Below are 222,440 nucleotides of genomic sequence, written 5' to 3'. Positions count from 1 at the left end.
TGTTCAGAGCCTCCTCGTACGACTGGACGATCCCGCCCGCACCCGGCTGCGGCCGGCCGATCGCCACCCGGGTGCCCTCCGCCGCCGCGTACGACTGTTTGGCGAAGTGGGTGAGGACGTCGTCCTGGTCGCCGGGCGCGACGCACAGCATCCGGCCGGCCTTCGTGGTGAGCAGGATGTTGCGGTCACCGAAACGGCTGATCATCGCGCGCTCCACCTGACGCGGCACCGGCGCGCTCTCGTCGTAGGGCATCGGCCCCTGGACCACGGCGACGGCGTGCGTGTGGGACAGCCGCAGTCCGAAACGCTCGGAGCGTTCGGCGAGTCGGCCCAGGTCGCTGCGGCCGTAGAGCAGATCGTCGATGAACTCCCGCCGGGCCGCCTCCTCCTGGCGTACGGCGAGCCGCTGGGCGCGTTCGTAGCCCTCGGCGAAGGCGTCGACGACCTGCTGCACCGCGGCGAGTGTGCAGTCGGCGGCCCCGGGAGTCTCCGGCCAGGCGGTACGGGTGGCGGCGAGATGGGCGTTGACCAGGGCGCGCAGTCCGTGTCCGGCCTCCGCCGCGTGCTCGCCCAGGGTGCGGCGGGCCTCCAACTCGGCCCGGGTCAGGCGCCGTCCGGTGACCGCGACCTCCGCCAGGAGTTGCGCGTACCCCGCCAGATACTGCTCAGGTATTCCGCGCTCCGGCAACGCCGCCCCCTGTTTTCTTGACGCCCTGGTGACGCTTTCTTAGCGCGTCACCGGCATCAAGACCCTAATGAACACTGCCGGGTTCCGGCAATGCGCGGGCGTGCACCCCGCGTGCACCATGGCGCCAGGGGAGCACCACGGATGGTTCGGGTGCCGGACACCGGCAGGTTTCCGGCACCAGAACCGCGATCCGGGCGTCCCCGTCGACAGTCGGGCGAGTAAGAGAACGGGGGGCCGGGATCATGGGGGCGTTCATCGCTGCCGCGACCGGTTTTCCCACCGTCGTCCTCACCGCGGCGCTCGTCGTGGTCGTCCTCTACTGGCTGCTGGTCGCGCTCGGCGCGGCCGACGCGCACGCCCACGGTCACGGTCACTTCCACCTCCGTGCGCACTCCGGCGGCCGGTGGCTCGGCGGGGTCCCGGTGACCCTCGCCTTCTCGCTGTTCGTCGCCGTCGGCTGGCTGATCAGCTTCTGCGCGAGCGTGCTGCTCGTCCCTTCGGGCCCGGCCGGCGTCCTGGTCGGGGCGGTCGTGCTGATCGGCGCGGGGTACGCCTCCTGGCAGGCGACCAAGCTGCTCGTACGGCCGCTGCACCGCCTGTTTCCCGACGAACACGGGCCGTCCCGCCTGGACTTCGTCGGGCTGACCTGCACCATTCGCACCGGGCGGGTGGACGCGGGGTTCGGGCAGGCCGAGGTCAGGGCGGCGGACGGCTCGGCCGCGACGGTCCAGGTCCGGCAGACGGGCAACGACGCCCTCGCCGGCGGCAGCACCGGACTGCTCTACGCCTATGACGAACCCGGCGAGTTCTTCTGGGTCGCGCCCTACGACAGCGCGCTGGACCCGAGGACCGGCCCCGGCACGACGGGATAGGCCGCCAACTCCGGCCGTTCGCACGCCCATTGGTCTCCACCCGCCGATTCCGGCCTGCTCGTCGATCACCCTTCTCTCCTCAGAGGACCCATGTCATGAACGCCATCACCGTGGGCATCGGTGTGTTCGTTGCCGTTGTCCTGCTCATCGCGCTCGCCCTGCTTCTGCTGGTCGGGCGGCTGTTCCGGAAGGTGGAGCAGGGGCGGGCGCTGATCGTCTCCAAGACGAAGAAGGTCGACGTCACCTTCACCGGCGCGGTCGTCCTGCCGGTGCTGCACAAGGCCGAGTTCATGGACATCTCCGTGAAGACGATCGAGATCCGCCGTACCGGGCGCGAGGGTCTGATCTGCCAGGACAACATCCGGGCCGACATCCACATCAGCTTCTTCGTACGGGTCAACAAGACCGTCGAGGACGTCATCAAGGTCGCGCAGGCCATCGGCACCCAGACCGCGAGCGACCCCGTCGCGATCCAGGACTTCTTCGCCGCGAAGTTCTCCGAGGCGCTCAAGACCGTCGGCAAGCAGCTGGACTTCGTCGATCTCTACACCAAGCGCGAGGAGTTCCGGGACCGGATCATCCAGGTCATCGGCACCGACCTCAACGGCTACCACCTCGACGACGCGGCCATCGACTTCCTCGAACAGACGCCGATGACCCAGCTCGACAGCCAGAACATCCTGGACGCGCAGGGCATCCGCAAGATCACCGAGCTGACGACGATCGAGCACGTCCGCACCAACGAGTTCCAGCGCACCGAGCAGAAGGAGATCACCCGGCAGAACGTCGACGCCCGGGAGACCATCCTGGAGCTGGAGCGCCGGCAGGCCGAGGCGGAGATCAAGCAGCGCCGTGAGGTGGAGGTCCTGCGGGCACGCGAGGAGGCCGCCACCGCGAAGGTGCAGGAGGAGGAACGGCTCGGCGCGCAGACCGCGTTCCTGCGCACCGAGGAGCAACTCGGCGTCCAGCGCGAGAACCAGGCCCGCGAGATCGCCGTGGCGCAGAAGAACCGCGAACGGGTCATCGCCGTCGAGAACGAGCGCATCGAGAAGGACCGGCTCCTCGAAGTCATCGCCCGGGAACGGGAGACGAGCCTGTCCGGGATCGCCCGCGACAAGGAGGTCGAGGTCGAGCGGCGCGAGGTCGCGGACGTGGTCCGGGAACGGATCGCCGTGGACCGTACGGTCGCCGAGCAGGAGGAGGCCATCAAGAAACTGCGGGTGGTCGAGGAGGCCGAGCGCACCCGGCAGGCCGTGATCATCGCCGCGGAGGCCGAGGCGCAGGAGAAGCTGGTCAAGGACATCAAGGCGGCCGAGGCAGCCGAAGCCGCCGCCAAGCACCGTGCCGGTGAGCAACTCACCCTCGCCGACGCCCGGTTGAAGTCCGCCGACCTCGACGCCCGCGCCAAGCTCCGGCTCGCCGAGGGCATCCAGGCGGAGGCCGCCGCGGCCGGACTCGCCGAGGTCCAGGTCCGCGACAAGGAGGCCGAGGTCACCGTGAAGGCGGGCCGCGCGGAGGCCGAGGCCACGGGGGCGCGGCTGCGCGCGGAGGCGGACGGCACCGAGGCCCGGCTCCGGGCGGAGGCCGAGGGCACCCGGGCCATGGCGCTCGCGGAGGCCGAGGGCGCGCAGGCGAAGGTGCTCGCGCAGGCCGAGGGCGTACGGGCGAACGCGCTCGCCGAAGCCACCGGTATCGGCGAGAAGTTGAAGGCCGAGGCGGAGGGCCTCACCGAGAAGGCCGCCGCGATGGCCGCCCTCGACGACGCCTCGCGCGGCCACGAGGAGTACCGGCTGCGGCTCCAGGCCGAGAAGGAGATCCGGCTCGCGGGTCTCGACGTGCAGCGGCAGGTCGCCGAGGCGCAGGCCACCGTCCTCGCGACCGGTCTTGAGCACGCCGACATCGACATCGTCGGCGGCGACACGGTCTTCTTCGACCGGCTGATGTCGTCGATCTCGCTCGGCCGCAGTGTCGACGGCTTCGTCCAGAACTCCCAGACGGCACAGGCGTTGGCACGCCCGTGGCTGGACGGTACGTCGAACATCGCCGACGACCTCGGGCGCGTACTCGGCTCGGTCTCCACGGCCGACGTGCAGAACCTCACCGTGTCCGCCCTGCTGATGAAACTGATGCGGACGGACACGGCCAACGCCGGTCAGCTACGGCAACTGCTCGACAGGGCAGGCGAGTTGGGCCTCGCGGACACCCCGCTGACCGCGCTCAACGGCCACCCGTCGAAGGCCTGACACCCGGCGAAGGCCTCACGCCCAGCGAAGGCCTCACGCCCGGCCGAGACCCGGCCCCACAGACGGTCCGGAACTGCCGCACAGGGGACGGCAGTTCCGGACCCACCACTCCCGGCCACGCACCCCGCCCGAGATCCTGAGAGGGACCCATGACCACCGGCCTGGACACCGGCACCTACGAGGTACTGCGCGACCGCCTCGCCGCACAGGCCGCCGAACTCGCCCGCCGCGCGGAGACGCTCAACACCCGCCGCGCCGAGGAGTTCGGCTCGACCCGGCTGGAACTCACCGGCACCGGACGCCTCACCACCGAACACCCGGCCGCACCGAGGGACATCGTCGCCGTAGGAGACGCACTCCTCTTCGGCCACCAGACCTCCCTCGGCGTCACCCGGGAGACGGCGGTGGCCGACGTCCTCGCCCTCTACGACCGCCAGGACCTGCGCGGGCTGCCCGAGAACGCCGTACCCGGACTCCTCGACGACCCGGAGTTCGTACGGGAGTTCACCGCACTGCACCGCTACTACCGGCAGGCGCGACTCCTCCAACTCCGGCGCGTCGACGGCAAGTTGCTGGCCGTCTTCCGCACCGGCGAGAAGGCCGACGACATCCGGGTACTGCGCTGGGCGCTCACGGACGACGGCCGGGCGGCGACCTTCCTGGACGCGCACGGCGAACGCGACCACGTCTTCCCGCCGCCGTACGACTTCGACTGGACGGGGACGGGGCGCGAGGATCTCGTCCCCGGTCGGCACCCGCATGTGCGGATCCAGGACGGGCTGTACGTCGACACGCTGGGCGGGACCCTCACCGTGAAGGTGGAGGACAACACCGAGACGGGGGAGGGGATTTACGCCGAACCGGTCGACGAGCCGTTGCAGTCGCCGGCCGACGCGGAGATCGCGTACGCGCGGGTGGGTGCGCTGGTGCTCATGGACATTCGCCCGTACAAGGAGGATGTCCACCGCTACCTGGTCTTCAACACGCTGACCAAGAAGGTCGTACGGCTCGACGGGATCGGGCTGTCGTGCCGGCGGCTGCCGGAGGAGCAGGGGATCGTGTTCCCGGGCGGGTACTGCCTGGCCACGGGGGAGTGCAGGACCTTCGAAACGCCCACCGACGGGCTGGAGTTGGAGCGGATCGTGCGCTCGCCCAACGGGGAGGACGTGCTGTTCGCGTACCGGGCGCGGGGGTCCGGGCGGAGCCTGCTGCTGCCGTACAACATGATCCGGAAGGAGGTCGCGGCGCCGCTGCCCGGGCAGGGGTGGGCGCTGTTCGACGACGGCATGGTGGTGGTGCTGGGGGAGGGCGAGGGGGAGGCGGCTCGGGTTCACGCGGTGCGGATCTGGCGTACCCCGTACGTCTCCGACACGCATGCCGCAGCCCGACTCGGCGGCTCCGGGCCGCTGTTCCGGGTCGGGAACGCCGATCTCGTGCGCGGGATCTCCGACTGTCTGTCGGTGACGGGTGCGGTCGTCGGGATGGAACCGGCGGCGGAGGTGTACGAGGCACTGGTTGCCGCGTGTGTCCGGGCGGCCGACACGCATCACTGGCTGGGGGACGCCGAACTCGGCGATCTGCGGGGGCCGTTGGAGGAGGCGCGGGGTACGGCGGAGCAGGTCCTGGCCGAGTTCGAGACGGTCCGGACTCTGACCGCGCGGGCCGCCGACGCCCTCGCCGACGCCAGGGCCCATATCGCCTCCCTCGTACGGCGCTTGCGGGGTGAGGCGCCCTGGGACGCGGCGGGCTGGGTCGGCGGGCTCACCGAACTCCGGCGGGCGCAGGGGCACTTGCTGACGTTGAAGGAGATGCGGTACGCCGACACCGCGCGGATCGAGGAGGCGGCGGCCGAAGTCGAGGCGGATCTGGGGGTGTTCGGGCAGCGGGCGGTGTCGTTCCTGGCGCGGGAGGACGCGTTCGCCGGACACCACGAGCTGATCGACGTCCTGGTCGCGGAGGCCGGGGCGCTGGCCAAGGTCGCCGAGGCGGCCCCGGTTGCGGCCCGCCTGGACGAACTGACCGAAGGATTGCGGACGGTGACCGAGGTGGTCGCCGGACTCGACATCGGTGACGCCACGGTCCGTACGTCGATCCTGGAGCGGGTCGCCGAGGTGCTGGGCGGCGTCAACCGCGCCCGCGCCACCCTGGACGCCCGGCGCGCGGAACTCCGGGACCGGGAGGGGCGGGCGGAGTTCGCGGCCGAGTTCGCGCTGCTCGGCCAGTCGGTGACCGGAGCGCTCGCGGACGCGGCGACCCCGGAGGCCTGCGACACCCAACTCGCCCTGCTGCTGGTGCGGTTGGAGAACCTGGAGGCCCGCTTCGCGGACTTCGACGACTTCCTCGCCGAACTGGACGGCAAACGCACCGAGATCCACGAGACCCTCTCTGCCCGCAAGCAGACCCTGGTCGACGAACGCGCCCGCAGGGCCGAGCAGTTGGCGACGTCTGCGGTGCGGGTGCTGGAGACCGTGGGGCGGCGGGCGGTCGCGCTCGCCGACGCCGACGCGGTGAACACGTACTTCGCCTCCGACCCGATGGTGGCGCGGATCCGCCGCAGCGCCGAACAACTCCGTGAACTGGGCGACCCGACAAGGGCGGAGGAGCTGACCGGCAGGCTCACCGCCGCCCACGCGGAGGCGGTCCGCGCCCTGCGTGACCGCGCCGACCTCTCCACGGACGGCGGCCGGACCCTCCGCCTCGGCCGCCACCGTTTCGCCGTCCACACCGAGCCCCTCGACCTCACCCTGGTCCCCTCGGGCGACGGCCTGGCCTTCGCCCTCACCGGCACGGACTACCGATCCCCGGTCAGGGACCCGGAGTTCGAGGCGACCCGCCCGTACTGGGACCGCCCGCTGCCCTCCGAGTCACCCCGGGTCTACCGCGCCGAACACCTCGCCGCCCGCCTCCTCGACGAACGCGGCGCGCAGGCCTTCGCCCAGGAGACCGACCTCGCCGCCCTGGTCCGCCGGGCCGCGCAGGAGTCGTACGACGAAGGCTACGAACGCGGTGTGCACGACCACGACGCGACGGCGATCCTCACGGCACTGCTCCGCCGGTACGAGGACGCGGGCCTGTTGCGCCACGAACCGGCCTCCCGCGCAAGCGCGTTGCTCTTCTGGACGCACGGCACGAACCCACGGGCCCGCGAGAACTGGACCCGCCGCGCGAGGTCCCTGGCCAGGGCCCGGGACCTGTTCGGGCCCACCCCGGCCGACGCCGAACTCCGCGCGGAACTCGCGAAGGTGCTGGGTGGTGGGCCCGCTGCCGCTTACCTCCTTGATGAACTCACCACTGCCCCCGAGGGCTTCGTGATCAGCGTCGGCGCCCGCACCCTGCTCGACAAGTTCCGGCGGGCGGTGGGCAGTTCGGCGTACGACGACGATCTGATCGCCCTCGACGACGACCTGCCCGCGCGCCGTCAGCTGGTGGAGGCGTGGCTGACGGCGTACACGACGGCGTCCGGGACGCGGGTTGACCCGGGGGACCTGGCGGAGGCGGTGGCGGCCGAACTCTGCCCAGGCGCACCGCGTTACGAGTCGGACGCGCGGCTGGCGGAGACGGTGGGTGGACTGTTGGGCAGCCATCCCCGGGTGGTGGGGGGTGAGTTGCGTATCAGGGTCGATGAACTCCTCGCCCGTACACGGGAGTTCCGTGCCGCGGACGTTCCCGGTCACCGCGCGTACCAGCGTCGCCGTACCGCTCTCGTGGCGGCGGAGCGCGCCCGGTTGCGGCTCGACGAGTACCGTCCGCGTGTCCTGTCGTCCTTCGTCCGGGGGAGGCTCGTCGACGAGGTGTACCTCCCGCTGATCGGCGACAACCTGGCCCGGCAGCTCGGCACGGCGGGGGAGGGCGGGGCGGTCGGCACCGGCGGGCTGCTCCTGCTGATCTCGCCGCCGGGGTACGGCAAGACGACCCTCATGGAGTACGTCGCCGACCGGCTCGGGCTGGTCCTGGTCAAGGTCGGCGGCCCGGCCCTCGGGCACGGTGTCACCTCCCTCGACCCGGCCGAGGCGCCGAACGCGACCGCCCGACAGGAGGTGGAGAAGGTCAACTTCGCGCTCGCGGCGGGCAACAACGTGCTGCTCCACCTGGACGACATCCAGCACACGTCACCCGAACTCCTACAGAAATTCATCACGTTGTGCGATGCGACCCGGCGGATGGAGGGCGTGTGGGAGGGCGCGGCGCGCACCTACGACCTGCGGGGCAAGCGGTTCGCCGTCTGTATGACCGGCAACCCGTACACCGAGTCCGGCAGCCGGTTCCGGGTGCCCGACATGCTGGCCAACCGTGCCGACGTCTGGAACCTCGGTGACGTACTGACCGGCAAGGAGGCGCTGTTCGCCCTGAGTTTCGTCGAGAACGCGCTGACCTCGAACCCGGTACTGGCTCCGCTCGCCGGCCGCGACCGCGACGACCTGGACCTGCTGATCCGGCTGGCGCGGGGCGATGCGTCGGCCCGCGCGGACCGTCTCTCCTACGCCTGCGACCCCGCCGAACTGGCCCGTGTCGTCGCCGTGTTGACGCATCTGTTCGCCGCCCGGGACACCGTCCTCGCGGTCAACTCCGCGTACATGGCGTCGGCGGCGACCACGGAAGCGGCCCGCACCGAACCGCCGTTCCGGCTCCAGGGGTCGTACCGCACGATGAACCGGATCGCCCGGCGCATCGAGCCGGTGATGAACTCCCTTGAGTTGTCAGCGGTGTTGGACGACCACTACACCGCCGAGGCACAGACCTTGGGGACGGAGGCGGAGGCGAACCTGTTGAAGCTGGCGGAACTGCGGGGCACGCTGACGGATGAACAGGCCGTGCGCTGGGCCGAGTTGAAGGTGGCGTACCGGCGGGAGCGGGACAGGCTCTAGAGCTGGAGCAGGCGTTGGGTGATCTCGCGGTACTGGCGGAGCGCGTGCCGGAGTTCGTCGGACTGGGACGTGAGGTCCGCGGGTTCGGCGGGTTCCGCGGGATCCGCGGGAGCAGCAGTGGCGGTGGTGGTGGTGTCCTGCTCCGCCCAGGCGGCGCGGAGGAGTTCCCGGCGGGCCGCGAGGGCGCTCACCAGCTGGGCGGTGGCCTCGTCGTAGGCGCTCTCCGCCTCCGCCAGGGCGTCGCGCGGGGTGTCGGCGAAGGTGTTGAGGGCGTGGCGCAGCCGCTGGAGGACCTGCTCCCGTTCGGCGGACGGGAGCAGTGGCTCCGGGCCGGGTGTGCGTCGTTCGGTGGGGGTCCGGTTCTGGCCGGCGGGCTGCTGGGCGCGTGTCTGGTCGTACATCAGGATGCCGCTTCCGTTCCGCCTGAAGGCGTTCGTGCCTCGTCGGCCTCTCGACGGCCTGTTCCAGGCCCCCGGAGACCCGGTCGGTCGTACCCTTCAACGACTGCGCAGTGCTGCCAGTCAACGTCCGGCGCGGGTCGGTGTCAACGCGGGGTCGGGAGGGGTGCCCATAGGGGTGTCCGGTTGCCCGTGCCTCAGTCGGCCTGGTGGGGTACCCACTCGCTGTCGTCGAGCGAGTAGCCGTACTGCGGACGTCCGCTCATGCCACTCGTGCGGAACGGCTTCCCCTGGTCGTCGATGCGCAGCACACCCTTGCGGTCGCCGCTGGACCACGCCAGTTCCAGATACCAGCGCACATCGTGCGAGGCCGCGGCGGCCGTGATGTACAGGACCTCGGGCTCGCTCTCGCTCACCTTGTACGGCAGACCCGTCTGCCCGGACTCCGGCGTGACCGCCGGGCGGACCGAGTCGAGCCCGATGCCGAAGGAGTGCGTGGGCACCCCGCCGCCGCAGCCGACGCCGATGTACCCCATCTCGTACACGTTCCAGGCCGGTGGCGCACCGCTGTCGACGACCCGGACGTTCAGGGACTGCAACACCACGGTCTCCTGGCCGGTGCCCTGCACGGTCAGTTCGAGGTACTGGCTGCCGGCGGAGACGGCACCCAGCGCGCTCACCCAGCTCGGCGCGTCCTGCTCGGTCGGCGGTGGCGGCACCTTCGCCGCGTCCCGGTCGACCAGATAGGTCTGGCCGCACGGGCTCTCCCAGGCATACGGCCGGGTCGTCACGGTCAGCGGAACGGCCGCCGCGACATCCGCTGCCCCGCCGGACTTCGCGCCCGGGGCGGCCGACGCCCCGCTCTTCGCCGTAGCGGACCCGGAAGGACTCGTAGAGCTGGAGGGCGAGGCCGAGGCGGACGGCGAGGAGCTCGATTTCGCCGATCCGGAGGCGGACGGGGAGGGGGTGCCGCGCCCGGCGGAGGTCACGGAGCCGGCGTCCTGCTTCCGATCGCCACCGCCACCGCCACCGTCGCCGTCGCCGGACACCAGGCGGGGGACGAGGGCGGTGGCCGCGAGTACTACGGCCACCGCGGCGGCGGCGAAGAGGGCGGTACGGCGGCGGTTGCGCGGGGCGGGCGCGGTCAGCGGTACGGGGGGTTCGTGGGCGGAGGAGGGAGGGGTAGTACCGGGAGTGGGCTGCGGTGTGGTGGGGAGGGCTGCTTCAGGGGTGGGGGCGGTGGCCGGTGCCGGGTTCGTAGCCGTCGCGGCGGATTTCCGTTCGCGCTGGCGGGCGCCGTCGGCCAGGATCCAGCGGCGGTGGGCCTCGACGAGTTCGTCGGGGGTCGCCTTGCAGAGGCGGGCGAACCGCTCCACGGGGGCGTACTCGGTGGGTACGGCGTCGCCGTTGCAGTAGCGGTGCAGCGTCGACGTGCTCATGTGCAGCCGCTTCGCGAGCACGCCGTAGCTCAGCCCCGAACGGTCCTTGAGCTCCCGTATCAGCGCCGCGAAATCGGCCGTCTCGTCCGCCACTGCCACCCAGCCCCCGTTCCAGTCCAGCGTTCCAGGGATGCCATGTTCCCCCAGGTAAGAGCCGGTGCGAACGTTCCAGGTTCCCGTAAGTCCCGGCTGCCGTGGCGGGTGGGACGGAAAGCGGCACAGGCTCCGGTCATCAAAGCACGCCGCCCGCCGACCGGTTGGACGGCGGGCGACCTCCTGCCTCTCCGAAAGGGAGCCCAACCATGTCCGCGTTCACCGCCCGTACCCGTCCCCGCACCCGTACCCGTACTCGCCTCTTCGCCGCCTCGACCGTCGCGCTTGCCGCGCTCTCGCTCACCGCCTGCAACGACACACTGGGAGTACGGGACTCCGGCGCGGTCTCCCCGAACTCCTCCCCGGTGACGACCTCGGCACCGTCCGGGACGGGGACCGGCCAGAGCGGCGGCAGCACATCGGGCGGCTCCTCGACGGGGAACTTCTCCACGGGCGGTTCCTCGACCAGCGGCGGCACGGGGTCGGGCGGCAGCAAGACGAGCGGCGGCTCGGGTTCGACGTCCGGCTCCGGCTCCGGCTCTGGCTCTGGCTCTGGCTCCGGTTCGGGTTCGGGTTCGGGTTCGGGCGGCTCCACGACGCGCGTCAGTTGCAGCGGCGCCAACACCAAGGTGACCGCACAGCCGGTCAGCCGCCCCATCAACCACATGCTGCTCACCGTCACCAACACCGGCTCCAAGACCTGCGACCTCCACTACTACCCGGCCGTCAACTTCGACGACGCCCAGTCCGTGCCGCCGGTCATGAAGGACTCCCAGCCGCAGGCCGTCACCACGCTCGCCCCGGGCGAGTCGGGCTACGCCGGCGTAGCCCTCTCCGGCGGCGACAACGGCAGCGGCACCAACGGCCGCACCGCCAAGTCCCTCTCCGTCTACTTCTTCGACAGCAACAACAACAGCATCAGCCCGGCGGCCACCCCCGCCCTCCCCAGCAAGGGCGTCTACATCGACGACTCGCTGCGGGTGACGTACTGGCTGACCAGCGCGCAGGATGCGTTGACTTACTGAGACGGGGGCGTGGGGTAGGTCCCGCCCGGAGTGGAGAATGCCATCAAGAGGCAGACGATCTACGAGCCGCGGATGGGGCACATGAAGTACGTCACGGCCGTCTGGAACGACGGAGGGTTCTTCGTGGATGCCGGGGCCTATCTCGCCGAACTGCCGCGCCTCCGCGCCGACTTGCCCCCGGGCGCCCGGTCCTTCGCCACCGACCCCGGCCACTACGACATCGCGGGCGCGACCCGCTGCGTCAAGGACCTCGAACTGGCCGGGGTCCACCTCGCCACCGACAAGAGCGGCGGCCTGGTCCTGGACTTCGCGCCCAACAAGTTCAAGCACGACGCCGGCCTGCGCATCAGCTACTCGGGCGTGACCCACTTCTCCGTCGACTACGAACACTCCATCGACTGGATGCCGGCCGACGCCGTCCTCCTCGACGAAATCCTCCCGGACGAGGACAACGGCTGCACCCACGAGATCGCCCTGACCGACGCGACCGTCCTGGTCCACTGCCGGGACCTGGAGGCGGCGTGGGGCGGCACGGGCTGACGGATATGGCTTGGGTGGTCCCACCACCACACCACCACCACCTGGACGGACTCTCCACGCACACGGGCATCGACGGGGCCGCATCGAACGCGCTGGGGTACAGGGCCCGTTCAGCGTCGTTGGCACCCGGGATCCGGCACTCGGCACCCGGCACGGGGTGATGACGGTGGTGACGGGGCCGGTTAGGCCCGCAAAGCAGGTCAGGCCCGGTGCTGATCTCTCAGCACCGGGCCTGACCTGGTGTTACGGCTGTCGGGGTGGCGGGATTTGAACCCACGACCTCTTCGTCCCGAATTAGGTCAGCGCAAGATCTACAACTGCTCAGCAGAGCATTGGCACAGGTCGGCGCTTTGGCGTGAGTTGGTGCAACGTGGCGGACTGGAGGCCTGGGGAGAAGATCTTCTCCCCAGATTCTCCCAGCACCTGTTGCAGATCAGCCTCTTTGGCGCGTCGCCTGGCGGGGAGACCGCTGGCCTGTGCTAGCCGTGGCTCTTGGCGCCATCGGCAATGTGACCTCGGCTCACCCCTGGCACCTTCGTACAGCTGCTCTAGCAGCCGCACGGATGTCGGCCATACCAAGAGGTAACACTCCATCACCTTGCTACTCTGAGCCCAACTTGCGGGCACATGGGACACCGCGAGCCGCAGCGAGGGAGCCTGCGCGCGATGCAGACTCGACAGAAGTACACGTGCCGCGGGGTGTAGCGGTTGATGAAGCGGAGGGTCCGGAGTGACGTACCACTATGAGCAGCTGGACCCTGAACGTTTTCAACACTTCGCGCAGGCTCTAATTTCGCGCGAGTTCCCAGGAACGCAATGTTTTCCAGTTGGCCAGAGGGACGGTGGCCGGGACGCGGTTCAGTACCTCAACGCAGGATCGAGTAGCTACCGCCTGTTCCAGGTGAAGTTTGTCAGAAATCCCTTCGTCATCGAAGATGCCCACAAATGGCTTGTCGATACGATGAAAAAGGAAATCGAAAAGATCGATCCTATTTTGGAGGAAAATCCACACGCTCTAGAATATATTCTCGTTACCAATGTAGCCGGTACTGCATACCCCAAATCGGGGTCAATTGACACACTGAATGCCATCCTAGAGACAGAGCTCTCGATTCCTATCCGTGCATGGTGGCGAGACGATCTGGATCGTCGCTGCGACACTGCTGCGGATGTCAAATGGTCCTATCCAGACATTCTTAGAGGTGCGGATGTCCTTCAAGCACTAGCAGATTCTATTGGTCCCGACCTGCAGGGACACAGGCTGGATGTCTTGCGCAGCTTCGTTGCCGACCAGTACGAGATGGACAACGAAGTACGTTTTAAGCAGGTAGAGCTCAGTAATGACATTCTCAGTCTTTTCGTAGACGTTCCCGTGGATGTCAGACAAGAACAGGAAGTTGGACGGCGTCGAGAGGATAAGAAAGCACTCGAAGTCCAATATATAGCACAGCGACTTGCAGGTCGAGATCCGTGGGAGACCCAACAGGATAGTGGTGTTGGTGCCGCGACACTATTGCTTAATGAACGCGTCGCCGATCTGGCAGAAATGATCGTCTTGGAAGGTGGGCCCGGGCAGGGGAAGTCCACCTTGGCTCAGTATATTTGCCAGGTGCACAGAATGAAGATTCTGAGTGCCGAGGGATTTGACACTCTTCCTACGAATCATAAGCCCGCGGCCGCGCGCTTTCCTATTAAAGTGGATCTCCGTGAGTATGCTACTTGGCTTGCAGGGAAGGATCCCTTTTCTCAAGAGGGCAATGAGCTGCGGCCACGGCATCTGAGTAAATCTCTAGAATCCTTTATCAGTGCGCTAATCAGTGAGCGCTCGGGCGGCCGCTCCTTCACGCCAGATGACTTGAGTGCCGTTGCCCATTCTAGTGCACTACTCATTGTGCTCGATGGGCTGGACGAAGTGGCGGAGGTGAAACTCCGCAATGATGTAGTGCGCGAGATTGCGGCTTCTGCAAGACGCTTGAGGGAGACGGCGGCATCTCTCCAGATGCTCGTAACTACGCGTCCCTCTGCTCTAGCTGAAGTCACTGATTTTCCGTCGCGGACTTTTAACCGCTGGGCATTGACTAGCCTGAATCCACCGCTAATCGAAGAATATACCGAGCGTTGGGCGAAATCTCGCAGATTGCCGGCCAAAGAGGTAGCCGATCTACGCAGAGTTGTTACCGACAGGCTGAGTCAACCCCATATGCGGGATCTAGCCCGCAACCCTATGCAGCTTGCAATCCTGCTGAGTGTTATTCACACGCGCGGGAGTAGCCTGCCCGATAAGCGTACGGCGCTTTATGACATCTACGTTGAGCTCTTCCTGGCGAGGGAGGCAGAAAAGAGTGAGATTGTAAAGAAGCGGCAGGAAATCCTTATTGACATTCACAGGTATCTTGCATGGGTGCTTCATAGCGAAGCAGAAACCGGCAGGGCTCTTGGGAAGATAGACGCGAATCGACTGCGTGAATTGATCGCGGAGTATCTTATTTCCGAAGGCAGAGATCCAGGCTTGGTTGATGAACTATTCACCGGTTTGGCGCAACGTGTTGTGTTCCTAGTGGGTGCGGTAGAAGGGTTGTTTGAGTTCGAGGTTCAACCCCTGCGGGAATACTTTGCCGGACGTTTCCTCTACGAGACGGCCCCATACAGTCCAGTGGGTTCACCTCGTTCAGGCACCAAAGATGAGCGCTTCGACGCCATCGCTAGGAACACGTACTGGCAAAACGTAACGAGATTTTATGCCGGTTGCTTCAGCAAGGGTGAGTTGCCTTCTCTGGTAGATCGCCTGGAGGTGCTCTGCACGGACGCCGACCTCGGCTTGACGTCGCACCCTAGAGCGCTGGCAGCTACGTTGGTCGCGGATTGGGTGTTCAGCCAGAACGCCCGGAGCCTCAAGAAAGTCATCGACCTGATCCTTGACCGTGATGGCTATCGGTCTCTGCTTGGTGACGATCGCTACGGCCTTGCGGGAGGCGAGCCGTTCACACTGCCCGAAGGCTGCGGACGAGTAGAACTACTACAAAGGTGTTTTGAAGTTCTTAGTGCAGCCCCACCGCGCGACATTCAAACATCTTTGACCGTGTTGGCTCAGCAGAATGCTTCAAGAGATGAGCTGCAGGACTATTGGCTCGATGGATTTGAGACTCTGACTGAAGAGGCGCAGAAGACTTCATGGATCTGGACTGGTTATTTTACTGGCGTGCTCAGTACCGTGTCTAACAGAGTTATCGAAGATCTGCTGAACAGACACTCTGTAACAGTGGATGATGAAGTGCAGGGCGCGTTGATGGCTGCCGCGCATGCTGACTACTTTGGGCGAAGTAAGCGATTGCAAGATGAATTCGTAGAGCGGATTCTAGATGGTTTTGTGACAGGTTTTCGGATTCCTCGCACAGTAGCCAATCGAATGGACCTGTTTTGTTCAGCGTTTAATCCTGTCGTGACGAGTCGAGCGATCCATTTTGATCAGCGAGCGCTTGTTTCCGAGAGCGTCTCTCGGCATCTCGGTGTGCGCTGGCCAGAGCAGCCCCCATCACCTATTCGAAATAAAGCTATCGATACCGCGGTCGAGGAATATTTCCACCTGCTTGGCAGTACCGGGAAAGAAGCCTTGGATGGCGGGTATGAAAAGTACATCGAAAGCGTCTCGTTGACGGTGGGAAATCGATGGGCTATTTGGGTGATGGCTCTAGGTTACGCGGCGTTCGTTCCACGCGCGAGCCGAGATTCTGTTGGACGACCGAACCTTTTCGACGAATCGGTTAGCATCGTCAAGCGGCTGAAGTATGCTCGCTTGCAGGCGGGGGCAGTTGCGTGGTGGAGGCAGCAACTGAGTCTTTGTGATAGCGACACGAATCGGCAGGTGTGGGCGTTGGCGGCGCTTTTGCTGTGCGGCCCTGTCACCATGGCGAAATTGTGTCCCGAGATCGAGGATGTTGTCGAGGTCCTTGATGATCGTCAGAGTAGACGGCTTTATGATTCTGTCGAATCTGTACGCAGTTATTCAGGTGGTGCCCGAGGGATTCGCGTCAACGCACTGCCTAGCGCATTGAGTCCGCGCGTGGCTGCCATTTTGGCGAATGTCGCCGTACGGGATGATCATATCGCTATTGTCGATAAGTATCTGTCGAATTACTTGGGTAGTGATCCGGTAGTTCACGATGTCATCCTGTTTGCGATTTCTTTCCACATTCAGGTTGCTGATGAGCATCTGGATTGGGCAAGTGCTGTGGAGGCGACGAGAAGGGCTTATAGGAATTCCCATGTGACCTTCGCGTTCGGTCGCCGAACGCAGAATAAGATGCCGGTCGATATCGCTGGGAAAGTTGCGGCGAATTCGAGTGCTTACCCTCGCTTTATTGTCGGACTGGCGGAGACGAGCATGAAGAGGGCGATCGCTCGGAAAGCAGTTCCGTTGTCTCAGGTGGCTAATGAAAAAGGTTGGTTCGAAGAGGAGTAGAAAATTGGCGGTGCCGTTTAAAAATTCTCCTCTTGCGTCGTATCCGTGATGGGGCTACGTGTATTTGGGTTGAAATCCTCAAACGAGATCTTACTGAGGTAGGAACCCAGGTTTCTCTTGACCTAGCTCTTGCAGACGTACAAGGTAATCTTGAGCCGATGGTTCTGAGGCGTATCGCCGCTTCATCTCCGCAGCAAGTTCCCGGCTGATCATGATGAGCGACGGCACCGACTGCCGATCCCCTTCGAGGGCGCGGCCTCCCATGGCGAGTGCTTGCTCCAAGTCGCCCTCACGCGCTGCTGTGACTCCCAGCGTGACGCGGGCTTCAGAGTTGTGCATCGGTGCGCGCTCGCTGCCATCGAAGTCCGTTCCCGCCCTCAGTACCTCTTCGGCGAGCGTGCGGGCTAGCTGGTCCTCGCCGACAAGCCGGTAACAGTCCATCGCGTAGTAATCGAACTTGGCCGGGTCCACCACGAAGTGGTTGTCCAGGTTCTCCGGATACGGCATCGCTTCGAGCAACCGCCGCCCCTTGTCCAGCGCAACCTCAACTTGCCGGCGGTCCCCGATCCGTGCCCATGCCTTAGCTTCCTGGGCAGCAAGCTGCACAGCCACGCCGTGATGCGGCGCCGCGTCCGCCCCGGCCTGGGATGCCGCGATGACGCCCCGATAATCGCCGGTCGTGAGAGCGAACCATGCCCGCATCTCGTGAGCCCACCCGGCGACCTCTGCATGGTCAGCCTCAGTCGCGAGTGAGAGCGCGGCTTGCCGCGTGGACTCCGCCGCGTGGCGGTCGCCCGTGTCGTACTCGACATAGCCGACCAGTAGCGCGAGCCAACCGGACAGTGCGAGGACCTCGCGGTGCTGCGCGAGGGTGAGGCTTTTCTTGTGGAGGTCGACGACGCGACGGAGCCACTGCCGCCCCTCAATGAGGAGCTGTTCGCTCGGCATGAACGGGTACTCCGAGCTGAGCCGGTCCGCTGTGATCCGCAGCGCGCCGAGCGTGGCGTTGTCGACGTCCGACCAGTTGAGGCGGCTCACGATCTCCAGTGTTTCCATACCGGACGCTGCCAGGATCTCGCGGTCCCCGTTCCGCCGCGAGGGCGCCGGGAAGAGCGCGTGCGTCACGGTGCCGAAGAGGGCCGCGATGACCGGTTGATAGAAGTCGTTCGGCATCTGGCCTGACTCCCAGCGCTTCCACTGGCGAATCATGCTGTCCTCTGCGGGCAGCTCCGTGGGAGCGTGCACCCGCAGCGCCCTGACTGCGTCGCGCTGAGACCAGCCGCGTGCCGCTCGCTCGGCAGCGATGCGCCGCGCCCATGCGGGCCTGTCGTCGGTCATGTGCCCTCCTCCGAGTGCCTGCTCCGAGTCTCACCCGCGCGCCAGGGGGGCAGGGAAGGGGACACCGGGGTGTCACTGGACATGTCCCCACCTCCGCCTCTCCGTCCCCTGGCTGTCACTTACGTCTCAACTCCCGTTCCTCGCATGCTGGTTGCAGATCACGCACCATTCGGGGCGGAACGTTCTTCGAGCGCTGCGACCCGTTCAGTCAACGCCTGAATCTGGGAGCGGATTTCCGTGATGTCGTCGTGCACGTCGTTGCTGGGGGAAGCTCCGTCACTGACGAAGTTACCGAGGTTCCCGGCCGAGACAATGAGCCCTTCGGCCCTGAGTGTGGCCAAGCCGTTCTGGATGGTCTGGCTCGCGAACCCGAACCGGTCGATCAACTCGCGCTGTGACGGGAGCTTGTCGCCCGGCTTCATCTTCTTGATGTCCACGCGAAGTGCGTCCGCGACCTGCGCCGCTTTCGGCTTCGGCCCTCCTGTGACAGTCATGCCCTGAAGCGTACCCACCACAGCGAACTAGAGCGCATCACTCACGAGGGTTGTGAACCACAGCAGACTAGTGCAAGCTAGTCAATGAACGGCCCCGGGAAATCTCGGGGTTGCAACTGCTTGACCTGCACGAATGCACAGGGCGGGGACGCTGCAATCCCGCTAAAGGCCAGGGGACAGGGCTTCGGCCCGACTGGCGAGGTGGCCCGGTGACCGCGAGCAACGGCCGGAGTGTGGGGACAAGGTCCCCCTTGCAGTGCGTAACCCCAGTTCAGCGAGGCGAAGGAGCGTCAGTGCGTCGACGAAAGCGATGGGCGCGGCCGTGATCGACCAGCACGGCGGCGCCGCTCCATCCCCGGTCCGCTGGCACCGCAGAGTGCTGCGGCCAACTGGTCACCCTTCACCGCATCGCGGCGGCTAGCGCCGCGCCGGTTGCTCGCCCCGGCCGTCCGGGCGCTCTGCGGAGCGCTCCCGTACGGCCGGGGTTGAGAGGAGCCGAACTCCGGTGTTCCACAACGGCTTTCGCCCTCCCGAAGTAGTCGCCGTCTCACCAAACGCCTGCGACTGCTCCGGCTTCCCGTCCCTCCAAATCAGGAGCTTCGCCATGCGCTCATACATCGGCGGTCATCAGGCCGTCACCACGAACGACTTCATCGAACTGGCCCTGGGCACCCCGCCTGAGCTCTGGCTCGGGGATGAGGGCGAGAGCGAGGACGAACGCGCGGCCCGGCTGGACGCGGCGCGCGACATCCTCGCCGACAACCCTGGTCTCCCGGACACCGTGGCCCGTATCGCCGTCGAGGTGATCGAGGCGCACGCCCCGGAACTGTTCAACGTCGTCCCGCTGACCCGGCCGGCCGCCAGGCGTCGGGTCTCCCGGAAGGGAGCGGCGGCATGAGCGACGGCCCTGACTTCAACGACCGCATGTTCCTGGAGAGTGAGGCGGTCTACCAGCGGATTCTTGACGGTCAGGTCACGGACGTAGAAGCCGAGCTGATGGATGCCAAGTTGCGGGCTTCGGCGGACGGTGAGACGTCATGAGCGCCTGTGAGCAGAATCTGACGGCTGCGCATGCCGAGGTGAAAGCGGAGATCGCGCGGACGGACACGAAGACCGGTCTGTTGCTGGCATTTGTCGGCGCGGTACTGGCCGGGGCCTGGACGGTCGCCAAGGATGTCCCGCTGAACGCCGTTTCCCTCACGGTGGGCGGCACGGGCATGGCGCTGTTGGTCGTGGCGGCCGGTCTGTTACTGCGGTCGGTGCGCCCCAACACCAAGGGTCGGCAGGGTTTCCCGCTGTGGGCGACGCTCACCGCCGAAGAGATCGCGACCGTGCTGTCCGAGGACACCCTCAGCGCGGACATCGCGGGCTTGTCCCGCCTCGCTGTCGTCAAGTTCACCGGCCTGCGCCGCGCGGTCGACCTCACCTGCGCAGGCGGTGCGCTGCTCATTGCTGCGGCCCTGATCGCTGCGGGGGGTGCGGCATGAGGCGGGCCACGAACATGCAGACGCCGGAGCAGCAGGAACAGGCCCCTGCGGTCAGGGTGCCGCCGTTGTCGAAGCCGGAGTTGTGGCTGTTGGGCGTGGTCGCGGTGCTCGCGGCCGGGGTCGGTGGGCTGGGTCTGGCGTCCTCGTTCGAGGCGGTGTCGGCGGCGGGTGCCCGCTGGGGGTTCGCGTCCCCGTGGATGCTGCCGGTCGGTATCGACGTGGCCATCCCGGTGTTCACCGCGGCGTTCCTGCTGCTGATCCGTACGGACATGCCGTTGGGCTGGGTGCGGTTCGTGCCGTGGGTGCTGACCGGGGTGACGTGCTGGCTGAACATCGCGGCCGGACAGTCGCTGTCCGCGAAGGTGGCGCACGGCACGATGCCGCTGCTGTGGGTGGTGCTGTCCGAGGTGGCCGCGCACGTCTACGCCTCCCGGATCGGCGCCGTGACCGGTCGGCGGATGGAGAAGATTCGCCGTTCGCGCTGGCTGCTCGCCCCGCTGTCCACGTTCGCCCTGTGGCGGCGCATGACCTTGTGGGAGGTCACCTCCTACACGGACGCGCTCGCCCGGGAGCGGGAGCGGCAGTTGGTCCGCGCGCAGCTGCGGCAGCGGCACGGCCGACGCTGGCGGTCGCAGACGCCGCGCCCCGAGCGGGTGCTGTTGAAGCTGGGTGAACTGGCCCCGTCCGGTGGGGACTTGCCGCCCGTGTCGCCGCAGAATCCTGAGCCCCCGAACCGGGAGGCACCGAAGGCGCCCCGCAAGCGCGGCGCCAGGGCCAAGGGCGCGAAGGCTCCGCGGACGCCTGCGGAACTGTTCGTTGAAGCCCGTGAGGCCACGGCCGGGTGGGCGGATGGCGCGATCAACGCGGAGGCGATCCGTACGACGCTGCACTGCTCGGCAGCTAACTCCCGTGTGCTGCGGGACCTGTTGCTCAGCGAGCGCGCGGACGGCCGGCGCCTGCACCCGGTCGACGGCGCCGATGCCGGAGAGGGGGCGGCGGCATGAGCACCGTTGCCACGATCCTGCTGTCCGCACTGCCGCTCGCGGCAGGTTGGGCGGTCCACGTGTGGTGGCTGCGCGCCTGCCTGACCACTGCCCGCCGCGACCCGCTGACTGGGCTGTGGACCCGTGACGGGTTCACCCGCCGTGCCACCGTCCTGCTGAGGGATCCGCGCGCGGTGGTGGTGCTGGCCGACGTCGACAAGTTCAAGCGGATCAACGACACGTACGGGCACGCGGCCGGGGACGCGCTGTTGAAGACGACCGCCGACCGCCTCGCCCACCACGTCGGCCGTGCCGGGGTCGCCGGACGGCTCGGGGGCGACGAGTTCGCCGCCGTCGTGATCGACGACCACGGCACCGCAGCGGACCTGCTCGCAGTCCTGCACGGCGTGCTCGCCCGGCCGGTCGACGGACAGGACCCCGCGGTGTGCACCACGGTCTCGCTCGGCTGGGTCCGCGCGGTCGACTTCCCCGCCGATGACCTGTCCGGTCTGCTGCGGCGGGCGGATGAGGCGATGTACGCGGCCAAGCAAGGCCGCGCCGGACTGCGTCGGGCGGGTCTCGGCCGGCTGTTCGCCACGGTCGCCGGACGACGCTCCGGACGGCCCGGTGCGCGGTCGCGTGTGCCGGTCGTGGCGGTGGCGGCATGACGACCTTGACGTTCGCCAAGTGCTACGACCCCACCGGTGCCCGCTACGGCGTGCCTACGTTCCCGTGGCGTCTGGCCCCGGACGGCTACGCCACCCGCCGTCAGCTCCGTGACCGCGGACTACGCCCCGGCGGACAGCCCGTCGCCGCGCAGGTGATGCGCCGTCACCAGGGCCGCAAGTCCGGCGCCCAGGTCGCCTACCTCTACCGCGTCGACCGAGCGAAGCCGGTCCGGCCGATGACCTCGCGCAAGTGGGGCGCCCTCGCCCTGGCGATGCTCGCCCGTCGCACCTGCCCCAAGTGCCGTGTGACCTACAGCTACTGCCTCCCGACCTCGCTTGGGATGTGCATCCTCTGCGCCTATCCCGAGGAACAGCGCGCCGCGTGATCTACCAGATGTCCAGGAACTCCCAGAGAGCTTCCGCGATTCGGTTCCTGCGTCGGTGTGCCTTGCTGCAATAGCGCCGCTTTCGCCAGCGGCTTTCCGGCTGTTGCACCGACTCGCCGCACCACTCGCACGGCCGCGTTCTGGACTCAGCTTTCCCCATGCCACCCCCCGTAGCACCCTGCGCGGGGTCCGTCCGCCTACCTCCTACAGCGACGGCCGGACCCCGCCTTTCCTCCACTTGGAAGGAACCTTCAGTGAAGCACCCCGACGACGAGAACGAACTCTTCAACCGACTCGAAGCAGAACTCAACACCGACCTCTCCCCCGACTCCGGGGGAGAGGTAGTCGACCTCGGCAAGGCCCGATCGGCGCGCGGAGAGTCGCCCGACCCGACCACCCGACCCGACGCCGACCAGTCGGCCGACTCCGGTGCGGACCGGTCGGGCGCCGAGTCGGGCGACCCGACCGCGCGCGTGATGGTCGACGTTCCGACCGTCAAGGCGGCCGGTCCGGGCTACCTGGGTCGGCTTCTCGCCGCGCAGCGCCGTCCGGTCGTTCCGCCGTGGCTTCAGTCCGTGGCAGAGCTGAAGACCGCGTCCGCGTGGGTGGCCCGCCACTACGCGCACTCGGTCGGCTATCACGCCCTGCGCTCCCCGGTCTACGCCGCACGGCTCACGCTCCAAGCGCCGTCCGGCGCGGCGAAGTTCGTGGGCGGCACGCTGCGGTGGATGGCCGACCGCGAGGGCGAACCGGTCCGCCTCGCCGCCGTGCGCCGCGAGGACGCTGCCGAGTACCTGAAGCTCTCAAGGCAGCGCGACGGACGCGTCCGACTGCGCACCCTGGTGACCGTGCTCGGCATGTTCATCGGGCTGGGCTCCGCGCTCGCCATCTACGTGCTCGCCCCCGATTGGCTTCAGGCCCTGTCGGTCGGCGCGGTCACCCTCGCGCTCGGGTACGCCGGCCGTCGCGCCGATGCCCCGGTCATTCACCGGGCGGTGGAACTGCCCACCGCCGTCAAGCTCACGTCGGACATCGTGCTGCGTGCGCTCGGCTCGCTCGGCATCCCCGCCATCAACCAGGCACAGGGCAAGGGCCGTGACGGATTCGAGTTCACCGCCCCCATCACCCGCGACGGACCCGGCTGGCGTGCGGAGGGCAACCTCCCGTACGGCGTCACCGTGACCGACATCATCGAGCGCCGCGAACGCCTCGCGTCCGGTCTGCGCCGCCCGCTGGGCTGCGTGTGGCCCGAGGCGGTGGCCGACGAGCACACCGGGCACCTGGTGCTGTGGGTCGGCGATCAGGACATGTCCAAGGCGAAGAAGCCCGCGTGGCCGCTGGCGAAGTCGGGAGCCACGGACCTGTTCAAGCCGGTCGCGTTCGGCACCGACCAGCGCGGACGCTGGGTCGAGATCACGCTCATGTACATCGCGGCCGTCATCGGAGCCATCCCGCGCATGGGCAAAACCTTCCTGCTGCGACTCCTGTTGCTGATCGCGGCGTTGGACCCGCGTGCCGAGCTGCACACCTACGACCTCAAGGGCACCGGCGACCTGGACCCGGTCGGCAACGCCGTCTCCTACTGCCACCGCGCCGGCGATGAGGAAGAGGACATCGAGTACGCGGTACGGGACCTGCGCGCGCTGCGTCAGGAACTGCGCCGCCGCGCCAAGATGATCCGCTCCCTGCCGCGGGACATCTGTCCCGAGTCGAAGGTGACGTCCCAGCTCGCGGACATGAAGCACCTCGGGTTGCACCCGATCGTGGTCGGGGTGGATGAGTGCCAGGTCTGGTTCGAGCACGAGAAGTACGGCAAGGAACTCGAAGAGATCTGCACCGACCTGGTCAAACGCGGTCCGGCCACCGGGATCGTGTTGTTGCTGGCGACGCAGCGGCCGGACGCGAAGGCGCTGCCCACCGGTATCTCTGCGAACGCGTCGGCGCGGTTCTGCCTGAAGGTCATGGGCCAGCTGGAGAATGACATGGTGCTCGGCACCTCCGCGTACAAGCGCGGGGTGCGGGCGACCATGTGTTCTCGTGGGGTGACAAGGGCATCCACTACTTCGTCGGCGAGGGCGCGGACGCCCGGATCGTCGGCTCGGTCTACGTGGACGCCCCGGCCGCCGAAGCCATCGGTGCCCGCGCCCGCAAGGCCCGCGAACTGGCTGGCACGCTCTCCGGCTACGCGCTCGGCGAGGGCCGGTGCCGGATGCGGGCAGCGCCTACGACCTGCTGCGCGACATCCTCGCCGTCGTGCCCGCCGACGAACCGAAGCTGTGGTCTGAGACGGTCGTCGCCCGTCTCGCCGACCTGCGCGAGGGCGTCTACGACGGCTGGGACCCCGAAGGGCTCGCCGCGGCGCTGAAGCCGCACGGCGTCGTCACGATCCAGGTGGGGCGCCGGGTCAACGGCAAGGTGGTCAACCGGCGCGGTATCGACTGCTCCCACATCACCGCTGCGATTGCGGAGCGTGACGGAAACCGGGATGCGGGCTGACGCTCCGGGGCCGCTAGCGCTAGCGGCACACCCCGCTAACGTTAGCGGCCCCGCTAGCGCCCCAAACCTGATCTGATCAGGCCGCTAGCGGATAGCGGCCCACCTGCGGAAACCCCTGAAAACCGCCTGGGAGGGCTCTGATGACCCCCATCCTGCTCGCTATCGCCATGCCTCTTATCGTTACGCTGTGTTATGTCGCGGTGTGCGCGGTCTCGCCGTTCGGGAACTGCCGCAAGTGCAACGGCTGGGGCTTCGCGATGAAGACCGACCGCAAGGGCCGCCAGAAGCGCGGCAAGGACTGCCGCCGCTGCCACGCGACCGGCAAGCGCATACGCGCCGGCCGCTGGCTCTACAACCGGTGGGCCCGCATCTACCGCGCCGGCACCGACACCCCGCGCCCGGAAGGCTCGCGATGATCCTGAACATTTCCGCGGTGCTGCTGTTCGGCGCCGCCTCCGCCCTCGCCGTCAAGACCAGGTCCGCCGGCGGAGGCGCGGCCATCGTGCTGTTCCTGTTCGGGTTCTTCGTCGCCGGGACCGGCGCGTACGAGCCCATCCACAACCTCGTGCAGGCGTCCGCCGACGCCCTGTCCGCCCTCGGCAACTGAAGCAGGAGAGCCGCCATGAGCGAACCCCTCACGCCCTACGACTACCACCGCCCCTCGGGTCACAACGCGGCGGTCGTTGAGGTCCACCACCCCACGCCGCTCGCCCCGGTACCGCACGCCGCGCCGCTCATGCACGTGCAGCCCGGCAGCATCCCCGCGGTGGCGAGCATCGTTCTGCCGGACAGCCGCGTCGTCACCGGCTACGCCATGGAGCCCACCAAGCCCGAACCCGTCGCGACCAAGCCGGCCGTCTCGCGTACGGCGGTGAACATCGCGCTCGGAGGCATCGGGTTTGGCGCCGTGTGCGGCGGCCTGGTCTTGCTGACCACGTTCATCGCCGCACTGGCCGCGCTGATCCATCAGCTCATCGTCCTCGCCGCCGTCATCTTCGGTGGCTGGGTCGCTGTGCAGGTGTTCAGCGCGAGCGGCCGTGGCAGCGGGACAACGGTCAACATCCGCAAGGCCGTCTTCAAGCGCAACCACTTCCACAGCTAGCTGCCCGGGGCGGGCGCCGTCTCACCACAAGCCTGCGCCCGCCCCGGTTCTCCAGTCCCTCCAAGAGAGCAGGAGACCTACAGCATGACCCAACGTCGTGCATTCGGCGAGGGCCGTCCGGCCCATGCCACCCCATCGAGCACGTCGGGGGTGAGCGGATGAATCGCCACCTCCTTTACGCCGCACTGGACGCTGCGGAACGAGGGTGGGCTGTCCTCCCTCTGCGCCCCGGCGACAAGCGTCCGGCCCTGCACGGTGAAGACGTTTGCCCCGGCATCGGAGACTGCGCGGGCGGTCACCGCAAGTGGGAAGAGCGCGCCACCATCGACCCGGACCGCATCCGCCGCGCGTGGGGCGACCTGCCGTTCAACGTCGGCATTGCGACCGGTCCCTCCGGGCTGGTTGTCGTCGACCTCGACATGCCGAAACGCAAGTGCAAGGGCAGTGCGGACACACCTTCCGGCGTGACGACCTTTGCGGCGCTCTGCGAGCGCGCCGGACAGGCCATACCCACCACCCGTACGACCCGGACCGCGAGCGGCGGGGTCCACCTGTACTTCACCGCCCCACCTGGCGCGCGGCTCGGCAACACGGCCGGACGGCTCGGCAAACGCATCGACACCCGTGCTTGGGGTGGCTACGTCGTCGCCCCCGGCAGTCTCACCCCCACCGGTGCCTACGCGATCGTCGACGACACCCCACCCGCCCCGCTGCCGGATTGGCTGTACGCCCGTCTGACGGTTCGTCAGGCCTCGCGGGCTTGACGGCCGCACCGTCATCGGTTCGAGCGTCCAGCTACGCCGTATCGGGCTTGAACGCCGAAACGGCGAGCGTGCGCACGGCCCCGGAGGGCGAGCGCAACGCCACGTTGCTCCGGGCAGCGCGAGCCATGGGGCGCTTCATCGCGTGGGGCGACCTCCCCAGGGAGCAGGTTGAGGAGGCTCTTCAGTGGGCGGGGGAGCAGGCCGGTCTTGCTCCGCGGTCCTGTGAGGCGACCATTCGCAGCGGTCTGAACTGGTCGATTGCCCGCAACAGTCAGCGGAGGGCGGCATGAGCACACCTCGCCGACCCTCCCTGAAGAGCCTTCCCGCCACCCCCACCGGTCCGCGCGCCGCTGCACAACCGGTGCCCGGTCCGGCCGTGGGCGAGCCGAAAGGCGTCGCCGTAGGCGTCCGCACTGCTCTTCGCTCTAGCCCGAGCAGGGGTGACGGCCGGTACCCGGTCGCGTGGCTGTGCATCAGCGCCCCGCGCGGCGCCGTGCCTACCGCCACCTCGAAGTGCCTGTGCGGCAGGGACCGAAGCGCCGTTGGCCACACGAAGGTGCTGGCCCTGATCGCAGACCACACCGCTCACCGCGACGAATGCCCGCTCCGCACCACCCAGGAAGGGAGGGCCGCGGCATGACCACCAATCCGCCGGCGCACCCGACGGACGGCTCCGCCCTGCTTGATGAGGTCGAAGCCTTCCATCGTCGCTTCAACGTCTTCCCTCTCGAAGCCGCCTACGTCGCAGTCACGCTGTGGAACGCGCACGCGCACCTACTCGACTGCTTCGACGCGACGCCCCGCATCGCGTTCCTGTCGCCGGAGCCGGGCTCCGGGAAGTCGCGGGCGCTGGAGATCATCGAAACCCTGGTGCCCAAGCCGCTCGTTGCGGCCAACGCGTCCGCCTCGGTGCTCTTCCGTGCCGTGTCCACCCTGGAGACCCGTCCCACGATCCTCTTCGACGAGGTCGACACGGTGTTCGGGCCCAAGGCCGGGGACAACGAACCGCTGCGCGGGTTCCTCAACGCCGGCCACCGCCGCGGGGTCGGCATGTGGCGCTGCGTCGGGGACGGAGCCAACCAGCAAGTACAGGAGTTCCCGTCGTACTGCGCGGTCGCGATGGCCGGGCTCGGCTCGCTGCCGGACACGATCCTGACCCGCTCGGTCATCATCCGGATGCGCCGCCGCGCGAGGAACGAGTACGTGGAGCCCTACCGCCAGCGCATCCATGAGAAGGAAGGCAACGCGCTGTGTGACCGGCTCACCAACTGGGCACAGTCCGTGGCGCACTTGGTCGACGGAGTGTTCCCCGAACTGCCCCCGGAGGTCACGGACCGGCCCGCGGACGTCTGGGAACCGCTTCTCGCGGTTGCCGACGCTGCCGGGGGCGAATGGCCGGAGCGAGCCCGCACGGCATGTGTGGAACTGGTCAACGCGGCCAAGGTCGGAGACAAGGGCAGCACCGGTATCCGGCTGCTTACCGACCTGCGCGACCACGTGTTCAACGGCATCGACCGCCTGCCCACCGTCGCCGTTCTCGACCGTCTGCACAGCCTTGACGAGGCGCCGTGGGCGGACATGAGCGGCAAGCCCCTGGACGCACGTGGGCTCGCTCGGATGCTGCGCGAGTACATGACCGCGGACAACACCCCGATCGCGGCACGGAACATCAAAGCGGGCGGCAGCGTGATGAAGGGCTACTACGCCGCAGACCTCTATGACGCGTGGGAACGCTACTGCCCCCCACCCCCTGAGAGTCCGCTACTTCCGCTACCGCCGCTACCGGGCAGGTCAGAGGCCCGAAAAAGGTAGTGGCCAAGGCGAATTTGTCCGCTACCCGCACCGCTTTATCCGCTACCGGTCCCGCACCACCCCGAGGGCCGGTAGCGGATTCATCCGCTACCGCTCCTCCTATCCGCTACCTCGATCATGCCCCTGACCAGGGAGGTAGCGGAGGTAGCGGAAGTAGCGGACCTGACAGGTAGGGGCCGAGCTTCTCCTGTCCGCTCAACTTCCCGGAAGAGGTGTCATGAACTCGGGCCAGAGGAACCAGGGCCTTCCACCGACGTACTCACCTGCCGAAGTCGCTGAGGCGCTCGACTGCTCGGAGTGGTGGGTGAAGGAACAAGCGCGGCGCCGCCGCATCCCGTTCATCCGCGGCGGCAGCGGCTACCGCTTTACACGGGCTCACGTGGAGGAGATCTTCCACATCTTTGAGGAGCGTCCGGACCAGGTGAACGCCCCTGAGGACAAGGCCATTTCGGCGCGCGGACGCACGGTCGTCTTCTTCGATGTGCCCACAGTGAAACTCAAGGCACGTCGCCCACGGCGCGCCCGGAACGCAGCCTGACCAACCGAATGACCGCGATGGGTGGGAGCCGAACCTGGCTCCCACCCATCGCTTTGCAATGAGGGGGAACATGGGGTTCGCGGAAGACCGCGGCACGTACTGGCGTGGCCGCTTCAAAATCTCAACAGGCAAGTACGGCACCGTTGCTGACGAGAACGGCGACGTCATCCGCTTCCGTACGAAGCGCGCTGCCAAGCAAGCCGCCGACGCCGAAGAGGCGAAAGTGCGTGCAGGCGGTTGGAAAGATCCGGCGGCAGGACAGGTCACATTCGGCGAGTACGCCTCACGGTGGTACGCAGGGCAAGACCTGGCCGCGTCCACAATGCAGAACTACCGTCGCCACATTGAAGAGCACCTATTGCCTGAGTTCGAGGAGCGTGCGCTCGCGTCGATACAGCGTGTGGACGTTGACGCCTGGGAGAAGAGGGAGAAGGCGCTCTACGCCGCATCGAGTGTGAAGACGTGGCGCGGCACCCTCCACCTGCTCCTTGAAGACGCGGTTGACGACGAACTCATCAGTTCTAACCCTGCCACGAAACGCCGAGGCAGAGGGAAACGCGCTGGACGCTCTCGTGACCGCGGTCCCGAAAAAGTCGTCACAGATCCGCTCGGCATCCTGCTCTGTGCCGAGCGCGCCTCACTCCCCTCCGGGCGCGACGACGAGTTCGTGGCCGTCGTGACCAAGGGCTATACGGGCATGAGGTGTAGCGAAATCGTGGGCTTGGAGACCGAGTTCATCCGTCCCCAAGCTGTGCGTGTGGAATGGCAGCTCTACGAACTCGACTCGGGAGAGTTCGAGCGCTGCCCGCCCAAAGCCGATAGCTATCGCACAGTCGATGCCCCTGTATGGCTCGCTCGTCTGTGGACTGGGCACATAGCCCGTACGAAGCCGAAGCCCTGCACCTGTCACGGTAAGACGTACGTCTTCTGTGGACAGGGCGTTTCCCGAACTGGGGAGACCGGTGCGAAGATCGTGGACGTGGCGAGACGCGCCGGCGTATCCACGGGGACCGTGTCCAATGTCCTCAACCGGCCGGATGTCGTCGGGGAAGTCACCAGGGCACGCGTACGGGAGGCCATTGAGGCTCTCGGGTTCACCCGCGGCGGTGGCGCGGTCGACCAGGCCGCGCATTGGCGACGGAACGGGTTTGCTACGTGGCTCTTCACGCCTGCCGCCTCCGGCTGGTACCCGAAGAAGGCACCGCAGGAAGCGCGGCCCGTGCCCCTGCTTGCTGAGCCGTTGCCTGGCGTGCCGGCACGGGGGAGAGGCGCCCAGGCGCGGGCAGACGCATGCTGGGTGCCGATCGCCAAGGGGCTTACGCCCCATGGGCTTCGATATACGCACAAGACGCGAATGGAGGGTTTCCGTACACCGCCGAAGCTCATGGATGAGCGCTTGGGACACATCGACGGGTCCGTGCAGGCGCGCTATACACACATCACGCGGGAGATGCGTAGGGAGCTGATGGAGGCGCTCACCGCAGAGTGGGAGGCGGCACTCGATGCTCGGCTGACGATGTCTCACACGTCACCGGTGGCCGCGTTGAACGACCTTCTGCAGAAACACCGAAGAACACGTCTGTAGCTGCCGTCTGGGAGGAGAATGTCAAGATCTTCTCCCAGATGCCTCACCGATCTCTCGTGCGTGGGCATGAATGGGCACTCGTTACTTGCAGAGCGATTCCCATCGGATGGCGAAGCATCGCTGTGCGCTTTTGCGCGATAGGTGACCACGTCGTCGTTGTGGCGAATTGCGGTGAAGGTGTGATACTGGACCTACCTCTCACACAGTCGAGGCCGCTAAGAACTGAGTCGTTGTCAGTGGAGCGATCTCTAGCGGAGGCGGGTATGAAAATTGACTCTGTCAGACTCCTGAAGAAGGAGTTCGTCCATCAACTGCGAACAGGGGAGACGCTTTCACCTCGGGTGGTTGGGAGGGCGAAAGCAGCCACTGAGCGGCATCTCACCTCAGACGCTCCTCCTGAATCGCCCCGAGCCGGAGGAGTAGCGGTCGGGATCACGCCCACAGAGAAGCCGGGTGAATTCGGTATCGGAGTGCAGGTTCAGGAAGACAATGCCGAGACACGACGGGTCGTTCACCATCTGACCAGTTATTTTTCCCATGATTTGGTCGTGCAGTACGTGGGGAGCGTTCGGCCCCTACATGCAGACAAGGTCAGGCCTCTTGTACCAGGGCTGTCGGTGGGGCATCAGCTTGTCACCGCAGGTACGCTGGGCGCTTTCGTGCGGATCGCTGGGCATTCGGGTGTCCATGCCTTGTCTAATAATCACGTTCTCGCAGCGTGTAACCGAGGACGACTCGGCGATCCGATACTGCAGCCTGGTCCTCTCGATCTTGGAACATTCAACGACCGGATCGGTGCGCTTAGCGCTGTCGTCGATCTTCGGGAAGGGGACGCCAGCGCTAACGTCACAGACGTTGCGGCGTGTGAAATAGATGAGGCGCTCGCTGCTGCTCTGGATGTCAGCTTCCCCTACGGGGTGACCGGCTATATCGATCCCGAGCAGGGGTTGCCTGTGAAGAAGATCGGTAGGACTACTGGCGAGACTGACGGTTCGATCTTGATGTTCGAGATAGAGAACCTGTGGGTCGACTACGGTGACCCCCTCGGTGTTCTGACGTTCGACAATCAGATCGCGATACAGGGACGCGACGGCGAGCTCTTCAGTGATGGCGGCGACAGTGGTTCCCTTGTGTTCTCGGTGGATCCTCCCGCCGGAGTCGGGTTGCTCTTCGCCGGTAGTGATACGGGGCCACAGGGACCTGTGACGTACGCCAATCCTCTGGATCTAGCGTTGGGGCAGATTCATGCCACACTTGCGTTCTGAAACGACGTGTGGAGGATGTATGGCCACCCTCGGAGCTGCCCGAGCTGCAAAGCGTGCGCTCGCGCAGAGGTTCGCCCACGACCCCCGAGTCAACGGTGTTGGCCTGGGGGGAACAGGGGGTGCCTACGTCGTCATGGTTCAACTCGTTAGCGCTGACGAAGGGCCGGAGTTGCCGCAAGAAGTCGATGGTGTGCCTGTCGAGAGCATCATCGTCGGCCAGATCGGATCGGTTCGAGCAGGTGGGTGACGGGCATAGCGGCAGGGCAGCGGAGGGCATGAATCCGGCCTCTTTACTCCCGAGCGTGTGACACTCACAACACTCTGCTGTCGGTTCGAAGCTGCTCCTGGCGCCTTCCAGCACCTCATCTCGGGAGGCCGACCACCGTTGGTTATGAGCGTCGGCTACTGCCGTCGCTCCCATCGCTGAGCGTGCTCACTGCGTCTTCGGTCGTGAGAGTCCCGCGTTCCGGCGATCGGCCCTGCCACCCGGGGAAGCGGATTTTCAAGATCTTCTCCCAGATTTCTCCCAGGAGGCCTTAGGAACCGCTCAGGGGCCCGACCCGCTAAGCGGATCAGGCCCCTGACCTGGTACTTCACTGTCGGGGTGGCGGGATTTGAACCCACGACCTCTTCGTCCCGAAGCAACTTGGGCGGGGGCGGTGCCTTGGGCTGGTATGCCTCTCAACTGCGCTGATGATCCATAGGTGTTCGTGCTCGTCTGCCGTTGTTCGTCGGCGTTGTCACGCAGTTAGACACTCACCTGGTGCCGTTCCTAGTGCGACACTCACCACAGCTGAGTCCAGCGGGCAGTCTGCCTCCCTAGGTCACCTGCTGCCGTCGCCCATTTGATAGCAGAGCCGTAGGGCACACGGATCCGGAGGGCGCTTCCGCTTGTCGTCTTTTCCCTGGTCAGACGGTTGCGAGTTACCAATTGCCGCCGGCCTGTCCGCGAATCGTCCATGGGCAGCCTACCGATGCCCCAGGCCCTACTTACGCAGCAGGATCTTATCAATGTCCCGGAATCCGTCCCTCACTTTACGCACAGTGGCTAGTTCGATCTTTGGGTCTAGTTGGACTTGCATCTTGGCGGACGTGTGAGCAACCGTTCCTCTGTCCGTCGCCCAACTTTCTGTGCCATCGAGCCAAGCCGTATCAATTTCATTCTTTGTCACGCCCAATGGTAGCAAGATGAGAAGTAGATTCTTTTCTTTAATGCCATTGTTGCGCGTCTTTATGTAAGTACTGTAGTGCCCTTTTGCGGTCTTGATTCGCGCGGCAAGAGTTGGATATTTTGAGGAGTTATCACCCAAATCCCCCAAGTTTTCGGGAATCGACGGGCTGGATTCCCAATGCGACATCAAGCTAAGAAGGCTTGGGCGGATTACACCCGTGCGCTTCCATTCCGAATGGGCTTTGGTGACTACCTCAAGCGCTCGATCTTCAATAAAGGCCTCGAACTCGGCGTGAGTGAGTACTCGAAAGGCGCGAGTGCGCTCATAAACTCGATCTGAGTAGAGCCCTAGTAGACTGAACTTTGCCGGCAGGAGATTTTGGCGCAGCTCAGTAATTCTGCGCGACATGGCCCTGTAGCGTGGCGACGACATCAAGGCCTCTCAGGGGATAATTCGATTGTTCGTGAACCCAGGGATCGGAACATCCGTATCGACAAGAATTCGTTGTAGCGTCTCACCCCAAATCGAAAGACGCCTACTTGTGGCCAGCGGAGTTTTAGTGGTCGTTTGAATTGATTCCACGAACTCGGAGTTCGTGTCGCATAGATTCCTGAAGGATTTCTCTACGGCAATCCTGTCGTCGATGGCGGCATTAGCGATGGCTTCGTGCCTAAAATAGTAGGTCATGACGTCGAACACTGCGCGATTAAATCGTCCTTCATAATCTCCGTGCGACCACCTGTAGAACGCACTATCGCCGAATACGTCAAAAGTCGCCTGGATAGCCCGATTGCATTCTGAAGCGACTTCCTTGATCCAGCCTTCCCGGGTCGGCCATGCTTCGTTGAGTTCGTTGACGGTATCGTCTAGGAATTTCTTGAGGTTTCCGGTGTATTCGCCCAAGCGAAGGGTCATAGCGTAATAGCGAAGCATGATCTCGATGTCACGCATTCGAAAATCTGGTTTTTTAATGCGGAGGGCGGTTTGTAGCTCGGTGCTGTTATATGTTGCTAGGTCCAAGAAATCGGTGAAGTCTCCGGGGTGTAGAGCCTGGCGCAGCTCTTGAGGTGACAATCGTACGCTGCCGGTGTTTAGGCGAAGGAATACTAGATTTAGAAATTCCTCGTTCGGCCATCGACGAACCACGACGGTGCGAATAGTTTCATTGAGGAGTGCGTTGAGGTCGTCAATATAGGCACCGTCGTCCTCAAGTTTCTTGAGTGTTTTTAGACGTAGGTCCTTGCGGACATCCAGCGACGTCAGCCCGAACCCCTTGATCGTTTCGTCAGCCCTAGAGACGTCCATAGAAGACCCGATTGCGAATTGCCGGAGCGTAAGGAGGCGTTGTTTCCCGTCGAGGACGATGAATTTACCCCTCTGCTTCCGGTCTTCCGCCAAGACGATCTGTGGTACAGGGAGACCTAGTATCAGAGACTCGATGAATTTGCTTTTACGTCCTGGGTCCCAGGCGTCTCGACGTTGGAATTTCGGGTTTAGCTGGATGTTGCCGCGCCGAAGCTGGCTAAGGATTGTTTCCGTGGTCCAGTCGGTGTCAGTGACAACTGCGCGATGAACGTCGGTTGAGGAGATTTCTCCAGGATCGTTTTCTTCCCCGTCCTGATCGTCGAACAATTCATTTTCGTTCTGAGGGATGCGTGCCACGGGTTCCCCTTACTGTCCGCTGAGATAGAGACGTTCACTGATCTTAGCGATGAGTTAGCTGCCGGGTGGCATGTTCGTGGGAAAATGCTGACTACCGCTGCGCAATCGTTCGAAGTGCTGTTTTCCGTGATTCTGCGCACCGGCGTCCGATGAGCCTAAGCGTCGACCCCAGTCGGCGACAGTCAGCCACGACGGCGAGAGTGCCAACCGATCACGCGCGTGTATGCCTCGCTGCACCCTCGCCTGGCTCAGCGATGCTGCTGAGCGTCGACCAGAGAGAGCCGCGACAGTCGGCGCGTGACCACAACGCCGGAGCCCTCGGCTTGGGAAGCTAAGGGTATGCAGGGCTTGTTCTGCCGCTGACCTGCGCCGCAATAGCGCAGGGGTCTGGTGGGCGGGCGACCAGTTCCCCGGTGTTCCCCGTGGTTTCCCGGCCCACCTGGCACGGGTCTGGCACGCGCCTACGCTGGCGGCACCTCTTGGCTGTTGGTGTTCTCTTGGCCGTTGGGTGGTAGATCGACAGGGGGAGGAGACCGCCGCAGCAGGGCGGGCAGGTTCAGGAAGGTCATCTTGATGAGATCCACAAAACGCCGCTCGCTCAGCCTGTCGTCGTGGCGAAGCTGTAGTGCACCAACCGTTCCAACCCCGAGCAGAGAGCCGACGATTACGACAGGCACTGTCCACGGGGGTGCTAGGCGACTAGCGCTGATCGTGGCGGCTGTAGTTGCCAAGATGGCGACAAGGTAGAACGATCCGCTGAGCCAGGGTCCGCTTCGTCGCCCCTCTGCCTGCTGCGACACCTCGCGGTGGGCCCGCAGGACCTCCTCAACGTGCGAACCGCTTATCTGGCGGACTCTGCCTCGTCTGTCGATCTTGAAGTTGCATCCTTCGGCGCCGCAGACACCGCGACGGTTCCGCTCAAGAGCTCGGTTTCTTGGCCAATGCGTGGTCCCCGCATCATGCGAGCGGCAGAAACGGGGGGACTCGTCGTCATTCAAGCGTCGGCGTGGCATACCGCTATCCTGCCCAGTCGTCCGTCGCGGCGGGCCGATGTCGCTGGCGTTGCGTCGTGGGCTTCATCCCTATCAGGTCGATCATGAGGGTCTGATCACTTGCTTCAACGTCCGGTACGTCCTAGGTAACTGGTCACCGGGGTTCGGATTCGACCGGGGCAGTTCACGGCTGTTGGTGTCAGGCGTTGGTGTCAGACATCGAAGGGGACCCTGACAGCGAGGCCCCGTTGGGCGGTGACTCTAACCATTGGCCGACGTCAGTTCCCGGGGTCCGGAGGTTCGGGAAGGGGGCGAGGCATGGGCTCAGTCCCCTCAGCCCACACACGCGTACAGGAAGGCATCCCCTTGATGGCGCCCACAGTTGCGCCGAACTTCCGCCCATCCTCATGGCTGAACTCAAGGTCGTAGCGCTGAGCCTCTACGTCAACGTCTGTCCGGATAACCATGAGTTTGTCAACGGCAACGTTGTAGTGCACGTGAAGACGCGACTTAGCCATGTCGACTGCCTGCTCGGTTGAAGGCATCGATCGCCAGGTGTCGCCGTACGCTCGGCTCATCAGCTTCTTGTAAACACTCTTGATCGCAGCCGTGACAGCCACGGCGGTGATGCCTCCACCAGCGTTCGAGGAGACCTGCATAATGATTTCAGAGAAGGAACCCGAAGCCCCCCAGCTGTGTTTGCCGGTCCGCGCCGAGATGGTGCTGTGATTTGGGTAGTCGTTCCCCTCAGCCCATGCGATCGTATCCAGTTCTTCGATCACCTCCTCGGTGAACATGTCAAGCTGGTCGAGTCCTAGATCCCAAACTTCGTGTGGGTAGTGTCCAAGATCCTCAACTAGCGCCACCGAAACGCGGGACTCCTGAGCTCTCATGCTTCCTCCGTGCTTCCCAGATGCTGTCGATCGTGTCAGTTGTCGCGATCGCCTCGCAGGGAAACGGACTGATAGCTCATGGTTTGCCCGGCCTAGTAGCCCTCGCTGTCGCTCACGGCTCAACCCACCACTCGCCCCAGCTTCCATCCCGTCCGCCGTCGACCCACACACCGTGGAGCGGGCGTGGTTCATGGCGTCCAGGTGGAGCGCGCCACTGTACGAACGACCTGGACGCCATGGGCCGCGTCTGCTCGGCTCTGCCTGGGGCGACGGTGGACGGGATGGAAGCATCCCACGCACGCCACGACGGATCCGCAGGCGCGAACGGCGCCCCCTCCATCCCGGTGCTGGCCGATCCCCCGCCGGAGGCTCGTTCTGACCATGGTCCACTCCAATGCGGTGCACCTCTCATGGTCTCGGCCAATCCATATGCGCGGCACGGGCGCCGGCCGGGCTGGAGCGGGGCGGAGACAGGAGCGCAGGCCGGGCCGGCGCCCGTGCCGCGCGCGGGGAGCGGAGCGAGCCGCCTTGAACCAGTAGAGAAGGTTGTTACTCAGTCGGCGCTTGGGGCCGCTGTGATGCTGCGGGACTGTGCAGCGGCTCGTCGGAGAGCGTCGGCTACCTGGTCGGCGGCGTCGGCGGACAAGAGGATCTCTTGGGTCCACAGGATCGAGAGCCTGATGTCACCGTTGAGCAGGTTGATGGCGACGTCGACTTCCGTGCCGTTGCCGGTGACGTCGTGCACGTTGAGGTCCGGATCGCTGCTGTAGGCGCTCATGGTGTCCGCCGGCTCGGCTCCTGGGGGTCATTGGTCGTAATGCTCCACAGCGGGGCTGCGTATTGCTCGGGGTGGCTGTGGAGGAGTAGTTGGCGCAGGTCATCGCGCTGTGAGCCGTCGAGGTTTAGGACCTCGGTGAGGTGGCGGAACGTCGTGTGGGTGATTCCGCGGCTTCGTGCTTCGGCCTCGAACTGGGCGAGTTGTGGCAGTACTGAGCCGGCGTCGAGCTTTGTCGGCTGTTGCTCCTTGAGCCAAAGTGCCTTGTTGCGCTCGTAGTCGATTTCCGAGAAGCCGCAGACCTCGCGGCTCAAGGCTTCTGCCTCGTCCAGGGTTGTTGTCGCCATGATGGCGCGGGCCAACTCGTTGCGGCTCAGGGCCTCGTCCAGGTCGACTTCGTGGACGGTCGGGCTCTCGTCGGTGAGGGGGATGGGAAGTCCCGCGTCTCTGACCTCGCACGTGCCCCGTACACCTCGGGCTGTTGCAGCGAGCATCCCGGTCGCCTCGGAGGGGTGCCACTCCAGGACCGAGCCGATCGGTTCCACGTCCTTCGCCGTGAACGTGTGGACCACTGGGCCGAGCAAGCCGCGCAGATCCTCGTGTGACAGCTCGCCGTCCAGGCCGGGGCCTGCGACCAACAGCCTTACCGACGCGTTCACTTGGGCGCATGCTGCCAGCGTCAAGGAGTCGGCGAGAGGGCTCTTCAGAGTCGGTTCGCCTCCTCGGGCCAGCACGTCGCCGCCTACGTCCAGGAGGTCGATTGTGGTCGGCTGCAAGTGGGTGAGCAGTTCTTCGACCTGGCGCGTGACGCCCTCGGCGCCGTGCGTCGGATCGATCAACGCGATTGTGTGCGGGAGCTCCGCGGCGAGTCGGGGGAGCGTCGAACCTGCCGGAGCGATGGGGCGGGCCTCCGCGGGCACCTTGCGAACGGCCGGGGTGATCACTTCGAGGCCGGTGAAGTCGTCGGCGCTTCTTGGGCCCGGTATCGGGTCGATCAGCAAGCGGTCCCACGCGTAAGTGAGGATCACCGCCTGGTCCCCGTCGCCGTAGAGGGCGGCGTCAAGCATTGCGGCGGCGACTGCGTCGCCCCCTCCTCCTGCTGCGACGATCAACCGCGTCATGGGCCCAAGCGTACGGGGTCGGCCCTTGACCACTCGCTCTATAGTGGCTAGAGGCTATAGCCACTTGGACGAGGAGGGGACATGCCTCAGATTGAGGAGGCTCAGCCGAAGTATCTCCAGATCGCGCACTTCATCCGTGATCAGATCCTTCGGGGTGACCTGCGGCCGGGGGACGAGGTTCCTTCGGAGCGGCAGTTGGCGGTGAGTTGGAAGGTGTCCCGGCCGACGGCGGCGCGGTCGTTGGAGGCGCTGAGTCATCAGGGACTCGTAGAGAAGCGGCAGGGGTCCGGCACGTATGTGCGGAGCCTTGAAGTGAACCGTCGTGCGCGGGAGTTGTACGGGCGAGCCCGGCAGACCGGAAAGATCTACACGTCCGGTGAGTACGCGGTGATCACGTCGGCCGGGTGGCTGGACGCGCCGGACCACGTCGCTGAGGCGTTGGGCCTGGTGAAGGATCGGCGGGCCGTGCATCGCCGGCGGGTCACCAACAACCAGGACGGGCCCCTCTCGCTGTCCACTTCGTGGTTCGCGCCGGATGTCGGGCAGCGGGCGCCCAAGCTGCTGGAGCCGGAGCGGATCCAGGAAGGCACCCTGATGTACGTCGAGAACTCGACGGGACGGCAGGGGAGTTACGCGGAGGACCGCATGTGTGCCAGGCCCGGGACCGAGGAAGAGGTGGGTGACCTTCAACTTGAGCCCGACTCTGCGGTGTTGGTCGTGCATCACGTCGTCTTCGACCTCCAGGACCGGCCGTTGGAGTTCGCCGAAGCCACCTATCCGCCGCACCGCTGGGCGTTCGAGCAGGGGTATCCGCTCACCTGATGACCTGTCACTTCGCCGAATCGCTTGCGCGCTGCAAGTGGCTAATGCCACTATCCAGTAAGTGGCTAAGGCCACTTGATCGGAAGGGGGCACGGAGTGACGAGTCAGCGGCCGGACCAGGGAGCGCGCTTACCTTGCCGGAGTTGTCGGGGACGTGGCTGGAAGCGCGTTGGTTCGCGCACGTCCCTGACGCTCGCCGCTGCCGCTGACCGCACCCGTGCCACATCGAAGCGGCGCTGCCTCGACTGCGACGGCAGCGGCAAGGAGTAGACGCGGATGACTTACGCGATCGACCACCACCCCTCTGAGGGCTCACCGCGACTCGGCGCGATGAGCCTGCATCCGGCTCCGGAGTCCGTCCCCAGGGCCCGGCGCTGGTTCCGGAAGTTCATCGCCCCGTACAACCCGGCCTGCTCGATCGACGACTGCGCGCTGATGATCTCGGAACTGGTGACCAACGCCATCCGCTACGGGCGGGCCGACGACCCGTGGCTTGTGCGGGTGGAATGGTTCCGGGATGGCGCCTCGCTCCGGGTCGAGGTCCACAACCCCGGATTTCCGGCGAACGTACGGTTGCGGCACCCGGATGCCAACGATGCGCATGGGCGCGGGCTGCTGCTGGTCGACTCCATCGCCGAGTCGTGGCACTCCGGACCCAGTCGCTTCGGCGGCACGGTCGTCTCCTTCGTAGTGGCCGATGCCTGGCCGGCCTGAAGGGGCGCCTGGGTTCTTTTCTATATGCACTGCCGCTAGTCTGGTTGACCAGTTGACTTGGCCAATATCGACAGGCGGCGGCGTTGATGGCGTATGACGTGGAGGCACCGAAGTACGTTCGCCTCGCGCAGACCCTTCAGGGGCGCATCGAGGACGGCACATACGCCCCCGGAACCCGCGTGCCCAGTGAAAACCAACTGGTGCAGGCTTTCGGGATGTCCCGCCCGACCGTCGTCCGGGCCCTGGAGCTGCTGAAGCGTGATGGCTGGCTGGAGTCGCGGCAGGGGTACGGCACGATCGTGCGCGGGCGTCCTGCTGCGGTCGAGACGAGGGATCGCCGGGGGACTGAAGCGCTCACGCGCGATGAGTCTCGGGCTTCGGGGCGCCTGGTCGAGGTCGGCCGTGTCCTCGTTCCGGCGCGCGTCGCCAGTGTGCTCGGGCTGCCGAAGCGTGCCAAGGTTCTCGTGCGCCGGTTCCTGGTCGAGGGGGATGGCGAACCCGTCGAGCTGGTCTCGTCGTACTTCCCCGCCGGCCTGATCGAGGGCACCGACCTGGAGAGTGCCACCCCCTTGAGCGGTGGTACCCGTGCGCACCTGGAAGCACGGAAGAAGCTCCGCTTCGACCATGTGACGGAACGGGTCTCGGCTCGGTTGCCCGAGCGTGACGAGGCCGAGCTTCTGGAAGTCCCGGACGGCGTGCCCGTCCTCAGTGTCCTGGTGGTCGCGTGTGATGCCTCCGGGCAAGCGCTACAGGTCTCTGACGTCCTGCTTCCTGCCGATCGGCAGGAGTTGGAAGACACCTATCGTCTGAACTGAGCCCTGTCTGGGGCCAGTTGCCTAACACTTCCGCGCTTCATTGACTTGACAAGTCAACTTGCCATGTCTAACTTCGAACTTGCTAAGTCAACTTGTCAGGTGGCGAGTTGATCGAACCTGAAGGAGAACTCTCTGTGCGTGTAATCCGAGTTGACGCCGCGTCCGCCACGATCCTTCTCACCGAAGCGCCGGCACCGAAGGTGCGCGACCGACAGACCGGTGAGATCGCGAAGGACACCGTGAGCGGCGAGGCGCTCATGACCGTCGGCGTCGTCTTCATCGACGAGGGGGACTCGTCGATCATCCAGGTCACCATTCCTGAAAGCGGTGTGACGGAAGGCCTGACCGTTGGCGCTCCGGTGTCCCTGCCGGGCCTCATCGCCCGACCGTGGGAGAGCGTGTTCAACGGCCAGCAGCGGCACGGCATCGCCTACCGCGCGACTGCGATCGCACCGGGTGCCTTCCCGGTTCCGGTCGCTCAGGCGGGTTGATCACCGTGACGGACCTGACCACGTTCGCCGAGCTGGGAGGGTCGCTCGCTGCGATAGGCGGCGCGGCCTACGCCCGGCACGCCCACCCGGCGGCGTATTGGTCCACGGTCGGGTTGCCGCTCTCGGTGGCCCGGCTACTGGCCTCGTACTCCTCGACCATGGACGCCTGTGGGCTGACCGTCGAGCCGTCTCGCTGGCGGGCCTTGGCCGTCCGGGCCACCACCAGGCGGGAGGTGCGACCGGTTCCCCCGCGTCGGGGCATGATCCGGCCGACTTCGACCGGGCTCCGGGTGCGGCTGCGGCTGGCCCCGGGGCAGGAACCGGCGGATGTGGCAGCGTCAGTCGAACGGCTGCGGCACGCATGGGGAGTTCACGCCGTGCACGTGCGGGACGTCAAGCCTGGAGTCGTCGAACTTCGGCTGATCGGCTTCGATGTGCTGCGCAAGGTGCGGATGCCGCGCCGCGTCGAGAGCGGGCTTCTCCGGGTGCCGGTGGCGCTGCGGGAGGACGCGACCGCGTTCCTTCGTGACTACCGCGCCGTACCGCATGAACTCGTCCTCGGCGCCACGCTGTCCGGCAAGTCCATGTACCTCCGACACCTTGTCTCCGGCCTCGCGGCCCAGTCCGTCGCCCTGGTCGGCATCGACTGCAAGCGCGGCGTTGAACTGGCGCCCTTCGCCTCGCGGCTCTCCGCACTGGCCACCGACCCTGACGAAGCAGCCGAGTTGCTGCCGGTCCTGGTCAAGGAGATGGAGGATCGCTACGACCTGATCAAGTCCCGGCAGGGCATCGCCCCCAACACCCCTGAGGAGGAGATCACTTCAGACATCTGGGGCCTGCCGGAGAGCGAACGCCCGGCTCCCATCGTGTTGTTCGTGGACGAGGTGGCCGAACTCTTCCTCGTCGCCACGCGCAAGGACGAGGAACGGCGCGATGAGATGGTCACCCACCTCATCCGCCTCGCCCAACTCGGCCGCGCGGCCGGCATCTACCTCGAAGTGTGCGGCCAGCGCTTCGGCGCCGAACTCGGCAAGGGCGCCACCATGCTTCGCGCTCAGCTCACCGGACGTGTCTGCCATCGCGTCAACGACGAAGCCTCCGCCAAGATGGCACTCGGCGACATCGCGCCCGAAGCGGTCTACGCGGCCTGTTCCATCGCCCCCGAGTTGCCTGGCCTCGCCGTCGTCGGTGACACCTCCGGCGGCTGGTCACGCATCCGTACCCCCTACCTGTCCCTCGCTGGCGCTGCGGCTCTCTGCCGTGAGTCGACGCACCTTGCCCCGGACGTTCCTGCACTTGCGCCCTTCCGGCCGTAAGGCCCGCCCGTGCCTGTAGCGGCTTCGGGAACGGCTGCCGCTCCCCACCCGGTCGCCGAGTAGCTCCATCCGAACCATCGGCCGGCGCGGCCGTCCCGCGCCAAGTCCCTACCCCTGCCATGCCTGGAACCGGAAGGAGTGCCGCCGTGCGTGCCTTGCCCGTCCGCCTCGACGCCGTACTCGTCCAAGCTCTGATCGCCGCTGCACTGTCCTTCGCTCACCTTCACGACCTGGCCGCCGCTGCTGGACAGAACGGCTGGAAAGCCTGGGCCTACCCGGTCTCCGTCGACCTGTTGTTGGTCGCGGCCTGGCGGCGGCTGCGCTCCGGTGGTTCGAAAGCGGCTGGCTGGTGCTGGTTCCTGGTCGCACTGACCACGTCGCTCGGCGCCAACGTCGCCACGGCCGGATTGCTCGACCTGGGCGCCGTACCGGCCTGGTTGCGCATCCTCGTTGCCGGATGGCCTGCCGTTGCCTTCCTCGGCGGAACGCTCCTGGCACATGGCTCGAACGATGTACCCGAGCCGAAAGCACCTCCGGCCGAACTGCCGACCCCGGAACTCGAAACCGCTCCGCCGTCGACAACTCCCGTTCCGCCCGCCCTCGTTGCCCACGCCCGCAAGGTCGCCGACGAACACCGGGCCCGGACGGGAGCGCCCATCGACACCCCGACTCTTCGTGCCCGGCTCGGCGTCCCGCTGCCGCTCGCCGAAGCCATCGTCGCCCAACTCACCTGAACCCAGGAGCACTTCCACTCATGCGTCCGTCCACGCTCCGCGCGCTGAACCGCGCTGCCGAGCTGACCCGCCAGAACCGCCTCACCGAAGCAATGCTCATCGCCGAACCCGTGATCCTCATCGCCGACGACGTCGAGGGCGAGGAGATCCGGCGGTGGCTGCTCGACCACGTCGCCGACTTCACCGGCGAGAAGCACGACGACCCGAAGGAGCTGCCCTGATGACCGCCAACCCTCGTTTCCGCCGAGTCGTCCGGATCGGCCCCGTCCAGGTCGCCACGTACAACGACGACCGTGGCCGCGAAAAGCACATCGCCGCCTGCACCGCCCCGCGTTGCGGTGCCTCCGTCGACTACGACAGCCGCGCCGCCGCCGAACTGGCTGCCCGCACCCACCGCTGTCGCGCCCGCTGAGGAGCTCCCGTGACTGTCTCTCTCCCACTCGTCTTCGTCTTGGGCGTCGTCGCCTGGGCCGCGATCAAGTTCCTCGGCGTGCGCATGTGGGTCGCCGTCGTGATCGCCCTGTTCGGCTTCTGGCTCTCGCACACCTTCCTCGCCCCCGCGATCGAGACCGGCACCCGCACTGGGGTCGGCGTCGTCGACGGCACTGGCAAGTGACAAGGAGGCACACCGTGTTGTTCCGCCCGCAGCTCCCCGAAACCCTGCACCCGCCTACGACGATCACCGCGCACCACCAGGCGCAGAGCCCGGCCCCTGTACCGCCCGCCGGTCGCCCGCTCACCCCCTACGTGGGCGCGGTCGTTGCCGTGGTCGTCGTTGGCATCGTCCTCACCGCGCTCCTGGCGGCCGTCGCCATCACGGCCGTGTCCGTGGCCATAGCAGCCGTGGTCCTGCGCTCCCTCGTCAGCAACGCCAACAGGCGCTGACCGGCCGCCGGGGTGGCAAACGCCGCTAAGCATCCCGCCACCCCGGGGCCGTCCCTCCCAACCACCGAAACAGGCGAAAGGGCCTCCCATCCTTACGCACTCGACCCCGCCCCCGCTGGCGGAGCTGAGCACCCTCGCCGCCCTGGGCAACATGCCCGGACTCGCCCGACAACTCGCGGGCCTGGGCGGCTGCACCCACCCCGTACGCCTCGACGGTCACCGCACCGAATACGACGTCGACACCGCGACCGGCGAGATCGGCAGTCTCCTCCGCCGACTGGACTCGGCCGCCCTCCCGGCCGGTCACCTCCTGGTCCGCTGCAACAACCGCCGAGCAACCCGCTGCCCGGCCTGCGCCGAGACCTACCGTCGTGACACTTTCCACCTGATCACGGCCGGACTTCGCGGCGGCAAGGGCACAACTGACCGGGTAGCCACGCACCCCCGCGTCTTCGCGACCTTCACCGCCCCGGGCTTCGGCCCGGTCCACAACCGGCGCACCGATGGCCGCCCTTGCCGCTGCGGCGTCTCCCACGACCAGGACGACACCGAACTCGGCACCCCGCTCAACCCCAACACCTACGACTACGAAGCTGCCGTCCTCTGGAACGCGCACGCCGGTGCCCTTTGGCGGCGCTTCTCGATCTACCTCCGCCGTGAGGTCGCCAAGCTCGCCGGCCTCACCCAACGCACGTTCCGCAATCACGCCCGGATTTCCTTCGCCAAGGTCGCCGAGTACCAGAAGCGCGGCGCAGTCCACTTCCACGCAGTCATCCGCCTCGACGGCCCGGAAGGCGGCGGCACTCTGCCTCCGGCCTGGGCCACGGCCGAACTGCTGGCGGATGCCATCCGTTCCGCCGCCTCCGCCGCCCGCATAGAGGGCCCAGTGATCGAGGACCGTCCGCACACTTTCGCGTTCGGTCGTCAGCTCGACGTCCGTCCGATCCGTTCCGCCGACTTCGACGGTGGCCAGGAACTCACCGATCGGGCCGTAGCCGCGTACATCGCGAAGTACGCCACCAAGGGTGCCGAAACGGCAACGGGCGCCCTGGACCGACCCATTCGGTTCCTCGCCGAAGTGGCCCACGCCCGTATCAGCGACCACGCGCGCCGCCTGATCCGAACCGCCTGGACCCTCGGCGCCCGCAAGAGCCTCGAACACCTCCGCCTCCGCGCCTGGGCCCACATGCTCGGCTTCCGCGGCCACTTCTCCACCAAGTCCCGCCGCTACTCCACCACCCTCGGCGCACTGCGCGACGCCCGAGCCGACTGGCGTCGCGCCCAAGCCGCAGCGCTCAACGTGCGAGAGAACGACACGACATACGTCCTCGCCCACTGGGTCTTCGCCGGAACCGGCCTCTCCTCCACCGAAGCCTGGCTCGCCGCATCCCTCGAACCCGCTCCCGGAACGGAAGGAGAACCAACACATGCGTGACGACGAGCTGTTGACCGTGGTCGACGTCATGGCTCGCCTGAAGGTCGGGCGGTCCACGGTCTACGACCTGATCCGCACCCGGCGTCTGCGTTCCGTCGCCATCGGCCGGTGCCGGCGTATCCCTGCTTCAGCTCTCCGCGACTTCATCTCCGGGCAGTTGGAGCGTGCTGCCTGATGACCAAGCGTCGTAGTCGCGGTGACGGCGGGCTCCACTGGGACGAGAAGAGACAGCGTTGGATCGCCACGGCGAACCTCGGTTTCGACCCGAGCGGGAAGCGGATCGTGAAGCGGGGGAGTGGCAAGACCAAGACGGAGGCGAAGAACAAGCTCAAAGAGGTGCTGCGGGACCACGAGGACGGCCTCGCCATCGCGCCCACCAACTACACGGTCAAGGACGCGGTCACGGACTGGCTCGCCTACGGCCTGGCCGGCCTCGACCCCAGCACCGTCGAAACGGCCACGCTCATGAGCGAGAAGCACGTCATTCCGTCGCTCGGTGCCCGCAAGCTCCGTGACCTCAGCGCGGAAGACGTGGACCGTTGGTTGGCCACCAAGGCGAAGACACTCAGTACGCGCACACTCCAGGGCCTCCATTCCTGCCTGAACCGTGCGGTCAAGCGGGCCATGGCGCGGGACAAGGTGAAGCGCAACGTCGTCGAGCTGTGCTCTGTGCCCCAGGGGCAGGCGGGGCGGCCGTCAAAGGCACTCACCTTCGTCCAGGCCGAGGCCGTACTGAAGGGGGCCGCTGGAACCTCCATGCACGCGTACATCGTCGTCGCGCTGCTGACCGGTGCCCGTACCGAGGAACTGCGGGCGCTCACCTGGGATCACGTCTTTCTGAAGGGGCGGCAGGACTTCGACCCGCCGCAGCCTCCGCACATCGCCGTCTGGCGGTCGGTCCGGCGGAGCGGGGACACCAAGACTCGGAAGTCCCGACGCACCCTCGCCCTGCCGGCACGCTGCGTGGAAGCGCTGTGGCAGCAGTTCGAGGAGCAGGGGTGGGACCGGCTCGCTGCTGACGAGGAGTGGGAGGAACACGGGCTCGTCTTCTCCTCTGCCGTGGGCAAGCCGCTCGATGCAGCCAACGTCCGCCGCGCCTTCCGCCAAGCGCTCAAGGATGTCGACGGGGTGGACGCTGCGGCGTGGACTCCCCGGGAGCTCCGGCACAGCTTCGTGTCGCTACTCTCCGACCGGGGCGTCCCCCTGGAAGAGATCTCCCGGCTCGTCGGTCACTCGGGTACCGCCGTGACCGAGGAGGTCTACCGGAAGCAGATCCGGCCCGTGATCCAGACCGGTGCCGTCGTCATGGACGGCATCTTCGGGGCCGATCCGCGGAAGTCGTAGACGCTAAGGCACTCAGGAATCGGTAGTCACGCAGTTAGACACGCAGCTACGCCAGAGGGCCCTTACCGATCCGGTGAGGGCCCTCTGAACTGCTATTTAGCTGTCGGGGTGGCGGGATTTGAACCCACGACCTCTTCGTCCCGAACGAAGCGCGCTGCCAAGCTGCGCTACACCCCGATGTCGCCGCTCATCTTGCCGGTGTTGCTGCTCATCGCGGCGACGTCGTTTACTTTAGCCCACCGGTGGCTGGAGACGAAATCCGGTTTTGGCGCGGTGGCGGATCGGGTTGGGGCGGGCGTGGTCGAGGGCCACGAGGAGGACGGAGAGGGCGTAGAAGGCGAGGCCGAGAAGGAGGGCGTTGCCGAGAACGCTCTTGTAGCCGTGGTGCTCGACGTCCAGGAACGTGTAGAGGTAGCGGCCCGGTGTGCCGGGCAGGATCAGTTCGCCGCGGGCGAGATACACCGCGAGGTACGTCGCCGGGTACAGCAGCCACGTCGCCGCCATCCGCAGGTGCAGTCGGCCGGGTGCGGTCAGCAGCAGCCAGTCGAGTACCGCCGCGATCGGTGTCACCGTGTGCAGGATCTGGTTCGTCACCGCCTGCCAGCCTGTGGGGGCCGTCGTGCCGCCCGTCATCGCGAACGGGCTCGACGCGTGCGCCAGGATCAGGTGGTACACCAGGCCCGTGATCGTGATGTACAGCAGGGCCGCGCCCGTCACCAAAGGGGAGAGGGGGCGGCGGGCCGTCCATGCCCTGCGGGCGGTGGCGATCATCACCAGGGCCAGCAGGATGTTGCTCTGGATCGTGAAGTAGGTCAGGACCCTGATCGGGCTGCCGAGGAACAGGTCGGCGGTCACCGCCGCTGCCGCCACCAGCGCGACCAGCAGTCGGTACACGGCCGCCGCCGGGCGACGGTACGGAGCCACCACCGCGGTGGCGGGAACGGGTGAGGCGAGCAGCGCGGGCATGCCGGGTACCGCGGGGAGGTCCGGGATGTCCCTGGGTATCGGAGCGGTCATGCCCTCACGCTAGGCAGCGGGGACGAACCGGGCGATACGGGTGAGCCGCACGGGCTACGCGGCCCGCCCGAGCCGCACGGCCCGAGACCTGCACGGCGACCCGCCCCGAAACCTGCACCGCCCGCGAGCCCCCCACGGCGCAACGGCAGCGTATCCCCCGCCTACTCCCGCCCCACCAACGTCATCAACGTAGCCTCCGGCGGACAAGCGAACCGCACCGGCGTGTACCGGCTCGTCCCGCACCCCGCCGACACGTGCAGGTACGACGTCCGGCCCTCGGCCGTATGCGTGGAGAGGCCCTTCACGCGGTCCGTGTCGAGGTCGCAGTTGGTCACCAGGGCGCCGTAGAACGGGATGCAGAGCTGGCCGCCGTGGGTGTGGCCGCCGAGGATCAGGGGGTAGCCGTCCGCGGCGAACGCGTCCAGGGCGCGGAGGTACGGCGCGTGCACGACCGCCATCGAGAAGTCGGCGTCGTCCGACGGACCGCCCGCCACGCGCGCGTACCGGTCGCGCTTGATGTGGGGGTCGTCGAGGCCGGTGAGTTCCACCGACGCGCCCTCGATCTTCAGTGTGCCGCGCGTGTTGGTGAGGTTGAGCCAGCCCCCCGCGTCGAAGCCGTCCCGCAGGTCCTCCCACGGGTTGTGGACGGCTCCCACGATGGGCGGGTTGCCGTTCAGACCGTGGCGGCCCGCGGTCTTCTCGAACAGGTAGCGGGCGGGGTTGCGGAGTGTGGGGCCGTAGTAGTCGTTCGAGCCGAAGACGTACGCGCCGGGGAACTCCATCAGCGGGCCGAGCGAGTCCAGGACCTCGGGGACGGCCTCGGGGTCGGAGAGGTTGTCGCCGGTGTTGATCACGAAGTCGGGGCGCAGGCCCGCGAGCGAGCGCAGCCAGCGCTGTTTCTTGCGCTGGCCGCCGACCATGTGGATGTCGGAGACCTGGAGGACTCTGAGCGGGCGCATCCCGGCGGGCAGCACCGGGACCGTCACCCGGCGCAGGCGGAAGGAGCGGACCTCGAAGCCCGCCGCGTAGACCAGACCGGCGGCGCCTGCCGCCGCAATTCCCAGGGGTACTCCGTATCGCGCGCGCATGCCTCCATCGTGTCAGACCCCACTGACACGCCTGACACCCCGTCGGTCGCCGCCTCGTAAATCGGCGGGCGGCCGGGCTCACGCACCTGCGAGAATCAAACCCATGACCACCACGCTCAAGGCGAAGCTGCAGGAAGACCTCAACACCGCGATCAAGGCGCAGGACAAGCTGCGTTCCTCCACGCTCCGGCTGACGCTCACCGCGATCACCAAGGAGGAGGTCGCGGGCACGGAGAAGCGCGAACTCTCCGACGACGAGATCCTCAAGGTGATCGCCAAGGAGGCGAAGAAGCGCCGTGAGGCCGCGGACGCCTTCGCGCAGGGTGGTCGTCCCGAGCAGGCCGCGCAGGAGAAGGCGGAGGGCGAGGTCCTCGCCGAGTACCTGCCCAAGCAGCTCGGTGACGAGGAGCTGGCCGCGATCGTCTCCCAGGCCGTCGAGGAGGCGAAGGCGGCCGGTGCCGAGGGCCCGCGCGCCATGGGTGCGGTCATGAAGATCGTGAACCCGAAGGTGGCCGGCCTGGCCGAGGGCGGTCGCGTCGCCGCGGCGGTGAAGAAGCTGCTCGCCGGCTGACCCACGAACAGGTTTCTACGACGACGGGGGCGCCCCCCTTGTGGAAGGGGGGCGCCCCCGTCGTCGTAGCCGAAAAGAGCGAAAGGCGAGGTGGTGAACGGTGGTTCGCCGGGCCGGAGTCAGCCTCGGTTGCCGCCGTTCCCGTTGCCGTTGTTTCCGCCGTTCGTCGTGCCCTGGATGAAGCCGTCCGGGAAGGAGAACGTCGGGGTGGGGGTGGTGCCTCCGTCGGTGGTGCCGCCGTTGTCGTTGCCGCCGTTGTCGGTCCCCGTGGTGTCGCCGTTCTTGCCGCCGTCGTTGTTGCCCTTGTCCTTGACGGGGTCGGGGATGTTGACGAGCTGGAAGGACTCGGCCTGCTTGCCCTCCAGGGCGCCGGTCATGGCGTCCTTCCAGATCGGGCCGGGGGTGTCGGCGCCGTAGACCTCGGCGTGGTAGACGCCGCCGATGCGGATGTCGGTCATCTCGACGTTCTGCTTGGGGCTGCCGACCCAGACCGCGCCGGCCAGGTTCGGGGTGTAGCCGACGAACCAGGCGTTCTTGCGGGCGTCCGTCGTACCGGTCTTACCGGCGCTCTCGCGGTCGGTGAGGCCGGCCTCCTGGCCGGTGCCGGAGTCGACCACGCCGCGCAGCACGGTGTTGATGGTGTCGGCGGTCTTCTTGCTCATCGCCCGCGAGCAGGTGGACTTGGGGACGGCGAGCGACTTCTGCTGGTTGCCCACCTTCTGGGTGATGGACTCGATGGCGATCGGGGTGCAGTACGTGCCCTCGTTGGCGAAGGTCGCGTACGCGGAGGCCATCGTCAGCGGGGAGAGGCCCTTGGAGCCGAGCGCGATGGCCGGGACCTCGGGGATCTTGTCGCCGTTGCCCTGCACGACGCCCAGCTTGTTCGTCATGCTGACGACGGGGCAGAGGCCGATGTCGGAGATCATCTGCACGAAGTAGGTGTTGACCGACTTGGCCATCGCCTCCTTCAGCGCGTACGGACCGTGTTCCGACTCGCTCTCGTTCTCCACGGTGGCGCCGCCGGTGTTGACCCAGTTCTTGCCGCTGCACGTCGAGACGGGGCTCGGGTAGTTCATCGAGTACGGCGACGGGTACTGCTGGGTGGCCGGCAGGCCCTGCTCCAGCGCGGCGGCGGCGACGAACGGCTTGAACGTCGAACCGGTCGGGAAGCCGAAGTTCGAGCCGCCCATGTCGGCGTTGACCGAGAAGTTGTACTCCGTCTCGTTCTTGCCGTAGCCGTACGGCTTCGACTGGCCCATCCCGAGGATCTTGCCGGTGCCGGGCTCGACCAGGGTGGCCGCCGCGGCGACCGAGTCCGACTTGTAGATGTGGTCCTTGAGCGAGGCCTGCACCGAGGCCTGGGCCTGCGGGTCCAGGGTCGTACGGATCGTCAGACCGCCCTGGTTCCAGATCTTGGCGCGGTCCTCCTTGGTCTTGCCGAAGACCGGGTCGCTCAGGAAGACCCGCTCGACGTACTTGCAGAAGAAGCTGGCGCCCTTGACCGCGGTGATGCAGCCGTTCTTCGGCTGGCTGACCTTCAGTCCGAGGTCGGTCTGCTCGGCCTGCTGGGCCTCCGCCTTGGAGATGTCGCCGACCTCGGCCATGCGGGCCAGCACGGTGTTGCGGCGCTTCTTGGCCTCGGCCTCGTCGTTGATCGGGTCGTAGCGCGTGGGCGACTGGACGATGCCCGCCAGCAGCGCCGACTGCTGGAGGTTCAGGTCCTTGGCGTGCTTGGAGAAGTAGCGCTCGGAGGCGGCCTCGACGCCGTAGGCCTGCTCTCCGAAGAAGGTGATGTTCAGGTAGTTCTCAAGGATCTTCTTCTTGCCGAGCTTTTCCTCGATCTGGATGGCGTACTTCAGCTCGCGGACCTTGCGGCCCAGCGTCTGCTGGGTGGCCTCGGCGACCTTCGTCGGGTCGTCGCCGGCCTCCTCCACGAAGTAGTTCTTCACCAGCTGCTGCGTGAGCGTGGAGGCGCCCTGGGAGACGCCACCGCTCTGCGCGTTCTTGTTCAGGGCGCGCAGGACGCCCTTGAGGTCGATCGCGCCGTGCTGGTAGAAGCGCGAGTCCTCGATGGCGACGATCGCCTTCTGCATGTACGGCGAGATGTCCTTGAGCTCCACCACCGTGCGGTCACGGGAGTAGACCGAGGCGAGCTGGTTGCCCTTGCTGTCCAGGATGGTGGTGCGCTGGCTCAGCTGAGGGCTCTTCAGGTTGTCCGGGATGTCGTCGAACCCCTGGACCGAGCCCTTGGCCGCGAGCCCCAGCGCTCCGGCCGCGGGCAACGCGATTCCGGCCATGACGGCACCGGCGAGCACACTGACACCGAGGAACTTGGTGGCCTGCTGCAGAGGGGACAGACCACCACCCGAGCGCTTTTTTGGCATGGGGGCAGCCTAATCCCTCACCCGGGGCGTCCCCGGGGAGCGGGTGGGTCTCGGGATGTTCGGGTGCGGGATCGTGACATCCATGGGCAAGTGCCTTGTCGTAGGCAGTGGCATCGACGGTTGTACGACCGCGTGGTGAACGGCGGGCCCGTCCGGGGAACATGACGGCGCGGCAATAGGAGCCGTCTAGGTTCTCATTCGCCGGACAGGTGTATAGGCCTTGGCCTAAGCTGTTCTCAACTGTCACAGCAGAGCGGTCACGTATCAATACGTCCGGCGACCCCGAATCGTTCCGGTCGGTCCCTGTTTTTTTGCGGGAGGCGTGTCCGAATCCGCCTCCTGTGTCACCTGGCGTCCGTTGTGACGCAAGACAACTGTCCTGGTCTGCCGGGAAAGTCACGTATGTCGCGGGCTCACTCCCCCGGGTGATCTGCCGCTTACGCATAGTCCGTTCGGGCCATTCAAGATTGGGCCCGAAGGGGGTGTTGCGCTGTGCCCACCTTCCGTAACGTCCTCAACTGGCGGCGGTGAATATGCCGCTGCCGCCGTGGGGGAGCCTCGATTCGGGAGAGGACGGCGCCGGTATGGGCTGGGTAACCGACTGGAGTGCGCAGGCGGCCTGCCGCACTACCGATCCGGATGAACTGTTCGTTCAAGGAGCAGCGCAGAACAGGGCGAAGGCAGTGTGCACCGGATGTCCGGTACGCACGGAGTGCCTCGCCGATGCGCTCGACAACCGCGTCGAATTCGGCGTGTGGGGAGGCATGACGGAGCGGGAGCGCCGCGCACTGCTGCGCAGGCGGCCCACTGTCACTTCATGGCGCCGGCTACTGGAGACCGCGCGCATCGAGTACGAGCGAGGGGTCGGCATCATCCCCCTCGACGACGACGAGATCTACGAGAACTACGCGGCGGTGGGCTGACGCCCGTCCCCGTAGGGGCCGATCGACCCCGGGCGATCCCCGGGGCCGCGCGTCGGACCTTCGTCGTGGGCGTCAGACCGTCGTCTCGGGCAGCTCCGGCCGACCGGCCGCGAGCCGGTTCCCGATGTCCCGCAGCCCCGCGAGGTCGTGCACGTCGCCGGGCAGCGCGGCCACTTCGGCGACGGCCACCTCGGGGTGGCGCGCGGTGAAGCGGTCGCGTGTGCGCTGCTCGCGGGAGAGCAGCCGCATCCGGTCGGCATGCAGTCTCAGCAGGCCTGCGGTGAGTCGGTCGACGGATGGCTCGTCGTCGGGTCGCTTGTCGGCGGGGCGCTCGTCGTCCGTGGTGGCGGGGGAGCCTTCGTCACGAGCCGCTGCCCGGGAACCGGGAGATCTGGTACCGGAAGATCTGGGACTGGAAGATTCTGAACTGCCGTACGTGTCGGGAGAGTTACGAAGTCCAGCTTTCCCGCCCACCTGATCGACAATGCGGGACTCCTCAAGATTTTCCGCGGCGGCGAGTGCCCGCTCGGCCGACAGCCGGGCGGCTCCGCTGCCGTGCACCCGGTTGAGCACCAGACCGGCCAGCGGCATGTCCTCAGCCGCCAGCCGCTCCACGAAGTACGCGGCTTCCCGCAGCGCGTCCCGCTCCGGGGCCGCGACCACCAGGAACGCCGTCCCGGGAGCCTGTAGCAGCTTGTACGTCGCGTCCGCGCGGGTGCGGAAACCGCCGAAGGTGGTGTCCATCGCGGAGATGAACGTCTGGATGTCCTTGAGGAGTTGACCCCCGAGCAGCTTGCCCAGGGTGCCGGTCATCATCGACATGCCGACATTGAGGAACTTCATCCCGGCCCGGCCGCCCAGCTTCGCCGGCGCGGTCAACAGCCGGATCAACTTGCCGTCCAGGAACGAGCCGAGACGTTTCGGCGCGTCCAGGAAGTCCAGGGCCGAGCGGGACGGCGGGGTGTCCACCACGATCAGGTCCCAGTCGTGCTGGGCCCGCAACTGGCCCAGCTTCTCCATCGCCATGTACTCCTGCGTGCCCGCGAAGCCCGCCGAGAGCGACTGGTAGAAGGGGTTGTTCAGGATCGCGGCGGCCCGCTCGCGGTCCGCGTGCGCCTCGACGATCTCGTCGAAGGTGCGCTTCATGTCGAGCATCATGGCGTGCAGTTCGCCGTCCCCGTCGACGTCCTTCACCCGCCTCGGGGTGTTGTCCAACGAGTCGATGCCCATGGACTGGGCGAGCCTGCGGGCCGGGTCGATGGTCAGGACGACGACCCGGCGCCCCCGCTCGGCCGCCCGCAGCCCGAGCGCCGCCGCGGTGGTCGTCTTGCCGACCCCGCCCGAGCCGCAGCACACCACGATGCGGGTCTCCGGGTCGTCGAGCAGCGGGTCGACGTCGAGCACGCGCGCGGGGGAGATGTGGTGGGGGCGGGTGCCCTGTGAGCGGGAGTCGTCGGCGGTGTCCTGTGCGCGGGCCGGTTCCGGGCTCATGACATCCCCTGCTTCCGCAGCTCGGTGGCGAGTTCGTACAGGCCCGCCAGATCCATGCCCTCGGCGAGCAACGGCAGTTCGTGCAACGGCAGGTCCAGCGCGCCCAGCACGGCCCGCTGATCGTGCTCCAGGGCGTACCGCGCGGCGTACTCCTCCGCCTGCGCGAGCAGCGGGTCCACCAGCTTCTCGGCATTGCCGCCGCGCCGCGCCCCGCCGAGCCCGGCGGCCGACAGCGACTGCGCGACGGCGGTGCGCGGCACGGCCCGTACGAGATCCAGGTCGGCCGTGTCCAGCACCTCGGGCCGCACCATGTTGACGATGATCCGGCCCACCGGCAGCCGAGCCGCCCGGAGTTCGGCGATGCCGTCGGCAGTCTCCTGGACGGGCATCTCCTCCAGGAGCGTCACCAGGTGGACCTCCGTCTCGGGGGACTTCAGGACCCGCATCACCGCCTGCGCCTGATTGTGTATCGGGCCGATCTTCGCGAGCCCGGCGACCTCGTCGTTGACGTTCAGGAAGCGGGTGATGCGGCCGGTCGGCGGGGCGTCCATCACGACGTAGTCGTAGGCGAACCGCCCGCTCTTGTCCTTGCGCCGTACCGCCTCGCACGCCTTGCCGGTCAGGAGTACGTCCCTGAGGCCGGGCGCGACCGTGGTGGCGAAGTCGATCGCGCCGAGTTTCTTCAGGGCGCGGCCCGCGCCGCCCAGTTTGTAGAACATCTGGAGGTAGTCCAGAAGGGCCAGTTCGGGGTCGATGGCCAGCGCGTACACCTCCCCGCCCCCAGGAGCGACGGCGATCTTCCGCTCCTCATAGGGCAGCGTCTCCGTCTCGAAGAGCTGCGCGATGCCCTGGCGACCCTCGACCTCGACGAGAAGCGTCCGCTTCCCCTCGGTGGCCAGGGCCAGCGCGAGGGCCGCGGCCACCGTGGTCTTGCCGGTACCGCCCTTGCCACTGACGACCTGGAGCCTGCTCACGTCTTCGAGCCTAACCAGTCCGCGCCCGAACCAAGCCAGAGGCTGTGGACAACGCGACCGCGGACGGCCGGTTCGCAGCCGCTAAAGTCGGCCGCATGACCAAGTGGGAATACTCGACCGTACCGCTGCTCGTCCACGCCACGAAGCAGATTCTGGACACCTGGGGCGAGGACGGCTGGGAGCTCGTCCAGGTCGTGCCCGGGCCGAACAACCCCGAGCAGCTGGTGGCCTACCTCAAGCGGGAGAAGGCATGAGCGCCGTCGAGGCCCGGCTGGCCGAACTCGGCCTGACCCTGCCGGCGGTCGTCCCGCCGCTCGCCGCGTACCAGCCCGCCGTGCAGAGCGGTGTCTACGTGTACACCTCCGGCCAACTGCCCATGGTGGACGGCAAGCTCCCGGTCACCGGCAAGGTGGGCGCCGAGGTCACCGCGGAGGAGGCCAAGGAACTGGCCCGCACCTGCGCGCTGAACGCCCTCGCTGCCGTGAAGTCCGTCACCGGTGACCTCGATCGCGTCGCGCGCGTGGTGAAGGTCGTCGGCTTCGTCGCCTCGGCCCCCGACTTCACCGGCCAGCCCGGTGTCGTCAACGGCGCCAGCGAACTCCTCGGTGAGGTCCTCGGCGACAAGGGCGTGCACGCGCGCAGCGCGGTCGGCGTGGCGGTGCTGCCGCTGGACTCGCCGGTCGAGGTCGAGATCCAGGTGGAGCTGACGCAGGCGTAACCACGGTGTTCGCCGTCCCGGGTGCGTGATCGGGCGTAATGGCTGTCCCGGAGTGCGTGATCGGGCGTTGTCGCCGTCCCGGGTGCGTGGTCAGGTGTTGTCGCAGTCCTGGGGTGTGTGATCGGCCGTTGTCGCTGCCCCGGGGTGCGCGTTGTTGCCTCTCGAACATCCGCGCGCTACGGGATAGCCTCCGCCCATGGCGAACGGTCAGTGGTACCCGGCGGAGTGGCCCGAGCGCATCCGCGCGCTCGCCGACGGCGCGCTCACTCCGGTCGTGCCCAGACGGGCGGCCACCGTGCTGCTCCTGAAGGACACGGACACCGGTCCCGCCGTCCACATGCTGCGCAGACGCGCCTCTATGGCCTTCGCCGGGGGCGCGTACGCGTATCCGGGCGGTGGTGTGGACCCGCGCGACGACGACCGTCACGTCCGCTGGGCGGGCCCCACGCGCGCGTGGTGGGCGAACCGGCTCGGCGTCGACGAGACGGCCGCCCAGGCGATCGTCTGCGCGGCCGTCCGGGAGACGTACGAGGAGGCCGGCGTCCTGCTCGCCGGACCCACCCCCGACTCCGTGGTCGGCGACACCACGGGCGAGGCCTGGGAGGCGGACCGCGCCGCCCTGGTCGCCCGGGACCTGTCCTTCGCCGAGTTCCTCGACCGGCGGGGCCTGGTGCTGCGCTCCGACCTGCTGGGTGCCTGGGCCCGCTGGATCACCCCGGAGTTCGAGACCCGCCGCTATGACACCTGGTTCTTCGTGGCCGTCCTCCCGGAGGGGCAGCGCACCCGCAACGCCTCCACGGAGGCCGACCACACGGTGTGGATCGCCCCCGGCGAGGCGGCCGCCGGGTACGACAAGGGCGACCTCACGATGATGCCGCCGACCATCGCGACCCTGCGCGGACTCATCCCGTACGGCAGCGCGGCCGAGGCCCTGTCGTCGGCCGCGGAGCGCGATCTGACGCCCGTCCTCGCACAGGCCCGCCTGGCGGACGGCGAGATCGTCCTCTCCTGGCCGGGCCACGAGGAGTTCACCAAGCACATCGCCACCGACCTCCCGACCGACCTCCCGACCGGTGGAGCCCCCGCATGACCGACGCAGCCGCGCTTCCCGGCCAGCCACGGGGCGGGGTCCTCACCGGCCCCGCCACCGCGCGTGCCGTGAACGTCCTCGCGCCCAACGCGTCCGCGATGACCCTGGACGGGACCAACACCTGGATCGTCTCGGAGCCCGACTCCGAGCTGGCCGTGGTGATCGACCCGGGGCCCCTGGACGAGGGGCATCTGCGCAACGTCGTCGACACCGCCGAGAAGGCGGGCAAGCGGATCGCCCTCACCCTGCTCACGCACGGACACCCCGACCACGCGGAAGGCGCCGTCCGCTTCTCCGGACTGACGGACACCAAGGTCCGCGCGCTCGACCCGGCGCTGCGCCTCGGGGACGAGGGTCTCGCCGCCGGGAACGTCATCCGGGTCGGCGGCCTGGAACTCGTCGTCGTGTCGACGCCCGGGCACACCGGGGACTCCCTGTGCTTCCATCTCCCGGCCGATCAGGCCGTCCTGACGGGAGACACCGTCCTGGGGCGCGGTACGACCGTGGTGGCGCATCCTGACGGCCGCCTGGGCGACTATCTGGACTCGCTGCGGCGGCTGCGGTCGCTCACGGTCGACGACGGCGTCCACACGGTCCTGCCGGGCCACGGACCGGTCCTGGAGGACGCCCAGGGCGCCGTCGAGTTCTATCTCGCCCACCGCGCCCACCGGCTCGCCCAGATCGAGACGGCCGTGGAGAACGGCCACCGGAGCCCGGCCGAGGTCGTCGCCCACGTGTACGCGGACGTCGACCGCTCACTGTGGCCGGCGGCGGAACTGTCGGTGCGCGCCCAGCTGGAGTACCTGAGGGAACACGGTCTGATCTAGGCCTTGTCGTCCGGGCGCGGTGCCTTGATGCCGTGCACGCGCGCGTACTCCTCGGCCAGCCACGGGCCGAGATCGTCGACGTACGACCGCAGCACGCGCGCGTCGCCGGTCGGTTCGCAACCCAGTGCCGCTGCCTCGCGCAGTTCCTCCGCCCGCCCGGGGTAGTACGCGCCGAACGCCTCGGCCATCTCCCCGAGGTCGCTGGTCCAGCCGTTCCAGCGAGGCATGACCAGAGTGAAGCCGGTACGGACCAGATGCCGGGACATGAAGCGGACGAGGAGCCTGCGGGCCTCGTCGGTGTCCTCGGAGGCGGCGATCCGCTCACGCCAGCGGAGTAGCAGCAGCGCCAGGTCGCCGTTGGTCTCCCGGGCGAGGAGCGAGTCCGGGCGGTAGCGGGGCAGGTACTCGGCGAGGTCCTCCCCGAGCAGCGGTGTGCACAGGCACGCGACGAACCACCCCAGGTCGTACGTCTCCGGCTCGCTCAGCAGCCGTGTGCGGCCGTACAGGAGGATGCCGACGCCGTCGATCTCCGGGAACTCCTTGTCGAGCGCCTCGCCCAGGGTGCGGGCCGCGTCCCGGTCCTCCTCGGTCGGCTCCCGCCGGGTCGCCACGAGCAGGTCCAGATCGCTGCGCCCCACGCGCGCGGTGCCGCGCGGGATCGACCCGTAGAGGTAAGCGCTGTCGAGGCGTCCCCCGTAGACGTCGAGCAGCCGGTCCCGCGCGGCGGCGACGACCGGTCGGAAGACGTGCGGGACACGCCCCAAGGAGCCCTCGCGCTCGATGTATCCCTGAGCGTCCAGCCCTCTGTGGTCAACGGTTGCGGCCATGGGATCACTGTGCCGGGAGATGGGCTCCGGGGGAGCGTTTTCGCCTGCCGCCAACAAGGTCATCGCCAGCGGAACACACGGAGCCGACGGGTTTCCCCGCTGTACCCGCACGCCACCGCGATCATGTCACCGGTCGCGGCGAGCAGCGGATCGAAAGCGTCTCCGGGCAGCCTGCGGCGGGCCACGACCCGGCCGTCGGCGGGATCGAGCACGCTCAGCCGGCCGCCGTATCGGTGCAGGACCAGGAGCCAGCCGCGGTGGGCGAGGGGAACCAGGTAGCTGCCCTTGCTCTGCCACTCCCACAGAAGCTCGCCCGAGGACATGGAGAACGCCCCGAGCCAGGCGCCCGCGTCCTCATGGGCGGGCACCAGCTCCACCGCGAGGACGTCACCGGTCACGGCGACCCTCTTGCCGAACCGGTCCTGTCCGGCCGGCAGCGCGAGCGTCACGGGCTCCTTCCGGTAGTCGTCCAGCAGGAGCAGCTGGGGCCCGCCGCGCGCGCCGCGGGCCCGCACACGCGCCACGAAGGGCCGTGCGCCGACGACGGACGGCTCCGAGAAGCGCCTGTCCCCGAGGGTCAGTTCGCGCCGGATTCCGCCCGTGTCCACGTCGAGGGTGCGCAGCGTCAGTTCGTGGCCCTTCCAGGAGGCGACGGCCGCCGCGACGAGGCCTCCGCCGACGGCGGTCTCGGACGGGTGGAATCCGAGCGGCTCCGCGTCCTGCTCCCGGTGCCGCAGGACCTCGCCCGTGTCGACGGCCAGTGAGGTGATGCCGACGCGCTCCCCGCCCAGGATTCCGTCGTCGTGGTGCAGCACCGTCCCCACGCCGTCCTCGGCGGCCGCCGACGCCCGTCCGACGATCTGCCCGCCGGGTGGCCGCCAGGTCCACAGCGGCTCGCCCGTGGTCGCCCTGTAGGCCTGTACGCGGTCCGCATGGACGACGGCGACGGTGTCGTCCGTCAGCCACAGGCCCAACGGCTTGCCGGCCGCGTCGACCTTCTCGGTCGGCGTCCGCCACAGCCGGCGCGCCGATCTGCGCCACCAGGAGTGCTCCCAGACCGACTCCGGCGCCTTGTCCTCGTTCATCCCCACCCCTTGGGTCCCCACCCGGCGATACACGAAAGGCCCCGCCGCGACAGGGCCCTACACGCGAAGGACCCCGCCGTAGCAGGGCCCTTCAGTAAGAAGACGTGCGTCAAGAAGACGTGCGATTCGATCTAGCGCGAGCGCTTCGCCAGCCGTTCGACGTCCAGCAGGATCACCGCGCGGGCCTCCAGGCGGAGCCAGCCGCGGCCCGCGAAGTCGGCGAGGGCCTTGTTGACCGTCTCGCGGGACGCGCCGACCAGCTGGGCCAGCTCCTCCTGCGTGAGGTCGTGCACCACGTGGATGCCCTCCTCGGACTGCACGCCGAAGCGGCGGGAGAGGTCCAGCAGGGCGCGGGCCACGCGGCCGGGGACGTCCGAAAAGACGAGGTCGGACATCGCGTCGTTGGTCTTGCGCAGCCGGCGGGCGACCGCGCGCAGCAGCGCGGAGGCCACCTCGGGGCGGGCGCTCAGCCAGGGCTGGAGGTCGCCGTGGCCGAGGCCGAGCAGCTTGACCTCGGTGAGCGCGCTGGCGGTGGCCGTGCGCGGGCCCGGGTCGAACAGCGACAGCTCGCCGATCAGCTCGCCGGGGCCGAGGACGGCCAGCATGTTCTCGCGGCCGTCGGGGGAGGTGCGGTGGAGCTTCACCTTGCCCTCGGTGACCACGTAGAGCCGGTCGCCCGGGTCGCCCTCGTGAAAGAGCGAGTCCCCGCGCGCGAGGGTCACCTCACTCATGGAGGCGCGCAGCTCCGCGGCCTGATCGTCATCGAGCGCCGCGAAGAGCGGGGCGCGCCGCAGAACGTCGTCCACGAGTTCTCTCCTTGTCGACCTGCTCAGGGGATGGTGCTCCCCCTTGGTACCAGGGGACCGTGCTCCCCATTTTGCCGGACCGTCCAAACAGTGTGATCTGTCACAAGGATGCCGCACAGGTGTCCCGAGGTAAGCGGCAGGGGTCCAATTGGGGGCTGATCTTCGGGGTCCGGGGCGGATGTCAGTGGCGGGCTCTAGGCTGGCCGGGTGTCCAAATCGCCGGTGAGAGCACAGGCCAAGGGGGCTGGGCGGATGGCTGTACCTCGTGATTCCGCCGTGGGCGAACAGCGCCCTGACGGCGGCAAGAAAGCGGCAAAGGGGGCAAAAGACGTGGTTGCTGTGAAGGGCGAGTCGCACACCGCCCTGGTCCGCCGTGCCCGCCGGATCAACCGCGAGCTGGCCGAGATCTATCCGTACGCCCACCCGGAGCTCGACTTCGAGAACCCCTTCCAGCTCGTGGTGGCCACGGTCCTGTCCGCCCAGACCACCGACCTCAGGGTCAACCAGACGACCCCGGCCCTGTTCGCCAAGTACCCGACCCCGGAGGACCTGGCCGTCGCCGCCCCGGAGCAGGTCGAGGAGATCCTCCGGCCGACCGGGTTCTTCCGGGCCAAGACGAAGTCGGTGATAGGGCTCTCCAAGGCCCTCGTCGAGGACTTCGGCGGTGAGGTCCCGGGGCGGCTCGAAGACCTCGTCAAGCTGCCCGGTGTCGGCCGCAAGACCGCCTTCGTGGTGCTGGGCAACGCCTTCGGACGCCCCGGCATCACCGTGGACACGCACTTCCAGCGGCTCGTACGGCGCTGGAAGTGGACCGAGGCGACCGAGCCCGACAAGATCGAGGCCGCCGTGGGAGCGCTCTTCCCGAAGAGCGACTGGACGATGCTCTCGCACCACGTGATCTTCCACGGCCGCCGCATCTGCCACGCCCGCAAGCCCGCCTGCGGCGCCTGCCCCATCGCGCCGCTGTGCCCGGCGTACGGCGAGGGCGAGACCGACCCGGAGAAGGCGAAGAAGCTGCTCAAGTACGAGAAGGGCGGCTATCCGGGCCAGCGCCTCAACCCTCCGCAGGCCTATCTGGACGCGGGCGGCAAACCGGCGCCGCCGCTGGGATCGGCATGACGGCGGCCGTGGCGGTGGCCATGACAGCGGCCATGGCGCCCGCATCGGGGGCCGGATGACGGAACGATCTCGGAGGTACCGGGCGTTGATCGGTGTGAACGGGGGTGGGGGATGACGCGCGCGAGCAATGCCCAGGGTGTGGGGCTCAGCAAGGAGGGCCTGCCGGGCTGGCTGGACCCGGTGGTGCACGCGGTGGAGACGGTCGAGCCGCTCCAGCTGAGCCGGTTCCTGCCACCGGAGGACGGCGCGGGCCGGCAGTCCGCGGTGCTGATCCTCTTCGGGGAGGGCGACCGGGGGCCCGAGCTGCTGCTCATGGAGCGGTCGAGTTCGCTGCGCTCCCACGCGGGGCAGCCGTCCTTCCCGGGCGGTGCCCTCGACCCCGAGGACGGCGACCCGACGGGCGACGGCCCGCTGCGGGCCGCTCTCCGCGAGGCCGAGGAGGAGACCGGGCTCGACCCCGCCGGAGTGCAGCTCTTCGGGGTGCTGCCCAAGCTGTACATCCCGGTGAGCGGCTTCGTCGTGTCGCCGGTGCTGGGCTGGTGGCGGGAGCCGACACCGGTCGGGGTGGTCGATCCGAACGAGACGGCCCGGGTGTTCACGGTCCCCGTGGCGGATCTCACGGATCCGGCCAACAGGGTCACGGTGTCGCACCCCAGCGGCTTCCTGGGTCCGGCATTTCTGGTCGAATCGGCACTTGTCTGGGGTTTCACGGCCGGAGTCATCGACCGCCTGCTGCACTACTCGGGCTGGGAGCGCCCCTGGGACCGCGAGAAGCAGGTCCCCCTCGACTGGCGGTCATGACAAGGTGTCCGTCGTGAATGTGCTGGACATCCTGTTGCTGGTCGCCGCCGTGTGGTTCGCGATCGTGGGCTATCGCCAGGGGTTCGTCGTCGGCATCCTGTCGGTGATCGGCTTCCTGGGCGGTGGTCTCGTCGCTGTCTACACGCTGCCCGTCGTCTGGGACGCGCTGACCGACAACGCGGAGGTCTCCACCACCGCGGCCGTCGTCGCGGTCGTCGTCGTCATCGTCTGCGCCTCCGTCGGCCAGGCCCTGACCACGCACCTCGGCAACAAGCTGCGCCGGTACATCACCTGGTCCCCGGCCCGCGCCCTGGACGCGACCGGCGGCGCCCTGGTCAACGTTCTCGCGATGCTCCTGGTGGCCTGGCTGATCGGCTCGGCGCTGGCCGGCACCACCCTGCCGACGCTCGGCAAGGAGGTCCGCAGCTCCAAGGTGCTGCTGGGGGTGTCCCGGGCGCTGCCCGCGCAGGCCGACACCTGGTTCGCGGACTTCTCCTCGGTCCTCGCGCAGAACGGCTTCCCGCAGGTCTTCAGCCCGTTCGCGAACGAGCCGATCAACGACGTCCAGCCGCCCGACCCGGCCCTCGCCTCCAGCGCGGTCGCCACCCGCGCCCAGCAGTCCATCGTCAAGGTCATGGGCACCGCCCAGAGCTGCGGCAAGGTCCTGGAGGGCAGCGGCTTCGTCTTCGGCGACCGCCGTGTCATGACCAACGCGCACGTCGTGGGCGGGGTCGACGAACCCACGGTCCAGATAGGCGGCGTGGGCCGCAAGTACGACGCCAAGGTCGTCCTCTACGACTGGCACCGCGACATCGCCGTACTCGACGTACCGGACCTGAAGGCGCGCTCCCTACAGTTCGCCACCAAGGACGCGGACAGCGGCAACAGCGCGATCGTCGCCGGCTTCCCGGAGAACGGGTCGTACGACGTCCGGGCGGCACGCGTGCGTGGCCGCATCACGGCCAACGGCCCGGACATCTACCACCGCGGCACGGTCCGCCGCGATGTGTACTCGCTCTACGCGACCGTCCGCCAGGGCAACTCCGGCGGCCCGCTGCTCACGCCCGAGGGCAAGGTGTACGGCGTGGTCTTCGCGAAGTCCCTGGACGACCCCGACACCGGGTACGCGCTCACCGCCGACGAGATCCAGGAGGACATCGTCAAGGGGCGCAGTGCCAACGAGCAGGTGGACAGCGACAGTTGCGCGCTCTGACGCGGTATGAAGTGGCTAACCCCGTGGATGACGCAGCCGTACCGAGACCCAGCGGGCCCGGCGGCGCAGAATGCGCGGGATCCCCACCCTGAGGTCTGTGCCCTGGAGTTGCGGGGCGCCTCGCTGGTGGGAGCCCGGACCGTGGTCCGAGCGGCGATTGCGTGCTGCGTCACTGTAGTCGTGCGTCCAGCCCATACCCCGACGTCTGCCCCTGCCCCAAGGTCGATAACCGCCCCTTGGGGGCCCAATTGACGTATGCGCGGGGCAAGTAGCCGTTCGTAGTACAGGTGTTCATATCCGGATACCGGGCGCGGCGGAACGGTCACTCATCGGTCACCGATCGGGTTCGGGATCCTTGAGCCAGTTGACCAGTTCGGTCGAGAAGGCCACCGGATCCTCCTCGTGCGGGAAGTGCCCGAGACCGTCGAACAGCCGCCAGCGGTACGGCGCTTCGACGTACTCCCCGGATCCCGCCGCGCTGCGGGTGCGCAGCACCGGGTCCAGCGAGCCGTGCAGATGCAGCGTCGGCACCCGCACCGGCCGCTTCATGCGCCGGTTGAACTGGATGCCGTCCGGGCGTGCCATCGACCGCACCATCCAGCGGTACGGCTCGATCGAGCAGTGCGCGGTCGACGGGATCAGCATCGCCCGCCGGTACGCCTCGATCGCGTCGTCGTCCGGCAGTTGCGCGCCGGACCAGTCCCGGATCAGCTTGCCCACCAACTCGGCGTCCTCGGCGATCAGTTGCCGCTCGGGCAGCCAGGGTCGCTGGAACCCCCAGATGTAGGAACTCGCCGCGGACTGCCTGACGTCGGACAGCATCGCGTTGCGCCAGCGCCGGGGGTGCGGCATCGAGGAGACCGCGAGCCGGCGCACCAGCTTGGGGCGCATCGCGGCGGCCGTCCAGGCCAGATAGCCGCCGAGGTCGTGGCCTACGAGCGCGGCGTCGGGCTCGCCGAGGGAGCGGATCACGCCGGTGATGTCGAGGGCGAGGTTGGCCGGGTCGTAGCCGCGCGGGGTGCGGTCGCTGCCGCCGACGCCCCGCAGGTCCATGGCGACGGCCCGGAACCCGGCGTCGGCCAGCGCGCCCAGCTGGTGCCGCCAGGTCCACCAGAACTGGGGGAAGCCGTGCAGCAGCAGCACCAGCGGCCCGTCGCCCACCTCCGCGATGTGGAAGCGCGCGCCGTTGGCCGCGACATCCCGGTGGGTCACCTCGCGCCCGCCGGGAATGTCGAGTCGTACGACCGAAGCAGGTTGTGCCCAGGGATGGGCGGGGTCCGTCATGAGGACGAGCGTGCCACAGCCTCGATGGCTTCGGGGACACGGTCCTCGATCGCCGCGCGCGGATGCGGCTTGGCGTTGCCCAGGACTCCGGCGGTCTCCTTGACCGAAGCGGCCACCTTCTGCGGGCCCTTGCTCTTGGCGGCCTTCTTGAAGAAGAGCACGCCGACCAGGCCGAGGACGACGGCGACGAGCACGTTCGCCGCGAAGGAGAGCAGGAAGCAGAGCGCCATGTTCCAGCCGCTCCAGGTGCGGATGCCGTACGCCAGCGCGAAGTTGAGCATCGGCAGGGAGAACAGCAGTACGACCGCGGCCACCGTGAACGCGCCACTGCCCACCGCCCCGCGCTTGATGTCCTGCTTGAGCTGCGCCTTGGCCAGCGCGATCTCGTCGTGCACCAGCGCGGACATCTCGGTCGTCGCCGAGGCGAACAGCTGGCCGATGCTGCGTTCGGCGCCGACCGGGCTGCCGTCGGGTGCGCTCATCGCGTACTCCCTCTTCCGCATGTGTGTGTTCCGGCATGTGTTTGTACCGTCTCGTCAGATCATGCCGGACCGTTCTTGTCCGCGCCCGCCCCGCCCGTCACTTCGGCGGGCCCGCGCCGCTGTTCGGCGGCCTTCTCCGCGGCGATCCCGCGGTGCTCGGCGGCCTTGCGGTCGTGGAGTGCGGCCATGCGCAGGTGGTACGCCGGGTCGTCCTGCTCGTAGATGTCGGGGATGCCGTCGAGATCCTCGTCGCGCTCCTCGTCCTCGTACATCCCGCGGTACCGGGCGTTGCGCAGCTTGAGCAACACGGTCGCGCACAGGGTCGCGATCAGCGAGCCCACGAGGACGGCCGCCTTGACCTCGTCGGTGAGCACCGGGTCGCCGTCGAACGCGAGTTCCCCGATGAGCAGCGACACGGTGAAGCCGATGCCGGCCAGCGAGGCGACCGCGAACACGTCCGCCCAGGCGAGGTCGTCGCTGAGCGAGGCCCGGGTGAAACGGGCCGTCAGCCAGGTCCCGCCGAAGATCCCGACCGCCTTGCCGACGACCAACCCGAGGACCACACCGAGGGTCTCGGGCTTGGTGAATACGTCCCCGAGCGCGCCGTCCGAGATCGCGACCCCGGCGCTGAACAGCGCGAACAGGGGGACGGCCAGGCCCGCCGACAGGGGCCGTACGAGATGTTCGACGTGCTCGCCGGGGGAGTGGTCCTCGGCCTCGCGGGTGGTGCAGCGGAGCATCAGGCCCATTGCGACACCGGCGATCGTGGCGTGGACGCCGCTGTTGTACATCAGCGTCCAGATGACCAGCGCGAGCGGGACGTACACGTACCAACCGCGCACGCCCCGGCGCAGCAGCAGCCAGAAGACCGCCAGGCCGATGGCCGCCCCGGCGAGTGCCACGAAGTCGATGCGGTCGGTGAAGAAGATCGCGATGATCAGGATCGCGAAGAGGTCGTCGACCACGGCGAGGGTGAGCAGGAAGGCGCGCAGGGCGCTCGGCAGGGAGGTGCCGATCACCGCGAGGACGGCGAGCGCGAAGGCGATGTCGGTGGCGGTGGGGACCGCCCAGCCGTCCAGGGAGCCGCCGCCGGTGAGGTTGGTGAGTGTGTAGACAAGTGCGGGTACGGCCATCCCGCACAGGGCCGCTACGACGGGCAGGGCGGCGGCTTTCGGGTCGCGCAGGTCGCCGGCGACGAGTTCGCGCTTGAGTTCGATGCCGGCGACGAAGAAGAAGACGGCGAGGAGACCGTCGGCGGCCCAGTGGGCGATCGAGAGGTGCAGGCCGAGGGCGGCGGGGCCCAGGTGGAAGTGGCTGACGCTCTCGTAACTGTCGTGCAGGGCCGGGACGTTCGCCCAGATCAGCGCGGCGACCGCGGCGATCAGGAGAAGGACACCGCCGACGGTCTCGGTGCGCAGCGCCTCCGCGACGAAGTTCCGCTCGGGCAGGGACAACCGTCCGAGCACCTTGCGGGCGGGAGTGGGGCGGGGCGCGGTCACGGGGAGACCTCCGGTCGGTGGGCAGGACGGAACTACTCGCCGACCAGACTTCCCGGCACACCATGAGGGTCACGTTTTGCTTAGTTTACCTAAAAGGGGTGCCCGGCGCGCGCTGCGCCGGGCACCCCTCATCGCTGGACCGTGTACTGCTCAGTCCTCGCTGGGCGCCGCCGGGAGCTTCTCCTGGATGAGGGACATGACCGTCGAGTCGGTCAGAGTCGTGACGTCCCCCAGCTCACGGTTCTCCGCCACGTCGCGCAGCAGGCGGCGCATGATCTTGCCGGAGCGGGTCTTCGGCAGCTCTGCCACCGGGAGGACCCGCTTGGGCTTGGCGATCGGGCCGAGGACCGTGCCGACGTGGTTGCGCAGGTCGTTGACCAGGTTCTCGTCCTCCGCGTTCGCCGTGCCGCGCAGGATGACGAACGCGACGATCGCCTGACCGGTCGTCTCGTCGGCCGCGCCGACCACGGCCGCCTCGGCCACGGACGGGTGGGAGACGAGCGCCGACTCGACCTCGGTGGTGGAGATGTTGTGCCCGGACACGAGCATCACGTCGTCCACCCGGCCGAGCAGCCAGATGTCGCCGTCGTCGTCCCTCTTCGCGCCGTCACCGGCGAAGTACTTGCCCTCGAAGCGCGACCAGTACGTGTCCAGGAACCGCTGGTCGTCGCCCCAGATCGTGCGCAGCATCGACGGCCACGGCTCGGTGAGGACCAGGTAACCGCCGCCGCCGTTCGGCACCTCGTTCGCCTCGTCGTCGACGACCGTCGCGGAGATGCCGGGCAGCGGTGTCTGCGCGGAACCGGGCTTGGTGTGCGTCACGCCCGGCAGTGGCGAGATCATCATCGCGCCGGTCTCGGTCTGCCACCAGGTGTCCACGATCGGCGTCCTGTCCGCGCCGATGTGCTTGCGGTACCAGATCCACGCCTCGGGGTTGATCGGCTCGCCGACCGAGCCCAGGATGCGCAGCGAGGACAGGTCGAACTTCGCGGGGATGTCGTCGCCCCACTTCATGAACGTACGGATCGCGGTCGGCGCCGTGTACAGGATCGTCACCCCGTACTTCTGGACGATCTCCCAGAAGCGGCCCTGGTGCGGGGTGTCCGGGGTGCCCTCGTACATGACCTGGGTCGCGCAGTTGGCGAGCGGGCCGTAGACGATGTACGAGTGCCCGGTGACCCAGCCGACGTCGGCCGTGCACCAGTAGACGTCGGTCTCCGGCTTGAGGTCGAAGACCGCGTGGTGGGTGTACGCGGCCTGGGTGAGATAGCCGCCGGAGGTGTGCAGGATGCCCTTGGGCTTACCCGTCGTACCGGACGTGTAGAGGATGAACAGCGGCTGCTCCGCCTCGAACGCCTCCGGGGTGTGCTCCGTCGACTGCCGGTCGACGACCTCGTGCCACCACACGTCCCGCTCGTCGTTCCACGCCACGTCCTGGCCCGTACGCCGGACCACGAGCACGTGCTCGACGCCGCTGTCCGGGCGGTCGACCGCGTCGTCCACGGCCGGCTTGAGCGCGGACGGCTTGCCGCGCCGCCAGCCGCCGTCCGAGGTGATGACTACCTTGGCGTCCGCGTCCTGGATGCGGGTCGCGAGCGCGTCCGCCGAGAAGCCGCCGAACACCACCGAGTGCGCGGCGCCGATGCGCGCGCAGGCCAGCATCGCGACCGCGGTCTCCGGGATCATCGGCATGTAGACGGCGACCCGGTCGCCCTTCTGGACTCCCAGTTCCAGCAGGGCGTTCGCGGCCTTGGAGACCTCGTCCTTCAGCTCGGCGTAGGTGATCGCGCGGCTGTCGCCGGGCTCGCCCTCGAAGTGGATGGCGACCCGGTCGCCGTTGCCCGCCTCGACATGTCGGTCCACGCAGTTGTACGCGACGTTGAGCGAGCCGTCCTTGAACCACTTGGCGAACGGCGGGTTCGACCAGTCCAGCGTCTCGCTCGGCTCCTTCGCCCAGCTCAGGCGTCGGGCCTGCGCGGCCCAGAAGCCGAGCCGGTCAGCCTTGGCCTGCTCATACGCCTCCGCCGTGACATTGGCGTGCGCCGCCAGGTCCGCGGGGGGTGCGAACCTGCGCTCTTCCTTGAGCAGGTTGGCCAGGCTTTCGTTGCTCACGGCATCTGCCTTTCCCAGGGTGTCCGTTGTGTCCCGGGCCAGCTCATCAGACCCGGGGGTCCGATGACAAGGGTCGTCGAAATATTGGTTTAGACCTGTCGCCGGACCTGTCATCGGACCCGTGGCCGGATCTGTGCGGCGGGGGTCTTTCGTACCCACGGACGCCGGGTGGACGAGGTTCAGGCCGACACGTCCACCACCCCCACCCGATCGAACAACTCGTCCTCCTCGCTCAGCAGATACGCCTGCGCCTCACCCACGTGGAAGTACATCCCGTGGAGCTCCAACTCCCCGTCCCGCAGGGCCCGCGCCACCGACTCGTGCCCCCGCAGATGCTCCAACTGCTGCACCACATTGGTCAGACACAGCTGTTCCACGGCGTCGGCGGGCGCCCTGGTGGCGAGCCGCGCCCAGGGCCGGTTGTCGTCGGCCATCCGCTCCAGGCTCGGCCGCCCGTGCCGCAGCCACCGCTGGAGGGGTGAACGGGCCTCCCCCGGCTGGGAGTTGAGCAGCGCCTGCATGGCCCCGCACCCGGAGTGCCCGCACACCGTGATCGATCTCACGCGCAGCACGTCCACCGCGTACTCGATCGCCGCCGCCACCGAGTCGTCGCCGCTCTCCTCGCCGGGCCGCGGCACGAGGTTGCCCACGTTCCGCACGACGAACAGGTCGCCGGGACCACTGGAGGTGATCATCGACGTGACCAGCCGTGAGTCGGCGCAGGTCAGGAAGAGCTGCGAAGGCTGCTGCCCCTCCCTGGCCAGCCGGGCCAGCTCGTCCCGCACGAGGGGTGCGGTGTTGCGCTGGAACGCGCTGATGCCACGGGCGAGTTGATGCCCGGAGGCGGGACCGCCGCTGCGGGGCGTGGACTGCGGGCGCTCGCACCGGTGCTCGCGCCACGGCGTCCAGGGGTGACAGCGGCAGGCTTCCGCACCCGTGGCACCGGCACTGACTCCCGTACGGCGGCCCGTCAGTTCGGCGGTGCCTCCCCGCGCGGTGTGCGCGTTCTGCCAGTCCTGAAGTGACTCGTACGCCGCGTGGTCCATGAACGAACCGTCCAACTCCACGACGACGTGGGCGCCTTGGGGTACGAGATGCAGGGTGCGGCTGAGCCGCGGCACCGCGAGGAACGTCAACTGCCCTCGGACGTGTACGTGATGGACTCCTTCCTTCTCGTCGTGCGTGATGCGGGTGTGGGTGAGGCGGTGCAGGGCGACGGCCACCGCCACGGCGACCCCGAGGAGCACGCCCTCCAGGACACCGAAGACGACCACGCCGAGGGTGGTGACGGCGTAGACCAGCACTTCGCGGTGGCGGGTCACCGTGCGGATGTGGTGCAGGGACACCATCTGGATACCGACGGCCATCACGAGTGCGGCGAGCGAAGCGAGCGGAATCAGCTCCAGCACCGGGACCATCAGCAGCGCGGCGATCACTACGAGAACGCCGTGCAGCATCGTGGAGTTCCGGCTCACGGCACCTGCTTGCACATTCGCCGAACTCCGTACGGCCACCCCCGCGACCGGCAGTCCGCCGAGCACGCCGGAGACGATGTTGGCGGCGCCCTGGCCGAGCAGTTCGCGGTTGAGGTCGGAGCGGCCGACGCGGGCGGAGAGCCCGGGCCGCCCGGCGACCAGCTTGTCCACGGCGACCGCGCCGAGCAGCGACTGCACACTGCACACCAGCGTGGTGGTGAGGACGGCGGCGGCGATGCCGAGCACCGGGCCCTCGGGCAGTCCGGCCAGCGCGTGGCTGCTCCAGGACGGCAGGTCGACCTTGGCCAGACCGAGCCCGGTGAGGGAGGCGGTGAGCGTGGCCCCGGCGACGGCGACGAGCGCGGCCGGGATCTTCCGCATCAGATGCCCGAGCCGGCCGGGGACGCGCGGCCACAGCAGCAGAAGGGCCAGCGTCAGCGCGCTCATCGCCACGTCGGCGGGGTGCAGGTCCGCCAACTGGGCGGGCAGCGCGCGGAGGTTGGCGAGGACCGAGCTCTGCGGGGTGCCGCCGAGGACGATGTGCAGCTGGGCGACGGCGATGGTGACACCGATGCCGGCGAGCATGCCGTGCACGATCGCGGGGCTGACGGCGAGCGCGGTGCGGGCCACGCGCACGCAGCCCAGGGCGAGTTGGGTCAGGCCCGCGAGGACGGTGATCGCGCAGGTCGTGCGCCAGCCGTAACGGTGGATCAGGTCGGCGGTGACCACGGTGAGTCCGGCGGCCGGGCCGCTGACCTGGAGGGGGCAGCCGCCGAGCAGCCCGGCGACGAGTCCGCCCGCGGCGGCGGCGACCAGGCCGGCCTGGAGGGGCGCGCCGGTGGCCAGCGCGATGCCGAGGGACAGGGGCAGGGCGATCAGGAAGACCGCGATGGACGCCGACACATCGGCGCCCGCGATCCGGAAGCGGCGGTGCGGGGGCGGTGGCGGGCTGTGGGGCGGGTGGACGCGCTTCGTCCGATCGGCGTTCGAGTCGGTGGCGCGGGTGGGTACGCAGGCTGACATGTCTTCCCGTCTCCTCCGGGGCAGCGCGGTCGCGGAACTGGTGGTCCCCGTCGATGGCGGGGGTCGGTCGCGGCCGTGGGTCACGGCGTGCAGCGGCGGGATATCTCAACGCTCGGTAAATGGATCGTAATGCAGAGTAAAGGTCAAGCATAGACTTTCCGTGCAAATGGGTTAATAAGTCACCTCGCAGAGTGAAGTGAGAATTTCATCGGCTTGTCGTACTAATCCCACCTTCGGCCCCGTGCGACCTTGGCGGCGCTGCCGAGAATCCCGGCACATCGCCAGAAAACGCCCTGATCGGCGTCGGTCCGAACGAAGGAAGAAGGTGGGCGGACATGGCCGCCACCCAGAGGATCACCGCGGGCGCCGTGATCGCCGCGGCCTGTGCCGCGTCGCTCGCCGGTTGCGCGATCGGTGACAACGGTTCCCCGCGCGGAGCGCACGGTCCGCACAAGGCGGCGCCCGCCCCGGCACCCAAGAGCGGAGTCCGCCTGATCGGGGACGGCTCCACGTCGTACACCGGGGCGCAGCCGCATCTGCCCAGACCCGAGCGGCTCAAGCCCGGTCAGAAGCCCCCGCAGTTCGTGGTGTTCTCCTTCGACGGCGCGGGCGAGGACAGCCAGAAGCTGTTCTCCCACTTCCGCAAGGTCTCCAAGGCCAACCACGCGAACATGACGTACTTCCTCAGCGGCGTGTACATGCTGCCGGAGGACAAGCGCGACCTCTACAAGCCCCCGGAGCACTCACCGGGCAGCTCGGACATTGGCTTCAACGACGAGCAGGGCATCTCCGACACCGTGAAGCAGCTGCGCCTGGCGTGGCTGGAGGGCAACGAGATCGGCACCCACTTCAACGGTCACTTCTGCGGCAAGAACGGCGGGGTCGGCGAGTGGTCGGTCGCCGAGTGGAAGAGCGAGATCGCCCAGGCGAAGCAGTTCGTGAAGACCTGGAAGACCAACTCCGGGATGAAGAAGGCGTCTTCACTGCCCTTCGACTACGACAAGGAGCTCGTCGGCGCCCGCACGCCCTGTCTGGAGGGCCAGGCCAACTTCATGAAGGCGGCGAGCCAGTTGCGCTTCCGCTACGACACCAGCGGGGTCAACGACCAGATCTGGCCCAAGAAGAAGGAGGGGCTGTGGGACCTGTCCATGCAGCTCGTCCCCTTCCCCGGCCACACCTACGAGCAACTGACCATGGACTACAACTTCATGGTCAACCAGTCCGGCACGCAGACCCAGGGCGACCCCGACAAGTACGAGCAGTGGGGCGACGAGATGCGTGACGGCCTGCTCAAGGGCTTCGACCGGGCCTACGACGGCAATCGCGCGCCCCTGGTCATCGGCAATCACTTCGAGTCCTGGAACGGGGGCACCTACATGCGTGCCCTCGACGAGGTCATCGAGAAGGTTTGCAACAAGCCCGAGACGCGCTGTGTCTCCTTCCGGCAACTGGCCGACTGGCTGGACGCCCAGGACCCGGGGACCCTGGCGAAGCTGCGCACCCTCAACGTCGGCGAGACACCGAAGCCGGGCTGGGCGTCCTTCCTGACCGGCCGCCCCGCCCCGGCCCCGAAGGGTGTGCCCGGGGCGCCGGCGGTCAAGCAGTAGCGGGTCGGGAGAGGGTGCGCCTCACACCGGTGCGGTGATGCTCTCGTCGAGCACGAACCCGGGGTCGACCTGCGCCGCCAGGTCGGCCCCGGTGCGCTCGTTGCCCCAACTCCGGGCGTTCTTCAGGTGGAAGTGCACCATCTGCTGCGTGTAGCGCTCCCAGTCGCGCAGTTCGTACGTCGCGTCGGCGGCGATCTCCAGCATCCGCAGGGCGCGGCGGTTGACGTCCTCCAGGAGCTCGAACCGGGGCGGACGGCCCTTCTCCATGGCACGCACCCAGTCCGAGTGCCCCACCGTCACCAGCAGGTCGTCCCCGACCTCGGCGCGGAGGAAGTCGAGATCGTCCTGACCCTGCACCTTGTTGCCGACGACTTTCAGGACGACGCCGAAGTCGCGGGCGTACTCCTTGTACTGGCGATAGACGGAGACCCCCTTCCGGGTCGGCTCGGCCACCAGGAACGTGATGTCGAAGCGGGTGAACATGCCGGAGGCGAAGGAGTCCGAGCCCGCCGTCATGTCCACCACGACGAACTCGTCGCGCCCGTCCACCAGGTGGTTCAGGCACAGCTCCACCGCTCCCGTCTTGGAGTGGTAGCAGGAAACCCCCAGGTCGGCGTCCGTGAAGGGGCCCGTGACCATCAAACGGGCGGCGCCGCCGTCGAGTTCCACCGAGCGCGCGCAGGTGTCGTAGACCGGATTGTTCTCCCGTACCCGCAGCAGCCGGGAGCCCGCGCCGGGCGGGGTGGTCTTGATCATCGTGTCGGCGGAGGCGATGCGCGGGTTGCCGCCGCGCAGGTAGTCCTTGATCAGGGGGAGGTGCTCGCCCAGTGCGGGCAGTGCGGCGGCCTCGGCCTCGTCCAGGCCGAGCGCGGGGCCCAGGTGCTGGTTGATGTCCGCGTCGACGGCGACGACGGGTTGGGCGGTGGCCGCGAGGTGGCGGACGAACAGGGAGGACAGGGTGGTCTTTCCGCTGCCGCCCTTCCCGACGAAAGCAATTTTCATGTTCACGAAGCGTAGTCGTGCCGTAGCTGTATGTGGCAGGTGTGCGTGAAGAAGACCACTCCATCGTGGGGCGCGCCGCCGGGATGGCTACTGTCGTACTCATGAGTACGACAGGTGCGACCGCCGATCCGCTCGCGGCCCTGGGCACGTTGCCCGGAGTGGCCGAGTCCGTCGAGTCCATGCGCAAGGCCGTGGACCGGGTCTACGGGCACCGGGTCATGCGGCGCCGCAGCAACGAGATCACCGCCGAGGCGGCACTGCGCGGGGCCCGTGGCTCCGCCGCGCTGTCCGGGGCCGACTGGGCACTCGAAGAGGTGCGTCGGCGCACCGACTTCAGCGGTGACGAGGAGGCCCGCACGATGGGCGCGGCCCTTCGGCTGTCCGCCGAGGCGGGCCAACTCCTGTCCATCTGGCGGCAGTCGCCCCTCAGGGTGCTCGCCCGGCTGCACCTGGTGGCCGCCGCGAGCAAGGAGGGCGAGATCGGACGGCCCCGCCAGGCGGGGGAGCCGGTCGACGAACCGCTCGTCGAACTGCCGCTCCCCGGTGCGGCCGAGGTCTCCGGGCGCCTGGAGGGACTCTCGGAGCTGATCATCGCGGGCGGTTCGGCGCCGGCGCTGGTGACGGCCGCCGTCGTGCACGGCGAACTGCTCGCGCTGCGCCCCTTCACCTCCCGCAACGGGCTCGTCGCGCGCACGGCCGAGCGGATCGTCCTCATCGGCAGCGGTCTCGACCCGAAGTCCGTGTGTCCGGCGGAGGTCGGCCACGCCGAACTCGGGCGCGCGGCCTATCTGGCGGCCCTGGACGGCTACGTTTCCGGCACTCCGGAGGGCATGGCCGCGTGGATCACGCACTGCGGACGGGCCGTCGAGCTGGGTGCGCGCGAGTCGACGGCGGTGTGCGAGGCGCTGCAACGCGGGGCCGCCTGACACAGGGTAACGGCCCTCTACGTAGAGGGCCGTTACGGGATGCGGCGGTACGAGGATTCGTACCGCCGCTGGCATGTTCCACCGGGTTACCAAGCGTCCTCGAAATATTGCCCATCAGGTCGGGAACATCGCCCGTCACCTGGTGCGGCTGGCCCGTAATCGACGGGTCGACGTCGCGTGGGTGCTCGGTGTTCATGCGCGGTCCGTGGGGCCAAATGCGTTATTAAGGTGATCCTTTCGGATGTCCTTGGTCTCGCGGGCCGTTGAATCCTTTGTACTCCCGCGCCGGAGGAAGCGGAACCCCTTGCCGCGCTTCTTTACTTTTGCGTTCAAAGAGCCACTAAACGGTGTAAACGGTCCCCGCCTTGCGTCGGCTCGCGTACCAGACGAGCCCCGCCGTGGCCGCCGCGGCACCCACGGCCGCCGCCACCACGAGCGCCGGGCGGGGCGGCACGGAGAGCGTGGGCAGCCGCTGCTTGAGCCGGACCGGGCGGTTGAAGTCCAGAATCGGCCACCCGCGCGCGATGGCCTCCTTGCGCAGCGCGCGGTCCGGGTTCACGGCGTAGGGACGGCCCACGGACTGGAGCATCGGCACATCGGTCACCGAATCGCTGTAGGCGTAGCAGCGGTCGAGGTCGTACCCCTCGGACTGGGCCAGCTCCTTGATCGCCTCGGCCTTCGTCGGGCCGTACGCGTAGTACTCCACCTCGCCCGTGAAGCAGCCGTCGTCGCCCACCACCATGCGGGTCGCCACCACCCGGTCCGCGCCCAGGAGTTCACCGATCGGCTCGACGACCTCGGCGCCCGACGTGGACACGATCACGACGTCGCGGCCGGCGCGGTGGTGCTCCTCGATGAGGGAGGCGGCCTCGTCGTAGATGATCGGGTCGATCAGGTCGTGCAGGGTCTCGGCGACGATCTCCTTCACCTGTTGGACGTTCCAGCCGCGGCAGAGCGAGGACAGGTACTTGCGCATCCGCTCCATCTGGTCGTGGTCGGCGCCGCCCGCGAGGAAGACGAACTGCGCATAGGCGGTCCGCAGCGCGGCCCTGCGGTTGATCAGTCCGCCTTGGTAGAAGGACTTGCCGAAGGTGAGCGTGCTCGACTTCGCAATGACCGTCTTGTCCAGGTCAAAGAAGGCTGCTGTGCGGGGCAAGGAGTGGTTTTCCACAACCCAGAGCATAGGCGCAGCCCATTCGGCGTAAGGTGTGGCGCGTGGGTTTGCCTGAGAGGGCTCTCGGGTACACCATGGAAGTCACGGATCGTTCGCGACCGTGCTAACGCGGCCCGGCTCCTCCCCCCCCCGAGTCGGCCGTGAAGGCGACCCCCACTCTCCCCCCCGGTGGGGGTCGTCGCATGTCCGGACCCGTTTTCGCTTTCCGTGCGTGGTCGTGAGGGCATCGCGAGGCGGCTGAGGCCGCCTTTTTTCATGCCCAGAGCCCGTCACTGCGCGTAGCTGTGGGGCTGCGCTGCGGAACTCGCACAGAGGCCAGTACGGGGGTCACCGGTATGGGTGACGGCGATATTCACAGGCCCCGCGTTGTCCACAGTTTTCGACCAAGATCCACACGATTTCCGCGATGCCCGCACCGTGATTCCAACGCGTCCTCGCTCGCGGCGAGTTCATGGCCGGTTCCGTTTGTCGGACGCGTTCGGCCGGTTTCTGTCGGCCGTGCATATGGAGGCCGATCGCCGGTTCTTCGCACGTTTGGGAATCGCGGGACCGCAGGGGCGACGCGAGAGACACATCGATGGGGGATGGAAAGAATGGCCGGAACTGTCACACACGATCCGCCACCCGCCGCCGGCGGACGACAGGGCGGACCGCTGATCGTCACCGAGGACGCCGAACTCCTCGACGACTTGCTGCGCCTGTGCGCGGCGGCCGGCGCGACACCCGAGGTCCATCCCGGGCTCCCGGAGCGCCGGAGCGGCTGGGAGACGGCGCCGCTCGTCCTCGTCGGCGACGACGCGGCACGACGGGTGCGCGGGGCCGCCCGCCGCAACGGGGTGGTGCTGGTCGGCCGGGACCAGGACGACTCCGGGGTCTGGCGGCGGGCCGTCGAGATCGGCGCCGATCACGTCCTGATGCTGCCCGACGGCGAGCAGTGGCTCGTCGACCGCATCGCCGACGTGGCCGAGGGCGTCGGCCGCCCCGCGCTCACCGTCGGCGTCATCGGGGGCCGCGGCGGGGCCGGAGCGTCCACGCTCGCGTGCGCCCTCGCCGTCACCTCCGCGCGGGAGGGACTGCGCACCCTCCTGGTGGACGCGGATCCCCTCGGGGGCGGACTCGACGTACTCCTCGGCGGAGAGAGCGCGGAAGGCCTGCGCTGGCCCGCGTTCGCCGCCTCGCGCGGCCGGGTCGGCGGCGGCGCCCTGGAGGAGTCCCTCCCCGAACTCCACTCGCTCCGGGTGCTCAGCTGGGACCGCGGCGACTGCGTCGCCATCCCGCCGCAGGCCGTCCGCGCGGTGCTCGCCGCGGCCAGAAGGCGCGGCGGCACGGTCGTCGTCGACCTGCCCCGCCGCATCGACGACGGTGTCGCCGAGACCCTCGCCCAACTCGACGTGGGCCTTCTAGTGGTCCCCGCCGAACTGCGCGCCGTCGCCGCGGCCGGCCGGATCGCGTCCGCCGTCGGCATGGTCCTGCGCGATCTCCGTGTGGCCGTCCGCGGGCCGTACGCCCCCGGCCTCGACGACCGTGAGGTGGCCCGCCTCCTCGGACTGCCGCTGGCGGGCGAAGTACCGCTCGAATCGGGCCTGTTGCGGCCGCACGACGGCAAGGCGCCGCCGGGGGCGGCCGGGCGGGGACCGCTGGCGCGGTTCTGCCGGGAGTTCTGGGAGCGGGCGCTGGTCGAGGCGGGTGGCGTATGAGCGGGCCGGTGGGGACCGGCTTCGGTCCGGCTCCAGGGATGCCCGCCGGGATGCTCGACGGGGTGCGGCGGTGGCTGGCCGAGAGCGGCGGTGAGCCGACGCCCGCGCGGGTGGCGCAGGCGCTGCGGGAGCAGGGGCGGGTGCTGGGGGACGCCGAAGTCCTCGGCGCGGCCGAGCAGTTGCGGTCCGAGCTGGTGGGCAGCGGGCCGCTGGAGTCCCTGCTCGCCGACCCCTCGGTCACCGACGTGCTCGTGTCGGCCCCGGACCGGGTGTGGGTCGACCGGGGCGGCGGCCTGGAACTGACCGCCGTCACCTTCCCGGACGCGGCGGCCGTACGACGTCTCGCGCAGCGCCTGGCCGCGGTGGCCGGACGCCGGCTGGACGACGCGCGGCCCTGGGCCGACGCCCGGCTGCCCGACGGGACCCGCCTGCACGCCGTGCTGCCCCCGGTCGCGGTCGGCTGCACCTGCCTCTCGCTCCGCGTCGTACGACCGCGCGCGTTCACGCTCGGCGAACTGGTCGCGGCGGGCACGGTCCCGCCGGGCGGCGACCGGATCCTGCGGGCCGTGATCGAGGCCCGGCTGTCCTTCCTGATCAGCGGCGGTACCGGGAGCGGCAAGACGACACTCCTGAGCGCGCTGCTCGGGCTGGTCGGTCCGGGCGAACGGATCGTCCTCGCCGAGGACTCGGCGGAGCTGAAGCCGGACCATCCGCACGTCCTACGGCTGGAGAGCAGACCCGCCAACCAGGAGGGCGCCGGCCTCGTCACCCTCCAGGACCTGGTCCGCCAGGCCCTCCGGATGCGGCCGGACCGGCTCGTCGTCGGCGAGGTGCGCGGACCCGAGGTCGTCGCCCTCCTCGCCGCGCTCAACACGGGCCACGAGGGCGGCTGCGGAACCGTGCACGCCAACGCCGCGGCCGATGTCCCGGCTCGCCTGGAGGCCCTGGGGACGGCCGCGGGCCTCGACCGGGCCGCGCTGCACAGCCAGTTGGCGGCGGCACTGTCGGTGGTCCTGCACCTCGTACGGGACCGGGCCGGGCGGCGCCGGATCGCCGAGGTCCATGTCCTGGAGCGCGACCCCTCGGGGTTGGTGCGGACGGTACCGGCGCTGCGCTGGGGCGCGGAGGCGTTCGCGTACGAGCGGGGGTGGGTGCGGTTGCGGGAGTTGATCCGGGGTGGGGGCGAAGGGACGGGCGATGTCGAACGGGAGTGGTGATGGACGTGGGAACGGGTGAGATGTCGGTCGGCGTGGCCGCGGTGTGTGTCGGGGCCCTGGTCTGGCTGACGGGCGGGCGGCAGTCCGGGGCGCGGCGGGCGCAGTTGCTGTTCGCGGGCGGCGCGGCGATGGGCGTCGGACCGCCCTCGTGGGAGCGGGCCGCCGACGAACTGCGGCGGATCCGGGGCCGGTTGCGGGCCGAGTGGTGGTCGCTGGGCGTCGGACTGGTGGTGGCGGCACTGGGGGCTTCGGTGGTTCCGGTCGTCGCGGGGGCGGTCGGAGTGCCGTTGCTACGGCGGGTGCGGCTGGCCGGGGAGGCCCGGCGGGCGCGGGAGTCGCGCGGGGACGCGGTGATCGCGCTGTGCTCGGCGCTCGCCGGGGAGGTGCGCGCGGGGCGGCAGCCGGGCGAGGCGTTGCTGCGGGCCGCGCTCGACTCCGAGGGGCTCGGGGAGGCGCAGGCCGCGGTGCTCGCGGCGGCACGGTTCGGCGGGGATGTGCCGGGTGCGCTCACCTCGGCGGCCCGACAGCCGGGCGCGGAAGGCCTGTTGGGGCTCGCCGCGTGCTGGCGGGTCGCCGTGGACCAGGGGGCCGGACTCGCCGCGGGACTCGACCGGCTCGAAGGGGCGTTGCGCGCGGACCGTGACCAACGGGCCGACCTGCGCGCCCAGTTGGCCGGAGCGCGGGCCACCGCCGTGATGCTCGCCGGCTTGCCGGTGCTCGGGCTGCTGCTCGGCGCGGCGATGGGCGCCGATCCGTTGCGGGTGCTGCTGCACAGCGGCGCGGGGTTGGGGTGCCTGGTGGTCGGGGGGTTGCTGGAGGGCCTGGGGATGTGGTGGGCGCTGCGGATCGTGGGCGGGGTGGAGGCGGCGTGAGCGAAGCAGTCGTGGCAGCCGGGTACCGGAGTCGGAGTCGGAGAAGGAGGACCGAGTGAGTACGGAAGTTGTCCACAGGCTGGGGGTGGCCCTGGGGGTGGTGCTGGCCGTGGCGTGGTCGGTGCGGAGGCTGGACGCGTTGCGGAGGGCGCGGAGGGCTCGGCGACGGCTGGCCGGGCTGCTGCATCGGGAGGCTCGCGAGAATCGGGAAACTCGGGAGGCTCGCGAAGTGCCGCTCGCCGGGCGGCGGTTCGAGGCTCGGGATGCCGCGCGGCGCTGGTTGCCGGTGGTGGGCGTCGTGGGTGCCGGGTGGGTGTTGGTCGGTGGGATCGCCGGAGTCGTGGTGGGCGGGGCAGTCGCATTCGGGCTGTGGTGGTGGCGCCGTAGGCAGGTGGCCGACGACACCGGCGCCGAGCGCGACGCGGCCACCGCCGCTCGCCAACTCCCGCTCGCCGCCGATCTGCTGGGCGCCTGTATCGCCGCCGGGGCCTCGCCGGTGATCGCCGCCCAGGCCGTGGGCGAGGCGCTGGCGGGACCCGTGGGGGAGCGGCTGGCGCGTGCGGCGGCGGAGGTGCGGCTGGGCGGTGAACCGGCCGACGCCTGGCGGAGGTTGGCCGCGCTCCCGGGCGCCGGCCCGTTGGCTCGGTTGCTCGAACGGGCCGACGAGTCGGGGCTCCCCGCCGCCGGACCGGTCGCCCGGCTCGCGGCGGAGGCCCGCGCCGACTGGACCCGCACCGCGACGGCACGGGCCCGGCGGGCGGCCGTCCTGATCACCGCACCGGTGGGGCTGTGCTTCCTGCCCGCGTTCATCGCGGTCGGCGTACTGCCCGTGGTGATCGGGCTCGCGGGCGGGGCGACGGGAGGGGGCGGCGGCTGACGGACGTATGACGAACAGCGACTGATCGAGAAACCGAACCAACAGGAACCTCACGGGGGTTGAGATGTACAAGGCAGTGCAGGGAGTACGGGCAGCGGCGGTACGGGCGGTCCGAGCGGTACGGGCACGGGCGCAACTCCGCGCCGCGCGGCGGGACGCCGGTATGGCAACGGCTGAATACGCCATGGGGCTTGTCGCGGCGGTGGCGTTCGCCGTGGTGCTCTACAAGGTGGTGACCAGCGGAGCGGTCAGCGCGGAACTCCAGGACATCGTGAAGCGGGCCCTCGATGCGAAGGTGTGAACGCCGGGGCGGTGACGGGGGGTTCGTGACGGCCGAGGCGGCCGTGGTCCTGCCCGTGCTGGTGATGTTCGCGATGGCGCTGGTGTGGGGGCTGCTGGTGGTGGCCGCGCAGATCCAGTGCGTGGACGCGGCACGCTCGGGCGCCCGTGCGGCGGCTCGGCAGGATCCCGCCGAAGCGGTCGTCCGGGTGGCCCGGGACACGGCACCGCGCGACGCGAGGATCACGGTCTCCAGGGAGGGCGACCAGGTCCGTGTGGTCGTGGTCGCCAGGCCACCGGCGCTGAGCGGGCTGCCCTTCGAGGTGCGGGAGGAGGCCGTGGCGGTGGCGGAGGAGACGGTCGGCGAGGGGAGGGCGGGGCCATGAGGTGTCGTGTCGCCGCGCTGGGGCGCATGAGATTCCGTCACCCCGGCCCGGGCTCGGACCGCGGGTCCGCCACCGTGTGGAGCCTGGGGGCGATGGCCGTGATGTGCGTCGTGTTCGGGATCGTGCTCGCCCTGGGGCAGGCCGTCGTGGCCCGGCACCGTGCGGCCGGCGCCGCGGATCTCGCGGCCCTCGCGGCGGCCGACGACTGGGCGGAGGGCGGTACGGGGGCCTGCGCCCGGGCGGAGCGGGTGGCGCGGGCCCAGGGGACGCGGCTGGTGCGGTGCGCGGTCGTGGGGGAGACGTCGGACGTGACGGCGGCGGCCGGCCTGGGACCGTTCGCGGCGGAGGTCAGGGCGCGGGCGGGACCTGCGGGGCCGGTGCCGCCTCCGGCACCCGCACCGCTCCCTCAGAGACCGGCACCTCCCCCTCCGGCGCCTTTCCTTCCGGTACCGGCACCTCCCCCTCCCGTACCTCTCCCTCCGGCATCGGCGCCTCCCGCAACAGTTCCGTGAGCAACCGCACCGCTCCCCGCTTGTGCAACGGCTCGTTGCCGTTGCCGCACTTGGGGGACTGGATGCAGGACGGGCAGCCGGCGTCGCACTCGCAGGAGGCGATGGCCTGGCGGGTGGCGGTGAGCCAGGCGCGGGCGGTGTGGAAGGCGCGCTCGGCGAAGCCCGCGCCGCCGGGATGGCCGTCGTAGACGAAGACCGTCGGCAGCAGTGTGTCGGGGTGCAGGGGGACCGAGACTCCGCCGATGTCCCAGCGGTCGCAGGTGGCGAAGAGGGGGAGCATGCCGATCGAGGCGTGTTCGGCGGCGTGCAGGGCGCCGCCGAGGATCTCGGGGTTGATGCGGGCGGCGTCGAGCTGGTCCTCGGTGACCGTCCACCACACCGCGCGGGTGCGCAGCGTACGAGGAGGGAGGTCGAGTTTCGACTCGCCGAGGACTTCGCCGGTGATGACACGTCTGCGGAGGAAGGAGACGACCTGGTTGGTGACTTCGACAGAGCCGTAGCACAACCGGCCCTGGCCCCACGGGAGTTCGATGTCCGTCTCCAGGACGGAGATGGCTGTCGTGTCGCGGGCGACCGTCGAGTACGGGGGGTTGGCCTCCTCGACCAGAGCCACCGAGTCCTCCAGGTCCAGGGAGCTCACCAGGTACGTGCGGCCCTGGTGGAGGTGGACCGCGCCCTCGTGGACGGTCGCGTGGGAGGCGGACTCGTCGACCGTGCCCAGCAGGCGGCCGGTGCCGTTCTCGACGATCTGGACCGGGTTTCCGCCCCCGCCGCGGATGTCGGTGAGGTCGGCGGCCCGTTCCCGGCGCGTCCAGTGCCAGGCCTTCGCCCGGCGGCGGAGCAGTTTCGCGGCCTCCAGCTGCGGCAGCAGGTCCGCGGTGGCCGGGCCGAACAGGTCCAAGTCGTCGTCGGTGAGCGGGAGTTCCGCCGCTGCCGCGCACAGGTGGGGGGCCAGGACGTACGGGTTGTCCGGGTCCAGGACGGTGGACTCCACCGGCTGGTCGAAGAGGGCCTCCGGGTGGTGGACGAGGAAGGTGTCCAGGGGGTCGTCGCGGGCCACCAGGACGGCCAGGGCGCCCTGGCCGGAGCGTCCGGCGCGGCCCGCCTGCTGCCACAGCGAGGCGCGGGTACCGGGGTAGCCGGCGATGAGGACGGCGTCCAACCCCGAGACGTCGATGCCGAGTTCGAGGGCGGTGGTGGCGGCGAGGCCGAGCAACTCGCCGGAGTGGAGGGCGCGTTCGAGGGCGCGGCGCTCCTCGGGGAGGTAGCCGCCGCGGTAGGCGGCGACCCGTCGGGCCAGTGAGCGGTCGACCTCGGCGAGGCGTTCCTGGGCGATCAGCGCGATCAGCTCGGCGCCGCGCCGGGACCGTACGAAGGCCACCGAGCGCACGCCCTGGACGGTGAGGTCGGTCAGCAGGTCGGCGGTCTCGGCGGTGGCGGTACGGCGGACCGGGGCGCCCTTCTCGCCGTGGAGTTCGGTGAGCGGGGGTTCCCAGAGGGCGAAGACCAGTTCACCGCGCGGGGAGGCGTCGTCGGCGACCTCGACCACGGGGAGGCCGGTGAGGCGGCGGGCGGCCACCGAGGGCTCGGCGGCGGTCGCGGAGGCGAGCAGGAAGACGGGGGAAGAGCCGTAGCGGGCGCAGAGACGGCGCAGTCGGCGCAGCACCTGGGCGACGTGGGAGCCGAAGACGCCCCGGTAGGTGTGGCACTCGTCGATGACGACGTACTTCAGGGCTTTCAGGAAGGAGGACCAGCGCGGGTGCGAGGGCAATATGCCCCGGTGGAGCATGTCGGGGTTGGTCAGGACGTAGTTGGCGTACTGGCGAACCCACTCGCGCTCCTCGAACGGAGTGTCGCCGTCGTACACGGCCGGGCGAACGGCATTGCCCAGAGGTTGTGAAAGTTCCTTCACGGAGCGGAGCTGGTCGGCTGCCAGGGCTTTTGTGGGGGCCAGGTACAGGGCGGTGGTGCCGCGGCCGTTCGGCGCCTCGGAGCCGTCGAGGAGCGCCGAGAGGACCGGTACCAGATAAGCCAGCGACTTGCCCGAGGCGGTGCCTGTGGCAACGATCACTGACTCGCCGTCGAGGGCGTGCTCGGCGGCCTGTGCCTGGTGGGCCCAGGGGTGTTCGATACCGGCTTCCTGGACGGTGGCGATCACCTCAGCGCGAATCCGGTCAGGCCAGACGGCATGGCGGCCCTCACGTGGGGGCAAGTGCTCCGTATGAGTGATGCGCGAAGCCCGGCTCGGTCCGGACGCGAGCCGGTCCAGAACCGTGCTCGGCGAGAGCCCGGACACGGGGTTCGCCGAGGGTCGATCGGATCGCTGATTCTTGGCCATCGGCACCGAGTGTGTCACTGGCGTGACGGACAATGGAGCCAAGGCGTCGTGCACGCCCTGCGGTAAGTGATTGAATGCCATCGCGGCTGGCGAACCGTCCTGGGGGCTCTGCCGAGGTGTCCCATGGGATGACCGCTCGATAGCAAGGTGCTGGAGGATCCGTGGACCTGTCCCTGTCGACCCGTACCGTCGGCGATCGTACGGTCGTCGAGGTCGGTGGAGAAATCGACGTATATACCGCGCCCAAGTTGCGCGAACAGCTGGTCGAGCTGGTGAACGACGGGAGTTTTCACCTCGTCGTAGACATGGAGGGCGTCGACTTTCTCGACTCCACCGGGCTCGGTGTGCTGGTCGGCGGCCTGAAGCGGGTGCGTGCCCACGAGGGCTCGCTGCGCCTGGTCTGCAACCAGGAGCGCATTCTGAAGATCTTCCGTATCACCGGCCTCACCAAGGTGTTCCCGATTCACACCTCGGTCGAGGAAGCGGTGGCGGCCACCGACTGACCGACCGTTCAGGGAGCGGTGAACGACCGCTCCCCGATCGGCCGTATAGACGACCGGTGGACCGGGCTTTCGGCAGCCCGGCCCTCCGACAGCACGCCCGTAGTCCCGAGGGGGATGCATGGCCACCGTTGAACTCCGCTTCAGCGCGCTGCCCGAGCACGTCAGGACCGCCCGGCTGGTGGCGGCAGCGGTGGCGCGCAGGGCCGGAGTGGACGAGGCCGTACTCGACGAGGTGAGACTCGCCGTCGGCGAGGCCTGCACCCGTGCCGTCGGGCTGCACCAGAGCAGTGGGATCACCGCCCCGGTGAAGGTGCTGCTGATCGAGGAGGAGAAGCAGTTCTCCATCGAGGTCGGCGACGAGGCACCACGCTCGGCCCCCGGCGACAAGGCGCCCGGGGCGCTCGGCGAGGATCCGGACGCGGAGACCGAGGAGGACGAGATGGGTCTCGCTGTCATCAGCGGGCTCGTCGACGACGTCGAGGTCACCGCGGGGGAGCACGGCGGATCGATCCGTATGACGTGGCCGACGACACCGCCGGCCGCCCCGCTTTCCTGAAAACCGCCGCACACCACAGCCGAAGGGCCCTGCTGAGCAGGGCCCTTCGGCATTTCCGGGAGCGCGCCGCGAGTGCCCGTTCCCGGTACGCTTGAATTCGTGAATCAATTCACGATCAATGCCGGATCGACGCCCCGATCGGTTCTCGATAATTTGATCAAGCGCCAATGCTTTTAAGGCATTACTATGCGAAGGCCAATTCCGTTTGCCGCGCACTGTTTTGATCAGGTTCCGGTACCTACAATCCGTCCACATCTTGAGCTCAGCACAGGCGTCAAGGAGGACGAATGGCGGGGCTTTCTACCCCTCAGCAGTTTGACCACCCCACAACCTTCGCAGCCGCGGTCCTGACCCACGACAACCGCATCCTCGTGATGGTGATCGGCCTCGTGGCGCTGGCAGCGCTCGTGGTCGCGGGCATCCTGGTCCGCCAGGTGCTCGCCGCCGGCGAGGGCACGGACAGCATGAAGAAGATCGCGGCAGCGGTCCAGGAGGGCGCGAACGCCTATCTGGGACGGCAGTTGCGCACGGTCGGCGTATTCGCCGTGATCGTTTTCTTCCTGCTTCTGCTGCTGCCCGCGGACGACTGGAATCAGCGCGCCGGACGATCGATCTTCTTCCTGATCGGCGCGGTGTTCTCGGCGACCACCGGCTATATCGGTATGTGGCTCGCCGTACGCAGTAATGTCCGTGTCGCCGCGGCGGCCCGGGAAGCGACTCCCGCGGAAGGTGAGCCCGAAAAGGATCTCACCGCCGTCTCGCACAAAGCCATGAAGATCGCTTTCCGCACGGGCGGCGTCGTCGGCATGTTCACGGTGGGGCTCGGTCTGCTCGGCGCCTCCTGCGTGGTGCTGGTGTATGCGGCCGACGCGCCGAAGGTGCTGGAGGGATTCGGCCTCGGTGCCGCCCTCATCGCCATGTTCATGAGGGTCGGCGGCGGCATCTTCACCAAGGCCGCCGACGTCGGCGCCGACCTGGTCGGCAAGGTCGAGAAGGGCATCCCGGAGGACGACCCGCGCAACGCGGCGACGATCGCCGACAACGTGGGCGACAACGTCGGCGACTGCGCGGGCATGGCGGCCGACCTCTTCGAGTCGTACGCCGTGACGCTGGTCGCCGCGCTGATCCTCGGCAAGGCGGCCTTCGGCGACTCCGGACTGGCCTTCCCGCTGCTCGTGCCGGCGATCGGTGTGATCACCGCCATGATCGGCATCTTCGCGGTGGCGCCACGCCGGACCGACCGCAGCGGCATGTCCGCGATCAACCGGGGTTTCTTCATCTCCGCGGTGATCTCGCTCGTGCTGGTGGCGGTCGCGGTCTTCGTCTATCTGCCGTCGTCGTACGCCGACCTCGACGGCGTCACCGACGCGGCGATCAAGGTCAAGGACGGCGATCCGCGGATCCTCGCGCTCGTCGCCGTGGCCATCGGCATCGTGCTCGCCGCCCTGATCCAGCAGCTGACCGGCTACTTCACGGAGACGAACCGCCGTCCCGTGATGGACATCGGCAAGACCTCGCTCACCGGCCCGGCCACCGTCATCCTCGCGGGCATCTCCCTCGGCCTCGAATCGGCCGTCTACACCGCCCTGTTGATCGGTCTCGCCGTCTACGGGGCGTTCCTGCTCGGCGGCGCCTCGATCATGCTGGCGCTGTTCGCGGTGGCGCTGGCCGGCACCGGACTGCTCACCACGGTCGGTGTGATCGTCGCCATGGACACCTTCGGGCCGGTCTCCGACAACGCGCAGGGCATCGCGGAGATGTCCGGCGACGTCGAGGGCGCGGGCGCGCAGGTGCTCACCAACCTGGACGCGGTGGGCAACACCACCAAGGCCATCACGAAGGGCATCGCCATCGCCACCGCCGTCCTGGCGGCGTCGGCGCTCTTCGGGTCGTACCGGGACGCCATCCTCACCGCCGCCAACGACGTCGGCGAGAAGGTCTCGGGACCGGGCGCGCCGCTCAACCTGATGATGGACATCTCCCAGCCCAACAACCTGGTGGGCCTCATCGTCGGCGCCGCGGTCGTCTTCCTCTTCTCGGGGCTCGCGATCAACGCGGTCTCGCGGTCCGCCGGGGCCGTGGTCTACGAGGTGCGGCGGCAGTTCCGCGAGCACCCCGGGATCATGGACTACACCGAGACACCGGAGTACGGGCGCGTCGTCGACATCTGCACCAAGGACGCGCTGCGCGAACTGGCCACACCGGGCCTGCTCGCGGTCCTCACGCCGATCGCGGTCGGGTTCACGCTAGGAGTCGGCGCGCTCGGCTCGTTCCTCGCGGGCGCCATCGGCACCGGCACGCTGATGGCGGTCTTCCTGGCGAACTCGGGCGGTGCCTGGGACAACGCGAAGAAACTCGTCGAGGACGGCAACCACGGCGGCAAGGGCAGCGAGGCCCACGCCGCCACGGTGATCGGCGACACGGTCGGCGACCCGTTCAAGGACACGGCCGGTCCGGCGATCAACCCGCTGCTGAAGGTGATGAACCTCGTCGCGCTGCTCATCGCGCCCGCGGTCATCAAGTTCAGCTACGGCGACGACAAGAACACCGGGGCGCGCATCACGATCGCGGTGCTCGCGTTCCTGGTGATCGCCGCCTCGGTGTACATCTCCAAGCGGCGCGGGATCGCCGTGGGGGACGAGGACGACGCCGAGCGGGTGACCAAGAAGGCGGACCCCGCGGTGGTTTCGTAGGCGGTCCTACGGGGCCCGGTTCGGGGGGTCTTGGGAGGTCCCGCTCAACCGGCGGGCGGGCGGCGCGAGTTGTGGGCGCCGCCCGCCCGTTCTGTGTGTGTTCAGGGCCTCGCCGTGAGCCTTCTCTCGCTTGGTGCAAATGGTCCCAAAAGCGTTCCTGTCGGTCATCGGGCTCGGGGGTGCGGCCTGTGCGCCGTGTATGTTCCGGGGCCGAGAGCCATGGAAGGGACCAATCCGGTGAACAAGAAGCTCGCGGCCGCACTGTCCGGCGGTGCGGTACTGGTACTGGCGCTGTCGGGATGCGGCGGCAGCGGTGACGACACGGACGCCAAGCTGGACGCCTGGGCCAAGCAGGTCTGCGTCGCGGTGCAGCCGCAGGCGAAGAAGATCGAGGCCGCCAACACGGCGATCCAGAAGGAGACCTCGGACAACAGCACCCCGGAACAGGTCCGGCAGACCGACTCACAGGCCTTCCAGGACATGTCCGACGCCTACAAGGCGATCGGGGCCGCCGTGAACAGCGCCGGGGCGCCGGACGTCGACAGCGGCGCGACGAAGCAGCAGAACGCCGTCAAGGAGCTCAACGACATCTCCGCGTCGTACGCCGCCCTGAAGAAGCAGGTCGACGGACTCGACGTCAAGGACCAGGCGAAGTTCGCGGACGGCCTCAAGGGCATCGCGACCTCGCTGGACAAGCTCAGCACCAGTGGGAACGACGCCCTGAAGACCCTCGAAGAGGGCGACGTCGGCAAGGCGATGACCAAGCAGGAGGCCTGCAAGTCGGCGTCCGCGTCGGCCTCGACCGGGACCACCTGATCCCGCCCGGGGCTTTCTGACCTCGCCCGGTGAACGGCGCCTCCTGTAGGCAGCGATCTTTCAGTGACTGAAAGATGCCCCGGTACGCGTGCGTGCCGGGGCCTTCGCACGCGCGGGCACGTTGTCGGCGGGAGCGGCCACAATGGGGGCGTGAGTAACTCCACCCTGCCCACGCTGCCCGCATCCGACCGCCCGGAGGTCGCCGCCCGGCTCCGGGACGCCCTGCTCGGCGCCTCCTTCACCGCCGACGGACTGCTCGACCTGCTCGGCGCCCCCGCGTACGCGGCGCTGGCCCGCAGCGAGACCGTGCCGGCCCTCCGCGCGACCCGGGGCGACACCCCGTTGGAGACCCTGGTCCGCCTGTTCCTGCTCCAGCAGCCCGTGCCGCACGCACGCGTGCGGGACGTCCTGCCCGTCGACGCGTGCGTGGAGGGCGGCTGGCTGACGTCCGTGGGCGCCGACGAGGTCGCCGCGACCGTGGACGTACGGCCCTACGGCGGGCCCGGCGGCGAGGACTGGTTCATCGTGTCCGACCTCGGATGCGCGGTCGGCGGGGCCGGCGGCATCGGCAGCCGGGAGGAAGGCGTCGTCCTCGGGGTGGGCGGCGCGTCCACGACCCTCGCGGGCATCACCGTACGGGCACCGGTGGCCACCGCGCTCGACCTCGGCACCGGGTCCGGCATCCAGGCGCTGCACGCGGCACAGCACGCCACGCGCGTGACGGCCACCGACGTCAACCCGCGCGCCCTGCACATCACCGCGCTCACCCTGGCGCTCTCCGGCGCACCGGCGGCCGACCTCCGCGAGGGCTCCCTCTTCGACCCGGTCCGCGACGACGAGACGTACGACCTCATCGTGTCGAACCCGCCCTTCGTGATCTCGCCCGGCGCCCGACTGACCTACCGCGACGGCGGGATGGGCGGGGACGATCTGTGCCGGTCGCTCGTTCAGGAAGCGGGGGACCGACTGCGCGAGGGCGGATTCGCGCAGTTCCTCGCCAACTGGCAGCACGTGGAGGGGGAGGACTGGCAGGACAGGCTCAGGTCGTGGGTGCCGCGCGGCTGCGACGCGTGGATCGTGCAGCGCGAGGTCCAGGACGTCACGCAGTACGCCGAGTTGTGGCTCAGGGACGCCGGCGACCACCGGGGCGACCCGGCCGCGTACGAGGCGCTCTACGACGCGTGGCTCGACGAGTTCGAGGCGCGCAAGGTCAAGGGCGTCGGCTTCGGCTGGATCACGCTGCGCAGGACGGATTCTGACGCACCCTCGATCACCGTCGAGGAGTGGCCGCACTCGATCGAGCAGCCGCTCGGCGACACCGTGCGCGCGCACTTCGACCGCGTCGACCGGCTGCGCGCCCTCGACGACGCGGCCCTGCTCGCCGCCCACTTCAGGCTCGCCGCCGAGGTCATCCAGGAACAGGTGGGTCTGCCCGGCGCCGAGGACCCCGAGCACGTCGTGCTGCGTCAGCACCGCGGGATGCGCCGGGCGACCAAGGTCGACACCGTCGGCGCGGGCTTCGCCGGCGTCTGCGACGGCAGCCTGAGCGCGGGCCGCATCCTCGACGCGATCGCCCAACTCGTGGGCGAGGACCCGGTCCTGCTCCGCGACCGGACGCCCGCGCAGATCCGGCTGTTGGTGGAACAGGGGTTCCTGGAACCCGTCGACTGACCGCCCCCGGCGGCCGGTTCGCCGATCGTCCCGCCTCGCGCCGCGCCCGCGCCTGTCACGCCTGAGGCCTGTCCGCACCACTGGGCCGCCTGTGTCCCCGCCCGGCGGGATCGGTGGGATTGGTACGGAAAGGCCCTCTTGTCAGTGGCGGGTGCGAGGCTACCTTCGGAGACAGGTTCCACGCGTCCTCGGGGGAGGCGCGCCGTCTCGGGGGAGGCGTGATGGCCGGGGATACACCGGAGCAGGGTGAAGGCAGGATCGTCAACGGACGCTACCGACTGCTGCGCACGCTCGGCGCGGGCGGGATGGGCCGCGTATGGCTCGCGTACGACGAGGAGTTGGCCTGCGAGGTCGCCATCAAGGAGATCTCGCTGCCGGACGTCCCGAGGGACGCGAGCGAGCCCGCGCACCGCATCGCGCGGGCCCGCAGCGAGGCCCGGCACGCCGCCCGGCTGCGCGGCCACCCGCATGTGGCGACCGTGCACGACGTGGTGATCCACGAGGGCCTGCCCTGGATCGTCATGGAGTACGTCCCCGACGGCGTCGACCTCCAGGCGGTCGTCCGCCGCTCCGGGCCGCTGCCGCCCGCACAGGTCGCCCGTATCGGCCTCGCCGTCCTCGACGCGCTCACCGCCGGACACCGCATCGGCATCCTGCACCGGGATGTGAAACCGGCCAACATCCTTCTGGCGCCGAACGCTTCGGGCGATCCCTACGCGCGCGTGCTGCTCACCGACTACGGCATCGCGCTCCAGCCCGAGTCCCGTGAACCCCGCCTCACCGCCACCGCCGGCATCCTCGGCACACCCGGTTACCTCGCTCCGGAGCGGGCCCGCGGCGAGCCGCCCACTCCGGCCGCCGACCTGTTCTCCCTGGGCGCCACGCTGTACGCCGCCGTCGAGGGCCGCGGCCCCTTCGACCGCCACGGCGACTACGCGACCCTCACGGCCCTGCTCGGCGAGGAGCCCGCGCCCGCCGTCCGCGCGGGCGAACTGGCGCCTGTGCTCCAGGGGTTGCTCGTCAAGGACCCGGTACTGAGGTCGACACCGGAGACGGCGGCACACGGCCTGGAGCGGGTCGCGCTGTCGGCCGGTCCGGTACCGGGGCACACACCGGTGCCGGAGGGTTTCGGCCCAGCACCGGTCGGCTGGTCCACCCCCGAACGACCGCCGGGCAACGCCGACTTCGGGCCTGCGGCCAACGCCGACTTCGGTCCGCCGGGCCACGTCCCTGGCGGACCTCGGGGTCACGTCCCCGGCGGAGCCCAGGGTCACGCCCCTGGCGGACCTCAGGGCCAGTTCCAGGGCGGGCCTGCGGGCCAGTTCCAGGGTGAGCCTCCGGGGCAAGTCCAGGGCGGGCCGCCCGGATACGTCGTGGGCGGTGGTCCCTACGGCCCCCGGACCCCGGGAGGCGGTGGCCCCGGGGCCACCCATCAGAGCCCCGCGCCGTACGGTGACCGGTCCGCGGCCGCCCTCGGGGGCTACACGCCCGCGGGCCGGCCCACTCCGGGCACCCCGAACACCCCGGGCGGCCCCCAGACCCCGGGTGCGCCGCCCACCCCCAACACCCCCAACACGCCGAACACTCCGGGCGGCCCCGCGTCGCCGTACGCCCCGCAGGGGCAGGCCGGTTCGGGTGGGGCGTACGGCCAGTGGAATCCGTACGCGAACAGCCCCACGATGTCCTACCAGGGGGCGTATCCGGGTGCCCGGCAGGAGTCCTACCAGGGCGGCGCGGTGCCGCCGCCGTACGCGGGCGGTCAGGGGCCGACGTATCCGGGCGGCCCGATGCACGCGGCGGGGCCGCCGGGCGGTGGGCCGCGACGGCGGAAGCCGGTCGCGGCGGTCGTCGCCCTCGTGGTGGCCGTCGCGCTGGTGGTCGCCGGCGGGGTGTGGGCGGTGACCACGCTGACCGGCGGCAAGGACACGGCGGCGACGAAGAAGGCGTCCCCTTCCGCGTCGTCCTCCGTGTCGTCGCCGGCGGGCTCCGAGTATCCGTACGGCCAGGAGGTCGGTCTCAAGAGGGCGCTACAGACCGGCGATTGCGTGCACGCGGTGTGGACCGGGACGGCGTTCCGGTCGCTGCCCAACCTCGGGGTGGTGAGCTGCGCGCACGACGTTCCGGACGGCCAGGTGATGGCGGTCGACACGGCGAGCGACTTCGCCGACGCCCGCGACCACGGGGCCGAGCGGTGCGCGGGCAAGGCGAAGGCGGCGGCCGACTCCCTGGCCGACGCGGACGTCTACGCCCTCACGCCGACACAGGCGGGCTTCGGGGCGGCCGGGGGCGGTACGGCGTGTCTCGTACTCGGCCGTCATGTGCCGATAGGCGGCGAGATAGGGCGCTTCAGGGACACCGGGGCGAACGTGTGGACCACCGAGATGAGCGTCGGCGACTGCTGGCTGTACGTCGACCACAAGACGTACTTCACCGCGACCCTGACCGACTGCGCCGACGAGCACACCGACCAGGTGATCGGTTTTGTGACGGCTCCGAAGACGATGGCGTTCGAGGAGGCGCTTCAGCAGGGGAACAAGCTGTGCGGCAACAAGTTCGAGTCGACTTGGGCGCCCGGAAGCGACCGGTCCGTCTACGGATATCTGTCCGACGAGAACAACTGGAAGGCCGGATTCAACTCGGTCGTGTGCACCGTGGGCCAGGCGGACCACTCCAGGACGACCGGGGCGATATCGTCCTCGGGCACGGCCGCCTGAGGGCTGTGCGCCGGGAATTCACCGGGGGTTGGCCCGCCCGTCGCCCACGGCTGCCAGCCTCCCGGACCGGGGTATCCGGGTCGGGAGGGGACACGCATGGAGAGCGGGCCGGCGATCTTCGCGGGGTTGGTGTTCGCCCTGTTCGGAGGCGCGCTGCTGCTGTGGACCGTGGTGCGGGTGCGGCACCGCGAACCCGTCGCCCAGGGTGTGAACCCGGTCGCATCGGCGACCCTCGCGGGCGTCGTGGCACTCGCCGCGCTCCTCCTCGGAACCTGGTGCTTCCTGCACGTCTGAGCACCGCGGCCCGGCCGGAGCGCGGGTAACCGGGGGATCACCCTCCGGATCGCCCCGAAAAGGCCGGTGGGGACTCCGGGCGGCAGGAATGGCGGTAGTCGGGTTACCGTTCGAGTGGCCGTTGCGGGCTTTTCCCGTTTGACACGGGGGCGGGATGTACCGTCACACTCCGCAGCGTCACCATGACCCGACCCCGGGCCGAGCGGCTTCGGGGGAGGCCCCAGCGTCGACCGGAGAGAAGAGCGAAGTTGTCCCCGACCAGCGAGACCGCACACGGCGGCCGCCGACTCGTCATCGTCGAGTCCCCTGCCAAGGCGAAGACGATCAAGGGCTACCTCGGCCCCGGATATGTCGTCGAGGCGAGCGTCGGGCACATCCGCGACCTTCCCAACGGCGCCGCGGAGGTGCCCGAGCAGTACACCGGCGAGGTGCGCCGCCTCGGTGTGGACGTCGACCACGACTTCGAGCCGATCTATGTGGTCAACGCCGACAAGCGGGCCCAGGTCAAGAAGCTCAAGGACCTCCTCAAGGACTCCGACGAACTCTTCCTCGCCACCGATGAGGACCGCGAGGGCGAGGCCATCGCGTGGCACCTCCTCGAAGTCCTGAAGCCCAAGGTCCCGGTCAAGCGCATGGTGTTCCACGAGATCACCAAGGACGCGATCCGCGCCGCCGTCGCCAACCCGCGCGACCTCAACCAGCCCCTGGTCGACGCCCAGGAGACCCGCCGCATCCTCGACCGCCTCTACGGCTACGAGGTCTCGCCGGTCCTCTGGAAGAAGGTCATGCCGCGCCTGTCGGCCGGCCGTGTGCAGTCCGTCGCCACCCGGCTCGTGGTGGAGCGGGAGCGCGAGCGCATCGCGTTCCGTTCCGCCGAGTACTGGGACCTGACCGGCACCTTCGGGACCGGCCGGGCAGGTGACGCGAGCGACCCGTCGTCGCTCGTCGCCCGCCTCCAGGCCGTCGACGGCAAGCGGGTCGCCCAGGGCCGCGACTTCGACTCCCTGGGGCAGATCAAGAGCGCGAACACCCTCCACCTGGACGAGGACAACGCCCGCGCGCTGGCCGCCGCCCTGGAGAACACCGACTTCGCCGTCCGGTCCGTCGAGTCGAAGCCGTATCGACGTTCGCCGTACGCCCCGTTCCGTACGACGACCCTCCAGCAGGAGGCCAGCCGCAAGCTCGGTTTCGGCGCGAAGGCCACCATGCAGGTCGCGCAGAAGCTGTACGAGAACGGCTACATCACCTACATGCGTACGGACTCCACGACCCTGAGCGACACGGCGGTCAAGGCCGCCCGCGCCCAGGTGACGCAGCTGTACGGCGCCGACTACCTGCCGGCCCAGCCGCGCGTGTACGCCGGGAAGGTCAAGAACGCGCAGGAGGCGCACGAGGCGATCCGCCCCTCGGGTGATCGTTTCCGCACGCCCGCCGAGACCGGCCTGACCGGCGACCAGTTCCGGCTCTACGAGCTGATCTGGAAGCGGACCGTCGCCTCCCAGATGAAGGACGCGGTCGGCAACTCCGTCACCGTGAAGATCGCGGGCACCTCCTCCGACGGCCGGGACGTCGAGTTCAGCGCCTCCGGCAAGACGATCACCTTCCACGGCTTCCTGAAGGCCTACGTGGAGGGCGCCGACGACCCGAACGCCGAGCTGGACGACCGCGAGCGCAGGCTGCCCCAGGTCGCCGAGGGCGACGCGCTCAGCGTCGAGGAGATCACGGTCGACGGGCACGCCACCAAGCCCCCGGCCCGCTACACCGAGGCCAGCCTCGTCAAGGAGCTCGAAGAGCGAGAGATCGGCCGCCCGTCGACGTACGCGTCGATCATCGGCACGATCCTCGACCGCGGCTACGTCTTCAAGAAGGGCACGGCACTCGTCCCGTCCTTCCTGTCCTTCGCCGTGGTCAACCTCCTGGAGAAGCACTTCGGGCGGCTCGTCGACTACAGCTTCACCGCCAAGATGGAGGACGACCTCGACCGCATCGCCAGCGGCGAGGCCCAGGCCGTGCCGTGGCTGCGCCGCTTCTACTTCGGCGAGGGCGAGGCGACGGGCGCCGCCGAGGCCGGCAACGGCGACGGCGACCACCTGGGCGGCCTCAAGGAACTCGTCACCGACCTGGGCGCCATCGACGCCCGCGAGGTGTCGTCCTTCCCGGTCGGCAACGACATCATGCTGCGCGTCGGCCGCTACGGCCCCTACGTGGAGCGCGGCGAGAAGGACTCCGAGAACCACCAGCGCGCCGACGTCCCCGAGGACCTGGCCCCGGACGAGCTGAGCGTCGAGCACGCCGAGGAACTGCTCGCCAAGCCGAGCGGCGACTTCGAGCTGGGCGCCGACCCGGAGTCCGGCCACCAGATCATCGCCCGCGACGGCCGCTACGGCCCGTACGTCACCGAGGTGCTCCCCGAGGGCACTCCGAAGACCGGCAAGAACGCCGTCAAGCCGCGTACGGCCTCGCTGTTCAAGTCGATGACCCTCGACACGGTGACGCTCGCCGACGCCCTCAAGCTGATGTCGCTGCCGCGCGTCGTCGGCAAGGACGCCGAGGGCGTCGAGATCACCGCGCAGAACGGGCGCTACGGGCCGTACCTGAAGAAGGGCACGGACTCCCGCTCGCTCACGGCCGAGGACCAGCTCTTCACGATCACCCTCGAAGAGGCGCTGGAGATCTACTCCCAGCCCAAGCAGCGCGGCCGGGCCGCCGCCAAGCCGCCGCTGAAGGAACTGGGCACCGACCCGGTCAGCGAGAAGCCCGTCGTCGTCAAGGACGGCCGTTTCGGGCCGTACGTCACCGACGGCGAGACCAACGCGACCCTCCGGTCCGGCGACAGCGTCGAGGAGATCACCCCGGAGCGCGGCTACGAGCTGCTCGCCGAGAAGCGGGCCAAGTCGCCCGCCAAGAAGACGGCGAAGAAGGCCCCGGCGAAGAAGACGGCGGCCAAGAAGGCGCCCGCCAAGAAGACGACGACGGCCAAGAAGACCGTCGCCAAGAAGACCACCACGGCCGCGAAGAAGACCACCACGGCCGCCAAGACGGCGACGGCCAAGAAGACGGCCACCTCCAAGGTGACGTCCGAGGACTGACAGGCTGCCGCCGCGGTTTGAGGCGCGCACGCTTCCTGCACCGCAAGGTCTCGAAACGAACGCCCCGGCATCACTTTGGTGTCGGGGTGTGCGCAGGTCCGGGCGGGCGCGGCTCGATGTCGGTGGCTGCCGATAGGCTGAAAGCATGACGCCAGCCGAGCAGCCAACGGCCCACCAGCCGGCCCCCGACGACGCCCTTGTCGCGGACTCCCGCGAGCGTGCCGTCCGCGCCCTGCTGCGCCGGCCGCAGCTCAAGCGGTTGTGGAGCGCGCAGTTGGTGACGGGTGTCGGTGACACCCTCGCCCTGCTGGTCCTGGTCGTGCTCGCCCTCCAATCGGCCATCGCCCAGGGCTCGTTCGGCGGTGGCTATCGGGGTGTGGCGTTCGCGGTGGCGGCCGTCTTCGGGGCGCGCATCCTGGCGACACTGCTCTTCGGGGCGGTGCTCCTCGGCCCGCTCACCTCGCTCACCGCGCAGGACGGCCCCCTCGACCGGCGCTGGACCATGGTCGGCGCGGACGGTCTGCGGGCCGCGCTGCTGATCGTTGCCCCCCTGTGGATCGACTGGACTCCGGACAACGCACTGGCCCTGCTCCTGGTGACCGCCTTCGTCGTCGGAGTCGCCGAGCGCTTCTGGACGGTGTGCCGCGAGAGCGCCGCCCCCGCCCTGCTTCCGGCCCCGCCCCCGGAGGGCGCCACGGTCCGGCCCCTGCCCGACCACATGGACGCCCTACGACGGCTGTCGCTGCGCACGAGCTTCGTCGCGATCCCCCTCGCCGCCGCCGCCCTCGTCGTGGCCGCGCTGCTCAACAACCTGCTGGGCACGGGCGTCGCCTGGTTCGCCCAGCACCAGGCCGCCCTCGGTTCGTACGTCGCCGCCGGACTGTTCGCCGCGTCCCTCTCCGTGCTGACCGCCCTGGAACTGCCCGGAATCCGCACCCCACGCGCGCGGTCGCCGCTCGAAGGACTGCGCCGCCCCAGGACGGGCAGCGGCGTCGACAAGGGCCGTACGGGCGCGATCGCGCTGCTCGTGGTCGCCTGCGCGGCCGTCGCCGGGGCGATCTCCGCCGCCGTCGCCGTGTCCGTCCTCCAGGCCAAGGACCTGCACGGCGGTCCCGTGACCTTCGGACTGCTGGTGCTGGGCCTGACCGGCGGGGTCGTGGTCGGCATCCGTACGGCGCCCGCCCTGCTGCCCACGCTGTCCCGGCGCCGCCTGCTGACGCTCGCGATCGCCTTCACCGGTATCGCGTTGCTCGCCGCAGGACTGGTCCCGGACGTCACCACCGTGCTGCTGATCGTCACCCTGGCCGGCATCGGCGCGGGCGTGGCCGCCAACACCGGGCACACCCTCCTCGACCAGGAGGCCGAGGACTACCGCAGGGCCCGCACGACCGAGCACCTGCACGCGGTCGTCCGGGTCTCCGTGGCGCTCGGCGCGCTGATCGCCCCCCTGGTGGCCGCGCTGATCGGCCCGCACCGCCTGGAGAACGGCAAGTTCGTGTTCGCGCACGGCGGTGCCGCGTTCACGCTGATGCTGGTCGGCGCACTGCTGCTGCCGGTCGCCGCCCTGGTGCTGGCCAAGGTCGACGACCGCTCCGGCGTACCGCTGCGGCACGACCTGCGGGACGCGCTGCTCGGCGGGGACGACCCCGACACCGTGCCCGCGACCACCGGCTTCTTCATCGCCCTGGAGGGCGGCGACGGCGCCGGGAAGTCCACCCAGGCCGAAGCCCTCGCCGAGTGGATAAGGGGCAAGGGCCACGAGGTCGTACTGACCCGCGAGCCCGGGGCGACCCCGGTCGGCAAGCGGCTGCGGTCGATCCTGCTCGACGTGTCGTCGGCGGGACTGTCCCACCGCGCGGAGGCCCTGCTGTACGCCGCCGACCGCGCGGAGCACGTCGACACCGTCGTACGGCCCGCCCTGGAGCGCGGCGCGGTCGTCATCTCCGACCGCTACATCGACTCGTCCGTCGCCTACCAGGGCGCGGGCCGGGACCTCTCCCCGACCGAGATCGCCCGCATCAACCGGTGGGCCACCGACGGACTCGTCCCACACATGACCGTCCTGCTGGACGTCGACCCGGAGACCGCCCGCGAGCGCTTCACCGAGGCCCCGGACCGACTGGAGTCGGAGCCCGCCGAGTTCCACGCGCGCGTACGGTCCGGTTTCCTCACGCTGGCCGCTGCCGACCCCGGCCGCTACCTGGTGGTCGACGCGGGCCAGGAGCCCGAGGCCGTCACCACCGTGATCAGGCACCGCCTCGACACGGTCCTGCCGCTCTCCGAGGCCGAGATCAAGGCCCAGGAGGAGGCGCGCAAGGCCGCGGAGGAGGAGGCCCGACGCAAGGCCGAGGAAGAGGCCGCCCGCAAGGCGGAGGAGGAGCGCCTGGAGCGCGAGCGCCAGGAGCGGCTCGCCCAGCTGCGTGCCGAGGAGGAGGAGCGCAAGCGGCGCGAGCTGGAGGAGGCCCAGCGCCGCGAGGCCGAACGCCAGGCCGAGGAGGCCCGGCAGCGCGCCGAGGACGCACGCAGGCGTGCCGAGGAGGAGAAGGCCCGTCTCCTCGCCGAGGAGGAGGCCCGCGCCGCCGAGGAGACCCGCCGCAGGGCCGAGGCCGACCGGCTGCGCAAGCAGGCCGAGGAGGAGGCCCGGCTGCGCGCCGAGGCCGAGGAGCGGCGCCGCGAGAAGCAGCGCAAGGCTGAGGCGGCACTGCTCGCGGCCGAGGAGGCACGCCGGTTGGCTGCGGAGGCGGCGGCCGCTGCGGAGGTGGCCGCACGGCAGCCGACGGCTCCGCCGGTTCCCGCCGCGCCGGAGGTCAGGTCCGAGGCGTCGACCGTGCAGACACCGTTGGTGAAGGCGCCGGGGGCGGCGGGCGCGGGTACCGGTGGGCGGCCGGCGGACGACACGGCCGTACTGCGGCCGGTGGCTTCCGGATCCGGTTCCGGTTCCCGGGACGAGACGGCCGTACTGCGGTCCGTGTCCGGGGACTCCGGGGCGCCCGACTCCGAGACGACGGCGGAGCTGCCGCAGCCGCCCGCTCCCACGGGGGCCGCGGACGAGACGGCGGTCCTGCCGCCGGTCGGTGCCGCCGAGGAGACGGCCGTGCTGCCGCCGGTCGGTGCCGTCGACGAGACCGCGGTGCTGCCGCCGGTGCGCGACGACGATCCGTCGGGTCGGGTACCCGAAGGGTTCTTCCGCGACGAGCGCCCGGCCGGTCGGGCCGACCGGACCGAGGACCGCACCCGCGAACTGCCCCAGGTCGACGAACAGGGCACCCCCCGACGTCGGCCGCGCCCCGACTGGGCCGAGGAGACTCCGCTGGACGACCTGCCCTCACTGGCCGACGAACTGCTCGGCCCGCACGAGGCCGGCGACTTCGACCAGGACGACGACACGGGTCGCGGGCGGGGCCGCGGCCGGGGGCGCAGAGGCTGACGGCGACGGGCGGGGGCGGCTCCGTACTCCCGCCCCCGGCCCCCGTCGACTGCCCCGGCCCTCGTTGTCAGTGGTGGCCCGCACAATGGATCGCGTAACTCGAAGCGTGACGAAAGGGCCGGTGACCCATGACCGTGTGGGATGACCTGGTGGGTCAGGAGAAGGTGAGCGAGCAGCTCGACGCCGCCGCTCGGGACGCCGACGCCTTCGTCACCGCGGCGACCACCGGCACGCCCCCGCCGGAGGCGTCGAAGATGACCCACGCCTGGCTGTTCACGGGCCCACCCGGCGCGGGACGCAACCAGGCGGCGCGGGCCTTCGCCGCCGCGCTCCAGTGCGTGAGCCCCGACCGCGCGCTCGGCGGCAGCCCCGGCTGCGGCTTCTGCGACGGCTGCCATACGGCGCTGATCGGCACCCACGCCGACGTCACCACCGTCGCCGCCGTGGGCACGCAGATCCTCGCCGACGACATGCGGGACACGGTCCGCAAGTCGTTCACCTCGCCGGCGACCGGCCGCTGGCAGATCATCCTCGTAGAGGACGCCGAGCGGCTGAACGAGAAGTCGGCCAACGCCGTCCTCAAGGCCGTGGAGGAACCCGCCCCCCGCACGGTCTGGCTCCTCTGCGCCCCTTCGATCGAGGACGTCCTCCCCACGATCCGCTCCCGCTGCCGTCACCTGAACCTGACGACGCCCTCCGTGGACGCCGTCGCCGACATGCTCGTACGCCGGGAAGGCATCGAACCGGCCATGGCCGCGGCTGCCGCGCGTGCCACCCAGGGCCATGTCGACCGGGCCCGCCGCCTCGCCACGGACCCGGCCGCGCGCGAGCGCCGGGCCACCGTGCTGAAGCTGCCGCTGCGCGTCGACGACGTCGGTGGCTGCCTCAAGGCCGCACAGGAGCTGGTCGACGCCGCCGCGGAGGACGCCAAGCAGCTGGCCGAGGAGGTGGACGGCAAGGAGACCGAGGAGATGAAGGCGGCGATGGGCGGCGGCCAGGGCAGCCGGATGCCCCGGGGCACCGCGGGCGTGATGAAGGACCTGGAGGACAAGCAGAAGCGCCGGAGAACGCGTACACAGCGCGACAGCCTCGACCTCGCGCTGACCGACCTCACCGCGTTCTACCGTGACGTCCTCGCCCTCCAGCTCGGCTCGCGGGTGGCGATCGCCAACATGGACGCCGAGGACGCCCTGGAGCGGCTGGCCCGCGCCGGTACCCCGGAGTCCACGCTGCGCCGTATCGACGCGATCGTCGCGTGCGGTGAGGCGCTCGACCGGAATGTGGCGCCGCTGCTCGCGGTGGAGGCGATGACCTTGGCGCTCAGAGCGGGCTGATCCTTCGGGCGTGAGGTTGACGACGTAACTCGTCCGAGGTGGATTGTGTACACAGGGCGTTCAAGTGGTTGCGCAACGTTACGATCGCCTGATGCACATCAGGCGCTCCCTCCGCCAACCCAGTCGGCCCGGTCGGGCCCGCCGAAGCCGTCGGACCGGCGGCACGCTGCTCGCCGTGGCCGCGCTCCTCGTGTCCGCGTGTTCCGCGTGCTCCTCGGGGAGTTCGACGACGGCGGCGAGTCCGGCCGCGGCCGTGGTGCTGGCCGCGCTGCCGCAGTCGACGCCGTCCACGCTCGCGCGGTACTACGGGCAGAAGCTCAGCTGGCGCACGTGCGGGGTCCCCGGCTTCGAGTGCGCCACGATGAAGGCGCCGCTGGACTACGCCAAGCCCACCGCCGGGGACATCCGGCTCGCGGTCGCCCGCAAGAAGGCCACGGGCAAGGGCAAGCCCCTCGGTTCGCTGATGGTGAACCCGGGCGGGCCGGGCGGTTCGGCGGTCGGCTATCTCCAGCAGTACGCCGGGATCGGCTACCCGGCGTCGGTCCGCGCCCGCTACGACATGGTCGCGATGGACCCCCGGGGCGTCGCCCGCAGCGAGCCCGTCGAGTGCCTCGACGGGCGGGCCATGGACACGTTCACGCAGACCGACACGACTCCCGACGACAAGCGGGAGACCACTCAACTCGTCGACGAGTACAAGAAGTTCGCGGAGGGCTGCGGCGCCCACTCGCCCGACGTACTGCGCCATGTCTCCACGGTCGAGGCGGCCCGGGACATGGACGTCCTGCGGGCGGTACTGGGGGACGGGAAACTGACGTACGTGGGGGCGTCGTACGGCACGTTCCTCGGGGCGACGTACGCCGGGCTGTTCCCCGACCGGGTCGGCCGCGTGGTCCTGGACGGCGCGATGGACCCCTCCCTCCCCGCGCGCCGGATGAACCTCGACCAGACGGCGGGCTTCGAGACGGCGTTCCAGTCCTTCGCGAAGGACTGCGTACGGCAGCCGGACTGCCCGCTCGGCGCCAAGGGCACGACACCTGCCAAGGTCGGCACGAACCTCAAGGCCTTCTTCCGCAAGCTCGACGCGCACCCGATCCCCACCGGCGACGCGGACGGCCGCAAACTCGGCGAGGCGCTCGCCACGACCGGCGTGATTGCGGCGATGTACGACGAGGCGGCCTGGCCGCAGCTGCGCGAGGCGCTGACGTCGGCGATGAAGGAGAACGACGGCGCGGGCCTGCTGGTCCTCTCCGACAGCTACTACGAGCGTGACGCCGACGGCCGCTACTCGAACCTGATGTTCGCCAACGCCGCCGTGAACTGCCTCGACCTCCCGGCCGCGTTCTCGACCGCCGACCAGGTCGAGCAGGCGCTCCCCGCGTTCGAGAAGGCGTCCCCGGTCTTTGGCGAGGGCCTCGGCTGGGCCTCCCTGAGTTGCGCGTACTGGCCGGTCAAGGCCACGGGTGAACCCCACCGCATCGAGGCGAAGGGCGCCGCCCCGATCGTGGTCGTCGGCACGACCCGCGACCCGGCGACCCCGTACCGCTGGGCCCAGTCCCTGGCCCGTCAGCTCTCGTCGGCCCGCCTCCTCACGTACGTCGGCGACGGCCACACCGCGTACGGCCGCGGCAGCACGTGCATCGACTCCGCGATCGACACGTACCTGCTCCGCGGGACCCCGCCGACGAAGGGAAAGCGCTGCTCGTAGCGTCGGTGCGGCCGTGGTCGGGGGTGCTGCCGGGGGGTGTACGGAGCACCCCCGGAAACTGTGTAGACTTTCCGACGTTGCTGATCGCACCATGGTGTGGACAGCGCGCCGCCTTAGCTCAGATGGCCAGAGCAACGCACTCGTAATGCGTAGGTCTCGGGTTCGAATCCCGAAGGCGGCTCTGTGGAAGCCTCAGGACTCACTCGCCGTGACCTGGGGCTTTTGCTTATTTCGGGCGCGATTTGCCAGCGAGTTCGTGATCTTGGCTTCCGCCTAGTTGCAACGCAAGTTGCGGTTACCAATCCGTGTCGTACGTTCGATCGAATCCCGGTCAGCCCCACAGTGCGTCCCCCATCCGCTTCGCCGCATCGTTCGCCAGGACCGACGCGACGTGCGTGTAGCGCGTCATCATCCGCATCGAGCTGTGCCCGAGGATCTCCATTACGACGCGGGGGCTCACCCCGGCCTCGATCAGTAGCGTGCCCGCGGTGTGCCGGTTGTCGTGCACCCGCGCGTCCCGCAGGCCGGCCGCTTCGAGGATGTCTTTGAACTCCTCCCAGTCCATGCGCGGATCAATCGGCTTCCCGGTGGGCTGGCAGAAGACGAGGCCTTGGTCCTCCCACAGCTCGCCGGCCGCCAGACGCTCGCGCAGCTGCTCCTTCCGGTGCGCCTTCAACAGCGGCACCAAGGGCGGCGGGATGGGCGCCAGCCGCTTGTTCTTGCCCTTCGGCTCCCTGAACACCAGGCCACCGCCCTTGCGTTCCGGGCAGGCCTTCGCGTGATCGGTGCAGTCCTTCAGACACGGCTTGGGGCAGCCGCGCTTGTAGTTCTTGTGGGTCACGCAGCCCTTCCGGCACGCCTTCCGGTGATGCTTGGCGCCGCAGGCGTGCGCGTCCTCGCACCCGTGCTGCCACGTCAGCCGCTGCAACTGCCACCAGATCTTCGCGACCCCGTTGTCCAGGTCGATGTACTTCCAGCGCAGCCCGAGGGCCTCGCCCTGCCGCAGGCCGAGAGCGAGCGCCACAGACCAGCGGGCGCCGTTGCGGCGCTCGGCAGCCTCGGTGAGCAGTGCTCGGGCCTCGGCCTGGTTGAAGGGCTCGATCTCTTCCTCGGCGGCCTGCGGGGGCTCCACCAGGGTGGCGACGTTCCGCACGACGATGTCCCGCTGCATGGCCACCTTCAGCGCACGCGAGATGATCCGGTGCGTCTTCAGCACGGTGCTCGATGCGAGCCCCTGTTTGATCATCTTCAGGTACAGGGCATCGAGGTGCTCAGCCGCGAGCTTGTCGACGCGGTGCTTCCCGATCCCGGGGAACAGGTACAGCCGGCACTTCGAGCGGTAGTCGTCCAGGGTCCGCGGGCTCATGGTCCCGTCCGCCACCTTGCGCGCGCAGGCCGTGTCCATCCACGTCGTCAACCACTGCTCGATCGTCGGCGGGCGGCCAGCCTTCTTCGTCTTGCCCGCGTCCCGCTCGCGCTCCAGCAGGCGCACCTTGCCCCGTACGACATCCTCGTCCACGCCCATGCGGTGGCGCCGGTCCGGAGCGCCGTTCGCCTTCGTGCCGACCGTGACCCAGCCGTGCCACTTCCCGTCGGCCTCAGAGAAGTAGACGCTGCTCTCCCCGTTGCCCCTGCGTCCGCTCATCCGGCCCTCCCTGATCGCGCGGGAGGCAAGATGCCCCGCTTCCTTGCCTCGTAGATCCATCGGTGCACGGTGCGTACCGGAGTCTTGGCCATCTCGGAAATGGCTGGCGCGGGTGCCGTCTTCGCCTCGATGAACCAGCGATAGGCATCCGCGACGTCTTCCAGGAACTCGTCGGTCAGTCGCCCCGCGGGCGGCTTGACCTGCGGCATGGGGCGCTGCGGTTCAGCACCAGCACCGTCGGACACGAGGCGGTCGGACGGCTCCGTGACGCTGAAGGTTCCGAAGCTCTTCGTCACGTCGAAGTACCGGTCGAGATCATCGAGCGATGGCGGGATGGTTTCGCAGTCCGCCGTGATGATGTCGTCGGCGTTCGTCGCAGTCAGGTACATCTCGATGGTGGAGAAAGGGATACGGCGCCAGGTGCGCGCGCTGAGTGCGTCGTCCGCTTCGCCCGCCCGGATGACGACGTCCTGAAGATCTAGACGCGTGTGGCTGCCGCTCTTAGTGAGGTCGTACCGAAGGTAGACGTCCGGTCCTCCGCCCTCTTCTCTGAGGCGTACCCATCCCCAGGGCCGGAATTCGATACGCCATTCCCCACTCGCCAATGCCATGGCGCTCAGCATGGCAGCGCGCCATGACGTGAGCAAGTGACTCCACGCGCGTGAGCAGGTAGCGCCACGTACTTGCGCGACCGTTGGCGACTCTCTGGAGTCGTGGTGAGCAAGCGGCGACAGGTACGCGCCGCCACCTACTCGGGAGATCGCATGTCCCAGATCCTCTACAAGGCCGAAGAGTGCACGACGGTGCTTCGCCTGGGGCTCACGACCGGCAAAGCGAAGATCGCGTCGGGAGAGCTGCGGAGCATCAAGATCGGCCGCGCCCGGCGCGTTCCCGCGGACGCCCTGCACGAGTACGTGCAGCAGCTCGACCGCGAGCAGAACGGCACCAGCGCCGCATGAGACGGCCCTGCTGTCGGCGATTCCAGCGTCAGCAGCAGGGCCTTGAGAAACCCCCTCCGACCTCTGACAGCCGAACGGCGGCGCGGGCCGAGAACCCATATGCGCCGCCGTCGAAAGGAGCTTCAGATGAAGCCTACGACGACCGCTCGTCGCTACACCAGCGGGACCGCCGAGCCCGTCCCCGTCGCCGAACTCACCGCGCGTTCTGCCGCGATCCTCGCCGAGGCGCCCGGTGACGCCCTCGTCGTCGAGGACGGCCACCTCACCGACCTCGGCCGGGCATGGGCGCAGGACTTCGTCCGCGACCTGGCCGTCGCCGCCAACCGGATGCCGAACCCCCAGGACACGATGCGGCAGATCATCGCCGTACTGCCGGAGATGTGGGAGACGGCAGCCGCCAACCTCCGCGCCGAGCAGGCAGGAGCGGGCGCGTGAGTGAGCCGATCCGTATCGCCATCTCCGAATCTCAGGGGCCCATCCCGGGCGGGCCGGTCGTCTCGACGGGCGGCAACGTCTTCGAGACCACCACGTGGGGGAGTACCTGCCCCGGCTGCAGCAAGGTCCCGGCCGCCGGACAGAAGATCACCAAGATCTTCCACACCTGGTGGCACGCCACCTGCGGCGCCGCCTACCTCCGCAGCACGGCCGCCGACGAGGCATGGCTCGCCCTCGCCCACCAGTTGGAGCGCTCACCGTCCCGGTTCACCAATGCCGAGACCAAGGCGATCACCAAGAATCTGCTGCGGATCGCCGGCGCCACCGCCGCGGTCGGCGATCCCTCCCCGGATTGTCGTCGCGTCCACGGTGACGCGGCCGTCGAGCGAGCACTTCCGGATGACGGTGAGACGCAGTTCGCGGACGTCGTCGACGGCTTTCACGGCAGCGACTTGTACGCCGCCTATCTCCAGACCGAGCAGCGCTATCCCGACGAACTGCCTGTGATCGTCGGCCTCCGCCTGTGGGCTCAACTCGACGCTGTTCAGCGGGAGAAGCACCTCAAGGACGTCCTGAGCGGATGGGTGGAACTCGTGCGAATCCAGCGCGCCGAGGACCAGGCCGAAGGCCACGCGTGACCTCCCGTCCGGCCGCCGCGCTCTGTCCGTCCACGAGCAGGACGGCAGGGCCGGCGGCCGGGCGCACCGCAACCCGCACGACAGACGCCCATCGCGAGGCCGAGAGATCCAAAACCCGCACCTGCCTCGCCGTTCGCGAACGGACGCACGACGTGAACAACCAGAAGATCACGCCGCCCAACCGCGGGAGCAGCGGCGGCGTAACAAGCCACATGGCCAGGTCCGTCGAACCCATGGCGTTGTGGGCGTCGGGCACAGTGACGCAACTCCTCGACGGCCAGGACGACGCACCCAAGTACGGGTCCACCGCGTGGCGGCAACTGCCCGAAGACGACCCCCGCAGGGTCGCCGGGATGATCACCGCCGCTGAACTCTGGCGCCGCTTTGGGGACGAGGAAGAGCTGATGGCCTGGTTCCGCGACGCGACCCGTAACCGGTCGTCCCTGGCCAGCCGGAGGACGCTCGCCGAACTCGACACGCTCGCCCGTAGGGCCGCCGTCCCTGTCCAGGCCACGCCCGGCTGGCCGCCCGTCGCGGTCCCCGGACGGCCTGGCTACTACCGGCACCTCGTCGACGGCCAGCAGGTCGACCTGCTGGGGACGGACGTGGCCGCGTGAGCGAGTACGACCAGATCATCGAGGAGCTGAACGCCCACGGCAGCCGCAGGAGCGGCGCCTCGGGCTGGCAGTGCCCTGCCCACGACGATCGGAACGCGTCTCTCTCGGTCAGCGAGAGGGACGGCAAGCCCCTGGTGTTCTGCCAGGCCGGATGCCACACCGATGACGTGCTGGACGCGCTCGGACTCAGCTGGCCAAAGCTGCGTGACAAGCCGACCCCCGGCAAGACCGAATGGATCGCGTCGTACGAGTACACCGACGAGCGGGGCGGCGTCCTGTTCGTGAAGGAGCGCGGCGAGCCCAAGACCTTCCGCGTCTATCGGCCACTCACCGGGGGCCGCCGCCAGTACAAGGAAGTGTTCGGCGGCCCGAAGCCACCCCGCCGTGTCCTGTACCGGATGCCCGCCGTGGTGGCAGCTATCGCCGAGGGCCACACGGTCTACCTCGTCGAGGGCGAGAAAGACGTGCACTCCGCCGAGCGCGTCGGCGCCACCGCCACGTGCAACTACGAAGGCGCCGCCAAGTCCGACCAGCGGCCGAAGTGGCGTCCGGAGTACGGCGACATGCTCAAGGACGCCCACGTCGTCATCGTCGCGGACAACGACGATGCCGGCCGGGCACATGCCGCCGCCGCGTACAGCAACCTCAGGGGCAAGGCCGCATCCGTCCGCGTCGTACGCGGGCGCGGCAACCGGGAGAAGGCCGACCTCACCGACCACCTTGCCGCCGGGCACACCCTCGACGACCTAGTCCCCCTCGATGAAGGCGCCGACCAACCGCCCGAGGACTACGACGAGGCGCCTCCGCTCGACCCCGAGACCACGTCCTCCGAGGAGTACTTCGAAGCGGCCGTCGACCGGCTGCTCGGTGACCTCCTCGACTCCGACAGCCTCGACAAGATCAAGCCCCTTGAACCCCTCGTCGGCGACCTCCTCGCCCTGAACACCCTCTCGCGGGTCATCGGACCGTCCGGCACGTTCAAGTCGTTCGTCCTCCTAGACATGGCCGGACACGTCGGCACCGGCATGAAGTGGCACGGCCACTACGTCCGCCAAGGGCTCGTCGTCTACCTCGTCGCCGAAGGCGAGCAGGGCATCCGCAAGCGTGTCCGTGCATGGGAACAGCACCATGGCCTCCGCATGGACAATGTCCGGTTCCTGGCCAGACCCGTACAGGCAGCGAGCCCCGAGTGGGACGTGCTGATCGAGGCCATGCGCCGTATCGCACCCGCCCTGATCGTCATCGACACACAGGCCCGCGTCACCCTCGGCGTTGAGGAAAACTCCAACACGGAGATGGGCAAGGTCGTTGACCGCATGGACCAACTGCGGTCCTCAACTGGCGCGTGCGTCGCGCTGGTTCACCACACGGGCCACGTCGGCGGCCACGGCCGCGGCGCCTCCGCCGTGAAGAGTGCTCTGCAAACTGAGCTGACCGTTTCCAGTAAGGGCGACCGGATCCCGAACACCGTCCTCACGATCAAGTCCGGCAAGCAGAAAGACGAAGACCAGGACGGCGACTTCGAATTCGGGCTCAAGAAGATCTCCCTCGACGGCGAGTTCAAGCCCGACGGACGTCCGGTGACCTCCCTGGTGCTGGTCTCCCTGGACACCCCGCAGGACGGCCCGCCCCCCGCCCCCGAAGGCAGCGTCGCGTGGATCGTCCAGCGGCTCGACCAAGCCAACGTGCCCAACGAGTACGGCCGACGCCGGCTCCGCACCGAGTGTCAGCGACTCGCCTTCCAGGTCCGTGACGAGAAGTTGCAGGAGGTCGCCAACATCCGGCGGGCCCGCACTCAGGACCGGTTCCCAGACCGGTTCCCGGACAGCGACGACGAAACGGTTCCCGGGAGCGGAACCACTACCGAGGGAACCGCAGGTCAAACCGGTTCCGCACCGGTCGGGAACCACAGGGAACCGGGCACCCAAGCAGCGGTGGTTCCCTCCTCCTTTCTAGGGAGGGAACCAGCGGTGCCAGAGGGATCGGTGTGCACCGTCTGCCACACCACCCTCGACGTCGACTGGGCATCACGCGGCAACGACCGACACGTCGGGTGCTGAGCCATGGCCATCGACATCAAGCCCTGGCTCGACCGCGCAGAACGCGTACGCACCGACGACATCTACGACCACGCCAACTTCGCCCGAGACCTCGCCGGACAGCTCACCTGGGCTGGCGCCCTCGACTTTGCCACGGCACTCCGGTCGTACGTGTACGGCCAACCCGGCGGCAGCGAACTCCACAAGGCGATCGAGCCCCTCTACCGCCGACTCGGCTGGCAGCAATCCGCACTCATCGCCTGCTGGTTCCGGGACGCCAACAACCGGCCCACCAAACGCCACTGGCCACCTGCCGCCGGGGGTCCGGACCAGACCGGACCCCATGCACCAGCCCGAGCGGGCTGACCCCATGCACCAACTCCCCGGGAGGAACCGATGTCCACAACATGTGGGGCCCGATGCCGAGACGGCTCACCCTGCGACAACCCGCCCATGACCGCGAGCAGCCGCTGCCGTATGCACGGAGGGGCCAGCCCCCAGGCGAAGACCGCGGCCGGGCGCCGGCAGGTCGAGGGCGAGGCCCGCGCACTGCTCGCAGAGTTGGGCGTAACGCCGGTCTCGGACCCGCTCGCGCAACTGCTGCAACTCGCGGGCGAAGTCCTCGCCTGGCAGAAGGCGACGGCCGCGCTCGTTAACGAGTTGTCCAGCATCCGCTACCAGGGCGGCAGCGGCGAGCAACTCCGCGCCGAAATCAGCCTGTACGAAAGGGCGATGGACCGGGCCGCGAACGTCTTGTCGGCGATTGCCCGGCTTCGGATCGACGAGCGTCTCGCCGAGGTGTCGGAGAAGCAGGCGGAGGCGGTGATCGGTGCGATCGAGGCCGGGCTTGCGGCGGTCGGTGTGACGGGGGACCGGGCGCTCGCTGCGAAGCGTGCGGCGGCCCGTCACCTGCGGCTCGTCGAGGAGGTGGGGTCGTGATCGGTCTGCCGAAGATCGTCGTCGACTGGCTGGAGAACGGACGGCCGAGCGAGCGGTCCGCGCTGGCGGAGGCCGCTGCGTACGGCTCGCTCCTGTGGTCGGCGGCCGGCACGCGGGCTTACGAGCGCCAGGCCGAGGACGCCTGCCGGTTCAGCCTGGTGGGCTCGGGCGGGGTGCTGACGTACGAGGTTGTCGGCGTCGAGGGCGGGTGCCTGCGGTGAGCGGCATGTTCGACACGGTCGCCCAGTGGCTGGAGCACGGCCGGCCTGCCGCTCCGGTGTGCCGGTTCCACGGCGTGCACTGCGAGTTGGGGGCGAACTGGCCGCTCGACCGGGCGGTGGTCGACCCGGCTGGAGTTCAGTTCGACGAGCTGCTCGACATGATCCACCGGGGACGCCGGGCGGCCGGGCTTCCCACCGACGCGCACCCTCGCGACCTGTGGGCGGTCGACCGTCACGAGCAGGTTCCGGCCGCGGAACTCGCCGAGCGGGAGCGTCACGCGGCCGAGCTGCTCGCCAAGGCGAAGGCGGACAACGCGGCCTTGGAGGCGCAGCTCCAGGGGGAGCGGCGATGAACGTCGACGACATCGTCCAGGCCCGCATAGCCGCCGCAGCCCGCAAGGCCGAGCAGGAGAAGCAGCGTCGTGCGGAACTCGCCGCAGCCCGCCGTGCCGGGCTCGCCCGCCGGCACCGCCAGAAGCTCGCGAACCTCGCCGCGAGAGGCCGGGCACTGGCCCCGACCTTCGACAACACCAGCCCGAGCGCTTCAGGCGCTTGACCATCAAGGAGAAACCCATGCCCGGTACCACCACGATCTCGTTCAACCGGCCGCTGAATCCGCCGATGACGATCGAACTCAACCCGACGCACCTGCCCGCCGATCTCCGTACCGCGTACGACCGGCTGGCCGAGGCCGCGTCCGCGAAGGCTGTTGCCGACCGGGCCCGCGACACCGCAGCTCCCGCCGACCAGGCGCGTCTGAAGCAGGAGTCCGGTGAGGCGCAGCAGGGCCTCGACGAGGCTCTCGCCCACTATGCGGAGTTGGGCGCCACCAGCACTACCGCCGTCCGTGACAGTGCCGCGTCCGCGTTCCAGCGGGCGGTGGAGAAGGCGGCGGCCAGCATCCGCGAGGCCCTCGACCACGTCGACGAGATCGGCGAGGCCGCGGCGCTGTTCGTGTCCGCGAAGCCCGGGAAGCCTCCGGTGCGCCTCGACACCCACGCGGCCTTGGAAGCGCCGGTCAGGCGGCAGTTGGCGATGCTGCGCGGCGGGCTGAAGGAAGCCCTCGCCATGCTCCCCGAAGACCTCGACTGACCAGGCCGCACCGAGAGATAGGAGACAGGGATGACTGACTGGGCCGACAAGATCGTGGCCGATGCCGCCGAGCGTACGGAGCGGCAGGCGAGGGAGCGCGAGGAGCGCAACGCGCAGTTGCTCGCGGAGCAGGCCGACGAGCCGACTGCCGAGGAGCGGGCAGCCGACGGCGAACAGCGCCGCCAGGAAGCCGAGCAGCAGCGGGCCGAGCAGATCGCCGCGCGGGTCCAGGACTCGGTGAGGCGGCAGCGGGAGAACCGACGGCCGTACTCCGACTACGACAAGGCGATGGCCGCCCAGGCGCTCGGCGCAGACGCGTCCTGGGATCACTGGGACGGACCGGGCGGACCGACCGCCGCATGAACACCCAGGGGTGCGGCAACCTGCCGCACCCCGGCACCCACAGGAGAAGAACATGCTCGACAAGGGAACGCCCTGCTCGTTTGCCATCCTCGGCGACCGCGCCCACAACTTCGCGATGCCCCGCGACCTCACTGTGATGCCGCCGAAGGTGGTCGCAGCGTTCGAGAAGCTGACGGCCGCGGCCCGAGCGGAGCAGAAGGCCACCGGGCATGCGGCCCGGTTGGAAGCCAACAGCGTGGTGCGGGACGCGCTCGGCGCGCTGTACGACACCGCCGCGAGCACGTCGAAGGCGGCCCGCCAGCAGTACGACGAGGCCTTCGAGTACGCGGTTCGCCGGTACGCGCGGGCCCTCGGTGACGCGCAGGCCGCGCTTCAGGACGTCGTGACCTCCGCCCAGTTGCACGACCAGGCCGTGAACGGGCACGCGGTCGGCCTCAACCCGGAGGCCAAGACGAAGCCAGTGATGATCGCCCGACTGCTCGCGGACTCGCTGGAGAAGCTGCCCGCGATCCCGGGGCTGGAGGAGAAGTGACGGAGCCCAAGACCAGGAAAGCGACCTCAGCAGAGCGGCATGCGGCCCGTATCCACGGCGAGCCGGAGCCCACGCAGATCGATGTGGAGGAGCGGTCGGCGGCTGAGCTGCACATTGCTCGGCTGGGGGAGCGGCGGGAGTCGGCGAAGCCTGCCGACGTAGACACCGCGAGTTGGTACGCCTGGCGTGTCCAGGGTGGTGATGATGGGCCGGATGCGGCCTGAATTCATCAGGTAGGGAATTGTTCCCGGTCGTCATCATGGCGGCCGGGCGCAGTCACTTCAGCAGCCTTGACCGGAGCGCGACTCGTTGACTAATTAAAGTAGTCAACGATTGGCTACAATGCACATATGAACCAGTCATCGCGCTTGGCGCTCTACACGGTCCCACCCCTGACCAGTGAGGACCATCGCGTACTGGGCGAGATCCACCAGATGCGCAAAGACATGCGGCGCTTCCTCCGCACTCCTCGCCGGTGGGAAGGCGGGCTGCGCCGTTCCGTCCTGGCTAAGGCCATCCAGGGTTCCAACAGTATCGAGGGCTACGTCGTTGCTGAAGACGACGCCCTCGCAGCACTGGACGATGACGAGCCCATGAGCGCTGATGAGAAAACCTTCGAAGAGATCAAGGGTTACCAGCGAGCAATGAGTTATGTGCTCGCCATCGGTGACGACAACCTCGCCACGTACAGCACCGCCGAGCTGCGAGCCACGCACTTCATGATGTTGCAGCACGAGCCGTCCAAGTCCCCCGGTCGATACCGCAAGGGGCCGATCTACGTCCACAACGAGGCCACCGACGAGCAGGTGTACGAGGGGCCTGACTCGGACCTGGTGGCTGACCTCTTGGAAGCGCTGGCCGAACATCTGCGCACTGACCACGGCCACGACCCCGTCGTCCGCTCCGCGATGGCGCATCTCAATCTGGTCATGATTCACCCATTCCGAGACGGAAACGGCCGCATGGCTCGGGCGCTTGCAACGCTCGTGCTGACCCGCTCCGACATTGGCGAACCAGCGTTTTCGTCCATCGAAGAATGGCTCGGGGTCACCGCCAACACTCTCGACTACTACGCAGCCCTCGGCCACACCGGGCATGGCGTGTGGGCGCCCCGGCCTGACGCTCACCTTTGGCTTTCGTTCTGTCTCCGAGCCCACCACATGCAGGCCCAGACGATGGCCCGGCGCTTCGAGGATGCCAACCGGTACTGGAACCACCTTGACGCTCTGGTTGAGCGCTACTCGCTCCCGGAACGCGTGATGGACCCCCTGTTCGACACGATTCTCGGCTATCGGATCCGACGCAGCGGCTACATGAAGCGTGCGGAAATCGAAGGGCAAATGGCCACTCGCGACTTGGCGCACCTGGTCACTCTTGGCCTCCTGGCCGCGCACGGGTCGGGGCGCGGACGGTACTACACGGCCGCCGGCCCGCTCCTGGAGGCCCGCGACGACGTCCGGGTGAAACGTGCCAGCATCACTGACCCGTACCCCTGGATGCGCTCCAAGTTGGCCGAACCGGTCGTGCTGGCTCAATGAGCAGTTGCGGCCGAGTCCAACTCGGCCGCATACGTGGCTACGCGCCACCACTGACGGCGCCCTCGGCCTGCCGGCGCTGCCACCACCGGTACCCGGCCCGTGGCGCCTCCCAGTACACGACCCGAAGAATCCAGTACCCGGCGTACAGCATCCACCACATCACCTTGAACATGCCCACGGTCGCCGCGATCGATAGACCGAGGAACCCAGACGCCGCGCGCCCCGGCGACGCCGACACCCGCAACGGGCCGATCCCGCCCGATAACCGAACCCCCATATGTGCCCCCAGTCGCTCACGCACCCTCGCGCGTGAATGCCCGGGACTGTACCGACGACATTGGCCGCCATCCGGATATTCGCGGTATCCCACCCGAACGTGGGGGCGATGCCAAGGCGGGTGCGGATTGGGTGGCCGGACTGTGCAACAGGGCACTGGCGCTCGGTCTGAATGAATAAATCGAATCCCCGAATGCCACACAGACTTCGAATCCATGGTCAAGTTCAAGTCGAGGGTCGCGGCCGTGATGCACCGACCGGCCGCGACCCGAACCCACCCGTCCTCTCGTCGAGACTGGGGTACAGAGGTCGAGCGGGAGCTTGTGCGGCGACCGCCCCGCCCGGGGGAAGCTGAAGACGGCCGCCTTCCTGCTGCCGACAACTTCCGCTGGCGGCAGGGGTTACGGGGCGGTTAGTCGTCCGATCGTGCGGCCTTGGCGATCAGGACGCGGGCGAAGATGCGGAGCAGGACGGGGTCCGGCTCGACGAGATCGGCGTGGGCGCGGTGCGCGTAGACGTCCCGCCCCGGGCCGCTCATTCCCTCCTCGTGCCAGAGGAGGACCGTGTCGTCCGGGTCGGTGAGCGGGCCGTCGCAGTAGCGGCAGAAGCGCATGGTCATGAGGCGTCCGCCGTCCGGTAGCGGTGGCAGATGCACGTGCACCGCCGTTGAAGGAGCAGGCCGCGGCCGTAGGGGAGCGGGATGTCCTTGGTCTGGTTGCACATGTCGTGCACGGCGCCGTAGCCGGGCTGCCGGCCCACGGTGCACTCCGGCGACAAGGTCGCTTCGTCGGCCGTCGTCGGCTCGCCCATCAGCTCGTACCGCCGAGGTTGGCGTGGTGGCCGCACAGGGCGAACAGGACGCGGGCCAGGCGGCGGGCGTAGGCGAGCCGTGCGGAGGCGAGGGGGCGGATGTCTGCGCCGGCGGCGAGTTTGCGGCGGGCCTCGCCCACGCAGACGGTGGCGAGTGCACCCTCCATGGTGGCGGCGTGCTGGGTGGCGAGGGGTTCGACCTCGGTGACCATCAGCTCGACCTGCCCGCGCAGCTGCTCGATCAGCAGCGTGACGTCCGCCGCGGTGGAGGGTGCGGCGAGGGCGAGTGCCCGGTGCGCGGTGGCGAGCATCGTCTCAAGGTCGGGCGGATCCTGCTCTGCCGCTACGGGGACAGGGGCGGTACTTTGCTCCACGTCGACTCCATCCAGTCGGCCACGCCCGGGGCCGTTCGCGCGGTCGCCGGGTCTCTCGCCCAACCCTTCGCTCCCGCACCACGGTTGCCATCCCACCGACGGGTATCCCCACCATGGGTAGGCCCCCGAAGGGGACGGGGGCGCCTCGATTGGGGGATGCTGGGACGGTGACCCATCCGCCCACGGCTCTGCCGGCCGACGTCCTCGAACTCCCCGAGATGTGCGAGGCGTTGCGCGCTCACGACTTCGGGACCGTCTTCCGGCTGGCTCGTGAACAGGCGGGCATCAGCTACCAGAAGCTGGCCGCCGAGTGCGGCATCAAACCGGAGGGCATCGGCGCGCTCGCGCGAGGCTGCGGACGTGTCGAGAGCTACGACAAGATCGCCATCATCGCGGATGCGCTCCGGGTACCCGGGCACATGGTCGGGCTCGCTCCACGCTCGTGGGAGACGACCTCCGACACGGCGGCTCTCCGTCGACGTGACGTCCTCGCTGTGGGCGCCGTGGGTCTCGCCGCGACACTGCCCGACGTGCTGCCGCCGTCCGTACCGCAGCGGGTGGGCGCCGGCACCGTGGTCCGCCTCAGGGAGCGCACGGCCCGGCTGCGACGCCTCGACGACGTACTCGGCGGCGGCGACACTTATCGCCTGTATGCCGCCGAGTACCAGCGGACGCGGCGCATCCTGCGAGACCGCACGTACAACGAGAGCACCGGACGCCAGCTGCTGGCGCTCGCGGCCGAGCAGGCACAGCAGGCCGGTTGGGCAGCGTTCGACGGGGGCCGGGAACGGGAGGCCGCCGGCCTGTACCGGGAGAGCCGGTCGGCAGCCGAAGACGCGGGCGCCGAGGACCTCGCCCGCAACGCGCTGGCCTACCTCGCCTATCAGGCGGTTGCCGCCGACCCGCGCGCCGCCGCCGCGATAGCGGCTCACTCGTGCGACGCGGTCACCGAGGAGACCCCGGTCACAGTGCGCGCTCTCCTGTGGGAACGGTGCGCGTGGGCCCGCGCCGTCGCCGGGGACGCGAACGGTACGGAGGTGGCCCTTGCCGAGGCGCGTGCCGCTCTCGGCGCGGACGACGCGGGCGACCCGCAGCCGGCATGGTCGGCGTGGGTGGACCAGGTGGAGCTGGACATCATGGCGGGCCGCTGCTGGACAGAGCTACGGCGGCCCCTGCGCGCGGTGCCCCTGCTGGTGCGTGGGCTCGGGAGATTCGATGACGCGCACGCTCGGGACGCATCGCTGTACTCGACATGGCTGGCCGAGGCGTACACGACCGCCGGGGAGGTGGAAGAGGCTGCACGTGTGACCGGCCGGGCGCTGGAGCTAGCCGACGGGGTGGCGTCACCCCGGCCCCGCCGTCGTATCGAGCAGGTCGTGTCTGTACTCGCTCTCCAGCACGGTGCGGTGCCGGTGGTCGCCGAACTGGTTGAGCGGACCGCCTAGTTGGCGACCGTGCGAGCGATCCACTCCAGGTACGCGGCGGCGCCCCGGACGATGGGAGTGGCGGTCACCTCGGGGTTCTTCCAGGGATGGTGCTCGATCAGGTGGGCCTCCAGGTCCGGGTATTGGTCGGCGGTGGTTTTCAGGAACAGCTGGTATTCCTCGCCGGTGCCGAACGTTCCGGCGTGCCAGAACACGGACGCCACCGGCCCTACGATCTGGGCGCCTGCGGCGAACCGGCCCTCGACAGCGGACTGGGCGAGAGCGACGGCCTGTTCGCGGGTCTCGGTGGCGGTGGATACGGTCAAGTAGTCAGGCATGCCGCGAGGTTACCTACCCCGTGACGCACCGCCGAAGGGAGCTGACGCGTGGCAGACGTACCGGTGCCGCTGACCGAGGACGAGATCGTGATCGCGCTGGACGGCCTGCCAGGCTGACGGCGGGAGGGCGATGAGATCAGCCGCAGCTACTCGATCCGGTATCACGGGGGCGTGGCGATGATCGTCCACGTAGCCGATGTCGAGCGGCTCATCAGCCACCACGCGGACATCGATCTGCGGTGGGGGAAGGTGCGGTTCGGGATCACCACGCACGATGCCGGGCACAAGCTCACGGCTGCGGACTTCGACCTCGCCCGCAGGATCGACGCCATCGCACAGGCCCACGGTGCGGAGCCCCTGGGCCACGGCTGAATCCGGGAACGCACCCACGGCAGACGGCCGAACAAACTCCTCAGCCGCTTGAGCCAGGGCTTGTCACGGATGCGCCTATACCGCAGCTTGGGCACTGGTAGCCGTTGGCGCTGACACGGACCAGAAGCAGGCAGCCACACTTGCGGGTGGTCGACTTCGGCCTTGGGGACACAGGTTCCACAAGATCGGGGAACATGCCCGATTCAACGAGAAGTTCTTGAAACCGCGCGAGCTTCTCCGGGTTGCTCTTCATGTCATTGCCGTACATGTTCTCGCTCATGGCCTTCACCCCTCTGCCGGCATACCGCAGGGTTACCCTCCTGAGCATGACCGAAGCTGCTATGGCCCTAGCCTCGATAGCCGCCGCCCTGGAGATCTGGGGCATCTGGTGGACCGTCAAGGACATCCGTTCCGCACGGCGCCGTCTGGGGTCGTATCTGGAACTTCCGCGCACCGTGTACGGGTCGGCCAACGGCCTGTTCGGAGCGCTGACGATGACGGCCACAGGGACTGTGTCTGGGCAGACGTTGGAGCGGCGCATCGAGGCTCTGGAGGCGGCGCAGGATGGTCTGCGCGGTGAACTGGACCGGCGGGACCAGGAAATCAAGGAACGCCTGACAACGGACTTCCAGGGCGCCCTCAAGGCTTCCGAGCGGACCGTCGATGATCAGTTCGCGAAGCTGCGTGCGCACGTCGTCGGTAGCCAGACATCCTGGGTCACGGCGTACAGGGGACCGATCGTGCTGGGGGCAGGCGTCCTGGTTGGCCTGCTCGCCAACATCTTCTCCAACATCTAAGGCAGTTCTGGACGCACGAACGGCCCTCGTCCTCGACGACCGAGGCGGGGGCCTTTGACATGTAGGGAGGGAGGCGGCGAAGGGGAGGCCAACACCCCGTTTGTGGGGAGTCCGGCCCCCACGCCAGCTGCCTCCCTTGCCTCCCTGATTGGCCATTCCCGCAGCTCATGTACAGGGAGGCAGTAGGGGAGGCGGGTAGGGAGATCTCCCTCAGTCTTCGGTGCCTTCCTCGTCGTCGAGGTTGTCACTGCGGGACGAAATCGCCTCCATGATCCGGTCCAGGCTGACGTGCATCTTGCCGCCGTTGGTCTTGTAGGTGCCGTGCCCGGCATCGTCGAGGACGCCCTTGAGGGTCTGAGGCGACCAGTTGCCGTACTCGACCGGTTTGCGGTCCTTCAGTCCGTGCAGCACGTCGAGCGTGAGCATCTTCGGCTCGTGGCTGAGGACGGTGGCGATGTCGGCGAGATGATCGACCGGAGCGAACGCGAGGGTGCCGGCCGGCCCGGTGACGACGTACAGCACCTCGCGTCACCGCCTTCGGCTGCGCAGTCTCAGTCGCCGAACGGCACCGTCCCGCTGCCTCGGATCTCAATCGAGGTGGATTCGGCTGCGCCGCTGATGGCGATGAACTCGCCCTCCTGCTCGCTGCCTTCGATGTGCAGGCGGGCCTGGGCCGCCTGATGAATGTTCCACGCGGCGGCGCCGTCTTGCGTCTCCAGAGTTCCGTGCCATTCGGTGAGGCCCTTCATGGGCTGATGGCCTGGCACTGGCACCGATTGAACGGTGGACACCAGGGCGGCCACTACCTCGTACTCTGCCCCATCCGCAATGACGGTCGCGGGTCCGTTGTATCTGGCCATACCGCTAGTCTGGCGCGCTTTGGATACCGCCGCCATCGGCGAAGACTGCTACCACCTCAGCGTCGGCTTCTGCCTGCTGGCTTTGACGGTGGGCCGGTTGCCGCGGGCTGAGTTGCATCGTCGGTGTGCTGAGCGGGCGTTGGCGGGGTGGAGGAGGCTGCCGCCCTTGGTGAGCGGCTCGTAGTGGTCGAGGGTGAAGGCCATCGGGTGGCGGCGGCCGTCGACCTCGGTGGGGATGTTGTAGCCGCAGATCCAGCAGGGCAGGCCGAGGGCTTTCTGTTGCTTGCACAGCTCGCGGTAGGGGCGTCCGTTGCGGGGGTTGCCAGCCACGGGTGCCTCCTCGGCTACGCCTTGGGCACGGTCCAGGTGACGGGGTCGCGGCCGCCAGGGCCGTAGATGATCCGGTCGGGGCGGGTGCCCTTCGCCATGCTGAACGTGATCTTGCCGCGCAGGCAGGTGCCGGGCTGTACGGCGGTGCTCTCGACGGGGTACTCCGGCTTGGGGATGCCGGCGCCGCTGACGCCGGGTGCCTGGATCCGGGTGTCGTCGGGGTAGCCGAGGGTCCACGGGCTCTGGGCGACCATGACGTTGGTGCTGGTGGCGTCGGCGCAGACCTTGACTTCGAGGATGGCCCAGGTCGGATTGGGGAAGTCGGCGAGCGTGTTGGGGAGGTCGACCTTGGCGGGCTGGGTGTAGCTGATGACGCTGGTGGTGGCGCTGATGTGGCTGCCGTCGAGGTCGGTGTCCGACCAGTGGTGGCCGGCGCCGATGGTGAGGTCCTTGGGCTGGGCGGCCGTCGTCGTGGCCGTGCTGGTGGGCTTGGCGGCGGTCGTGGGCGCCTTGTTGTCGTCGCTGCTGGTGTTGCTGCAGGCGGTGGCGGCCGAGATGAGCAGGGCCGCGCAGGCGGCTGTGCGGGCGTTCATGGTCTCCCCCGGGGCGTGCTGATGCTGAGGGTGCATCATGGCGCCCCGTGTGGGGCGATGTGGGGTCGTGTGGCCGTCTTGTGATGTTGAGGTCCGCCGCCCGGCGCTGCACATCCCGTGGGGTCACCTCTGCCCCGGGCGTCGGGCGGCGGACGGAGACAGCGAAGCTCCAGCCAGGTTCCCCGGCTGGAGCTTCGTCGTGCGTTTGTGGCGCCTACCTGTTGGGGCCCGACAGGTCGATCCATATCTTCTTGAGCTTTCCGCGGTCTATCTCCGCGTGCAGCTGTCGTTTCCCGTCCGTGCCGTTGCTGCTGGCGGCGTCGACGAACTCCTTGAGTTCGGCGAGTGTGATCGGTCGGCTCTTGCCGTCGAGCATGTGCTGGTGTTCAGGCATGAACGAAAGGATGGGCTGTGGCGGCTTCTGTGTCACTAGCGCCTCGGGCGGTGTGTGACACGGCGAAGGCCCCGCTGGTGTGCGGGGCCTTGGGGTGTCTGTGGTGCCGTCTGAGGGCACAGTTGTACACCGAGATCGTTACACACCGCTGACCTGCGGTCAAGCAGCCGTGCGTGCGGTCCTCTTGGCGAGGAGCGCGCCGACGTCGTCGACGTCATACCAGGGCTGTCGGGGTGTGCCGCCGGACCGCTTGAGCTGGCCACGATGGACGAGCAGCCGGACACCTCCGAGGCTGATGCCGAGCTGCTGGGCGACCTGGTGTGCGGTGAGGTGGCCGGGGCGGATGTTGCGTGACTCCATGACCCCATGATGCGGCCGGGTCAGTTCTGCGGGTGTCCGCAGTCCTCGACCCACCAGCCGCACTTCGCGCAGTACGTGTGCGCGAGGCGGATCAACAGGCGTGTGATCATTCGCTGTTCACCTCCCCCGGAGAGAGGTGGATGTGCGTGTGGGTGGGGCGCTGCGGGAGGCTGTAGCTGTAGATCAACATCCCCTTCTGGGTTTCGGAAGGAGTGACGCTGACGGGCTTCTGGCCTGCGCACTTGCGGCAGGAGGGGTGCCACTCCTCCGGTGGGGGAGTGGCGGACGAATCGGACACGCGTCGGGCTGAGCGCCACAGCGCGACCGTCCCGACGACGACCACCAGGAGCACCCCGACTGCCTCGTCGACGGCGAACGCTGCACCGACCACGACCCCGGCGAGGGCGACCAAGACGCACGCGCCGGCCGCCCGCGACGGCTCCTCGGGCTCTTCCGTGGCCTTGGTCATCGCATGCGCCCGTAGGTGTTGGCGGCGATCCAGTTCGCGGCCTGCGCAAGCGGTACCGCGGCGAACCCGGCGACGCCCGCCGAGGTGCCGAGGGTGATGCCGCACCAGACTCCGCGCTTCAACTGGCCGCGCGTCTCCTCGCCCGCCTTCTTTACGGCGGCGATGAAGCAGGCGGTGAGGATGAGGACTACGCACCTGCCGGGCCCGGTCAGCGGGGTGAAGGTTGCGCGGGCGGCGAGCTGGCCGGGCTGCTCGCCGACGCCCCACAGCAGGGCTGCGTCGCCGAGCCAGTTGGACAGGCCGAGGACGGAGCTGGAGGCGGTGCCGATGAGTCCGGCGACGCCGAGGGTGGTGAGGCAGCCGTAGGACCAGGACAGCAGGAACGGCAGCAGCCGGGCCGTGTGCTTGAGGTGGTCTTTCATCAGGGGTTTGCGGCCGGGCCACCAGGTGATCAGTTGGTAGCCGAGGAGCATGAGGCCGACGGTCACGCCGCCGTACGTCACGTAGTTCACGGTGGGTCCTCAGTGCAGGATGGCGACGCCGAGCGCGGCCAGGGTGATGATCAGGGCGACGGTCCCGGTGATGCGGGGGACGTCGTGGAGCGCGACGGCGCACAGCCCGAAGAGGGCGACCAGTGCGGAGCCAGCGAAGAACAGGGCGAGGGTCACGAGCCGTCGCGGGCTGTCCGCAGGAGGCGCCGGCCGTATCCGTCGGAGACGCCGAGTCTGGTTCCGATCTCGGTTCCGGTGAGTTCCGGTTCGGTCTCCAGCCAGTTCCGGACGGTCGCGACGCGGGCCGCGAAGGTCGTGTTGCTGCTGTCGACGGTCTCGATGTCGGCCGCGCCGGTTCCGGTGGGCGGAACTGGTTCCGGTGCCGGTTCCGCCGGGGCGGAACTGACCGTGAGGGCCGGTTCCGTTGCGGGCTCGGGGTGGTCGGAGAGATGGTGGACGCGCCACAGGACGAGCGGCGCGATGGCCGACACGGAGACGACCAGGACGACGCTCACGGGCAGGAGACCGACTGCGACGAGGTGGCTCGCGGCGTTCACCGCGACGAGTGCGACGACGACCAGGAAGACGTCACGGCGGGCCCGCAGGGAGGCGATGGCGTACACGTCGAGGGCGGCCGGTACGCCGGCGGCGACGTAGGTGCCGAAGCCGCACGCGACGGCCAGTTCGTACTCGGCGGAGGCGAGGACGACGAGGACCGCGACAAGGGCGGCCCACAGGAGCGGGTCGCGCTTCACTGGTCTTCTCCCGCGAGGATCTCGGCGAGCTGACGGCCGAGGACACGCAACTGGGCGGCTGCCTCGACGAGTTCGTCGGCGAGCTGGTTGACGTCGTCGGGCGTGCAGTTGCGCGGTTCGAAGTCGGGCTCGACGTAGAGGGTGATCGACCGGTCGGTGCTGGCGAACGGGGCCTGCGTGATGAATGCCTTGAACATCACCTCGCCGCCGGGGGCGATGACCTGTTCGGGTCCGTCGTGGCTGATGTCGACCTTGAAGCCGGCGCGGGCGTCGGCGTGGCCCTTGCACCAGTCGGGCTCGTCGATCTCCAGCGGCTTGTGGACGTAGACGTTCACGATCGCGGTGCTCGGCTCGATGCTCATCGGGCACCTCCGGTCAGGATCATCGGGAGCGGCCAGTCGGTGACGTCGATCCCCTCACGCGCGGCGAGGAGGCCACGGAAGATGTACTCGCGCTCAAGGACGGAGAGCGCGGGGTTGACGATCACCGGCAGCCAGTACTCCTCGCGCGGCTCGATCCAACCCATCGGCTTGTCGGGGGTCACGGTGCGCGGGGTGTACATGAGCGCCCGGTGCGTCTTGACGACCTTGGAGAGCGGTTCCGTCAGGTACCACCAGCGGTCTCGGGTCGGGGTGCTCATCGGCCCTCACCCCGCTCGTCGGCGAGGAACGCGGCGACATCGGGGAAGGCCCGGTCGATGGAGCGGCGGGCGGCCTTGGCTTCGGCGTCGGCCTGCTCGGCGGTGAGCTTGCTGCGGAGGAAGTCGGCTTCCCAGCCGATGTCGGTGCTGGTGCCGTCGGTGACGGCGGTGAGGACGGTGTGGGCCCATCCGGCGCGGTCCCTGATTCGCTCGTCGTAGTTGTCGACGGCGTAGTCGAGGGTGAGGGTGTCGAGGACGACGGCCAGGAGCCCGCGGAGGTCGCGGGCCTCGTTCGAGGTGGGCTGCTGGGCGCAGCTGGGTACGGTGCTGGACAAGGCTGACTCCTTGTTGGGTAAGGGTCGGTCCCAGGCCCCGGGTCGGCGGTAGGACGCCGGCCTCGGGGCCGTCTACGGAATGCCGCTCAGGCGGCCTTGCTGGTCCCGCCGCGCTCGCTGGCGAGGAGGTCGGCGATCTGGCTAATGCAGGCCTGCGGGTTGGGTGACTCGGCGACGGCCTGGACGACCTCGCGGTGGAATGCGTCCAGGGCGGGGCTGCCGAGCCCGGCCGCGTTGCTCGCGGCGTGATTGGCCTCAAGCTGCTCGATGATCCGGGCAGCGTCGGCGCTTACTGCAGTGCTCACGCCTGCACCGGAACCTTCTTCACAGGCCATCTGGTAGCGCATGGTGCGCAGGCCGTCCGTGAACCGGGTGAGGTTGCCGATCACCGTGTCGAGTTCGTCGGCGTCGAGGAGGACGCCGTTCCCGCCGGAGTTGAAGGAGACCGTGGGTACGGCCTCGACGAAGTTCTCGTTGCATCCGAGCTGGGCGTAGAGCAGTTCGTCGCTGCGGCAGTCCATGCCCTCGGGGACGGGCATTACCAGCGGGGTTCCGTAGTGCTCGACGTACGTGTCTCCGTCCTCGTACTGCTCGACGACACACTCGCCGGGCTCACACCAAGACCAGTGGCTGGACTCGGCAGCAACCTGAGGCTTGGTCGTCTGCTGAGCCGTCGCCTCCTGGTGGTTGAGGAGGGCGCAGACGGCGTTCAGGCGCACGATGGGGTCCTGGCCGGCCGGGACGACGAGGATGCGCTGGCCGTCCTTGTGCTCCGCGTAGAAGGCGGTGATCTTGTTGCGGAGCTGCTCGCTGAGCGTGGAGGGGTCCAGCACCTCCATCTCCAACTGCTCCTCGGCGAGGATCGCGGCCAGCGTGTCACGCGCCTCGAACTCGTTGATGAGGCGCAACTGCTCATCGAGCTTGGCCTGGATCGCGGCGACCATGCTCCGTGCTCGGGCTGGAACGATCTCGTCGAGGTCACCGAGGTCGCTCTCGGTGGCAGCGACCAGAGTGGGGAGCCCGTCGTCGGGGTCGTTCATGATCCCAACGTGCAGGAAGGCGTCGATGCACTGTTCGGCGCAGTGCTCCGGGGCGGCGGTGCTGCCGGTGGCCATGGTGACCTGTGTTGCCAGGCCGTCCAGGCTGTTGGCGAAGGCCCGCAGCTGCCGTGCCTTTTCGTGCGTCTGCTCCGGCGTGAGGGACTCGCCCATGAAGCGGATCTCCGGGACGTCTGTGGAGATGCGCGTGAAGTCGGCCCAGATCTCGGGGTCGTCGTACGGGAGCGGTCCGCTGGGGACCGTGATGGCGTCGCCGCCGTGGTCGATGTGTCGGCCGTGCTCGTCGACCGCGTCACCGTCATCGCCGTCGATGCTGGTGCACAGGCCCGGGTACATGTGGCACGGGGGCTGCACGTAGTCCTCGCGGTGCTCGCGGGCGCCATCCTCGGTCGGCTGGCCCGCGCGGGCACGCTGCTGGTTGCTGGCGCCGGTCTGGGCGGGGCGGGCGCGGAAGGTCGCGGGGGTTTCGTCGGTGTCGACGAGGTGGGTGGTGGCGACGGAAAGGGCGGTCTTGTTCTGCATGATCTCGGTCCCCTCAGGCTTGGTTGTCATCGCTCTTCTCCTGGTAGTCGGCCCGCCGGGGTTGAGCCAGCCACCCCGTCTCCGTTTGAGGGAGCGCGCGAGAATGGCTCGGCCCAACTCCGTTACCGGGCGGTAAAATTCGCGCTTCAGGTGCGCGGACCGGGTGGCTGGTGTGGGACTAGGCGGCGGCCGTGAAGGCAGCGATACGGGCGACGGCGGCGCGGTACTCGGCCTTACGCGGCGAGTAGGCGGCGACGAGGGTGCACACCTGGGGGAGGGTGTAGCGGCCGACCGAGTGGGTGCGGCGGGCGCGGCCCCCGGCAACGGTCCGCTTGGTGCGGGCCGTTGCGGCGGGGGCGAGGCCGAGGCGCTTGGCGACCGTACGGAGGCCGTTGGCGACGCCGGTCACCGTGTCCTTCGCGACGCCGGCCGCCAGGCCGATGGTGGCGAGGGAACGGGGGCGGCGTCGGCAGCTCGCGGCGAGACGGGTCTCGGCCGAGCGGGCGCGGAGGGTGGCGCGAAGTACACGGCGCGTGGCGCGGTGCTCGCGGCGGATGGCAGAGTTCTGCACAGCGATCTCCTGATGATGCAGGTAGGTCGTAGGCCCTGTGCCGGTGGGACTTGGCGGAAACACCGGCGCGGGGCCGCTTGCGTAAGCGGTGTCGCTTGCTCAAATCGTAGAGGGTCGCGGTCGGTCGCGCAAGTACGTGGAGTCACTTACTCGCGTTGAACTCGTAATGCGTAGGTCTCGGGTTCGAATCCCGAAGGCGGCTCCATGGTGAACCCCAGGTCAGGTTTCTGACCTGGGGTTTCTTTTTGGTGGTCCGTATGTGAGCTGATGTCGGCTGATGCCCTTACAGGGGGCGTCCGATCGACACCGTTTCGCACCCCAGGTCCGCGGACATGCGGCGGGCGCAGTCCAGTAACGCGCCGCGGAGGTGTTCACGTCCGTCGTCGCCGAGGCCGGTCAGGCCGACGGCGAGGGTGACGCTGGCGCAGACCTGTTCCGTCGACGTACGGATCGGGGCCGAAACCTCCCAGATGTTCCAGTCCAGTTCGTTCTCGCAGGTGTCGTAGCCCCGGGACCGTGCGATCGAGAGGCGTTCCATCACCGCGCCGTCGTTGGTGGGCGTGCTTCTGGTGAATGCTGTCAGCGGGCGGGCCGTCAGGACGCGCCGGGCGGTGGCCTCGTCCAGGTACGCCAGGAGGATGCGGGCGGCCGCGGACGCGTGGGGCGGCATGACCTGGCCGACGCAGGCGAAGAGCGGCTGGTGGTGACGTCCCTCCACCAGTTCGGTACAGACAGGTGAGTTGCCGAACAACTCGGTCAGGAAAACCGTTCCGCCCGTCTTCTCCGCGAGTTCGGGTATCGCGGGATGGGGGGTCGCGAGGCCGGAGCCCCTGGGGGTGGCGTCCTCTCCGAAGGCCCGTGCCGCGGGGCCGAGGAAGTAGCGTCTGTTCGTCGGTGATCTGCTGAGGAAGCGCTCCTCCTCAAGCATCGCGAGCATCCGGTGCATGCTCCCGAGCGGGACGTCCAGAGCGAGGGAGAGATCTTGCAGTCTCATTCCCTCCTCGGCGGCGGCGACGGATCGCAGCACGCTCAGCACCCGCACCACTAACTGCATCACAGACCCCCCTGCCTTGCGGTTGATGTGGACTGTACATTCCACCAACAGGCACGGGCATTCGAGATTTCCACTTCTCGGCCAACGAGCTCCTGGAAGATCGCCGACAACACGCCCTGTAGTGATCTTGGCGGGTGCTTCGCGGGCTGTCCAGCTTGGTGCGGTGGCCCGGTGATCCGGTGGACCGTCTCAACAACCCAGCTGTGCAAGGGATTTGGCGTGACGGGCGGACCTGTACCACAGGGAAGGGCGCGTCGGGGACGTCGGGGACGTCGGGGACGTCGGGACCTCAGCCGAGGTAGCCGTACGAGTGCAGTTCATCCTTGGCCTTCGGATCGGCGAAGGCCCCCACCGCTTCGAAGTAGCGTCTGGTCATCCGGGACGTGGCACGTGCGTGAGCGTTCAGGATCTCGGGCGAGTAGACCTCCGCGAGCGTCTGCTCGACGGCGTCGGAGTCCATTCCGTAGCTCGCCAGTTCGGCGCCCATGGCCACCAGGTCGGGGCGGAGGAAGGCGTCCATGAGACGCGGTACGAGTACGCCCACGAGTCGGCGCTCGGTACCTTCGAGCTGTGCCCACAGACGGCGCAGCAGCATGGCGAAGTACGCGTGGTGACGTCCCTCGTCCGAGGCGTGGTCGCGGATCGTCTCACGGACCGCGGGTACGATCCCGTCGCTGTCGGGCAGTTCCGCGAGGCTCGCGGAGATGAGCGTCTCCGAGACGATGACGAAGAGCAGTTCCGCCAGTGGCCGCTCGGCCGGCGCCAGTTCGTCGAGGATCTGGCGCAGTCTGCGCAGAAAGAACGGCTCCTCGGGCAGCATCGGCACGACCCCGGTCCGCTGCGCGACCTGGCGCCGTAAGTCGACCGAGAACAAGGTGTGATACGCCTCGTCGCAGTACATCTTCCAGGCGTCGAAGCGCATTTCGTCCGGCAGATGGAGTCCCACCGAGCCCTCGGCGAGTCCCAGCACCGTCCGGTTCACGACCAGGAACTCCAGTTTCGCCGTGAAGTGCAGGTAGCGGTACAGGTGCTGGATCAACAACTCGCCGAAGACCTCTTCGGGTAGTTCCTTGACCAAGGGGTGCTTGGCCACCGGGACGAGATCCGGTGCGAAGAAGTGGAGTCGCGTGTCCTGCTCCTGGACCATCCGGCGCGGTGCCGTTCGTACGCTGGCACGCTCGTACCAGGTCTGGAAGGGGCTCCGGTATGCGGTCTCCTCCTCGGCGGTGGCCTCGGGAGTGGCCTTCCCGTCGGTTCTGTCGGTTCTGTTGGATCCATCGGTTCCGTCGGTTCCGTCGTTCTCCGCCGGGTTCGTCTCGTCCCGCGTCAACAGGGTCCGGGGGCAGTAGGAAAGGGCAGCGCATCCCACGAACATTCCGACCGTCCCGCACATCTCCGACTCCCTGTGTATGCCTGTATGCCGACCGGCTATCCGGCCGGACTCTCCATGCGGACCATCCCCAACTCGTGCAAGCGGCCCAGCAGTTCGAGACTGTCCGCTACGGCCTCGTCGACCGGGATGCCGTACGTGGCGGCGAGCTGTTCGCCGATGGCGTGCACGGTCGTCCCGCCGTCCACCCGCCTGAAGATGAACTCGGCTACGGCGTCCAGTTCGAGGGCGTCGTCCCGGCGGGCGATGAGCAGTACTCCGCGGAACCTGCGCACCCGTACATCGGGCGCCCTGCCGAGCAGACTCGACGCGGACGGGCCAGGCTGCTCGGCCATCAGACCTCGATCTCGGGGAACAGCCGGTGGCACAGCCGTACGACCTGGGTGACCCAGCCCTCGGGAGCGGCGGGGTCGAAGTCGCGCATCGTCTCCAGGGCCCAGTACTCCTCGAACGACAGCTGCTTGGGCGACGCCTCCCGGAACCGGCGTGCCCGCCACTTGGGCTGCCAGTAGCCGTAGACACCGTGACTCTCCAGCAGGGCGTCGACGATGTGCCCCAGCGCGCGGCGGGCGGAGAGAACGGCGGACTCCGTGTCGCCGGCGGCCAGTTGCCCCAGGGCGTCCTCCAAGGAGCCGTCCGCGTCGGCCAGCGACCGGGTGGTGGCGAACGCCTTGAAGGCCGATGCCTCGATCTCCTCGCGGCGCCGGCGTACCCACTCCTCACCGCTGAGGACCAGGCAGCTCAAGACGCGTTCCAGCGCGAGTTCCTCCGCGGCGCCGAAGATCTTGGGCGAGGACGTACCCCCTTCGTACCGTTCCCACCCGACCTTCGCGATCATCTGGTCGTAGTGGGTGTCCATCCAGTACTTGATCTCCCAGCGGCGATCGTCGACGTAGATGCCGACCGTGGGGACCGAGTCCGGGGTCAACGCCACCGACAGCGGGCCCGGGTCGCCGCCCTGCCAGTGGTCCCGGGTGATGACGTGGAAGTCGAAGTCGCTGCTGTCGTTGGCCCAGCCGCGGGCGACGGACCCCACGCACAGCACGGCCAACCGGTCGTCGGGGAGCAGCGCCCTGCGCTCCATTTCCTCAAGGCAACCGCTTAGATCAACGTTCATCAGCGTTCCTCGCCCAGGTTGTTCGGAAAGGGACAAGTGGTGGCAAAGGGTGGCGGCGGGTATCGCCCAGGGCTGTGGGCGGCCTCGCCTTGTCACGGGAGTTCGGGACCGGCCGCGCCGCGGAGCCGTGCCTCACCGTCCGGTCGCGCACGGCAGGGTGGCACGTCAGTGGTCCGGACCCCCTCCCGCTGTCGCACGGTGCGGTCCCGGCAGGCCGACGAGCGGCGATGCTCGCACGGTCGTCGACGGCTCCACAACCAGCGGTCCCCGTGGTGCGTCGATCCCCCGCGCCTCTTCCGCCGCACGGAAGTACCCGGAGCGACGGTTGGCCGAGTGACGGTTGGCTGAGTGACGGGTCGTCATCGGTCCGAACTCGTCACCGTCGTACACGGGGCCAACAACCTCAAGCCGACCGAGGGCATGTTCCTCGACACCGCGCGCGAGGTGGCCTCGGAGTATTCGGAATATGAGGTGGCCTCGGAATACTCGGGGTACTCCGAGTACTCGGAGTGTCCGGACGTCGAACCGTGCGATCCGCCGTGGCGGCCAGCCGGGGGCCGGTCGGCGGCCTCGACAGTCCCGGTGGGCGGGGTGAGTGGCACGGGGGCCGCGCGCACGGTCCGCCTCTCGGCCGTGTCAACTCGCCACCCGGGTGCGGGAGGCGCCGTACGAGGAGCACGGTTGGCCCCCGATCGGCACCGCGGGCCGGACCGTGGCCGGGGCGGGGGCGGAGCTGCCGAGGTCGGCCGCCAGCAGGTCCGCGGACTCCAGGACGAGGCTTCTGATGCGGTCACGCGTACCACCGTGCTCGACGTGGCTGCCGAGAGCGACGACGGTGACGCTGGCCTGGATCTGACCTGATCCGTCCCGCACCGGGGCCGACAAGGACCAGACTTCGCTCTCGAACTCGTCGTACGAGACGCCGTATCCATGACGGCGGGTCAGCAGCAGGTGCTGAAGGACCTCGTGCACCCCCCTCGGCGTCCGGGAGGTGAAGGGGGTGAACTCGTGTTCCGCGAAGAGTCGCCGGACCTGGTGCGCGGGCATGTCCGCGAGGAGGGTGCGGCCTGCTGACGTCGCGTGGATCGGCAGCGTCTTCCCCACCTGAGTGGAAATGCCCGTGCCCGAATTGCCATTGACGCGTGCCGTGCAGACCGCCTGGTTTCCACTGAGTTCTGACAGAAGAACGACTTCGCGCGCTTCTTCCGCGAGGTGGGAGAGTTCCCGGTGGGACCGATCGGCGACCGAGACGACACCTTTCTTCGCGCTCGTCCCGATCTCCCACGCCGCGAGTCCGATGAAGTACCGTCTGCTGGTCTCGGACCGGGTGATGAACTGTTGCTCCCGCAGGACCGCGAGCAGTCTGTGCATACTCGCGATCGGCACATCCAGCCGGTCGCATATCTGCTGGAAAGTCAGGCCGTCTCGTTCCTGCGAGAGCACCTCTAACACGTTCAGTGTGCGTTTGACTAACTGCATTGCCCGCCCCCATGGCGTTCGGACACTCACAGTTGCCCGGCGGTGCCGTTGGCCTCGCCGTGCCATGACATCCGGCCCAATGACTGGACTTCGAACACCTGACCGGATCTCTGCTCTTGGATGCCGATGCTACACGCTGGTACTCAGTGGCCCCATGAGATGAATCGACACAACAACTCCCTTCCGTGGAACGGAAATACGTCTGATCTCCATCGACATAGCTCCGTCCATTGGGCAGGTCGCGAGCATGACTCAAAACCGCCGGTGGCCCGATAGCTTCGTCGCGGTCCGTGGCGTGGGCGGTCAGTGGTGTTTCGGCGGAGTCCCGGCCGCGGCGGCTGCCGGATCGGGCAGGAGGGCGCTGGGTACCCGCTCGGGTGCCAGCGCGCGGAGGAGTCCGTAGCCGATCCCGGACGCGCCGGAAAGGAATCCCGGAGTCCAGATGCCGCTCGGGACCCCGTAGTTGCGCCAGTCCTCCACCGGGGCCGCGACCACGCGGTCGAGGGTGTGCCGCGCACAGGTCACGGCTTCCTCGTCGTGGAAGGCCTCGCCCGCTCTCAGCAACGCCTCAGCCATTCCCATGGCTCCGTGGCACAGGGAGTCGTCCCCGATGCCTCTCGCCAGCGCGGTGCGCACGTACGCCATGTCCGGTCCGGCGAGCTTCGCGGCGTCCATCATCAGCGTCGTCCCGTTCGGGAGGTCGCGTACCGCGTCGGCCACGCCGACCCGGGCGAGCAACGAGCCTGCCGCGCCCGAGCACCATGAGGCCGAGCTGTTGCCGGAGCCGCTGCCGGAGCTGTTGCCGGAGTCGTGCAGCAGTGCGCTCAGTACGGTACCGGGCAGCTCGGTGCCGCCGAATCGCGCGCAGTGCGCCAAGGCGTGTGCGATACCCGGAGTCCCGAACGCGTAGCCGCTGCCGGGTGGCGGCGCCTTAGGGGTTCCGTCCGGCCGGTGGTCCGTGTCCGTGTCCGTGTTCGTATCCGTGTCCGTGTCCGTATCGGGAGGGTCGGTCTCCAGCAGGCCTGTGATCCGGGACGTCAACAACTTGCCGACCTGGTGCGCCGCGGCCTCGGCCTCGCCGCCGGGGCGCGCGGCGGCGAGGCCGAGGAGGACCAGAGCCGCTCCGGCTGTTCCCTCGTTCACGTCCAGGGCCGGGCTCGCCTCGAAGTTGAGCACCATGGCCGGGACGAGTCGTTCGGCGAGATCAAGGAGGCCGGGCTGTCGCCATACGTCCCCGAGGCGGGTGAGCACACGGACGAAGCCCCCGAGATCGCCGTACGCTCCGGGCTCCATGCCGAGCAGGAACTCCGGTTCGGGAATGGCGTCGGGATCCGTCAGTACGGCCACGACGTCCTCCGCCAGTGCGCGAAAGCGCGCATGTCCGCTGATGGCGGCGAGTTCGGCGAGGAACAGGACGATGCCCGAGACACCCGCTCCGAGGCCGAGGCCGCTGGGACCGATGGTCCAGTACCTGCTGCCCACGGGCTGCACGGACGGCCACTCCACCGTGCCGTCCCCTCCCCGGACGGCACGCGAGAGCAGGGAGTCTCCCAGTCGGACCGCCGCGTCGAGCAGTGCTTCGGGGGTCGCGGAACGACGGTCGCCGGCACTGTTTCCCGGGCGTGGCTCGTGCATCCGAGGGCTGTTGCCCGGCCGTGGTTCGCGCCTCTGAGCGGGGCGGCCCGGGTGTGGTTCGTGCCTCTGAGCGGGGTAGCCCGGGTGTGGTTCGTGCCTCCGGGCGGGCAGGCCCGGCCGATGGCCGGCAAGCACCGCGAAGGATGCCTCGATGAACCAGGTCTGGCGCCGCAGGTCCTCCTCGTCGAAGCGAACGAGCCGCTCGCGGGCCGCGTCGAGACCGGACTGCCGGAGGAAGCCGGGCACGATCGGCCCGGTGTCGTCGAACAGGGCCGTGTTGTCGGTGTCGGCGAAGAAGACGGGGATGTCCCCGAGTTCCAGTTGCCGCCGCTCGGAACGCAACAGTTCGGGATACCGGTCCGCGAGCCGGTGGGGCGAGGGCGCCTCGGTGAGCGCGGTCAGGAGCTGTGCGCCGGTCGCGCCCCGCTGGTGCTGATCACGGAGTGAGCGGTAGACGGACGTGTGCCGCAGCACCTGCCGCACCTCGTCCCCCGCGAACGCCCGCAGCGGGCCGTCGGGCGCCAGCAGGTCGTCCCGCCTTCCGCACAGCAGGCGATACGTTTCCTGGAAACCCGTCACGACATGGTCGCCGTACGGCAGCGGGTCCACGGTTTCGCCCCGCAGGACGGGGCGGTTCGGCCCGTGTCCTCCGGCCAGACCGCTCGACTCCGTGGCGCGTTCACCGCTGTCGTCGATCTCGACCAGGCACTGCGGGGCGAGTCCCACCGCGAGGGCGGAGTTCTGTAGGGCGGTGTCCACGGCATCCGGGCCATGGTCTTCGGGGGAGGAGACATCGGCTCGGAACTGTGCCTCCAGGTCCACGAAGACCGGATGCTCGCCGTCCGCGATGACGTTCTCGTCGTGCATGTCGTACGCGCCGATGAGGTGGAACAGGGCCAGCCAGGCGCCGGAACGCCAGTAGAACCTGCGGACGCCTTCCTCGTCGGCGCAGGGCCGCGGGGTGACGAAGGCGCACCAGCCGTAGCCGGTCCGTGCCTCGACGTGCGACGCCCGCAGGGCATGCCGGGGCTTGTGTCCGTTGAACCACCTGATCATCTCGTTGAGGTGGCACTCCGCGTCGAGGCTCCGCGGCTTGTACACGAGCCGGGTCCCGTCGGCGAAGCGCACGATGTTCACGGTGCGGCCGCCCCGGTGCGGATCACCGACGTCGAAGTGCACGTCCACCACGTCGTCGAGACCGTCGGCCGTGACGCCGAAGGAGCCGCGCAGCAGCGGCAGATCCTCGACGAGGCGCTGCTCGAACTCGGCCCTGGCCTCCGCGCGGAGGCCGTCGGCCGGTGAAGAAGACGGCAGGAACGGAATGGACGGAATGGATGGAATGGACGGGATAGGCGGAATGGGCGGCAGGGACGGCATGGTTTCCGTGATTCCTCAGGAGTGTGCCGCGGCTGCGGCACCGCTCGGCACCCGGGCAACCGGGGGAGCGGACGGGACGGCCTCCACCAGACCGGCCTCCACCAGACCGGCCTCCAGGGCCTGTTCCAGGAAGGACGTGGCCTCGGCCAGGGTGCAGCCGACCTCGAACAGCACGTCGCTCAGCGGTCTGTCGCCGTCGAGGGCGAGCAGCAGTGCCGCGCCGAACGGCTCCTCCCGGTCGTCGAGTACGAACTCGCAGGTGCCGGAGACGAGGACGTACCAGGTCCCGGGGTCGGCCGGGGCGTGGGTCAGGAGAACGTCCTCGGGAAGCCGGTAGTGGCCGTCCGGGGCGATGCCCGCGCGGTCCAGGACCCGGTCCGCGATGTCCTGTGCGTGCGTCTCCCACTCGTCGTGCACCGGGAGTTCCAGGACCTTCGGGCCGGCGGGCCACTCGATCGGCGGCGCGGGGAGATCCGCCGTCATCCGCTCCAGGAGACCGAGGTTGACGATCCGGAGCAGTGACTCGACCCCCGCGGTGTCCGGTTGCTTCGCGAGTGCGGCCAGTTCGTTCCGTACGGCGGTCGCGTCGACGAGATCGCGGGCCCGCGCGGACGACAGCGCCTCCTCCACCAGCGCACCGTTGTCCTGCGCCAGCATGCGCACGAACGTGCGGTACGTGTGGGAAGCTCCCTCGCCGATGTAGAAGGGCATCTTGGGACGGTCGAGAACCTCCTGCGGGAGGATGCCCACCATGGCTCTGCGCAGGATGTTCTTGTTCCACAGCAGTGCTTCGCGCCGCCGCCGGGGAATGGACGCCGAGAGTTCGACCAGCCGGTGGTCGAGGAACGGCACCCGGGCTTCGATGCCGTTGCCCGCCGCGGTGCGGTCCTCGTGCCAGACGTTGTACTGCTGGATGCTGCGGTGCTTCCAGCGCAGGAACTCCGCGTACGGGTCGTCGATCCGCCGCCCCGCCGCCGCGTGAGCGGCCTCGTCCTTGAGGAGCGGGGCAGCGGGGGTGTCCCACCACTGGCCGAGCTGGGGGCGACCGTCGAGGGACTGGCGCCGCGCCAGGGCACTGATGTTGCGGGTGAAGTCCTGCCAGTCCCCGCCGACGGCGTATCCCGGGCTGTACCCCCCGTTGAACTCGTCCGAGGCGGCGCCCAGCAGCATGCCGCGCAGCTCCGGATAGGTCTGCTTGGCGAAGCGGTGCAGCTCGTACTTGTAGAACTGCTCCGGTCCGCACAGCGGGGACTCCAGCAGCCACAACAGGCGCTTCCACTCGGCGACATCCGGTACGCGCTCCGCGGGAAAGAGCACCTGGTGGTGGGGCAGTCCCAACCCGCGGGCCGTGCGGTGGGCCCCCTCGGCGTCCCGGTTGAGCAGGGTGGCGGCGGTGAGCGCGGAGAACGTCGGCAGACCCTCGTAGCCCGAAAGGGCCGCGACGGCGGCGGAGTCGATACCGCCGCTGAGGAAGAGCCCCAGTTCGGTGTCGGCGGTCGCGCAGTCCCGGACGGAGGCGGCGAGCAGGTCGCGGTACTCGGTGACGTACTCCTCGTCGGAGGCGTCGGAGTCGTCGTCCGCGTCGGGGAGCGACCAGTACTGGTGGGTCGTGGTGCTGCCGTCGCGCAGACCGACGCACATGATGGTCGCCGCCGGCACCAGGTCGATGTCCTCGAACCAGGTGACCACCGGGTCGTGCGTGAAGGAGGGCGTCGAGTTCAGGCCGTAGTCGGCGAGCGAGCGGATCCAGTCCAGCCGACGTGGGGTCGCGGGGTCCGCGAACAGGGCCTTGATCTCGGAGGCGAACAGCAGCCGTTGTCGGTCGCGGTGGTAGTACAGCGGCTTGATGCCGAAACGATCACGGCACAGCAGAATACGGTCGCGTGTCTTGTCCCAGAGCACTACGGCGAACATGCCGTTGACCTGGTCGAGGAACCGCAGGCCGTCCCTGCGGTAGAGGTGCATCAGCACCTCGCAGTCCGACCCGGTCCGCATCCGCGTCCCGGCCGGCAGGGTCGCCTCCAGCTCACGGTGGTTGTAGATCTCGCCGTTGGCTATCAGCACGAGGGACCCGTCGTCGCTGACGAACGGCTGCCCTCCGTCAGTGGGATCGACGAGCGACAACCGCGTGAAGGCCAGGCCCACCGGCCCGTCCCGCAGCGTTCGTTCGTCGTCGGGCCCCCGGTGGGACAGCACTCGGACCAGTTCGGTGAGCAAGGCATCGGCGCCGTCGCCCAGATGGGTTCCATCGATTCGCGCGACGCCTGAGATGCCGCACATGCTCTCACCTCTGTGTGAACCGTGCCCCGAGTCGGAGGCCTTCGAGAACAGATAGGGACAGATGGGAATGGATAGGAGCAGATCGGAAGGGATCGGAAGGGATCGGAAGAAGGAAGGGTGTCAGTCACGCCCGCTGAGAACAGCGGGCGTGACACGACGTCACTTCGTCTGCGCGAGAATGGTGCCGGCGGTGACGGTCTTGGTGCTGGGCTTCGTGTACTTCTGCATTGTGTTCACCTCCCCCGGTATTCGATGGGTGGCTCAGAACCTATTCAGTGGAGCGGCCTCCGGACAGGGATTCATCCAGCGTCTTCCATGCGGCGGAAATTGTTTGTCGCCGGTTTCCGGGGTGTCGCGCGCCGTCGTGGGTTGACCTGCTTCGATCGGTGTGGGACAACCCGAACGCTAAAGTGCGGGCCATGAGCCAAGGCGGTCGAAACCATCCACTGGCCCCCCTGCGGGAACGACGTTTTCTGATGTTCTGGGCGGGGCAGACAATCTCCTTTGCGGGTAACTCGGTATTCCCCGTGGCCCTCACGCTTCATCTGGCCGGAGACGTGGGTTCGGCCACCTCGCTGGGGCTCGTGCTGGCCGCCATGGCGCTGTCCGAGAGCATGTTCTACCTCGTCGGGGGTGTGTGGGCCGACCGGCTGCCCCGGCACCTGCTCATGGCGGGATGCGACACCGTCAGGGCCGTCGTCCAGACGGTGGCCGGGCTGGCCCTCGTGCAGGGCCTGGCGGGGACCGGTGTACTCGCTTTCGCCGCCGCGTTACTGGGGGCCTGCGTCGGGGTGTTCGCACCCGCCTCCAGCGGAGTGGTCGTAGCACTGGCGACGAAGGAGCGCCTGCCCGAGGCCAATGCCCTGATGACCGTGTCGCGGAGGACCGCCCTGCTGCTGGGACCGTTGCTCGCCACGACGCTGACGTTGACCGTGGGGGCGGGCTGGGCACTGGTCCTCGACGGCGCGACCTTCGCCGTCAGCGCCACCACCCTGGTGTTCCTGAACATCCCCCGCCGCGCACGGACCGTCTCCGGACGCTTCCTCGGGGAAGTGGCCGAGGGGTGGCGTGCCGTGCGGGCCAGGCCGTGGCTGGAGGCCAATCTCACCGTCCACGGACTGTGGAATCTGGCCCGCACGGCCTACTTCACGGTCGGCCCGGTCATCGTCATCGCGCATCTGGGAGGCACCGCCGCCTGGGGCACGATCGTCCAGTGCTCAACGATCGGAGCTCTGTGCGGGGCGTTGCTGGCCCTGCGGCTGCGGCCACGCCACCCGTTGGTGGCCGCGAACATCGGCCTCGCGCTGGGCGGCGTTCCACTGATCCTCATAGCCGTGCGCGCGCCGACACCCGCCATAGCCGTCGGTGCCGCTGTCATGTCGGCGGGCCTCGGCCTTCTGGGACCTCTCTGGGACACCCTGGTGCAACAGCGGATACCGGAGAACCTGCTGTCCCGCGTCGCCTCGTTCGACTGGCTGGTCTCCAGCGCGCTGGTGCCTGTCGGAATGGCTTTGGCGGGCCCCCTCGCGAGCCTCGTCGGTGCCGTGCCCGTCCTGACCGCGGCAGCCGTGATCATGACCGTACCGGCCCTGGCCGTGCTCGGCCGTCCCGCCCTGCGGAACGCGGACGCCGACGTGCGCGAGCAGGAATCCGAGGAACCCGCCGTGCGACAGGCCGACGCGCCCAACTGAGCCGGCCTGTGGGTTTCTGCCGCGCGCGGTTGATGTGGGAAGGGCGGATTATTACGGCGACTGGCCCGCGGGGCCGCGTGGTTTCCGCCTTCCGCGCCGGCGATCGGTCCGGTCAGTCCGGTCGGTCCGGTCGGTCCTGGCCCTGCATACCGATGACGCCGTGGCCGCCACAGCGACCAACCTGGGAATTGCGCCGACGGCCGCGCGCCTGTTCCGCCGCGCCCCTCAATGAACGGTTCGACAAGAAATGACCGAGCCGACCGTGTTGACCGAGCCGACCTGAGCGCGAACTGGCGCGGGCTCCTTCGCGGCTACGGCTACGGCACTTGGTTCTGGGGGGGTCCGCACCGGTTCGGATGGATCTTCCTGCCGCACCAGCGATCACTACCAAACTAACGGGGATTCAGGGCAGGGAGGCGAGCACGCTCGACTCCCTACTGCCTGGTGTTCCGGAATAGTGACCTGCTATTCACTGACGACCAGGTCGTCAAGGTTATACGGACCAGATTTCTCTCGGCGGGGAACGGTGTGCGAACGGTCGCTAGGCATCTATTCAAGAACTCGACGCACCAGTATGCTCCGACTATGGCAGCGCCTGTCCGGAATCCGCCCAACGTCCTGTTCTCGTTCGCTGGTGCGGTCGTTTTCGTTGCTGGTCTGGGACTGATGGTATTTGGATTGGTCGAAGTTGTTCGTGGGTTCGCCGACACCGACGCCATCCATCAGTTAAACGGCGGTTCCGGCCCTGACTATCGCCAGGATCAACTGAAGCCGATCATCAATGGCATGTCGGCCCTCTTTGTCGGCGGTACGGTACTGACGGTCGGCCGCTATCTGTGGCGTGGCGCGCGCCGGCGTGGCTGGCGGGACCGGCTGGGCCGACTCTTGATCATCATCGGGTATCTCGTTATCGGCGTTGCGCTCTATGTCGGCACCCGGTTCATGGTGGCGATGGCGGGAGCGAACAGCGGGGACGAAGCGCAGCAGATCTCAACCAACTATTTGATCGCGGTCGGCGCGATCGGATTCCCCGGCGCGCTGCTGGTATTCCTGGGGCTACGACTGGCTAGAGAGGTTCCGCTGATGGGAGTCTCCGTGACCGCGGAGTAGGGATCTTGGATTTCGGCTCATCACCGAATCGAGGTCCGAGAAGTGGTAATCCTTGTCACTCCACGGCCTCGGAAGCCACTGCCCGCGCTGCCCGGTGGTCGTGTTCGAAGGCGTTGCCGAGAGCGCTCAGCCGCTCGATCACCTCGGCGGTATGTGGGTCGTCGCGTAGGGCGAGACCGTAGGCGGCCTCCAACCGGCCGCGTTGAACGTGGTTGTCGCGTGAGAGGGAAGAGCGCCGGGCCGCCGGTCACATCTGATCGGCCTTCGACTTCGACTTCGACTTCGGCTTCGCCTTTGCCGCTCTGCTGATCCAGGACTGGCAGCACCATTGGGCGAGTCCGCCCACGGCTAGGGACACGAGGATTGCTCCCCAGTCGATGACGTGCGGCAGCCCGGGGAAGAAGGCGAAGAAGGCGAGCGTGGCGGCGAGTCCGGAGAGGAACGCGGCGATACCCGCTCGGCGCCGCCGAGTTCTCCACGCCTGGCCCGGATCCTGGTCCTTGTTCTGCTCGGTCATGAACAACTCACTTCGTGATGTCGTGACACTGGCTCACGCGACGCGTTCCGCCGACGTAGAGGCGGGCGCACGCCTTTCCATAACGAGACAGCGTCTGGGGAGAGTTGTTCCACATCGGGTCGATCTTGCACTCGGTGTGTGTCGTGCCGCGGGACGTGCGGAGGGCCCGGTTCTCGCTGTTGGAGCTGATCTTCCGGCCGCTGCCTCGGATGATGTGAGTGACCAAGGCAGCCCCTTTCCGGTGATCCGGCTGACCCGAAGAAGCGTTCATCCTCGTGGAGGGTTCCGTGCGGGTCGGGCTGAGCATGGTTGTTCTGATGGCCGTTGTGGCCGTTATGGCTGGAAACGGGGTGTGTCGTATGGCAGTTGAGGGTGTTTTTCCCGAGTTGGTCCTTGACGAGGAGCCTTGGCGGTCCGCGGGTGACTGGAACGGTTACGCGCATGTGCGGGTGTGGCGGATGGACGTGGGGCACGTCGTCGTGGTGCTCAGTGGCAAGGGCGCCGAGTACCACCCGGAGGACCTGCTTCCGCTGTTGCGGGCCGAATACCCGGACGACACCGTCGAGTTCTTCTTTCACCGGCCGATGGACTGGATGGCCCTGGGCTACTACGCGGAGCTGACGTCGAACGACGACGGGACGGTGACCGTCACCCACATCGCGGGGGACGCGCTGGCCGCCCGTCTCGGGCCCGCCCTGTACGACACCGAGGACCCGGACGACTACTCGACCGGCTACGGCGGCGCCTGACCCCCACCCGCGTCCCGCGCGGTCAGCGCGTCGCGTCCGGGCGGTTGCCGCGGGTCAGCGCGCGGGCGCACCAGCCGATGATCGACGCGTTGACCAGCGCGCCGAGGACGACCGCGACGATCAACACCGCGGCGCCGCCCGGCAGTGCGAGCAGGACGAGGCTGGCCGGGGCGGTGGCCATGAGGGGGACGACGGCGGCCATGGCCCCGTCCGAGTCGGCGGCGACGGTGGCGACGATCGCCCAGACGAGGAGCGCCGCGCAGAGCGCGAGGTAGGCGAGCGCGAAGGGGTTGCGGAGGTTCCGGCCCAGTCGGTGCAGCGAGGAACGGGCGGCGTGAGCATCGGTACCTGTCATGGAATGGGCTCCTGGGGCGAGGGCGAGGGCGAGGGCGAGAACGTCAGAGGTGGTCCGCGCCTGGCGGGTTCGGGCGGGTGATGCCGAGGTCGTAGGCGAGGATCGTGGCCTGGACGCGGTCGCGCAGGCCGAGTTTGCGGAGCAGGGCGTTCACATGGGACTTGACGGTGCCGACCGTGATGCCCAACTCCCCTGCGATCTCCGCGTTGTTGAGGCCGGAGGCGAGCAGCCCGAGGACGTTGCGCTGGCTCTCGGTGAGGCTTTCGAGTTCGCGCGGGCCGGAACCAGGGGAGTCGGAGGCCGAGTTGGGGTGGAATCCCGTGCCCGCTCCCGACGCGTAGTGGCCGATCAGGCGACGGGTCGCCGACGGCGCGAGCACGCTCTCGCCGCTCGCCACCACCCGGATGCCGTCCAGGAGTTCGGACGCGTGCACGTCCTTGAGGAGGAAGCCGGAGGCCCCCGCGCGCAGGGCGTCGAAGACATACGCGTCCAGGTCGAAGGTGGTCAGGACGAGGACTCGGGGTGCGTTCTCCTTTCCGGTGATGATCCTCGTCGCGGCGATGCCGTCGAGTTCCGGCATCCGTACGTCCATCACGACCACGTCGGGGGCCAGTTCGGCGGCGAGGGTCACCGCGGTCGCGCCGTCCGCCGCCTCTCCTACGACTGTCATGTCCTCCTCGGCGTCGATCACTGCGGCGAAGCCCGCCCGGACGATGCCCTGGTCGTCGACGACCAGCACCCTGAGGCTCATCGTTGTCTCTCCTCGTCGTCCGGCACCGCGGTGAACGGCAGCCGGAGGTGGACCGTGCCCGGCGGGCGGCCGGTCGTCAGGGTCCCGCCGAGCGGCGCGATCCGCGCCGTCAGCCGGTCCCGTACGGCGGGTTCGGCGGCGCGGGGCACGCCGGTGGCCGTGATCGTCAACGTACCGTCGGCCGCGTCGAGTTCGAGTACGGCGGGTTCGTCGTCGCCGGTCGCGAGGAGGGTCTCGGCGACGTGGTAGGCGGCGAGGTCGACCTCGGTGGGGAGGCGTTCCGGGACGCGGTCGGTGAGCCGTATCTCCACGTCGCGGCCGGTGGCCCGGCACTGGTGGGCGAGCAGGTCGAGAGCCTGGAGGGTGGGCTGCGGGGTCAGTTCGGCGGCCGTGTCGCCGTCGCGGACCGCGTCCAGGAGGGCGCGCATCGCGGTGAGGGCCTCGCGGGCGCGGGTCGCTGTCGCGTCGAGTCGGCCTGCCTGTGCCTCCGCGATCATGTCGGCGGTGCGGGCCAGCACGGTGGATTCGAGACCGGCGGCGATGCGGCGGCGCTCCGCCCAGGCGTCTCGTACGGCTTCTTCCGTCCAGGTGGCGAGGCGTTGGGTTTGGGTGTCCTGGACTGCGGTGGCGCGTTGCCGGCGCAGGGTTCCGATCCGGAGTGCGGTGGCCGTCACCAGTGACGTCCCTGCCGTGGCGAACAGAACTACCGCCCAGGTGGGGAGAGTTGTGCCGCGGTGCAGTACGGCTATCGTCAACGCCGTCGCGTGTGCGGCTGTTGCTGCAACTGGGAAGAGAAAGAAGGGGACTTGAGGTCGTCGGTAGGTGCGGGCCGGTGGGGGCTGGGCGCGCCCCGCGGCGGAGCCGCTGATCGATACAGCGCCGCGCTCCTGAAGAGCCACTACCGCGACGCAAGTTGCCACCGCACTCAGTACCAGTGGCACCACCACCGGGCCCGTATAGGCGCCCACCCTCATCGCCACCGGCCACAACAACGCCAACCCCAACAACGCACCCTGTGCGAGGACTCGCGCCCTTCCCAGCCACAGCAATGCCACCGCCTGCGCGGCCGCCAGCAAGGCGAACAGCACGCCCGCCGACACATGCGAACCGCTGCCCGGTGCCGAGTCCGACCGGATGATCAGGATCGGTAGGAGGGGCTGTACGCACAGGCCGAACGCGGCGACGACCTGGGCCACGCGGTAGCTCGGCGGGACGGAGTGCTCCACCGGGCCCGCCGTACGGCCGGGCAGGGTCGCCCGTACCTCCCAGCCGCCCTCCGCCGTGGGGCCGGTGGTCAGGGTGCCTCCCGCCTCGCGGGCGCGGGAGCGGAGGAAGCCCTGGCCGCGGCCGCCGCCGAGGCCCGCGCCGTGGGCCGGGGTGCCGGTCGGCGGGGCCGCGCTGGTGATCACGACGTCGGTGCCGGTGTCGCCGTAGCGGCAGAGCACCGTGGTGCGCGCGCCCGGCGCGTGGCGGGCCACGTTGGTCAGGGCCTCGCGGACGATGCCGTAGGCCGCGTCCGCGAGGGCGCCGTCGGGGAGGGGGTCGATCTCGGCGTCCACGGGTTGGTCGAGGCGGCGGAAGCCGGCGATCAGGGCCCGCAACCGCTCCTCGGGGGAGGGGAGTTCTTCGCGCGAGGGCGCCGGGGCGCGGACCGCGCCGAGTGCGCGGGTGACCTCGCGGCCGGTCTCGGTCGCGAACTCCAGTGCCTCGGCGGCGAGTTCGGGGCGGCGTTCGCGCAGGCCGAGCGCGGCGCCGGCCGTGACGACCACGGCGGTGAGGTGGTGGGCGCTGACGTCGTGCAACTCCCGTTCCATACGGCGGCGTTCGGCCGCCGGGAGCCGGTGGCGCTCGGTCTCGGCGCGGTTCAGGAGGAGTTCGGCCGCTCGCCGGGTGCGCCGGGTGCGCCGTACGAACATGCCCGCGCCGCACGCGGTGGCGTAGAGGAGGGCGGTCAGGACGAGGTCGAGGCCGTTGTTGTCGCTGAGGCCGTTCAGGTTGATGTTCTGGAGCAGCTGCCAGAGGGCGAGCGTGACCACGCACAGGACCGTGGTGAAGGTGTCGCGCCCGGCCGCCACCGAGAACAGGGCGAGTGCCACGCCCACGGTGCCGAAGAGCGCCATCGCGCCGACGGGCAGCGGTCCCGCGCCCACCGCGCAGGCCGCCGCGACCACGACGAGCGTGGTCACCGGGCGGCCGCGGCGCAGCGCGAGCGCGGCCGTCACCGGTCCGGCGACCAGGGCGGCCACGAGCAGGTCGGCCGCGGTCGGCACGGTGCCGCGCAGCAGCGGAGCCACCGGCCACACCAGGGCCTGGGCGCAGATCAGCAGGACCGGGAGCAGCCGGTCGTCGGTTCGTTTCATGGCACTCAAAGGCTATGGGCGCAGGTGGGGGGCCCGGCTCAGGCTGGAGGGGGATCGCGGCCCCGGGACTCTCTATCTCTGGTTCGAGGCGGCAACCGTCCTTCAGCCGGAGGACCGCGCCCCGCCCCGCTCCTAGGCTCGATCACATCGAGGGAAGCGGTCGACCACCGTCTCCCACACCACCCACACCACCCACAGGGGGATCTCCCATGTCCGTTTCCATGTCCAAGCGCGCTCTCCTGTCCTCGCTCGTCGGTGTCGCGGCGGTCGGCGGAGTCGTCGCCGGCGGTCTCGCCGCGTCGGCCGCCTCCACGCCCACCGAGCCGACCCTCACGAACGGCTCCGCCCGCTACACGGCCCCGACCGCGAGCGCCGACGGCTCCTTCACCTACACCGTGGACGTCACCGACGACTCGGGCATCCGCGGCCTCAAGGTCATTGCCTGGCCCGCGAGTTCGAAGCCGGCGCCGACAAAGGCGGACCTCCGGTACGTCGACTCCGCGACGTGCAGGAGCACTTCGGGTGACACCTCGCGCTGCACCTACACCTTCAAGGTCACCAAGAAGGAGGCGGCCGACGCGCCCAAGGGCACCTGGAACGTCTCGACGCTGGCCACGGCCAAGGACGGCGGCACGGTGTTCGTGTCCAAGGCCGCCACCTTCGAGATCGCGGGCTGACCGTCACGTATACAGGTATGGCGCCCCGCCTCGACCGAGGCGGGGCGCCGTTGTCGTAGCGGACGGTGTCACGGTGTGAACGGAGATCAAGGCATGAGCAACTCCCCTACAGCGGCCGGAGGTTACTCCGCCACCCCCCTCGCCAAGAAGATCGGCGTCAAGCCGGGGCACCGGGTCCGGCTGCGGCACGCGCCCGGCGGGTGGGACATTCCCGGGCTGCCCGACGACTGCGAGGTCGGCGACGGCGGGACGCGCGACGCGGACGTCACCGTCGCCTTCTACCGGGAGTGGAAGGAACTGGACGCGGAGGGGATGGAACTCGTCCTCGGTCTCGACGACAGCGCCATGCTGTGGATCGCCTGGCCCCGCAAGGCCGCGGGCCATGTCAGTGACATCACCGAGAACGGACTCCGCGACCTTTTCCTCCCCCTGGGGGTGGTGGATGTGAAGGTGGCCGCGCTGGGGGAGGACTGGTCGGGGCTGAAATTCGTGCGGCGGAGGGAAAACCGGCAAAGCCCCAACAAAGGTCCCGCAAAATGAACTTGAGTCGTAGCCACCTGCCGACTTGAGGCAACATCTTGGTGAACGGCGAGTGTTGCGCGGTCAGGGCGCGGACATCGCCGGATGGCCGGATGGAGTGAGGGACGTGGTGGAACCGAGGATCGCCGTCGCCGTGGTGACCATGGGAAACCGGCCCGCCGAGGTCGACGCGCTCCTCGAATCCGTGGCCAAGCAGGACCTTCCGCCGACCCGCGTCGTGATCGTCGGAAACGGCTGCCGGCTCCCCGAGTTCGCCGACCGGCTCTCCCTGCCCGGCGAGGTCACCACCGTCGATCTCGATGAGAATCTCGGCTGCCCGGGCGGACGCAATGTCGGCCTGGCCCGGCTGCGCGAGTTCGGGGACGTGGACGTCGTGGTCGAACTCGACGACGACGGACTCCTCGTCGACGCGGACGTGCTGCGCCGGGTCCGCGACCTGTACGCGGCCGAACCCCGCCTCGGCATCGTCGGGTTCCGGATCGCCGACGAGCACGGCGAGACCCAGCGGCGGCACGTGCCGAGGGTCGGCGCGGGGGATCCGATGCGGGGCGGATACGTCACCGGGTTCCTCGGCGGCGGCCACGCGCTGAGCATGGCGATGCTCGCCGAGACGGGGGACTGGCCGGCCGAGTTCTTCTTCGCGCACGAGGAGACCGACCTCGCCTGGCGGGCCGCCGACGCCGGCTGGCACATCCGCTACGCCCCCGAACTGCTCCTCCAGCACCCCAAGACCTCGCCCGCCCGGCACGCCATCTACTACCGCGTCACCGCCCGCAACCGGGTCTGGCTGGTCCGCCGGCGGCTGCCGCTCGCGCTGATCCCGGTGCACCTGGGCGTGTGGACGCTGCTCACCCTCGTCCGGACGCGGTCGCTCGGCGGGCTGCGGGCCTGGTTCGGCGGGTTCGTGGAGGGGGTGCGCGAACCGGCGGGGGAGCGGCGGGCCATGCGCTGGCGGACGGTGTGGCGGCTGACGCGGCTGGGCCGCCCGCCGGTGATCTGATCCGCGGCACCGTAGATGTAGCAGACGTAAGGGACGAGGGCCCCGGTCGATCACCTCCGCCGACCGGGGCCCTCTCGCGTCCCCGGACCCGGCCACGACGGCGACACTCCCCCGAGCTGCGCGTCGTACGCGCGCGCCGTCGGGCCAGATCCGATGAAGTGATCACATCAGGTCGCGCCAACGAATCGCTAACATGTGGCCAACGGTGCGCCCGATGCTCCGGGGACGGATGGCCTGAAGTCGCCGCGCGGCAGCGGGAGAGGCCGGGTACGGTAGCGGATCCCGGCCCTCTGCGACCGGGCCGGACTGGCGGGAAACCGCCGGGTACAGGGCGGAAATCCGCCAGGGACGGCGGAGAACTCCGCCGCGGAGCACGGCCGACAGGGCCGCGCGGAAGGGCGACGGGTCGGTGTGATGCGGTGCGAGCCGCGGTTCGGACTGCTGGGCACGACTGTCCTCTACGGCCGTGACGGCGACCTCGTGCAGCCCATCGGCGGCACCAAGGTGCGGGTCCTGCTCGCCGCGCTGCTCCTGGAACCGGGCAGGGTCGTCTCCGTCGACGCCCTCAAGGACGCCCTGTGGGGCGGCTCACCGCCGGCCTCCGCGCACGCCTCCCTGCATAACCACGTGACCCGGCTGCGCCGCCTCCTCGACGACCCGGACCGGCTGCGCGCCGTTCCACCGGGCTACCAACTCCGTGTCGACGAGGGCGAGTTGGACGTCCACGTCTTCGAGTCCCACGTCACCGCGGCCCGCGCCGCGCACGCCGACCGGGACTGGCCCCGGACCGTCCGCGCCTGCACGGCGGCCCTCGCGCTGTGGCGCGGCACCCCGCTCAGCGGCCTGCCCGCCGAACTCGGCGGCTACGCCTTCGCCCAACGCCTCACCGAGGCCCACCTCCTCGCCCTCGAATGGCGCTACGACGCGGAGCTGGCCCTCGGTGGTGTCCGACTCGGCGCGCTGGTACCGGAGTTGGCCGCGCTGGTCGCCGACCATCCCCTCCGGGAGGGCTACCACCGCCAGCTGATGCTCGCCCTCCACCGCACCGGCCGCCAGCCCGAGGCCCTGGCCGTCCACCGCGACCTGCGCAACCGCCTGATCGAGGAACTCGGCATCGAGCCGGGGGCGGGGGTGCGGGAGGCGCATGTGGAGGTGTTGCGCGGGGTGGCGCTCCGGGACGGGAACGCCGGTCCCGTCGAGGCCGGTCCCGTCGAGGCCGGTGCGGGCGTCGGCGCGGACGAACCGGTGGACGTACCCGCCGCGCCGGGTGCGACCGCCGCCCATCCACCCCCGTCTCCCCGCCCCGCCCAACTCCCGCCCCCGCCCGCCCACTTCACCGGTCGCGGTGACACCCTCGACGCCCTGCGCGACATCCTCGCGCGGCCTTCCGCGGAACCCGGCTCGCACCCCCTGGTCGTCATCAGCGGCATGGCCGGCGTCGGCAAGAGCGCCCTCGCCCTGCACACCGCGCACGCGCTGCGGGAACGCTTTCCCGACGGGCAGCTGTACGTGAACCTGCACGGCGCCACCCCGGGCATGGCCCCCCTCACCGCAGGCCAGGCCCTCCACGCGCTGCTCCGTGACCTCGGCGCCGAACCCCGGCACATCCCCGAACACCCGGACGCGGCGGCCGCGTTGCTGCGCTCGCTGCTGGCTCCCACCCGTACGCTGATGGTGCTGGACGACGCCGGGAACGCCGCCCAGGTACGGCCGTTGCTGCCGGGCGGCACCGGCTGCGCGGTGCTCGTCACCAGCCGTTCGCCGCTGACCGCCCTCGACGGCGCCCGCCGCTTCCCGCTCGCCCCGCTCTCCGGGGAGGACAGCGCGGCACTGCTGCGCGCGGTGTCGGGCCGGGAGGGTCTCGGCGCGGACCACCCGCTCGTCGAACTCACCGGCCGCCTCCCGCTCGCGCTCCGCGTCGTCGCCGCCCGCCTCGCCGCGCGCCGGGCGCTCACCCCGGGTGTCCTGGCCGGTCAACTGGCCGCCACCGAGGGCCGGTTGCACCACCTGGAGTACGACGATCTCAGCGTCCGGCGTTCCCTGGCGGTGGCCCACGACGCGCTCGCCGCCTCCGGCCGCGAGACCGACCGGGACGCGGCCCTCGCCCTGCGCCACATCGGCGCCCTCGACCTCCCGGCCTACGGCGCCCCCCTGCTCGCCCGCCTCACCACCACCGGCGAACGCCGGGCCGAGGCCGCCCTCGACCGCCTGGTCGACGTGGCCCTCCTGGAGGAAACGGCATACGGCCGCTACACCCCCCACGACCTGATCCGCGACTTCGCCCGCGAACTGGCGCGGAAGGAGGGGGACATGGGGGATATGGGGGACATGGAAGGGAAGGGTGACCTCGCCGACGTAGCCCTTGCCTGGTACGCCGCCGTTGCCGAGCGGACGCTCACCGCGATCGTCGAACCGGGGCTCGATCAGGACGACCGGCGTCGGCCGACCGCGGCTCAACTCCCCGGGCATGCGGCGGAGGTGGTGGCCGTCGCTCCCTTCCAGGACTCCCAGGAGGCGTTCGCCTGGGGGGACTTGGAGCTGGAGAATGTGGTGACACTTGTCAGCCGGTACGGCGACAGCCGCGACCACCGCAGAAACGCCCAGGTCTCGACACTCGTCCGGCTGCTCTTCCCGTATGTGCTGCGCGGCGGCCGGGTCGCCGAGATGGAGGTGCTCGGGCGGGTCGGTCTCGGCGCGGCGCAACGGCTCGGGGACGACGCGGCGGAGGCGTACGCGCTGGGCGATCTCGCCGGGCTGCACTTTCTGACCGGCCGGCAGAGCGAGGCGCTGGGCCTCAACGACCAGGCGCTGGCGATCTGGTGGCGGCTCGACGCGACCTCCTGGATCCGCCGGTGCCTCAACAACCGCGGCCTCCTCCTCGAAGGCCTGGGCCGACACGCCGAGTCCGGGGTCGCGCTGCGCCAGAGTCTCGCGTACTCACGGCAGTTGGACGACCCGTACGGCGAGGCCGTCACCTACAGCCATCTCGGCAACCTGTACGAGCACACCGACCCGCGCGCCGCCATCGAGCAGCACCGGCGTTCGCTGGCCATCGGTGTCGGGATCGGCGCGGTGATCGTGCAGCACTCCGCGCACTGCAACATCGGTTACGCCCACCTCGCCCTCGGCGAACCGGCCGCCGCCGTACCGCACTTCGAGGAGAGCCTGCGCATTCTCGGCGACCGCGGCGACTGGCACGGCGAGTCGCAGACCCGGCTCGGACTGGTCCGGGCGCTGCGGCTGCTCGGCCGGGCGGAGGCGGCCGACGTCGAGTGCGCGGAACTGCTGCGCCGCGCGGACGCCCGCGCCGACCGCTACATGGGCGGTCTCGCCCGGCACCAACTCGGCCTGCTGCTACGGGAACAGGGCCGTGCGGAGGAGGCGTACGAGGAGTGGCGGGTGGCCCTCGGCGCGCTCGACGGGACGGACGAGAAGGCGGTCGTGCGGGAGCTGGGTGAGCTGTTGTCGCAGGGTGACGCGCGTTGACAGCCGTAGCGCCCGTTCGTCATTTGGCGTCGGCGTAGCACTCGACGACCGCGACGGTGAAGGGGAAGCGGACCGGTGTCTCCCCGAACGTCAGGCGTCCGGCCAGGTCGGCCGCCTCCCGTATCGCGGTGGCCACGGTCTCGGCCTCCTCCTCCGGGCAGTGCACGATCACCTCGTCGTGCTGGAAGAAGACCAGCTCGGCCGCCAGCTCCGCGCAGGACCGGCGGAGCGCGGCGAGCATCAGCAGGGCCCAGTCGGCGGCGCTGCCCTGGACGACGAAGTTGCGGGCGAAGCGGCCCCGGGCGCGGGAGTTGGTGGAGGCGTAGCCGGGCACCCAGCCCTGGTCGGCGGGGGAGGAGCCGGTGGCGGCGGGGTCGTCCTGCGGGATGCCCGCCTCCTCCGCCGCTTCCTCGCCCCCGGCCACCGGCGGGCAGGTCCGGCCCAGCCAGGTCCGCACGAGCCGCCCCTCCTCACCGGCCCGCGCGGCCTCGTCGACGTACGCCACCGCCTTGGGGAACCGGCGGCGCAGCGCGGCGAGGTTCTTGAGGCCGTCGCCGGAGGTCTGGCCGTAGACCGCGCCGAGCACCGCGATCTTGGCCTGGTCGCGGTCGCCGGAGAAGGCGCTGTCGGACACGGACTGGTAGAGGTCGGTCGGGCGGCCGGCCACCTCCATCAGCCCGGGGTCGCGGGAGATCGCGGCGAGCACCCGGGGCTCCATCTGGTCGGCGTCGGCGACGACGAGCCGCCAGCCCGGGTCGGCGACCACCGCCCGCCGGATGACCTTGGGGATCTGGAGTCCGCCCCCGCCGTTGGTGACCCAGCGCCCGGTGACGGTGCCGCCGGCCAGGAACTCGGGCCGGAACCGCCCGTCCCGCACCCAGTCCTGCAACCAGGACCAGCCGTGGGCGACCCAGATGCGGTACAGCTTCTTGTACTCCAGCAGCGGTTTCACCGCCGGGTGGTCGAGGGACTGGATCTCCCAGCGCCGGGTCGACCTGACCTTGATCCCGGCCCGCGCGAAGGCCTTGACGACGTCCGCGGGCAGGTCGGGCCGCACCCGCCTCCCGAACGCGGCCGACACCTCGTCCGCCAGCTCGGCGAGCCGCCGCGGCTCACCCCCACCCGCGTACCGCTCGCCCAGCAACTCGTGCAGCAGCTCCCGGTGCACGTCGGCGCTCCACGGCAGCCCCACCCGGTTCATCTCGGCGGCGACCAGCATGCCCGCCGACTCGGAGGCGGTGAGCAGCCGCATCCGGTCGGGGTGCTCGGTGGTGTCGTGCCGCCGCTGCTGCTCGGCGTACACGGCGAGGAGGTCGGCGAGGGGGAGACGGACGCTCTGCGGTTCGAAGAGCGAGGACTGCGAGCCTGGTTCGGCGGCCCGCTGCGGTGGATCCGGCGGTACGGGTCCGCCGCGCAGCCGGGCCAGCGCGGCGGCGGCCGAGCGCGGCTCGCCGTGCCGCCCCTCGTGGCCGAGCAGGAGGGTCTCGGCGTCCTCCACGTCGTAGCACCGCTCCACCCGCACTCCCGCGGCGAGCAGTGCGGGATACACCTCGGCGGTGGACCGCCACACCCATCGGCTCACGTCGGGCCGACCGCGTACGGCCCCGACGAGATCCGGCTCCCACAACACCGGCCCGGGCAGCCCGTCCGGACCGAGCGCGGCGACCTCGACACCACCGCCCTCGGCCGGGGCGAGCGCCCAGCGATCGGTCATGTTCGCGAGTGTGGCACGCGGGTCTGACAACGGCCCCGACCTGCGCGAACCGGCTCGCGGGTGACCCTCTCACCTATGCTGGGCGGGTCGCTCCGTACGAAGGAGGTCCGCCGTGGCACTGACCGCCCCCGAGCGTCGACTGAGTCCTCATCCGAGTCCGACGGAGGAGAGGCGCATGGACGCGTCCGTCGAGGCCGCCTTCGATGCGTTCGACGCCGCCGCCCCGGAGGGCTGGCGCGTGGAGTTGATCGAAGGGAAGATCCACGTGGTGCCTCCGGCAAATGGGGAGCATGAAGAGATCGTGTCCGAGGTCACCGGCCAGGTCCGGGATCATCGAAAGGAATACGGTCGCTACACCGGTCTCGGTCTGCACGTTCCGGGAGCGTCCGACACCGGCAAGGTCATCCCCGACCTGGTGATCGCCCCGAAGGGCAGTTTCGCCGACGACCGGCGCTATCACGACCCCGCGCCCGTCGTCCTTGTCGGCGAGGTGACCTCCGAGTCCACCGCGGCCAACGACCGCGGGCCCAAACTCCGCGGTTACGCCCGTGCGGGCATCCCCTGCTACCTGCTGATCGACCGCGAGGCCGGGACGGTCATCGTCTACAGCGAGCCCTCGGAGGACCGCTACACGCGTGCCGCCGAGATCGAGATCTCCAAGACCGTGGCGCTGCCGGAACCGCTCGGGTTCGACCTCGACACCAGCCAGTTCTGAGGTCGGCCCGTCAGCCCTGGAGCGGGTGCAGCAGCTCGGCGATGTGCCGTTCGGACGTGGGCTTGTCGATGCCCAGGCTGTTGAGCACGCCCTCGCCGTTCTCGTGCTCCAGCAGGGCGAGCAGGATGTGTTCGGTGCCGATGTAGTTGTGGCCCAGGCGCAGCGCTTCGCGGAAGGTGAGTTCCAGGACCTTCTTGGCGTCGGGACCGTACGGGACGAGGTCCGGGACCTCGTCTGCGGCCGGCGGCAGCGCCTCGGTCGCCGCCTGGCGTACGGCGTCCAGGAGGATCCCCTGTGCGGTGATCGCCTTGCCCGCGAGGGCGTCCGGTTCGGCGAGTAGACCGAGGACGAGGTGTTCGGGGCGGCCCTCGGGGTTGCGGGCGGCGATGGCCTCGTTGTGGGCGGCCATCACGACGTTACGGGCCCGGACGGTGTAGCGGCTGAACCCCTGGCTCAGGTCGAGGTCCGCGGACTCCTTGGCCACGAAGCGCTTCTGCGCGGCCTGCCGGGTGACCCCCATGCTCCTGCCGATGTCGGTCCAGGAGGCGCCCGAGCGCCGGGCCTGGTCCACGAAGTGCCCGATCAGGTGGTCGGCCACGTCGCCCAGGTGGTCGGCGGCGATGACCGCGTCCTGGAGCTGGTCGAGCGGCGCGGGGTGGACCTTCTTGATGGCCGCGATGAGGTCGTCGAGACGTACGGACGAGGTGATGTTCGGATCGGTCGTCATGTGTCAACCCTAGGTTGACAGTCTCCGGCCGTCAACCCCGGGTTGACGGCCGTCCTGCTGTTGTCAGGCTGACTTCAGGTCGGTGTGAGGATCGATGACCCAGTGGTTGCTTCGCAGAACCCGGTCCGCGAACGTGACGTTCCGCTCGGTGACGAAGCGGAAGCCGAGGGATCGGCAGATGCCGTTGGAGGCCGCGTTGCTCGTCGCCGGAAACGCGTGCACCATTCCCCAGCGGTCTTCGTCCCGAGCCTGTTCGAGAAGGGTTCGGGCCGCGCGTTTACCCAGGCCGCGGCCCTGGAATCGCGGCAGGATCATCCAGCCGATCTCTGAGACCGGCCCTTCGTCGGTGTCGTCGGACCAGATGGTCACCGACCCGGCCACCACGGCGGGAGCGTCCGGATCGGGAACGATCATCTTGATCCAGCTGATGTCGGCCGCCGCCTCAGCGGCGTCTCGACGTACTTTGTCGGGCTGGCGTTCCTTCGGCAGAGGGCCGCCGAGATCGGCCATCATGACCGGGTCGCAGCGCATCTGGATGTAGGCGTCGACGTCGTCCTCTGTGACATTGCGCAACTGCACGGAGTCCCCCTTGTCGTAGTAGGCCCTTGCGGTCACAGCCAACACGACTTCCGCCCCGCCCCGAGCCCGGCCCCACCCCTACGGCCACCAGTCGCGAGTGAAATCCCCGCGTATATAAGGGAGATGCCCCGGACCATGAACAGTCCGAGTCGTCCCGGCCGGGGATACGTCTCCGCCAGCCATGCCGCCGTGCTCCGTACCGTGCCCCTTGAGGTCCTCAACTCGCGTGTCACCCTGGCCCGTTCCGCCGCGCCGCCCGCGACCCGTACCTCCAGTCGGTCCATCGTCGCCCCCGCCGCCGTCACGTAGGCGCCGTTGTCCCCGGTGCCCCGTGCCAGACCCGGACCCAGGTGCCGACCGTGTGCTGCCGCCACTCCTCGTTCACCACGATCGACCGGTCGTCCAACTCCCTTACGTCACCGGCGACCACCGGCAACCGTGTGACCTCGGTGAACGCCCGTACATCCCGTACGGCGCGAGCGTCGGACCGGATGAGCGCCGTAGCGTCCTCCCGTACGAAGACCGCCGTCGAGGCGGATGCGGAGATCGTCGCCCCCGGGACCGTCGGGACCCTCAACCTCGCGCCCGTGAAGACGAGTTGGGCCCGTGTCCGCTCCCGTGCCTCCGTCGCCTTCGCCCCTGCGATCGTCCACGCCGATCCCAGCAGCGAACCTGCCAGCGCGACCGTCACCAGAACCGGCGCCGCCACGGCGGCTGTTCGGCGGACCGAGGCCGCGGTGTTCTCGCGGATCAGCAGGCCGGTGGCGCCCGGGAGTCGTACCAGCGGTCGTACGACGGGGCCGGTCACGGCCGGTGCCAGGGTCGCCATCGCGGTGATGAGGAGCATCGGCCGGGTCGTGTACGACTTCCGTTTCAGCAGGTCCGCCGGGTCCGTCCACAACGACCGGGCGAGCAGGGCCAGTCCGGCCGCCAGCAGCAGCCGGGGCGCGGCCCAACTCCCTTCTGCGCAGGGCGATCACGAAGGCGAAGGAGGTGACCCCGGCCGCCGTGCCGAGCAGCGCGACGACGGAGACGAGCAGTTCGGCGTCGCGCGCCGTGGCTGGGCCGGGTCGGCGAGCCTGCGGTCGTCTCCCGTCAGTACGCGTGCCCGGCCGTTGACGACGGCCCGTACCGCCGCGACCGGTGCGTCTATTCCGACGGCGTCCCGTCGGCCGTCGCCGTCCATGTTGACCGTTCCCAACGTCCTTAATTCGGCGAGGAGTTGGTTGTCCACAGGGTGTGGATGAGTGAGCTTCTTCGACACCCGGGCGAGCGACGGGCCGCGCCGCACCTCCACCGGCGAGGACGCGAAACGCACCGGTGCCGGAGCCTGTGCGCCCACCGGATCGTGGGTGACCATGACCGTCGTCCGGCCCGCGCGACCGCCACACTCCCTCAGGGCACGACCAGCAGTGGGCGTCCCGGAAGTGGGGTCGGCGCTACCCACTCCGAAAAAGTGTGTCACTTTCGTGCGGAAGTGACACACTTTTTCGGAGTCACCCCTCCCCGCCGCCCCATGGCACGATCGACGGGTGAGCAGTACGACCGGAACCGTAGAGCGCGCCTTCGAGGCCGCCCTCTACGCCGACACCCATGACGCCCTCGACACGGGCGCCTCGATCCTCGCCGCCGACCCCGCGGCCGACGCCGAACTCGACCGGCGCGGGCGGGAGTTCGTCGCGGCGGCCTGGCGGCGCGGCTGGCAGCCCGCGGATGTCGTACGGCTGGTGCGGCGGGAGTTGGACGACGTACATGTGCGGCTGCTGTCCGAGCTGATCCGGGCGCAGGCGGCCGACGACCGGGCGCGCGGCCCGCGTTGGGCCGCGCAGTTGGAGGAACTGGCCGCCGCGCCGGCCGCCCGCGCCGACCGCTTCACGCAGGCCACCACCGTGCTGGAGCTGTACCGGCTGCTGCTGCGGCTGCCGAGTCTCGAACCTCTGGACGAGCCGAAACGGCGGCACGACGGCGGGCGGCCCGCGTCCCGGATGCTCACCCGGATCCGCGCGCTGCTCGCGAAGGCGGAGGCGACCGGGTTCCCTGAGGAGGCGGAGGCGTTGAGCGCCAAGGCGCAGGAGCTGATGGCGCGGCACAGTATCGACGAGGCGCTGCTCGACGCGCAGGCGCCCGCCAAGGACGCGCCCGGTGCCTGCCGGATCGGGGTCGAGGCGCCGTACGAGCAGGCGAAGGCGGTGCTGCTGGACGCGGTCGCCGGGGCGAACCACTGCCGGGCGGTGTGGAGCGAGGCCTTCGGGTTCTCGACCGTCGTCGGGTTCGAGGGGGATCTGGAGGTGGTCGAGCTGCTGTACACCTCGCTGCTGGTGCAGGCCACGACCGCGATGACGAAGGCGGAGGCCGCCCAGCGCGCGGGCGGGCGGCGGCGGACCAAGACCTTCCGGCAGTCCTTCCTCGCGGCCTACGCCCACCGCATCGGGACCCGGCTGGCCGAGGCCGCCCGGACACAGGTGAGCGACGATCTGCTGCCGGTGCTCGCCACCCGCGAGGTCGCTGTCGCGGGCCGGCTCGACGAGATGTTCCCGGAGACGACCACGACCCGGCTGCGCGGGGTCAGCGACGAGGCGGGCTGGACGCAGGGCGCCGAGGCGGCCGACCGGGCCCAGGTCGGGGCCCGGCCGCGGCTGGACTGAGGGGCGGGCGTCAGTCGCCGGCCTGGGTGAAGGCGCTGACCGAGGCGTCCGAGTCGCTCGCGGAGCCCTTGCCCTGGACGGGGCCGTAGGACCACTTGTAGCTCGCGCTGTCGCTGCTGCCGGGCAGCGTGATGACCAGCTTGGTGGCGGCCAGGCTCAGCTTGTCGCCCGCCTTGCCGCGGACGTAGGTGACGGTGAAGGACGCCGCGTCGCCCTTGGCGAGCTTCAACTTCTGTACCTTGGCGCCCTGTTGGGTGGCGAGGGCGACCTTGGTGCCGCCGCCCTCCAGGGTCGCGCCGGCGAAGCCGTCCAGGGTGCACGGCTTGCTCTGGTTGGTGAGCGAGACGGGCACCTCGCCCGTGTCGCCCGCGGACGGGGCGGTGCTGGCGGGACCGACCTGGACGGCGACTCCGTCGAAGGAGCAGGCCGAGCCGTTCTTGCTGTCGCCGGAGGAGCCGCCGCTACCGCCGCACGCGGTCAGGAGCAGGGCCGACGCGACGGCGGTGACGGCGGTGACGGCGAGGGGAATGGTGCGCATGAGGGGATCATCCCGCACCCGGCATCGGTCCGCCGCCACGACCGGGACGGCGCTACGACCCGAGGCCCGCCGTGGGCAGTCCGGACGGGAGTTTTCCGCCCTCCGCCTTGGTGTAGGTCTCCTTGCCGAGGCTGCCCGACCAGGTGACCGCGAGGCCCGACTTGCTGACGGAGCCGACCATTCCGGTCGCCCGGGTCGTGCTCTTGTCCGTGCACTTCAGGTGGATCATCTGCATGCCCGCCTCCTCGCCGGCGGTCCCGCTACAGATGCTTCCGCCGGTGGTGAACAGGGCGGCCTGCTTGCCGGTGACCACCAGCGCGACGGCCTTGCCGTCGGTCGTGGCGAGCCAGCTGCCCTGGAGTCCGTCGGAGGCGGCCGACGGGCTGCTGCCGGTGGCGCCCCCCGAGTCCGCGGATGCGGTCGAGGTCGAGGTCGCGGTCGGGGCCGAGCTCGCGGACGCGCTCGGCGTGGACGAGGAGTCGTCCTTGGAGTCGCCGCTGCACGCGGTCAGGACGAGCGCGCCCGCCAGACCGGCCGCAGCCGCCGCGATCCGTACCGTCGACACCGTCGAAATCGCCGTAGTCACTGGTAGCTCCCAAGCTGTAGCCGGACGGCCGTCCGGTCGGCCTTGGCCGGACGACCGCAGCAAGCTACCAGGGCCTACCAGGAGGATTTACGGACGCCGGGTAGGTATCCGCTGTGAGCCTGCCCGCGCAGGTTCACCCGGGACAGTCCGAACGCGCGGAAGTAGCCGCGGGGCCGCCCGTCGACCTGGTCGCGGTTGCGCACCCGGGTGGCGCTGGCGTCGCGCGGCTGGGCCCGCAACTCGCGCTGGGCGGCGGCCCGTTCGGCCTCGGTCGAGCCGGGTCGCCGGATGGTCTCCTTCAGCTCGGCCCGCCGCGCCGCGTACCGCGCGACGGTCTCCCGTCGCCGCTCGTTCTTCGCGATCTTGCTCTTCTTGGCCATCAGACCCGCACCCCGCGGGCCCGGATCCTGGCCACGGCCGCCTCGACGCCGATCGCGTCGACGGTCTTGATCCCCTTGGTGCTCAGGCGCAGCCGTACGTAACGGCCCTCGCCGGGCAGCCAGTAGCGCTTGGACTGGATGTTCGGGTCGAAGCGGCGCGAGGTGCGCCGGTGGGAGTGGGAGATGCGGTTGCCGAAGCCGGGCTGTGCGCCGGTCAGCATGCAGTGGGCGGACACGGGTGACGTACCTCTCCTCGATCGGGGCCGTAGCCGATGCTGTTAATGGAATTCATTTTCAGTAAGGTATCAGCATGGCTCGCAACGAACTCCGCCCGGTCATCAAGCTCCGGTCCACCGCCGGGACCGGCTACACCTACGTGACCCGCAAGAACCGCCGCAACGACCCCGACCGCCTGACCCTGCGCAAGTACGACCCGCTCGCCCGCCGCCACGTCGACTTCCGAGAGGAGCGCTGACCGGGATGCGCGAGAACATCCACCCGCCCTACGGCCCCGTCGTCTTCCGGGACCGGGCCGCGCGGCACGCCTTCCTCACCCGCTCGACGATGACGAGCGAGAAGACGATCGAGTGGGAGGACGGCCACACCTACCCGGTCGTGGACGTCGAGATCTCGAACGTCAGCCACCCCTTCTACACCGGCACCGCCCGCGTCCTGGACACGGCCGGTCGCGTGGAGCGCTTCGAGCGCCGGTACGGAAAGCAGGACTGACCGTGTCCGACCTCTCCGTCGTGATCGTCGCCGGCCTGCACGCCGACGCCCGCCGGGCGACCGTCGCCCAACTCCTGCACGACGTCCCCGGCGCCGTCGTACTCCACCACGACCTCGCCACGGCCGCCGTCGGCACGGTCGTCCGCACGGTCAGGGACGCCACGGGCATCCTGGACGCCGGCGAGACTCCTCTCGTCGACGACTGCGCGTGCTGCGCCCTGCGCGAGGACCTGGTCCCGGAGCTGCGCAGGCTGGCGGCGACCGGTCAAGTCCGCCTGGCGATCGTCGAGTTGTGGGACTCGGTCGAGCCCAAGGCGATGGCCGAGGTGATCACCTCCGGCGGCCTTGCGGTCACCGGCGTCATCACCGCCGTCGACCCGGCCCTGCTCCTGCCCTGCCTCGGCAACGGCGACGACCTCGCCGACGCCGGCCTCGCGGCGGCCGCCACCGACCAGCGCACCATCGCCGACACCTTCGCCCGCCAACTGGAGTACGCCCCCGTCCTCGCGATCCTCGACTCGGAGGAGGCGGATGACGAAGACCGGGAACTACTGGGGCAGTTGCATCCGACGGCCCTGCAAATACCGCTGGGGAGAGGTGACTTGGGGGTCGCCGCCCTCGCCGGGTTCGACGTCGAGGCCGCTGCCGCCGCGCAGCATCCCGCCTGTGCCCTGCTTCCTGTCGAGGCCGACGCGTACGGGGTGAGCACCTTCGTCTGGCATCGGTGCCGCCCCTTCCACCCGGAGCGGCTGTACGCGGCGCTGGAGGACCTGACCTGTGCGGCGGCCCGCAGCCGGGGCCGGTTCTGGCTCGCCGACAAGCCCGACTCGCTGCTCCACTGGGACGCGGCGGGCGGTGCCCTGTGCGTGGAGGGCGCGGGGCCGTGGCTGGCCTCATTGCCGGACGCCGCCTGGGAGTTGGTGCCTCCGGTACGCCGTGCCGCCGCCGCGCTCGACTGGCACCCGGAGCACGGCGACCGCTGCCAGCACCTCGTCTTCACGTCCCCGGCCCTCGACCGCGACGGCCTCGAACGGCTCCTGGACCACTGCCTGTTGACCGACATCGAGTACGCCGCCGGCCGCGCCGCCTGGAAGCGGCTCCCGCCCGCCTTCGACACCCTCCTGGAGATCTGACCGTGCCCCGCAAGCCCGAGCGCAAGACTGCCAAGTCCCGCCGCAATCCACTGGACGCGGCCGGAGTGACGTACATCGACTACAAGGACACCGACCTGCTGCGGAAGTTCGTCTCCGACCGCGGCAAGATCCGCAGTCGCCGCGTCACAGGCGTAAACGCCCAGCAGCAAAGGCAGTTGGCCGCCGCGATCAAGAACGCCCGGGAGATGGCATTGTTGCCCTACGCAATCCGATAGCCGTCCCGCTCCCGGAACACAAGAGCCCCCGTACGCGTCTTCACTAGTACATGTCCCGCCAGGACCGGGGCAGACGCTGGAACGGCATCGGTAAAGCAGTCGTCAAAGCTGTAACCGGAGGACCACCCCGCGTGCACGTGCATCTGCCCATGCATCTGCACATGAACAGGGCTATGATCCGGAACAGTTGACCACTGCATCAATGGCCACACCAGCCAGTGCACAACCGGGAGCGACCTGTGGACCACCGCGTTGACAGCGTGTACTTGGGGTACGACGTGCACAACGGCATGGCTGCCACGCAGCTGGACGGAGTGGCCTGGCAGAAGAGCAGGCACAGCAACTCGCAGGGTTCCTGCGTGGAGTTCGCGCGGCTGCCCGGCGGCGACGTCGCGGTACGCAACTCGCGCTTCCCCGACGGTCCCGCGCTCGTCTACACGCGCGCCGAGATCGAGGCGATGCTCCTGGGCATCAAGGACGGCGAGTTCGACCACCTGATAGCGGGATAGCGGTCACCGCAGGACACCGGGCCCACAGCGCGCCCACAACGCGCGTAGAACCGCGGCGCGAAAAAGCGCCGCGGTTCTCACGTCTCGTTGCGCAGACAGTCCGGTTGCAGCTGGAACAGCGCCCAGACCACCTTGCCGCTGAGCGTGCCCGCCAGCGGGTGCCAGCCCCAGCCGTCGCTGAACGAGTCGACGAGGAACAGGCCGCGGCCCGATTCCGCCGAGAAGTCCTCCGAGTCGCAGGCGACGGGACTGTCGTGACTGGGGTCGCGCACCGCGCACACCAGCCGCTCGGTCCACCGCATCAGATGCAGCCGTACCGGCGGTCCCTGCTCCACGGCGCGCGGGGTGTTGGCCGGCAGCGCGTGCCGCAGCGCGTTGGTGACCAGTTCGGAGACGACCAGGCAGACGTCGTCGAAGCGGTCGCCTATGTCCCACTGGTCGAGGGTGCGGCGGGTGAACTGCCGTGCCTCGCGCACCGCTTCGTAGCGGGCGGGCAGAGAACACGATGCCGCGCTGGACACGGCCGAGGGGTCCAGCGGTGGAAGGCCCTGCCGTAACGGCTTGAGCATGGTCGATCCATTCGTCCCCATGCGAGGCACTCCCGGGAATTCGCGGTCGTTGCGATGCAGCGGTGGCGCGAGACCATGGTTTCGGATGCGTAGGGCAGATGCAAGGGCAGATGCACGTGCAGCTGACCGAATTGGACCCTCCCGTACCGCTTGTTGGCCATTTTTTCCGCCAACTTCACGCCGTTCTCGCGCTCCGGCCTTGCTTCTTCCTGACGGCTTCCTGACAACTTCCTGTGAACAGGAGCCTCTTCTTTCCATTTCTGTAATCGAACGAGTACTGCTCGAAGTGTTTTAGTGGCAGACTGCGGCCCCTGAAGACGGTTGGGGAGGCTTGGCGAACGTGAGCGCGGGAGAGCCCGGATCGGTGGTGCGGCGGATGCTGCTCGGCTCGCAACTCAGGCGACTGCGGGAAGCACGTGGGATCACTCGCGAGGCCGCGGGGTACTCGATCCGTGCCTCCGAATCCAAGATCAGTCGCATGGAGCTGGGGCGAGTGAGCTTCAAGACGCGGGATGTCGAGGACCTGTTGACGCTGTACGGCATCACGGACGAGGCGGAGCGCATCTCACTCCTCTCCCTCGCGAAGGAGGCCAACGTAGCGGGCTGGTGGCACAGTTACTCCGACGTCCTGCCCAGTTGGTTCCCCACCTATGTGGGCCTGGAGGGCGCCGCCTCGCTCATCCGCGCCTACGAGGTGCAGTTCGTGCACGGACTCCTCCAGACCGAGGCCTACGCCCGCGCGGTCGTCCGGCGCGGCATGAAGGGCGCGAGCGAGGCCGACGTCGAGCGGCGCGTGGCACTGCGCCTGGAGCGGCAGAAGTACCTCGTGAACGAGAACGCCCCGGACTTCCACATCGTCCTGGACGAGGCCGCCCTGCGCCGCCCCTACGGCGACCGCGAGGTGATGCGCGGTCAGCTCCAGCACCTGATCGACGTCTCCGAACACCCCAACGTCCGGCTACAGATCATGCCGTTCGGCTTCGGCGGGCACTCCGGCGAGTCCGGCGCCTTCACGGTCCTCTCCTTCCCGGAGTCCGATCTGTCGGACGTCGTCTACCTGGAGCAGCTCACCAGCGCGCTGTACCTCGACAAGGCCGAGGACGTGGCCCAGTACGAGAAGGCGCTGAAGGAACTCCAGCAGGACAGCCCTGGCCCGGACGAGAGCCGGGATCTTCTCCGGGGACTTCTCCAACTCTCTTGAAACACAAGTACGATGACGTGTGATCAGACCGTGATGATCGATGATCGGGTCTGCTGTTGATCGTGTCTGCTAGCGATTGAGGGATCACACATGTCGTCCTACTTCACCGACCTGGCTCAGCAGTACATCGACGGTGAATGGCGCCCGGGCACCGGCTCCTGGGACATCATCGACTTCAACCCGTACGACGGCGAGAAGCTGGCGTCGATCACGATCGCCACGGTCGACGAGGTCGACGAGGCGTACAAGGCCGCCGCCCGGGCCCAGAAGACGTGGGCCGCGACCAACCCCTACGCCCGCCGGGCCGTGTTCGAGAAGGCCCTGCGGCTCATCGAGGACCGCGAGCAGGAGATCGCCGAGGTGATCATCGCCGAACTCGGCGGCACGCGCCTCAAGGCCGGCTTCGAACTGCACCTCGCCAAGGAGTTCCTGCGCGAGGCGATCCACCTCGCGCTGCGCCCCCAGGGCCGGATCATCCCCTCGCCGGTCGACGGCAAGGAGAACCGCGTCTACAGCCTTCCGGTGGGCGTGGTGGGCGTGATCAGCCCGTTCAACTTCCCGTTCCTGCTCTCCCTCAAGTCGGTAGCCCCCGCACTGGCGTTGGGCAACGGCGTGGTCCTCAAGCCGCACCAGAACACGCCGATCGTCGGCGGCTCCCTGGTCGCGAAGATCTTCGAGGACGCGGGTCTGCCGGGCGGACTGCTCAACGTCGTCATCACCGACATCGCGGAGATCGGCGACGCGTTCATCGAGCACCCGATCCCGAAGGTCATCTCCTTCACCGGCTCCGACAAGGTCGGCCGCCATGTCGCGACCGTCTGCGCCTCGCAGTTCAAGCGCTCGGTCCTCGAACTCGGCGGCAACAGCGCCCTCGTGGTCCTCGACGACGCCGACATCGACTACGCGGTCGACGCGGCGGTCTTCAGCCGGTACGTCCACCAGGGCCAGGTCTGCATGGCCGCGAACCGTGTCCTCGTCGACCGGTCGATCGCCCCCGAGTTCACCGAGAAGTTCGTCGCCAAGGTCAAGTCCCTCAAGGTCGGCGACCCGCGCGACCCGGGGACCGTGATCGGTCCGGTCATCAACTCCTCGCAGGCGGACGCCCTTTCGGGCGTTGTCGAGCAGGCGATCGCGGAGGGCGCCACGGCGCTGGTGCATGGCGAGACCGTCGACAACCTCGTCGCGCCCTCGGTCCTCACCGGCCTGCCCGCCGACTCGGAACTGCTCCGCCAGGAGGTCTTCGGCCCGATCGCCTTCCTCATCCCGTTCGACGGCGAGGAGGAGGCGGTGAGCATCGTCAACGACACGCCGTACGGGCTGAGCGGCGCGGTGCACACCGGGGACATCGAGCGGGGCGTCAACTTCGCCAAGCAGATCGACACGGGCATGTTCCACGTCAACGACGGCACCGTCCACGACGAGCCGATCGTTCCCTTCGGCGGTGAGAAGTCCTCCGGGCTCGGCCGTCTCAACGGCGACACGATGCTGGACGCGTTCACCACGCTGAAGTGGATCTCGGTGCAGCACGGGCGGAGCGGGTTCCCGTTCTGATCCCTTGATCGGCTGATTTTTCGAGCGCGCTGTCGTAGCCCGGGCCATTGAGGACAGAAACTGACCTCAATGGCCCGTAGCTTCGTCGGTGTCGGGCAGGGGGACGGGCTTCCTGCCGGCACCGGCGAAAGGTGACGGTCATGGTCACGCATGTGGCGGCGGAGACGCGGGGCGACGAGCGCGGGGCGCTGCTCTCGTTCATCGAGGAGCAACGGGGCGGTATCCGGCGGGCGTTGCTCGGGTTGAGCGAGGAGCAGGCCGCCAGTAGGCCCAGTGCCAGTGAGCTTTCCCTGTCAGGGTTGCTCAAGCACGTTGCCGAGGTCGAGCAGTCCTGGATCGCTCGGGCCAAGCAGGAGCCGCCGGCCATTCAGCGGGACCAGAGCAACTGGCACGAGACGTTCCAGCTCGTCGACGGGGAGACCGTCGAGTCGCAGCTCGCCTACTGGGAGGAGGTCGCCGCCGAGACCGAGGCATATATCAGGTCGGTGCCTAGTCTCGATGACACCTTTCCGCTGCCGAACGACCCGTGGTTCCCGCCGGAGGGGCGGGTCTCCGTGCGCTGGGTCTGTCTGCATCTGATCCGTGAGACCGCCCGGCACGCCGGGCATGCCGACATCATCCGGGAGTCTCTGGACGGCGCCACCGCGTTCGAGCTGGTGGCGAAGGAGCAGGGCACCAGCTGGGGGTGACCTGCCGGTTTGTAGTGGGTCGGTGCCGCGTCGGGGGGTGTCCGTCCTCGGAACGGCGCGGAATCGGTCTCGCAGGATTTTGGGCGCGTTGACGCGCCAACCGCTGCGGGCGGACACCCCCCGACACGTCACCTTCGCGCCGTACGCTGCCGCCTCCGCCTCAGTGGTGGAAGCCCGTTGCCGCTCCCTTGTCGCGGGTCAGGGGGTACGGCTGGTTCCGGAGCTGGGGGAGTAGTTGCGTCAGGTCGTCCAGGAAGAGTTCGGCCAGGTCCGCCGAGAAGCCGTTGCGGCAGACGATGCGGAGGACCGAGAGGTCCTCTCGGTTGGCCGGGAAGGTGTACGCCGGGACCAGCCAGCCTCGTTCGCGTAGGCGGCGGGAGACGTCGAAGACGTCGTAGGCCGTGACGGTTGGGGTTGTGGTGAAGGCGAAGACCGGCAACTCGGTTCCCCTGGTGAGGAGTTGGAAGTCGCCCAGGGCTTCGATGCGGTCTGCCAGGCCTTGGGCCACGTTGCGGGTCGACTGTTGTACGGCTCGGTAGCCCTCTCTGCCCAGGCGTAGGAACGTGTAGTACTGGGCCACCACTTGGGCGCCGGGGCGGGAGAAGTTGAGGGCGAAGGTGGGCATGTCGCCGCCCAAGTAGTTGACGCGGAAGACCAGTTCCTCCGGGAGGGCCTCCTTGTCGCGCCACAGGGCCCAGCCGACGCCCGGGTAGACCAGGCCGTACTTGTGGCCCGAGGTGTTGATCGAGGCCACGCGCGGGAGGCGGAAGTCCCAGACCAGGTCCTCGTCCAGGAAGGGGGCGACCATGGCGCCGGACGCGCCGTCCACGTGGACGGGGATGTCCAGGCCCGTGCGCTCCTGGAGTGCGTCGAGGGCGGCGCACAGGTCGGCGATCGGCTCGTAGGAGCCGTCGAAGGTGGAGCCGAGGATGCCTACGACGCCGATCGTGTTCTCGTCGCAGAGGTCGGCTGCTGCTTGTGGGTCGAGGTGGAAGCGGTCGCCCTCCATGGGGACCTGGCGGGCCTCGACCTCCCAGAAGTTGCAGAACTTCTCCCAGCAGACCTGGACGTTGACGCCCATCACCAGGTTCGGGCGGGCGGCCGGGTAGCGGTCCTTGTTGCGTTGCGTCCAGCGGCGCTTGAGGGCCATTCCGGCGAGCATGCAGGCCTCGCTGGAGCCGGTCGTGGAGCAGCCGACGGCCGCGGACGGGTCTGGTGCGTTCCAGAGGTCCGCGAGCATGGCCACGCAGCGCTTCTCCAACTCGGCCGTGCGTGGGTACTCGTCCTTGTCGATCATGTTCTTGTCCCGGCACTCCGCCATCAGGACGCCGGCTTCCGGCTCCATCCAGGTGGTGACGAAAGTCGCCAGGTTGAGGCGGGAGTTGCCGTCCAGCATCAGCTCGTCGTGCACGAGTTGAGCCGCCGTCATCGGGGAGAGGGGTGCGTCCGGGAGTCGGTGCTTGGGGGGTGCCTCGGTCATGCCGCCGACCGGATTGGCCTCCCCGTAGAAGGGGTTCACCGACATGGGGCGCTCGTCGGGCTGCTCGGGACCTTTGTGCAACGGCATGTGCGGGCCTCCTGCGGAAAGAATCAAAAGGATCAACGGGTGTCAGCGGACCGGAGTTCCGTCCGCGCGCAACTGCATCTGAGGTCGCCCTGTCACCAGCAGCCAGGCGGGCAGCGAGGCGATGCAGAGCAGGGCGAGGATCGCCGGCGAGGCCACCAGGATCGCGGCCGTGAACAGGCTCACCCAGCCCTGTCGGGTGATGGCCAGGAGCATGCCCAGGACGCCCGCGGCGACCGCCAGGGCTGGATCCACCGCCGGTACGACCGCGTGGGCGAAGAGGCCGAACGCGGTGCCGATGAAGACCGACGGGAAGATGCGGCCGCCCCGGAAGCCGCAGGACGCGGCGATCACCAGGGCGGCCAGCTTCACGAGCGTCATGGTCGCGAACCGGCCCGCCGACCAGCCCTCGGGGTCGGCGGCCAGTTCGCCTACCTCGTCCAGTCCCTTGAAGAGCGTCAGATGGCCGCCCACGGCCGCCAGGAGGCCCAGGACCAGTCCACCGGCCGGAAGCGCCAGCATGGGGTGCCTGAGGCGGGAGAAGGCCGCGTGGGCGTACGGGAAGGTGTGGACCGCGCACATTCCGAGCAGTGCGGCCAGCGGTGCCAGTACGAGGACTGCGAGCAGGTCGCCCCAGCCCGGCCTGCCGAACGCGGGCAGGTGCAGGTCGAAGGTGGGGTGGGCCACCAGGGTGGTCGTCATGGCGCCCGCCCCGGCCGCGGCGAGCGGCGCGAACACGTTGTCCCACAGCGCTCCCTTCGTCTGCCGCGCGGCCAGCGCCTCCGAGATGAGCAGGGCCGCCGCGACCGGCGTCCCGAACAGCGCCCCGATCGTCGCCGACTCCGCCAGCGCTCCCCACACCCCGCCCGGCACCCGGGGGGCCAGCCTGCGTCCGGCCCACAGGGCGAGTCCCACGTTCACGGCGATGATCGGGTTCTCCGGGCCCAGACTCGGGCCGCCCGCGAGCATCAGCGCGGTCGCCAGCACCAGGCCCGGCAGCACCGCGGGCGGCAGCGGTACGGCCTCCAGGCCGGTGGTGGCCGGGTCGGGGCCGGCGTGACCGGGCACCTTCCAGACCACGAGGCCGATCGCGATGCCGGTCGCCGTCAGCATGACGAGCATCCACAGCACCGAGTAACGGCCGATACCGAGCGCGTCGGGCAGGTTCTTCCACAGCACGTGCTGGAGCTGCTCCGCCGCCGCGCTCACCCCGAGGAAGAGCAGACTCGCGAGCACGCCCACGACCAGGGCGGGGACGATCAACGGCAGCAGGGCGCGCGCCGGGGTCGTAGGGGCAACGGGTGCCTGTCGCGCGCTGTCCTGGGCCACGCGCTCACCATAAGCGGGCAAAACAGACCGAACATCTTGAAGGTGCGCGGCTTCTGGGACCGCGGGGCTTGCACCTCACGTGGCGTGAGGGCCCACCGTGGAGCGCGGACAGGGAAAGGAGCGGAAGTGAGCCACTCCGTAGGACAGGACTCCTACTCCGTAGGACAGGACTCCTACTCCGTAGGACAGGTCGCCGGATTCGCCGGGGTCACCGTGCGCACGCTGCACCACTACGACGACATCGGCCTGCTCGTCCCGGGCGGACGCAGCCGCGCGGGTCACCGGCGCTACGGCGACGCGGACCTCGACCGGCTCCAACAGATCCTGTTCTACCGGGAGCTCGGCTTCCCGCTCGACGAGGTCGCGGCCCTGCTCGACGACCCGGGGACGGACCCGCGCGCACACCTGCGCCGGCAGCACGAGCTGCTGACCGCCCGGATCGAGAAGCTCCGGAAGATGGCCGAGGCCGTGGAACACGCCATGGAGGCACGCACTATGGGCATCAACCTCACCCCCGAGGAACGTTTCGAGGTCTTCGGCGACAAGGACCCCGAGCGGTACGCCGAAGAGGCCGAACAGCGCTGGGGCGGCACCGACTCCTACGCCGAGTCGCAGCGCCGGGCCGCCCGCTACACCAAGGCCGACTGGAAACGGCTCCAGGCCGAGGTCGACGACTGGAGCGAGCGCTACGCCACCCTGGTGACGGCGGGAGAACCGCCCACCGCCGGGGCGGCCCTTGACCTGGCCGAGGAACACCGGCTCCACATCGACCGGTGGTTCTACGCGTGCTCCTACGAGATGCACGTCTGCCTCGCCGGGATGTACGTCTCCGACGAGCGCTTCAAGGCGTTCTACGACTCCATGGCCCCGGGTCTGGCCGAACACCTCCGGGACGCGATCCTGGCGAACGCGTCCCGGCACACCCCGTAGGCGGCTGGTCCGGGGTCACTCCCGGGCCAGGACCACCGCCGTCCCGTAGGCGCACACCTCGGTGCCCACGTCGGCCGCCTCGGTCACGTCGAAACGGAACGCCAGGACGCCGTTGGCGCCACGCGCGCGTGCCTGCTCGATGAGCCGCTCCATGGCCTGGTTGCGGGTCTGCACGAGGGTCTTGGTGAGCCCCTTCAGCTCACCGCCGACCATCGACTTCAGACCGGCGCCGATCTGGCTGCCGAGATGCCGTGAACGCACGGTCAGCCCGAACACCTCGCCGATCACCTGCTCGACCCGGTACCCGGGAACGTCGTTCGTCGTCACGACCAGCACATCGGCCTGCGGCCCCTGGCCGCCGCCGTACTCTTCGATACCCATGGCTCACAGCTTTGTCCTACGAGATGCACAGTGCATCCTGGAGACACCGGTGGAACCTGGGGCGGACACATCGCGTTGATAGCTTTGTGCGGCTGTACCTGGACGCTGGCACCTCCCTCCACCCCTCAGGAGCCCGGAACCGTGATGACGCTCGCCCTCGGCCCGAGCTGGCTCGACCCGAACACGATGCTCGACCGGTTCGGGATCTGGGGCCTCCTGCTCGTGGTCTTCGCGGAGTCCGGCCTGCTCATCGGGTTCTTCCTGCCGGGTGACTCGCTGCTGTTCACCTGCGGCCTGCTGATCACCGCGGGCACCCTGGACTTCCCGCTGTGGGCGGCCGTCGCACTGATCTGCGTCGCCGCGATCCTCGGCGATCAGGCGGGCTACATCTTCGGCAAGAAGGTCGGACCCTCGCTCTTCAGTCGCCCGGACTCACGCCTCTTCAAGCAGGAGAACGTGGTCAAGGCGCACGAGTTCTTCGAGAAGTACGGCCCCAAGTCCCTGGTCCTGGCCCGCTTCGTGCCCATCGTGCGCACGTTCACGCCGATCATCGCCGGCGTCAGCGGCATGAAGTACCGCTCGTTCCTCACGTTCAACATCATCGGTGGCGTCCTGTGGGGCGCGGGCGTGACGCTGCTCGGCTCCTGGCTCGGCAACATCGACTTCGTCCACAAGAACATCGAAGCGATCCTGATCCTGATCGTCTTCGTCTCCGTGGTCCCGATCCTCATCGAGTTCCTGCGCGCCCGCTCCAAGGCGAAGAAGGCCCCCCAGGGACCCCAGCGGCACGAGGAGCAGCCCGGAGACCCGGCCGCGACCCAGCCGTTCCCGGTCATCATGGACGACTCGACGACCCAACTCCGCCGCATCGACGAGCCCCAGCCCCAGCAGCAGTACGACCAGAACAACGGCTACGACCAGTACTACGCGCAGCCCCAGCAGCAACAGCCGTACGGCAACCAGCAGTACGACCAGTACGAGCAGTACCCCCCGTACAACAACCAGGGCTATCCGCAGTCCTAGCCGCAACGCGCCCCAAAGGGGCGCGGGGAACTGCGCGACCAGCCACACGCGACCCGCACCCGCCAACGCACAACGCCCCCGAGCTACTAGGCGCTCAGAACCCCCTGGTCCGCTTCGCAGCCCGCCGCGCCCCAGCCGACGCCCCCGGAACCCGCAAGAACAACCGCGAGATCTCCGACCCCAGATTGACCCCGATGGCGATGGCCATGGCCAGTGACGCCGCCGTGGCCAACGACACCAGCCCCTTGTCGACCTCGTTCTGAGCGATCGCCAACAGACCGAAATACGTGGCCGACCCTGGCAACAGGGGCCCGATCGCCGCGGTCGTGTACGGCAGCGCCGACGCGAACCGGTACCGCGACAGCAGTTGCCCGAACAGCCCGACGAGCCCCGCCGCGACGGCCGTAGAGGCGACCGGCGAGATCTTGGCGACGTAGTGCATCGCGCCGTACACCGACCAGGCGACACCCCCGTTGAGGGACACGAGCAGCACGGTGGATCGTTCCTGCTGGAGCAGGACGGCGAAGGTCAGGGACAGCAGGACGGACGCACCGATCTGCCACAGGGGTCGGTGGGAGTTGCCCAGGGCCACGTCCGGGTTGAGCTGGGCGTCGAACTTCACGCCGAAGTACAGGACGGTCAGCACGCCGGCCACGATGCCGACGAAGAAGTACATGACTTCGAGGAGCCGGGCCGCCGCGGTGATGTAGAAGCCGGTCAGTCCGTCCTGTACGCCCGCCACCAGGGCCCGTCCGGGCAGCAGCGCGAAGAGACCGCCGGTGATGACCGCGGAGGCCTTCACATCGACGTCGGCGACCGTCAGGGCGACACCTATCGCGGCGGGCGGCATCGCGGCGACCGTGAACTGGTAGAACTCCGGCAGCCCGCGCCCCGCGCACAGCCACGCCAGCCGGTCGCCGAGCATCGCGCCGAGCGCGGCGGCGAAGAACACGACGACGTCACCGCCGACGAGGACCGAGGCGGCACCGGCGAGCAGGCCACTGGCGGAGGTCAGCACCCAGCCGGGGTACGGGTGCCGGTTGCGGCGCATCTCCGCGAGCCGCCGGTAGGCGTCCTCCAAGGAGAGTGCCGTTTCCGGGTCGCTGAGGTCCTGGACCAGCCGGAACACGGCCGCGAGCCGCGTGTAGTCGGTGCCCCGGCGCCGTACGGTCCGGGACGCGGTCACCGGATCGTCCACCAGGGAGGGCTGATAGGAGATCGAGAGGAGGGTGAACGTGACCGTCGGCTCGCAGCGGTCGAGTCCGTAGGAGCGGCAGACCGCGAACATCGCCGCCTCGACGTCCTCCGCTCCCTCCCCGCCCGCGAGCAGCAACTCGCCGATGCGGAGCGTCAGATCGAGCACGCGCGGCACGGCGGGACCGCTGTCGTCCGGCTTCTGCACCGGCTCCGGCGCGGGCCGCTCGGTCACCGGCATGCGCAGCATCGTGCGCATCCGGTCCTGCCAGGGCACGTCCTTGGTGAGGCTGACGAGGGGAATGCCGGTGGGTGGGGTGAAGGCGGGCGGGGCCTGTCTGGCGCTGTAGGTGCTGGGCGGGCTGAACGCCGATCCCTCGGACTCGTCGGTGGGTGGCGCCGTCACGTCGAGCCCGCGGGGAACGGCGAACTCAGATGTCGTAGAAGACTCCCCGTCGACCGCCGCTTCGACTCCTGAGGGCGCCGTGAACGCGCTCCTGGCCTCGTCCGACTGCGGCTTGCGGTCCTCCGCTTCCGTCACTCCGTAGCACTCCCTGTACGACACCTCCGGTGATCCTCAGTATGCGCACAGACATGCAAACGGGCCGCACGCGTGTGTGCGTGCGGCCCGTTTGCGGACAGGGGGCTCAGTGGCTGCCCTGCTCCTTCAGTCGCTTGTACGAGCGCTCGATCTCCGCCTCGGCGTCCGTACGGCCCACCCAGTTGGCACCCTCGACCGACTTGCCGGGCTCCAGGTCCTTGTAGACCTCGAAGAAGTGCTGGATCTCCAGGCGGTCGAACTCCGACACGTGGTGGATGTCACGCAGGTGCTCCACACGCGGGTCGGACGCCGGGACGCACAGCAGCTTGTCGTCGCCGCCGGCCTCGTCGGTCATCCGGAACATGCCGATCGCGCGGCACTTGATGAGGCAGCCGGGGAAGGTCGGCTCCTCCAGGATGACCAGCGCGTCCAGCGGGTCGCCGTCCTCGCCGAGAGTGTTCTCGACGAAGCCGTAGTCGGCCGGGTAACTGGTCGAGGTGAAGAGTCGACGGTCCAGGCGGATCCGACCGGTCTCGTGGTCCACCTCGTACTTGTTCCGCGAACCCTTCGGGATCTCGATCGTGACGTCGAACTCCACCGGTGGCTCCTCCATGATCAGCACATAGTTCTGGTGGTTAAGTGTCCCTCACGCAGGTGGGTGATCGCGAAAGGGGCTGGTGGTCGTGCCGGAGCTGAGGCCTTGGCGGGCCGCGAGACCGCAAGTGGCGCGGGTCGCGCGAGCCGTCCGGCCCCGTCTCAAGCGGGCCGCGCAATCCGTGAAACCGCAGGTCACACGGGTCAAGCAAGCCGTGAAGCCTCAGGTCGTACGGATCGACCAGGCCGTCAAGCCCCCGGTCACGCGGATCGCCCAAGCCGTGAAACCCCGGGTGACGCGGCTCACTGACGCCGTGTCACCGCGGGTCGCCCGGCTCGTGCGAACCGTGTCGCCGCAGGTCGCGAAGTTGCCGAGGCCCGACAGGACCTGGCGGTTCACCGCGGTCGCCACCACCGCAGGGATGGCGCTGGCCGCCGTGGTGGTGACCGCCGCCGGTCCCTGGGACTCGTCCGGTCAGCGTACGGCCGAGCGGGACCACGCGGTCGCACAGGAACGTTCAGGTGGCGTAGATCACGGCCGTAATTCCGATACGTCCGCCAAGGCACCCCGACCCGCGCCCAGCGCCGCATCCGTCCTCGTCGCCCTCGGCGGTTCCGCGAGCACCGTGAAGTCCGCGCCGACCGGCACGGCCCTCGCGGACGTCCTCAACCCCCTCCTGGACAACGCGGCGCTCGGCACCCGTCACACGGCCGCCGTGGTGGACGTGTCGACCGGAAAGCGCCTCTACGGAGTGGGCGCCGACGACGCCCTGACCCCGGCCTCGACCACGAAGATCGCCACCGCCGTGGCCGCGCTCTCCGCGATGGGCGCCGACCACCGCCTCACCACCCGCACCGCCCTGGAGCCCGACACCAAGGAACTCGTCCTGGTCGGCGGCGGCGACCCCACGCTGACCGCCCACAAGGACGCCGAGGGCTGGGCGAGCCTGCGCGCCCTGGCCGACGACACGGCCGCCGCCCTGAAGAAGCGGGGCGTGCGCGAGGTGACGCTGTCGTACGACACGACCCTGTACGCCGGTTCCGAACTCCACCCGATCGGGGCCAACGAGAACCTCGCCCCGGTCAGCGCCCTGACGGCCGACGAGGGCCGTACCGACGACTCGTCCAGCGGTCCGGTGCGGCGCGTGACGGACCCGGCGCCCGACGCGGCGAAGAAGTTCGCGGGCTTCTTGGAGGAGCACGGCATCAAGACCACGTCCCCGGGGCCCTCGAAAGCGACCGCGCGCGCGGACACCCTTGCCACGGTCTCCTCACCCCCGCTGTCCGACATCGTCGAGCGGATGCTGACCAACAGCGACAACGACATCGCGGAGGCCCTGGCCCGCCAGACCGCCGTCGCGACGGGCAGGCGCGCCGACTTCGGCGGGGGTGCCGCGGCGATCGACGCCCAGCTGAGGAAGCTTCAACTCCCGGTCAAGGGCGCGGTGTTCAACGACGGCAGCGGCCTCAACCGCGACGACCGCCTGACCGCCGACCTCCTCACCGCCCTCCTCGTCAAGGCCGGCGCCCCGGCCCACCCCGAACTCCGTCCGGTCCTCACCGGCCTCCCCATCGCCGCGTTCACCGGCACCCTGACGACCCGCTACACGGACGCCACGGGCGCCGCAGGCGTCGTACGCGCCAAGACCGGCACCCTGACGGGCGTCAACACGCTGGCGGGCACGGTCGTGGACAAGGACGGGCAGCTTCTGGCTTTCGCGTTCCTGACCTCCAACACGACGAACGCGCTGGAGGCCCAGGCGGCCCTGGACCACACGGCGACGGCGTTGGCGGCCTGCGGCTGCGGTTAGGCGGCGGTCGGCGTCGCGACGGACGCTCGCACCTGACCGACCTCGTGCCCTGCCCCCAGCGGCAGCGCTCACGTACGGTTGACGCATGACGAGCATCGGTGGTGCCGAGATGGTCGACTGGAATCTCGCGGTGGCGACCGCGACCCGACTTGTGCGGCCGGGCCCCGAGGTGAGCCGTGACGAGGCCCGGGCCGTCGTCGCGGAGCTGCGCCGGCATGCGAAGGCCTCGGAGCAACACGTCCGGGGATTCACCCGGATGGGTACGGACGACATCCACGACACCCCGATCCTGGTGGTCGACCGCCCCGGCTGGGTGCGGGCGAACGTCGCCGGGTTCCGGGAGATCCTCAAGCCGCTGCTCGACAAGATGCAGGAGCGGCGCGGCAACACCCCCGGGGGCGCGGTCTTCGGCGCGGTCGGCGGCAAGGTGACCGGCGTCGAGCTGGGCATGCTGCTGTCGTTCCTGTCCTCGCGCGTGCTCGGCCAGTACGAGACGTTCGCCCCGGCGTCCCGCGAGCTGCCGGCGGGGGCGAAGGGCGGGCGACTGCTGCTGGTCGCGCCGAACATCGTCCACGTGGAGCGCGAACTCGACGTACAGCCCCACGACTTCCGTCTGTGGGTGTGTCTGCACGAGGAGACGCACCGCACGCAGTTCACGGCGGTGCCGTGGCTGCGGGACCACCTGGAGGGCGAGATCCAGTCGTTCCTGGGGGAGACCGAGGTCGACCCGATGACCGTCCTGGAGCGCATCCGGGAGGCCGCCCAGTCGCTGGCGGGCGGTCGGCCGGAGGGCGAGGAGGACGACGAGGGCCGGTCCCTGGTGGAGATCGTGCAGACGCCCGCGCAGCGGGAGATCCTCGGGCGGCTCACCGCCGTGATGTCCCTCCTGGAAGGGCATGCCGACTTCGTGATGGACGGTGTCGGTCCCGATGTGGTGCCGAGCGTCGCCGAGATCCGCGAGAAGTTCCAGCAGCGGCGGGCGAAGGGCGCCTCCCGGCTGGACTCGGCGTTGCGCAAACTGCTGGGCCTGGACGCCAAGCTGAGGCAGTACCGGGACGGCGAGCGGTTCGTACGCGCGGTCGTCGAACAGGTGGGCATGGACGGCTTCAACCGTGTGTGGACCTCTCCGAACACGTTGCCGACGAAGACGGAGATCGCCAAACCGGCGGACTGGGTCGCGCGGGTGCACCGCAAGGCCGAGTCGTGAACCGGTCGCGGATGTGGTGAAACGGATTCGGCCGACGGCAGGCGAACGCCCCCGCAATCACCCGTCCGAGGGACCGTGAGCGATGGGTAGGCGTGCGATGCTCGGGGAACGCCCCGGTTCTGTCACCATCTACACACTCTGAGTGACCGAATCTCGGGCCAACCCCCCGAAAACTTCATGAAGGGAACCGGACATGGGTCCCCATCCTGCGGTCGCGGCGATACGCCTGGCGGTCCGCCGCGTCCTCCACGACATCCTCACCGACCACGAGGCCCTCCAGACCGTCGGCGCCTCCCGGCACACCCCGCACGAGCGCCCGCCCTCGCCGCTCGTGCTCGTGGCGTGCTCAGGCGGCGCCGATTCCATGGCGCTCGCCTCCGCCCTCGCCTTCGAAGCACCTAAACTCGGCATCCGGGCCGGCGGCATCACCGTCGACCACGGCCTCCAGGCCGGCTCCGACCTGCGCGCCGACGAGGTCGTCCTGCGCCTGCGCGAACTGGGCCTGGACCCCGTGGAGGCCACTTCCGTGACCGTGGGCCGCGAGGGCGGCCCCGAGGCAGCCGCCCGGGACGCCCGCTACGCCGCCCTCGACGCCTGCGCCGCCCAACACGGAGCCGCCGCCGTCCTGCTCGGCCACACCCGCGACGACCAGGCGGAAACCGTCCTGCTGGGCCTCGCCCGCGGCTCCGGCATCCGCTCCCTGTCCGGAATGGCCGCGGTCTCGGGGGCCGACGGCCGTTACCGCCGCCCCTTCCTCCAGCTCGACCGGCAGACCGCCCGCAAGGCCTGCATGGTCCAGTCGCTGCCCGTCTGGGACGACCCGCACAACACCGACCCCGCCTACACCCGCTCCCGGCTGCGCCACGAAGGCCTGCCCGCCCTGGAGAAGGCGCTCGGCAAAGGGGTCGTGGAAGCGCTCGCACGCACCGCGCAGCTCTCCCGGGACGACGCCGACGCCCTCGACACCTGGGCCAGTCAGGCCGAGGCCTCCGTACGGGACGCCACCGGCCTCCTGGAGTGCGCCAAGCTCTACGCCCTGCCGCCCGCCGTGCGCCGTCGTGTCCTGCGCCGGGCCGCCATCCAGGCGGGCGCCCCGGCCGGTTCGCTGTTCGCCCGGCACATCGAGGAAGTCGACCGCCTGATCACCGGCTGGCGCGGCCAGGGAGCCATCAATCTCCCGGGCAAAGTCGTCGCCCAGCGCCAGGGTGGCAGACTGGTGATTCGGCAAGGCTGAATCGACACCCCCTCCGGACCTCCGGGGGCGGGACCAGGTAGTAGCCGGTGGGACGACCGAAAGTGATGCGGGTGGACGCGAAAGACATGGGTGACGACCTCCAGTCGGTGCTCATCACCAAGGAAGAGATCGACGCGAAGCTCGTGGAGCTGGCCGCGAAGATCGACGCGGAGTACGCGGGCAAGGACCTGCTGCTCGTCGGCGTCCTCAAGGGCGCGGTGATGGTCATGGCGGACCTCGCCCGGGCACTGTCCACCCCCGTCACCATGGACTGGATGGCCGTGTCGTCGTACGGCGCGGGCACCCAGTCCTCCGGTGTCGTGCGGATCCTCAAGGACCTCGACACCGACATCAAGGGCAAGCACGTCCTCATCGTCGAGGACATCATCGACTCCGGTCTGACGCTGTCCTGGCTGATCTCCAACCTGGGCTCCCGCGAGCCCGACTCGTTGAAGATCTGCACGCTCCTGCGCAAGCCGGAGGCGGCCAAGGTCGCCATCGACGTGGAGTGGGTCGGCTTCGACATCCCGAACGAGTTCGTCGTCGGATACGGCCTCGACTACGCCGAGAAGTACCGCAACCTCCCGTTCGTCGGTACGCTCGCGCCGCACGTCTACGGCGGCTAGGGCCACTCGGCCCAAGCCCTGTAAGACGATCGGGAACCCCAGCGGGTTTCGCGCCGTTGGAGCATGCAGACACGTCTCCCAGCCGTCCCGTGCGACTTCGGGCAACATTGCTGGGGTACGGTCAGAAGAACTGTCTTTATCAAACTCACTATGGCAGGAGGGACGGAGCGAATTCGCTCCGTATGGATGGACGTGAAGCGATACTTCCGTGGGCCGGTCATGTGGATCGTGCTGGCCGTCCTTGCCGTGGTCGTGTTGATGCAGGTCGTCGGCTCGTCCGGCGGCTACAAGGCGGTGGACACCGGCCAGGTCGTCCAGGCGATCAATGACAACAAGGTCGAGTCGGCCAAGATCACCACCGGTGATGAGCAGACCATCAAGGTCACGCTCAAGGACGGCGCAAAGGTCGAGGGCAGCTCCAAGATCCAGGCGAGCTACATCGGCGACCAGGGCGTGGACCTCGCGGCCACGCTACAGACCAAGTACCAGGACAAGCAGATTCCGGACGGCTACACGGTGTCGCCGACGAAGCAGAACGCTTTCGTCGGGATCCTGTTGTCGCTGCTCCCCTTCGTCCTCATCGTGGTCGTCTTCCTGTTCCTGATGAACCAGATGCAGGGCGGCGGCTCCCGAGTCATGAACTTCGGGAAGTCCAAGGCCAAGCTCATCACCAAGGACACCCCGAAGACGACGTTCGCGGACGTCGCGGGCTCCGACGAGGCCGTCGAGGAACTGCACGAGATCAAGGAGTTCCTCCAGGAGCCGGCGAAGTTCCAGGCCGTCGGCGCCAAGATTCCCAAGGGCGTACTCCTGTACGGCCCTCCCGGCACCGGCAAGACCCTGCTGGCGCGCGCCGTCGCGGGCGAGGCCGGGGTGCCCTTCTACTCGATCTCCGGTTCCGACTTCGTCGAGATGTTCGTCGGTGTCGGTGCCTCCCGAGTCCGTGACCTGTTCGAGCAGGCCAAGGCGAACGCCCCGGCGATCGTCTTCGTCGACGAGATCGACGCGGTCGGCCGCCATCGCGGCGCCGGCCTCGGCGGCGGTCACGACGAGCGCGAGCAGACGCTGAACCAGCTGCTCGTCGAGATGGACGGCTTCGACGTCAAGGGCGGCGTGATCCTCATCGCCGCGACGAACCGGCCCGACATCCTCGACCCGGCCCTCCTGCGCCCCGGCCGCTTCGACCGCCAGATCGCGGTCGACCGCCCGGACATGCAGGGCCGTCTGGAGATCCTCAAGGTCCACCAGAAGGGCAAGCCGGTCGCACCGGACGTCGACCTCTCCGCGGTCGCCCGTCGTACGCCGGGCTTCACCGGCGCGGACCTGAGCAACGTCCTCAACGAGGCCGCCCTGCTCACCGCGCGCGGCAACCGCAAGCTGATCGACAACTCCATGCTGGACGAGGCGATCGACCGTGTGGTCGCGGGCCCGCAGAAGCGGACCCGGATCATGTCGGACAAGGAGAAGAAGATCACCGCGTACCACGAGGGCGGACACGCCCTGGTCGCGGCGGCTTCCCCCAACTCCGACCCGGTCCACAAGATCACGATCCTCTCCCGAGGCCGTGCTCTGGGCTACACGATGGTCCTGCCCGAAGAGGACAAGTACTCGACCACGCGCAACGAGATGCTGGACCAGCTCGCCTACATGCTGGGCGGCCGCGCGGCCGAGGAGCTGGTCTTCCACGACCCGACCACGGGTGCCGCGAACGACATCGAGAAGGCCACCGCCACGGCCCGCGCGATGGTCACGCAGTACGGCATGACCGAGCGCCTCGGCGCGATCAAGTTCGGCGGCGACAACACCGAGCCCTTCCTGGGCCGGGAGATGTCGCACCCGCGCGACTACTCGGAAGAGGTCGCCGCGCTCGTCGACGAAGAGGTCAAGAAGCTCATCGAGAACGCGCACAACGAGGCCTGGGAAATCCTGGTCGAGAACCGTGACGTGCTCGACGCGCTCGTGCTCCAGCTGCTGGAGAAGGAGACGCTGAACAAGGAGCAGATCGCCGAGGTCTTCACTCCCATCGTGAAGCGCCCGGCCCGCCCCTCGTGGACCGGCTCCTCCCGCCGTACGCCGTCCACCCGCCCGCCGGTGCTCTCCCCCAAGGAGCTGTCACTGACGAACGGGTCGAACGGCGCGGGTCCCGCGATCACCGCCGGTGCGACCGCCGAGTCCTCTCCCACGCTGGAGAAGGCTCCGGAGGATCGCCCCGAGAACTGACGCGAGCCTCACACGGCCCGAAATGGATGCCGCGTCCCCCTGGTCTTAGCCTGGGGGGCGCGGCATTTTCTTTTTGCCCGCAGCTGAGGCGTGTGTCCCGCACACGCGTGACCCGCACAGGAACGAGGCACGACATGACCGACCCCGTGACGCTGGACGGCGAGGGAACGATCGGCGTCTTCGACGAGAAGCGCGCCGAGAGCGCTGTACGGGAACTGCTGATCGCGGTCGGCGAGGACCCGGACCGGGAGGGGCTCAGGGAGACGCCGGCGCGGGTGGCGCGGGCGTATCGGGAGCTGCTGGCGGGGCTGTGGCAGGAACCGGAGGACGTGCTGACGACGACGTTCGATCTGGGGCACGACGAGATGGTCCTGGTGAAGGACATCGAGATCGTCTCCCTCTGCGAACATCATTTGCTGCCGTTTCACGGAGTGGCTCATGTCGGCTACATCCCGGCCGACAGCGGCAAGATCACCGGCTTGTCGAAGCTCGCGCGTCTCGTCGAGGTGTTCGCTCGTCGCCCGCAGGTGCAGGAACGACTCACCACTCAGATCGCCGACTCGCTCATGAGGATCCTTGAGGCGCGTGGCGCGATCGTCGTCATCGAGGCCGAGCACATGTGCATGTCGGTGCGAGGCGTCCGCAAGCCGGGTGCCAAGACCACGACGTCAGCGGTACGCGGTCAGCTTCGGGACGCTACGACCCGCGCCGAGGCGATGAGCCTGATACTGGCGCGCTGAACCGATTGTCAGTGGTGCCCGATACGGTCCTTGATCAGTGCGGTTGACCGCTGGTCGAGGGGGATCACGGGTACGTGCACGGTGCGGACGACCGTCGTCGAGGTGGCGGCGGTCAAAGCCCGCGAAGTCGTCGATGGGGTGACCGACCGCGTGACGGAGGCTGTGTCGAGAGCTGCCTCGGTGATCGGCGCGCGATTCACGCCGAACCCCGTACCCGGCCGGGCATCCCGCGTGTACATCTCCGCACGAAGCCCTACTCCCTACAGTTTCCGGCTCACTCCGCACCCCGGCTTCCTGGTCTACGGTCACCTCGCCCGTAGACCCTGGTAGCCGTCAGACGACCGGCGTAGCCCCCGCCGTGTTGTTGTCGTCGTCCTCCGGGAGTTTGCAGACCCGCTCCAGGAAGATCGCCGCCGCTATGACCGCGATGCCCGCCAGGACCGAGAAGCCGGCGTAGATGGCCTGGTCGCGGCGGGCGGGGATGTTCAGGGACTCCAGGAGGTAGGCGCCCGTGCCGCCGTACATGCCGGCGACGAGGGCGGCGACCAGGGCGCTGGCCTGGCCGAAGACGACCGCGCGGGCGGCCATCAGGGGGTCGACTCCCTTGGCGCCGGGGCGGCGCTCGCGCTGTGCCTTGAGGCGGGCGCGGAGCGAGAGCGCCGTGGCCAGCAGGACGACGGCGATCACGGCGAGGACGATCGGCGCGGCCAGCGGGACGCTGGGCAGGGTCCCTACCGCGCTCCACAGTCGCGCACCCGCCCAGGACAGCACTCCGGCGATGACGAACACGCCGGCCAGCACCCTGATCCGCAGCTCTCTCACGGTGTCCCTTCAGCTCCCCCGGCCCGATGGGCCTGCCCGTCCGTCCGCCGGGGCGGGCGTTCGGCGTTTGTGGTCGTCTCGACCTTAACGACTACTCGGGCAGCCGGAGTTCCAGGTCCTTGCGGGGCGCGACACCGTCACGGGTGATGTCGTCCAGGAGGGCGGCGACCGGGCCGTGGCCGGGCAACTGCGCCTCGGGTTCCACGTCGTGCCAGGGGACGAGCACGAAGGCCCGTTCGTGGGCGCGCGGGTGGGGGAGCGTCAGCACGGGGTCGTCGGAGACGACATCGGCGTACGCGACGATGTCGACGTCGAGGGTGCGTGCGCCCCAGCGCTCCTCGCGGACCCGGTGGAAGGCCTCCTCGACCGCGTGCGCCCGCTCCAGGAGGGACGACGGGGGCAGGGTGGTCTTGAGGACGACGACCGCGTTGAAGTAGGACGGCTGGCTGCCCGGTTCTACGCCCCAGGGCTCCGTCTCGTAGACGGGTGACACGGCTTTGATGCGGACGCCGGGCGTGTCCTCCAGGGCGTCGATGGCTCCCTGGAGGGTCTCCAGGCGGTTGCCGAGGTTGGCGCCGATGGAGATGACGGCGCGCTTGGGGTTGCTGAGGGTGGTGTCGGCGGCGTCCACCTGCCGTACTACGGAGGCGGGTACCGGCTGGACGGTCGGGTCGCTGTGACTCTCGGTGAACGAGAAGGTCATACTCGGCTCCGGGTGATGGTGACGGTCACGTCGTCGAAGGGGACGGTGATCGGGGCGTCCGGCTTGTGGACGCGGACCTCGACCTCCTCGACCCCTTCGTGCTTCAGGCAGGTCTGCGCGATGCGTTCGGCGAGGGTCTCGATGAGGTTGACGGGCTCGCCCTGGACGACGGCCACGACCTCCTCGGCCACGATGCCGTAGTGCACGGTCTTCGTCAGGTCGTCGTCGGCGGCGGCCGGCCGGGTGTCCAGGCCGAGGACCAGGTCCACGATGAAGGTCTGGCCCTCCTCGCGCTCCTTCGGGAACACGCCGTGGTACCCGCGGGCCTTGAGGCCGCTCAGCGCGACACGATCCACGCGAATCACTCCTGCAATCGTCGGTGGTGGCCGGTTCGTACCGGGTGCGGGCGGTACACCGGCCTCGAACGAATCTACCTGCGGGCACTGACAGTGCCGGGCCGCGAGGGCGTGGGCGCCGTCCGGGCCCGCAGGTTTCGCCGACCGTTTCCCCCGGGGAACCCGGCGGCTCATGGGTCGGTAGCCGCCCCTACCCGCCGGTTCGTGATTCCAACCACTTCTTGGTCCCGACGAGTGCCCACAGGGGCGCCGCCCCACTCAGGAGGGTGACTCGTCGCTTTCGTCCTCGTCGTTTTCGGCCAGGACCGGGGACGCGTGGTGCGACCAGAGCTTCCAGCCCTCGGGGGTGCGCCGGAACACGTTCGTGGCGACCACGAGCTGGCCGACGAGCGGGCCGAGTTCGTCGCTGTCGTCCGGGGCCGGGCCGCCGCTGAGGATGTTCTCCGTGCAGGTGACCAGCGCGGTGTCGCCGGTCACCGAGACGTGGACGTCGGTCAGGAAGAACTGGATGTACTCGGTGTTCGCCATGATCAGCGCGTACGACCGCAGGACCTCGCCGCGTCCGGTGAGCACCGGCCAGCCCGGGTGCACGCAGGAGATCACGCCGGTGTCCGCGGGGTCGTGGTACTCCTCGTCGACGCCCAGATCGGCGGGGGTGAGCCAGAGGTCGGACAGCTCGTCGAAGTCGCCGCGCTCCAGGGTCTCGTAGAACGCCGTGTTGGCGAGTTCGACCTGCTCGATGTCGGTGTGGGGGGCGCTCACCGGGCTCCCTCGGAGCTGGGGTGCGAGGCCGGGCGGGCGCCGAGGGCGCGCGCTCCCTCGACGGCGCGTGCGACGCGTACGGCGTCCGCGGTGGCGTGCACCTCGTGGACGCGCACCGCCCACGCTCCGGCGTGCGCCGCGAGCGCGGAGACGGCTGCGGTGGCGGCGTCGCGCTCGCGCGCGGGCGGGGGCGCTCCCTCGGGGCCGGCGAGGACATGGCCGAGGAACCGCTTGCGGGAGGCGGCGACCAGCAGGGGGTGGCCGAGGCCGAGCAGCCGGTCGAGGTGGGCGAGGAGGACGAGGTCGTGTTCGGCGTCCTTGGAGAAGCCGAGGCCCGGGTCGACGACGACACGGTCGGGGGCGACGCCTCCGGCGAGAACGGCCTCCACGCGCGCGTGCAGTTCGTCGACGACTTCGGTGACGACGTCGTCGTAGACGCCCCTGACGTTGCCGCCCTCCAGGAAGCCGCGCCAGTGCATGACGACGAAGGGGGCGCCCGCGGCGGCGACGACCGGGATCATCGCGGGGTCGGCGAGGCCGCCGCTGACGTCGTTGACCAGGACGGCGCCGGCGGTGAGGGCCTGTTCGGCGACGGAGGCGCGCATGGTGTCGACGGAGACGGTGACGCCCTCGGAGGCGAGACCGCGCACTACGGGGATGACGCGTTTGAGTTCCTCCGCCTCGTCGACGCGGGTGGCGCCGGGGCGGGTGGACTCCCCGCCGACGTCCACGAGGTCGGCGCCCTCGGTGACCAGGCCGAGGCCGCGCTTGACCGCGGCCGTGGTGTCGAAGAAGCGGCCGCCGTCGGAGAAGGAATCAGGGGTGACGTTCACGACCCCCATGACCGCGCACCGGTCCCATTCCGGAAGGCCCGTGACGCGCCCGCGCCCGCTCTGCTTGCTCATACGTTCAGCGTAGGCCTTGGGGGAGGGGCGACGGTCCCGTGGGCCGAACGCGAACGGGCCGGTCCGGGCGATCGCGCCCCGCGCGGAGGCGGGGTGCGCGCTCGGACCGGCCCGGTGGGTCAAGCGGCCCGCACATCCCGTTCCGCGAGCCCGTGGGCGCAGGCCGGAGCCACGGCCTTGCGGCGGCGGAGGAAGCGGGGCAGGGGGAGGGCGAGGTTGACGAAGCCCTCGGCCTGCATCGCGGCGAAGCCGATGCGGGGGAGGTCGCCGGAGGCGCGGTAGACGACGAAGCGCGGCTCCCAGCGGGGCTGGAACTTGGCGTTGAACTTGTACAGGGACTCGATCTGGAACCAGCGCGACAGGAAGACCAGCAGCCCGCGCCAGGCGCGCAGCACCGGGCCCGCGCCGATCTTCTCGCCGCGGGCGAGCGCCGCGCGGAACATCGCGAAGTTGAGCGACACGCGCGTGATGCCGAGCTTCGGTGCCGCCTGGAGGGAGGCGACGATCAGCAGTTCGTTCATCCCCGGGTCGGCCGCGCGGTCGCGGCGCATCAGGTCCAGGGACATGCCGTCGGTGCCCCAGGGCACGAAGTGCAGGATCGCCTTCAGGTCGCCGTACTCGCCCGGCTGTTCGTCGGCCTTGTGGGCGGTCGCGATGAAGCAGTCGCCGTCGGCGGGGTCGCCGATGCGGCCGAGCGCCATGGAGAAGCCGCGTTCGGTGTCGGTGCCGCGCCAGGCCTCCGAGGCGAGCCGGATCCGCTCCAGTTCGCCTTCGCTGACGTCACGTACACGCCGTACCCGGGTTTCGTAGCCGGCCCGCTCGATGCGCTTCACCATTTGGCGCACGTTGCGCATCGCGCGCCCGGCGAGCGAGAAATCCGCCACGTCCACCACCGCCTCGTCGCCGAGTTCGAGGGCGTCGAGGCCGGTCTCGCGGGTCCACACCTCGCCGCCGGTCTCGGAGCAGCCCATGACGGCCGGCGTCCAGGAGTGGGCCTTCGCCTCGTCCATGAACCGCTCGATGGCGCCCGGCCAGGCCTCCACGTCGCCGATGGGGTCACCACTGGCGAGCATCACCCCGGAGACGACGCGGTACGTCACCGCCGCCTTGCCGCTGGGCGAGAAGACGACGGCCTTGTCGCGGCGCAGCGCGAAGTGGCCGAGCGAGTCGCGGCGGCCGTGCTTCTCAAGGAGGGCGCGCAACTGCGTCTCGTCCTCAGGGGTGAGCCGCGCGGCCGGGTGTTCGGGCCGGAACGCGAGGTAGATCGTCGTCACGGCGGTGAGCAGCCCCAGGGCGCCCAGGGAGAAGGCGACCGTCCAGGAGGTGCTGCCTTCGTAGTCGACAGGGCCCTCGAAGCCGAACAGGCCGTACAGGACGTGACTGATCCGGTCGGCCAGGCTCGGGTCGCCGACCATGCGCTTGGAGTGGACGCTGACGATGACCAGTCCGAGGACGAGGGAACCGGCGCCCATGAGCACGAAGTTGGCGAGCGCGCGCCACCTGCTGCGCGGGTCGGGCAGCGCGCGGAACTCGTCGCGGTGCATCAGCAGCGGTGCGAGCAGCGCGGCCGAGATGACGACTCCTATGAGCGAGTGCCGGTACGCGAACTGCGCCACCGCGCCCGCCGGAAGGAGTGCCACCGCGGCCCGCCAGGCACGGCGCTTGCGCCGCCTGAGCCCGTGTGCGAGGAGCAGCAGCAGTACACCGGCGCTGAGCGAGAGCGCCGCGGCGAAGGGGCCGAGCGCGCCCGGCAGCACCTCCGCCATGGTGTGCATACGGCTGTGCCGGAAGCGCGGGAACACCCCCGCGGCGATGTCCAGCAGGCCGACGAGGGCGCAGGCCCTTGCGACGAGCGTGGGAACGACCTCGGGGCGCGGACCTCGGACTATGCGCCGGACCCGGCCTGACCGGCTCGGAACCCCACCCGACAATTCCCCATCTATCCTGACAGACATCGCATCCCGTAGTTCTGCGAGAGACCTTGGATCCGGGCCCGATTCGGGCATCCGGCGACATTGCGCCCTCTAGGACGGTGTCTAGGGGAAGGAGGTTCCTTCCCCAGCGAAAAGCCGGTTCAAAGGCAGTGGAAAGCCCAAGGCAAACGCACGCGAAACTTGCGTGCCGTCAGGGCGGAAAGCGCAGGCGGGGACAGTTCATGGGACTCACGAGCAACAAAGTGCTGACACTGGCGTTCGTGTGCGCCGTGCTGCTGTTCGTCGGCACGGTATGGCTGTGGCCGCGGCTGGCCCGGCGGAACTGGCGGGCCGTCAGCGGGCGCGTAGGCCTGCTGCTGGCAACGCAGTTGGTGCTCTTCGCCTCGGTCGGCCTCGGCGCCAACCAGGCCTTCGGGTTCTACGCCAGCTGGTCCGACCTGTTCGGCCGGGAGACCGACCAGGGCGTGGTCGTCGACCACACGGCGCTCCGCGGCCCCGGCGGCCCGCTCCACGTGGTCGGCACCCGGCGGGTGGACGCCCCGGGCGGCGCCTCCCTGCCGAGCAGCGTGGGCCAGGTGCAGCGCGTCGACATAGTCGGCCGTACGACCCACATCGCCACCCCTGCCTACGTCTATCTGCCGCCGGAGTACTTCCAGCCGCGGTACCGCACCCGCACGTTCCCCGCGACAGTAGTCCTCACGGGGTACCCGGGCACCGCCCAGGCGCTCGTCGACAAGCTCAACTACCCGCGCACGGCACTGCAACTGGCCAGGAGCGGCCGGATGCGGCCGATGATCCTGGTGATGCTGCGGCCCACGGTGGCGCCGCCGCGCGACACGGAGTGCGTGGACGTCCCGGGCGGACCGCGGACCGAGTCCTTCTTCGCCAAGGACCTTCCGGACGCCGTAACGGCCCACTACAGGGTGGGCAGAAAACCAGGGAGCTGGGGCATCGTCGGTGATTCCACGGGCGGTTACTGCGCCCTGAAACTCGCCATGCACCACCCCGGGGTGTACGCGGCGGGCGCGGGCCTTTCGCCGTACTACAAGGCGCCGATCGACCCCACCACCGGTGACCTCTTCCAGGGCGACGAGACGCTGCGCAACGAGGCGAACCTCTGGTGGTACCTCAAGCACCGTCCCGCGCCCGACACCTCACTGCTCGTCACCAGCAGCAAGGCCGGGGAGCACAACTACAAGGACACCCTGAAATTCATCGACAAGGTGAAGGCCAACAACTCCACCCGTATCGCGTCGATCATCCTGGACAGCGGCGGCCACAACTTCAACACCTGGCGACGGGAGATCCCGGCGACCCTGGAGTGGTTGAGCGGACGGCTCGACAACGGCTGAAAGTGACCGTTCTACCGAGGTGAGGGAATAGGAGTGGCTGTGTTTTTACCGGGCGGGGCACCATGATTCGCCTACGCGCGGTAAGTTTCTGGCCATGCCACGTGGACGTCACCGCCATTCCCCGCCGTTGCACCGGCTGTTGCCTCCCTCGGCGATCGCAGGCGTGTCGCTCGTCTGCGCCTTCGGGCCGTGGGTCTTCTCGCAAGCCGCCGCGCTGCGCATAGTCGCCGCGATAGCCGCCGCGACCGCGCTCGTCGGGGCGGCCGTCATGCGCCGCTGGGACACTCAGGCGGGCAAGCAGGTCGCCGACCTGGTACGCGCGCGTACGAGCGACGAGTGGCGCTACGAGGAGCGGCTCGCCGAACTTGAGTCCGACCTCGACGAGTCGCGCGAACTGCGCGTCAAGCTGGAGCACAAGCTGCGCGCCAAGCGCACGGAGCTTGCGGGACTGCGCAACGAACACGCGGCGCTGCTGCGCCGGTACGCCACGGCGGAGACCGAGCGCGCCAGCGCCCTGGAGGGCCGCCGCCTGCTGGAGATAGAGGCCGCGGAACCCGCCACGCACGCGTTGCCGCCGGTTCCGGCGGACGCCGACGACGAAGTCCCGGCGGACGCGGACCTGAACCTGGACCTCGTGGATCTCCAGGACGACGAAGACGGCGAAGACGCCGAGACGGACGACACGGAGGCTGTGGCTGCCCTGGTCGAGTCCGGGACGGACGCCGAGGACGGGACCGACGGGACCGAGGACGCCGACGAGGAGTCCGGGGCCGAGGCCGTCGCGGAGAAGAAGCCGGCGGCTTCACCGGTGTTCTCCCCGGAGGGGTCCAAGCTGTTCCTGCGGGCGCAGGCGGCCCTGGTGCGGCTCGACGACGACGCAGAGTCGGCGGCCCCCGTGCCGAAGGACGACGGCTCCGCGTCGGCCGAGCCCGCCCCGGTGGAGGCCACCGGCCACCCCGCGGTCGAGTCGGAGGCCGCGCAGGAGGACGAGGCGGAGGGGAAGCCCGAGGCGGTCGACGGGCATGAGCACGCGGCCGCCGTCGCCCCGGCCGCGAAGTCCGTCCAACCCGCGCATCCCTCGGGCCACTTCACCGTGCCGACCGCGGTGGCGGTCGTACCGGCGTCTCCCGCGCGGCGGCCCATCGAGGGCGGGTTCGACTTCTTCGGTATGCAGAAGGGCGCGGCGTCCGCCGAGATGGACGCCGTGCAGAACGAGGATCTCGCCGACGTCGTGGGCCAGGAGGCCCTGGCGGTGCACAAGGCGGAGGCCGAGGCACAGTTCAAGCCCGCCGACGAGCGGTCCCGGGGCGTCGGCGCGGTCCAGGTCATCGACCTGACGGCGCACGACGAGACCGAGCAGATCAACCTTCCCGGACTGCGCAGCGCGGCTTCCTGACCGAACGAGTCCTGGCCGGCCGTCAGGCCATCCAGCGGTCCGGGCGGGCGTCCCTGCGGCCCGTCCGGGAGCGCTCGGCCTGGGCGCGGAGCAGCTCCGCGGCCTCGCCCGCGTCCCGCAGACGGGCTGTCACGGTCGCGTTGGCCCCGGTGTCCACATGCACCTCGGCAAGCCCCCAGAGCCGCTCCCAGGGCCCTTGCGCGAGCCGTACGCTCTGCACCTTCGCGTGCGGTACCAGCGCCGTGCTGCGGCGCAGCAGTCCGTGCCGGGCCACGAACACCGTGTCGGTGACCGCGAGGCCGTAGCCCCGCCACCACAACGGCACGCACCGGGCCGCCCTGCGCGGCGGCCGGGAAAGCTCCGGGCGCGACGGCACCGTCACACCGGGCAGCACGCGCGCGACGACCGACTCGGCGATCTCGCGCGGGGCGACCGGTACCAGCACGGAGTTGGACGATCCGGCCACGTCCAGCTCGACCCGCACCCACCCGCGCCGCCGCCACAGCAGCGGCTCCACGATCCGCACGGTCTGCACCCGCCCCGGCGGCACCGTCTCGTGCGTGCGGTCCAGCAGCCCGTGGTCGATGCGCAGTCCGTCGGGGGACTCGCCCACCGTCCAGTCGTACTCGCCGACGAACCGCCCCACGCTGCTCGCGCCCGCCGCGCCCAGCAGCGGCAGCGCGGTCGCGAGGACCGTCCACACGCTGTGGGTGGCGAACCACAGGAGTGGTGGTACGACGAGTGCGGCGGCCAGCGATCCCCAGGTGGCGCCGGTCAGCACCAGGGACACCGCGAGGACCCCGGCCGGCACGTGCAGCAGTTGCCGCGCGGGCGCCTCGCCGACCTCGTGGGCGGTCTCGGGCGCGAACCCGGCCGCCCGCGCGAGGAGTTCGGCCCGCAGCGCCCGCGCCTCGTCCTCTCCGAGGAAGGCCAGTTCGTCCTTCTTGTCGGTCCCCACGACGTCCAGCTTCAGCTTGGCGACGCCCGCCACGCGCGCGAGGAGCGGCTGTGTCACGTCGACGGCCTGGATGCGTTCCAGCCGGATGTGCGCGGTGCGCCGGAACAACAGGCCGGTACGGATGCGCAGTTCGGTGTCGGTCACCGCGAAGTGGGTGAACCACCAGGTCAGGAAGCCGTACAGACCGGCGGCCGGCACGATCACGGCCAGCGCGATCAGCAGGGTGATGGTGGTCAGCCGGGTCAGCTGTTCCTGTGCCTGGTTGGGGTCGTGCACCGCCCACCCGATGATGACGGCGACCGGCGCCCACGCCCGGCGCAACGGCGTCACCGGATGCAACCGCCGCTCCACGACGGGCACTTGTTCCCGTACGGCCGCTACGACCTCCGCGGCCTCGGGTACGTCCTTGTCGGCGCCCGGCGTCGTCACAGCCCCGCCGATCGGGCCTCGCCGAGTTCGGTGAGCCGGTCGCGCAGCCGTTCGGCCTCGGCCGGGTCGAGGCCCGGGATGGTCGCGTCGGTCGCCGCGGCGGCCGTGTGCAGCTGCACGCTCGCGAGCCCGAAGTGCCGCTCCACGGGCCCCGAGGTCACCTCCACGAGCTGCATCCGCCCGTACGGGACGATCGTCTCGTGGTGCCACAGCACGCCCTTGCTGATCAGCAGGTCGTCGGCGCGCTCGGCGTACCGCCAGGAGCGCCAGTTACGGCCCAGGACCACCCAGCCCCACGCCATGACGCCGAGCGGCAGCAGCGCGAACGCCGCCCACCCCGGGCCGGCGAACAGACCAAGCGGCACCCCCAGGGCAAGGGCCAGCACCCCCAGCCACACCACCAGCAGCATCCGGCGCATCTTCAGCAGCCCCGGCGGCAGCCCGGTCCACACCGGCTCGCGCGCCGCGTCGTCCTGAGCGGCAGTCCCCGTTTCCATGGCGCAAGCGTACGTACGAGAGACTGTGTCCATGACTCCCACGACGGAGACCACGGTCGGGATCGGCGGCGCCGCGGAAAGTACCGACATGGTGCTCAACATCGGCCCCCAGCACCCCTCCACGCACGGTGTGCTGCGGCTGCGGCTCGTCCTGGACGGCGAGCGCATCCAGCACGCGGAGCCGGTGATCGGCTATATGCACCGCGGCGCCGAGAAGCTCTTCGAGGCGCGCGACTACCGCCAGATCATCATGCTCGCCAACCGCCACGACTGGCTGTCGGCGTTCTCGAACGAGCTGGGCGTGGTCCTCGCGGTGGAGCGCATGCTCGGCATGGAGGTGCCCCCGCGCGCGGTGTGGACGCGCACTCTGCTCGCCGAGCTGAACCGGGTGCTCAACCACCTGATGTTCCTGGGGTCGTACCCCCTCGAACTCGGCGGTATCACCCCGGTGTTCTACGCGTTCCGGGAGCGCGAGGTCCTTCAGAACGTCATGGAGGAGGTCTCCGGCGGGCGCATGCACTACATGTTCAACCGCGTCGGCGGCCTCAAGGAGGACCTGCCCGCCGGATGGGCCTCCCGCGCGCGTGAAGCCGTCGCCGCCGTACGTTCCCGGATGGACCGCTTCGACGACCTGGTGCTCGGCAACGAGATCTTCCGGGGACGCACCCGGGGAGTCGGCACACTGTCCCCGGAGGCTGTGCACGCCTACGGGGTGAGCGGGCCCATCGCGCGCGCCTCGGGCGTCGACTTCGACCTGCGGCGCGACGAGCCGTATCTCGCGTACGGCGAGCTCCAGGACACCCTGAAGGTCGTCACGCGCCGGGAGGGCGACTGTCTCGCCCGCTTCGAAGTGCTCCTGGAGCAGACCCACAACGCGCTCGACCTCGCGGACGCCTGCCTCGACCGGCTCGCCGAGCTGGAGCCGGGGCCGATCAACCAGCGGCTCCCGAAGGTCCTCAAGGCGCCCGAGGGGCACACGTACGCGTGGACCGAGAACCCGCTCGGCATCAACGGCTACTACCTCGTCAGCAAGGGTGAGAAGACCCCGTACCGGCTGAAGCTGCGCTCGGCGTCCTACAACAACATCCAGGCGCTCGCGGTGCTGCTGCCGGGGACGCTGGTGGCGGACATGGTGGCGATTCTGGGGTCGTTGTTCTTCGTGGTCGGGGACATCGACAAGTAGGCGACAAGTAGGCGACCAGTAGAGGGCGTCTACGGCTCGTCGAGCGGGTCCGGAATTCCAACCGACTGCACGAGCCAGCCGAAGTCGCCGAGGCCGCCCGGTGCGGTGAGTTCGGCGGCTTCTCCGGCGCGCGCGAGGGCGCGGACGTACTCCGCCGGGTCGGTGGAGGCCAGGGTGAGCGGGGGGCGCGCGCCTGTGACGCCGAGGGCGCTCAGGGCGGCGCGTTGGGTGAGCAGGTGTGCGCCGGGTAGCGCGCCCGCTGAGGTCGCGGCCGTCGCGCAGGCGTCCAGGGCGACGTGCGCGGTGATGTCGCACGAGCCGTCCGGCACGGGTGCCGTCTCGCGGCCCTCGCGGAAACCGGTGAGCGTGCCGAACGGAGGGCGGGCGTCCAGGGTGTGCGCGTAGTCGACGGCGATCGCGAGCCCCCGGTCGACGGTGGCGGCGGCGGACGCCCAGGCCGTGTCCCTGGGGAGCCCGATCTCGGCGCGCAGTCCCTCCTCGGGCGCCAGGGGCCACCACCGCGCGAGCCACTCGGCCTCCGCACCGGCGACCGGCTCCCCGAGCCGCTCGGTCCCGTCCTCCCGTACGAGCACGAGCCGTGGCACGCCGGCGGAGTCCACCTCGGCGACCTCCACCGGTACGTTGTCCAGCCACTCGTTGGCGAACAGCAGCCCGGTGATCCCCTTCGGGGAGTCGGTCAGCCACTCGACGCGGGGATCGAGTCCCTCGGGGCGGTCGGCGATCTCGACGGCGGAGGCACGCACGCGTGCCGCCACTTCGGCGGGCAGCGCGGCGAGCACGCCGGTCACCAGCTCGCCGCGGCCCGCGCCCAGGTCCACGAGGTCCAGCGCGGCCGGCCGGTCCAGCGCCTCGTCCACCCGGCACAGCAGCCTTGCCACGGCCCCCGCGAAGAGCGCCGACGCGTGCACGGACGTACGGAAGTGTCCGGCGGGCCCCTCGGGCCTCCGGTAGAACCCCTCGGGCCCGTACAGAGCGTCCTCGGCCGCCGCCCGCCACCCGGCCGCAGTGTCGTCCGTCACGGGGCCAGATTAAGTGCACAGGACAACCGGGCCTCCACCTTGGGGAGTACGCCGGGCGTATACGGATCGATCCTCCGGTTGACCCCCGCACACTTCCCGCTTCCCTACGCTGGGTTACGTGCAGCGCCTCTACGACTTCCTCCGCAGACACCCGACATGGGTCGACACCTTCTGGGCTGTCTTCCTGCTGGGGCTGAGCGGCGTGAGCATCGCGAGTACCAGCTACGCGTCGGGCCGGCACGGGACGGCCACGGGCGCGCTGGCGGTGTCCGCCGTCATGTGTGTGGCGATCGCACTGCGCCGCCGCTGGCCGGAGAAGATGCTCGTCCTGGTCCTGGTGACGGGTCTCGCGCAGCTGGTCCTCGACGTCGAGCCCGTGGCGGCCGACTTCGCCATGCTGGTGATCGTCTACACGGTCGCCGCGGTCGGCGCCCGCTGGGCCTCCCGCTTCGCCCTGGCGACCGGTCTGGGCGCGGCGACCCTGTCGCAGATCCGCTGGCCCCAGGAGCACACCAGTTCCGCCGGTCTTGTCGCGATCGCGGTCTTCCAGACGGTGCCGTTCGCGCTGGCCTGGGTGCTGGGCGACTCGATGCGCACCCGGCGCGCCTACTTCGCCCAGCTGGAGGAGCGGGCCGCCCGGCTGGAGAAGGAGCGCGAGGCGCAGGCGAAGGTCGCGGTCGCCGCCGAGCGCGCCCGGATCGCTCGCGAGCTGCACGACGTGGTCGCGCACAACGTGTCGGTGATGGTGGTCCAGGCCGACGGCGCCGCCTACGTCCTGGACTCCGCGCCGGACCAGGCGAAGAAGGCCCTGGAGACGATCTCCTCCACCGGCCGCCAGGCCCTCGCCGAGATGCGCCGCCTGCTGGGCGTGCTGCGCACCGGCGAGCACAAGGAGGCCGGCGAGTACGTTCCGCAGCCGGACGTCGAGCAGATCGACGACCTGGTCCAGCAGTGCCGTACGTCCGGACTGCCCGTCGACTTCAAGGTCGAGGGCACCCCGCGCCCGCTGCCCAGCGGCGTCGAGCTGACGGCGTACCGGATCGTGCAGGAGGCGCTCACCAACACCCGCAAGCATGGGGGGCCCAACACGGGCGCCAGTGTGCGGCTGGTGTACTTCGACGACGGTCTCGGGCTGCTCGTCGAGGACGACGGCAAGGGCGCCCCGCACGAGCTGTACGAGGAGGGCGGCGCCGACGGCCAGGGGCATGGTCTGATCGGTATGCGCGAGCGGGTCGGCATGGTCGGGGGCACCCTGGACGCGGGCCCGCGCCCGGGCGGCGGGTTCCGCATCAGCGCCCTGCTGCCGCTGAAACCCGCCCACTGATCTTTCGTACGTCGAGTACTGACACCTGTAACGAATTGTTGAACGACCTGTTGAACGGCCTCAACCTGTTGAATGAATTGTTGAACGATCCTGCTGACGGAACGGAAGAGGACCCGATGACGATCCGCGTGATGCTCGTCGACGACCAGGTGCTGCTGCGCACCGGTTTCCGGATGGTGCTCGCCGCCCAGCCGGACATGGAGGTCGTCGCGGAGGCGGGCGACGGTGTCGAGGCCCTTCAGGTGCTGGCCGCCACCGCGGTCGACGTGGTGCTGATGGACGTCCGCATGCCGAAGCTGGACGGCGTGGAGACCACCCGTCGCATCTGCCAGGGCGAGAACCCGCCCAAGGTGCTGATCCTGACCACCTTCGACCTCGACGAGTACGCCTTCTCCGGGCTGAAGGCAGGCGCCTCCGGGTTCATGCTCAAGGACGTGCCGCCCGGCGAACTCCTCACCGCGATCCGCTCCGTGCACAGCGGGGACGCCGTGGTGGCGCCCTCGACGACCCGCCGGCTCCTGGACCGCTTCGCCCCGATGCTGCCCTCCGCCGGCAAGGAGCCCCAGCACAAGGAGCTGGAGCGGCTCACCGAGCGCGAGCGCGAGGTCATGATCCTCGTCGCCACAGGGCTGTCCAACGGCGAGATCGCGGCCCGCCTGGTGCTGTCCGAGGCGACCGTGAAGACCCATGTCGGCCGCATCCTGACCAAGCTCGGCCTTCGGGACCGGGTGCAGGTGGTCGTCCTGGCGTACGAGACGGGGCTGGTGCGGGCCGGCGGGCACGGCTGAGGCACGGTGACCGCGCCTACCTGAGGATGCCCTCCAGGAAGTCGCTGCCCAGACGGGCCACCATCGTGACGTCCAGCTGGTGCAGGACGTAGCGGCCGCGGCGGCGGGTGGTGATCAGACCGGCCCTCTTCAGGACGCCGAGGTGGCGGGATATCTCGGGGGCGGTCATGCCGTGCACCTGGGTCAGCTCGCTGGTGGTGAACGCGGTGCGGGCCAGGCTGCGGCACATACGCATGCGGACCGGGTGGGACAGGGCGGTCATCCGCAGCGTCAGCTGCTCCAGGGAGGTCGGCGCGGCGAACTTGGGCGACCCCACGGGGTAGTGCACGACGGGCTGCCAGCCGTACCGGTACAGGACCGTCAGGTGCGGCCAGCCCAGGCTGGTGGGGACCAGGAGGAGGCCGCCGTCCTGGGTCGCCGTACGGCCGTCGCCGAGCTTGTCGACCGTGATGCGGGTGGCGCTCTCGTCGAGCGTCACGGCGGTGGACATCGACGTCAGCGCCTCCGCCAGGCCCTTGTGCCGCAGCAGGTCCGTCTTGTGGCGGGCGTCGGCCGCGAGCTGGTGCTGCATCCGGGACCAGGTGTCCGCGAAGAAGGCCTCGTCGCAGTCCTCCAGGAACTGCCGCAGCCAGGCCCTGGTCCGCGGCGGGTCGGCCAACAGCCGCTCGGTGAATGCCAGTTGACGCGGACCGCGGGTCGCGGCCTGCTCCAGGGCGCGCAGCCTGATCGTGGCGTCCGAGAGCGGGCCGGGTCCGCCGGTGCTGTAGGTGATGTTGCAGGTGGTGAACTCCAGCGCCGCGTCCACGAACTGCTCGTCCGTCAGCTTGTCCACCAGGTCCAGTTCCTCGGCGAGGGTGGCCCCGGGGAGTGTGCTGCGGCCCGGGATGCCCGCGCACGGCAGGAACAGGTCGGAGAACGTCGACCGCCACAGGAAGTCCGCCTCGCACATCCGATCGGCCAGATGCGGGTCGAGCCGCGCGGTGACGCCGGTCACCCACCCCTGGAGGCCGGGATGATGACCCGGCTCGGACATCGCGTGCAGCGCCATGCACAGCTCGCCCAGGGGCGAGGGCGCGAAGACGACCTGCTCCGGCCGCAGCCCCGTGATGTCGATGTGCACGCTCATGTCCCCATCGTGCACCCCGCCACTGACAACGCCCCCGTCGATTGACGCGGCCCGTCAATCGACGCGACGGCGGCGGGGCGGCCGGGCCAGATCCCCCCGCCCCCGGTAGGCGTCCACGACCGGCGCACCGCGCGCTAGGTGCGCGGCCACCTGCGGTACCGGCCGCCCCGCCCCACCCGCTGACGCCCGCCAGGCCCGACGCCCCTCAGCCGCCGGTCTCCTCCTTCAGGCGGACCACGAAGTCCGCGACCGCCGCCTTCACGTCCTCGGCCGTCCACTCCAGGGCGGCGGCCCGTACGTAGACCTCCGTCACCGCCAGCCCCGGACCCTTCGCGTCCCAGGGATTGGCGAACAGCGCGGTCCTCGTCTCCTCGGCCTGCCGGATCGCGGCCTCCGTGACGGCGTCGCGGTCGTACGGCAGCCAGACCTGGAAGTCGGGTGTGTGCGGCTGCTCGGGGTGGACGCGGGTCCACGGCACGCCGGCCGCGGCGAAGCCCTCGCGCAGCGCCTCGGCGACCACGCGCGCGTGGGCCACGTACGAGGGCAGCCGGGGCAGCTCCCGGTCCAGGCCCGCGAGGGCCGTCAGCACGGTGGGGAACTGCTGGAAGACCGCGCCTCCGTAGCGGTGCCGCCAGGTCTTCGCCTCGTCGATCAGGGTCTTCGGGCCGGCGAGCGCGGCGCCGCCGAGGGCGTCGAGGGACTTGTAGAACGACACGTAGACGCTGTCCGCCAGGCCCGCGATCTCGTCGAGCGGGCGGCCGAAGTGGGTGGTGGACTCCCACAGGCGGGCGCCGTCGAAGTGGACCACCGCGTCGCGTTCGTGCGCGGCGTCGACGAGGGCGGTCAGCTCCTCCCAGGTGGGGAGGACGAAACCGGCGTCCCGGAGGGGCAGTTCGAGCATCAGCGCCCCGAAGGGCTCCGGGAAGTCGTGCACCTCGTCGGCGGTCGGCTGCCGGGGCTCGCTCGTCACATGGACCGGGCGCAAGCCGCTGACCTGGCTGAAGGCGTTCCGTTCGTGCACTTCGGGGTGGGCCAGCGGGTGCACGGCCACCGTCGGGTTGCCGGTACGGCCCGCCCAGCAGCGCAGGGCCACCTGCTGCGCCATCGTGCCCGTGGGGAAGAAGGCCGCGGCCTCCTTGCCGAGCAGTTCGGCGACCCGCTTCTCCAGGGTCTCGACGACCTCGCTGCCGTACATGTCCGACGCCTCGTCCAGGTCGTACAGCTCGGCCGCCTCCTGGACGAAGGCGAGCCGCTCCCGGAGGGGGTCCAGGAACCCGAGGTGCGCGAGGGACCGCTCGGCGCTCCGGTTCGCGGCGATACGCCGTCTACGGCGCTCCAGGTTCCGTTCCTCGTCGGTCGCCGGCTCTGTCTCTTGGTCACTCTGTTCGGCCGCATCGTTCATGCTCCGGATGATGCCTGGCGCACGTACGTGCGAGCATCCGGGTTTCCACAGGCTTTCCGGTCCGCCGGAACTGCCGCCGGGACTGTGCGACAACCCACAGCCTGTGGACAACCGGACGCCCCTCGAACCGATCGCGTTAACATGACGAGAAATCGTCCGGTACCCGGAGCGGACTGGAACGGGAAGGCCGCACTCGCGTGAGTACATTCCAACAGCCAGAGCCCAAGGACCGCCCCGCGCGGCTCGCCGTCGGCGTCGTCGGCGCCGGCCGGGTGGGCCCCGTGCTGGCCGCGTCCCTCCAGCTCGCCGGGCACCGCCCGGTGGCCGTCTCCGGGGTCTCCGACGCCTCCAGGCGACGGGCCGCGCTGATGCTCCCCGACGTGCCGGTGCTCACACCCGCCCAGGTCCTGGAGCGCGCCGACCTGGTGCTGCTCACCGTCCCGGACGACGCCCTGCCCGGCCTCGTGGAGGGCCTCGCCGAGACCGGCGCCGTACGCCCCGGACAGCTCCTCGTGCACACCTCCGGGCGGTACGGCGCGAAGGTCCTGGACCCCGCTCTGCGCGTCGGCGCGCTGCCGCTGGCCCTGCACCCCGCGATGACCTTCACGGGCACTCCTGTGGACGTCCAGCGCCTCGCGGGATGCTCCTTCGGGGTCACCGCGCCCGAGGAACTCCGGCTGGCCGCCGAGGCCCTGGTCATCGAGATGGGCGGCGAGCCCGAGTGGATCGCCGAGGAGAACCGCCCGCTCTACCACGCGGCCCTCGCCCTGGGCGCCAACCACCTGGTCACCCTGGTCGCCGAGTCCATGGAGCTGCTGCGCACGGCCGGCGTCGAGGCCCCCGACCGGATGCTCGGCCCGCTCCTCGGCGCCGCCCTGGACAACGCCCTGCGCTCCGGCGACGCGGCCCTGACCGGCCCCGTCGCGCGCGGGGACGCGGGCACCGTCGCCGCGCACGTCACCGAGTTGCGCAAGCACGCCCCGGGGACCGTCGCCGGCTATCTGGCGATGGCCCGCGCGACCGCCGACCGGGCGCTGGCCCACGGACTGCTCAAGCCGGAACTCGCCGAGGACCTCCTCGGAGTCCTCGCCAACGGCACCGAGGGAGATGCCGGATGACCGCCACCCTGCTGCGCACCGCCGACGAACTGCACGCACGCACGCGTGCGGGCCGCCGCGCCGTCGTCATGACGATGGGTGCCCTGCACGAGGGCCACGCCACCCTGGTCCGCACCGCGCGCGAACTCGCCGGACCGGATGGCGAGGTCGTGGTCACCGTCTTCGTGAACCCGCTGCAGTTCGGCGCGGGCGAGGACCTCGACCGCTACCCGCGCACCCTGGACGCCGACCTCAAGATCGCCGAACTCGCGGGCGCCGACGTCGTGTTCGCGCCCTCCGTGGACGAGGTCTACCCGGGCGGCGAACCCCAGGTCCGCATCTCGGCGGGCCCCATGGGCGAACGCCTGGAGGGCGCCGTCCGCCCCGGCCACTTCGACGGCATGCTCACCGTCGTCGGCAAGCTGCTGCACCTCACCCGCCCCGACACCGCCCTGTTCGGCCAGAAGGACGCCCAGCAGCTCGCCCTGATCCGCCGCATGGCGCGCGACCTGAACTTCGGCACCGACATCGTCGGCGTGCCGACCGTGCGCGAGGCCGACGGCCTGGCGCTGTCCAGCCGCAACCGCTATCTGTCCCCCCGGGAGCGGCGCACCGCGCTCGCCCTCTCCCAGGCCCTGTTCGCCGGCCGCGACCGGCACGCGGCCCAGGAGGCGCTGCGCGCGCGGGCCCTCGAAGTGCCCGCCACGCACGCGCGTGCCGAGGCGCTCAGCGCCATAGGGGAGTCCCGCGCGGCGGCCGACGCGCACGCCGTCGCCAAGGCCGCCCCCGGCCCCGGCGGTCCGGCGTCCGTCCGCGCGGCCGCCCGCCTGGTCCTCGACGCCGCCGCCCGCCTCGACCCGCCGCTCGCCCTGGACTACCTCGCCCTGGTCGACCCGTCCGACTTCACCGACGTGGACGAGGACTTCACCGGCGAGGCCGTCCTCGCCGTCGCCGCCCGGGTCGGGACGACCCGGCTGATCGACAACATCCCACTCGCTTTCGGAACCCTCGGAGCCGCCTCGTGACCAGCACAGGCATACGACTGCACGCGCCCGCGCCCGGGTGGTCCATCGCCGCGGACGTGGTGGTCGTCGGCTCCGGAGTGGCGGGGCTGACCGCGGCCCTGCGCTGCGAGGCGGCGGGCCTGCGGACGGTCGTCGTCACCAAGGCCCGCCTCGACGACGGCTCCACCCGCTGGGCCCAGGGCGGCATCGCCGCCGCCCTCGGGGAGGGCGACACCCCCGAACAGCACCTGGACGACACCCTGGTGGCGGGCGCGGGCCTGTGCGACGAGGAGGCCGTACGGATCCTCGTCACCGAGGGCCCCGACGCCGTACGGCGGCTCATCGAGACCGGCGCCCACTTCGACGAGTCCTCCGAAGGAGGACTGGAGCTGGCCCGCGAGGGCGGCCACCACCGGCGCCGCATCGCGCACGCGGGCGGCGACGCGACCGGCGCGGAGGTCTCCCGGGCGCTCGTCGAGGCCGTACACGCGCGTGGCCTGCGCACGATCGAGAACGCGCTCGTGCTGGACCTCCTGACGGACGCCGAGGGCCGTACGGCGGGCGTCACCCTGCACGTCATGGGAGAGGGCCAGCACGACGGTGTGGGGGCCGTGCACGCGCCCGCCGTGGTCCTCGCGACCGGCGGCATGGGGCAGGTCTTCTCGGCCACCACCAACCCGTCCGTGTCGACCGGCGACGGGGTCGCACTCGCCCTCCGCGCGGGCGCCGAGGTCTCCGACCTGGAGTTCGTGCAGTTCCACCCCACCGTGCTGTTCCTCGGCGCCGACGCGGAGGGCCAGCAGCCCCTCGTCTCCGAGGCGGTGCGCGGCGAGGGCGCCCACATCGTCGACGCCGACGGCGTGCGCTTCATGGTGGGCCAGCACGAACTGGCCGAGCTCGCGCCCCGGGACATCGTCGCCAAGGGCATCACGCGGCGCATGCTGGAGCAGGACGCCGAGCACATGTTCCTCGACGCCCGGCACTTCGGCGCCGACATGTGGGAGCACCGCTTCCCGACGATCCTCGCCGCCTGCCGCAGCCACGGCATCGACCCGGTCACCGAGCCCGTCCCGGTCGCCCCGGCCGCCCACTACGCCTCTGGCGGCGTCCGCACCGACTCCCGGGGCCGTACGACCGTCCCCGGCCTGTACGCGTGCGGCGAGGTCGCCTGCACCGGCGTGCAGGGCGCGAACCGGCTCGCCTCCAACTCCCTCCTCGAAGGCCTGGTCTACGCCGAGCGGATCGTCGCCGACATCACCGCGAGCCAGACGGGGAACGCCCTCCACGCGCGCGTGCCCGAACCGGTCCCGCACCCCCAGAAGCCCGCGCACCCGCTGCTCGCCCCCGAGGCCCGTTTCGCGATCCAGCGGATCATGACCGAGGGCGCGGGCGTCCTGCGCTCCGCCGACGGCCTCGCCAAGGCCGCCGGACAGCTCCAGCGGCTGCACACCGACGCCCGTGACGCGCTCGACGAGAACGGCAAGACCGCCGAGCCCGGCGTCGACACCTGGGAGGCCACCAACCTCCTGTGCGTGGCCCGCGTCCTGGTCACCGCCGCCGCCCGGCGCGAGGAGACCCGGGGTTGCCACTGGCGCGAGGACCACGCCGAGCGCGACGACAGCGCCTGGCGCCGCCACATCGTCGTGCGGCTGAATCCCGACCGCACGCTGGCCGTCCACACCACGGACACCGCAGACTTCCCCCCGACCCGGCAGCACCGTCCCCAGGAGCAGTGACAGAAGTGAGCACCCCCGACCTTCCCCTCGCCGACAGCGGCGGCTGCGGCGACGGCTGTGCCTGCGGCGCGGGCGCCGACGCGGAGGCCGCAGAATACGCAGTGTGCGGCCTGGACCCCGCGCTCGCCGAACTCCTGGCCGACGCGGGTCTCGACCCCGTGGAGGTCGAGGACATCGCCAACGTCGCCGTCCAGGAGGACCTCGACGGCGGTGTCGACGTGACGACCGTGGCGACCATCCCCGAAGGGGCCGTCGCCACCGCCGACTTCACCGCGCGCGAGTCCGGCGTCGTGGCGGGCCTCAGGGTCGCCGAAGCGGTCATCTCCGTGGTCTGCACCGACGAGTTCGAGGTCGAGCGGCACGTGGAGGACGGCGACCGCGTGGAGGCCGGACAGACGCTCCTGTCGGTCACCACGCGCACGCGCGACCTGCTGACCGCCGAGCGCAGCGCGCTCAACATCCTGTGCCGCCTCTCCGGCATCGCGACCGCCACGCGCGCGTGGGCGGACGCCCTGGAGGGCACGAGGGCGAAGGTCCGCGACACCCGCAAGACGACGCCGGGCCTACGCTCCCTGGAGAAGTACGCGGTCCGCTGCGGCGGTGGCGTCAACCACCGCATGTCCCTGTCGGACGCGGCTCTCGTCAAGGACAACCACGTGGTCGCCGCGGGCGGCGTCGCCCAGGCCTTCAAGGCCGTACGGGAGGCCTTCCCGGAGGTGGCGATCGAGGTCGAGGTCGACACCCTGCACCAGCTCCGCGAGGTCCTGGACGCGGGCGCCGACCTGATCCTGCTGGACAACTTCACGCCCGGCGAGTGCGCGGAGGCCGTCGGCATCGTGCACGGCCGCGCCGCCCTGGAGGCCTCGGGACGGCTCGTCCTGGACAACGCCAAGGAGTACGCCGACACCGGGGTGGACTATCTCGCCGTGGGCGCCCTGACCCACTCCGCGCCGATCCTGGACATCGGCCTCGACCTCCGTGAGGCGCAGTAGTCATGCTCCTCACGATCGACGTGGGCAACACGCACACCGTTCTGGGTCTGTTCGACGGCGAGGACATCGTCGAGCACTGGCGGATCTCCACCGACGCGCGCCGCACCGCCGACGAACTCGCCGTCCTCCTCCAGGGCCTGATGGGCATGCACCCGCTCCTCGGAGAGGAGCTGGGCGACGGCATCGACGGCATCGCGATCTGCGCCACCGTGCCGTCCGTCCTGCACGAACTGCGCGAGGTGACCCGCCGCTACTACGGCGACGTGCCCGCCGTCCTCGTCGAACCGGGCGTCAAGACGGGCGTCCCGATCCTCACCGACAACCCCAAGGAGGTCGGCGCGGACCGCATCATCAACGCGGTCGCCGCGGTCGAGCTCTACGGCGGCCCCGCGATCGTCGTCGACTTCGGTACGGCGACGACGTTCGACGCGGTGTCCGCGCGCGGGGAGTACGTCGGCGGTGTCATCGCCCCCGGTATCGAGATCTCGGTCGAGGCGCTCGGCGTCAAGGGCGCCCAGCTGCGCAAGATCGAGGTGGCCCGGCCGCGCAGCGTGATCGGCAAGAACACCGTCGAGGCGATGCAGTCGGGCATCGTCTACGGGTTCGCGGGACAGGTCGACGGAGTCGTCACCCGGATGGCCAAGGAGCTGGCCGACGACCCGGAGGACGTGACGGTGATCGCGACCGGCGGCCTCGCCCCGATGGTCCTGGGCGAGGCGTCGGTGATCGACGAGCACGAGCCCTGGCTGACCCTGATCGGCCTGCGACTGGTCTACGAGCGGAACGTGTCGCGGATGTGAGCCCCAGCCCTGCGCCGGAGGTCCCGGCGCAGGGCACCGGCGCGGAAACCTCCGCGCCACACCCGCCCCCTATGTCGAATTTGTCTGATTAGCGCGTATCGTCGCCGCATGCCCACGCCATACGGATCCCGCGGCGGCATGGCGTTCGGTGCGGAGGAGCTGCGTGTGCTCCGTCGCGCCCTCGCCCTCGCCCTCCAGCCCCGAACCGCCTCCGCCGAGGACGTCAAGGACTGCCTACGGCTCGCCGAATCCCTCGACGAAGCGGTACGCGAGGGGGTCCGGCTGCGCGCCTTCCTGGTCGCCGACCTCGCCCGGTACCGCGCCGCCCTGCCCGGCACCACCGCCGGCTACCTCACGCTCCTGGAGGAGGCGCTCGGCGCCGGGTACCGCCCGGACGTCGACGACCTCTCCGCGCTGCGTGCGCTGCGCGGGAACCCGGCCGCCGCAGCCCTCCTCGACCGCTGCCTCACGCTCGCCGAACAGGACGTACGCGCCCGCCTGGCCCGCCGTACGACCGCCCGCCCCGCCCCGACCGTCCCCGCGTCCCGCACCCGCCTCCTGGCGCTCCCCGGAGGCCGCTCCGGCGGCCTTTCCGCGACGGCCGGGCATCCGGCCGGGGAGGACGCCAAGGAGCCCGTACGCAAGCCCGTGGAGCGCCCGGCGCCCGCACCCGCGCCCGCCGCCCCGAAGCCGTCCCGGCCGATCCCCACCCCGGGCGAGGTCTTCCCCCGGCGCAAACCGGCACCGCCGCCCGCGAACCCGCCGCAGCAGCTCGCCGCCGGCTGAAGCGACCCCGCCCCGTCCCCTCCAGGGCCCGTGGCTACTCTGGAGGGCATGGACTATGTCTCCGCGCTCGTGCCCCCGGTCGTCATGGCCGTGTTCTTCATCGGACTGATCCGGGTCATCGTGAAGACCCAGGGCGGGGCGATGAAGGCCAAGGAGGACGCGGCCGTCGACGCCGCCATCGCGCGCGCGGAGAGCGCCCGCCAGGCCTCTTCGACCACCGAAGCCTGACCCCCCGCCTTTTCGGCGGCGCCTTCAAGGGCGTACGACTCCCGCACGCGTGCGCGTGCTTTCCGAGTCGTACGCCCTTTTTGTGCCTTTTCCACTATGGTTCTGAGCTGTGCCTCGCCCATTGGGAGAACTCGAAGACTCGGTCATGACGCGGGTGTGGAAGTGGAACCGCCCGGTGACCGTTCGAGAAGTCCTGGAAGACCTTCAGCGGGAACGGTCGATCGCGTACACCACGGTGATGACCGTTTTGGACAATCTCCATCAGAAGGGCTGGGTGCGTCGCGAGGCGGAAGGCCGGGCGTATCGATATGAGGCCGTCTCCACACGGGCCGCCTACTCGGCCGCCCTGATGAACGACGCCTGGTCCCAGAGCGACAACCCCGCGGCCGCTCTCGTCGCCTTCTTCGGGATGATGAGCGACGAACAGCGCGAGGCCCTGCGCAGCGCCGTACGCATCGTCCAGGGACCGGAAACACCCGAACCCTCGGATGGCGTCGAGAACCCCGGCTCCCCGCCCTCCGGCGGCGGGCGATAGCGTCCGCTCATGTCAGCAGAGCACCCAGAAGTCACCGCGAAAGCCATCACCGTCCGGCGGGCCCGGACCGGGGATGTCCCGGCGGTGCGCCGACTCCTTGACGCCTACGTTCGCGGCCGCATCCTGCTCGACAAAGCGACCGTGACTCTTTACGAGGACATACAGGAGTTCTGGGTCGCCGAACGCGACGACAACGCCGAGGTGGTCGGCTGCGGCGCACTGCACGTCATGTGGGAAGACCTCGCGGAAGTCCGTACTCTCGCCGTGAAGCCCGGGTTGAAGGGCGCCGGTGTAGGTCATCAGTTGCTGGAGAAGTTGCTGCACACGGCCCGTTGGCTAGGCGTTCGTCGCGTTTTCTGTCTCACCTTCGAAGTGGACTTCTTCTCCAAGCACGGCTTCGTGGAGATCGGTGAGACACCCGTTGACACCGATGTCTACGCGGAGCTGTTGCGTTCCTATGACGAGGGCGTGGCGGAGTTCCTGGGTCTCGAACGAGTGAAACCGAACACCTTGGGCAACAGTCGGATGCTTCTGCATCTGTGATCGCCGCGCTCAATTCGGCCCGGAGGCCCTGCCCAGGTTCCCTATGTCCGAAACGCGCATCTTTCCGGACCGGGGAGGTCACTCGGTCTCTCCCAGGGGTTTGTGTTTTTCCAGCAAAAGCGGTTTGCTTTCCGACGTACTGCAGTACTGCATATAACAGGGGACGGCGAAACGGCGGACGCCGCAGACCCTAGGCCCGCAAGTTATCGATGAAAGGAAATCCGGTGGCACAGAAGGTTCAGGTCCTTCTTGTCGACGACCTCGACGGCGGCGAGGCGGACGAGACGGTGACGTTCGCACTGGACGGCAAGACGTACGAGATCGATCTCACCACCGCGAATGCGGACAAGCTCCGTGGTCTTCTCGACGCTTACGTGAAGGGCGGACGCCGTACCGGTGGCCGTGCTTCGGGTGGTCGTGGAAAGGCGCGCGCCGCTACCGGTGGCAGCCAGGACACGGCGCAGATTCGCGCGTGGGCCAAGGAGAACGGTTACGAGGTCAACGACCGCGGCCGTGTTCCCGCGTCCATTCGCGAGGCCTACGAGAAGGCCAACGGCTGAGCGCTCGCGCGCCGCAGCCGGATCCGGTGGCACTGTGTGGCCACCGTGTCCACCAGTCGTACGAGATCAGGGGCGCCCCCAGCGCCCCCCACGGCCGACAGTGTCGGCAGCGAGGCTTCGACCTCACGCCCCGGCTCGGGGGGCCGCAGCCATACGGCGGCCCCCTGCGCGGGATCCGGGCGACCCGCGGGAAACGACCTCCCGGGGTGCCCCTTCGCGGGCCCTGAGTCAGAGAGCGGTGGCACTTTTACGGCCCCCGTCCCGGGGACCGGCGGTGCCTCCATGTGCCCGCCCTCGCCGAGCGCCACCAGATCCAGCGCCGGCGCCAGCGCGCCCCACTCCAGCCAGTCCAGCAGCCCCGGCAGTTCCTCGGCGCTGCCCGCGGCCACCAGCAGCCGCATCCGGTCGCCCCGTACGGCCACCGGAGAATCCGGCCCCAGTCGCCACAGCGCCGCGACACCGGCCTCGACCGGCACGTCCAGGACGTCGAAACGCAGCCCCGTGACGAGCCGCAGCGGCTCTCCGGGCACCGTCCGCCACCCCAGTTCGTTCTCGTACCAGTGCCGCCGCCGGTCGTCCGGATCGAGCGGGCGACGGGGGGAGGGGACCGTGGTGACCGGGGGGACTGTGCCAACCATGCCAAGTGCAACCGTCGAACCGGGCCGAGAGTTACGCTGGGTGGTCCGGTGATTGCGCATGGTGCCGGAAAAGGGGCGTTCGGAGGTGCCGGACCGCGCAAGGTTGTTCGCCCGTAGCGGAGGGAACCGGTGCGCTCGGCATGGAGTGTCAGTCCGTACGGGTAAGACAATCCCTAGTGGGAGGGGGCGACACGCAGAAAAGGGCGTCTCACGTTCGCCATCGGCGTACTCATGGTGAGGGTAACTGCCTGGCCTGCGGGAACATCGTCTCGCACCATCAGGTTGGAGCAGATGTCGGCGTTACGGTTCAGGAGGCAGTGTTGGTTCTCGGTCCGGTGTCGGCAGTTGGAATGAGCGGTCCCCGCTTGCGGGACTAAGCTGCGGAAGGACAGGGAGGGGAGCGTCCCCTTACTGCCTGACCGCTCTGAGGAGCGATTAACGATGTTCGAGAGGTTCACCGACCGCGCGCGGCGGGTTGTCGTCCTGGCTCAGGAAGAAGCCCGGATGCTCAACCACAACTACATCGGCACCGAGCACATCCTCCTGGGTCTCATCCACGAGGGTGAGGGTGTCGCCGCAAAGGCCCTGGAGAGCCTCGGCATTTCGCTTGAGGCGGTCCGCCAGCAGGTTGAGGAGATCATCGGACAGGGCCAGCAGGCGCCGTCCGGTCACATCCCCTTCACTCCCCGTGCCAAGAAGGTCCTGGAGCTGTCGCTCCGCGAGGCCCTTCAGCTGGGCCACAACTACATCGGCACGGAGCACATCCTGCTCGGCCTGATCCGTGAGGGCGAGGGCGTCGCCGCCCAGGTCCTGGTCAAGCTGGGCGCTGATCTCAACCGTGTGCGGCAGCAGGTGATCCAGCTGCTCTCCGGTTACCAGGGCAAGGAGACCGCCACCGCCGGCGGCCCTGCGGAGGGCACCCCCTCGACGTCCCTGGTCCTCGACCAGTTCGGCCGGAACCTCACCCAGGCCGCTCGTGAGTCCAAGCTCGACCCGGTCATCGGGCGCGAGAAGGAGATCGAGCGGGTCATGCAGGTGCTGTCCCGCCGTACGAAGAACAACCCGGTCCTGATCGGTGAGCCCGGTGTCGGCAAGACCGCCGTCGTCGAGGGTCTCGCCCAGGCCATCGTCAAGGGCGAGGTGCCCGAGACCCTCAAGGACAAGCACCTCTACACCCTGGACCTCGGCGCGCTGGTCGCCGGCTCCCGCTACCGCGGTGACTTCGAGGAGCGCCTGAAGAAGGTCCTCAAGGAGATCCGCACCCGCGGCGACATCATCCTGTTCATCGACGAGCTGCACACGCTGGTCGGTGCGGGTGCCGCCGAGGGCGCCATCGACGCCGCTTCGATCCTGAAGCCGATGCTGGCCCGCGGTGAGCTCCAGACCATCGGCGCCACCACGCTGGACGAGTACCGCAAGCACCTGGAGAAGGACGCCGCTCTTGAGCGCCGCTTCCAGCCCATCCAGGTCGCGGAACCGTCCCTGCCGCACACCATCGAGATCCTCAAGGGTCTGCGCGACCGCTACGAGGCGCACCACCGTGTCTCCATCACGGACGAGGCGCTCGTGCAGGCCGCCACGCTGGCCGACCGGTACATTTCGGACCGCTTCCTGCCGGACAAGGCGATCGACCTGATCGACGAGGCCGGCTCCCGGATGCGCATCCGCCGGATGACCGCGCCGCCGGACCTGCGCGAGTTCGACGAGAAGATCGCCGGCGTCCGCCGCGACAAGGAGTCCGCGATCGACTCGCAGGACTTCGAGAAGGCCGCCTCCCTCCGCGACAAGGAGAAGCAGCTCCTGGCCGCCAAGGCCAAGCGGGAGAAGGAGTGGAAGGCCGGCGACATGGACGTCGTCGCCGAGGTCGACGGCGAGCTGATCGCCGAGGTCCTCGCGACCGCGACCGGCATTCCCGTCTTCAAGCTGACCGAGGAGGAGTCCTCGCGTCTGCTGCGCATGGAGGACGAGCTCCACAAGCGGGTCATCGGCCAGAAGGACGCCGTCAAGGCGCTCTCGAAGGCGATCCGTCGTACGCGTGCGGGCCTCAAGGACCCGAAGCGTCCCGGTGGTTCGTTCATCTTCGCCGGCCCGTCCGGTGTCGGTAAGACCGAGCTGTCCAAGGCGCTCGCCGAGTTCCTCTTCGGTGACGAGGACGCGCTGATCTCCCTCGACATGTCGGAGTTCAGCGAGAAGCACACGGTCTCGCGTCTCTTCGGTTCGCCCCCCGGATACGTGGGCTACGAGGAGGGCGGCCAGCTGACGGAGAAGGTCCGCCGCAAGCCGTTCTCGGTCGTCCTCTTCGACGAGGTCGAGAAGGCCCACCCGGACATCTTCAACTCGCTGCTCCAGATCCTGGAGGACGGTCGCCTGACCGACTCCCAGGGCCGGGTCGTGGACTTCAAGAACACGGTCATCATCATGACGACCAACCTCGGCACGCGGGACATCTCGAAGGGCTTCAACCTGGGCTTCGCGGCCACGGGTGACACGAAGTCCAACTACGAGCGCATGAAGAACAAGGTCTCGGACGAGCTCAAGCAGCACTTCCGCCCCGAGTTCCTCAACCGCGTGGACGACGTCGTCGTCTTCCCGCAGCTCACCCAGGAGGACATCCTCCAGATCGTCGACCTGATGATCGGCAAGGTGGACGAGCGCCTCAAGGACCGGGACATGGGCATCGAGCTCTCCCAGCCCGCCAAGGAACTCCTCTCCAAGAAGGGTTACGACCCCGTCCTGGGCGCGCGTCCGCTGCGGCGCACGATCCAGCGCGAGATCGAGGACACCCTCTCGGAGAAGATCCTCTTCGGCGAGCTGCGCCCCGGTCACATCGTGGTCGTCGACGTGGAGGGCGAGGGCGAGACCAAGGCCTTCACCTTCCGGGGCGAGGAGAAGTCGGCGCTGCCGGACGTCCCGCCGATCGAGGACGCGGCCGCTGGTGGGGCCGGTCCGAATCTGAGCAAGGAGGCGTAAGGCTTCAGGGCTTTACGACTCGGAAAGGGGCCGGTGCCTTCGGGCACCGGCCCCTTTCGTGTGTCCGGGGCATGGGTCAGAGGCGGTCGTCGGTGACTTCGGCGGTGGGGAAGACGGCGGCGTACGTGTCGAGCGGCACACCCCTTCTGCCGGACGTCCTGAGGGTCACCTCGCGCAGCCCCGGGAGGCGGGAGGCGAGGGTGCGGAAGTGCTTGTCGGCCTTGCCCCGGGCGGGCACGCGGAGGCACTCGACGGAGGGCAGCTCCGGCATCGACTCCAGGGCGTAGCGGCCGGGCGACGCGTTCAGGACGAGGTTCCGCAGGACGGGCAGGCGTGTCACCTGCTCCCAGTCCCAGGCGCCCATGGTGGCGGGCGGCTTGCCGATGCTGAGGGTGGTGAGCGTCGGCCATGACTCCAGACCGCGCAGGCCGGTCGAGGCCAGCGTTTCCTGACCCAGGAACAGGTACTCCAGGGGCGCGTCCAACGGCAGATGGTCGGCAAGGTGACCGCTCTTGAACGGCTGGTCCAGGGAGAGCCGGGTGAGTCCGCGCAGCGCCGCCAGGCCCGATGGATCGCTGATGTGGTTGAACGCCAGGTCCCTGAGCGGCAGTTCGGACAGACAGGCGAGACCCCGGACACCGAAGCAGTCCTGCAACCACAGTGAGCTCAGCGACCGGAAGGCCAGCACCTCGTCCAGGGCGGACACGGTCGTGTGGTGCTCAAGGCTCAGGAGGTCGACCGCGTCCGGATCACGGACGGCGGCGACGACCTCGCCCAGCTCGGGCGAGCCGGTGACGGTCAGCCTGCGCCAGGGGCGCATCAGCCGCAGCGCCGCCAGCTGTTCGGGCGACGAGCACCGTACGAAGAGATCGTCCCGGACCAGATGGTCGAGCACCTCGACCGCGTACTCCCGGATGTCGAACCGGTCCCAGGTGCCCGCGAGTTGACGCCGTACGTCGAAGGACGGATGGTCGCGGAAGCGGCGCAGTACCGCCATCGCGCCCTCGGGTTCCTCCGTGCCCAGGACCGAGGCGGTGACCGTGACGCAGCGGGCCTCGGCGTCCGTCAGCCCCTCGGGTCCCGGCAGCAGTTCCAGCACCAGTGGCCCGGCCTCGGTCAGGGCGTGCGCGTCCTCCGTCGTACGCGGCGGAATCAGCGCGGCCGCCCGGGTCTCGACCTCTGCCCGCACCCCCGGATCCAGCGCCGTCGCGTGTTCGAGGCAGGCCAGGGCCAGCAGCGTGAGGCGGGGATCGTCCCGGGACAGCAACTGGCGTAGCACCACGACCCGTTCGCGCGGCCGGGCGTGGGCCACCGCCAACCGGATCACGTCCTCCCACTGGCTGTCGTCCGCGCGGCTGAGGAGGACGTCCAGGTGGCCCTCCTCGACGGCGTAGCGCGCGCCCAGATAGTCCTGGAACGTGCGATGGACGAAGTCCGTGACGCCGTAGGCGGGTTGGCGCAGCAGACCGCTGCGGAGCATCAGGGTGTGCAGGACGGTCCTCGCGTCGCCCTGCATCGCCGCCGAGGCGACCGTCGGCAGACACCGCTCGACGATCCCCTCGGCCGTCTCGACGTCCATCTCCGTGCGGCCGCTCAACACCAGGGCGTACGCGAGGCGTTGGAGGATCTCCAGTTGGGCCTCCTCGCTCAGGTCGGCCCCCTCCAGCGCTCCCATGCCCCGTTCCCGGTCCCGGCGGGCGAGCAGCATGGTCAGGGCCGCGTCGTACAACTCCTTGCGGCCGGTGGGGAGATAGCCCCTGCGTTCCCGGTGCAGGGCGCAGATCAGGCCGCACATCAGGGGGTTGGTGGCGAGGCGGGCCAAGTCCCGTTTCGTGTGCAGGGAGTCCAGGAGCGGGCCCTCGTACTCCGGGGCCTCGGCGGCCTTGTGCCAGCGTTGGACGAAGGTCCTGACCTCCGGTCGGCGCATCGGGGTCAGGGTCAGTTCGCGGAACCCCTCGGAGGCCAGCCAGTCGGGGCGTACCGCGGTGGGGCGGGAGGTCAGGAGCCAGCGGTTGCCGGGGAAGGCTCGGATGAGGTCGAGGAGCCAGTCGCGGGTGCGGTGGCGGTCGGCGGACGGGATCTCGTCCAGGCCGTCGACGAGGATCAGGCCGCGGCCGGCGGTGAGGACGCGTTCGGCCCAGCCCTCGGGCGGGGAGTGGGGGCAGCCGACCGCGGTCAGGAAGGCTGCTGGGGACGGGAGTTGGCCGGCCCGGATCAGGGTGCGCAGCGGGAGGACGTACGGAATGCGGTCGCCGTCCCTGGCCGCCGTCACCGCGAGCCACTGCACCAGGGTCGTCTTGCCGGAGCCCGCGTCACCGCGCAGCAGGACCCGGTCGTGGGCCGACAGGGCTTCCTCGGCGGGGAGTTGGCGGTCGTAGCGGGCGCCGGGGTGCTCCTCGGACAGGGGGTGTTCCTCCGTCGCCTCCAGGCTCAGGTATGCCACTTCGAGGGGCCAGCGGTCCGGGGAGTCGCGGAGGTCGATGCCGTAGATGGTGATGTGGTTGTGGCGTTCGGCGACGTGGGACAGGTAGCGGCGTTCGAAGGCGCGGTCCTGGGTGCCGGGGCGTGGGGTGCGGGCGATCAACTCGTCGACGCGGGCGATCAGTTCGGCCTGGGTGCGGGTCTGCTCGACGAGGGTGCGGGCCACGAACGTGGAGCGGCGGGTGAAGAACTCCAGGATCTGGAGGCAGGCCCACTCGGTGGCGTTGCCGAGGAAGTGGCGTGCGTCGGTGGACAGTCCGGCGGGGAGCGGGGCGCAGTGCTCCAACTGCCGTGCCAGTTCGCGGTGTCCGAGTCGCACGGCGTGTACGTCGTCCATGTCCAGGTCGCCGAGGGTGAGCAGGCGGCGGGCCAACGCGTCGGTGACCGCGGTCTGTTCGTCGGGCGGGAAGGGCGCTTCGCCGGGGGAGTCCACCGCCCGCGCGACCAGGTGGTCGGCGAGCTTGTGGACGTCCTTCTCCGTCAGGGTGCGCTTCTCGCCCTTGAAGGAGACGAGGTTCGACAGCCGGACCGGCTTGTCGACCAGGCCCGCGCCCGGTCCTTCGGGGACGAACAGCTTCTTCAGCAGCGGTGTGATCAGGCCTGACGCCAGTTTCCCACCGAGTACCGCGGGCTCCATCGGCCGCCCCACCCCCGTCGTCGCGCGAACGGTCGGAGCCTAGCCGGTTACGACAACTGGCCGTCGTAGTCAGGCAGTTTGAACGTCTTCTCGGCGTGGCCGCCCGACAGGTCGGTGGCGCTGTTGCCGATGTTCGCGATGATCGTGTAGCCCTTGGACTCGATGTCGGCGCGCTGGGCGGTCTTGTAGGCGGCGACGTCCTTGAAGAGGTCGAGGAGGCCGCGGACGTAGAGGCCGTCGACGTCGTAGCCGTCGTGTTCGAGGTTGTACTCGGTCGGCAGGTAGATGATGCCGGGGCGGGCCGTGACGAAGAACAGCGAAACGCCGTGCTCCTGGGCGTACTTGGCGACCGCGAGCACCGGCTTGTTAGCGGGCTGGGGCCAGCTGAAGCCGAAGTCGGTCTCCAGGGTGGTGTTGTCGATGTCGAAGACGATCGCCTGCTTCTCGCCCGGCCTGGTCGCCGCGATGCGCTGCTTCAGGTAGGGCAGAGCCTGGTTCATGACCGTCTGGCAGTCCGTCTGCCAGGTGGTGTAGTCGACGGCCGCGGCGGTGCTCGTCGTCGTCGCGGCTTCCGCGGGGACGGTCAGCGCCGCGAGGGCGATCGCGGATACGGCGACGGTGGCGGTACGGCGGGCCCAGGGGCGTCGTCTCGTCATGGGGGTGGGGGTTCCTCTCACGTCTGTGCGGTGCCGGTGTGGAAGGCATGATCGCGGGCGAGGGTGGCGTGAGGGGAACCGTAAGGTTACTGGACGGTAGGTGTATAGAGGTCTGCGCCACATTCCCGGGGTCGGCGACCGCCCCGGCCGGTGACAAGCCGCACAGGCGATTCGACCCCTACTAGGGCGGGTAGTCGTAAGCCTCGTTCGGGGCAAATAGGACTTTTTGCGTGGAACCAGATGGGCGGTTTTGCCGTCAGGGGGGCGATTTATGGCGAACGGGCGCTCTGTCAAGAAGTCGGAAGTTTTGCGGTGAAGTACTAGCTTCCGTCGTAGAAGAGCTGTTTGGGGGTCCGTGGGGGCCCGGGTTACCAATGGACGTGTCATCCGGTGGCCGTCCGTGCGCCGGGTGGCTTTTCTGTCCCCGACCCCGTGAGGTTCCGATGTTCCAGCGCTCCGCTTCCCGCTCTACCCGTACGACTCCGCTCCGCACCCGGGTGGCCGTCCTGGCCGTCGGACTGGGAGCCACCGCCGTTCTGGGCACCGGGGTCGCGAGCGCCGCCACCGTGAGCGTGGCGCCGAAGACGGTCAGCGCGAAGACCGCCGCCTCCTGGGTCGACCCGGTGAAGAAGTACACGCTGTCCGCGAGCTTCGCCCAGGCCGGCGGCCTGTGGCAGTCCACCCACAGCGGGCAGGACTTCGCCGTGGCCAGCGGCACCAACGTCGTCGCCGCGCACGGCGGCACCGTCGTCAAGGCCGGCGGCAACGGCGCCGGTGACGGGGCCGCGTACGGCAACGCCATCGTCATCAAGCACGGCAACGGCACCTACTCGCAGTACGCCCACCTCTCGCGCATCGACGTGAAGGTCGGCCAGGTCGTCAGCACCGGCCAGCACATCGCGCTGTCCGGCAACACCGGCAACTCCACCGGTCCCCACCTGCACTTCGAGATCCGTACGACCGCCAACTACGGCTCGGCCATAGACCCGGTCGCGTTCCTGCGCGGCAAGGGTGTGACCGTCTAGGACTTGTCCCCGGCGGGCTTCGTGCCCGCGTGGGCCTGCGTGATCATGTCGGTGGCGACCTCCAGGACGGCCTTGCGCTTGTCCTCGGGGTCGCCTTCGAGGTCCTGTACGGCGAACATGCCGGCGTGCAGCGTGAAGATCGCGCTGAGCGAGCGGACCTGGTCGACCAGGCTCGTCTCGGGGTCGATCATGATCTCCCGCAGGCCGCGCATACGTTCCTTGAAGCGCTCGCCGATGCGCAGGTCCCGTACCGTCGCCTGGTTCTCCTGCATGAAGCGGAACAGCGGGGTCGCGCCGTCGAGCGCGACGGCGTAGCGCCGTACGATCTCCTGCTTGGTCTCCAGGGTGTGCGGCTGGTCGCGGCCCCACTCGATCAGGTCCTCGATCGGCTTCGTGAGGTCCTCGAAGATGCTGACGAGGATCTCTTCCTTGGTCTTGAAGTGGTAGTAGAGCGCCGCCTTCGTGACGTCCAGGTGCTCGGCGATCTCGCGCAGCGAGGTCTTCTCGTAGCCCTGCTCGGCGAAGAGTTCGAGCGCCACGTCCTGGATGCGCTGGCGGGTGTCTCCGCGACGTTGCCGCTTGGTGCCGTCCATGGTGCCGCCCATTCGTCTTATGCTCCAGCAAACTTACTTGACGCCCGGCTAGTTACGGGTCTACTTTCCCTTAGTGTAGTCAACTAGCCGGGCGGCAAGTAAGTAGCCGGACGGTAGCGGTATCCAGCGGTAGCTAGGGGAGTGGGAACGATGGCGGACACACAGATGGTTGACAAGGGGTCGGGGGAGACCGAGAAGCAGCCCAGGAGCGTGCGGGTCGTCCTGCTCGCCCTGATGATCACCATGATGCTCGCGATGCTCGACAACATGATCGTGGGCACGGCGATGCCGACGATCGTCGGTGAGCTGGGTGGGCTTGAGCACCTGTCGTGGGTTGTCACGGCGTACACGCTCGCCACCGCCAGCTCGACTCCCCTGTGGGGCAAGCTCGGTGACATGTACGGGCGCAAGGGCGCCTTCATGACCTCGATCGTGATCTTCCTGGTCGGCTCCGCGCTCAGCGGTATGGCGCAGAACATGGGGCAGTTGATCGGCTTCCGGGCCATTCAGGGTCTCGGCGCCGGCGGTCTCATGGTCGGTGTCATGGCGATCATCGGCGACCTCATCCCGCCGCGTGAGCGCGGCAAGTACCAGGGCATGATGGCCGGCGTCATGGCCCTCGCGATGATCGGCGGACCGCTGGTCGGCGGCACAATCACCGACAACTGGGGCTGGCGCTGGTCCTTCTACATCAACCTGCCGCTGGGCGTCATCGCGCTCGCCGCGATCAGTGCCGTACTGCACCTCCCGAAGAAGCGCTCGCAGGCGCGGATCGACTACCTCGGCGCCGGACTGCTCACCGTCGGCATCACCTCCATCGTGCTCGTCACCACGTGGGGCGGTTCGCAGTACGCCTGGTCCTCCGTGCGGATCATGGAGCTGATCGCGCTCGGTGTGGCCGCGCTCGTCGGGTTCGTGTTCTGGCAGACCAAGGCCACCGAGCCGGTCGTGCCGCTGCACATCTTCCGCAGCCGCAACTTCAGCCTGATGGCCGTCATCGGCTTCATCACCGGCTTCGTGATGTTCGGCGCGACCCTGTTCCTGCCGCTCTACCAGCAGTCCGTGCAGGGTGCGTCCGCGACCAACTCCGGTCTGCTGCTCCTGCCGATGCTCGGCGCGATGCTCGTGACCTCCATGGTCGCGGGGCGGGTGACCACCAACACCGGGCGCTACAAGGTGTTTCCGGTCGTCGGCAGCATCCTGATGGGCACCGGCCTGTACCTGCTCTCCACGATGGACGTCGACACGACCCGGTTCATGTCCGGTGTGTACATGGCCGTCGTCGGGCTCGGCATGGGCTGCCTGATGCAGATCACCATGCTGGTCGCGCAGAACAGCGTCGAGATGAAGGACATGGGCGTCGCGTCCTCCACGAGCACGCTGTCCCGGACGCTCGGTTCGTCGTTCGGTGTCGCCATCATGGGTGCGCTGTTCAACAACCGGGTCCAGGACGTCATGAGCCAGAAGGCCGGGGCCGTGGGGGCCAAGGTGACCGAGCAGTCCGCGCAGTTGGACGCGAAGAGTCTGGCGAAGCTGCCGGCGGTGGCGCGTGAGGCGTACCAGCACGCGGTGTCGGCCGGTATCCACTCCGCGTTCCTGCTGGGGGCCGTGGTGACGGTGCTGGCGCTGGTGGCGGCGGTGTTCGTGAAGGAGGTTCCGCTGAAGGGGGCGGGGCCGGCTGCGCCCAAGGCCGGTGAGGGTGCGGAGTCGGAGTCGGAGACGGTGGCGCCGGTGTCGATCGTCGAGGCGGTCTGATCCTGATCCGCTGGTCATGAGCTGAAGGTCCCCCGGTCGGTGTCCGCCCCGGGGGACCTTCGTTTTGGTTTCTCGTTGTTTTTTGTCTTCTCGTTGTTTTCTCGCCCCCGCCGCCCCTGCCCGTCCCGTCCCTGGGGGCTGCCGCCCCCAGACCCCCGCTTCGGCCTGGACGGCCTCGTCCTCAAACGCCGGACGGGCTGAGTGATGCGGGCCGGTGTCGACAAGCATCGGCGCTGTTGTCAGTGGGGCGTGTCACCATCGGGCTCATGGACAAAATGCGGCAGTTGCGGCTGGCCAAGGACGCCATGGACCGGGACTGGGCCGAGCCGGGGCTCGACCTGGGTGCGGTGGCCGCGCATGCCGGATATTCGCGGTACCACTTCCTCCGCGCCTTCAAGGAGGCCTACGGCGAGACGCCGGGGCAGTATCTGATCCATCGGCGGATCGAGCGGGCCGAGGAGATGCTCCGCAGCGCCGACCTCTCGGTCACGGAGATCTGCCATCTCGTCGGCTTCAGCAGCCTCGGTACCTTCTCGGCCCGGTTCAAGGCGCGGACCGGGCTGACTCCGAGCGAGTACCGGAGCGAGCACGTGGGGCGCGGGGCCGCCCTCATCCCGGGGTGCTACGCGATGCTCTGGGCCGGCGGTTTCCCCTCCGCAACTTTGAAGAAGCGTGCCGCTGCCCGCCCTGCCTACGGTGAGGAAGAGGAACAGGAACAGGAAGCCACCTCGATTTCCACCTCGTCCGACAGGAGTGCGGAGCCATGATCCAAGGGCTGGGCATCACCACCGTATGGACCTTCGACCAGCAGCGCACCAAGGCCTTCTTCACCGAGAAACTGGACTTCGAGGTCCGGGACGACATCTCGATGGGGGACATGAAGTGGGTGACCGTCGGTGCCAAGGAGCAGCCGGGTGTCGAGCTCGCGCTGATGAGCCTGGATGGGCCGGGGCTCGATCCGGAGTCCGCCGAGGCGTTGAAGAAGCTGGTCGGCAAAGGGGTGTTGGGGGCCGGGGCGTTCCGTACGGACGACTGCCGTGGTGACTACGCGACCTTCAAGGCGCGCGGGGTCGAGTTCATCCAGGAGCCGACGGAGCGGCCGTACGGCGTCGAGGCGATCTTCCGTGACGACAGCGGCAACTGGTACTCGCTGACCGAGCGCCGCGAGGAGCTGGACTTCTCCAAGGACTTCGCGTGAGTGGGGGGCCTGTGGAGGAGATCGAGCCGGATCATACGGCCGTGCGGGTCGCGTTGTGGCGGGCACTGCATGTTCAGGCCGATGCTCCGCCGCATGTCATCGAGGACGAGGTCGGGCTGCGGCTGGTGGGGCCCGGGGACGGCTGGCGGGAGCGGCCCGACATGGACGTCGAGGCCACGCGCCGGATCCGTGCGTCGATCGTGGCGCGGGCCCGGTTCGTCGAGGACGTGGTGGCGGACCAGGTCGCGGAAGGTGTGGACCAGTACGTCGTGCTCGGCGCCGGGCTGGACACCTTTGCTCAGCGGCGGCCCGAACTGGGCGCGAGAACAAGGGTGTTCGAGGTCGAACGGCCCGGCACCCAGGCCTGGAAGCGGCGGCGGCTGGCGGAGCTCGGGTACGACGTGCCGGACTGGCTGCGGTTCGTGCCGGTCGACTTCGAGGGGGACTGGTGGGGGCAACTGGCCGCCGCCGGGCTCGACTTGGGGCGGCCTGCCGTGGTGGCCGCGACCGGCGTCACCATGTATCTCACCTTGGACGCGATCACCGCCATGTTCCGGCTCGTCGCCGGACTCGCCCCCGGCTCCACCCTGGTGACGACCTTCCTACGGCCCGTCGAGGACGTGGAGCCGGAGCAGCGCGCGCAGTTGGAGGTGGCGGTGCGGGGTGCTCGGGCCGCGGGCACGCCGTTTCTGAGCTTCTTCACTCCGGAGCAGGTGCTGGCGCTGGGGCGGGAGTGCGGGTTCCGGGAGGTGCGGTATGTGTCGGCCGCGGATCTCGCCGAGCGGTACTTCGGGGGGAGGACGGACGGGGCGGGGCCGTCTCGGGGGGAGGAGGTGATGGTGGCCGGCACGTGAGCCCTCGTTCAGGGCGGCCGACCTCTTCTTTGAAGAACTACGGCAGTATCGGGTAGCTGCCCGTGCTCGTCGGCGCGTGTTCCGGCAGCCACAGCACCGCGACCGCGCCCTCCGCCGGGATGTGGTCCGGCGCGCCCGCGGGGCGGACGTTGCGGAAGGTCAGCCGGGCGCCGAGGACCCGGGCCTGACCGGCCGCGATCGTCAGGCCCAGACCGTGGCCGTGGCCCGCGCGGTCCTTGCTGCCGGTGCGGAAGCGGCTCGGGCCCTCCGCGAGGAGTTCCTCGGGGAAACCGGGGCCGTGGTCGCGGACCCGGATCACCCGGCCCTCGACCGAGACCTCGATCGGCGGTTTGCCGTGCCTCGCCGCGTTCGCCAGCAGGTTGAACAGCACGCGCTCAAGGCGGCGGGGGTCGGTGGTGACCGCTGATTCGTGGACCACGTGCACCACCGCGTCCGGGTCCTTCGCTATCACCCGGCGGCTTACGAAGTCGCCCAGCATGATGTCCTGCAACTCGGCCCGCTCGGAGGCCCCGTCGAGCCGGGCGACCTCCAGGACGTCCTCGACGAGGGTGCGCATCGCCTTCGCGCGGTCCAGGACGAGTTCCGTGGGGCGGCCGGGTGGGAGCAACTCGGCCGCAGTCAGCAGGCCTGTCACGGGGGTGCGCAGTTCGTGTGCGATGTCCGCGGTGACCCGGCGTTCGGCCTCAAGTCGCTGTTGCAGCGCGTCCGTCATCGCGTCCACCGCGCGCGCGAGGTCGTCGGTCTCGTCCCGTACGACTCCGCCGATCGCGTCCCGTACCCGTACGTCCGTCTCGCCCTTCGCGACCTGGTTCGCCGCGGCGGCCGCCTTGCGCAGTCGGCGCGAGAGCTGGCCGCCGATCAGCACGCCCAGCGCGCTGCCGCCGAGCACCGCCGCGATCGAGCCGATCACCAGGGCCTGGTCGAGGTCCTTGAGGATGTCCGTGCTGCGGTCGGTGAACCCGGTGTGCAGCGACATCACATGGCCGTCCTTGAGCGGTACGGCCGCCCAGATGTCCGGGATGCCGTGCGGCCGGTCGGTGACGTACGTGGCCCTGCGGCCCTCCTCGACCTTCTGGCGCAGCGCCGGCGGCAGACTCGGGTCGTCGATCTTGATGCTGGGGAAGTTGGGGCGCCCGGACAGCTCGTAGTTGCGCTGGGCGATCTGGACCCGCTCGTCGGCGAGGTCGCGCGCGTTGTCCAGCATCGAGACCCGGGCCGCGTTGTGCACGACCAGGCTGAGCGCGATCGCGACCAGCGTGCCTACCAGGGCGATGGCCGCGCTGAGCTTCCATCTCAGGCCGGTACGGATGCCCGCTCTGTCCATGAACGACGGGACTCTGCGCTGTGGATTCCCCCGCATACCCCTGCTCAGGCCTTCAACTTGTAGCCGAAGCCGCGGACCGTCTCGATCCGGTCCTGGCCGATCTTCGTGCGCAGCCGCTGCACATGGACATCCACGACCCGGGTGTCACCGCCCCAGCCGTAGTCCCACACCCGCTCCAGGAGTTTGTCGCGGGACAGGACCGTGCCCGGGGCCGAGGAGAACTCCAGGAGCAGGCGCATCTCGGTCGGGGTCAGCGCCACCGGCTGTCCGGCCTTGAGCACCTCCATGCCCTCGGTGTCGATCTCCAGGTCGCCGAAGGTGAGCACTCCGCCGTCGACCGTCTCCGCCCCGGTGTCCGCCGTACGGTCGGTGCCGCTCGCGTGGCCGAAGCGGCGCAGCACGGCTCGGATGCGGGCTACCAGGACCGCGCCGTCGAAGGGCTTCGTCACGTAGTCGTCCGCGCCCGCCTCCAGGCCGAGGACCACGTCGATGGAGTCGGCGCGCGCCGACAGCATGATCACCGGAACCGTCGAGTCGTCCCGGATACGGCGGCACAGGCTCACGCCGTCCAGGCCGGGGACCATCACGTCCAGGAGCGCGATGTCGGGGCGGTTCGCCCGGAACGCCTCCAGGCCCGACAGCCCGTCGGGCATCGCCGTGACCGCGAAGCCGTCCCGCTCCAGGGCGAGTTGGGTGGCCTCGCGGATGACGTCGTCGTCCTCGACGAACAGGACGTGGGTCTGGTCTGCCATCCCGGTGCTCTCAGTCCTCGTGTGGGTCGTTCTCAAGCATGGGACGCCCGGTGGGGCGTCCGCGTTCACTGAAGGATCGGATCGGAGGGGCCGATCGGTTCGCCGCCGCTCGGTTTCCGCTCGGATTCCGCGCGGTTTTGGTTCGGGTCCGCTCGGATCTGTTCCGTTCAGTTTCCGCTCGGCGCCGGCGAAGCGTCGCCTCCGACCGCGTTGCTGTACTCGTTGTGCGTGCTGTACTCCTGGACGAAACGGCCCGACGTCCAGCGGTACGTGATCACGTTCTCGCCCGACGGGCTCGACACCGGGTCGCCCTTCTCGTACACCTGCTTGGTGACGACCAGATCGCCGCGGTCGATCTCCGCGTAGACCGGGGGTTCCTCGGCCTTGAAGACATTCTCGTACGTCCCACCCGTCGCGCGGTACACGTACGAGCCGATGCCGACCGCGTCGCCGCAGGTCATCACGTTGACGACGACGTCGTTGACGGTACCGCCGGTCAGCTCGCCGTAGGACACGTCGACCGCGTACTCGTCGGCGACGCACGGCTTCAGCTCGTGCTTGACCGCTGCCGAGACCTTCGGATCGTCCTTGACGAGTTTCACCGCGTCCACATGGTCGTCGGCCGTCGCGGAGGGGGTGGGGGAGGGCACCTCGGCGACGCCCACCGAGTCGGAGTGCGCCGGGCCCTCGTCACGGGCGCCGGTGCCGCCGGTGGCGCAGCCGGACACCAACAGGGCGAGGGCGGCGAGCACGGCCATCGCCGTGAACGCCGCCTCGAAGCCGCCGCGGACCCTGCTGGGTCCTGGGGTGTCGCTCAGGCCGCGCAACGCTCCCGCTCCTCACGCTCCAGCGCGCGTGCGTCCAGATCGCGGGCTTCCAGCTCCTCCCGGAGCCGGGCGAGCGCCCGGTGCAGCGTGCTCTTGACCGTACCGGCCGACATGCCGAGGGCGGCGGCCGTCTCCTCCGTGGACATCTGCTCCCAGTGTCGCAGGACGACGACACTGCGCTGTTTCGGAGCGAGAACTTTCATAATGTCCATAAGAAGCGCCCGGTCCGCGTGCTGTTCGGTCGCGTCGTCGACGCTCGCGTCCGGCAGCTGCTCGGTGGGGACCTCTTCGAGCTTGCGGGCCCGCCACCACTCGGTGCGGGTGTTGATCATGACGCGGCGCAGATAGGCGTCCGCGAGGCGCTTGTCCTCGATGGTCTCCCAGCGGCCGTACGTCCGTACCAGCGCGGTCTGTAGCAGGTCCTGGGCGTCGACCGGGTCCGGCACCAGCCGGCGGGCGCTGCGCAGCAGCGCGTCCTGTCGGGTGCGGACGTACTCCTCGAATTCGAGCACCTCGCCCTGCGCCATGATCAACCGCCTCCATCCCCGTTTCCGACCCGCCTGCTGCCGGTTGTCCTTTGCTGCGTCCCGCCGGTCTGCGGCACAGGAATGAAGCTACGGAGGGGTTGTCACGGCACTGTGCGGAGCAGCCTGCGGGGAGCGCTCGGCTGTCCGTCGGTTGTGTAACGGAAGTAGGTCTGGGGTAAGGGGGTTGGGTTTTTTGGGTGGGTGTGGGGTGGTTTGGGTGGTGCCTGGGGGGTGTGGGGGCTGGGTGTTGGCTGTGGTTTTGCTTGGGGTGAGGCGGGTGGCTGTGGATTGACCGTGTGTCAGGTGCGGGTCGCGGGGAGTTGGTACAGGGCGTCGGGGAGGGGTTCTACGAGGCCGTCCGCGACCAGGCCGTCCAGTGCTCTCGCTCGCTGTACCGGTTCGTGCCATACGCGGTCGAGGGTGGATTGCGGGACGGGGGTGTGCGCTTCGCGTAGTACGGCGAGGAGCTTGCCGCGGACCTGGCGGTCCGTGCCCGCGTATGTCTGGCCGCGGCGGGCCGGGCCCTCGTGGTCCGGCTTTCCGGCGAGGTTCCAGGCGCACTGGGCTGTGATGGGGCAGCGGTGGCATGTTTCGTTCTTCGCCGTGCAGACCAGTGCGCCTAGTTCCATGGAGGCGGCGGCCCAGCGGGCGGCTGTCTGGTCGTCCGGGGGGAGCAGGGCGCGGGCGAGTTTGCGTTCGGCGGCCGTGGTGGCGTTCGGGGGGTACTGGACGCCGGTGACGGCGCGGGCGAACACTCGGCGGACGTTGGTGTCGAGTACGGCGTGGCGCTGGCCGTAGGCGAAGGAGGCGACGGCGGCGGCCGTGTACTCGCCGATGCCGGGGAGGGCGAGGAGCTGGGCGTGGTCGGTGGGGACGTCGCCGCCGTGGCGTTCCGTTATGGCGGTGGCGGCGCCGTGGAGGCGGAGGGCGCGGCGGGGGTAGCCGAGGCGGCCCCAGGCGCGGACGGCTTCGCCGGGGGCGTCCTGGGCGAGGTCGGCGGGGCGGGGCCAGCGGGCGAGCCACTGTTCGTAGACCGGGAGGACGCGGGTGACCGGGGTCTGCTGGAGCATGAACTCGCTGACCATTACGCCCCAGGGGCCGGCGTCGGGGCGGCGCCAGGGGAGGTCGCGGGCGTTGTCTTCGAACCAGTCGATCACGGGGGCGTGGAGGTGCTCGCCGTTCGTGGACGTGGTGTGCGGGGGGTTCGTGGGCGCAGTCATGGCGGTTCCGATCCTGCCACGGCGGGTGGGTGTCGGGGGCGTGGCGGTACGGCGAGCCCGCCGCGGTTGTGCCCTTCCGCCTGCCTCTCTTTCCCTGCGGGTGCGTTGTGGTTCGCCCTGCGGTTTGGTGTGGGTCGGTGCCGCGTCGGGGGGTGTCCGTCCTCGGAACGGCGCGGAATCGGTCTCGCAAGATTTTGAGCGCGTTGACGCGCCAACCGCTGCGGGCGGACACCCCCCGACGC

General features: G+C 69.4%; 221 protein-coding genes, 3 tRNA genes and 5 pseudogenes (1 of these 229 running past the window's edge). 130 read left to right on the top strand and 99 right to left on the bottom strand.

The genetic code is table 11. The annotated features are described in order from the left end of the window. Positions 1-688: the 5' portion of a PucR family transcriptional regulator gene (locus ACWIHT_RS25825; RefSeq protein WP_456170621.1), read on the bottom strand. It extends 371 nt beyond the left edge of the window; only the first 688 of its 1,059 coding nucleotides appear in the window; it begins with the start codon at positions 686-688; its stop codon lies off the left edge, out of view. Between the two features lie 242 nt (positions 689-930). Here ACWIHT_RS25825 and ACWIHT_RS25820 point away from each other — a divergent pair, with 242 nt between their 5' ends. From ACWIHT_RS25820 to ACWIHT_RS25810, 3 genes are all read left to right on the top strand, one after another. Further along, positions 931-1,560, top strand: coding sequence for a hypothetical protein (locus tag ACWIHT_RS25820; protein ID WP_456170619.1), 630 nt, complete (start codon positions 931-933; stop codon positions 1,558-1,560). 95 nt (positions 1,561-1,655) lie between these two features. Then, positions 1,656-3,803, top strand: a complete 2,148-nt coding sequence (locus ACWIHT_RS25815; protein ID WP_456170617.1) for a flotillin family protein — start codon at positions 1,656-1,658, stop codon at positions 3,801-3,803. Positions 3,804-3,952: 149 nt separating this feature from the next. Then, positions 3,953-8,668: a DNA repair ATPase gene (locus tag ACWIHT_RS25810; RefSeq protein ID WP_456170615.1), complete on the top strand. Its 4,716-nt coding sequence runs from the start codon at positions 3,953-3,955 to the stop codon at positions 8,666-8,668. On the opposite strand, the gene ACWIHT_RS25805 is transcribed toward ACWIHT_RS25810, so the two are convergent. Continuing rightward, the gene (locus ACWIHT_RS25805) at positions 8,665-9,069 is read right to left on the bottom strand and encodes a hypothetical protein (protein ID WP_456170614.1); all 405 of its coding nucleotides are present in this window, start codon (positions 9,067-9,069) and stop codon (positions 8,665-8,667) included. The two genes, ACWIHT_RS25810 and ACWIHT_RS25805, sit on opposite strands and share 4 nt — an antisense overlap. A gap of 194 nt (positions 9,070-9,263) precedes the next feature. Continuing rightward, on the bottom strand, positions 9,264-10,604 hold the full coding sequence (locus tag ACWIHT_RS25800) for a helix-turn-helix domain-containing protein (protein WP_456170613.1): 1,341 nt from the start codon (positions 10,602-10,604) through the stop codon (positions 9,264-9,266). Between the two features lie 203 nt (positions 10,605-10,807). On the opposite strand from ACWIHT_RS25800, the gene ACWIHT_RS25795 reads away from it, so the two are divergent. From ACWIHT_RS25795 to ACWIHT_RS25785, 3 genes are all read left to right on the top strand, one after another. Next, complete coding sequence (locus ACWIHT_RS25795; protein WP_456170612.1) at positions 10,808-11,623, top strand: DUF4232 domain-containing protein; 816 nt, start codon at positions 10,808-10,810, stop codon at positions 11,621-11,623. 81 nt (positions 11,624-11,704) lie between these two features. Then, the gene (locus tag ACWIHT_RS25790; protein WP_456170610.1) at positions 11,705-12,163 is read left to right on the top strand and encodes a hypothetical protein; all 459 of its coding nucleotides are present in this window, start codon (positions 11,705-11,707) and stop codon (positions 12,161-12,163) included. A gap of 730 nt (positions 12,164-12,893) precedes the next feature. Continuing rightward, on the top strand, positions 12,894-16,622 hold the full coding sequence (locus tag ACWIHT_RS25785; protein WP_456170609.1) for an NACHT domain-containing protein: 3,729 nt from the start codon (positions 12,894-12,896) through the stop codon (positions 16,620-16,622). A gap of 90 nt (positions 16,623-16,712) precedes the next feature. On the opposite strand, the gene ACWIHT_RS25780 is transcribed toward ACWIHT_RS25785, so the two are convergent. Beyond that, positions 16,713-17,960 carry an XRE family transcriptional regulator gene (locus ACWIHT_RS25780; protein ID WP_456170608.1) on the bottom strand — a complete coding sequence of 416 codons (1,248 nt, stop codon included), beginning with the start codon at positions 17,958-17,960 and terminating at the stop codon, positions 16,713-16,715. 158 nt (positions 17,961-18,118) lie between these two features. Then, entirely contained in the window at positions 18,119-18,454 is a 336-nt protein-coding gene (locus ACWIHT_RS25775; RefSeq protein ID WP_456170607.1) for a winged helix-turn-helix domain-containing protein, read from the bottom strand. 604 nt (positions 18,455-19,058) lie between these two features. On the opposite strand from ACWIHT_RS25775, the gene ACWIHT_RS25770 reads away from it, so the two are divergent. The 15 genes and pseudogenes from ACWIHT_RS25770 to ACWIHT_RS25700 all read left to right on the top strand — a co-directional run bounded on the left by ACWIHT_RS25770 (position 19,059) and on the right by ACWIHT_RS25700 (position 31,540). Continuing rightward, the gene (locus ACWIHT_RS25770; RefSeq protein WP_456170606.1) at positions 19,059-19,352 is read left to right on the top strand and encodes a hypothetical protein; all 294 of its coding nucleotides are present in this window, start codon (positions 19,059-19,061) and stop codon (positions 19,350-19,352) included. Beyond that, the gene (locus tag ACWIHT_RS25765; protein ID WP_456170604.1) at positions 19,349-19,495 is read left to right on the top strand and encodes a hypothetical protein; all 147 of its coding nucleotides are present in this window, start codon (positions 19,349-19,351) and stop codon (positions 19,493-19,495) included. Before ACWIHT_RS25770 ends, ACWIHT_RS25765 begins: the two co-directional genes overlap by 4 nt. After that, positions 19,492-19,941 carry a Pycsar system effector family protein gene (locus tag ACWIHT_RS25760; protein WP_456170603.1) on the top strand — a complete coding sequence of 150 codons (450 nt, stop codon included), beginning with the start codon at positions 19,492-19,494 and terminating at the stop codon, positions 19,939-19,941. The genes ACWIHT_RS25765 and ACWIHT_RS25760 overlap by 4 nt, the downstream gene beginning before the upstream one ends. Beyond that, positions 19,938-20,945 carry a DUF2637 domain-containing protein gene (locus ACWIHT_RS25755; protein ID WP_456170602.1) on the top strand — a complete coding sequence of 336 codons (1,008 nt, stop codon included), beginning with the start codon at positions 19,938-19,940 and terminating at the stop codon, positions 20,943-20,945. The genes ACWIHT_RS25760 and ACWIHT_RS25755 overlap by 4 nt, the downstream gene beginning before the upstream one ends. Continuing rightward, positions 20,942-21,592 carry a GGDEF domain-containing protein gene (locus ACWIHT_RS25750; protein WP_456170600.1) on the top strand — a complete coding sequence of 217 codons (651 nt, stop codon included), beginning with the start codon at positions 20,942-20,944 and terminating at the stop codon, positions 21,590-21,592. The genes ACWIHT_RS25755 and ACWIHT_RS25750 overlap by 4 nt, the downstream gene beginning before the upstream one ends. Beyond that, the gene (locus ACWIHT_RS25745; RefSeq protein WP_456170599.1) at positions 21,589-21,978 is read left to right on the top strand and encodes an RRQRL motif-containing zinc-binding protein; all 390 of its coding nucleotides are present in this window, start codon (positions 21,589-21,591) and stop codon (positions 21,976-21,978) included. Before ACWIHT_RS25750 ends, ACWIHT_RS25745 begins: the two co-directional genes overlap by 4 nt. A gap of 254 nt (positions 21,979-22,232) precedes the next feature. Then, positions 22,233-24,474: pseudogene (locus tag ACWIHT_RS25740) on the top strand (cell division protein FtsK). Between the two features lie 140 nt (positions 24,475-24,614). Further along, complete coding sequence (locus ACWIHT_RS25735; protein WP_456170598.1) at positions 24,615-24,890, top strand: hypothetical protein; 276 nt, start codon at positions 24,615-24,617, stop codon at positions 24,888-24,890. Beyond that, positions 24,887-25,081 (top strand): hypothetical protein, encoded by a 195-nt coding sequence (locus ACWIHT_RS25730; RefSeq protein ID WP_456170597.1) that lies wholly within the window; start codon positions 24,887-24,889, stop codon positions 25,079-25,081. The genes ACWIHT_RS25735 and ACWIHT_RS25730 overlap by 4 nt, the downstream gene beginning before the upstream one ends. A 15-nt stretch (positions 25,082-25,096) precedes the next feature. Then, a complete protein-coding gene (locus ACWIHT_RS25725) occupies positions 25,097-25,576 on the top strand; it encodes a hypothetical protein (RefSeq protein ID WP_456170596.1) in 480 nt (159 codons plus the stop codon). A gap of 158 nt (positions 25,577-25,734) precedes the next feature. After that, positions 25,735-26,630 (top strand): annotated as a pseudogene (locus ACWIHT_RS25720) (bifunctional DNA primase/polymerase). Between the two features lie 346 nt (positions 26,631-26,976). Then, entirely contained in the window at positions 26,977-28,152 is a 1,176-nt protein-coding gene (locus ACWIHT_RS25715; protein ID WP_456170595.1) for a DUF3631 domain-containing protein, read from the top strand. A gap of 217 nt (positions 28,153-28,369) precedes the next feature. Continuing rightward, a complete protein-coding gene (locus ACWIHT_RS25710) occupies positions 28,370-28,690 on the top strand; it encodes a helix-turn-helix domain-containing protein (RefSeq protein WP_456170594.1) in 321 nt (106 codons plus the stop codon). Positions 28,691-28,760: 70 nt separating this feature from the next. Continuing rightward, positions 28,761-30,275 carry a LacI family DNA-binding transcriptional regulator gene (locus ACWIHT_RS25705; protein WP_456170593.1) on the top strand — a complete coding sequence of 505 codons (1,515 nt, stop codon included), beginning with the start codon at positions 28,761-28,763 and terminating at the stop codon, positions 30,273-30,275. Between the two features lie 263 nt (positions 30,276-30,538). Beyond that, positions 30,539-31,540, top strand: a complete 1,002-nt coding sequence (locus ACWIHT_RS25700) for a hypothetical protein (protein WP_456170592.1) — start codon at positions 30,539-30,541, stop codon at positions 31,538-31,540. A 986-nt stretch (positions 31,541-32,526) separates the two neighbouring features. Here the strand turns inward: ACWIHT_RS25700 and ACWIHT_RS25695 are convergent. The 5 genes from ACWIHT_RS25695 to ACWIHT_RS25675 all read right to left on the bottom strand — a co-directional run bounded on the left by ACWIHT_RS25695 (position 32,527) and on the right by ACWIHT_RS25675 (position 38,155). Then, complete coding sequence (locus ACWIHT_RS25695) at positions 32,527-33,120, bottom strand: hypothetical protein (protein WP_456170591.1); 594 nt, start codon at positions 33,118-33,120, stop codon at positions 32,527-32,529. Between the two features lie 33 nt (positions 33,121-33,153). Continuing rightward, positions 33,154-34,374, bottom strand: a complete 1,221-nt coding sequence (locus ACWIHT_RS25690) for a DUF262 domain-containing protein (RefSeq protein ID WP_456170590.1) — start codon at positions 34,372-34,374, stop codon at positions 33,154-33,156. 1,270 nt (positions 34,375-35,644) lie between these two features. After that, on the bottom strand, positions 35,645-36,259 hold the full coding sequence (locus ACWIHT_RS25685; RefSeq protein WP_456170589.1) for a hypothetical protein: 615 nt from the start codon (positions 36,257-36,259) through the stop codon (positions 35,645-35,647). Positions 36,260-36,812: 553 nt separating this feature from the next. Continuing rightward, entirely contained in the window at positions 36,813-37,037 is a 225-nt protein-coding gene (locus ACWIHT_RS25680) for a hypothetical protein (RefSeq protein ID WP_456170588.1), read from the bottom strand. Beyond that, positions 37,034-38,155, bottom strand: a complete 1,122-nt coding sequence (locus ACWIHT_RS25675) for a DUF1152 domain-containing protein (RefSeq protein ID WP_456170586.1) — start codon at positions 38,153-38,155, stop codon at positions 37,034-37,036. Before ACWIHT_RS25675 ends, ACWIHT_RS25680 begins: the two co-directional genes overlap by 4 nt. A gap of 81 nt (positions 38,156-38,236) precedes the next feature. Here ACWIHT_RS25675 and ACWIHT_RS25670 point away from each other — a divergent pair, with 81 nt between their 5' ends. The 13 genes and pseudogenes from ACWIHT_RS25670 (at position 38,237) to ACWIHT_RS25610 (ending at position 46,711) form a co-directional block, all read left to right on the top strand. Further along, complete coding sequence (locus tag ACWIHT_RS25670; RefSeq protein WP_456170585.1) at positions 38,237-38,977, top strand: GntR family transcriptional regulator; 741 nt, start codon at positions 38,237-38,239, stop codon at positions 38,975-38,977. A gap of 276 nt (positions 38,978-39,253) precedes the next feature. Then, the gene (locus ACWIHT_RS25665; RefSeq protein ID WP_043667479.1) at positions 39,254-39,691 is read left to right on the top strand and encodes an ATP-binding protein; all 438 of its coding nucleotides are present in this window, start codon (positions 39,254-39,256) and stop codon (positions 39,689-39,691) included. An 86-nt stretch (positions 39,692-39,777) separates the two neighbouring features. Continuing rightward, positions 39,778-40,506 (top strand): GntR family transcriptional regulator, encoded by a 729-nt coding sequence (locus ACWIHT_RS25660; RefSeq protein ID WP_456170584.1) that lies wholly within the window; start codon positions 39,778-39,780, stop codon positions 40,504-40,506. Positions 40,507-40,640: 134 nt separating this feature from the next. After that, positions 40,641-40,997, top strand: coding sequence for an SCO3933 family regulatory protein (locus ACWIHT_RS25655; RefSeq protein WP_033284757.1), 357 nt, complete (start codon positions 40,641-40,643; stop codon positions 40,995-40,997). A gap of 5 nt (positions 40,998-41,002) precedes the next feature. After that, positions 41,003-42,376 (top strand): annotated as a pseudogene (locus tag ACWIHT_RS25650) (FtsK/SpoIIIE domain-containing protein). 83 nt (positions 42,377-42,459) lie between these two features. Further along, entirely contained in the window at positions 42,460-43,047 is a 588-nt protein-coding gene (locus ACWIHT_RS25645) for a DUF2637 domain-containing protein (RefSeq protein WP_456170583.1), read from the top strand. Positions 43,048-43,067: 20 nt separating this feature from the next. Beyond that, the gene (locus ACWIHT_RS25640; protein WP_456170582.1) at positions 43,068-43,268 is read left to right on the top strand and encodes a hypothetical protein; all 201 of its coding nucleotides are present in this window, start codon (positions 43,068-43,070) and stop codon (positions 43,266-43,268) included. Then, positions 43,268-43,459 carry a mobile element transfer protein gene (locus ACWIHT_RS25635; RefSeq protein WP_456170581.1) on the top strand — a complete coding sequence of 64 codons (192 nt, stop codon included), beginning with the start codon at positions 43,268-43,270 and terminating at the stop codon, positions 43,457-43,459. The genes ACWIHT_RS25640 and ACWIHT_RS25635 overlap by 1 nt, the downstream gene beginning before the upstream one ends. Positions 43,460-43,468: 9 nt before the next feature. Next, on the top strand, positions 43,469-43,663 hold the full coding sequence (locus ACWIHT_RS25630) for a hypothetical protein (RefSeq protein WP_456170580.1): 195 nt from the start codon (positions 43,469-43,471) through the stop codon (positions 43,661-43,663). Between the two features lie 17 nt (positions 43,664-43,680). Beyond that, complete coding sequence (locus ACWIHT_RS25625) at positions 43,681-43,932, top strand: SpdD protein (protein ID WP_456170735.1); 252 nt, start codon at positions 43,681-43,683, stop codon at positions 43,930-43,932. A gap of 151 nt (positions 43,933-44,083) precedes the next feature. Further along, complete coding sequence (locus ACWIHT_RS25620) at positions 44,084-45,367, top strand: replication initiator (protein ID WP_456170579.1); 1,284 nt, start codon at positions 44,084-44,086, stop codon at positions 45,365-45,367. Then, a complete protein-coding gene (locus tag ACWIHT_RS25615) occupies positions 45,360-45,542 on the top strand; it encodes a helix-turn-helix domain-containing protein (protein WP_384288232.1) in 183 nt (60 codons plus the stop codon). Before ACWIHT_RS25620 ends, ACWIHT_RS25615 begins: the two co-directional genes overlap by 8 nt. Continuing rightward, positions 45,542-46,711: a site-specific integrase gene (locus ACWIHT_RS25610; protein ID WP_456170576.1), complete on the top strand. Its 1,170-nt coding sequence runs from the start codon at positions 45,542-45,544 to the stop codon at positions 46,709-46,711. Before ACWIHT_RS25615 ends, ACWIHT_RS25610 begins: the two co-directional genes overlap by 1 nt. A gap of 103 nt (positions 46,712-46,814) precedes the next feature. Here ACWIHT_RS25610 and ACWIHT_RS25605 read toward each other — a convergent pair. From ACWIHT_RS25605 to ACWIHT_RS25595, 3 genes are all read right to left on the bottom strand, one after another. Beyond that, a tRNA-Pro gene (locus ACWIHT_RS25605) sits at positions 46,815-46,888 on the bottom strand. A 54-nt stretch (positions 46,889-46,942) separates the two neighbouring features. After that, a complete protein-coding gene (locus tag ACWIHT_RS25600) occupies positions 46,943-47,728 on the bottom strand; it encodes a Pr6Pr family membrane protein (RefSeq protein ID WP_456170574.1) in 786 nt (261 codons plus the stop codon). Positions 47,729-47,889: 161 nt separating this feature from the next. Then, positions 47,890-48,816 (bottom strand): metallophosphoesterase, encoded by a 927-nt coding sequence (locus ACWIHT_RS25595; protein WP_456170572.1) that lies wholly within the window; start codon positions 48,814-48,816, stop codon positions 47,890-47,892. A 103-nt stretch (positions 48,817-48,919) separates the two neighbouring features. On the opposite strand from ACWIHT_RS25595, the gene ACWIHT_RS25590 reads away from it, so the two are divergent. Continuing rightward, entirely contained in the window at positions 48,920-49,387 is a 468-nt protein-coding gene (locus tag ACWIHT_RS25590; protein ID WP_456170570.1) for a GatB/YqeY domain-containing protein, read from the top strand. A 119-nt stretch (positions 49,388-49,506) separates the two neighbouring features. Here the strand turns inward: ACWIHT_RS25590 and ACWIHT_RS25585 are convergent, their stop codons facing one another. Beyond that, positions 49,507-51,771, bottom strand: a complete 2,265-nt coding sequence (locus tag ACWIHT_RS25585) for a transglycosylase domain-containing protein (RefSeq protein ID WP_456170568.1) — start codon at positions 51,769-51,771, stop codon at positions 49,507-49,509. A gap of 584 nt (positions 51,772-52,355) precedes the next feature. On the opposite strand from ACWIHT_RS25585, the gene wblA reads away from it, so the two are divergent. Next, on the top strand, positions 52,356-52,694 hold the full coding sequence (gene wblA / locus ACWIHT_RS25580; RefSeq protein ID WP_019063745.1) for a transcriptional regulator WblA: 339 nt from the start codon (positions 52,356-52,358) through the stop codon (positions 52,692-52,694). A 72-nt stretch (positions 52,695-52,766) separates the two neighbouring features. Here the strand turns inward: wblA and ACWIHT_RS25575 are convergent, their stop codons facing one another. Both ACWIHT_RS25575 and ACWIHT_RS25570 read right to left on the bottom strand, forming a co-directional pair. Further along, entirely contained in the window at positions 52,767-54,185 is a 1,419-nt protein-coding gene (locus ACWIHT_RS25575; protein WP_456170566.1) for an ArsA family ATPase, read from the bottom strand. Then, the gene (locus ACWIHT_RS25570) at positions 54,182-55,159 is read right to left on the bottom strand and encodes an ArsA-related P-loop ATPase (protein WP_456170564.1); all 978 of its coding nucleotides are present in this window, start codon (positions 55,157-55,159) and stop codon (positions 54,182-54,184) included. Before ACWIHT_RS25570 ends, ACWIHT_RS25575 begins: the two co-directional genes overlap by 4 nt. A 95-nt stretch (positions 55,160-55,254) precedes the next feature. Here ACWIHT_RS25570 and ACWIHT_RS25565 point away from each other — a divergent pair, with 95 nt between their 5' ends. The 4 genes from ACWIHT_RS25565 (at position 55,255) to ACWIHT_RS25550 (ending at position 57,794) form a co-directional block, all read left to right on the top strand. Next, positions 55,255-55,413, top strand: a complete 159-nt coding sequence (locus ACWIHT_RS25565) for a DUF4177 domain-containing protein (protein ID WP_019063748.1) — start codon at positions 55,255-55,257, stop codon at positions 55,411-55,413. Beyond that, positions 55,410-55,877: a RidA family protein gene (locus ACWIHT_RS25560; RefSeq protein ID WP_456170562.1), complete on the top strand. Its 468-nt coding sequence runs from the start codon at positions 55,410-55,412 to the stop codon at positions 55,875-55,877. Before ACWIHT_RS25565 ends, ACWIHT_RS25560 begins: the two co-directional genes overlap by 4 nt. 196 nt (positions 55,878-56,073) lie before the next feature. After that, positions 56,074-56,967 carry an NUDIX hydrolase gene (locus ACWIHT_RS25555; protein ID WP_456170560.1) on the top strand — a complete coding sequence of 298 codons (894 nt, stop codon included), beginning with the start codon at positions 56,074-56,076 and terminating at the stop codon, positions 56,965-56,967. Continuing rightward, positions 56,964-57,794 carry an MBL fold metallo-hydrolase gene (locus ACWIHT_RS25550; RefSeq protein ID WP_456170559.1) on the top strand — a complete coding sequence of 277 codons (831 nt, stop codon included), beginning with the start codon at positions 56,964-56,966 and terminating at the stop codon, positions 57,792-57,794. The genes ACWIHT_RS25555 and ACWIHT_RS25550 overlap by 4 nt, the downstream gene beginning before the upstream one ends. Here ACWIHT_RS25550 and ACWIHT_RS25545 read toward each other — a convergent pair. From ACWIHT_RS25545 to ACWIHT_RS25535, 3 genes are all read right to left on the bottom strand, one after another. Then, positions 57,791-58,621 carry a nucleotidyltransferase domain-containing protein gene (locus ACWIHT_RS25545; RefSeq protein ID WP_456170557.1) on the bottom strand — a complete coding sequence of 277 codons (831 nt, stop codon included), beginning with the start codon at positions 58,619-58,621 and terminating at the stop codon, positions 57,791-57,793. The genes ACWIHT_RS25550 and ACWIHT_RS25545 overlap by 4 nt on opposite strands. 59 nt (positions 58,622-58,680) lie before the next feature. Next, positions 58,681-59,706 (bottom strand): outer membrane protein assembly factor BamB family protein, encoded by a 1,026-nt coding sequence (locus ACWIHT_RS25540; RefSeq protein WP_456170555.1) that lies wholly within the window; start codon positions 59,704-59,706, stop codon positions 58,681-58,683. Positions 59,707-59,837: 131 nt separating this feature from the next. Further along, on the bottom strand, positions 59,838-60,512 hold the full coding sequence (locus ACWIHT_RS25535; protein ID WP_019063754.1) for a Crp/Fnr family transcriptional regulator: 675 nt from the start codon (positions 60,510-60,512) through the stop codon (positions 59,838-59,840). 252 nt (positions 60,513-60,764) lie between these two features. Here ACWIHT_RS25535 and nth point away from each other — a divergent pair, with 252 nt between their 5' ends. From nth to ACWIHT_RS25520, 3 genes are all read left to right on the top strand, one after another. Next, a complete protein-coding gene (gene nth, locus ACWIHT_RS25530) occupies positions 60,765-61,631 on the top strand; it encodes an endonuclease III (protein WP_456170553.1) in 867 nt (288 codons plus the stop codon). A gap of 111 nt (positions 61,632-61,742) precedes the next feature. Then, positions 61,743-62,432, top strand: coding sequence for an NUDIX hydrolase (locus ACWIHT_RS25525; RefSeq protein WP_200714399.1), 690 nt, complete (start codon positions 61,743-61,745; stop codon positions 62,430-62,432). 13 nt (positions 62,433-62,445) lie between these two features. Further along, the gene (locus ACWIHT_RS25520) at positions 62,446-63,645 is read left to right on the top strand and encodes a MarP family serine protease (protein ID WP_456170551.1); all 1,200 of its coding nucleotides are present in this window, start codon (positions 62,446-62,448) and stop codon (positions 63,643-63,645) included. A 15-nt stretch (positions 63,646-63,660) separates the two neighbouring features. On the opposite strand, the gene ACWIHT_RS25515 is transcribed toward ACWIHT_RS25520, so the two are convergent. The 6 genes from ACWIHT_RS25515 to ACWIHT_RS25490 form a co-directional block, all read right to left on the bottom strand. Beyond that, positions 63,661-63,840: a hypothetical protein gene (locus ACWIHT_RS25515; RefSeq protein WP_078532502.1), complete on the bottom strand. Its 180-nt coding sequence runs from the start codon at positions 63,838-63,840 to the stop codon at positions 63,661-63,663. 138 nt (positions 63,841-63,978) lie between these two features. Then, positions 63,979-64,929 (bottom strand): alpha/beta fold hydrolase, encoded by a 951-nt coding sequence (locus tag ACWIHT_RS25510; protein ID WP_456170549.1) that lies wholly within the window; start codon positions 64,927-64,929, stop codon positions 63,979-63,981. Further along, the gene (locus tag ACWIHT_RS25505; RefSeq protein WP_456170547.1) at positions 64,926-65,411 is read right to left on the bottom strand and encodes a phage holin family protein; all 486 of its coding nucleotides are present in this window, start codon (positions 65,409-65,411) and stop codon (positions 64,926-64,928) included. Before ACWIHT_RS25505 ends, ACWIHT_RS25510 begins: the two co-directional genes overlap by 4 nt. Positions 65,412-65,470: 59 nt before the next feature. Next, positions 65,471-66,910, bottom strand: a complete 1,440-nt coding sequence (gene nhaA, locus ACWIHT_RS25500) for a Na+/H+ antiporter NhaA (protein WP_456170545.1) — start codon at positions 66,908-66,910, stop codon at positions 65,471-65,473. Between the two features lie 150 nt (positions 66,911-67,060). Beyond that, positions 67,061-69,022: an acetate--CoA ligase gene (gene acs / locus ACWIHT_RS25495; RefSeq protein ID WP_456170544.1), complete on the bottom strand. Its 1,962-nt coding sequence runs from the start codon at positions 69,020-69,022 to the stop codon at positions 67,061-67,063. Between the two features lie 179 nt (positions 69,023-69,201). Beyond that, the gene (locus ACWIHT_RS25490) at positions 69,202-71,520 is read right to left on the bottom strand and encodes a SulP family inorganic anion transporter (RefSeq protein ID WP_456170543.1); all 2,319 of its coding nucleotides are present in this window, start codon (positions 71,518-71,520) and stop codon (positions 69,202-69,204) included. 335 nt (positions 71,521-71,855) lie between these two features. Here ACWIHT_RS25490 and ACWIHT_RS25485 point away from each other — a divergent pair, with 335 nt between their 5' ends. Then, positions 71,856-73,127: a hypothetical protein gene (locus ACWIHT_RS25485; RefSeq protein WP_456170542.1), complete on the top strand. Its 1,272-nt coding sequence runs from the start codon at positions 71,856-71,858 to the stop codon at positions 73,125-73,127. A gap of 21 nt (positions 73,128-73,148) precedes the next feature. Here the strand turns inward: ACWIHT_RS25485 and ACWIHT_RS25480 are convergent, their stop codons facing one another. Continuing rightward, the gene (locus ACWIHT_RS25480) at positions 73,149-74,129 is read right to left on the bottom strand and encodes an ATP-binding protein (RefSeq protein ID WP_456170541.1); all 981 of its coding nucleotides are present in this window, start codon (positions 74,127-74,129) and stop codon (positions 73,149-73,151) included. 101 nt (positions 74,130-74,230) lie between these two features. Between ACWIHT_RS25480 and ACWIHT_RS25475 the strand changes: the two genes are divergently transcribed. Continuing rightward, positions 74,231-75,055, top strand: coding sequence for an oxidoreductase (locus ACWIHT_RS25475; protein WP_456170540.1), 825 nt, complete (start codon positions 74,231-74,233; stop codon positions 75,053-75,055). A 340-nt stretch (positions 75,056-75,395) separates the two neighbouring features. Here the strand turns inward: ACWIHT_RS25475 and ACWIHT_RS25470 are convergent, their stop codons facing one another. Then, the gene (locus ACWIHT_RS25470; protein WP_456170539.1) at positions 75,396-76,238 is read right to left on the bottom strand and encodes an HAD family hydrolase; all 843 of its coding nucleotides are present in this window, start codon (positions 76,236-76,238) and stop codon (positions 75,396-75,398) included. 584 nt (positions 76,239-76,822) lie between these two features. On the opposite strand from ACWIHT_RS25470, the gene ssd reads away from it, so the two are divergent. The 7 genes and pseudogenes from ssd to ACWIHT_RS25435 all read left to right on the top strand — a co-directional run. Beyond that, entirely contained in the window at positions 76,823-77,926 is a 1,104-nt protein-coding gene (gene ssd, locus ACWIHT_RS25465; protein ID WP_456170538.1) for a septum site-determining protein Ssd, read from the top strand. After that, complete coding sequence (locus ACWIHT_RS25460) at positions 77,923-79,143, top strand: TadA family conjugal transfer-associated ATPase (protein WP_456170537.1); 1,221 nt, start codon at positions 77,923-77,925, stop codon at positions 79,141-79,143. The genes ssd and ACWIHT_RS25460 overlap by 4 nt, the downstream gene beginning before the upstream one ends. After that, complete coding sequence (locus ACWIHT_RS25455) at positions 79,143-80,015, top strand: type II secretion system F family protein (protein ID WP_456170536.1); 873 nt, start codon at positions 79,143-79,145, stop codon at positions 80,013-80,015. The genes ACWIHT_RS25460 and ACWIHT_RS25455 overlap by 1 nt, the downstream gene beginning before the upstream one ends. Before the next feature lie 55 nt (positions 80,016-80,070). Further along, a complete protein-coding gene (locus ACWIHT_RS25450) occupies positions 80,071-80,892 on the top strand; it encodes a type II secretion system F family protein (protein WP_456170535.1) in 822 nt (273 codons plus the stop codon). Positions 80,893-80,956: 64 nt separating this feature from the next. After that, positions 80,957-81,193 carry a DUF4244 domain-containing protein gene (locus tag ACWIHT_RS25445; protein WP_456170534.1) on the top strand — a complete coding sequence of 79 codons (237 nt, stop codon included), beginning with the start codon at positions 80,957-80,959 and terminating at the stop codon, positions 81,191-81,193. Next, positions 81,180-81,557 (top strand): TadE family type IV pilus minor pilin, encoded by a 378-nt coding sequence (locus tag ACWIHT_RS25440; protein ID WP_456170533.1) that lies wholly within the window; start codon positions 81,180-81,182, stop codon positions 81,555-81,557. Before ACWIHT_RS25445 ends, ACWIHT_RS25440 begins: the two co-directional genes overlap by 14 nt. Further along, a pseudogene (locus ACWIHT_RS25435) lies at positions 81,554-81,991 on the top strand (Rv3654c family TadE-like protein); the annotation flags it as partial. The gene ACWIHT_RS25440 and the pseudogene ACWIHT_RS25435, both read left to right, overlap by 4 nt. On the opposite strand, the gene ACWIHT_RS25430 reads toward ACWIHT_RS25435, so the two are convergent. Beyond that, positions 81,906-84,488: a DEAD/DEAH box helicase gene (locus tag ACWIHT_RS25430; RefSeq protein ID WP_456170532.1), complete on the bottom strand. Its 2,583-nt coding sequence runs from the start codon at positions 84,486-84,488 to the stop codon at positions 81,906-81,908. The pseudogene ACWIHT_RS25435 and the gene ACWIHT_RS25430 sit on opposite strands and share 86 nt — an antisense overlap. Before the next feature lie 80 nt (positions 84,489-84,568). Between ACWIHT_RS25430 and bldG the strand changes: the two genes are divergently transcribed. The 12 genes from bldG (at position 84,569) to ACWIHT_RS25370 (ending at position 103,393) form a co-directional block, all read left to right on the top strand. Continuing rightward, on the top strand, positions 84,569-84,910 hold the full coding sequence (gene bldG, locus ACWIHT_RS25425; RefSeq protein WP_003975386.1) for an anti-sigma factor antagonist BldG: 342 nt from the start codon (positions 84,569-84,571) through the stop codon (positions 84,908-84,910). A gap of 118 nt (positions 84,911-85,028) precedes the next feature. Further along, positions 85,029-85,466: an ATP-binding protein gene (locus ACWIHT_RS25420; protein WP_200716092.1), complete on the top strand. Its 438-nt coding sequence runs from the start codon at positions 85,029-85,031 to the stop codon at positions 85,464-85,466. Between the two features lie 287 nt (positions 85,467-85,753). Continuing rightward, complete coding sequence (locus ACWIHT_RS25415; protein ID WP_456170530.1) at positions 85,754-88,159, top strand: sodium-translocating pyrophosphatase; 2,406 nt, start codon at positions 85,754-85,756, stop codon at positions 88,157-88,159. Between the two features lie 219 nt (positions 88,160-88,378). Then, on the top strand, positions 88,379-88,975 hold the full coding sequence (locus ACWIHT_RS25410; RefSeq protein WP_456170529.1) for a small secreted protein: 597 nt from the start codon (positions 88,379-88,381) through the stop codon (positions 88,973-88,975). A gap of 150 nt (positions 88,976-89,125) precedes the next feature. Further along, on the top strand, positions 89,126-90,646 hold the full coding sequence (locus ACWIHT_RS25405; protein WP_456170527.1) for a DUF7059 domain-containing protein: 1,521 nt from the start codon (positions 89,126-89,128) through the stop codon (positions 90,644-90,646). A gap of 221 nt (positions 90,647-90,867) precedes the next feature. Further along, on the top strand, positions 90,868-93,360 hold the full coding sequence (locus ACWIHT_RS25400; RefSeq protein WP_456170526.1) for a protein kinase domain-containing protein: 2,493 nt from the start codon (positions 90,868-90,870) through the stop codon (positions 93,358-93,360). 96 nt (positions 93,361-93,456) lie between these two features. Continuing rightward, positions 93,457-93,654 carry a hypothetical protein gene (locus ACWIHT_RS25395; RefSeq protein WP_399123155.1) on the top strand — a complete coding sequence of 66 codons (198 nt, stop codon included), beginning with the start codon at positions 93,457-93,459 and terminating at the stop codon, positions 93,652-93,654. Positions 93,655-93,902: 248 nt separating this feature from the next. Further along, positions 93,903-96,743 carry a type I DNA topoisomerase gene (topA, locus tag ACWIHT_RS25390; protein ID WP_456170525.1) on the top strand — a complete coding sequence of 947 codons (2,841 nt, stop codon included), beginning with the start codon at positions 93,903-93,905 and terminating at the stop codon, positions 96,741-96,743. 145 nt (positions 96,744-96,888) lie between these two features. Next, on the top strand, positions 96,889-100,170 hold the full coding sequence (gene tmk, locus ACWIHT_RS25385; protein ID WP_456170524.1) for a dTMP kinase: 3,282 nt from the start codon (positions 96,889-96,891) through the stop codon (positions 100,168-100,170). A 128-nt stretch (positions 100,171-100,298) separates the two neighbouring features. Beyond that, on the top strand, positions 100,299-101,504 hold the full coding sequence (locus ACWIHT_RS25380) for a DNA polymerase III subunit delta' (protein WP_456170523.1): 1,206 nt from the start codon (positions 100,299-100,301) through the stop codon (positions 101,502-101,504). A 91-nt stretch (positions 101,505-101,595) separates the two neighbouring features. Beyond that, positions 101,596-103,212, top strand: a complete 1,617-nt coding sequence (locus ACWIHT_RS25375) for an alpha/beta hydrolase (protein WP_456170521.1) — start codon at positions 101,596-101,598, stop codon at positions 103,210-103,212. Between the two features lie 107 nt (positions 103,213-103,319). Next, positions 103,320-103,393 (top strand) — tRNA-Thr (locus ACWIHT_RS25370). Between the two features lie 150 nt (positions 103,394-103,543). Here ACWIHT_RS25370 and ACWIHT_RS25365 read toward each other — a convergent pair. Continuing rightward, a complete protein-coding gene (locus ACWIHT_RS25365; RefSeq protein WP_456170520.1) occupies positions 103,544-104,857 on the bottom strand; it encodes a tyrosine-type recombinase/integrase in 1,314 nt (437 codons plus the stop codon). Then, on the bottom strand, positions 104,854-105,468 hold the full coding sequence (locus ACWIHT_RS25360) for a hypothetical protein (protein ID WP_456170519.1): 615 nt from the start codon (positions 105,466-105,468) through the stop codon (positions 104,854-104,856). The genes ACWIHT_RS25365 and ACWIHT_RS25360 overlap by 4 nt, the downstream gene beginning before the upstream one ends. Positions 105,469-105,573: 105 nt before the next feature. On the opposite strand from ACWIHT_RS25360, the gene ACWIHT_RS25355 reads away from it, so the two are divergent. The 15 genes from ACWIHT_RS25355 (at position 105,574) to ACWIHT_RS25285 (ending at position 114,230) form a co-directional block, all read left to right on the top strand. Continuing rightward, positions 105,574-105,816, top strand: coding sequence for an excisionase family DNA-binding protein (locus ACWIHT_RS25355; protein WP_456170517.1), 243 nt, complete (start codon positions 105,574-105,576; stop codon positions 105,814-105,816). 126 nt (positions 105,817-105,942) lie between these two features. Further along, complete coding sequence (locus tag ACWIHT_RS25350; RefSeq protein WP_456170516.1) at positions 105,943-106,251, top strand: hypothetical protein; 309 nt, start codon at positions 105,943-105,945, stop codon at positions 106,249-106,251. Next, on the top strand, positions 106,248-106,889 hold the full coding sequence (locus ACWIHT_RS25345; RefSeq protein ID WP_456170515.1) for a hypothetical protein: 642 nt from the start codon (positions 106,248-106,250) through the stop codon (positions 106,887-106,889). Before ACWIHT_RS25350 ends, ACWIHT_RS25345 begins: the two co-directional genes overlap by 4 nt. Before the next feature lie 212 nt (positions 106,890-107,101). Beyond that, the gene (locus tag ACWIHT_RS25340; protein WP_456170513.1) at positions 107,102-107,506 is read left to right on the top strand and encodes a hypothetical protein; all 405 of its coding nucleotides are present in this window, start codon (positions 107,102-107,104) and stop codon (positions 107,504-107,506) included. Further along, positions 107,503-109,566 (top strand): AAA family ATPase, encoded by a 2,064-nt coding sequence (locus ACWIHT_RS25335; protein WP_456170512.1) that lies wholly within the window; start codon positions 107,503-107,505, stop codon positions 109,564-109,566. The genes ACWIHT_RS25340 and ACWIHT_RS25335 overlap by 4 nt, the downstream gene beginning before the upstream one ends. A 3-nt stretch (positions 109,567-109,569) precedes the next feature. After that, positions 109,570-109,911: a hypothetical protein gene (locus tag ACWIHT_RS25330; protein WP_456170511.1), complete on the top strand. Its 342-nt coding sequence runs from the start codon at positions 109,570-109,572 to the stop codon at positions 109,909-109,911. Between the two features lie 30 nt (positions 109,912-109,941). Then, entirely contained in the window at positions 109,942-110,484 is a 543-nt protein-coding gene (locus ACWIHT_RS25325) for an HGGxSTG domain-containing protein (protein WP_456170510.1), read from the top strand. Then, positions 110,481-110,705 carry a hypothetical protein gene (locus ACWIHT_RS25320; protein ID WP_456170509.1) on the top strand — a complete coding sequence of 75 codons (225 nt, stop codon included), beginning with the start codon at positions 110,481-110,483 and terminating at the stop codon, positions 110,703-110,705. The genes ACWIHT_RS25325 and ACWIHT_RS25320 overlap by 4 nt, the downstream gene beginning before the upstream one ends. Before the next feature lie 5 nt (positions 110,706-110,710). Next, on the top strand, positions 110,711-111,058 hold the full coding sequence (locus ACWIHT_RS25315) for a hypothetical protein (protein ID WP_456170507.1): 348 nt from the start codon (positions 110,711-110,713) through the stop codon (positions 111,056-111,058). Then, positions 111,055-111,261, top strand: coding sequence for a hypothetical protein (locus ACWIHT_RS25310; protein ID WP_456170506.1), 207 nt, complete (start codon positions 111,055-111,057; stop codon positions 111,259-111,261). Before ACWIHT_RS25315 ends, ACWIHT_RS25310 begins: the two co-directional genes overlap by 4 nt. A 17-nt stretch (positions 111,262-111,278) precedes the next feature. After that, positions 111,279-111,797 (top strand): hypothetical protein, encoded by a 519-nt coding sequence (locus ACWIHT_RS25305; RefSeq protein ID WP_456170505.1) that lies wholly within the window; start codon positions 111,279-111,281, stop codon positions 111,795-111,797. 30 nt (positions 111,798-111,827) lie between these two features. Then, positions 111,828-112,160: a hypothetical protein gene (locus tag ACWIHT_RS25300; RefSeq protein ID WP_456170504.1), complete on the top strand. Its 333-nt coding sequence runs from the start codon at positions 111,828-111,830 to the stop codon at positions 112,158-112,160. 52 nt (positions 112,161-112,212) lie between these two features. Further along, positions 112,213-112,692: a hypothetical protein gene (locus ACWIHT_RS25295; protein WP_456170503.1), complete on the top strand. Its 480-nt coding sequence runs from the start codon at positions 112,213-112,215 to the stop codon at positions 112,690-112,692. Continuing rightward, positions 112,689-112,916: a hypothetical protein gene (locus ACWIHT_RS25290; RefSeq protein WP_456170502.1), complete on the top strand. Its 228-nt coding sequence runs from the start codon at positions 112,689-112,691 to the stop codon at positions 112,914-112,916. Before ACWIHT_RS25295 ends, ACWIHT_RS25290 begins: the two co-directional genes overlap by 4 nt. 126 nt (positions 112,917-113,042) lie before the next feature. Continuing rightward, positions 113,043-114,230 (top strand): Fic family protein, encoded by a 1,188-nt coding sequence (locus tag ACWIHT_RS25285; RefSeq protein WP_456170500.1) that lies wholly within the window; start codon positions 113,043-113,045, stop codon positions 114,228-114,230. A gap of 37 nt (positions 114,231-114,267) precedes the next feature. On the opposite strand, the gene ACWIHT_RS25280 is transcribed toward ACWIHT_RS25285, so the two are convergent. The 4 genes from ACWIHT_RS25280 to ACWIHT_RS25265 form a co-directional block, all read right to left on the bottom strand. Further along, positions 114,268-114,408, bottom strand: a complete 141-nt coding sequence (locus tag ACWIHT_RS25280) for a hypothetical protein (RefSeq protein ID WP_456170499.1) — start codon at positions 114,406-114,408, stop codon at positions 114,268-114,270. A 510-nt stretch (positions 114,409-114,918) separates the two neighbouring features. Continuing rightward, on the bottom strand, positions 114,919-115,125 hold the full coding sequence (locus ACWIHT_RS25275) for a hypothetical protein (RefSeq protein ID WP_456170498.1): 207 nt from the start codon (positions 115,123-115,125) through the stop codon (positions 114,919-114,921). Continuing rightward, the gene (locus ACWIHT_RS25270; protein WP_456170497.1) at positions 115,122-115,316 is read right to left on the bottom strand and encodes a hypothetical protein; all 195 of its coding nucleotides are present in this window, start codon (positions 115,314-115,316) and stop codon (positions 115,122-115,124) included. Before ACWIHT_RS25270 ends, ACWIHT_RS25275 begins: the two co-directional genes overlap by 4 nt. Beyond that, positions 115,316-115,690: a DUF6415 family natural product biosynthesis protein gene (locus ACWIHT_RS25265; protein WP_456170496.1), complete on the bottom strand. Its 375-nt coding sequence runs from the start codon at positions 115,688-115,690 to the stop codon at positions 115,316-115,318. The genes ACWIHT_RS25270 and ACWIHT_RS25265 overlap by 1 nt, the downstream gene beginning before the upstream one ends. Before the next feature lie 167 nt (positions 115,691-115,857). Here ACWIHT_RS25265 and ACWIHT_RS25260 point away from each other — a divergent pair, with 167 nt between their 5' ends. Beyond that, positions 115,858-117,135, top strand: coding sequence for a helix-turn-helix domain-containing protein (locus ACWIHT_RS25260; protein ID WP_456170495.1), 1,278 nt, complete (start codon positions 115,858-115,860; stop codon positions 117,133-117,135). Here the strand turns inward: ACWIHT_RS25260 and cutA are convergent. Beyond that, positions 117,132-117,452, bottom strand: a complete 321-nt coding sequence (gene cutA, locus ACWIHT_RS25255; RefSeq protein WP_456170494.1) for a divalent-cation tolerance protein CutA — start codon at positions 117,450-117,452, stop codon at positions 117,132-117,134. The genes ACWIHT_RS25260 and cutA overlap by 4 nt on opposite strands. Before the next feature lie 63 nt (positions 117,453-117,515). Here cutA and ACWIHT_RS25250 point away from each other — a divergent pair. Beyond that, positions 117,516-117,824, top strand: a pseudogene (locus tag ACWIHT_RS25250) (4a-hydroxytetrahydrobiopterin dehydratase). A gap of 40 nt (positions 117,825-117,864) precedes the next feature. Here the strand turns inward: ACWIHT_RS25250 and ACWIHT_RS25245 are convergent. Continuing rightward, a complete protein-coding gene (locus ACWIHT_RS25245; protein ID WP_456170493.1) occupies positions 117,865-118,104 on the bottom strand; it encodes a hypothetical protein in 240 nt (79 codons plus the stop codon). 46 nt (positions 118,105-118,150) lie between these two features. Between ACWIHT_RS25245 and ACWIHT_RS25240 the strand changes: the two genes are divergently transcribed. Then, complete coding sequence (locus ACWIHT_RS25240; protein WP_456170492.1) at positions 118,151-118,621, top strand: hypothetical protein; 471 nt, start codon at positions 118,151-118,153, stop codon at positions 118,619-118,621. A gap of 210 nt (positions 118,622-118,831) precedes the next feature. Here the strand turns inward: ACWIHT_RS25240 and ACWIHT_RS25235 are convergent, their stop codons facing one another. The 15 genes from ACWIHT_RS25235 to ACWIHT_RS25165 all read right to left on the bottom strand — a co-directional run bounded on the left by ACWIHT_RS25235 (position 118,832) and on the right by ACWIHT_RS25165 (position 125,999). Beyond that, positions 118,832-119,143, bottom strand: coding sequence for a hypothetical protein (locus ACWIHT_RS25235; protein ID WP_456170491.1), 312 nt, complete (start codon positions 119,141-119,143; stop codon positions 118,832-118,834). A gap of 29 nt (positions 119,144-119,172) precedes the next feature. Beyond that, entirely contained in the window at positions 119,173-119,481 is a 309-nt protein-coding gene (locus ACWIHT_RS25230) for a DUF4873 domain-containing protein (protein ID WP_456170490.1), read from the bottom strand. Between the two features lie 48 nt (positions 119,482-119,529). Further along, positions 119,530-119,811, bottom strand: a complete 282-nt coding sequence (locus ACWIHT_RS25225; protein WP_456170489.1) for an HNH endonuclease — start codon at positions 119,809-119,811, stop codon at positions 119,530-119,532. A 14-nt stretch (positions 119,812-119,825) separates the two neighbouring features. After that, positions 119,826-120,404: a hypothetical protein gene (locus tag ACWIHT_RS25220; protein ID WP_456170488.1), complete on the bottom strand. Its 579-nt coding sequence runs from the start codon at positions 120,402-120,404 to the stop codon at positions 119,826-119,828. A gap of 214 nt (positions 120,405-120,618) precedes the next feature. Beyond that, entirely contained in the window at positions 120,619-120,798 is a 180-nt protein-coding gene (locus ACWIHT_RS25215) for a hypothetical protein (RefSeq protein WP_456170486.1), read from the bottom strand. Between the two features lie 159 nt (positions 120,799-120,957). Then, entirely contained in the window at positions 120,958-121,158 is a 201-nt protein-coding gene (locus tag ACWIHT_RS25210; RefSeq protein ID WP_456170485.1) for a hypothetical protein, read from the bottom strand. Positions 121,159-121,264: 106 nt separating this feature from the next. After that, a complete protein-coding gene (locus ACWIHT_RS25205; RefSeq protein WP_456170484.1) occupies positions 121,265-121,627 on the bottom strand; it encodes a hypothetical protein in 363 nt (120 codons plus the stop codon). Continuing rightward, positions 121,624-122,139: a hypothetical protein gene (locus tag ACWIHT_RS25200; RefSeq protein ID WP_456170483.1), complete on the bottom strand. Its 516-nt coding sequence runs from the start codon at positions 122,137-122,139 to the stop codon at positions 121,624-121,626. The genes ACWIHT_RS25205 and ACWIHT_RS25200 overlap by 4 nt, the downstream gene beginning before the upstream one ends. 9 nt (positions 122,140-122,148) lie before the next feature. Then, positions 122,149-122,295: a hypothetical protein gene (locus ACWIHT_RS25195; protein WP_456170481.1), complete on the bottom strand. Its 147-nt coding sequence runs from the start codon at positions 122,293-122,295 to the stop codon at positions 122,149-122,151. Beyond that, positions 122,292-122,873 carry a hypothetical protein gene (locus ACWIHT_RS25190; protein WP_456170480.1) on the bottom strand — a complete coding sequence of 194 codons (582 nt, stop codon included), beginning with the start codon at positions 122,871-122,873 and terminating at the stop codon, positions 122,292-122,294. Before ACWIHT_RS25190 ends, ACWIHT_RS25195 begins: the two co-directional genes overlap by 4 nt. Then, a complete protein-coding gene (locus ACWIHT_RS25185; RefSeq protein ID WP_456170478.1) occupies positions 122,870-123,235 on the bottom strand; it encodes a DUF6907 domain-containing protein in 366 nt (121 codons plus the stop codon). Before ACWIHT_RS25185 ends, ACWIHT_RS25190 begins: the two co-directional genes overlap by 4 nt. Beyond that, on the bottom strand, positions 123,232-123,513 hold the full coding sequence (locus tag ACWIHT_RS25180) for a hypothetical protein (protein WP_456170477.1): 282 nt from the start codon (positions 123,511-123,513) through the stop codon (positions 123,232-123,234). Before ACWIHT_RS25180 ends, ACWIHT_RS25185 begins: the two co-directional genes overlap by 4 nt. Then, positions 123,510-123,848: a hypothetical protein gene (locus ACWIHT_RS25175; protein ID WP_456170476.1), complete on the bottom strand. Its 339-nt coding sequence runs from the start codon at positions 123,846-123,848 to the stop codon at positions 123,510-123,512. Before ACWIHT_RS25175 ends, ACWIHT_RS25180 begins: the two co-directional genes overlap by 4 nt. Positions 123,849-123,934: 86 nt before the next feature. Beyond that, positions 123,935-125,458: a DUF6907 domain-containing protein gene (locus ACWIHT_RS25170; RefSeq protein WP_456170475.1), complete on the bottom strand. Its 1,524-nt coding sequence runs from the start codon at positions 125,456-125,458 to the stop codon at positions 123,935-123,937. A gap of 148 nt (positions 125,459-125,606) precedes the next feature. Further along, positions 125,607-125,999, bottom strand: a complete 393-nt coding sequence (locus ACWIHT_RS25165) for a hypothetical protein (protein ID WP_456170474.1) — start codon at positions 125,997-125,999, stop codon at positions 125,607-125,609. A 72-nt stretch (positions 126,000-126,071) separates the two neighbouring features. Between ACWIHT_RS25165 and ACWIHT_RS25160 the strand changes: the two genes are divergently transcribed. Further along, positions 126,072-126,204, top strand: a tRNA-OTHER gene (locus ACWIHT_RS25160). A gap of 78 nt (positions 126,205-126,282) precedes the next feature. Here ACWIHT_RS25160 and ACWIHT_RS25155 read toward each other — a convergent pair. The 7 genes from ACWIHT_RS25155 to asnB form a co-directional block, all read right to left on the bottom strand. Continuing rightward, entirely contained in the window at positions 126,283-127,053 is a 771-nt protein-coding gene (locus tag ACWIHT_RS25155) for an IclR family transcriptional regulator (protein ID WP_456170473.1), read from the bottom strand. A gap of 289 nt (positions 127,054-127,342) precedes the next feature. Beyond that, positions 127,343-128,446, bottom strand: coding sequence for a diiron oxygenase (locus tag ACWIHT_RS25150; protein WP_456170472.1), 1,104 nt, complete (start codon positions 128,444-128,446; stop codon positions 127,343-127,345). Positions 128,447-128,481: 35 nt separating this feature from the next. Then, on the bottom strand, positions 128,482-128,778 hold the full coding sequence (locus ACWIHT_RS25145) for a PqqD family protein (RefSeq protein WP_456170471.1): 297 nt from the start codon (positions 128,776-128,778) through the stop codon (positions 128,482-128,484). Next, positions 128,778-129,560: a hypothetical protein gene (locus ACWIHT_RS25140; protein WP_456170470.1), complete on the bottom strand. Its 783-nt coding sequence runs from the start codon at positions 129,558-129,560 to the stop codon at positions 128,778-128,780. The genes ACWIHT_RS25145 and ACWIHT_RS25140 overlap by 1 nt, the downstream gene beginning before the upstream one ends. A 636-nt stretch (positions 129,561-130,196) precedes the next feature. After that, entirely contained in the window at positions 130,197-131,039 is an 843-nt protein-coding gene (locus ACWIHT_RS25135; protein WP_456170469.1) for an IclR family transcriptional regulator, read from the bottom strand. A gap of 303 nt (positions 131,040-131,342) precedes the next feature. Then, positions 131,343-134,051, bottom strand: coding sequence for a DUF4135 domain-containing protein (locus ACWIHT_RS25130; protein WP_456170468.1), 2,709 nt, complete (start codon positions 134,049-134,051; stop codon positions 131,343-131,345). 15 nt (positions 134,052-134,066) lie between these two features. Further along, entirely contained in the window at positions 134,067-136,331 is a 2,265-nt protein-coding gene (asnB, locus tag ACWIHT_RS25125) for an asparagine synthase (glutamine-hydrolyzing) (protein ID WP_456170467.1), read from the bottom strand. A 419-nt stretch (positions 136,332-136,750) separates the two neighbouring features. On the opposite strand from asnB, the gene ACWIHT_RS25120 reads away from it, so the two are divergent. Next, positions 136,751-138,022, top strand: coding sequence for an MFS transporter (locus ACWIHT_RS25120; RefSeq protein WP_456170466.1), 1,272 nt, complete (start codon positions 136,751-136,753; stop codon positions 138,020-138,022). A gap of 585 nt (positions 138,023-138,607) precedes the next feature. After that, on the top strand, positions 138,608-139,132 hold the full coding sequence (locus ACWIHT_RS25115) for a hypothetical protein (RefSeq protein ID WP_456170465.1): 525 nt from the start codon (positions 138,608-138,610) through the stop codon (positions 139,130-139,132). 247 nt (positions 139,133-139,379) lie between these two features. Here the strand turns inward: ACWIHT_RS25115 and ACWIHT_RS25110 are convergent, their stop codons facing one another. Together ACWIHT_RS25110 and ACWIHT_RS25105 are read right to left on the bottom strand one after the other, a co-directional pair. Beyond that, positions 139,380-139,649, bottom strand: a complete 270-nt coding sequence (locus tag ACWIHT_RS25110) for a hypothetical protein (protein ID WP_456170464.1) — start codon at positions 139,647-139,649, stop codon at positions 139,380-139,382. Positions 139,650-139,656: 7 nt separating this feature from the next. Then, the gene (locus tag ACWIHT_RS25105) at positions 139,657-139,875 is read right to left on the bottom strand and encodes a hypothetical protein (protein WP_456170463.1); all 219 of its coding nucleotides are present in this window, start codon (positions 139,873-139,875) and stop codon (positions 139,657-139,659) included. 133 nt (positions 139,876-140,008) lie between these two features. Between ACWIHT_RS25105 and ACWIHT_RS25100 the strand changes: the two genes are divergently transcribed. Further along, positions 140,009-140,398 (top strand): hypothetical protein, encoded by a 390-nt coding sequence (locus ACWIHT_RS25100; protein WP_456170462.1) that lies wholly within the window; start codon positions 140,009-140,011, stop codon positions 140,396-140,398. Positions 140,399-140,420: 22 nt separating this feature from the next. On the opposite strand, the gene ACWIHT_RS25095 is transcribed toward ACWIHT_RS25100, so the two are convergent. The 3 genes from ACWIHT_RS25095 to ACWIHT_RS25085 are packed head-to-tail and all read right to left on the bottom strand — an operon-like array spanning position 140,421 to position 143,864. Continuing rightward, on the bottom strand, positions 140,421-140,753 hold the full coding sequence (locus ACWIHT_RS25095) for an SCO4225 family membrane protein (RefSeq protein WP_456170461.1): 333 nt from the start codon (positions 140,751-140,753) through the stop codon (positions 140,421-140,423). Between the two features lie 43 nt (positions 140,754-140,796). Further along, a complete protein-coding gene (locus tag ACWIHT_RS25090) occupies positions 140,797-141,504 on the bottom strand; it encodes a response regulator (RefSeq protein ID WP_456170460.1) in 708 nt (235 codons plus the stop codon). Beyond that, positions 141,501-143,864 (bottom strand): histidine kinase, encoded by a 2,364-nt coding sequence (locus tag ACWIHT_RS25085; protein WP_456170459.1) that lies wholly within the window; start codon positions 143,862-143,864, stop codon positions 141,501-141,503. The genes ACWIHT_RS25090 and ACWIHT_RS25085 overlap by 4 nt, the downstream gene beginning before the upstream one ends. Before the next feature lie 209 nt (positions 143,865-144,073). On the opposite strand from ACWIHT_RS25085, the gene ACWIHT_RS25080 reads away from it, so the two are divergent. The 4 genes from ACWIHT_RS25080 (at position 144,074) to ACWIHT_RS25065 (ending at position 149,567) form a co-directional block, all read left to right on the top strand. Further along, entirely contained in the window at positions 144,074-144,541 is a 468-nt protein-coding gene (locus ACWIHT_RS25080) for a DUF5707 domain-containing protein (protein ID WP_456170458.1), read from the top strand. Between the two features lie 93 nt (positions 144,542-144,634). Continuing rightward, entirely contained in the window at positions 144,635-145,081 is a 447-nt protein-coding gene (locus ACWIHT_RS25075) for a DUF3052 domain-containing protein (protein WP_456170457.1), read from the top strand. A 106-nt stretch (positions 145,082-145,187) separates the two neighbouring features. Further along, positions 145,188-146,081 (top strand): glycosyltransferase family 2 protein, encoded by an 894-nt coding sequence (locus ACWIHT_RS25070; RefSeq protein WP_456170456.1) that lies wholly within the window; start codon positions 145,188-145,190, stop codon positions 146,079-146,081. Positions 146,082-146,495: 414 nt separating this feature from the next. Further along, positions 146,496-149,567 carry a BTAD domain-containing putative transcriptional regulator gene (locus ACWIHT_RS25065; protein ID WP_456170454.1) on the top strand — a complete coding sequence of 1,024 codons (3,072 nt, stop codon included), beginning with the start codon at positions 146,496-146,498 and terminating at the stop codon, positions 149,565-149,567. A gap of 19 nt (positions 149,568-149,586) precedes the next feature. On the opposite strand, the gene ACWIHT_RS25060 is transcribed toward ACWIHT_RS25065, so the two are convergent. Beyond that, entirely contained in the window at positions 149,587-151,281 is a 1,695-nt protein-coding gene (locus ACWIHT_RS25060; RefSeq protein WP_456170453.1) for a bifunctional 3'-5' exonuclease/DNA polymerase, read from the bottom strand. A gap of 175 nt (positions 151,282-151,456) precedes the next feature. On the opposite strand from ACWIHT_RS25060, the gene ACWIHT_RS25055 reads away from it, so the two are divergent. Next, the gene (locus ACWIHT_RS25055; RefSeq protein ID WP_456170452.1) at positions 151,457-151,996 is read left to right on the top strand and encodes a Uma2 family endonuclease; all 540 of its coding nucleotides are present in this window, start codon (positions 151,457-151,459) and stop codon (positions 151,994-151,996) included. Positions 151,997-152,006: 10 nt separating this feature from the next. On the opposite strand, the gene ACWIHT_RS25050 is transcribed toward ACWIHT_RS25055, so the two are convergent. Next, a complete protein-coding gene (locus tag ACWIHT_RS25050) occupies positions 152,007-152,723 on the bottom strand; it encodes a Clp protease N-terminal domain-containing protein (RefSeq protein WP_456170451.1) in 717 nt (238 codons plus the stop codon). Positions 152,724-152,786: 63 nt separating this feature from the next. Next, positions 152,787-153,302 (bottom strand): GNAT family N-acetyltransferase, encoded by a 516-nt coding sequence (locus ACWIHT_RS25045; protein WP_456170450.1) that lies wholly within the window; start codon positions 153,300-153,302, stop codon positions 152,787-152,789. A 135-nt stretch (positions 153,303-153,437) separates the two neighbouring features. On the opposite strand from ACWIHT_RS25045, the gene ACWIHT_RS25040 reads away from it, so the two are divergent. Continuing rightward, positions 153,438-153,611: a hypothetical protein gene (locus ACWIHT_RS25040; RefSeq protein WP_456170449.1), complete on the top strand. Its 174-nt coding sequence runs from the start codon at positions 153,438-153,440 to the stop codon at positions 153,609-153,611. Here ACWIHT_RS25040 and ACWIHT_RS25035 read toward each other — a convergent pair. Continuing rightward, on the bottom strand, positions 153,604-154,149 hold the full coding sequence (locus ACWIHT_RS25035) for a hypothetical protein (protein WP_456170448.1): 546 nt from the start codon (positions 154,147-154,149) through the stop codon (positions 153,604-153,606). The genes ACWIHT_RS25040 and ACWIHT_RS25035 overlap by 8 nt on opposite strands. Positions 154,150-154,278: 129 nt before the next feature. Continuing rightward, on the bottom strand, positions 154,279-154,662 hold the full coding sequence (locus ACWIHT_RS25030; protein WP_456170447.1) for a hypothetical protein: 384 nt from the start codon (positions 154,660-154,662) through the stop codon (positions 154,279-154,281). Positions 154,663-154,834: 172 nt separating this feature from the next. Here ACWIHT_RS25030 and ACWIHT_RS25025 point away from each other — a divergent pair, with 172 nt between their 5' ends. After that, entirely contained in the window at positions 154,835-155,947 is a 1,113-nt protein-coding gene (locus tag ACWIHT_RS25025; RefSeq protein WP_456170446.1) for a DUF2786 domain-containing protein, read from the top strand. Between the two features lie 10 nt (positions 155,948-155,957). On the opposite strand, the gene ACWIHT_RS25020 is transcribed toward ACWIHT_RS25025, so the two are convergent. From ACWIHT_RS25020 to rpmB, 4 genes are all read right to left on the bottom strand, one after another. After that, positions 155,958-156,485 carry a DUF4232 domain-containing protein gene (locus tag ACWIHT_RS25020; RefSeq protein WP_456170445.1) on the bottom strand — a complete coding sequence of 176 codons (528 nt, stop codon included), beginning with the start codon at positions 156,483-156,485 and terminating at the stop codon, positions 155,958-155,960. Between the two features lie 52 nt (positions 156,486-156,537). Then, the gene (locus tag ACWIHT_RS25015; RefSeq protein WP_456170444.1) at positions 156,538-157,071 is read right to left on the bottom strand and encodes a hypothetical protein; all 534 of its coding nucleotides are present in this window, start codon (positions 157,069-157,071) and stop codon (positions 156,538-156,540) included. 74 nt (positions 157,072-157,145) lie between these two features. Continuing rightward, positions 157,146-157,451, bottom strand: coding sequence for a 30S ribosomal protein S14 (gene rpsN / locus ACWIHT_RS25010; RefSeq protein ID WP_456170443.1), 306 nt, complete (start codon positions 157,449-157,451; stop codon positions 157,146-157,148). Then, positions 157,451-157,687: a 50S ribosomal protein L28 gene (rpmB, locus tag ACWIHT_RS25005; protein ID WP_200715959.1), complete on the bottom strand. Its 237-nt coding sequence runs from the start codon at positions 157,685-157,687 to the stop codon at positions 157,451-157,453. The genes rpsN and rpmB overlap by 1 nt, the downstream gene beginning before the upstream one ends. A gap of 74 nt (positions 157,688-157,761) precedes the next feature. Between rpmB and rpmG the strand changes: the two genes are divergently transcribed. The 5 genes from rpmG to ACWIHT_RS24980 all read left to right on the top strand — a co-directional run bounded on the left by rpmG (position 157,762) and on the right by ACWIHT_RS24980 (position 160,058). After that, complete coding sequence (gene rpmG, locus ACWIHT_RS25000; protein WP_200715960.1) at positions 157,762-157,926, top strand: 50S ribosomal protein L33; 165 nt, start codon at positions 157,762-157,764, stop codon at positions 157,924-157,926. A 5-nt stretch (positions 157,927-157,931) separates the two neighbouring features. Then, positions 157,932-158,180 (top strand): type B 50S ribosomal protein L31, encoded by a 249-nt coding sequence (locus tag ACWIHT_RS24995; protein WP_019070240.1) that lies wholly within the window; start codon positions 157,932-157,934, stop codon positions 158,178-158,180. Positions 158,181-158,182: 2 nt separating this feature from the next. After that, positions 158,183-159,313, top strand: a complete 1,131-nt coding sequence (locus ACWIHT_RS24990) for a CobW family GTP-binding protein (protein WP_456170442.1) — start codon at positions 158,183-158,185, stop codon at positions 159,311-159,313. Positions 159,314-159,315: 2 nt separating this feature from the next. Beyond that, entirely contained in the window at positions 159,316-159,549 is a 234-nt protein-coding gene (gene rpsR / locus ACWIHT_RS24985) for a 30S ribosomal protein S18 (RefSeq protein WP_456170441.1), read from the top strand. Between the two features lie 290 nt (positions 159,550-159,839). Then, the gene (locus ACWIHT_RS24980) at positions 159,840-160,058 is read left to right on the top strand and encodes a DUF397 domain-containing protein (RefSeq protein WP_051105974.1); all 219 of its coding nucleotides are present in this window, start codon (positions 159,840-159,842) and stop codon (positions 160,056-160,058) included. 77 nt (positions 160,059-160,135) lie between these two features. Here the strand turns inward: ACWIHT_RS24980 and ACWIHT_RS24975 are convergent, their stop codons facing one another. Then, entirely contained in the window at positions 160,136-160,648 is a 513-nt protein-coding gene (locus ACWIHT_RS24975; protein WP_399122192.1) for an ATP-binding protein, read from the bottom strand. Between the two features lie 355 nt (positions 160,649-161,003). Here ACWIHT_RS24975 and ACWIHT_RS24970 point away from each other — a divergent pair, with 355 nt between their 5' ends. The 3 genes from ACWIHT_RS24970 (at position 161,004) to ACWIHT_RS24960 (ending at position 164,068) form a co-directional block, all read left to right on the top strand. After that, entirely contained in the window at positions 161,004-161,828 is an 825-nt protein-coding gene (locus ACWIHT_RS24970; protein ID WP_201055384.1) for a helix-turn-helix domain-containing protein, read from the top strand. A gap of 90 nt (positions 161,829-161,918) precedes the next feature. After that, a complete protein-coding gene (locus tag ACWIHT_RS24965; protein ID WP_456170440.1) occupies positions 161,919-163,379 on the top strand; it encodes an aldehyde dehydrogenase family protein in 1,461 nt (486 codons plus the stop codon). Positions 163,380-163,519: 140 nt separating this feature from the next. After that, positions 163,520-164,068 carry a DinB family protein gene (locus ACWIHT_RS24960; RefSeq protein WP_456170439.1) on the top strand — a complete coding sequence of 183 codons (549 nt, stop codon included), beginning with the start codon at positions 163,520-163,522 and terminating at the stop codon, positions 164,066-164,068. A 160-nt stretch (positions 164,069-164,228) separates the two neighbouring features. Here the strand turns inward: ACWIHT_RS24960 and ACWIHT_RS24955 are convergent, their stop codons facing one another. Both ACWIHT_RS24955 and ACWIHT_RS24950 read right to left on the bottom strand, forming a co-directional pair. Next, a complete protein-coding gene (locus tag ACWIHT_RS24955) occupies positions 164,229-165,635 on the bottom strand; it encodes a glutamate decarboxylase (RefSeq protein WP_456170438.1) in 1,407 nt (468 codons plus the stop codon). A gap of 42 nt (positions 165,636-165,677) precedes the next feature. Further along, positions 165,678-166,961, bottom strand: a complete 1,284-nt coding sequence (locus tag ACWIHT_RS24950; protein WP_456170436.1) for an ion channel protein — start codon at positions 166,959-166,961, stop codon at positions 165,678-165,680. Between the two features lie 126 nt (positions 166,962-167,087). Here ACWIHT_RS24950 and ACWIHT_RS24945 point away from each other — a divergent pair, with 126 nt between their 5' ends. Continuing rightward, entirely contained in the window at positions 167,088-167,891 is an 804-nt protein-coding gene (locus ACWIHT_RS24945) for a MerR family transcriptional regulator (RefSeq protein WP_456170435.1), read from the top strand. A gap of 15 nt (positions 167,892-167,906) precedes the next feature. On the opposite strand, the gene ACWIHT_RS24940 is transcribed toward ACWIHT_RS24945, so the two are convergent. Further along, positions 167,907-168,272, bottom strand: coding sequence for a YbjQ family protein (locus ACWIHT_RS24940; RefSeq protein WP_033286147.1), 366 nt, complete (start codon positions 168,270-168,272; stop codon positions 167,907-167,909). A gap of 144 nt (positions 168,273-168,416) precedes the next feature. Between ACWIHT_RS24940 and ACWIHT_RS24935 the strand changes: the two genes are divergently transcribed. Beyond that, positions 168,417-169,295: a DedA family protein gene (locus ACWIHT_RS24935; protein ID WP_456170734.1), complete on the top strand. Its 879-nt coding sequence runs from the start codon at positions 168,417-168,419 to the stop codon at positions 169,293-169,295. A 94-nt stretch (positions 169,296-169,389) separates the two neighbouring features. Here ACWIHT_RS24935 and ACWIHT_RS24930 read toward each other — a convergent pair whose 3' ends face one another. Together ACWIHT_RS24930 and ACWIHT_RS24925 are read right to left on the bottom strand one after the other, a co-directional pair. Further along, positions 169,390-171,030: a threonine/serine ThrE exporter family protein gene (locus ACWIHT_RS24930; protein WP_456170433.1), complete on the bottom strand. Its 1,641-nt coding sequence runs from the start codon at positions 171,028-171,030 to the stop codon at positions 169,390-169,392. 106 nt (positions 171,031-171,136) lie between these two features. After that, the gene (locus ACWIHT_RS24925; RefSeq protein ID WP_456170432.1) at positions 171,137-171,628 is read right to left on the bottom strand and encodes an inorganic diphosphatase; all 492 of its coding nucleotides are present in this window, start codon (positions 171,626-171,628) and stop codon (positions 171,137-171,139) included. 79 nt (positions 171,629-171,707) lie between these two features. Between ACWIHT_RS24925 and dacB the strand changes: the two genes are divergently transcribed. The 6 genes from dacB to folE all read left to right on the top strand — a co-directional run bounded on the left by dacB (position 171,708) and on the right by folE (position 179,462). Next, a complete protein-coding gene (gene dacB, locus ACWIHT_RS24920) occupies positions 171,708-173,435 on the top strand; it encodes a D-alanyl-D-alanine carboxypeptidase/D-alanyl-D-alanine endopeptidase (RefSeq protein WP_456170431.1) in 1,728 nt (575 codons plus the stop codon). An 85-nt stretch (positions 173,436-173,520) separates the two neighbouring features. Continuing rightward, positions 173,521-174,642, top strand: coding sequence for a zinc-dependent metalloprotease (locus ACWIHT_RS24915; RefSeq protein WP_200713461.1), 1,122 nt, complete (start codon positions 173,521-173,523; stop codon positions 174,640-174,642). 193 nt (positions 174,643-174,835) lie between these two features. After that, positions 174,836-175,876: a tRNA lysidine(34) synthetase TilS gene (gene tilS, locus ACWIHT_RS24910; protein WP_456170430.1), complete on the top strand. Its 1,041-nt coding sequence runs from the start codon at positions 174,836-174,838 to the stop codon at positions 175,874-175,876. A 65-nt stretch (positions 175,877-175,941) separates the two neighbouring features. After that, positions 175,942-176,502 (top strand): hypoxanthine phosphoribosyltransferase, encoded by a 561-nt coding sequence (gene hpt / locus ACWIHT_RS24905; RefSeq protein ID WP_019070220.1) that lies wholly within the window; start codon positions 175,942-175,944, stop codon positions 176,500-176,502. A 186-nt stretch (positions 176,503-176,688) separates the two neighbouring features. Then, a complete protein-coding gene (ftsH, locus tag ACWIHT_RS24900; RefSeq protein WP_456170429.1) occupies positions 176,689-178,722 on the top strand; it encodes an ATP-dependent zinc metalloprotease FtsH in 2,034 nt (677 codons plus the stop codon). Positions 178,723-178,856: 134 nt separating this feature from the next. Beyond that, complete coding sequence (gene folE / locus ACWIHT_RS24895) at positions 178,857-179,462, top strand: GTP cyclohydrolase I FolE (protein WP_456170428.1); 606 nt, start codon at positions 178,857-178,859, stop codon at positions 179,460-179,462. Positions 179,463-179,470: 8 nt separating this feature from the next. Here folE and ACWIHT_RS24890 read toward each other — a convergent pair whose 3' ends face one another. From ACWIHT_RS24890 to ACWIHT_RS24860, 7 genes are all read right to left on the bottom strand, one after another. Continuing rightward, the gene (locus ACWIHT_RS24890; RefSeq protein WP_456170427.1) at positions 179,471-179,662 is read right to left on the bottom strand and encodes a hypothetical protein; all 192 of its coding nucleotides are present in this window, start codon (positions 179,660-179,662) and stop codon (positions 179,471-179,473) included. 133 nt (positions 179,663-179,795) lie between these two features. Continuing rightward, positions 179,796-180,284, bottom strand: a complete 489-nt coding sequence (locus ACWIHT_RS24885) for a DUF3180 domain-containing protein (protein ID WP_456170426.1) — start codon at positions 180,282-180,284, stop codon at positions 179,796-179,798. 91 nt (positions 180,285-180,375) lie between these two features. After that, entirely contained in the window at positions 180,376-180,987 is a 612-nt protein-coding gene (gene folK, locus ACWIHT_RS24880; RefSeq protein WP_456170425.1) for a 2-amino-4-hydroxy-6-hydroxymethyldihydropteridine diphosphokinase, read from the bottom strand. Further along, entirely contained in the window at positions 180,984-181,343 is a 360-nt protein-coding gene (gene folB / locus ACWIHT_RS24875) for a dihydroneopterin aldolase (RefSeq protein WP_019070215.1), read from the bottom strand. Before folB ends, folK begins: the two co-directional genes overlap by 4 nt. A gap of 258 nt (positions 181,344-181,601) precedes the next feature. Further along, complete coding sequence (locus ACWIHT_RS24870; protein WP_456170424.1) at positions 181,602-182,105, bottom strand: nuclear transport factor 2 family protein; 504 nt, start codon at positions 182,103-182,105, stop codon at positions 181,602-181,604. After that, on the bottom strand, positions 182,102-183,010 hold the full coding sequence (gene folP, locus ACWIHT_RS24865; protein WP_456170423.1) for a dihydropteroate synthase: 909 nt from the start codon (positions 183,008-183,010) through the stop codon (positions 182,102-182,104). Before folP ends, ACWIHT_RS24870 begins: the two co-directional genes overlap by 4 nt. A gap of 119 nt (positions 183,011-183,129) precedes the next feature. Beyond that, positions 183,130-184,941 carry a phosphatidylglycerol lysyltransferase domain-containing protein gene (locus ACWIHT_RS24860; RefSeq protein WP_456170422.1) on the bottom strand — a complete coding sequence of 604 codons (1,812 nt, stop codon included), beginning with the start codon at positions 184,939-184,941 and terminating at the stop codon, positions 183,130-183,132. A 224-nt stretch (positions 184,942-185,165) separates the two neighbouring features. On the opposite strand from ACWIHT_RS24860, the gene ACWIHT_RS24855 reads away from it, so the two are divergent. Both ACWIHT_RS24855 and ACWIHT_RS24850 read left to right on the top strand, forming a co-directional pair. Then, positions 185,166-186,296 carry an alpha/beta hydrolase gene (locus ACWIHT_RS24855; RefSeq protein ID WP_456170421.1) on the top strand — a complete coding sequence of 377 codons (1,131 nt, stop codon included), beginning with the start codon at positions 185,166-185,168 and terminating at the stop codon, positions 186,294-186,296. Between the two features lie 94 nt (positions 186,297-186,390). Beyond that, on the top strand, positions 186,391-187,692 hold the full coding sequence (locus tag ACWIHT_RS24850; protein ID WP_456170420.1) for a hypothetical protein: 1,302 nt from the start codon (positions 186,391-186,393) through the stop codon (positions 187,690-187,692). A 22-nt stretch (positions 187,693-187,714) separates the two neighbouring features. Here the strand turns inward: ACWIHT_RS24850 and ACWIHT_RS24845 are convergent, their stop codons facing one another. Both ACWIHT_RS24845 and ACWIHT_RS24840 read right to left on the bottom strand, forming a co-directional pair. Further along, positions 187,715-189,079, bottom strand: a complete 1,365-nt coding sequence (locus ACWIHT_RS24845) for a PH domain-containing protein (protein ID WP_456170418.1) — start codon at positions 189,077-189,079, stop codon at positions 187,715-187,717. Further along, entirely contained in the window at positions 189,076-189,576 is a 501-nt protein-coding gene (locus ACWIHT_RS24840; RefSeq protein ID WP_456170417.1) for a PH domain-containing protein, read from the bottom strand. The genes ACWIHT_RS24845 and ACWIHT_RS24840 overlap by 4 nt, the downstream gene beginning before the upstream one ends. A 31-nt stretch (positions 189,577-189,607) precedes the next feature. Here ACWIHT_RS24840 and ACWIHT_RS24835 point away from each other — a divergent pair, with 31 nt between their 5' ends. Next, a complete protein-coding gene (locus tag ACWIHT_RS24835) occupies positions 189,608-190,759 on the top strand; it encodes an NADH-quinone oxidoreductase subunit D (protein WP_456170416.1) in 1,152 nt (383 codons plus the stop codon). Positions 190,760-190,788: 29 nt separating this feature from the next. On the opposite strand, the gene ACWIHT_RS24830 is transcribed toward ACWIHT_RS24835, so the two are convergent. Beyond that, entirely contained in the window at positions 190,789-191,799 is a 1,011-nt protein-coding gene (locus ACWIHT_RS24830) for an SAM-dependent methyltransferase (protein ID WP_456170415.1), read from the bottom strand. Between the two features lie 118 nt (positions 191,800-191,917). Between ACWIHT_RS24830 and ACWIHT_RS24825 the strand changes: the two genes are divergently transcribed. Together ACWIHT_RS24825 and ACWIHT_RS24820 are read left to right on the top strand one after the other, a co-directional pair. Then, positions 191,918-193,123, top strand: a complete 1,206-nt coding sequence (locus ACWIHT_RS24825; protein WP_456170414.1) for a DUF7134 domain-containing protein — start codon at positions 191,918-191,920, stop codon at positions 193,121-193,123. Between the two features lie 116 nt (positions 193,124-193,239). Further along, positions 193,240-193,911, top strand: a complete 672-nt coding sequence (locus ACWIHT_RS24820) for a response regulator (protein ID WP_399122216.1) — start codon at positions 193,240-193,242, stop codon at positions 193,909-193,911. Between the two features lie 16 nt (positions 193,912-193,927). Here ACWIHT_RS24820 and ACWIHT_RS24815 read toward each other — a convergent pair whose 3' ends face one another. Both ACWIHT_RS24815 and ACWIHT_RS24810 read right to left on the bottom strand, forming a co-directional pair. Then, a complete protein-coding gene (locus ACWIHT_RS24815) occupies positions 193,928-195,037 on the bottom strand; it encodes a DUF5937 family protein (protein WP_456170412.1) in 1,110 nt (369 codons plus the stop codon). Between the two features lie 205 nt (positions 195,038-195,242). Beyond that, the gene (locus tag ACWIHT_RS24810; protein WP_456170410.1) at positions 195,243-196,439 is read right to left on the bottom strand and encodes a threonine aldolase family protein; all 1,197 of its coding nucleotides are present in this window, start codon (positions 196,437-196,439) and stop codon (positions 195,243-195,245) included. 197 nt (positions 196,440-196,636) lie between these two features. Here ACWIHT_RS24810 and ACWIHT_RS24805 point away from each other — a divergent pair, with 197 nt between their 5' ends. The 10 genes from ACWIHT_RS24805 (at position 196,637) to ACWIHT_RS24760 (ending at position 204,720) form a co-directional block, all read left to right on the top strand. Continuing rightward, positions 196,637-197,557: a Rossmann-like and DUF2520 domain-containing protein gene (locus ACWIHT_RS24805; protein ID WP_399122219.1), complete on the top strand. Its 921-nt coding sequence runs from the start codon at positions 196,637-196,639 to the stop codon at positions 197,555-197,557. Then, on the top strand, positions 197,554-198,561 hold the full coding sequence (panC, locus tag ACWIHT_RS24800) for a pantoate--beta-alanine ligase (protein ID WP_456170409.1): 1,008 nt from the start codon (positions 197,554-197,556) through the stop codon (positions 198,559-198,561). Before ACWIHT_RS24805 ends, panC begins: the two co-directional genes overlap by 4 nt. After that, positions 198,558-200,276 carry an L-aspartate oxidase gene (locus tag ACWIHT_RS24795; protein WP_456170408.1) on the top strand — a complete coding sequence of 573 codons (1,719 nt, stop codon included), beginning with the start codon at positions 198,558-198,560 and terminating at the stop codon, positions 200,274-200,276. The genes panC and ACWIHT_RS24795 overlap by 4 nt, the downstream gene beginning before the upstream one ends. Positions 200,277-200,281: 5 nt before the next feature. Continuing rightward, on the top strand, positions 200,282-201,268 hold the full coding sequence (gene nadC, locus ACWIHT_RS24790) for a carboxylating nicotinate-nucleotide diphosphorylase (protein ID WP_456170407.1): 987 nt from the start codon (positions 200,282-200,284) through the stop codon (positions 201,266-201,268). 2 nt (positions 201,269-201,270) lie between these two features. Continuing rightward, the gene (locus ACWIHT_RS24785) at positions 201,271-202,068 is read left to right on the top strand and encodes a type III pantothenate kinase (RefSeq protein WP_019075456.1); all 798 of its coding nucleotides are present in this window, start codon (positions 201,271-201,273) and stop codon (positions 202,066-202,068) included. Positions 202,069-202,206: 138 nt separating this feature from the next. Beyond that, a complete protein-coding gene (locus tag ACWIHT_RS24780) occupies positions 202,207-202,854 on the top strand; it encodes a hypothetical protein (RefSeq protein WP_456170733.1) in 648 nt (215 codons plus the stop codon). Positions 202,855-202,902: 48 nt separating this feature from the next. Next, positions 202,903-203,082, top strand: coding sequence for a hypothetical protein (locus ACWIHT_RS24775; protein WP_019075458.1), 180 nt, complete (start codon positions 202,903-202,905; stop codon positions 203,080-203,082). 145 nt (positions 203,083-203,227) lie between these two features. Further along, positions 203,228-203,617, top strand: coding sequence for a BlaI/MecI/CopY family transcriptional regulator (locus ACWIHT_RS24770; RefSeq protein ID WP_456170405.1), 390 nt, complete (start codon positions 203,228-203,230; stop codon positions 203,615-203,617). Positions 203,618-203,626: 9 nt separating this feature from the next. After that, positions 203,627-204,160 (top strand): amino-acid N-acetyltransferase, encoded by a 534-nt coding sequence (locus tag ACWIHT_RS24765; protein ID WP_200715432.1) that lies wholly within the window; start codon positions 203,627-203,629, stop codon positions 204,158-204,160. 224 nt (positions 204,161-204,384) lie between these two features. Then, the gene (locus ACWIHT_RS24760; protein ID WP_019075461.1) at positions 204,385-204,720 is read left to right on the top strand and encodes a histone-like nucleoid-structuring protein Lsr2; all 336 of its coding nucleotides are present in this window, start codon (positions 204,385-204,387) and stop codon (positions 204,718-204,720) included. Here the strand turns inward: ACWIHT_RS24760 and ACWIHT_RS24755 are convergent. Continuing rightward, entirely contained in the window at positions 204,699-205,358 is a 660-nt protein-coding gene (locus ACWIHT_RS24755; RefSeq protein WP_456170404.1) for an SCO3374 family protein, read from the bottom strand. The two genes, ACWIHT_RS24760 and ACWIHT_RS24755, sit on opposite strands and share 22 nt — an antisense overlap. Positions 205,359-205,799: 441 nt before the next feature. On the opposite strand from ACWIHT_RS24755, the gene ACWIHT_RS24750 reads away from it, so the two are divergent. Then, positions 205,800-208,328 (top strand): ATP-dependent Clp protease ATP-binding subunit, encoded by a 2,529-nt coding sequence (locus ACWIHT_RS24750; protein WP_456170403.1) that lies wholly within the window; start codon positions 205,800-205,802, stop codon positions 208,326-208,328. Positions 208,329-208,404: 76 nt separating this feature from the next. Here ACWIHT_RS24750 and ACWIHT_RS24745 read toward each other — a convergent pair whose 3' ends face one another. Beyond that, entirely contained in the window at positions 208,405-211,446 is a 3,042-nt protein-coding gene (locus ACWIHT_RS24745) for an NACHT domain-containing protein (protein ID WP_456170402.1), read from the bottom strand. A 47-nt stretch (positions 211,447-211,493) separates the two neighbouring features. Continuing rightward, entirely contained in the window at positions 211,494-212,102 is a 609-nt protein-coding gene (locus ACWIHT_RS24740; RefSeq protein ID WP_456170401.1) for an HAD family acid phosphatase, read from the bottom strand. 443 nt (positions 212,103-212,545) lie between these two features. Between ACWIHT_RS24740 and ACWIHT_RS24735 the strand changes: the two genes are divergently transcribed. Continuing rightward, a complete protein-coding gene (locus ACWIHT_RS24735; protein ID WP_456170400.1) occupies positions 212,546-213,127 on the top strand; it encodes a M23 family metallopeptidase in 582 nt (193 codons plus the stop codon). Here the strand turns inward: ACWIHT_RS24735 and ACWIHT_RS24730 are convergent. Further along, positions 213,124-213,732, bottom strand: a complete 609-nt coding sequence (locus ACWIHT_RS24730) for a TetR/AcrR family transcriptional regulator (RefSeq protein ID WP_456170399.1) — start codon at positions 213,730-213,732, stop codon at positions 213,124-213,126. The two genes, ACWIHT_RS24735 and ACWIHT_RS24730, sit on opposite strands and share 4 nt — an antisense overlap. Positions 213,733-213,870: 138 nt before the next feature. Between ACWIHT_RS24730 and ACWIHT_RS24725 the strand changes: the two genes are divergently transcribed. The 4 genes from ACWIHT_RS24725 (at position 213,871) to ACWIHT_RS24710 (ending at position 217,527) form a co-directional block, all read left to right on the top strand. Then, positions 213,871-215,475, top strand: coding sequence for an MDR family MFS transporter (locus tag ACWIHT_RS24725; RefSeq protein ID WP_456170398.1), 1,605 nt, complete (start codon positions 213,871-213,873; stop codon positions 215,473-215,475). A gap of 275 nt (positions 215,476-215,750) precedes the next feature. Continuing rightward, a complete protein-coding gene (locus ACWIHT_RS24720) occupies positions 215,751-216,242 on the top strand; it encodes a helix-turn-helix transcriptional regulator (protein ID WP_456170731.1) in 492 nt (163 codons plus the stop codon). Continuing rightward, a complete protein-coding gene (locus ACWIHT_RS24715) occupies positions 216,239-216,673 on the top strand; it encodes a VOC family protein (protein WP_456170397.1) in 435 nt (144 codons plus the stop codon). Before ACWIHT_RS24720 ends, ACWIHT_RS24715 begins: the two co-directional genes overlap by 4 nt. Further along, positions 216,670-217,527, top strand: coding sequence for a class I SAM-dependent methyltransferase (locus tag ACWIHT_RS24710; protein ID WP_456170396.1), 858 nt, complete (start codon positions 216,670-216,672; stop codon positions 217,525-217,527). The genes ACWIHT_RS24715 and ACWIHT_RS24710 overlap by 4 nt, the downstream gene beginning before the upstream one ends. 37 nt (positions 217,528-217,564) lie before the next feature. On the opposite strand, the gene cseC is transcribed toward ACWIHT_RS24710, so the two are convergent. The 5 genes from cseC to ACWIHT_RS24685 form a co-directional block, all read right to left on the bottom strand. Beyond that, complete coding sequence (gene cseC / locus ACWIHT_RS24705; protein ID WP_456170395.1) at positions 217,565-218,872, bottom strand: two-component system sensor histidine kinase CseC; 1,308 nt, start codon at positions 218,870-218,872, stop codon at positions 217,565-217,567. Positions 218,873-218,916: 44 nt separating this feature from the next. Further along, positions 218,917-219,624, bottom strand: coding sequence for a two-component system response regulator CseB (gene cseB, locus ACWIHT_RS24700; protein WP_019075473.1), 708 nt, complete (start codon positions 219,622-219,624; stop codon positions 218,917-218,919). 167 nt (positions 219,625-219,791) lie between these two features. Beyond that, a complete protein-coding gene (locus tag ACWIHT_RS24695; protein WP_456170394.1) occupies positions 219,792-220,451 on the bottom strand; it encodes a hypothetical protein in 660 nt (219 codons plus the stop codon). Then, entirely contained in the window at positions 220,439-220,978 is a 540-nt protein-coding gene (locus ACWIHT_RS24690) for a SigE family RNA polymerase sigma factor (protein ID WP_019064956.1), read from the bottom strand. Before ACWIHT_RS24690 ends, ACWIHT_RS24695 begins: the two co-directional genes overlap by 13 nt. A gap of 299 nt (positions 220,979-221,277) precedes the next feature. After that, positions 221,278-222,198 (bottom strand): A/G-specific adenine glycosylase, encoded by a 921-nt coding sequence (locus tag ACWIHT_RS24685; protein WP_456170393.1) that lies wholly within the window; start codon positions 222,196-222,198, stop codon positions 221,278-221,280. Positions 222,199-222,440 lie beyond the last annotated feature (242 nt).

Source organism: Streptomyces sp. NPDC002276 (assembly GCF_053891435.1).
The sequence above is the reverse complement of the archived record's forward strand: the minus strand, read 5'-3'. Positions and strand labels throughout refer to the sequence as shown.

Coding starts and splice junctions, on each gene's coding strand:
- ACWIHT_RS25415 (WP_456170530.1), top strand. CDS start 85,754: ATGGCGGGGCTTTCTACCCCTCAGCAGTTTGACCACCCCACAACCTTC.
- ACWIHT_RS24915 (WP_200713461.1), top strand. CDS start 173,521: ATGACGAGCATCGGTGGTGCCGAGATGGTCGACTGGAATCTCGCGGTG.
- ACWIHT_RS24855 (WP_456170421.1), top strand. CDS start 185,166: ATGGGACTCACGAGCAACAAAGTGCTGACACTGGCGTTCGTGTGCGCC.
- ACWIHT_RS25115 (WP_456170465.1), top strand. CDS start 138,608: ATGGCAGCGCCTGTCCGGAATCCGCCCAACGTCCTGTTCTCGTTCGCT.
- ACWIHT_RS25705 (WP_456170593.1), top strand. CDS start 28,761: ATGGGGTTCGCGGAAGACCGCGGCACGTACTGGCGTGGCCGCTTCAAA.
- ACWIHT_RS25715 (WP_456170595.1), top strand. CDS start 26,977: ATGACCACCAATCCGCCGGCGCACCCGACGGACGGCTCCGCCCTGCTT.
- ACWIHT_RS25145 (WP_456170471.1), bottom strand. CDS start 128,778: ATGGCCGAGCAGCCTGGCCCGTCCGCGTCGAGTCTGCTCGGCAGGGCG.
- ACWIHT_RS25140 (WP_456170470.1), bottom strand. CDS start 129,560: ATGAACGTTGATCTAAGCGGTTGCCTTGAGGAAATGGAGCGCAGGGCG.
- ACWIHT_RS24940 (WP_033286147.1), bottom strand. CDS start 168,272: ATGGGTATCGAAGAGTACGGCGGCGGCCAGGGGCCGCAGGCCGATGTG.
- ACWIHT_RS25325 (WP_456170510.1), top strand. CDS start 109,942: ATGTCCACAACATGTGGGGCCCGATGCCGAGACGGCTCACCCTGCGAC.
- ACWIHT_RS25065 (WP_456170454.1), top strand. CDS start 146,496: ATGCGGTGCGAGCCGCGGTTCGGACTGCTGGGCACGACTGTCCTCTAC.
- ACWIHT_RS25480 (WP_456170541.1), bottom strand. CDS start 74,129: ATGAAAATTGCTTTCGTCGGGAAGGGCGGCAGCGGAAAGACCACCCTG.
- ACWIHT_RS25485 (WP_456170542.1), top strand. CDS start 71,856: ATGGCCGCCACCCAGAGGATCACCGCGGGCGCCGTGATCGCCGCGGCC.
- ACWIHT_RS25295 (WP_456170503.1), top strand. CDS start 112,213: ATGCTCGACAAGGGAACGCCCTGCTCGTTTGCCATCCTCGGCGACCGC.
- ACWIHT_RS25380 (WP_456170523.1), top strand. CDS start 100,299: ATGACCGTGTGGGATGACCTGGTGGGTCAGGAGAAGGTGAGCGAGCAG.
- ACWIHT_RS25440 (WP_456170533.1), top strand. CDS start 81,180: ATGCGAAGGTGTGAACGCCGGGGCGGTGACGGGGGGTTCGTGACGGCC.
- ACWIHT_RS25685 (WP_456170589.1), bottom strand. CDS start 36,259: ATGAGAGCTCAGGAGTCCCGCGTTTCGGTGGCGCTAGTTGAGGATCTT.
- ACWIHT_RS25150 (WP_456170472.1), bottom strand. CDS start 128,446: ATGTGCGGGACGGTCGGAATGTTCGTGGGATGCGCTGCCCTTTCCTAC.
- ACWIHT_RS25420 (WP_200716092.1), top strand. CDS start 85,029: ATGGCCACCGTTGAACTCCGCTTCAGCGCGCTGCCCGAGCACGTCAGG.
- ACWIHT_RS25050 (WP_456170451.1), bottom strand. CDS start 152,723: ATGACGACCGATCCGAACATCACCTCGTCCGTACGTCTCGACGACCTC.
- panC (WP_456170409.1), top strand. CDS start 197,554: ATGACCGCCACCCTGCTGCGCACCGCCGACGAACTGCACGCACGCACG.
- ACWIHT_RS25505 (WP_456170547.1), bottom strand. CDS start 65,411: ATGAGCGCACCCGACGGCAGCCCGGTCGGCGCCGAACGCAGCATCGGC.
- ACWIHT_RS25285 (WP_456170500.1), top strand. CDS start 113,043: ATGAACCAGTCATCGCGCTTGGCGCTCTACACGGTCCCACCCCTGACC.
- ACWIHT_RS25675 (WP_456170586.1), bottom strand. CDS start 38,155: ATGACGCGGTTGATCGTCGCAGCAGGAGGAGGGGGCGACGCAGTCGCC.
- ACWIHT_RS24980 (WP_051105974.1), top strand. CDS start 159,840: ATGGCTGCCACGCAGCTGGACGGAGTGGCCTGGCAGAAGAGCAGGCAC.
- ACWIHT_RS25270 (WP_456170497.1), bottom strand. CDS start 115,316: ATGGGCGAGCCGACGACGGCCGACGAAGCGACCTTGTCGCCGGAGTGC.
- ACWIHT_RS25585 (WP_456170568.1), bottom strand. CDS start 51,771: ATGCCAAAAAAGCGCTCGGGTGGTGGTCTGTCCCCTCTGCAGCAGGCC.
- ACWIHT_RS24715 (WP_456170397.1), top strand. CDS start 216,239: ATGATCCAAGGGCTGGGCATCACCACCGTATGGACCTTCGACCAGCAG.
- ACWIHT_RS24995 (WP_019070240.1), top strand. CDS start 157,932: ATGCGCGAGAACATCCACCCGCCCTACGGCCCCGTCGTCTTCCGGGAC.
- ACWIHT_RS25540 (WP_456170555.1), bottom strand. CDS start 59,706: ATGAACGAGGACAAGGCGCCGGAGTCGGTCTGGGAGCACTCCTGGTGG.
- ACWIHT_RS25205 (WP_456170484.1), bottom strand. CDS start 121,627: ATGACCAAGGCCACGGAAGAGCCCGAGGAGCCGTCGCGGGCGGCCGGC.
- ACWIHT_RS25365 (WP_456170520.1), bottom strand. CDS start 104,857: ATGAGCGGACGCAGGGGCAACGGGGAGAGCAGCGTCTACTTCTCTGAG.
- ACWIHT_RS24820 (WP_399122216.1), top strand. CDS start 193,240: ATGACGATCCGCGTGATGCTCGTCGACGACCAGGTGCTGCTGCGCACC.
- ACWIHT_RS25220 (WP_456170488.1), bottom strand. CDS start 120,404: ATGAACGCCCGCACAGCCGCCTGCGCGGCCCTGCTCATCTCGGCCGCC.
- ACWIHT_RS25525 (WP_200714399.1), top strand. CDS start 61,743: ATGACGCGCGCGAGCAATGCCCAGGGTGTGGGGCTCAGCAAGGAGGGC.
- ACWIHT_RS25170 (WP_456170475.1), bottom strand. CDS start 125,458: ATGACAACCAAGCCTGAGGGGACCGAGATCATGCAGAACAAGACCGCC.
- ACWIHT_RS25020 (WP_456170445.1), bottom strand. CDS start 156,485: ATGCGCACCATTCCCCTCGCCGTCACCGCCGTCACCGCCGTCGCGTCG.
- ACWIHT_RS25790 (WP_456170610.1), top strand. CDS start 11,705: ATGAAGTACGTCACGGCCGTCTGGAACGACGGAGGGTTCTTCGTGGAT.
- ACWIHT_RS25725 (WP_456170596.1), top strand. CDS start 25,097: ATGAGCGAACCCCTCACGCCCTACGACTACCACCGCCCCTCGGGTCAC.
- ACWIHT_RS24730 (WP_456170399.1), bottom strand. CDS start 213,732: ATGGGCGGCACCATGGACGGCACCAAGCGGCAACGTCGCGGAGACACC.
- ACWIHT_RS25595 (WP_456170572.1), bottom strand. CDS start 48,816: ATGCGCGCGCGATACGGAGTACCCCTGGGAATTGCGGCGGCAGGCGCC.
- rpsN (WP_456170443.1), bottom strand. CDS start 157,451: ATGGCCAAGAAGAGCAAGATCGCGAAGAACGAGCGGCGACGGGAGACC.
- cseB (WP_019075473.1), bottom strand. CDS start 219,624: ATGGCAGACCAGACCCACGTCCTGTTCGTCGAGGACGACGACGTCATC.
- ACWIHT_RS25455 (WP_456170536.1), top strand. CDS start 79,143: ATGGACGTGGGAACGGGTGAGATGTCGGTCGGCGTGGCCGCGGTGTGT.
- ACWIHT_RS25620 (WP_456170579.1), top strand. CDS start 44,084: ATGCCCGGACTCGCCCGACAACTCGCGGGCCTGGGCGGCTGCACCCAC.
- ACWIHT_RS25700 (WP_456170592.1), top strand. CDS start 30,539: ATGAAAATTGACTCTGTCAGACTCCTGAAGAAGGAGTTCGTCCATCAA.
- ACWIHT_RS25230 (WP_456170490.1), bottom strand. CDS start 119,481: ATGGCCAGATACAACGGACCCGCGACCGTCATTGCGGATGGGGCAGAG.
- ACWIHT_RS25750 (WP_456170600.1), top strand. CDS start 20,942: ATGAGCACCGTTGCCACGATCCTGCTGTCCGCACTGCCGCTCGCGGCA.
- ACWIHT_RS25710 (WP_456170594.1), top strand. CDS start 28,370: ATGAACTCGGGCCAGAGGAACCAGGGCCTTCCACCGACGTACTCACCT.
- ACWIHT_RS24835 (WP_456170416.1), top strand. CDS start 189,608: ATGACTCCCACGACGGAGACCACGGTCGGGATCGGCGGCGCCGCGGAA.
- ACWIHT_RS25330 (WP_456170511.1), top strand. CDS start 109,570: ATGGCCATCGACATCAAGCCCTGGCTCGACCGCGCAGAACGCGTACGC.
- ACWIHT_RS25510 (WP_456170549.1), bottom strand. CDS start 64,929: ATGACGGACCCCGCCCATCCCTGGGCACAACCTGCTTCGGTCGTACGA.
- ACWIHT_RS25085 (WP_456170459.1), bottom strand. CDS start 143,864: ATGAAACGAACCGACGACCGGCTGCTCCCGGTCCTGCTGATCTGCGCC.
- ACWIHT_RS25600 (WP_456170574.1), bottom strand. CDS start 47,728: ATGACCGCTCCGATACCCAGGGACATCCCGGACCTCCCCGCGGTACCC.
- ACWIHT_RS25635 (WP_456170581.1), top strand. CDS start 43,268: ATGACCGCCAACCCTCGTTTCCGCCGAGTCGTCCGGATCGGCCCCGTC.
- ACWIHT_RS25305 (WP_456170505.1), top strand. CDS start 111,279: ATGCCCGGTACCACCACGATCTCGTTCAACCGGCCGCTGAATCCGCCG.
- ACWIHT_RS25680 (WP_456170588.1), bottom strand. CDS start 37,037: ATGAGCGCCTACAGCAGCGATCCGGACCTCAACGTGCACGACGTCACC.
- ftsH (WP_456170429.1), top strand. CDS start 176,689: ATGGACGTGAAGCGATACTTCCGTGGGCCGGTCATGTGGATCGTGCTG.
- ACWIHT_RS24780 (WP_456170733.1), top strand. CDS start 202,207: ATGGCGTTCGGTGCGGAGGAGCTGCGTGTGCTCCGTCGCGCCCTCGCC.
- ACWIHT_RS24745 (WP_456170402.1), bottom strand. CDS start 211,446: ATGGAGCCCGCGGTACTCGGTGGGAAACTGGCGTCAGGCCTGATCACA.
- cseC (WP_456170395.1), bottom strand. CDS start 218,872: ATGGACAGAGCGGGCATCCGTACCGGCCTGAGATGGAAGCTCAGCGCG.
- ACWIHT_RS25515 (WP_078532502.1), bottom strand. CDS start 63,840: ATGGGCTGGACGCACGACTACAGTGACGCAGCACGCAATCGCCGCTCG.
- ACWIHT_RS25815 (WP_456170617.1), top strand. CDS start 1,656: ATGAACGCCATCACCGTGGGCATCGGTGTGTTCGTTGCCGTTGTCCTG.
- ACWIHT_RS24815 (WP_456170412.1), bottom strand. CDS start 195,037: ATGAGCGTGCACATCGACATCACGGGGCTGCGGCCGGAGCAGGTCGTC.
- cutA (WP_456170494.1), bottom strand. CDS start 117,452: ATGCCTGACTACTTGACCGTATCCACCGCCACCGAGACCCGCGAACAG.
- ACWIHT_RS25490 (WP_456170543.1), bottom strand. CDS start 71,520: ATGTCAGCCTGCGTACCCACCCGCGCCACCGACTCGAACGCCGATCGG.
- ACWIHT_RS25080 (WP_456170458.1), top strand. CDS start 144,074: ATGTCCGTTTCCATGTCCAAGCGCGCTCTCCTGTCCTCGCTCGTCGGT.
- ACWIHT_RS24970 (WP_201055384.1), top strand. CDS start 161,004: ATGCTGCTCGGCTCGCAACTCAGGCGACTGCGGGAAGCACGTGGGATC.
- ACWIHT_RS25610 (WP_456170576.1), top strand. CDS start 45,542: ATGACCAAGCGTCGTAGTCGCGGTGACGGCGGGCTCCACTGGGACGAG.
- ACWIHT_RS25060 (WP_456170453.1), bottom strand. CDS start 151,281: ATGACCGATCGCTGGGCGCTCGCCCCGGCCGAGGGCGGTGGTGTCGAG.
- ACWIHT_RS25460 (WP_456170537.1), top strand. CDS start 77,923: ATGAGCGGGCCGGTGGGGACCGGCTTCGGTCCGGCTCCAGGGATGCCC.
- ACWIHT_RS25735 (WP_456170598.1), top strand. CDS start 24,615: ATGACCCCCATCCTGCTCGCTATCGCCATGCCTCTTATCGTTACGCTG.
- ACWIHT_RS25430 (WP_456170532.1), bottom strand. CDS start 84,488: ATGGCATTCAATCACTTACCGCAGGGCGTGCACGACGCCTTGGCTCCA.
- ACWIHT_RS25730 (WP_456170597.1), top strand. CDS start 24,887: ATGATCCTGAACATTTCCGCGGTGCTGCTGTTCGGCGCCGCCTCCGCC.
- ACWIHT_RS25375 (WP_456170521.1), top strand. CDS start 101,596: ATGCACATCAGGCGCTCCCTCCGCCAACCCAGTCGGCCCGGTCGGGCC.
- ACWIHT_RS25760 (WP_456170603.1), top strand. CDS start 19,492: ATGAGCGCCTGTGAGCAGAATCTGACGGCTGCGCATGCCGAGGTGAAA.
- tilS (WP_456170430.1), top strand. CDS start 174,836: ATGGGTCCCCATCCTGCGGTCGCGGCGATACGCCTGGCGGTCCGCCGC.
- ACWIHT_RS25245 (WP_456170493.1), bottom strand. CDS start 118,104: ATGAGCGAGAACATGTACGGCAATGACATGAAGAGCAACCCGGAGAAG.
- wblA (WP_019063745.1), top strand. CDS start 52,356: ATGGGCTGGGTAACCGACTGGAGTGCGCAGGCGGCCTGCCGCACTACC.
- ACWIHT_RS24765 (WP_200715432.1), top strand. CDS start 203,627: ATGTCAGCAGAGCACCCAGAAGTCACCGCGAAAGCCATCACCGTCCGG.
- ACWIHT_RS24975 (WP_399122192.1), bottom strand. CDS start 160,648: ATGGGGACGAATGGATCGACCATGCTCAAGCCGTTACGGCAGGGCCTT.
- ACWIHT_RS25340 (WP_456170513.1), top strand. CDS start 107,102: ATGGCCAGGTCCGTCGAACCCATGGCGTTGTGGGCGTCGGGCACAGTG.
- ACWIHT_RS25555 (WP_456170560.1), top strand. CDS start 56,074: ATGGCGAACGGTCAGTGGTACCCGGCGGAGTGGCCCGAGCGCATCCGC.
- ACWIHT_RS25110 (WP_456170464.1), bottom strand. CDS start 139,649: ATGACCGAGCAGAACAAGGACCAGGATCCGGGCCAGGCGTGGAGAACT.
- ACWIHT_RS25095 (WP_456170461.1), bottom strand. CDS start 140,753: ATGACAGGTACCGATGCTCACGCCGCCCGTTCCTCGCTGCACCGACTG.
- ACWIHT_RS25695 (WP_456170591.1), bottom strand. CDS start 33,120: ATGTCGCGCAGAATTACTGAGCTGCGCCAAAATCTCCTGCCGGCAAAG.
- ACWIHT_RS24750 (WP_456170403.1), top strand. CDS start 205,800: ATGTTCGAGAGGTTCACCGACCGCGCGCGGCGGGTTGTCGTCCTGGCT.
- ACWIHT_RS25090 (WP_456170460.1), bottom strand. CDS start 141,504: ATGAGCCTCAGGGTGCTGGTCGTCGACGACCAGGGCATCGTCCGGGCG.
- ACWIHT_RS25215 (WP_456170486.1), bottom strand. CDS start 120,798: ATGCCTGAACACCAGCACATGCTCGACGGCAAGAGCCGACCGATCACA.
- ACWIHT_RS24965 (WP_456170440.1), top strand. CDS start 161,919: ATGTCGTCCTACTTCACCGACCTGGCTCAGCAGTACATCGACGGTGAA.
- ACWIHT_RS25310 (WP_456170506.1), top strand. CDS start 111,055: ATGAACGTCGACGACATCGTCCAGGCCCGCATAGCCGCCGCAGCCCGC.
- ACWIHT_RS25410 (WP_456170529.1), top strand. CDS start 88,379: ATGGAAGGGACCAATCCGGTGAACAAGAAGCTCGCGGCCGCACTGTCC.
- folP (WP_456170423.1), bottom strand. CDS start 183,010: ATGAGCAAGCAGAGCGGGCGCGGGCGCGTCACGGGCCTTCCGGAATGG.
- ACWIHT_RS25615 (WP_384288232.1), top strand. CDS start 45,360: ATGCGTGACGACGAGCTGTTGACCGTGGTCGACGTCATGGCTCGCCTG.
- ACWIHT_RS25810 (WP_456170615.1), top strand. CDS start 3,953: ATGACCACCGGCCTGGACACCGGCACCTACGAGGTACTGCGCGACCGC.
- ACWIHT_RS24785 (WP_019075456.1), top strand. CDS start 201,271: ATGCTCCTCACGATCGACGTGGGCAACACGCACACCGTTCTGGGTCTG.
- tmk (WP_456170524.1), top strand. CDS start 96,889: ATGACGCCAGCCGAGCAGCCAACGGCCCACCAGCCGGCCCCCGACGAC.
- ACWIHT_RS25035 (WP_456170448.1), bottom strand. CDS start 154,149: ATGCTCCTCATCACCGCGATGGCGACCCTGGCACCGGCCGTGACCGGC.
- ACWIHT_RS25315 (WP_456170507.1), top strand. CDS start 110,711: ATGTTCGACACGGTCGCCCAGTGGCTGGAGCACGGCCGGCCTGCCGCT.
- ACWIHT_RS25180 (WP_456170477.1), bottom strand. CDS start 123,513: ATGAGCACCCCGACCCGAGACCGCTGGTGGTACCTGACGGAACCGCTC.
- ACWIHT_RS24685 (WP_456170393.1), bottom strand. CDS start 222,198: ATGACTGCGCCCACGAACCCCCCGCACACCACGTCCACGAACGGCGAG.
- ACWIHT_RS24725 (WP_456170398.1), top strand. CDS start 213,871: ATGGCGGACACACAGATGGTTGACAAGGGGTCGGGGGAGACCGAGAAG.
- ACWIHT_RS25770 (WP_456170606.1), top strand. CDS start 19,059: ATGCGCTCATACATCGGCGGTCATCAGGCCGTCACCACGAACGACTTC.
- ACWIHT_RS25755 (WP_456170602.1), top strand. CDS start 19,938: ATGAGGCGGGCCACGAACATGCAGACGCCGGAGCAGCAGGAACAGGCC.
- ACWIHT_RS25660 (WP_456170584.1), top strand. CDS start 39,778: ATGGCGTATGACGTGGAGGCACCGAAGTACGTTCGCCTCGCGCAGACC.
- ACWIHT_RS25100 (WP_456170462.1), top strand. CDS start 140,009: ATGGCAGTTGAGGGTGTTTTTCCCGAGTTGGTCCTTGACGAGGAGCCT.
- ACWIHT_RS24735 (WP_456170400.1), top strand. CDS start 212,546: ATGTTCCAGCGCTCCGCTTCCCGCTCTACCCGTACGACTCCGCTCCGC.
- ACWIHT_RS25805 (WP_456170614.1), bottom strand. CDS start 9,069: ATGTACGACCAGACACGCGCCCAGCAGCCCGCCGGCCAGAACCGGACC.
- ACWIHT_RS25040 (WP_456170449.1), top strand. CDS start 153,438: ATGAACAGTCCGAGTCGTCCCGGCCGGGGATACGTCTCCGCCAGCCAT.
- ACWIHT_RS25350 (WP_456170516.1), top strand. CDS start 105,943: ATGAAGCCTACGACGACCGCTCGTCGCTACACCAGCGGGACCGCCGAG.
- ACWIHT_RS25765 (WP_456170604.1), top strand. CDS start 19,349: ATGAGCGACGGCCCTGACTTCAACGACCGCATGTTCCTGGAGAGTGAG.
- ACWIHT_RS25155 (WP_456170473.1), bottom strand. CDS start 127,053: ATGCAGTTAGTGGTGCGGGTGCTGAGCGTGCTGCGATCCGTCGCCGCC.
- ACWIHT_RS25550 (WP_456170559.1), top strand. CDS start 56,964: ATGACCGACGCAGCCGCGCTTCCCGGCCAGCCACGGGGCGGGGTCCTC.
- rpmG (WP_200715960.1), top strand. CDS start 157,762: ATGGCTCGCAACGAACTCCGCCCGGTCATCAAGCTCCGGTCCACCGCC.
- ACWIHT_RS25560 (WP_456170562.1), top strand. CDS start 55,410: ATGAGCGCCGTCGAGGCCCGGCTGGCCGAACTCGGCCTGACCCTGCCG.
- ACWIHT_RS25470 (WP_456170539.1), bottom strand. CDS start 76,238: ATGCTCTGGGTTGTGGAAAACCACTCCTTGCCCCGCACAGCAGCCTTC.
- ACWIHT_RS25360 (WP_456170519.1), bottom strand. CDS start 105,468: ATGGCATTGGCGAGTGGGGAATGGCGTATCGAATTCCGGCCCTGGGGA.
- ACWIHT_RS24935 (WP_456170734.1), top strand. CDS start 168,417: ATGACGCTCGCCCTCGGCCCGAGCTGGCTCGACCCGAACACGATGCTC.
- ACWIHT_RS24850 (WP_456170420.1), top strand. CDS start 186,391: ATGCCACGTGGACGTCACCGCCATTCCCCGCCGTTGCACCGGCTGTTG.
- ACWIHT_RS24720 (WP_456170731.1), top strand. CDS start 215,751: ATGCGGCAGTTGCGGCTGGCCAAGGACGCCATGGACCGGGACTGGGCC.
- ACWIHT_RS24960 (WP_456170439.1), top strand. CDS start 163,520: ATGGTCACGCATGTGGCGGCGGAGACGCGGGGCGACGAGCGCGGGGCG.
- folK (WP_456170425.1), bottom strand. CDS start 180,987: ATGACCTTCTCGTTCACCGAGAGTCACAGCGACCCGACCGTCCAGCCG.
- ACWIHT_RS25130 (WP_456170468.1), bottom strand. CDS start 134,051: ATGCCGTCCCTGCCGCCCATTCCGCCTATCCCGTCCATTCCATCCATT.
- ACWIHT_RS25665 (WP_043667479.1), top strand. CDS start 39,254: ATGACTTACGCGATCGACCACCACCCCTCTGAGGGCTCACCGCGACTC.
- ACWIHT_RS25780 (WP_456170608.1), bottom strand. CDS start 17,960: ATGACCGACGACAGGCCCGCATGGGCGCGGCGCATCGCTGCCGAGCGA.
- ACWIHT_RS24740 (WP_456170401.1), bottom strand. CDS start 212,102: ATGACGAGACGACGCCCCTGGGCCCGCCGTACCGCCACCGTCGCCGTA.
- ACWIHT_RS24775 (WP_019075458.1), top strand. CDS start 202,903: ATGGACTATGTCTCCGCGCTCGTGCCCCCGGTCGTCATGGCCGTGTTC.
- ACWIHT_RS24840 (WP_456170417.1), bottom strand. CDS start 189,576: ATGGAAACGGGGACTGCCGCTCAGGACGACGCGGCGCGCGAGCCGGTG.
- ACWIHT_RS25120 (WP_456170466.1), top strand. CDS start 136,751: ATGAGCCAAGGCGGTCGAAACCATCCACTGGCCCCCCTGCGGGAACGA.
- ACWIHT_RS24690 (WP_019064956.1), bottom strand. CDS start 220,978: ATGGCGCAGGGCGAGGTGCTCGAATTCGAGGAGTACGTCCGCACCCGA.
- ssd (WP_456170538.1), top strand. CDS start 76,823: ATGGCCGGAACTGTCACACACGATCCGCCACCCGCCGCCGGCGGACGA.
- folE (WP_456170428.1), top strand. CDS start 178,857: ATGACCGACCCCGTGACGCTGGACGGCGAGGGAACGATCGGCGTCTTC.
- ACWIHT_RS25210 (WP_456170485.1), bottom strand. CDS start 121,158: ATGGAGTCACGCAACATCCGCCCCGGCCACCTCACCGCACACCAGGTC.
- ACWIHT_RS25820 (WP_456170619.1), top strand. CDS start 931: ATGGGGGCGTTCATCGCTGCCGCGACCGGTTTTCCCACCGTCGTCCTC.
- nth (WP_456170553.1), top strand. CDS start 60,765: ATGGCTGTACCTCGTGATTCCGCCGTGGGCGAACAGCGCCCTGACGGC.
- ACWIHT_RS25400 (WP_456170526.1), top strand. CDS start 90,868: ATGGCCGGGGATACACCGGAGCAGGGTGAAGGCAGGATCGTCAACGGA.
- ACWIHT_RS25030 (WP_456170447.1), bottom strand. CDS start 154,662: ATGGTCACCCACGATCCGGTGGGCGCACAGGCTCCGGCACCGGTGCGT.
- ACWIHT_RS25055 (WP_456170452.1), top strand. CDS start 151,457: ATGGACGCGTCCGTCGAGGCCGCCTTCGATGCGTTCGACGCCGCCGCC.
- ACWIHT_RS24810 (WP_456170410.1), bottom strand. CDS start 196,439: ATGAACGATGCGGCCGAACAGAGTGACCAAGAGACAGAGCCGGCGACC.
- ACWIHT_RS25575 (WP_456170566.1), bottom strand. CDS start 54,185: ATGAGCCCGGAACCGGCCCGCGCACAGGACACCGCCGACGACTCCCGC.
- ACWIHT_RS24755 (WP_456170404.1), bottom strand. CDS start 205,358: ATGGTTGGCACAGTCCCCCCGGTCACCACGGTCCCCTCCCCCCGTCGC.
- ACWIHT_RS25795 (WP_456170612.1), top strand. CDS start 10,808: ATGTCCGCGTTCACCGCCCGTACCCGTCCCCGCACCCGTACCCGTACT.
- ACWIHT_RS25565 (WP_019063748.1), top strand. CDS start 55,255: ATGACCAAGTGGGAATACTCGACCGTACCGCTGCTCGTCCACGCCACG.
- ACWIHT_RS25775 (WP_456170607.1), bottom strand. CDS start 18,454: ATGACTGTCACAGGAGGGCCGAAGCCGAAAGCGGCGCAGGTCGCGGAC.
- asnB (WP_456170467.1), bottom strand. CDS start 136,331: ATGTGCGGCATCTCAGGCGTCGCGCGAATCGATGGAACCCATCTGGGC.
- ACWIHT_RS25395 (WP_399123155.1), top strand. CDS start 93,457: ATGGAGAGCGGGCCGGCGATCTTCGCGGGGTTGGTGTTCGCCCTGTTC.
- ACWIHT_RS25185 (WP_456170478.1), bottom strand. CDS start 123,235: ATGAGCATCGAGCCGAGCACCGCGATCGTGAACGTCTACGTCCACAAG.
- ACWIHT_RS25545 (WP_456170557.1), bottom strand. CDS start 58,621: ATGGCCGCAACCGTTGACCACAGAGGGCTGGACGCTCAGGGATACATC.
- ACWIHT_RS25590 (WP_456170570.1), top strand. CDS start 48,920: ATGACCACCACGCTCAAGGCGAAGCTGCAGGAAGACCTCAACACCGCG.
- ACWIHT_RS24955 (WP_456170438.1), bottom strand. CDS start 165,635: ATGCCGTTGCACAAAGGTCCCGAGCAGCCCGACGAGCGCCCCATGTCG.
- ACWIHT_RS25300 (WP_456170504.1), top strand. CDS start 111,828: ATGACTGACTGGGCCGACAAGATCGTGGCCGATGCCGCCGAGCGTACG.
- ACWIHT_RS25075 (WP_456170457.1), top strand. CDS start 144,635: ATGAGCAACTCCCCTACAGCGGCCGGAGGTTACTCCGCCACCCCCCTC.
- ACWIHT_RS25745 (WP_456170599.1), top strand. CDS start 21,589: ATGACGACCTTGACGTTCGCCAAGTGCTACGACCCCACCGGTGCCCGC.
- ACWIHT_RS25670 (WP_456170585.1), top strand. CDS start 38,237: ATGCCTCAGATTGAGGAGGCTCAGCCGAAGTATCTCCAGATCGCGCAC.
- ACWIHT_RS25475 (WP_456170540.1), top strand. CDS start 74,231: ATGAGTACGACAGGTGCGACCGCCGATCCGCTCGCGGCCCTGGGCACG.
- ACWIHT_RS25135 (WP_456170469.1), bottom strand. CDS start 131,039: ATGCAGTTAGTCAAACGCACACTGAACGTGTTAGAGGTGCTCTCGCAG.
- ACWIHT_RS25640 (WP_456170582.1), top strand. CDS start 43,068: ATGCGTCCGTCCACGCTCCGCGCGCTGAACCGCGCTGCCGAGCTGACC.
- ACWIHT_RS25275 (WP_456170498.1), bottom strand. CDS start 115,125: ATGACCATGCGCTTCTGCCGCTACTGCGACGGCCCGCTCACCGACCCG.
- ACWIHT_RS25445 (WP_456170534.1), top strand. CDS start 80,957: ATGTACAAGGCAGTGCAGGGAGTACGGGCAGCGGCGGTACGGGCGGTC.
- ACWIHT_RS25240 (WP_456170492.1), top strand. CDS start 118,151: ATGACCGAAGCTGCTATGGCCCTAGCCTCGATAGCCGCCGCCCTGGAG.
- hpt (WP_019070220.1), top strand. CDS start 175,942: ATGCGGGTGGACGCGAAAGACATGGGTGACGACCTCCAGTCGGTGCTC.
- ACWIHT_RS24770 (WP_456170405.1), top strand. CDS start 203,228: ATGACGCGGGTGTGGAAGTGGAACCGCCCGGTGACCGTTCGAGAAGTC.